At 63.6% G+C, this 226,424-nt stretch carries 229 protein-coding genes and 4 tRNA genes (2 of these 233 running past the window's edge); 119 read left to right on the plus strand and 114 right to left on the minus strand.

Going from position 1 to position 226,424, the window contains the following annotated elements:
• Positions 1–747: the 5' portion of an alpha/beta fold hydrolase gene (locus BLW56_RS13080; RefSeq protein ID WP_093511132.1), read on the minus strand. It extends 342 nt beyond the left edge of the window; 747 of the gene's 1,089 nt are visible here — the first part of the coding sequence; its start codon is at positions 745–747; its stop codon lies beyond the left edge, outside the window.
• Between the two features lie 98 nt (positions 748–845).
• The gene (locus BLW56_RS13085; RefSeq protein ID WP_093511133.1) at positions 846–2,054 is read right to left on the minus strand and encodes a saccharopine dehydrogenase family protein; all 1,209 of its coding nucleotides are present in this window, start codon (positions 2,052–2,054) and stop codon (positions 846–848) included.
• A gap of 64 nt (positions 2,055–2,118) precedes the next feature.
• Between BLW56_RS13085 and BLW56_RS13090 the strand changes: the two genes are divergently transcribed.
• From BLW56_RS13090 to BLW56_RS13110, 5 genes are all read left to right on the plus strand, one after another.
• Positions 2,119–3,108: a threonine ammonia-lyase gene (locus BLW56_RS13090; RefSeq protein WP_093511134.1), complete on the plus strand. Its 990-nt coding sequence runs from the start codon at positions 2,119–2,121 to the stop codon at positions 3,106–3,108.
• Between the two features lie 53 nt (positions 3,109–3,161).
• Positions 3,162–3,611: a hypothetical protein gene (locus tag BLW56_RS13095; protein ID WP_093511591.1), complete on the plus strand. Its 450-nt coding sequence runs from the start codon at positions 3,162–3,164 to the stop codon at positions 3,609–3,611.
• Between the two features lie 124 nt (positions 3,612–3,735).
• Positions 3,736–4,953, plus strand: a complete 1,218-nt coding sequence (locus tag BLW56_RS13100) for a DUF3419 family protein (protein WP_093511135.1) — start codon at positions 3,736–3,738, stop codon at positions 4,951–4,953.
• Between the two features lie 33 nt (positions 4,954–4,986).
• Positions 4,987–5,667, plus strand: coding sequence for a class I SAM-dependent methyltransferase (locus tag BLW56_RS13105; RefSeq protein ID WP_218140523.1), 681 nt, complete (start codon positions 4,987–4,989; stop codon positions 5,665–5,667).
• On the plus strand, positions 5,664–6,257 hold the full coding sequence (locus BLW56_RS13110) for a GNAT family N-acetyltransferase (protein WP_093511137.1): 594 nt from the start codon (positions 5,664–5,666) through the stop codon (positions 6,255–6,257). Before BLW56_RS13105 ends, BLW56_RS13110 begins: the two co-directional genes overlap by 4 nt.
• Here the strand turns inward: BLW56_RS13110 and BLW56_RS13115 are convergent.
• Both BLW56_RS13115 and hemA read right to left on the minus strand, forming a co-directional pair.
• Positions 6,254–6,943: a nitroreductase family protein gene (locus BLW56_RS13115; RefSeq protein WP_093511138.1), complete on the minus strand. Its 690-nt coding sequence runs from the start codon at positions 6,941–6,943 to the stop codon at positions 6,254–6,256. The two genes, BLW56_RS13110 and BLW56_RS13115, sit on opposite strands and share 4 nt — an antisense overlap.
• The gene (hemA, locus tag BLW56_RS13120; protein WP_093511139.1) at positions 6,940–8,154 is read right to left on the minus strand and encodes a 5-aminolevulinate synthase; all 1,215 of its coding nucleotides are present in this window, start codon (positions 8,152–8,154) and stop codon (positions 6,940–6,942) included. The genes BLW56_RS13115 and hemA overlap by 4 nt, the downstream gene beginning before the upstream one ends.
• Before the next feature lie 236 nt (positions 8,155–8,390).
• Here hemA and BLW56_RS13125 point away from each other — a divergent pair, with 236 nt between their 5' ends.
• Positions 8,391–8,909 carry a hypothetical protein gene (locus BLW56_RS13125; protein ID WP_143043462.1) on the plus strand — a complete coding sequence of 173 codons (519 nt, stop codon included), beginning with the start codon at positions 8,391–8,393 and terminating at the stop codon, positions 8,907–8,909.
• Position 8,910: 1 nt separating this feature from the next.
• On the opposite strand, the gene murI is transcribed toward BLW56_RS13125, so the two are convergent.
• Positions 8,911–9,717 (minus strand): glutamate racemase, encoded by an 807-nt coding sequence (gene murI / locus BLW56_RS13130; RefSeq protein ID WP_093511141.1) that lies wholly within the window; start codon positions 9,715–9,717, stop codon positions 8,911–8,913.
• Between the two features lie 137 nt (positions 9,718–9,854).
• Between murI and plsY the strand changes: the two genes are divergently transcribed.
• From plsY to BLW56_RS13165, 7 genes are all read left to right on the plus strand, one after another.
• Complete coding sequence (plsY, locus tag BLW56_RS13135; protein WP_093511142.1) at positions 9,855–10,457, plus strand: glycerol-3-phosphate 1-O-acyltransferase PlsY; 603 nt, start codon at positions 9,855–9,857, stop codon at positions 10,455–10,457.
• Entirely contained in the window at positions 10,454–11,542 is a 1,089-nt protein-coding gene (gene dprA / locus BLW56_RS13140; RefSeq protein ID WP_093511143.1) for a DNA-processing protein DprA, read from the plus strand. The genes plsY and dprA overlap by 4 nt, the downstream gene beginning before the upstream one ends.
• 114 nt (positions 11,543–11,656) lie before the next feature.
• Positions 11,657–13,273: a vWA domain-containing protein gene (locus BLW56_RS13145; protein ID WP_256203458.1), complete on the plus strand. Its 1,617-nt coding sequence runs from the start codon at positions 11,657–11,659 to the stop codon at positions 13,271–13,273.
• Positions 13,274–13,495: 222 nt separating this feature from the next.
• Positions 13,496–14,044 carry a hypothetical protein gene (locus tag BLW56_RS13150; protein WP_143043463.1) on the plus strand — a complete coding sequence of 183 codons (549 nt, stop codon included), beginning with the start codon at positions 13,496–13,498 and terminating at the stop codon, positions 14,042–14,044.
• Positions 14,045–14,111: 67 nt separating this feature from the next.
• Positions 14,112–16,667 (plus strand): type I DNA topoisomerase, encoded by a 2,556-nt coding sequence (gene topA, locus BLW56_RS13155; RefSeq protein WP_093511146.1) that lies wholly within the window; start codon positions 14,112–14,114, stop codon positions 16,665–16,667.
• Positions 16,668–16,791: 124 nt separating this feature from the next.
• Positions 16,792–17,916: a lipase family protein gene (locus BLW56_RS13160; RefSeq protein WP_093511147.1), complete on the plus strand. Its 1,125-nt coding sequence runs from the start codon at positions 16,792–16,794 to the stop codon at positions 17,914–17,916.
• 107 nt (positions 17,917–18,023) lie between these two features.
• Positions 18,024–19,823: a vWA domain-containing protein gene (locus tag BLW56_RS13165; RefSeq protein WP_093511148.1), complete on the plus strand. Its 1,800-nt coding sequence runs from the start codon at positions 18,024–18,026 to the stop codon at positions 19,821–19,823.
• 30 nt (positions 19,824–19,853) lie between these two features.
• Here the strand turns inward: BLW56_RS13165 and era are convergent, their stop codons facing one another.
• From era to lepB, 3 genes are read right to left on the minus strand one after another with little or no spacing between them, the layout of a single operon-like run.
• Positions 19,854–20,747 (minus strand): GTPase Era, encoded by an 894-nt coding sequence (gene era / locus BLW56_RS13170; RefSeq protein WP_093511149.1) that lies wholly within the window; start codon positions 20,745–20,747, stop codon positions 19,854–19,856.
• Positions 20,744–21,424 (minus strand): ribonuclease III, encoded by a 681-nt coding sequence (gene rnc, locus BLW56_RS13175; protein WP_093511150.1) that lies wholly within the window; start codon positions 21,422–21,424, stop codon positions 20,744–20,746. Before rnc ends, era begins: the two co-directional genes overlap by 4 nt.
• Positions 21,421–22,314, minus strand: a complete 894-nt coding sequence (lepB, locus tag BLW56_RS13180) for a signal peptidase I (protein ID WP_093511151.1) — start codon at positions 22,312–22,314, stop codon at positions 21,421–21,423. Before lepB ends, rnc begins: the two co-directional genes overlap by 4 nt.
• A 124-nt stretch (positions 22,315–22,438) precedes the next feature.
• On the opposite strand from lepB, the gene pgi reads away from it, so the two are divergent.
• From pgi to BLW56_RS13195, 3 genes are all read left to right on the plus strand, one after another.
• Positions 22,439–23,944: a glucose-6-phosphate isomerase gene (pgi, locus tag BLW56_RS13185; RefSeq protein WP_093511152.1), complete on the plus strand. Its 1,506-nt coding sequence runs from the start codon at positions 22,439–22,441 to the stop codon at positions 23,942–23,944.
• Between the two features lie 106 nt (positions 23,945–24,050).
• Positions 24,051–25,397 carry a glutathione-disulfide reductase gene (gor, locus tag BLW56_RS13190; protein ID WP_093511153.1) on the plus strand — a complete coding sequence of 449 codons (1,347 nt, stop codon included), beginning with the start codon at positions 24,051–24,053 and terminating at the stop codon, positions 25,395–25,397.
• Positions 25,398–25,458: 61 nt separating this feature from the next.
• Positions 25,459–26,475, plus strand: coding sequence for an NAD-dependent epimerase/dehydratase family protein (locus tag BLW56_RS13195; protein ID WP_093511154.1), 1,017 nt, complete (start codon positions 25,459–25,461; stop codon positions 26,473–26,475).
• Here the strand turns inward: BLW56_RS13195 and BLW56_RS13200 are convergent.
• Entirely contained in the window at positions 26,472–27,257 is a 786-nt protein-coding gene (locus BLW56_RS13200) for an SDR family NAD(P)-dependent oxidoreductase (protein WP_093511155.1), read from the minus strand. The two genes, BLW56_RS13195 and BLW56_RS13200, sit on opposite strands and share 4 nt — an antisense overlap.
• 117 nt (positions 27,258–27,374) lie before the next feature.
• Between BLW56_RS13200 and BLW56_RS13205 the strand changes: the two genes are divergently transcribed.
• The gene (locus BLW56_RS13205; RefSeq protein ID WP_093511592.1) at positions 27,375–28,271 is read left to right on the plus strand and encodes a LysR family transcriptional regulator; all 897 of its coding nucleotides are present in this window, start codon (positions 27,375–27,377) and stop codon (positions 28,269–28,271) included.
• Here the strand turns inward: BLW56_RS13205 and BLW56_RS13210 are convergent.
• Positions 28,268–29,677, minus strand: a complete 1,410-nt coding sequence (locus BLW56_RS13210) for a helix-turn-helix domain-containing protein (protein ID WP_093511156.1) — start codon at positions 29,675–29,677, stop codon at positions 28,268–28,270. The genes BLW56_RS13205 and BLW56_RS13210 overlap by 4 nt on opposite strands.
• A 108-nt stretch (positions 29,678–29,785) precedes the next feature.
• On the opposite strand from BLW56_RS13210, the gene BLW56_RS13215 reads away from it, so the two are divergent.
• From BLW56_RS13215 to BLW56_RS13260, 10 genes are all read left to right on the plus strand, one after another.
• On the plus strand, positions 29,786–31,318 hold the full coding sequence (locus BLW56_RS13215) for an acyl-CoA carboxylase subunit beta (protein WP_093511157.1): 1,533 nt from the start codon (positions 29,786–29,788) through the stop codon (positions 31,316–31,318).
• A 104-nt stretch (positions 31,319–31,422) separates the two neighbouring features.
• A complete protein-coding gene (locus BLW56_RS13220) occupies positions 31,423–32,172 on the plus strand; it encodes a hypothetical protein (protein WP_093511158.1) in 750 nt (249 codons plus the stop codon).
• A 10-nt stretch (positions 32,173–32,182) separates the two neighbouring features.
• On the plus strand, positions 32,183–32,623 hold the full coding sequence (mce, locus tag BLW56_RS13225; RefSeq protein WP_093511159.1) for a methylmalonyl-CoA epimerase: 441 nt from the start codon (positions 32,183–32,185) through the stop codon (positions 32,621–32,623).
• A gap of 81 nt (positions 32,624–32,704) precedes the next feature.
• The gene (gene scpA / locus BLW56_RS13230; protein WP_093511160.1) at positions 32,705–34,852 is read left to right on the plus strand and encodes a methylmalonyl-CoA mutase; all 2,148 of its coding nucleotides are present in this window, start codon (positions 32,705–32,707) and stop codon (positions 34,850–34,852) included.
• Entirely contained in the window at positions 34,849–35,286 is a 438-nt protein-coding gene (locus tag BLW56_RS13235) for a hypothetical protein (protein ID WP_093511161.1), read from the plus strand. Before scpA ends, BLW56_RS13235 begins: the two co-directional genes overlap by 4 nt.
• 19 nt (positions 35,287–35,305) lie before the next feature.
• The gene (gene bioB / locus BLW56_RS13240) at positions 35,306–36,337 is read left to right on the plus strand and encodes a biotin synthase BioB (protein ID WP_093511162.1); all 1,032 of its coding nucleotides are present in this window, start codon (positions 35,306–35,308) and stop codon (positions 36,335–36,337) included.
• Positions 36,334–36,726, plus strand: a complete 393-nt coding sequence (locus BLW56_RS13245; protein ID WP_256203459.1) for a lysozyme inhibitor LprI family protein — start codon at positions 36,334–36,336, stop codon at positions 36,724–36,726. The genes bioB and BLW56_RS13245 overlap by 4 nt, the downstream gene beginning before the upstream one ends.
• Positions 36,727–36,731: 5 nt before the next feature.
• Complete coding sequence (locus tag BLW56_RS13250; protein WP_093511163.1) at positions 36,732–38,738, plus strand: acetyl-CoA carboxylase biotin carboxylase subunit; 2,007 nt, start codon at positions 36,732–36,734, stop codon at positions 38,736–38,738.
• A gap of 4 nt (positions 38,739–38,742) precedes the next feature.
• Positions 38,743–39,114 carry a tRNA-binding protein gene (locus BLW56_RS13255; RefSeq protein ID WP_093511164.1) on the plus strand — a complete coding sequence of 124 codons (372 nt, stop codon included), beginning with the start codon at positions 38,743–38,745 and terminating at the stop codon, positions 39,112–39,114.
• 58 nt (positions 39,115–39,172) lie between these two features.
• Positions 39,173–39,580 (plus strand): MAPEG family protein, encoded by a 408-nt coding sequence (locus tag BLW56_RS13260; protein WP_093511165.1) that lies wholly within the window; start codon positions 39,173–39,175, stop codon positions 39,578–39,580.
• Between the two features lie 85 nt (positions 39,581–39,665).
• On the opposite strand, the gene BLW56_RS13265 is transcribed toward BLW56_RS13260, so the two are convergent.
• Positions 39,666–40,430 (minus strand): cyclase family protein, encoded by a 765-nt coding sequence (locus BLW56_RS13265; protein WP_093511594.1) that lies wholly within the window; start codon positions 40,428–40,430, stop codon positions 39,666–39,668.
• 109 nt (positions 40,431–40,539) lie between these two features.
• On the opposite strand from BLW56_RS13265, the gene BLW56_RS13270 reads away from it, so the two are divergent.
• Together BLW56_RS13270 and alr are read left to right on the plus strand one after the other, a co-directional pair.
• The gene (locus BLW56_RS13270; protein ID WP_093511166.1) at positions 40,540–42,165 is read left to right on the plus strand and encodes an MFS transporter; all 1,626 of its coding nucleotides are present in this window, start codon (positions 40,540–40,542) and stop codon (positions 42,163–42,165) included.
• A 43-nt stretch (positions 42,166–42,208) separates the two neighbouring features.
• Positions 42,209–43,258 carry an alanine racemase gene (alr, locus tag BLW56_RS13275; protein WP_093511167.1) on the plus strand — a complete coding sequence of 350 codons (1,050 nt, stop codon included), beginning with the start codon at positions 42,209–42,211 and terminating at the stop codon, positions 43,256–43,258.
• A 102-nt stretch (positions 43,259–43,360) separates the two neighbouring features.
• Here alr and BLW56_RS13280 read toward each other — a convergent pair whose 3' ends face one another.
• Both BLW56_RS13280 and BLW56_RS20940 read right to left on the minus strand, forming a co-directional pair.
• The gene (locus BLW56_RS13280) at positions 43,361–46,270 is read right to left on the minus strand and encodes a TonB-dependent receptor domain-containing protein (RefSeq protein ID WP_256203460.1); all 2,910 of its coding nucleotides are present in this window, start codon (positions 46,268–46,270) and stop codon (positions 43,361–43,363) included.
• A 344-nt stretch (positions 46,271–46,614) separates the two neighbouring features.
• A complete protein-coding gene (locus BLW56_RS20940; protein ID WP_256203461.1) occupies positions 46,615–46,746 on the minus strand; it encodes a hypothetical protein in 132 nt (43 codons plus the stop codon).
• A gap of 95 nt (positions 46,747–46,841) precedes the next feature.
• Between BLW56_RS20940 and phaR the strand changes: the two genes are divergently transcribed.
• Genes phaR through BLW56_RS13295 form a run of 3 tightly spaced genes read left to right on the plus strand, consistent with a single transcriptional unit; the run spans position 46,842 to position 51,277 of the window.
• Entirely contained in the window at positions 46,842–47,384 is a 543-nt protein-coding gene (gene phaR / locus BLW56_RS13285; RefSeq protein WP_093511169.1) for a polyhydroxyalkanoate synthesis repressor PhaR, read from the plus strand.
• Positions 47,385–47,428: 44 nt separating this feature from the next.
• The gene (proS, locus tag BLW56_RS13290; RefSeq protein ID WP_093511170.1) at positions 47,429–48,955 is read left to right on the plus strand and encodes a proline--tRNA ligase; all 1,527 of its coding nucleotides are present in this window, start codon (positions 47,429–47,431) and stop codon (positions 48,953–48,955) included.
• Positions 48,956–51,277, plus strand: a complete 2,322-nt coding sequence (locus tag BLW56_RS13295; protein ID WP_093511171.1) for a ribonuclease R family protein — start codon at positions 48,956–48,958, stop codon at positions 51,275–51,277.
• 2 nt (positions 51,278–51,279) lie between these two features.
• Here the strand turns inward: BLW56_RS13295 and BLW56_RS13300 are convergent, their stop codons facing one another.
• Entirely contained in the window at positions 51,280–52,062 is a 783-nt protein-coding gene (locus tag BLW56_RS13300) for a helix-turn-helix domain-containing protein (RefSeq protein ID WP_093511172.1), read from the minus strand.
• Positions 52,063–52,182: 120 nt separating this feature from the next.
• Between BLW56_RS13300 and BLW56_RS13305 the strand changes: the two genes are divergently transcribed.
• Positions 52,183–52,575 carry a hypothetical protein gene (locus tag BLW56_RS13305; protein ID WP_093511173.1) on the plus strand — a complete coding sequence of 131 codons (393 nt, stop codon included), beginning with the start codon at positions 52,183–52,185 and terminating at the stop codon, positions 52,573–52,575.
• On the opposite strand, the gene BLW56_RS13310 is transcribed toward BLW56_RS13305, so the two are convergent.
• A complete protein-coding gene (locus BLW56_RS13310; protein ID WP_093511174.1) occupies positions 52,572–53,024 on the minus strand; it encodes a universal stress protein in 453 nt (150 codons plus the stop codon). The two genes, BLW56_RS13305 and BLW56_RS13310, sit on opposite strands and share 4 nt — an antisense overlap.
• Positions 53,025–53,183: 159 nt before the next feature.
• Here BLW56_RS13310 and BLW56_RS13315 point away from each other — a divergent pair, with 159 nt between their 5' ends.
• From BLW56_RS13315 to BLW56_RS13335, 5 genes are all read left to right on the plus strand, one after another.
• Entirely contained in the window at positions 53,184–54,494 is a 1,311-nt protein-coding gene (locus BLW56_RS13315; protein WP_093511175.1) for a pyruvate dehydrogenase complex dihydrolipoamide acetyltransferase, read from the plus strand.
• Between the two features lie 188 nt (positions 54,495–54,682).
• The gene (gene lpdA, locus BLW56_RS13320; RefSeq protein WP_371262238.1) at positions 54,683–56,101 is read left to right on the plus strand and encodes a dihydrolipoyl dehydrogenase; all 1,419 of its coding nucleotides are present in this window, start codon (positions 54,683–54,685) and stop codon (positions 56,099–56,101) included.
• Positions 56,102–56,107: 6 nt separating this feature from the next.
• The gene (locus tag BLW56_RS13325) at positions 56,108–56,707 is read left to right on the plus strand and encodes a hypothetical protein (protein WP_143043464.1); all 600 of its coding nucleotides are present in this window, start codon (positions 56,108–56,110) and stop codon (positions 56,705–56,707) included.
• Entirely contained in the window at positions 56,704–57,324 is a 621-nt protein-coding gene (locus BLW56_RS13330) for a phosphatase PAP2 family protein (RefSeq protein ID WP_093511177.1), read from the plus strand. Before BLW56_RS13325 ends, BLW56_RS13330 begins: the two co-directional genes overlap by 4 nt.
• Before the next feature lie 73 nt (positions 57,325–57,397).
• Positions 57,398–58,732 (plus strand): Xaa-Pro dipeptidase, encoded by a 1,335-nt coding sequence (locus tag BLW56_RS13335; protein ID WP_093511178.1) that lies wholly within the window; start codon positions 57,398–57,400, stop codon positions 58,730–58,732.
• Positions 58,733–58,736: 4 nt separating this feature from the next.
• Here BLW56_RS13335 and BLW56_RS13340 read toward each other — a convergent pair whose 3' ends face one another.
• A complete protein-coding gene (locus BLW56_RS13340) occupies positions 58,737–59,516 on the minus strand; it encodes a tyrosine-protein phosphatase (protein WP_177175966.1) in 780 nt (259 codons plus the stop codon).
• Between the two features lie 2 nt (positions 59,517–59,518).
• Positions 59,519–60,322, minus strand: coding sequence for a crotonase/enoyl-CoA hydratase family protein (locus tag BLW56_RS13345; RefSeq protein WP_093511180.1), 804 nt, complete (start codon positions 60,320–60,322; stop codon positions 59,519–59,521).
• 156 nt (positions 60,323–60,478) lie between these two features.
• On the opposite strand from BLW56_RS13345, the gene BLW56_RS13350 reads away from it, so the two are divergent.
• Together BLW56_RS13350 and BLW56_RS13355 are read left to right on the plus strand one after the other, a co-directional pair.
• On the plus strand, positions 60,479–61,513 hold the full coding sequence (locus BLW56_RS13350; protein ID WP_371262239.1) for an acyl-CoA dehydrogenase family protein: 1,035 nt from the start codon (positions 60,479–60,481) through the stop codon (positions 61,511–61,513).
• Positions 61,510–62,211, plus strand: a complete 702-nt coding sequence (locus BLW56_RS13355) for an acyl-CoA dehydrogenase family protein (RefSeq protein ID WP_093511182.1) — start codon at positions 61,510–61,512, stop codon at positions 62,209–62,211. The genes BLW56_RS13350 and BLW56_RS13355 overlap by 4 nt, the downstream gene beginning before the upstream one ends.
• A 3-nt stretch (positions 62,212–62,214) precedes the next feature.
• Here BLW56_RS13355 and BLW56_RS13360 read toward each other — a convergent pair whose 3' ends face one another.
• The 6 genes from BLW56_RS13360 to BLW56_RS13385 form a co-directional block, all read right to left on the minus strand.
• Positions 62,215–63,345, minus strand: coding sequence for a CaiB/BaiF CoA transferase family protein (locus tag BLW56_RS13360; RefSeq protein ID WP_093511183.1), 1,131 nt, complete (start codon positions 63,343–63,345; stop codon positions 62,215–62,217).
• A 16-nt stretch (positions 63,346–63,361) separates the two neighbouring features.
• Positions 63,362–64,612, minus strand: coding sequence for an acetyl-CoA C-acetyltransferase (locus BLW56_RS13365; protein WP_093511184.1), 1,251 nt, complete (start codon positions 64,610–64,612; stop codon positions 63,362–63,364).
• Between the two features lie 67 nt (positions 64,613–64,679).
• Positions 64,680–65,462, minus strand: a complete 783-nt coding sequence (locus tag BLW56_RS13370; protein ID WP_093511185.1) for an SDR family NAD(P)-dependent oxidoreductase — start codon at positions 65,460–65,462, stop codon at positions 64,680–64,682.
• A 12-nt stretch (positions 65,463–65,474) separates the two neighbouring features.
• Positions 65,475–66,680 (minus strand): acyl-CoA dehydrogenase family protein, encoded by a 1,206-nt coding sequence (locus BLW56_RS13375; RefSeq protein ID WP_093511186.1) that lies wholly within the window; start codon positions 66,678–66,680, stop codon positions 65,475–65,477.
• On the minus strand, positions 66,677–67,771 hold the full coding sequence (locus BLW56_RS13380) for an acyl-CoA dehydrogenase family protein (RefSeq protein ID WP_093511187.1): 1,095 nt from the start codon (positions 67,769–67,771) through the stop codon (positions 66,677–66,679). The genes BLW56_RS13375 and BLW56_RS13380 overlap by 4 nt, the downstream gene beginning before the upstream one ends.
• Before the next feature lie 110 nt (positions 67,772–67,881).
• Positions 67,882–69,078, minus strand: a complete 1,197-nt coding sequence (locus BLW56_RS13385) for an acyl-CoA dehydrogenase family protein (protein WP_256203462.1) — start codon at positions 69,076–69,078, stop codon at positions 67,882–67,884.
• Positions 69,079–69,184: 106 nt separating this feature from the next.
• On the opposite strand from BLW56_RS13385, the gene BLW56_RS13390 reads away from it, so the two are divergent.
• Both BLW56_RS13390 and BLW56_RS13395 read left to right on the plus strand, forming a co-directional pair.
• Positions 69,185–70,165 carry an NAD(P)H-dependent flavin oxidoreductase gene (locus BLW56_RS13390; protein WP_093511189.1) on the plus strand — a complete coding sequence of 327 codons (981 nt, stop codon included), beginning with the start codon at positions 69,185–69,187 and terminating at the stop codon, positions 70,163–70,165.
• A gap of 112 nt (positions 70,166–70,277) precedes the next feature.
• A complete protein-coding gene (locus BLW56_RS13395) occupies positions 70,278–71,360 on the plus strand; it encodes a flavin reductase (protein ID WP_093511190.1) in 1,083 nt (360 codons plus the stop codon).
• On the opposite strand, the gene BLW56_RS13400 is transcribed toward BLW56_RS13395, so the two are convergent.
• A tRNA-Ser gene (locus tag BLW56_RS13400) sits at positions 71,361–71,450 on the minus strand.
• A gap of 212 nt (positions 71,451–71,662) precedes the next feature.
• Between BLW56_RS13400 and BLW56_RS13405 the strand changes: the two genes are divergently transcribed.
• The 10 genes from BLW56_RS13405 (at position 71,663) to mazG (ending at position 80,649) form a co-directional block, all read left to right on the plus strand.
• On the plus strand, positions 71,663–72,658 hold the full coding sequence (locus BLW56_RS13405; RefSeq protein WP_256203498.1) for a lytic murein transglycosylase: 996 nt from the start codon (positions 71,663–71,665) through the stop codon (positions 72,656–72,658).
• Between the two features lie 25 nt (positions 72,659–72,683).
• The gene (locus BLW56_RS13410; protein ID WP_256203463.1) at positions 72,684–73,628 is read left to right on the plus strand and encodes a septal ring lytic transglycosylase RlpA family protein; all 945 of its coding nucleotides are present in this window, start codon (positions 72,684–72,686) and stop codon (positions 73,626–73,628) included.
• A gap of 11 nt (positions 73,629–73,639) precedes the next feature.
• Positions 73,640–74,866 (plus strand): D-alanyl-D-alanine carboxypeptidase family protein, encoded by a 1,227-nt coding sequence (locus BLW56_RS13415; protein ID WP_143043465.1) that lies wholly within the window; start codon positions 73,640–73,642, stop codon positions 74,864–74,866.
• Positions 74,863–75,480 carry a dTMP kinase gene (gene tmk / locus BLW56_RS13420; protein WP_093511193.1) on the plus strand — a complete coding sequence of 206 codons (618 nt, stop codon included), beginning with the start codon at positions 74,863–74,865 and terminating at the stop codon, positions 75,478–75,480. The genes BLW56_RS13415 and tmk overlap by 4 nt, the downstream gene beginning before the upstream one ends.
• Positions 75,471–76,460, plus strand: coding sequence for a DNA polymerase III subunit delta' (locus tag BLW56_RS13425; protein ID WP_256203464.1), 990 nt, complete (start codon positions 75,471–75,473; stop codon positions 76,458–76,460). Before tmk ends, BLW56_RS13425 begins: the two co-directional genes overlap by 10 nt.
• A 38-nt stretch (positions 76,461–76,498) precedes the next feature.
• Positions 76,499–78,082, plus strand: coding sequence for a methionine--tRNA ligase (gene metG / locus BLW56_RS13430; protein WP_093511195.1), 1,584 nt, complete (start codon positions 76,499–76,501; stop codon positions 78,080–78,082).
• Positions 78,082–78,858, plus strand: coding sequence for a TatD family hydrolase (locus BLW56_RS13435; protein WP_093511196.1), 777 nt, complete (start codon positions 78,082–78,084; stop codon positions 78,856–78,858). Before metG ends, BLW56_RS13435 begins: the two co-directional genes overlap by 1 nt.
• Positions 78,859–78,871: 13 nt before the next feature.
• Positions 78,872–79,636, plus strand: coding sequence for an MBL fold metallo-hydrolase (locus tag BLW56_RS13440; protein WP_093511197.1), 765 nt, complete (start codon positions 78,872–78,874; stop codon positions 79,634–79,636).
• Entirely contained in the window at positions 79,633–79,809 is a 177-nt protein-coding gene (locus BLW56_RS20655) for a hypothetical protein (RefSeq protein ID WP_177175967.1), read from the plus strand. Before BLW56_RS13440 ends, BLW56_RS20655 begins: the two co-directional genes overlap by 4 nt.
• Positions 79,810–79,875: 66 nt before the next feature.
• Positions 79,876–80,649, plus strand: coding sequence for a nucleoside triphosphate pyrophosphohydrolase (gene mazG, locus BLW56_RS13445; protein WP_093511198.1), 774 nt, complete (start codon positions 79,876–79,878; stop codon positions 80,647–80,649).
• On the opposite strand, the gene hflX is transcribed toward mazG, so the two are convergent.
• The 7 genes from hflX to dusB all read right to left on the minus strand — a co-directional run bounded on the left by hflX (position 80,627) and on the right by dusB (position 89,849).
• Positions 80,627–81,916, minus strand: coding sequence for a GTPase HflX (hflX, locus tag BLW56_RS13450; RefSeq protein ID WP_371262240.1), 1,290 nt, complete (start codon positions 81,914–81,916; stop codon positions 80,627–80,629). The genes mazG and hflX overlap by 23 nt on opposite strands.
• Before the next feature lie 59 nt (positions 81,917–81,975).
• A complete protein-coding gene (gene hfq, locus BLW56_RS13455) occupies positions 81,976–82,476 on the minus strand; it encodes an RNA chaperone Hfq (protein ID WP_093511200.1) in 501 nt (166 codons plus the stop codon).
• Between the two features lie 117 nt (positions 82,477–82,593).
• Entirely contained in the window at positions 82,594–83,973 is a 1,380-nt protein-coding gene (locus BLW56_RS13460) for a nitrogen assimilation response regulator NtrX (protein WP_093511201.1), read from the minus strand.
• Entirely contained in the window at positions 83,963–86,254 is a 2,292-nt protein-coding gene (locus BLW56_RS13465) for a sensor histidine kinase (RefSeq protein WP_256203465.1), read from the minus strand. The genes BLW56_RS13460 and BLW56_RS13465 overlap by 11 nt, the downstream gene beginning before the upstream one ends.
• A gap of 93 nt (positions 86,255–86,347) precedes the next feature.
• Positions 86,348–87,766 carry a sigma-54-dependent transcriptional regulator gene (locus BLW56_RS13470; RefSeq protein WP_093511597.1) on the minus strand — a complete coding sequence of 473 codons (1,419 nt, stop codon included), beginning with the start codon at positions 87,764–87,766 and terminating at the stop codon, positions 86,348–86,350.
• 5 nt (positions 87,767–87,771) lie between these two features.
• Positions 87,772–88,854: a two-component system sensor histidine kinase NtrB gene (locus BLW56_RS13475; RefSeq protein WP_093511203.1), complete on the minus strand. Its 1,083-nt coding sequence runs from the start codon at positions 88,852–88,854 to the stop codon at positions 87,772–87,774.
• Complete coding sequence (gene dusB, locus BLW56_RS13480; protein WP_093511204.1) at positions 88,851–89,849, minus strand: tRNA dihydrouridine synthase DusB; 999 nt, start codon at positions 89,847–89,849, stop codon at positions 88,851–88,853. Before dusB ends, BLW56_RS13475 begins: the two co-directional genes overlap by 4 nt.
• 97 nt (positions 89,850–89,946) lie before the next feature.
• On the opposite strand from dusB, the gene BLW56_RS13485 reads away from it, so the two are divergent.
• Positions 89,947–91,125, plus strand: a complete 1,179-nt coding sequence (locus tag BLW56_RS13485; RefSeq protein ID WP_093511205.1) for a bifunctional 2-C-methyl-D-erythritol 4-phosphate cytidylyltransferase/2-C-methyl-D-erythritol 2,4-cyclodiphosphate synthase — start codon at positions 89,947–89,949, stop codon at positions 91,123–91,125.
• A 3-nt stretch (positions 91,126–91,128) separates the two neighbouring features.
• Entirely contained in the window at positions 91,129–91,686 is a 558-nt protein-coding gene (locus BLW56_RS13490; RefSeq protein ID WP_093511206.1) for a CinA family protein, read from the plus strand.
• On the opposite strand, the gene BLW56_RS13495 is transcribed toward BLW56_RS13490, so the two are convergent.
• Both BLW56_RS13495 and lipA read right to left on the minus strand, forming a co-directional pair.
• Positions 91,629–92,108: a type II toxin-antitoxin system RatA family toxin gene (locus BLW56_RS13495; protein ID WP_093511598.1), complete on the minus strand. Its 480-nt coding sequence runs from the start codon at positions 92,106–92,108 to the stop codon at positions 91,629–91,631. The two genes, BLW56_RS13490 and BLW56_RS13495, sit on opposite strands and share 58 nt — an antisense overlap.
• A gap of 7 nt (positions 92,109–92,115) precedes the next feature.
• Positions 92,116–93,060 carry a lipoyl synthase gene (gene lipA, locus BLW56_RS13500; protein ID WP_093511599.1) on the minus strand — a complete coding sequence of 315 codons (945 nt, stop codon included), beginning with the start codon at positions 93,058–93,060 and terminating at the stop codon, positions 92,116–92,118.
• Between the two features lie 62 nt (positions 93,061–93,122).
• Here lipA and BLW56_RS13505 point away from each other — a divergent pair, with 62 nt between their 5' ends.
• The 4 genes from BLW56_RS13505 to BLW56_RS13520 all read left to right on the plus strand — a co-directional run bounded on the left by BLW56_RS13505 (position 93,123) and on the right by BLW56_RS13520 (position 96,106).
• Positions 93,123–93,761: a carbonic anhydrase gene (locus BLW56_RS13505; protein ID WP_093511207.1), complete on the plus strand. Its 639-nt coding sequence runs from the start codon at positions 93,123–93,125 to the stop codon at positions 93,759–93,761.
• 12 nt (positions 93,762–93,773) lie between these two features.
• Positions 93,774–94,352 carry a hypothetical protein gene (locus BLW56_RS13510; RefSeq protein ID WP_093511208.1) on the plus strand — a complete coding sequence of 193 codons (579 nt, stop codon included), beginning with the start codon at positions 93,774–93,776 and terminating at the stop codon, positions 94,350–94,352.
• A gap of 93 nt (positions 94,353–94,445) precedes the next feature.
• Positions 94,446–95,147 (plus strand): DUF899 family protein, encoded by a 702-nt coding sequence (locus BLW56_RS13515; RefSeq protein WP_093511209.1) that lies wholly within the window; start codon positions 94,446–94,448, stop codon positions 95,145–95,147.
• A 155-nt stretch (positions 95,148–95,302) separates the two neighbouring features.
• Positions 95,303–96,106 (plus strand): enoyl-CoA hydratase-related protein, encoded by an 804-nt coding sequence (locus BLW56_RS13520; protein ID WP_093511210.1) that lies wholly within the window; start codon positions 95,303–95,305, stop codon positions 96,104–96,106.
• 77 nt (positions 96,107–96,183) lie between these two features.
• On the opposite strand, the gene BLW56_RS13525 is transcribed toward BLW56_RS13520, so the two are convergent.
• The 3 genes from BLW56_RS13525 to BLW56_RS13535 are packed head-to-tail and all read right to left on the minus strand — an operon-like array spanning position 96,184 to position 98,077.
• Positions 96,184–96,786: an HD domain-containing protein gene (locus tag BLW56_RS13525; protein ID WP_093511211.1), complete on the minus strand. Its 603-nt coding sequence runs from the start codon at positions 96,784–96,786 to the stop codon at positions 96,184–96,186.
• Between the two features lie 33 nt (positions 96,787–96,819).
• On the minus strand, positions 96,820–97,536 hold the full coding sequence (locus BLW56_RS13530; protein ID WP_256203466.1) for a COG3904 family protein: 717 nt from the start codon (positions 97,534–97,536) through the stop codon (positions 96,820–96,822).
• Positions 97,520–98,077 (minus strand): hypothetical protein, encoded by a 558-nt coding sequence (locus BLW56_RS13535; protein WP_093511600.1) that lies wholly within the window; start codon positions 98,075–98,077, stop codon positions 97,520–97,522. Before BLW56_RS13535 ends, BLW56_RS13530 begins: the two co-directional genes overlap by 17 nt.
• 153 nt (positions 98,078–98,230) lie before the next feature.
• Here BLW56_RS13535 and BLW56_RS13540 point away from each other — a divergent pair, with 153 nt between their 5' ends.
• Complete coding sequence (locus BLW56_RS13540) at positions 98,231–98,677, plus strand: RrF2 family transcriptional regulator (RefSeq protein WP_093511213.1); 447 nt, start codon at positions 98,231–98,233, stop codon at positions 98,675–98,677.
• Positions 98,678–98,702: 25 nt separating this feature from the next.
• Here the strand turns inward: BLW56_RS13540 and BLW56_RS13545 are convergent, their stop codons facing one another.
• Positions 98,703–101,231, minus strand: coding sequence for a helix-turn-helix transcriptional regulator (locus BLW56_RS13545; protein ID WP_177175968.1), 2,529 nt, complete (start codon positions 101,229–101,231; stop codon positions 98,703–98,705).
• Between the two features lie 271 nt (positions 101,232–101,502).
• Between BLW56_RS13545 and BLW56_RS13550 the strand changes: the two genes are divergently transcribed.
• The 4 genes from BLW56_RS13550 (at position 101,503) to BLW56_RS13565 (ending at position 107,656) form a co-directional block, all read left to right on the plus strand.
• Positions 101,503–104,091, plus strand: coding sequence for a TonB-dependent receptor (locus BLW56_RS13550; RefSeq protein ID WP_256203467.1), 2,589 nt, complete (start codon positions 101,503–101,505; stop codon positions 104,089–104,091).
• A gap of 85 nt (positions 104,092–104,176) precedes the next feature.
• Positions 104,177–104,947, plus strand: a complete 771-nt coding sequence (locus BLW56_RS13555) for an SDR family NAD(P)-dependent oxidoreductase (protein ID WP_093511216.1) — start codon at positions 104,177–104,179, stop codon at positions 104,945–104,947.
• 33 nt (positions 104,948–104,980) lie between these two features.
• Positions 104,981–106,105, plus strand: coding sequence for a DUF5938 domain-containing protein (locus BLW56_RS13560; protein ID WP_093511217.1), 1,125 nt, complete (start codon positions 104,981–104,983; stop codon positions 106,103–106,105).
• 12 nt (positions 106,106–106,117) lie between these two features.
• The gene (locus BLW56_RS13565) at positions 106,118–107,656 is read left to right on the plus strand and encodes an AMP-binding protein (protein ID WP_093511218.1); all 1,539 of its coding nucleotides are present in this window, start codon (positions 106,118–106,120) and stop codon (positions 107,654–107,656) included.
• 84 nt (positions 107,657–107,740) lie between these two features.
• Here the strand turns inward: BLW56_RS13565 and BLW56_RS13570 are convergent, their stop codons facing one another.
• The gene (locus tag BLW56_RS13570; RefSeq protein WP_177175969.1) at positions 107,741–108,364 is read right to left on the minus strand and encodes a Yip1 family protein; all 624 of its coding nucleotides are present in this window, start codon (positions 108,362–108,364) and stop codon (positions 107,741–107,743) included.
• 181 nt (positions 108,365–108,545) lie between these two features.
• Between BLW56_RS13570 and hspQ the strand changes: the two genes are divergently transcribed.
• Positions 108,546–108,920 (plus strand): heat shock protein HspQ, encoded by a 375-nt coding sequence (hspQ, locus tag BLW56_RS13575; RefSeq protein ID WP_093511219.1) that lies wholly within the window; start codon positions 108,546–108,548, stop codon positions 108,918–108,920.
• A gap of 7 nt (positions 108,921–108,927) precedes the next feature.
• On the opposite strand, the gene BLW56_RS13580 is transcribed toward hspQ, so the two are convergent.
• Entirely contained in the window at positions 108,928–109,800 is an 873-nt protein-coding gene (locus BLW56_RS13580) for an ABC transporter permease (RefSeq protein ID WP_093511220.1), read from the minus strand.
• Positions 109,801–109,923: 123 nt separating this feature from the next.
• Here BLW56_RS13580 and BLW56_RS13585 point away from each other — a divergent pair, with 123 nt between their 5' ends.
• Positions 109,924–110,613, plus strand: a complete 690-nt coding sequence (locus BLW56_RS13585) for a GcrA family cell cycle regulator (protein WP_093511221.1) — start codon at positions 109,924–109,926, stop codon at positions 110,611–110,613.
• Positions 110,614–110,623: 10 nt separating this feature from the next.
• Positions 110,624–111,028 (plus strand): PaaI family thioesterase, encoded by a 405-nt coding sequence (locus tag BLW56_RS13590; RefSeq protein ID WP_093511222.1) that lies wholly within the window; start codon positions 110,624–110,626, stop codon positions 111,026–111,028.
• A 52-nt stretch (positions 111,029–111,080) separates the two neighbouring features.
• On the opposite strand, the gene BLW56_RS13595 is transcribed toward BLW56_RS13590, so the two are convergent.
• Complete coding sequence (locus BLW56_RS13595) at positions 111,081–111,908, minus strand: outer membrane protein (protein WP_093511223.1); 828 nt, start codon at positions 111,906–111,908, stop codon at positions 111,081–111,083.
• Between the two features lie 170 nt (positions 111,909–112,078).
• Here BLW56_RS13595 and parE point away from each other — a divergent pair, with 170 nt between their 5' ends.
• Positions 112,079–114,058, plus strand: a complete 1,980-nt coding sequence (parE, locus tag BLW56_RS13600) for a DNA topoisomerase IV subunit B (RefSeq protein ID WP_093511224.1) — start codon at positions 112,079–112,081, stop codon at positions 114,056–114,058.
• 10 nt (positions 114,059–114,068) lie between these two features.
• Positions 114,069–115,436, plus strand: a complete 1,368-nt coding sequence (locus BLW56_RS13605; RefSeq protein WP_093511225.1) for a serine hydrolase — start codon at positions 114,069–114,071, stop codon at positions 115,434–115,436.
• Here the strand turns inward: BLW56_RS13605 and BLW56_RS13610 are convergent.
• From BLW56_RS13610 to uvrC, 8 genes are read right to left on the minus strand one after another with little or no spacing between them, the layout of a single operon-like run.
• The gene (locus BLW56_RS13610) at positions 115,354–115,824 is read right to left on the minus strand and encodes a DUF417 family protein (RefSeq protein ID WP_093511226.1); all 471 of its coding nucleotides are present in this window, start codon (positions 115,822–115,824) and stop codon (positions 115,354–115,356) included. The two genes, BLW56_RS13605 and BLW56_RS13610, sit on opposite strands and share 83 nt — an antisense overlap.
• 56 nt (positions 115,825–115,880) lie before the next feature.
• The gene (locus tag BLW56_RS13615; RefSeq protein WP_093511227.1) at positions 115,881–116,672 is read right to left on the minus strand and encodes a LysR family transcriptional regulator; all 792 of its coding nucleotides are present in this window, start codon (positions 116,670–116,672) and stop codon (positions 115,881–115,883) included.
• On the minus strand, positions 116,669–117,070 hold the full coding sequence (gene apaG, locus BLW56_RS13620) for a Co2+/Mg2+ efflux protein ApaG (protein WP_093511602.1): 402 nt from the start codon (positions 117,068–117,070) through the stop codon (positions 116,669–116,671). Before apaG ends, BLW56_RS13615 begins: the two co-directional genes overlap by 4 nt.
• Positions 117,071–117,093: 23 nt before the next feature.
• On the minus strand, positions 117,094–118,302 hold the full coding sequence (locus tag BLW56_RS13625) for a trans-sulfuration enzyme family protein (protein WP_093511228.1): 1,209 nt from the start codon (positions 118,300–118,302) through the stop codon (positions 117,094–117,096).
• A gap of 4 nt (positions 118,303–118,306) precedes the next feature.
• Positions 118,307–119,353 (minus strand): 3-isopropylmalate dehydrogenase, encoded by a 1,047-nt coding sequence (gene leuB / locus BLW56_RS13630; RefSeq protein WP_093511229.1) that lies wholly within the window; start codon positions 119,351–119,353, stop codon positions 118,307–118,309.
• A 48-nt stretch (positions 119,354–119,401) separates the two neighbouring features.
• A complete protein-coding gene (gene recO / locus BLW56_RS13635; protein WP_093511230.1) occupies positions 119,402–120,139 on the minus strand; it encodes a DNA repair protein RecO in 738 nt (245 codons plus the stop codon).
• Positions 120,127–120,519 (minus strand): PaaI family thioesterase, encoded by a 393-nt coding sequence (locus BLW56_RS13640; protein ID WP_093511231.1) that lies wholly within the window; start codon positions 120,517–120,519, stop codon positions 120,127–120,129. The genes recO and BLW56_RS13640 overlap by 13 nt, the downstream gene beginning before the upstream one ends.
• A 10-nt stretch (positions 120,520–120,529) precedes the next feature.
• Positions 120,530–122,464 carry an excinuclease ABC subunit UvrC gene (gene uvrC / locus BLW56_RS13645; RefSeq protein ID WP_093511232.1) on the minus strand — a complete coding sequence of 645 codons (1,935 nt, stop codon included), beginning with the start codon at positions 122,462–122,464 and terminating at the stop codon, positions 120,530–120,532.
• Positions 122,465–122,532: 68 nt separating this feature from the next.
• Between uvrC and BLW56_RS13650 the strand changes: the two genes are divergently transcribed.
• A complete protein-coding gene (locus BLW56_RS13650) occupies positions 122,533–123,252 on the plus strand; it encodes an SDR family oxidoreductase (protein WP_093511233.1) in 720 nt (239 codons plus the stop codon).
• A 13-nt stretch (positions 123,253–123,265) separates the two neighbouring features.
• On the plus strand, positions 123,266–123,913 hold the full coding sequence (locus BLW56_RS13655) for a glutathione S-transferase family protein (RefSeq protein ID WP_093511234.1): 648 nt from the start codon (positions 123,266–123,268) through the stop codon (positions 123,911–123,913).
• 59 nt (positions 123,914–123,972) lie between these two features.
• On the opposite strand, the gene BLW56_RS13660 is transcribed toward BLW56_RS13655, so the two are convergent.
• The 8 genes from BLW56_RS13660 to BLW56_RS13695 all read right to left on the minus strand — a co-directional run bounded on the left by BLW56_RS13660 (position 123,973) and on the right by BLW56_RS13695 (position 130,502).
• Positions 123,973–124,506 carry a F0F1 ATP synthase subunit B family protein gene (locus tag BLW56_RS13660; RefSeq protein WP_093511235.1) on the minus strand — a complete coding sequence of 178 codons (534 nt, stop codon included), beginning with the start codon at positions 124,504–124,506 and terminating at the stop codon, positions 123,973–123,975.
• Positions 124,499–124,996: a F0F1 ATP synthase subunit B family protein gene (locus tag BLW56_RS13665; RefSeq protein ID WP_093511236.1), complete on the minus strand. Its 498-nt coding sequence runs from the start codon at positions 124,994–124,996 to the stop codon at positions 124,499–124,501. Before BLW56_RS13665 ends, BLW56_RS13660 begins: the two co-directional genes overlap by 8 nt.
• A 71-nt stretch (positions 124,997–125,067) precedes the next feature.
• On the minus strand, positions 125,068–125,298 hold the full coding sequence (locus tag BLW56_RS13670) for a F0F1 ATP synthase subunit C (RefSeq protein WP_037515205.1): 231 nt from the start codon (positions 125,296–125,298) through the stop codon (positions 125,068–125,070).
• Positions 125,299–125,340: 42 nt separating this feature from the next.
• Positions 125,341–126,093, minus strand: a complete 753-nt coding sequence (locus BLW56_RS13675; protein WP_093511603.1) for a F0F1 ATP synthase subunit A — start codon at positions 126,091–126,093, stop codon at positions 125,341–125,343.
• 50 nt (positions 126,094–126,143) lie between these two features.
• Positions 126,144–126,473, minus strand: a complete 330-nt coding sequence (locus BLW56_RS13680) for an AtpZ/AtpI family protein (RefSeq protein WP_093511604.1) — start codon at positions 126,471–126,473, stop codon at positions 126,144–126,146.
• A gap of 233 nt (positions 126,474–126,706) precedes the next feature.
• Positions 126,707–127,108: a YdbL family protein gene (locus BLW56_RS13685; RefSeq protein ID WP_093511605.1), complete on the minus strand. Its 402-nt coding sequence runs from the start codon at positions 127,106–127,108 to the stop codon at positions 126,707–126,709.
• Positions 127,109–127,122: 14 nt separating this feature from the next.
• Positions 127,123–127,338: a YnbE family lipoprotein gene (locus BLW56_RS13690; RefSeq protein WP_256203468.1), complete on the minus strand. Its 216-nt coding sequence runs from the start codon at positions 127,336–127,338 to the stop codon at positions 127,123–127,125.
• Complete coding sequence (locus BLW56_RS13695; RefSeq protein ID WP_093511237.1) at positions 127,335–130,502, minus strand: YdbH domain-containing protein; 3,168 nt, start codon at positions 130,500–130,502, stop codon at positions 127,335–127,337. The genes BLW56_RS13690 and BLW56_RS13695 overlap by 4 nt, the downstream gene beginning before the upstream one ends.
• 169 nt (positions 130,503–130,671) lie before the next feature.
• On the opposite strand from BLW56_RS13695, the gene radC reads away from it, so the two are divergent.
• Together radC and rnk are read left to right on the plus strand one after the other, a co-directional pair.
• Positions 130,672–131,349 carry a RadC family protein gene (gene radC, locus BLW56_RS13700; protein ID WP_093511238.1) on the plus strand — a complete coding sequence of 226 codons (678 nt, stop codon included), beginning with the start codon at positions 130,672–130,674 and terminating at the stop codon, positions 131,347–131,349.
• A gap of 208 nt (positions 131,350–131,557) precedes the next feature.
• Positions 131,558–131,962 (plus strand): nucleoside diphosphate kinase regulator, encoded by a 405-nt coding sequence (rnk, locus tag BLW56_RS13705; protein WP_256203469.1) that lies wholly within the window; start codon positions 131,558–131,560, stop codon positions 131,960–131,962.
• A 66-nt stretch (positions 131,963–132,028) separates the two neighbouring features.
• Here the strand turns inward: rnk and BLW56_RS13710 are convergent, their stop codons facing one another.
• Positions 132,029–132,505 carry a calcium-binding protein gene (locus tag BLW56_RS13710; protein WP_093511240.1) on the minus strand — a complete coding sequence of 159 codons (477 nt, stop codon included), beginning with the start codon at positions 132,503–132,505 and terminating at the stop codon, positions 132,029–132,031.
• 27 nt (positions 132,506–132,532) lie between these two features.
• Positions 132,533–132,823: a hypothetical protein gene (locus tag BLW56_RS20660; protein ID WP_177175971.1), complete on the minus strand. Its 291-nt coding sequence runs from the start codon at positions 132,821–132,823 to the stop codon at positions 132,533–132,535.
• Positions 132,824–133,022: 199 nt separating this feature from the next.
• Between BLW56_RS20660 and purB the strand changes: the two genes are divergently transcribed.
• From purB to BLW56_RS13760, 9 genes are all read left to right on the plus strand, one after another.
• Entirely contained in the window at positions 133,023–134,339 is a 1,317-nt protein-coding gene (gene purB, locus BLW56_RS13720) for an adenylosuccinate lyase (RefSeq protein WP_093511241.1), read from the plus strand.
• 67 nt (positions 134,340–134,406) lie between these two features.
• Positions 134,407–134,748 carry a lipopolysaccharide assembly protein LapA domain-containing protein gene (locus tag BLW56_RS13725; RefSeq protein WP_093511242.1) on the plus strand — a complete coding sequence of 114 codons (342 nt, stop codon included), beginning with the start codon at positions 134,407–134,409 and terminating at the stop codon, positions 134,746–134,748.
• The gene (pyrF, locus tag BLW56_RS13730) at positions 134,745–135,419 is read left to right on the plus strand and encodes an orotidine-5'-phosphate decarboxylase (protein ID WP_093511243.1); all 675 of its coding nucleotides are present in this window, start codon (positions 134,745–134,747) and stop codon (positions 135,417–135,419) included. Before BLW56_RS13725 ends, pyrF begins: the two co-directional genes overlap by 4 nt.
• Positions 135,420–135,429: 10 nt before the next feature.
• Entirely contained in the window at positions 135,430–136,059 is a 630-nt protein-coding gene (locus BLW56_RS13735; protein WP_093511244.1) for a phosphoribosylanthranilate isomerase, read from the plus strand.
• Positions 136,056–137,267, plus strand: a complete 1,212-nt coding sequence (trpB, locus tag BLW56_RS13740) for a tryptophan synthase subunit beta (protein ID WP_093511245.1) — start codon at positions 136,056–136,058, stop codon at positions 137,265–137,267. The genes BLW56_RS13735 and trpB overlap by 4 nt, the downstream gene beginning before the upstream one ends.
• Complete coding sequence (locus BLW56_RS13745) at positions 137,264–137,479, plus strand: hypothetical protein (protein WP_093511246.1); 216 nt, start codon at positions 137,264–137,266, stop codon at positions 137,477–137,479. Before trpB ends, BLW56_RS13745 begins: the two co-directional genes overlap by 4 nt.
• Positions 137,476–138,267, plus strand: a complete 792-nt coding sequence (gene trpA / locus BLW56_RS13750) for a tryptophan synthase subunit alpha (RefSeq protein WP_093511247.1) — start codon at positions 137,476–137,478, stop codon at positions 138,265–138,267. Before BLW56_RS13745 ends, trpA begins: the two co-directional genes overlap by 4 nt.
• Positions 138,264–139,115 carry an acetyl-CoA carboxylase, carboxyltransferase subunit beta gene (accD, locus tag BLW56_RS13755; protein ID WP_093511248.1) on the plus strand — a complete coding sequence of 284 codons (852 nt, stop codon included), beginning with the start codon at positions 138,264–138,266 and terminating at the stop codon, positions 139,113–139,115. Before trpA ends, accD begins: the two co-directional genes overlap by 4 nt.
• 20 nt (positions 139,116–139,135) lie before the next feature.
• Entirely contained in the window at positions 139,136–140,452 is a 1,317-nt protein-coding gene (locus BLW56_RS13760; RefSeq protein WP_093511249.1) for a bifunctional folylpolyglutamate synthase/dihydrofolate synthase, read from the plus strand.
• Here the strand turns inward: BLW56_RS13760 and BLW56_RS13765 are convergent.
• The 3 genes from BLW56_RS13765 to BLW56_RS13775 form a co-directional block, all read right to left on the minus strand.
• Positions 140,449–141,192, minus strand: a complete 744-nt coding sequence (locus tag BLW56_RS13765; RefSeq protein ID WP_093511250.1) for a tetratricopeptide repeat protein — start codon at positions 141,190–141,192, stop codon at positions 140,449–140,451. The genes BLW56_RS13760 and BLW56_RS13765 overlap by 4 nt on opposite strands.
• Before the next feature lie 3 nt (positions 141,193–141,195).
• Positions 141,196–142,755: an AmpG family muropeptide MFS transporter gene (locus tag BLW56_RS13770; RefSeq protein WP_143043466.1), complete on the minus strand. Its 1,560-nt coding sequence runs from the start codon at positions 142,753–142,755 to the stop codon at positions 141,196–141,198.
• Between the two features lie 101 nt (positions 142,756–142,856).
• On the minus strand, positions 142,857–143,318 hold the full coding sequence (locus tag BLW56_RS13775) for a response regulator (RefSeq protein ID WP_256203470.1): 462 nt from the start codon (positions 143,316–143,318) through the stop codon (positions 142,857–142,859).
• Between the two features lie 131 nt (positions 143,319–143,449).
• On the opposite strand from BLW56_RS13775, the gene BLW56_RS13780 reads away from it, so the two are divergent.
• Complete coding sequence (locus BLW56_RS13780; RefSeq protein ID WP_093511251.1) at positions 143,450–144,310, plus strand: pseudouridine synthase; 861 nt, start codon at positions 143,450–143,452, stop codon at positions 144,308–144,310.
• 4 nt (positions 144,311–144,314) lie between these two features.
• On the plus strand, positions 144,315–144,857 hold the full coding sequence (gene rsmD / locus BLW56_RS13785; RefSeq protein ID WP_093511252.1) for a 16S rRNA (guanine(966)-N(2))-methyltransferase RsmD: 543 nt from the start codon (positions 144,315–144,317) through the stop codon (positions 144,855–144,857).
• On the opposite strand, the gene BLW56_RS13790 is transcribed toward rsmD, so the two are convergent.
• Together BLW56_RS13790 and BLW56_RS13795 are read right to left on the minus strand one after the other, a co-directional pair.
• Positions 144,854–146,110 carry an MFS transporter gene (locus tag BLW56_RS13790; RefSeq protein WP_093511608.1) on the minus strand — a complete coding sequence of 419 codons (1,257 nt, stop codon included), beginning with the start codon at positions 146,108–146,110 and terminating at the stop codon, positions 144,854–144,856. The two genes, rsmD and BLW56_RS13790, sit on opposite strands and share 4 nt — an antisense overlap.
• Positions 146,111–146,191: 81 nt before the next feature.
• Complete coding sequence (locus BLW56_RS13795; protein ID WP_093511253.1) at positions 146,192–146,758, minus strand: septal ring lytic transglycosylase RlpA family protein; 567 nt, start codon at positions 146,756–146,758, stop codon at positions 146,192–146,194.
• Positions 146,759–146,788: 30 nt separating this feature from the next.
• Between BLW56_RS13795 and BLW56_RS13800 the strand changes: the two genes are divergently transcribed.
• The 3 genes from BLW56_RS13800 to BLW56_RS13810 all read left to right on the plus strand — a co-directional run bounded on the left by BLW56_RS13800 (position 146,789) and on the right by BLW56_RS13810 (position 151,024).
• Entirely contained in the window at positions 146,789–147,721 is a 933-nt protein-coding gene (locus BLW56_RS13800) for a Rossmann-like and DUF2520 domain-containing protein (RefSeq protein WP_256203499.1), read from the plus strand.
• A gap of 10 nt (positions 147,722–147,731) precedes the next feature.
• A complete protein-coding gene (locus tag BLW56_RS13805) occupies positions 147,732–150,044 on the plus strand; it encodes an ATP-dependent helicase (protein ID WP_256203471.1) in 2,313 nt (770 codons plus the stop codon).
• 74 nt (positions 150,045–150,118) lie between these two features.
• On the plus strand, positions 150,119–151,024 hold the full coding sequence (locus BLW56_RS13810) for a DUF4349 domain-containing protein (RefSeq protein ID WP_177175972.1): 906 nt from the start codon (positions 150,119–150,121) through the stop codon (positions 151,022–151,024).
• A gap of 168 nt (positions 151,025–151,192) precedes the next feature.
• On the opposite strand, the gene BLW56_RS13815 is transcribed toward BLW56_RS13810, so the two are convergent.
• Positions 151,193–151,268 (minus strand) — tRNA-Ala (locus tag BLW56_RS13815).
• A 96-nt stretch (positions 151,269–151,364) separates the two neighbouring features.
• On the opposite strand from BLW56_RS13815, the gene BLW56_RS13820 reads away from it, so the two are divergent.
• Positions 151,365–152,381 carry an NADP-dependent oxidoreductase gene (locus tag BLW56_RS13820; protein ID WP_093511256.1) on the plus strand — a complete coding sequence of 339 codons (1,017 nt, stop codon included), beginning with the start codon at positions 151,365–151,367 and terminating at the stop codon, positions 152,379–152,381.
• 24 nt (positions 152,382–152,405) lie between these two features.
• Here the strand turns inward: BLW56_RS13820 and BLW56_RS13825 are convergent, their stop codons facing one another.
• Complete coding sequence (locus BLW56_RS13825) at positions 152,406–153,773, minus strand: DEAD/DEAH box helicase (RefSeq protein ID WP_093511257.1); 1,368 nt, start codon at positions 153,771–153,773, stop codon at positions 152,406–152,408.
• A gap of 112 nt (positions 153,774–153,885) precedes the next feature.
• Positions 153,886–154,140 (minus strand): hypothetical protein, encoded by a 255-nt coding sequence (locus BLW56_RS20945; RefSeq protein ID WP_256203472.1) that lies wholly within the window; start codon positions 154,138–154,140, stop codon positions 153,886–153,888.
• Positions 154,141–154,598: 458 nt separating this feature from the next.
• Between BLW56_RS20945 and BLW56_RS13835 the strand changes: the two genes are divergently transcribed.
• Together BLW56_RS13835 and BLW56_RS13840 are read left to right on the plus strand one after the other, a co-directional pair.
• Positions 154,599–156,023, plus strand: a complete 1,425-nt coding sequence (locus tag BLW56_RS13835; RefSeq protein WP_093511259.1) for an FAD-binding oxidoreductase — start codon at positions 154,599–154,601, stop codon at positions 156,021–156,023.
• 120 nt (positions 156,024–156,143) lie between these two features.
• Complete coding sequence (locus BLW56_RS13840; RefSeq protein ID WP_093511260.1) at positions 156,144–156,923, plus strand: SapC family protein; 780 nt, start codon at positions 156,144–156,146, stop codon at positions 156,921–156,923.
• A 94-nt stretch (positions 156,924–157,017) separates the two neighbouring features.
• Here the strand turns inward: BLW56_RS13840 and BLW56_RS13845 are convergent, their stop codons facing one another.
• Entirely contained in the window at positions 157,018–157,284 is a 267-nt protein-coding gene (locus tag BLW56_RS13845; RefSeq protein WP_371262242.1) for a DUF1674 domain-containing protein, read from the minus strand.
• Here BLW56_RS13845 and BLW56_RS13850 point away from each other — a divergent pair.
• Positions 157,283–158,584 (plus strand): RsmB/NOP family class I SAM-dependent RNA methyltransferase, encoded by a 1,302-nt coding sequence (locus tag BLW56_RS13850; RefSeq protein ID WP_093511261.1) that lies wholly within the window; start codon positions 157,283–157,285, stop codon positions 158,582–158,584. The genes BLW56_RS13845 and BLW56_RS13850 overlap by 2 nt on opposite strands.
• Here the strand turns inward: BLW56_RS13850 and BLW56_RS13855 are convergent.
• Genes BLW56_RS13855 through BLW56_RS13865 form a run of 3 tightly spaced genes read right to left on the minus strand, consistent with a single transcriptional unit; the run spans position 158,576 to position 163,320 of the window.
• Complete coding sequence (locus tag BLW56_RS13855) at positions 158,576–160,357, minus strand: adenylate/guanylate cyclase domain-containing protein (protein WP_093511262.1); 1,782 nt, start codon at positions 160,355–160,357, stop codon at positions 158,576–158,578. The two genes, BLW56_RS13850 and BLW56_RS13855, sit on opposite strands and share 9 nt — an antisense overlap.
• Positions 160,354–161,544: a TIR domain-containing protein gene (locus BLW56_RS13860; protein WP_093511263.1), complete on the minus strand. Its 1,191-nt coding sequence runs from the start codon at positions 161,542–161,544 to the stop codon at positions 160,354–160,356. Before BLW56_RS13860 ends, BLW56_RS13855 begins: the two co-directional genes overlap by 4 nt.
• A gap of 54 nt (positions 161,545–161,598) precedes the next feature.
• On the minus strand, positions 161,599–163,320 hold the full coding sequence (locus BLW56_RS13865) for a DUF885 domain-containing protein (RefSeq protein ID WP_093511264.1): 1,722 nt from the start codon (positions 163,318–163,320) through the stop codon (positions 161,599–161,601).
• Positions 163,321–163,447: 127 nt separating this feature from the next.
• Here BLW56_RS13865 and BLW56_RS13870 point away from each other — a divergent pair, with 127 nt between their 5' ends.
• The 5 genes from BLW56_RS13870 to BLW56_RS13890 all read left to right on the plus strand — a co-directional run bounded on the left by BLW56_RS13870 (position 163,448) and on the right by BLW56_RS13890 (position 168,013).
• Positions 163,448–164,761 (plus strand): MFS transporter, encoded by a 1,314-nt coding sequence (locus BLW56_RS13870; RefSeq protein WP_093511265.1) that lies wholly within the window; start codon positions 163,448–163,450, stop codon positions 164,759–164,761.
• Between the two features lie 127 nt (positions 164,762–164,888).
• Complete coding sequence (locus BLW56_RS13875) at positions 164,889–165,557, plus strand: RBBP9/YdeN family alpha/beta hydrolase (RefSeq protein ID WP_093511266.1); 669 nt, start codon at positions 164,889–164,891, stop codon at positions 165,555–165,557.
• On the plus strand, positions 165,554–166,474 hold the full coding sequence (gene cysK, locus BLW56_RS13880) for a cysteine synthase A (RefSeq protein ID WP_093511267.1): 921 nt from the start codon (positions 165,554–165,556) through the stop codon (positions 166,472–166,474). Before BLW56_RS13875 ends, cysK begins: the two co-directional genes overlap by 4 nt.
• 9 nt (positions 166,475–166,483) lie before the next feature.
• A complete protein-coding gene (locus tag BLW56_RS13885) occupies positions 166,484–167,638 on the plus strand; it encodes a cell wall hydrolase (protein WP_256203473.1) in 1,155 nt (384 codons plus the stop codon).
• 114 nt (positions 167,639–167,752) lie between these two features.
• Complete coding sequence (locus BLW56_RS13890) at positions 167,753–168,013, plus strand: hypothetical protein (protein ID WP_093511268.1); 261 nt, start codon at positions 167,753–167,755, stop codon at positions 168,011–168,013.
• Between the two features lie 114 nt (positions 168,014–168,127).
• Here the strand turns inward: BLW56_RS13890 and BLW56_RS13895 are convergent, their stop codons facing one another.
• The 6 genes from BLW56_RS13895 to BLW56_RS13920 all read right to left on the minus strand — a co-directional run bounded on the left by BLW56_RS13895 (position 168,128) and on the right by BLW56_RS13920 (position 174,415).
• Complete coding sequence (locus tag BLW56_RS13895) at positions 168,128–169,264, minus strand: zinc-binding dehydrogenase (protein ID WP_093511269.1); 1,137 nt, start codon at positions 169,262–169,264, stop codon at positions 168,128–168,130.
• 130 nt (positions 169,265–169,394) lie between these two features.
• A complete protein-coding gene (locus BLW56_RS13900) occupies positions 169,395–169,796 on the minus strand; it encodes a hypothetical protein (protein WP_093511270.1) in 402 nt (133 codons plus the stop codon).
• Between the two features lie 70 nt (positions 169,797–169,866).
• Positions 169,867–170,619, minus strand: coding sequence for a 3'(2'),5'-bisphosphate nucleotidase CysQ (locus tag BLW56_RS13905; RefSeq protein ID WP_093511271.1), 753 nt, complete (start codon positions 170,617–170,619; stop codon positions 169,867–169,869).
• A 2-nt stretch (positions 170,620–170,621) separates the two neighbouring features.
• Positions 170,622–172,523: a sulfate adenylyltransferase subunit CysN gene (gene cysN / locus BLW56_RS13910; RefSeq protein WP_093511272.1), complete on the minus strand. Its 1,902-nt coding sequence runs from the start codon at positions 172,521–172,523 to the stop codon at positions 170,622–170,624.
• A 1-nt stretch (position 172,524) separates the two neighbouring features.
• Positions 172,525–173,472, minus strand: a complete 948-nt coding sequence (gene cysD / locus BLW56_RS13915) for a sulfate adenylyltransferase subunit CysD (protein WP_371262249.1) — start codon at positions 173,470–173,472, stop codon at positions 172,525–172,527.
• Between the two features lie 40 nt (positions 173,473–173,512).
• Positions 173,513–174,415 carry a LysR family transcriptional regulator gene (locus BLW56_RS13920; RefSeq protein WP_093511274.1) on the minus strand — a complete coding sequence of 301 codons (903 nt, stop codon included), beginning with the start codon at positions 174,413–174,415 and terminating at the stop codon, positions 173,513–173,515.
• A gap of 100 nt (positions 174,416–174,515) precedes the next feature.
• On the opposite strand from BLW56_RS13920, the gene BLW56_RS13925 reads away from it, so the two are divergent.
• From BLW56_RS13925 to BLW56_RS13935, 3 genes are read left to right on the plus strand one after another with little or no spacing between them, the layout of a single operon-like run.
• Positions 174,516–175,685 (plus strand): isovaleryl-CoA dehydrogenase, encoded by a 1,170-nt coding sequence (locus tag BLW56_RS13925; protein WP_093511275.1) that lies wholly within the window; start codon positions 174,516–174,518, stop codon positions 175,683–175,685.
• Complete coding sequence (locus BLW56_RS13930; RefSeq protein ID WP_093511276.1) at positions 175,682–176,032, plus strand: hypothetical protein; 351 nt, start codon at positions 175,682–175,684, stop codon at positions 176,030–176,032. Before BLW56_RS13925 ends, BLW56_RS13930 begins: the two co-directional genes overlap by 4 nt.
• A gap of 2 nt (positions 176,033–176,034) precedes the next feature.
• Positions 176,035–176,313, plus strand: coding sequence for a hypothetical protein (locus tag BLW56_RS13935; RefSeq protein ID WP_093511277.1), 279 nt, complete (start codon positions 176,035–176,037; stop codon positions 176,311–176,313).
• Positions 176,314–176,333: 20 nt separating this feature from the next.
• On the opposite strand, the gene BLW56_RS13940 is transcribed toward BLW56_RS13935, so the two are convergent.
• The gene (locus tag BLW56_RS13940; RefSeq protein WP_093511278.1) at positions 176,334–178,415 is read right to left on the minus strand and encodes a M13 family metallopeptidase; all 2,082 of its coding nucleotides are present in this window, start codon (positions 178,413–178,415) and stop codon (positions 176,334–176,336) included.
• 146 nt (positions 178,416–178,561) lie between these two features.
• Here BLW56_RS13940 and BLW56_RS13945 point away from each other — a divergent pair, with 146 nt between their 5' ends.
• From BLW56_RS13945 to BLW56_RS13965, 5 genes are read left to right on the plus strand one after another with little or no spacing between them, the layout of a single operon-like run.
• The gene (locus BLW56_RS13945) at positions 178,562–180,160 is read left to right on the plus strand and encodes a carboxyl transferase domain-containing protein (protein WP_093511279.1); all 1,599 of its coding nucleotides are present in this window, start codon (positions 178,562–178,564) and stop codon (positions 180,158–180,160) included.
• 5 nt (positions 180,161–180,165) lie between these two features.
• Complete coding sequence (locus BLW56_RS13950; protein ID WP_093511612.1) at positions 180,166–180,480, plus strand: DUF3088 family protein; 315 nt, start codon at positions 180,166–180,168, stop codon at positions 180,478–180,480.
• Positions 180,477–182,318 (plus strand): acetyl/propionyl/methylcrotonyl-CoA carboxylase subunit alpha, encoded by a 1,842-nt coding sequence (locus BLW56_RS13955; protein WP_093511280.1) that lies wholly within the window; start codon positions 180,477–180,479, stop codon positions 182,316–182,318. The genes BLW56_RS13950 and BLW56_RS13955 overlap by 4 nt, the downstream gene beginning before the upstream one ends.
• A complete protein-coding gene (locus BLW56_RS13960) occupies positions 182,318–182,770 on the plus strand; it encodes a MaoC family dehydratase (RefSeq protein WP_062181207.1) in 453 nt (150 codons plus the stop codon). The genes BLW56_RS13955 and BLW56_RS13960 overlap by 1 nt, the downstream gene beginning before the upstream one ends.
• Positions 182,770–183,621 carry an HpcH/HpaI aldolase/citrate lyase family protein gene (locus BLW56_RS13965; RefSeq protein WP_093511281.1) on the plus strand — a complete coding sequence of 284 codons (852 nt, stop codon included), beginning with the start codon at positions 182,770–182,772 and terminating at the stop codon, positions 183,619–183,621. The genes BLW56_RS13960 and BLW56_RS13965 overlap by 1 nt, the downstream gene beginning before the upstream one ends.
• On the opposite strand, the gene BLW56_RS13970 is transcribed toward BLW56_RS13965, so the two are convergent.
• From BLW56_RS13970 to hisI, 6 genes are all read right to left on the minus strand, one after another.
• Positions 183,622–184,653: a TIR domain-containing protein gene (locus tag BLW56_RS13970; protein ID WP_177175973.1), complete on the minus strand. Its 1,032-nt coding sequence runs from the start codon at positions 184,651–184,653 to the stop codon at positions 183,622–183,624.
• Between the two features lie 47 nt (positions 184,654–184,700).
• A complete protein-coding gene (locus tag BLW56_RS13975; RefSeq protein ID WP_093511613.1) occupies positions 184,701–186,200 on the minus strand; it encodes a phospholipase D-like domain-containing protein in 1,500 nt (499 codons plus the stop codon).
• Between the two features lie 45 nt (positions 186,201–186,245).
• Entirely contained in the window at positions 186,246–188,045 is a 1,800-nt protein-coding gene (locus BLW56_RS13980; RefSeq protein ID WP_093511283.1) for an acyl-CoA dehydrogenase C-terminal domain-containing protein, read from the minus strand.
• A 74-nt stretch (positions 188,046–188,119) separates the two neighbouring features.
• Positions 188,120–188,542, minus strand: a complete 423-nt coding sequence (locus BLW56_RS13985; protein ID WP_093511284.1) for a MerR family transcriptional regulator — start codon at positions 188,540–188,542, stop codon at positions 188,120–188,122.
• A 51-nt stretch (positions 188,543–188,593) separates the two neighbouring features.
• On the minus strand, positions 188,594–189,148 hold the full coding sequence (locus tag BLW56_RS13990) for a hypothetical protein (protein ID WP_093511614.1): 555 nt from the start codon (positions 189,146–189,148) through the stop codon (positions 188,594–188,596).
• Complete coding sequence (gene hisI / locus BLW56_RS13995) at positions 189,135–189,515, minus strand: phosphoribosyl-AMP cyclohydrolase (protein ID WP_093511285.1); 381 nt, start codon at positions 189,513–189,515, stop codon at positions 189,135–189,137. The genes BLW56_RS13990 and hisI overlap by 14 nt, the downstream gene beginning before the upstream one ends.
• A gap of 142 nt (positions 189,516–189,657) precedes the next feature.
• Between hisI and purF the strand changes: the two genes are divergently transcribed.
• Genes purF through BLW56_RS14010 form a run of 3 tightly spaced genes read left to right on the plus strand, consistent with a single transcriptional unit; the run spans position 189,658 to position 192,301 of the window.
• Positions 189,658–191,115 carry an amidophosphoribosyltransferase gene (gene purF, locus BLW56_RS14000; RefSeq protein ID WP_093511286.1) on the plus strand — a complete coding sequence of 486 codons (1,458 nt, stop codon included), beginning with the start codon at positions 189,658–189,660 and terminating at the stop codon, positions 191,113–191,115.
• Between the two features lie 4 nt (positions 191,116–191,119).
• On the plus strand, positions 191,120–191,854 hold the full coding sequence (locus tag BLW56_RS14005) for an SDR family NAD(P)-dependent oxidoreductase (RefSeq protein WP_371262243.1): 735 nt from the start codon (positions 191,120–191,122) through the stop codon (positions 191,852–191,854).
• 60 nt (positions 191,855–191,914) lie between these two features.
• Complete coding sequence (locus BLW56_RS14010; RefSeq protein ID WP_093511287.1) at positions 191,915–192,301, plus strand: hypothetical protein; 387 nt, start codon at positions 191,915–191,917, stop codon at positions 192,299–192,301.
• Between the two features lie 36 nt (positions 192,302–192,337).
• On the opposite strand, the gene BLW56_RS14015 is transcribed toward BLW56_RS14010, so the two are convergent.
• The 5 genes from BLW56_RS14015 to BLW56_RS14035 all read right to left on the minus strand — a co-directional run bounded on the left by BLW56_RS14015 (position 192,338) and on the right by BLW56_RS14035 (position 198,751).
• Entirely contained in the window at positions 192,338–193,510 is a 1,173-nt protein-coding gene (locus BLW56_RS14015; RefSeq protein ID WP_093511288.1) for a serine hydrolase domain-containing protein, read from the minus strand.
• Positions 193,511–193,529: 19 nt separating this feature from the next.
• Complete coding sequence (locus BLW56_RS14020; protein ID WP_093511289.1) at positions 193,530–194,810, minus strand: SAM-dependent methyltransferase; 1,281 nt, start codon at positions 194,808–194,810, stop codon at positions 193,530–193,532.
• A gap of 76 nt (positions 194,811–194,886) precedes the next feature.
• Positions 194,887–195,840: a metal-dependent hydrolase gene (locus tag BLW56_RS14025; protein ID WP_093511290.1), complete on the minus strand. Its 954-nt coding sequence runs from the start codon at positions 195,838–195,840 to the stop codon at positions 194,887–194,889.
• Between the two features lie 12 nt (positions 195,841–195,852).
• A complete protein-coding gene (locus BLW56_RS14030) occupies positions 195,853–196,890 on the minus strand; it encodes a 2-oxoacid:ferredoxin oxidoreductase subunit beta (RefSeq protein WP_093511291.1) in 1,038 nt (345 codons plus the stop codon).
• Between the two features lies 1 nt (position 196,891).
• Positions 196,892–198,751: a 2-oxoacid:acceptor oxidoreductase subunit alpha gene (locus BLW56_RS14035; protein ID WP_093511292.1), complete on the minus strand. Its 1,860-nt coding sequence runs from the start codon at positions 198,749–198,751 to the stop codon at positions 196,892–196,894.
• A 181-nt stretch (positions 198,752–198,932) separates the two neighbouring features.
• Here BLW56_RS14035 and BLW56_RS14040 point away from each other — a divergent pair, with 181 nt between their 5' ends.
• Both BLW56_RS14040 and BLW56_RS14045 read left to right on the plus strand, forming a co-directional pair.
• A complete protein-coding gene (locus BLW56_RS14040) occupies positions 198,933–199,880 on the plus strand; it encodes an alpha/beta hydrolase (protein ID WP_093511293.1) in 948 nt (315 codons plus the stop codon).
• The gene (locus BLW56_RS14045; protein ID WP_093511294.1) at positions 199,877–200,353 is read left to right on the plus strand and encodes an RNA pyrophosphohydrolase; all 477 of its coding nucleotides are present in this window, start codon (positions 199,877–199,879) and stop codon (positions 200,351–200,353) included. Before BLW56_RS14040 ends, BLW56_RS14045 begins: the two co-directional genes overlap by 4 nt.
• Here BLW56_RS14045 and BLW56_RS14050 read toward each other — a convergent pair.
• On the minus strand, positions 200,314–201,003 hold the full coding sequence (locus BLW56_RS14050) for a uracil-DNA glycosylase (protein WP_093511295.1): 690 nt from the start codon (positions 201,001–201,003) through the stop codon (positions 200,314–200,316). The genes BLW56_RS14045 and BLW56_RS14050 overlap by 40 nt on opposite strands.
• A gap of 23 nt (positions 201,004–201,026) precedes the next feature.
• Between BLW56_RS14050 and folK the strand changes: the two genes are divergently transcribed.
• Both folK and BLW56_RS14060 read left to right on the plus strand, forming a co-directional pair.
• On the plus strand, positions 201,027–201,548 hold the full coding sequence (gene folK / locus BLW56_RS14055) for a 2-amino-4-hydroxy-6-hydroxymethyldihydropteridine diphosphokinase (RefSeq protein WP_093511296.1): 522 nt from the start codon (positions 201,027–201,029) through the stop codon (positions 201,546–201,548).
• A gap of 43 nt (positions 201,549–201,591) precedes the next feature.
• Positions 201,592–201,667: transfer RNA gene (locus BLW56_RS14060), tRNA-Lys, on the plus strand.
• Between the two features lie 377 nt (positions 201,668–202,044).
• Here BLW56_RS14060 and BLW56_RS14065 read toward each other — a convergent pair.
• Positions 202,045–202,137: transfer RNA gene (locus BLW56_RS14065), tRNA-Ser, on the minus strand.
• A 245-nt stretch (positions 202,138–202,382) separates the two neighbouring features.
• On the opposite strand from BLW56_RS14065, the gene BLW56_RS14070 reads away from it, so the two are divergent.
• On the plus strand, positions 202,383–203,156 hold the full coding sequence (locus tag BLW56_RS14070) for a DUF1134 domain-containing protein (RefSeq protein ID WP_093511616.1): 774 nt from the start codon (positions 202,383–202,385) through the stop codon (positions 203,154–203,156).
• Between the two features lie 104 nt (positions 203,157–203,260).
• Complete coding sequence (locus BLW56_RS14075) at positions 203,261–203,686, plus strand: RidA family protein (protein ID WP_143043467.1); 426 nt, start codon at positions 203,261–203,263, stop codon at positions 203,684–203,686.
• Here BLW56_RS14075 and BLW56_RS14080 read toward each other — a convergent pair.
• From BLW56_RS14080 to petA, 4 genes are read right to left on the minus strand one after another with little or no spacing between them, the layout of a single operon-like run.
• On the minus strand, positions 203,633–204,187 hold the full coding sequence (locus tag BLW56_RS14080) for an adenine phosphoribosyltransferase (protein WP_093511298.1): 555 nt from the start codon (positions 204,185–204,187) through the stop codon (positions 203,633–203,635). The two genes, BLW56_RS14075 and BLW56_RS14080, sit on opposite strands and share 54 nt — an antisense overlap.
• Before the next feature lie 26 nt (positions 204,188–204,213).
• A complete protein-coding gene (locus tag BLW56_RS14085; RefSeq protein WP_093511299.1) occupies positions 204,214–205,026 on the minus strand; it encodes a cytochrome c1 in 813 nt (270 codons plus the stop codon).
• Positions 205,027–205,057: 31 nt separating this feature from the next.
• A complete protein-coding gene (locus tag BLW56_RS14090) occupies positions 205,058–206,344 on the minus strand; it encodes a cytochrome b (protein ID WP_093511300.1) in 1,287 nt (428 codons plus the stop codon).
• 13 nt (positions 206,345–206,357) lie between these two features.
• On the minus strand, positions 206,358–206,915 hold the full coding sequence (gene petA, locus BLW56_RS14095) for a ubiquinol-cytochrome c reductase iron-sulfur subunit (protein ID WP_093511301.1): 558 nt from the start codon (positions 206,913–206,915) through the stop codon (positions 206,358–206,360).
• A gap of 223 nt (positions 206,916–207,138) precedes the next feature.
• Between petA and BLW56_RS14100 the strand changes: the two genes are divergently transcribed.
• Entirely contained in the window at positions 207,139–207,597 is a 459-nt protein-coding gene (locus BLW56_RS14100; RefSeq protein WP_093511302.1) for a tRNA (cytidine(34)-2'-O)-methyltransferase, read from the plus strand.
• Complete coding sequence (gene hemF / locus BLW56_RS14105) at positions 207,594–208,454, plus strand: oxygen-dependent coproporphyrinogen oxidase (RefSeq protein ID WP_093511303.1); 861 nt, start codon at positions 207,594–207,596, stop codon at positions 208,452–208,454. Before BLW56_RS14100 ends, hemF begins: the two co-directional genes overlap by 4 nt.
• 58 nt (positions 208,455–208,512) lie before the next feature.
• On the opposite strand, the gene BLW56_RS14110 is transcribed toward hemF, so the two are convergent.
• Both BLW56_RS14110 and BLW56_RS14115 read right to left on the minus strand, forming a co-directional pair.
• Positions 208,513–209,388, minus strand: coding sequence for a hypothetical protein (locus BLW56_RS14110; protein ID WP_093511304.1), 876 nt, complete (start codon positions 209,386–209,388; stop codon positions 208,513–208,515).
• A 110-nt stretch (positions 209,389–209,498) separates the two neighbouring features.
• A complete protein-coding gene (locus BLW56_RS14115) occupies positions 209,499–210,245 on the minus strand; it encodes a hypothetical protein (RefSeq protein ID WP_093511305.1) in 747 nt (248 codons plus the stop codon).
• A gap of 130 nt (positions 210,246–210,375) precedes the next feature.
• Here BLW56_RS14115 and lipB point away from each other — a divergent pair, with 130 nt between their 5' ends.
• The gene (lipB, locus tag BLW56_RS14120) at positions 210,376–211,029 is read left to right on the plus strand and encodes a lipoyl(octanoyl) transferase LipB (RefSeq protein ID WP_093511617.1); all 654 of its coding nucleotides are present in this window, start codon (positions 210,376–210,378) and stop codon (positions 211,027–211,029) included.
• Between the two features lie 9 nt (positions 211,030–211,038).
• Entirely contained in the window at positions 211,039–211,383 is a 345-nt protein-coding gene (locus tag BLW56_RS14125; protein ID WP_093511306.1) for a hypothetical protein, read from the plus strand.
• A gap of 2 nt (positions 211,384–211,385) precedes the next feature.
• Here BLW56_RS14125 and queE read toward each other — a convergent pair whose 3' ends face one another.
• The 8 genes from queE to BLW56_RS14165 all read right to left on the minus strand — a co-directional run bounded on the left by queE (position 211,386) and on the right by BLW56_RS14165 (position 218,085).
• Positions 211,386–212,018 (minus strand): 7-carboxy-7-deazaguanine synthase, encoded by a 633-nt coding sequence (gene queE, locus BLW56_RS14130; RefSeq protein WP_093511618.1) that lies wholly within the window; start codon positions 212,016–212,018, stop codon positions 211,386–211,388.
• 4 nt (positions 212,019–212,022) lie between these two features.
• Positions 212,023–212,706: a 7-cyano-7-deazaguanine synthase QueC gene (queC, locus tag BLW56_RS14135; protein ID WP_093511307.1), complete on the minus strand. Its 684-nt coding sequence runs from the start codon at positions 212,704–212,706 to the stop codon at positions 212,023–212,025.
• A 171-nt stretch (positions 212,707–212,877) separates the two neighbouring features.
• Complete coding sequence (locus BLW56_RS14140) at positions 212,878–213,282, minus strand: DUF3617 domain-containing protein (RefSeq protein WP_093511308.1); 405 nt, start codon at positions 213,280–213,282, stop codon at positions 212,878–212,880.
• A 139-nt stretch (positions 213,283–213,421) separates the two neighbouring features.
• The gene (locus BLW56_RS14145; protein ID WP_093511309.1) at positions 213,422–214,345 is read right to left on the minus strand and encodes an Hsp33 family molecular chaperone HslO; all 924 of its coding nucleotides are present in this window, start codon (positions 214,343–214,345) and stop codon (positions 213,422–213,424) included.
• Positions 214,346–214,355: 10 nt separating this feature from the next.
• Positions 214,356–215,282 (minus strand): ornithine carbamoyltransferase, encoded by a 927-nt coding sequence (argF, locus tag BLW56_RS14150; protein ID WP_093511310.1) that lies wholly within the window; start codon positions 215,280–215,282, stop codon positions 214,356–214,358.
• Positions 215,279–216,466, minus strand: a complete 1,188-nt coding sequence (locus tag BLW56_RS14155) for an aspartate aminotransferase family protein (RefSeq protein WP_093511311.1) — start codon at positions 216,464–216,466, stop codon at positions 215,279–215,281. The genes argF and BLW56_RS14155 overlap by 4 nt, the downstream gene beginning before the upstream one ends.
• A gap of 110 nt (positions 216,467–216,576) precedes the next feature.
• Entirely contained in the window at positions 216,577–217,566 is a 990-nt protein-coding gene (locus tag BLW56_RS14160) for an LLM class flavin-dependent oxidoreductase (protein ID WP_093511312.1), read from the minus strand.
• 66 nt (positions 217,567–217,632) lie between these two features.
• Positions 217,633–218,085 carry an Lrp/AsnC family transcriptional regulator gene (locus tag BLW56_RS14165; RefSeq protein ID WP_093511313.1) on the minus strand — a complete coding sequence of 151 codons (453 nt, stop codon included), beginning with the start codon at positions 218,083–218,085 and terminating at the stop codon, positions 217,633–217,635.
• Between the two features lie 73 nt (positions 218,086–218,158).
• Between BLW56_RS14165 and BLW56_RS14170 the strand changes: the two genes are divergently transcribed.
• The 3 genes from BLW56_RS14170 (at position 218,159) to BLW56_RS14180 (ending at position 220,358) form a co-directional block, all read left to right on the plus strand.
• A complete protein-coding gene (locus BLW56_RS14170) occupies positions 218,159–218,749 on the plus strand; it encodes a LysE family translocator (protein WP_093511314.1) in 591 nt (196 codons plus the stop codon).
• A 64-nt stretch (positions 218,750–218,813) separates the two neighbouring features.
• Positions 218,814–219,830 carry an aldo/keto reductase gene (locus BLW56_RS14175; RefSeq protein WP_093511315.1) on the plus strand — a complete coding sequence of 339 codons (1,017 nt, stop codon included), beginning with the start codon at positions 218,814–218,816 and terminating at the stop codon, positions 219,828–219,830.
• 60 nt (positions 219,831–219,890) lie between these two features.
• On the plus strand, positions 219,891–220,358 hold the full coding sequence (locus BLW56_RS14180) for a DUF411 domain-containing protein (RefSeq protein WP_093511316.1): 468 nt from the start codon (positions 219,891–219,893) through the stop codon (positions 220,356–220,358).
• A 15-nt stretch (positions 220,359–220,373) separates the two neighbouring features.
• On the opposite strand, the gene BLW56_RS14185 is transcribed toward BLW56_RS14180, so the two are convergent.
• The 10 genes from BLW56_RS14185 to glmU form a co-directional block, all read right to left on the minus strand.
• Positions 220,374–221,246, minus strand: a complete 873-nt coding sequence (locus BLW56_RS14185) for a dienelactone hydrolase family protein (RefSeq protein WP_093511317.1) — start codon at positions 221,244–221,246, stop codon at positions 220,374–220,376.
• Positions 221,247–221,481: 235 nt separating this feature from the next.
• Complete coding sequence (locus tag BLW56_RS14190) at positions 221,482–222,144, minus strand: HAD family hydrolase (RefSeq protein ID WP_093511318.1); 663 nt, start codon at positions 222,142–222,144, stop codon at positions 221,482–221,484.
• Positions 222,145–222,149: 5 nt separating this feature from the next.
• Entirely contained in the window at positions 222,150–222,563 is a 414-nt protein-coding gene (locus BLW56_RS14195; RefSeq protein WP_143043468.1) for a GFA family protein, read from the minus strand.
• On the minus strand, positions 222,560–224,383 hold the full coding sequence (gene glmS / locus BLW56_RS14200; RefSeq protein WP_093511320.1) for a glutamine--fructose-6-phosphate transaminase (isomerizing): 1,824 nt from the start codon (positions 224,381–224,383) through the stop codon (positions 222,560–222,562). Before glmS ends, BLW56_RS14195 begins: the two co-directional genes overlap by 4 nt.
• 15 nt (positions 224,384–224,398) lie before the next feature.
• Positions 224,399–224,767: a PIN domain-containing protein gene (locus BLW56_RS14205; protein WP_093511321.1), complete on the minus strand. Its 369-nt coding sequence runs from the start codon at positions 224,765–224,767 to the stop codon at positions 224,399–224,401.
• Complete coding sequence (locus tag BLW56_RS14210; protein ID WP_256203474.1) at positions 224,764–224,988, minus strand: ribbon-helix-helix domain-containing protein; 225 nt, start codon at positions 224,986–224,988, stop codon at positions 224,764–224,766. The genes BLW56_RS14205 and BLW56_RS14210 overlap by 4 nt, the downstream gene beginning before the upstream one ends.
• A gap of 30 nt (positions 224,989–225,018) precedes the next feature.
• The gene (locus BLW56_RS14215) at positions 225,019–225,483 is read right to left on the minus strand and encodes a GNAT family N-acetyltransferase (protein WP_093511323.1); all 465 of its coding nucleotides are present in this window, start codon (positions 225,481–225,483) and stop codon (positions 225,019–225,021) included.
• A complete protein-coding gene (locus tag BLW56_RS14220; RefSeq protein ID WP_093511324.1) occupies positions 225,480–225,794 on the minus strand; it encodes a hypothetical protein in 315 nt (104 codons plus the stop codon). Before BLW56_RS14220 ends, BLW56_RS14215 begins: the two co-directional genes overlap by 4 nt.
• The gene (locus BLW56_RS14225) at positions 225,791–226,327 is read right to left on the minus strand and encodes a GNAT family N-acetyltransferase (protein WP_093511325.1); all 537 of its coding nucleotides are present in this window, start codon (positions 226,325–226,327) and stop codon (positions 225,791–225,793) included. Before BLW56_RS14225 ends, BLW56_RS14220 begins: the two co-directional genes overlap by 4 nt.
• Before the next feature lie 4 nt (positions 226,328–226,331).
• Positions 226,332–226,424: the 3' portion of a bifunctional UDP-N-acetylglucosamine diphosphorylase/glucosamine-1-phosphate N-acetyltransferase GlmU gene (glmU, locus tag BLW56_RS14230; RefSeq protein ID WP_256203475.1), read on the minus strand. Its footprint extends 1,260 nt past the window's final position; the window shows 93 of its 1,353 coding nt (coding positions 1,261–1,353); its start codon lies off the right edge, out of view; its stop codon occupies positions 226,332–226,334.

Raw genomic sequence — 226,424 nt, forward strand, 5'->3', positions numbered from 1 at the left:
ATATTTGAGGTCGGGCTTGTTATAGATCAGCGAGCCATAGGGGATCGCATATTTGCGCCAGCCGTCGGCCTTGGCGATGGTGAAGTCGCCCGACGGATAGGGGGCGAGTGCGTCGATCGCAGCAACGGCTTCGTTGTTGCCCGCAGCCAGCGCCTTGGCACGCGTCCATGCCATGCCGGCCTTTTCGCCTTCGCGAAAGTCGATGCCCTGGCCGACGCCGACATAAGCGTAGAGCAGGTCGGGCCGCGCCACCGCGACCGAGAGCCCGACAATCGAGCCCCAGCTGTGACCCATCAGCACGACCTTACGCTTGCCGTAGCGCTTCCCCAGCAATTCGATCAGCTCGATCGCGTCGTCGCGATAGCGTTCGGGCGTCATCGTTGGCGCAAGCGTTGCAGGATCGTTCAGCGGATAGCTGCGCCCCGCGCCGCGCTGATCGTACTGGACGACGGTGAAGACATCTTCCCACGGGCGCTGGAACGCCCAGGCGAAGGGCATCTCGACCGCGCCGGGGCCGCCATGGACGAAGATCAGGATCGGATTGTTGCGATCAGACCCGCGGACGTTGACCACCTGACGCGCGCCGCCGAGCGTGACCTCGAAGGTTTCCTGCACACCGTTCGGGGTGACGATCTTGCCGATATCGGCGACGATCGCGCGCGCGGGGGCGTAGGCGTCGTCGGTCTGGGCAGCCGCGGGTGCGGCGAAGGCAGCAACCAACGCGAACGCTGCAATTCGCAATTTCATATCAACCACCTCTCGTCATTCCCGCGAACGCGGGAACCCAGTTTCGACGTGGCTACCGGGTTCCCACGTTCGCGGGAATGACGAAAAAGGGAATGGCCTCAGAAATTCAGCGGGCCGTCCAATTCCTTCACCTGCCAGGGCAGGCCATGCTTGTTCAGCATGTCCATGAAGGGATCGGGGTCCATCTGCTCCATGTTGAACACGCCGTCGCCGCTCCACGTGCCCGTGACCATCATCGCGGCGCCGATCATTGCGGGAACGCCGGTGGTGTAACTCACCGCCTGATTACCCGTTTCGGCGAACGCTTCTTCGTGATCGCAGATATTATAGAGATAGAGCGTCTTTTCCTTGCCATCCTTGCCGAGCCCGGTCGCAATGACGCCGATGTTGGTCTTGCCCTTGGTCGTTTCGCCGAGGCTCGACGGTTCGGGGAGCACGGCCTTCAGGAACTGCAGCGGAACGATCTCGCGGCCTTCGTAGATCACCGGGTCGATGCGCGTCATGCCGACGTTCTGGAGCACGGTGAGGTGGGTGATATAGGCCTCGCCGAAGGTCATCCAGAAACGGATGCGCTTGATTTCGGGCAGGTGCGTCTTCAGGCTTTCGATCTCCTCATGGTACATGAGGTACATCGTCTTTTCGCCGACCGCTTCGAAGTCGAACTTCTGTTTCACCGACATCGGTGGGGTTTCGACCCAGTCGCCATTTTCCCAGTGGCGCGCGACCGCGGTGACTTCGCGGATGTTGATCTCGGGATTGAAGTTGGTCGCGAAATGCTGGCCGTGGTCGCCGCCATTGCAGTCGAGAATGTCGAGCGTGTCGATGCGGTCGAAATGATGCTTCTTGAGCCAAGTGGTGAAGACGCTAGTGACGCCGGGGTCGAAGCCCGATCCGAGCAGCGCCATCAGGCCAGCGTCCTTGAAGCGGTCCTGATAGGCCCACTGCCAGTGATATTCGAACTTCGCCTCGTCGCGCGGTTCGTAGTTGGCGGTGTCGAGATAATGCGCGCCGGTCGACAGGCACGCCTCCATGATCGTGAGATCCTGATAGGGCAGCGCGAGGTTCACGACATGTGTCGCGCCGATCGAGCGGATCAGCGCGGCGGTTGCGTCGATATGGTCGGCGTCGACTTCGGCGGTCTTGATAGTGACGCCGGTGCGTTCCTTAACCGACTCGGCGATTGCATCGCACTTGAATTTGCGGCGGCTCGCCAGCGTGATGTCGGGAAAAATGTCGGGATTCATCGCCATTTTGTGCACCGCGACCGATCCGACGCCGCCTGCGCCGATCACCAGAACCTTGCTCATCGAAAAATCTCCTGCGCCTATCTATGTGGCTTGTCTTGTATGGCCGGCCCTATAGGACGAAGCCATGACACAGCAAAGCCCCGATCCCTTGCTCGACCCGAAACGCGCGCCGACGCTTGCCGGTGTCGAACGCGCCGCGGCGAAAGTCGCTGCATTGCTGCCGCAAACCCCGCTGCTCCCTCTCGAGGTCGATGGCAGGACCGTCTGGTGTAAGGCCGAATGCCTGCAGCCCGTCGGCGCGTTCAAGATCCGCGGTGCCTGGCATCGGTTGAGCGATCTGACGCCCGAGCAGGCGGCGGCGGGTGTCGTTGGTGTGTCGAGCGGCAATCACGCGCAAGGCGTTGCCTGGGCGGCGAAGCGGCTGGGGATCAAGGCGACGATCGTGATGCCGAGCAATGCGCCGGCGATGAAGCTCGCCGCGACGCGTCAATTGGGCGCGGAAGTCATACTCTATGACCGCGTCACCGAATCGCGCGACGCGGTCGCGGCGAAACTGCTTGAAGAGCGCGGCGGGACGCTCGTCCATGCCTATGGCGACCCGTGGATCATCGAGGGACAGGGCAGCGCCGGAACCGAGGCCAAGGCGCAAATGATCGCGCGCGGAATCGGCAAACCCGACAAGGTCGTCGCCTGCTGCGGTGGCGGCGGTCTGTCGGCCGGTCTCGCGCTGGCGCTGCCCGATGCGGAAGTTATCGCGGTCGAGCCCGAGGGATGGGACGATGTGACGCGCAGCCTTGCTGCCGGAGAAATCCTGTCGGTCGAGGATATGGCCTATCCGACCGAGTGCGACGCGCTGCAGACGCCTGAAACCTGGCCGATCAACTTTGCAGTCCTGCAAGCGCGCGGCGTGAAAGGCGTCGCCGTGACGCGGAGCGAAGTGCGCCACGCGATGCGCACGGTGTTCGAGAAGCTGCACCTTGTTGTCGAGCCCGGCGGCGCGGCGGCGCTGGCGGCGGTGCTCGCGGGCAAGGTCGCGCTGACCGGCGCGACGCTCGTCACGCTGTCGGGCGGAAATGTCGATCCGTTGAAATTTGCGGAAATCATCACCGAATAGGCTGGCGGAAACTTATCCGCCGACATGCGTTTGGACGGGGAAGGAGAAGCATGATGCAGAAGAGTGCAATTTTGGCGAGCGCCGCGGCGCTGGTCCTGCTGGCCGGTTGCGAAAAGGCCGAGGCGCCTGCGCCGGCGCCCACCGACGCAACGACAACCGAGGTTCCGGTCGAAACCGTGCCTGCCGAAGGCGCTGAAGCAACCGATCCCGCGACCGCACCGCACCGCTTCGCAAGCTGGGCCGGCAAATGGACCGGGGTCGAGGGCATGTACGCGACGATCACCACCGCCGAACCGGGCAAGTATAAGCTGGAAATGCAATCGGACCTCGACACCAAGGGCACCTATGATGGCGAGGACAGCGAACATGGCATCAAATTCAAGCGCGGCAACGAGGAACTGAGCCTGCGCCGCGGCAACGGCGACGAAACCGGCCTCAAATATCTAGCGGGCAAAAAGGAATGCCTGATCGTCAAAGAAGGCGAAGGCTACTGCCGCGACTGACCTCGCGATCCGGCGACATATCTATTTGATGGTGTCGCCGGATTGTCATCGAACCGCCACGGAAATCGCATGAAAGCCTGCCATGGCCGGCCCCGGATCAACATCGTCCGGGGAACCCATTCGCATGGCTAGCCTACCCAATCGCAAGATCGCCGCCGCCGTTGTTCGCGAGGATGGCGAGCAGAAGCAACGCCTGCTCGACCGCGCGTTCGCGTTCGCCTTCAAGGGCCTCGTCTATGCGCAGATATGGGAAGACCCGGTCATAGATATGGAGGCGTTGGCGATCGAGCCAGGCAACCGGATCGCGACGATCGCGAGCGGCGGGTGCAATGTTTTTTCCTATCTCACCGCCGATCCATCGGAGATCGTCGCGGTCGACCTCAACACGGCGCATGTCGCGCTGAACAATCTCAAGCGCGTTGCGATTCAGCGGCTTCCCGACCACGCCAGCCTGCACCGCTTCTTCGCCGATGCCGACAGCAGCGGCAATATCGCCGACTATCGCGCCTTCCTCCGTCCCCACCTCGACGAGGTGACCCGCCGCTATTGGGAGGGCCGCGACCTTGTGGGACGCCGCCGGATCAATGGTTTTGCGCACGGGCTCTATAAACGCGGGCTGCTCGGCAATTTCATCGGGCTCGCACACCTCGTCGCGCGCATGCACCGCGTCGATCCTCGCCAGTTTCTCGAAGCCAGGACGGTCGAAGAACAGCGCGCGATCTTCGACGAGAAATTCGCGCCGTTTTTCGACCGCAAATTCATCCGCTGGGTGACGGACCAGCGTTCATCGCTGTTCGGGCTCGGCATCCCGCCCGCGCAATATGACGCGCTTGCCGGTGGCAAACCCATGGCAGAGGTGCTTCGGGGACGACTCGAAAAGCTTGCGTGCGACTTCCCGCTCGATGACAATTATTTCGCCTGGCAGGCCTTCGGGCGCGGTTATGGCAAGGGGCACGCGGCGGCGTTGCCGCCCTATCTTCAGTCCGGCAATTATGAAGCGGTTCGCGCACATGCCGGACGGGTGACGATACTCCATGCGAATATGACCGACATGCTCGCGGCCGCCGACGCTGCAAGTTTCGATCGCTATATCTTCCTCGACGCGCAGGACTGGATGAGCGATGTACAATTGACTGCGTTGTGGAGCGAGGTGACGCGTACCGCACGTCCCGGCGCCCGTGTCCTTTTCCGTACCGCCGCAGAACCGACGCTGCTCCCCGGGCGGCTTCCCGACGACTTGCTGCAGCGGTGGGATTATCGCGCCGCGGAATCGCTCGGATTTACGCGGCGCGACCGTTCAGCCATCTATGGTGGGGTCCATCTCTATATACTGAAAGACTGACCGATGGCGGCGGGGGAGGAGCACGCGGCGCGCATGGACGGCGTCTATCGCGGCCAGCGGCATATCTATGATCTGACGCGCAAATATTATCTGCTGGGGCGCGACCGGCTGATCGACGAACTGACGCCGCCGGTCGGCGGGCATGTGCTGGAAATCGGTTGCGGGACCGGGCGCAATCTGATCGCCGCGGCGCGCTGCTGGCCCGGTGTAAAATTCCATGGCATCGATATTTCGGAAGAGATGCTGAAAACCGCGCGCGCCGCGATCGCTCACGCAGGCCTGACTCGAAGGGTGAGCGTTGCACAGGCCGACGCAACGCGCTTCGATCCCAACACCCTGTTCCATGTCCCCAGTTTCGAGCGTATTTTTCAAAGCTATACCCTGTCGATGATCCCCGACTGGCAGGGCGCGATCGGAGAGGCGATGCGCCACCTCTCGACTCAAGGCTCGCTGCACATCGTCGATTTCGGCCAGCAGGAAAAAATGCCCGGCTGGTTTCGCAGCGCCTTGTTCGCCTGGCTGGCGCGTTTTCATGTCGAACCGCGCGCACTGCTGATCGAAGCGGCACGCGAAACGGCCAACGACGTGGGAGCGCGCCTCGCGGTGACCCGGCTTTATCGCGGCTATGCCTGGGCGCTGCGGCTCGACATGCGTCCGCGCCAGTCTTGCCAAGCTGCGTCAGACCTGCTCCCCTCTTGGGAGGGGGCACGATGAGCGATAAAATCTTGCCGGCGGGATCAGGCGAACTGGCTTCGGTTGAGGAAACGCTGGCTGAGGCATTCCAGACGGATCCGGCTTTATCGTGGATATTGCCCGACCCAGATCATCGCGCTCGCGCATTGCGCAGCCTGTTTCGCGTGCTCGTCCCCGCCGATGCCCGTGCCGGCGTCGTACTGCGTTCGTCGGGCGACGAGGCGGCGGCACTCTGGCGCGTTCCGGGGCGGGCGCATAATGATATGCTGGAATTCCTGCGCACCGTCATCCCGCTCGTCGCCACCTTCGGCGCCGCTTTGCCGCGCGGATTGAAGGTACAGGGCAGTATCGATGCGCATCGCCCCAAGGGACGTTTCTGGTATCTCCATTATGTCGGCGTCCGCCCCGAACATCAGGGTAAGGGCCACGGCGGGCGGATCATCCGCGCGCAGGTGGCGATTGCCGACGCCGAGGGACTTCCTTGCTGGCTGGAAACGGCAACGGCGGAGAATGTGCCGCTCTATCAGCGGCTCGGTTTCATTACGCAGGCGGAATGGTCGGTCCCCAACGGGGGGCCGCATTTCTGGGGGATGATGCGGCCTGTTGCCTAGTCGTCGAAACCGACGAAGCGGACCGCCTCGTCGACGCTCTTGCGGTTCGATACCACCGCATTCGCCGGGAAGTCGGCATCGGGCCAGCCCAGCGCGACGCAGATCATGATAACCTGATCGTCGGGGATATGCGCATGTTCGCGAACCACCGGCGACTGCATGATGCCCTGGCTGTTGATCACGCAGCCCAGCCCGCGCGACCAGGCGGCGTTGACCAGCGCGTTGGTGACGGCGCCGCAATCGAAGGGGGCGATGTCGCTGCCGAGCAATACGCGGTCATAGGTGACGACGATGCTGACCGGCGCGTCGAACTGGCGGAAGCCGCGGAGCACCCAGTCCTGCCGTGCGTCCTTGTCCTCACGCGCGATGCCCATCGCGCCGAAGAGCTGTTTGGCGATTTCGATCTGGCGGGCACGGTGATCGTCGGCGATGCCGTCGAAACGGCGAAACTCGCGGCTGTCGGGTTTGCCCGCAAGAATCCCGTCGGTATTGCCCTGTCGGATCGCGGCGAGCGCATCGCCCGTGACGACCGAGAAATTCCAGCACTGATTGTTGAAAGAGGAGGGCGCGCGCATTGCAACCTCGAGGATCTCGGCGATCAACTCTTTCGGAACGGGCTTGTCGAGGAAGCCGCGGATCGAGCGGCGTCCGACGACGACATCGTCATAGCCGGGCAGGATGCTCACGCCGCCTTGCGCAGTTCGAGTCTGTCCCAGATTTCGACGAGCGCTTCGGTGAGCTCGCGCATCATCGCCTCGTCGTGCGCCGGGCCTGGGGTGAAGCGCAGGCGTTCGGTGCCGCGCGGCACGGTCGGGAAATTGATCGGCTGCACATAGACGCCATATTCGGCGAGGAGAATGTCGCTGATCTTCTTCGCGCGCACCGGATCGCCGACCATCAGCGGGACGATATGCGTCGTCGAGTCCATCACCGGCAGCCCCGCGTCGCGGAAGCTCGCCTTAAGATAGGCGGCGGCCGCCTGCTGCGCGTCGCGCTCGACGCTCGACTCTTTCAGGTGGCGCACGCTCGCGAGCACGCCCGCGACGAGCACCGGCGACAGGCTGGTCGTGAAGATGAAGCCCGGCGCGTAGGAGCGGATCACGTCGATGATATTCTTGTCGGCGGCGATATAGCCGCCCATCACGCCGAACGCCTTGCCAAGCGTGCCTTCGATGATCGTCACGCGGCTCGCCGCCTCGTCGCGGTCAGTGATGCCGCCGCCGCGCGGACCGTACATGCCGACGGCGTGGACTTCGTCGCAGTATGTCAGCGCGTTATATTTTTCGGCGAGGTCGCAGATCGCGTGGATCGGGGCGACGTCGCCGTCCATCGAATAGACGCTCTCGAAGGCGATCAGCTTCGCGGCGTCCGGATCGTCGGCGGCGAGCAGTTCCTCGAGATGCGCGAGGTCGTTGTGACGCCACACGCGCTTTTCGCAGCCCGAATTGCGGATGCCCGCGATCATCGAGGCGTGGTTGAGCTCGTCCGAATAGATGATGCAGTTGGGGAGCAATTTGCCGAGCGTGCCGAGCGTCGCCTCGTTCGAGATATAGCCCGACGTGAACAGCAGTGCGCCGTCCTTGCCGTGCAGGTCGGCAAGTTCATGCTCGAGGTCGAGATGATAATGGGTGTTGCCGCCGATGTTGCGCGTGCCGCCCGAACCGGCGCCGACGTCGTGCAGTGCCTCTTCCATCGCGGCGATGACCTTGGGATGCTGACCCATGGCGAGATAATCGTTCGAGCACCAGACGGTAATCGGCTTCGGGCCGTTGTGGCCGGCGAAGCATCGCGCGTTGGGAAAAGCGCCCTTGTTGCGCAATATGTCGATGAAGACGCGGTAGCGTCCTTCTTCGTGCAGCCGGTCGATCGCTCGTGCGAAAATATCGTTATAGTTCACGTTTCAGCCCCGCAGTCAGGTGCTCATGCAGCTCTGGAGCCGCTCCCTCCGGCGGCTATTAACACGCGGGCCAATAACGCCGAATCCCGCTGAAATCCAGTGCGAACGATTCGCAGCTTTGGGACAAATTGTCCTATGGCCTTTCGGCTCGCCTATTTGCCGCGATCCGACCTGTCGGCGGGTTGACCTTTGCGGGCTCACCTGCGAGCGATATGATATCCAAGGAGAAATATCCGATGCGCCTCGCCATGACCGCCATATTGTCCGTCTTCGCACTTGGTGGAGGCGTAGCGGCTACGAAGCCCGAAACGGGCCCTTTCAACGGGACATGGATGGCTTGCGACAACTGGCAGGGCAGCCGGATCTGCGAATATAAGATGCTTGCGCAGCGCGGCGATCGGGTGTGCGGAGTGCAACGCTATTTTGCGACCAACGCCTATTATGAACAGAGGTTCGTCGGCACGGCGCGGGAAAATATCGTGAATATCGAAAAGATTTGCGGCGATCCGGGTTCGGAAACGGACAGCTATTGCAGCGGACGCGCCCCGTCGAATGCCGCCAAGGTCGGCTGGCAAACCACGGACCGGAAGCTGGGGCTGTGCAACGGGCGATTGTCCGGGGACGTCGCCAATTCGCATTCATGCGCCGGGGTCAGTCGTCGATCGGGGATGCCCAAAGTCAAAAATCCGGGCGCCGAAGGTCCGGAACCCGAAGAGCGCGCCTGGCTTGCGGCCTGCGCGCGCGGCGAGGAATGATCTAGATCGTCTCGATCGCCCCGATGCCATAAGGGGCGAGCGCGGCGAGCGGCGGTGGCGGACGGTCGTCGCTGCGCGTGAAGACCGCGATGCCGGGCGTCGCGATATCCGGCCACTGCTGCCCTTCGGTAAGATAGGCGATACGGCGCGCGATGCCGGCGGCGCCGTCGATCAGCCGGACGCCGGGTCCGGCGGCCGCCTGGAGTTCGTCCCGCAGCAAAGGAAAATGCGTACAGGCAAGGACGATGACATCCATCGCTTCGCCTTCCGGCTGCTCGCGCAGGCCCGCAATCGCGCGCTCGATAATTGTGGGATCGACGGCCTCTCCGCGCAGCTTCGCTTCGGCGCCGGTCACAAGGCCCGGACAGCCATGACGAAGGACCGTCTTGCCCGCCGCGAACTTCGCGCTCAGGTCGTCGACATAGGGCTGGCGGACCGTAGCCTCGGTGCCCAATACCCCGATCACCCCACTTCTCGTCATTTCGGCGGCGGGCTTGATCGCCGGCACCGTACCGACGATCGGCAGGTCTAGCGCGGCGCGCACATGGCCGAGGGCGATCGTCGAGGCAGTGTTGCATGCGATCACTGCAAGGCGCGGCTGGTAGCGCTCGACGAGCCGGCCGAGCAGCGCGGGGACGCGCGCCGCAAGTTCTTCGTCGCTCTTCTTGCCATAGGGCAAACCGGCATAGTCGGCGGCGTAGACGATCGGCGCGGTCGGCAGCAACGCGCGCGTCGGGCCGAGAACGGTGAGGCCGCCGAGGCCGCTGTCGAAAAAAAGAATGGGTGCGTCGGAAGCGGGGGCGTTCATGCGCCTCCGCCTAGCAGCGACCCGGGAGGCACTCAATGGGGGCGGCGAGTTCGTCCGCTTTGGTTGTCAATCTTGCCGAATCCATTGATTGATTCAGGCAACGGCGCCACATTGCCGCAAAGCGAGCGGGGAGCGTCATGACTTTATATTTGCTGATTGCTGCGGGGTATCTGTTGGGGTCGATTCCGTTCGGGGTGATCCTGACCCGCCTGTTCGGCGCCGGCGACCTGCGCCAGATCGGATCGGGCAATATCGGCGCGACCAATGTGTTGCGCACCGGGCGCAAGGGCCTGGCGGCGGCGACATTGGTCCTCGACGGTGCGAAGGGTGCGGTGGCGGTGCTTCTCGCGCGTCATTTCGTTCCCGAACTCGGCGACCATGCCGCGATGATCGCGGGCGCCGCGGCGATGATCGGCCATTGCTATCCGGTGTGGCTGAAATTCCGGGGTGGGAAGGGCGTTGCGACGTTGCTGGGGCTTGCGCTTGCGCTCGCCTGGCCGATTGGTCTGGTGTTCGCGGTCGTATGGCTCGGCACCGTCTTGTTGCTCCGCATTTCATCGCTTGGCGGGATGCTTGGCGCGGTGTCGGCGCCGATCGCCGCGCTGGCGTTCGGCCATCAGGTCTATGCCATCGGGCTCGCCGGCCTCGCGGTGATCGTGCTGTGGCGTCACCGTGAGAATATCGCGCGACTGCGCGCGGGAACCGAACCGCGGATCGGAAAAAAAAAGGACGCCGCGTGACCCACGCCGAACGGCTGGCGCGGCTGCGGCTGATCCGCACGCCGCATGTCGGGCCGGTGAGCTGGCACCAGTTGATGCTCCGCTTCGGTTCGGGCGAGGCGGCGCTCGACGCGCTTCCCGATCTGGTCCTTCGCGGCGGAGCAGGGAAGGTGCGCATCGCACCGCTCGACATCGCGGAGCGGGAGGTCGAGCGTGTGGCTGCGCTCGGCGCACGGCATATTTTCAGCGACGAGGATGATTATTCGCCGATGCTGCGCGAGGTCGAGGGGGCGCCGCCCGTCGTCGTCGTGCGCGGCGATCCGTCCATGCTGCGCCGCCCTTGCGTGGCGATCGTCGGCGCGCGCAACGCATCGGCGGTTGCCTGTCGCTTTGCGCGCCAGCTCGCGGCCGAGCTGGCCGCACGCGACGTCACGGTGGTCAGCGGCCTTGCGCGCGGGGTCGACACCGCGGCGCATATCGGCGCGCTTGGGGGCGCGACGACGGGCGTGATCGCGAGCGGGATCGACATCGCCTTTCCGCCCGAAAACGCCGCGTTGCAGGAAAAGATCGCGAGCGATCAACTGCTCATTGCGGAGCAGCCGCCAGGGACCGAACCGCTCGCGCGGCACTTCCCGTCGCGCAACCGGATCATCGCCGGGATCGCGCACGGCACGGTGGTGATCGAGGCGGCGCCGAAATCCGGCTCGCTGATCACCGCGCGGCGGGCCGGCGATTATGGACGCGAGGTGATGGCAGTCCCCGGCTCTCCGCTCGATCCGCGCGCGCAGGGATGCAATCTGCTGATCCGCGAAGGCGCGACGCTCATCCAGACGGTCGACGACGTGCTGGAAGCGGTCGGCCCGATCGACACGCGGATGGTGCGCGAGCCGGTGCATCGTCATTATGCTGCCCCGCCCGCGCCGGTAGAGGCAGGAGAGGGCGAGCGTAGATCGCTGATCGGCCTGCTCGGTCCGACGCCCGTCGCGGTCGACGAGCTGGTGCGACAATCCGGGCAGGACGCCTCGTCTGTCCAGCTGATGCTGCTCGAGCTTGAACTTGCGGGCCGTATCGAGCGGCATGCGGGAGCGAAGATTTCGCTCGTGTGATCAATCGCATAGTCGACAAAGCACGTTCAATCTAACGCCTTGTCGCGGTTCAGCCACGGTTCAGCGGCCGAACTGCAGGCTGATGATATTGTATCACATAGTGGGGAGTTGTTGATGCGAAGCCGATTTCTGACGAGCGTAACGATGGTTGCCGTGCTGGCTTCGGCGCCCGCACCGATCCCTCTGGCGATGGCGCACTCGATACCGCCAACCGGCGAGGGCTTTTGCCGCAACGCCGCGCCCTTGCCGCAGCTCGATCCCGAGGTCCGTCCGCAGCCGCAGCAGACGAATGGCAGCATCAAGACGCGCGGGAGCGTGAAGGCCGACCGCGAGGAGGAGGTGATGGCGGTCGAGCCCGCGCCTCCGCCGCCCCCTCCGCCACCTCCACCCCCGCCGCCAATGGCTCCGCCGCCGCCATCCTATGCGGGCGATGCCGCCGAGGTCGTGGTGACCGGATCGGCGAGCGCCAGCTCCAGCAAGGCCGTTGCCGAGGCGCTTCCGCCGCCGCCGGCATCCGCTGCGCCGGTTCCCGGTTCATCTTCCGACTATTCGCGCGTCAGCCCCGGCATTGTGCCGCCGCGCCCCTATCCAAGGCCGCAGCCGCAACCCCAATCGGGCATATTGACCGCGGGCGAGCATGACGATCTGCTCAACCCCGAACTTTATGCCTCCTACGTCAATCGCAGTGGTGATCTGGGACAGGAGGTCCGCGACCTTCCGCGCGTCGATACGACGCGTGTCGTGACGGTGAAGGTCAACGACCGCAGCGGCCAGCCGATCCCCTTCGCCGACGTCGTGGTGACGTGCAGCGACGGCAACAGTATCACCATGGCGACACAGGCCGACGGTAGCGCCGTCTTCTTCCCCGGGCTCGACCGGCTGAGCGAGCGGATCACGGTGTCGGCGCGGAAAGCGGGCCGCACCATCGCCGACGCGCGTCCGGTACTGGTCGCCAATTCGGCGGGCGGTCAGCTTGTCGGCCTGACCGCTAATCAGGCCGCCACCAAGGCGACCAAGCTCGACCTGATGCTCGTCGTCGATACGACGGGCAGCATGGGCGACGAGATCAACTATCTTCAGTCCGAACTGCGATCGATCATCGGTGCGATCACCGCAAAACACCGCGACCTCGACATTCGCATCGGCTTCGTCTTCTACCGCGATCTCGGCGACGATTATGTCACGCGAACGGTCGCCTTCGATCGCGATATCGGACGCGTGCAGGGTGCGCTGGCACGGCAAGACGCCAATGGTGGCGGCGACTATCCCGAGGCGATGGATCAGGCGATGATCCGCGCGGTCGGTCAGGACTGGCGCCCCGACGCGGTGAAGTCCCTGTTGCTCGTTGCAGATGCGCCGCCGCACGACGACAAGTTCGGGCGGACCTGGGCCGCCGCCGAAGCGGCGCGCGCCAAGCGCATCCATATCACGCCGGTCGCCGCCTCGGGCGTCGCCGACAAGGCCGAATATGCGATGCGCGCGATGGCGGCCGCAACGCAGTCGCGCTATCTGTTCCTGACCGACGACAGCGGCGTCGGAAATCCGCACGCGCCGCCTGCGATCGATTGCTATCTCGTGACCAAGCTCGATGCGCTCGTCCGGCGGGTGATCGACAGCCAGATCAGCGGTCGCCGCATCGAGCCCGACGATCAGGAAATCATCCGCAGCGTCGGCAAATATGATGCCGGCAAATGCATCCTGCCCGCCGACTTCAAGTGGCAGGACGGCTGACACCGATCGACCGGCCCCGCATCGGAGGCAAGCAAATCCCTCTTGACGGGATTGCGATGCACAGCAACCCTCGCGCGCCTGAAAATGGGGCGCGGGGGAATGAAATTGCAATTCGATGCCAGCTTGGCCGCGCCGGTGGCGCGCGACGCATTTTTACACATCAAAGCGAATTGGCGGACATTCGCGCTTATCTTTCTTGCTTCGACCGCGGCGGGCGTCGGGATGGATCTGAGTTCGGCGCTCGGCGAAGCAGCGATCCTTTATGTTTTCGCTTTCACCTTCTTCAACCTCTTCTTGCAAGCCTGCATCATCATCGCAGTCTTGAAGGGGGCCGGACAAGTCGTCGCCTCGCGCAAATGGCGGATCGCTTCGCTGTTCGGAGTGGGGCTGGTGACCGGGCTCGGGATCGCGTTCGGATTGCTCGTGCTCATCCTTCCCGGCCTCTATTTCGCGGGACGCTGGTTTCTTGCCGCCCCGGCGCTGTTTGCAGAAGACATATCGATGTCCGAAGCGATCCAGGCTAGTTGGGATGCGACAGAGCAGCATTGGCTCGCATGCTCGATCATCGCGGTGACGATCTTCCTGTGTCAGGGCGTGCCGCTCGTCGCCAACATCTATCTCGTCCCGGAAGGCGACATCACGCGTATCGGAACGCTGATCGTGACAAATGCGTTGTCGCAGGCGGCGTGGGTCTTTGGTATCGCCGCTGCGGCCACCATGTATCTGACGATCGGTCGACGCGCGGCGCGCAACGCCGAAATTTTCGGTTGACGCGGCGCCCGTCGGCGCCACCCTCACGCGTACGTACGTAAGGGACAGCTAGGACTAAAGGTTTTTCATGCAATTGGTAATTGTGGAATCGCCCGCAAAGGCGAAGACGATCGAGAAATATCTGGGGCGCGATTTCAAGGTGCTGGCGTCGTATGGCCATGTCCGCGACCTGCCGCCCAAGGACGGCTCGGTCGATCCCGACGACGGTTTCGCGATGCAGTGGCAGCTGTATCCCGACAAGACGAAGCGGATGAAGGAAATCCAGGACGCGGCGAAGACCGCCGATCGACTGATCCTCGCGACCGACCCTGATCGCGAAGGAGAAGCGATCAGCTGGCATGTGCAGGAATTGCTGCGCAGCAAGAAGGCGCTGCCTGCGTCGGTTGACCGCGTGACGTTCAATGCGATCACCAAGCAGGCCGTGACCGACGCCATGGCGCGTCCGCGCGAACTCGACACCGACTTGATCGACGCTTACCGCGCCCGCCGCGCGCTCGACTATCTCGTTGGCTTCACCCTCTCGCCGGTTCTCTGGCGCAAGCTGCCCGGCGCGAAATCGGCGGGCCGCGTCCAGTCGGTCGCGCTGCGTCTGGTGGTCGAACGCGAACGCGAGATCGAGGCCTTTGTTGCGCAGCAATATTGGTCGGTGACCGGCCTGTTCGAGATGGGCGGGACGCCTTTCAAGGCGCGGCTTTCCCGCTGGAAGGGCGACAAGATCGAGCGTCTGTCGATCACCAGTGAAGCCGACGCGCGCGCCGCCGAGGCCGATGTGAAGGCGGGGCATTTTACCGTCGATGCGGTCGAAACCAAGCCGCTGACGCGCAACCCCCCGCCACCATTCACCACGTCGACCTTGCAGCAGGAAGCGGCGCGCAAGCTCGGCTTCTCCGCAAGCCACACGATGCGCATCGCGCAGGCGCTCTACGAAGACGGCGCGATCACCTACATGCGTACCGACGGCGTCCAGATGGACGGCAGCGCGATCAGCGCGGCGCGCAAGGCGATCGCGACGCGCTATGACGGGGGTTATGTTCCCGACCAGCCGCGCCAGTATCAGACGAAGGCAAAGAATGCGCAGGAAGCGCATGAAGCGATCCGTCCGACCGACTTTTCAAAGGACAAGGCGGGCAGCGGCGATCATGCCCGGTTGTATGAGCTGATCTGGAAGCGCGCGATGGCGAGCCAGATGGCGTCGGCGCGGCTTGAACGCACGAGCATCGACCTGACCGACGGCACGGGCAAGACGGTGATGCGCGCGACGGGGCAGGTCGTGAAGTTCCCGGGCTTCCTCGCGCTTTACGATGAAAGCCGCGACGATGCGGCCGATGACGACGATGCGCGCCTGCTGCCCGCGATGGCGAAGGGCGACGCGCCGGCAAAGACCGGCGTCGAGGTCGAGAGCCACGAGACGCAGCCGCCGCCGCGCTATTCGGAGGCGAGCCTCGTCAAGAAGATGGAAGAGCTCGGCATCGGGCGTCCGTCGACCTATGCCTCGATCCTGCAGGTGCTGAAGGACCGCGCCTATGTGACGGTCGAGAAGAACCGCTTCATGCCGGAGGAGAGCGGTCGCTTGCTGACCGCGTTCCTCGAACGCTTCTTCGAACGCTATGTCGGTTATGATTTCACCGCGGGGCTCGAGGAAGAACTCGATGACGTATCGGGCGGCCGCGCGCAGTGGCAGGCGGTGCTCGAACGCTTCTGGCGCGATTTCAAGCCGCGCACCGGCGAGGTGATGGAGCAGAAGCCGTCGGAGATCACTGCGGCGCTCGACGAGTTCCTCGGTCCCTATCTCTTCCCCGACAAGGGCGATGGCAGCGACCCGCGTCTCTGTCCCAATTGCGGCACCGGGCGGCTCGCGCTGCGCGGTGGCAAGTTCGGGCCGTTCATTGCGTGCAGCAACTATCCCGACTGCAAATTCACGCGCAAATTTGCACAGCCGGGCGGCAGCGATGGCGCCGATACGGGCCCCGAAACGCTGGGCAACGATCCCGACAGCGGGCTGGAAGTGACGAAGCGCAGCGGGCGCTTTGGCCCCTACATCCAGCTCGGCGATGGCAAGGAAGCGAAACGTTCGTCGATTCCCAAGGACATCCCCGGCGAGGATTTCAATCTCGACTATGCGCTGCGGCTGCTGAGCCTGCCGCGCGAGGTCGGAGTGCATCCCGAAAGCGGCAAGCCGATCATGGCGGGGCTTGGCCGCTATGGCCCCTATCTGCTGCACGACGGCAAATATGCGAAGTTGACGGGCACGGCCGAAATATTCGACATCGGCATGAACGCGGCGGTCGTTCGCATCGCCGAAGCGGCGGCGGGCGGCGGGCGCGGACGCACCAAGGCCGAGCCGCTCAACACCTTTGGTCCGCATCCGACGAGCGGCGGCGAGATGAAGCTGATGGAAGGGCGCTTCGGTCCCTATGTCACCGACGGCACGACCAACGCGACGCTGCCTAAGACGGCCGATCCGGCGACACTGACGCTGGAAGAAGCCATCGCCCTGATCGACGCGCGTGCTGCGAAGGGTCCGGCAAAGGGCAAGAAGAAAGCGGCGCCGAAGAAGAAGGCGCCGGCGAAAAAGCCCGCTGCCAAAAAGGCGACGGCGAAGAAAAAGGCCGAAGCGGAATAGTCGACTCTTCCCCTTAATTCGTCATTCCCGCGGAAGCGGGAATGACGAAATCCGGTGAGGTTAATGGTCGGCGTTCCCGATACTCCAAACCCGTGATAGAGTGGCGCATCGGGGAGACTTGTCCATGCGCCACCTGCTTGCCGCCGTCCTGCTCTTCATCCTGACAGCATTTGCGCTGCCTGCCGCCGCGCAGCCATCGCGCTACCTGATCTCGGCCCAGCCGATGACCGACGCGCCGCCCGGGACGCAGGCTTGGCGGGTGCAATATTGGACGACGAACGGCAACGGCCAGCGCTTTGCGGTCGCCGGCATCGTCGCGGCGCCGATGGAAGGGATCCCGCCCCGGCCGCGCCGTGTCATCGCATGGACGCACGGTGCGTGGGGTGTGGCCGAAAAATGCGCGCCGTCGCTCAGCCCCAATTTCTTCGAATATTCGGCGGGGATGAACGCTGTCCGCAACGGCTATGTCGTCGTCGCGCCCGACTATATCGGGCTTGGAAGCCCGACGATGCATCCGTTTCTTGTCGGGCAGGACACCGCGAATGCTGTGCTCGACGCTGTGCGCGCGGCGCGCGAAATTCCCGGCGCAGCGGCGGGGAGCAGCTTTGCCGTGTGGGGCGAGTCGCAGGGCGGTCATGCCGCGTTGTGGACCGCGACGGCCGCGCGGAGCTACGCCCCCGACCTGACGCTCGTCGCGACCGCCGCCGCCGCGCCGCCGACCGACCTCGGCGCCAATCTGCGCGAAGGCAGCGACAAGAATGCACGCGCGCTGCTCCTGTCCTTTGCGCTGTACAGTTGGTCGACGCTCTATGGCTTCCCGCTCGACAGCATCACGAACCGTACCAATCAGGGTATCATTCGCCGGCTCAGCGAGAATAATTGCGTTGCGTTCAACAAAAAGCCCAAGCTCGGGACGATCCTTGGTATCCTGACCATCGCGCGTGCGACGAAGGGCAAGGATATCGAAAAGATCGAACCCTTCGGCGCCTTCGAACGTGCGAACAGCGTTGATCCCGCGCGCGTACCCGGGCCGCTGCTGATCGCACAAAGCAGCAAGGACACGATCGTCGCCCCCGCAGTGACGCGCAAGTTCGCCAAGGCGGTTTGTAAGCGCGGAACGCCGACACGGTGGATCGATATGACCGGCGACCATGGTGCGAGCGCCAAGGACAGCGCGCAGGAGACGATCGGCTGGATCACTGCGCGCTTCGACGGAAATCCGCCGCCAAACGACTGTCGCCGGATCTGATTTCACCTGCCCGAAAGCAGGGCAGCGGCTTCGCATTTTCCGTTACGGTAACGGAGGCATACGTGATAGCTTTCCTCTCCCGATAACAGGGATTTGGGAGAGCGGACATGGCAAGCTTCAAATTCTTCCACTCGTCGTTGACCACATTGGCGCTGTTGACGACTGCCGCGCCTCTGCCGACCTTTGCGCAAGATGTCCTGCAGGACGATGACGAGAGCCTCGGCGAGGTGATCGTCACTGGCGCCCGCATTCGCCAGGGAGGTGCCCAGGATATACAGCATTTCCGGTCGACGGCGCTCAGCGCAACGACGTTGCCGCGCCCTGAATCGCTGACCGTCGAAGGCCTGCTCGGCGAGCATGACCTGACGCTTCCGGCGGGCGGCAATTGTGCGCAACTCTTTTGCCTCAACGTACAGGCAATGGCCGCCAGTCTGCCGACACGGCCCGACGATCTCATGTTTCTCGGCATGGCGTTCGACAGCAATATCGATGCGGCAAGTTGGAAGCGCGAACCGCTGAGCATCATGGCGGTCGTCGACCGGTCGGGATCGATGTCCGGACCGCCGATCGCGAATGTGAAGGCGGCCTTGCACCAGATGGTCGACGAATTGGGGCCGAAGGACCGGCTTGGCATCGTCATCTATGGCACCAATTCGAATATCCATCTCGCTCCGATAGCGGCGGCGGCAAACAAGGATGCGATGCACGCCGCGATCGACAGCATCGCGATCGACGGCTCGACGTCGATGGAAGCCGGGCTGACGCTTGGCTATCAGGCCGCCTTTGCCGAAGCCGACCGGTTCGACGGCAAGGTGCGTATGATGCTGTTCACAGACGAACAGCCCAACACGGGCCGCACCGATGCAGGCAGCTTCATGGCGATGGCCGAGGATGCGTCGAAGCGCGGGATCGGGCTCACGACCATCGGCGTCGGTGTGCAATATGACGGTGCGCTCGCGATGAAGATTTCGAGCGTTCGCGGCGGGAACCTCTTCTTCGTCGCCGGCCCCGACAAGGGCGCCCAGCTGATGCGGGACGAGTTTCGCAATATGGTGAGCGAAGTTGCGCACGACCTCGTCATGACGCTGACCCCGCATGCGGGCTATCGGATCAGCGGTGTGTTCGGTGTCCCCGACGGGCTGATGACCGAGGGCAAGGATGGCGCAATCGCGATCACCGTGCCGACGGCCTTCCTGTCGTCGAACGGCGGCGGCATCTATGCTTCGCTGGGCAAGGCCGAGGGGCGCGCCCACTTGCCCGTGGTATCGCTCGCGGACGGGGCATCGCTGATGGATGTTTCGCTGACCTATGTCAGCGCGCTCGACGGAAGCAAGCATGGCGACAAGCTCAGCATCGGGGCACCGACGGCTGAGCCTGCGGCCAACCTGCGGCTCGCGCAGACGCTCGTCGATCAATATCTGGTGATGGATGCAGCGACGCGGGCCTTCCATCGCGACGGCAACGCCAAACAGGCGTTCGCGCTGCTCGACGGCCTCAATACGCGTCTTTCCGGTGTCGACTATGCCGACCTGAAGGACGAGCGTGCGCTGGTGGAGACGATGCGTGGCAAGGCGGCGCTCTATGCCGGTTATAGCGGCGAGGTGCCGAAGGACATGCAGCCGATGCGTGTCCTAGGAAAATGGCGTGTCGTGTCGCTCAACGGGGTCGAGGATCTGTCGCGCCACGACGTGATGGAGTTTACCGACGACGAGGAGGTCATCACCTATTTCCAGCGTCCGCTGCGCGGCGACGACGAAATGTATCAGGATTTCCAGATCAACGAGCGGGAAATCTATATTCCCGACGGCGATTTGCGCGTGCGCTATTGGGTCGATGGCGACCGGCTGCGGATGCGATCCAGCGACGGGAAGGTCCGGATTACGCTGGTGCGCGAAACGACGAGCTGAACCGGGAGGGCGGCGCTTGGGGCGCCGTCCTCAGTCGACCCAGTCGAGCCCCATGTCGCGATAGACGCCGCGATCCTCGTCCCAATTTTCCTTCACCTTGACGTGAAGGAACAGGTGAACCTTACGGCCCATCAATTCGGTCAGTTCCGCGCGGGCGCGGGCACCGATTTCCTTGATCCGCGCGCCGCCCTTGCCGAGCACGATCGCGCGCTGATTGTCGCGTGCGACGAATATCTGCTGATGGATCTCGGCGCTGCCGTCGGGGCGCGTCTTGAACAGTTCGGTCTCGACCGTCGACTGATAGGGCAGTTCCTCGTGAAGCTGGCGATAGAGCTGCTCGCGGGTGATTTCGGCGGCGAGCATGCGTTCGGGCGCGTCGCTGACCTCGTCCTCGGGAAAATGCCACGGTCCCTCGGGCATCAGCTTCGTGAGATGCGCCTTGAGTTCGGGCACGCCGTCGCCGCTGCTCGCTGCGATAAAGAAGGTTTCGTCGAACGCGACCTTGCCGTTGAGCTCGGTCGCGATCGTCAGCAATTTGTCCTTCTTGGTCAGGTCGACCTTGTTCAGGATCAGATATTTCTTCTCGGGGCGGTTCGCGATCCCTTCGAGCACGCGTTCGACGCGGCCCGTCAGCTTTGCCGCGGCATCGACCATGACCAAGATCGCCTCGGCTTCCTCGAGGCTGCTCCATGCAGCCGCAACCATCGCGCGGTCGAGCCGGCGCGTCGGCGCGAAGATGCCGGGCGTGTCGATCAGGATGATCTGCGTTTCGCCCTCCATCGCGACGCCCATCAACCGCGTGCGCGTCGTCTGCGCCTTGGGGCTGACGATCGCGACCTTCTGGCCGACGAGTGCGTTGACAAGCGTCGATTTGCCCGCGTTGGGCGCGCCGACAACGGCGACGAAACCGCAATGCTGGGTCATAATTTCATTCCTTCGAGTTCGGCGAGCAACGCCGCCGCCGCGGCCTTTTCCGCCGCCTGTTTGCTGGCGCCTTCGGCTTCGGCGCGGGCGAGCTTTCCGACGCTCACCGCGATACGAAACCGCGGGGCATGATCGGGGCCTTCGCGCGATACAATCTCATATTCGGGCGGACGGCGCTTGCGCGCAAGCGCCCATTCCTGAAGCGCCGCTTTCGGATGCTTCGGCGCGGTCTGTTGCCCATCGATCATCTCGTTCCAATGGGCCAGGATGAATTGCCGCGCCGCATCGGCGCCCTTGTCGAGCCAGAGCGCGCCGATCAGCGCCTCCATTGCGTCGGCGGCGATATTGTCGCTGTAGCGACCACCGTCGTTGCGCGCCTGCGCACCGAAACGGATCAGCGCGGTGAGGTCGAGCTTGCGCGCGACCGCGGCGCAGGTGGCACCCGATGCCAGGACATGCAGCCGTGACGACATCTCGCCCTCGCTCGCGGCGGGGAAGCGGGTGTAAAGTTCGGACGCGATCACGAGCCCGAGGACGCGGTCGCCAAGGAATTCGAGCCGCTGGTAATCGGCGCGCCCGGTGCTGCCGTGCGTCAGCGCCAGATCGTAAAGCGCCGGGTCACCCGGAGCGCCGCCGATGATGCCGGCGAGCGCCCCGGTGTCGAGGGGATCGTTCAAAAACCGTCCCCGATCCGTTCCCAGCGCGCGGCGGTGAACCAGCTGATCGGGTTGATCCAGCTCGCCGATCCGTCGGTCGAGAACATGCCGACCAGCGCATGGCCGACGAGATTTTCTTCGGGCACAAGGCCGATTCCCTGATTTTCCATCGCGGGGAAACGGCTGTCGGCGCTGCGGTCCCGGTTGTCGCCCATCAGGAACAAATGCCCCTCGGGCACGACGACGAGCGGGGTATTGTCCTCGGGGATCGTCGTGATGTCGAGGATGTTATAGCTTTTTCCGTTCGGCAGCGTTTCGCGGAACTGCTTGTACCGGCACTGGCGCTGGCCGTTGGCGGCGACCTCTTCGAACTCGGGCGAATAGCAGGGCAGGGTGCCCGTCGCGCGCGACGCATCGATCATGTTCTGCGTCACGGGAATCACGAAATCGGCGATCGCCTTGCGCTGCACGGGCTTGCCGTTCAGCCAGACGATGCCGTCCTTCACTTGCACGCTGTCGCCGGGCAGGCCGATTACGCGCTTGATATAATCATTGTCGGCGACCGGCGGTGCCTTGAATACGACGACGTCGCCGCGCTCGGGGGTGCGCGCGAAAATGCGGCCGGGGATCAGCGGGACGCTGAACGGCAGGCTGTATTTCGAATAGCCATAGGCCATCTTGTTCACGAGCAGATAGTCGCCGATCAGCAGTCTCGGCTGCATCGATTCCGACGGAATGTTGAACGGCGACAGGAAAAAGCTGCGGAAAATCAGTACCGCGATCGCGAGGAGCGCAAGAAAGCGGACCGTGTCGACCGCCTCTTCCTTCGCCGAAACCGGTGCAGGGGTCGGCGTGGGCGGCACGGGCGCAGTCGGGGGCGTCACATCGGCGGTAAAGCTGGCATTGGTCATGTCGCGGCATTGGCGATGAATAGGTTGCCACGTCAAGCAAATATCGGCGGACGACACTGGCGCGAGGATGGCCGCGGGCCTAGAGAAAGTCGGCGATTCACTCCCCCTTCGAGGACAACAGACGATGACAACCGCACCCGACGCCTGGCAGGCCCTCTCCGACTGGCGGCCGCAGAAGCTGATCGATCTGGTCGCGGCCGATCCCGACGCGCGGCTGCAGGCGCTGGTGCGCAATGTCGCCGACATTCGGTTCGACTTCGCCAAAACCCATCTCGACACCTCGGCGATCGCAATCCTGTCCCGCCTTGCCGAAACGCAGGATTTTGCCGGCCGCCGCAAGACGCTCTTCTCGGGCGGGATCGCGAACCCGACGGAGGACCGCGCCGCCGAGCATAGCGCCGAGCGCGGCGACGGGGCGCCCGAGTCGGTCCATGCCGCGCAGGCGCTCCATCAGCGGATGCGGATGATGATCGATGCGATCGAGGCCGGGGCATTCGGCGAGATCCGCCACCTGCTCCATATCGGTATCGGCGGATCGGCGCTTGGCCCCGACCTCCTCATCGACGCGCTCGGCCGCCACAGCGATCGCTATGACGTCGCGGTGGTATCGAACGTCGATGGCGCCGCGCTCGACGAGGCCTTCGCAAAGTTCAGCCCCGAGCATACGCTTGTGGCCGTGGCGTCGAAGACTTTCACGACGACCGAAACCCTGCTCAACGCCAATTCCGCGCTGCAATGGCTCGAAGAGGCCGGAGTGGTCGACCCGGTCGGCCGCTTCATCGCGCTGACCGCGAAGCCCGAGCGCGCGATGGAATGGGGCATCGACGAAACGCGCATCCTGCCGTTCAACGAAAGTGTCGGCGGCCGCTATTCGCTATGGTCGTCGATCGGCTTTCCCGCTGCGCTCGCGCTCGGCTGGGATGCCTTTGCCGACCTGCTCGAAGGCGCAGCAGAGATGGACCGCCATTTCCGCCTTGCCGACGGGGCCGACAATATCTGCCTGCTCGCCGCTTTCGCGGACCAGATCTATGCGAACCGCCTTGGCTGCCAGACGCGTGCGGTCTTCGCCTATGACGAGCGGCTTCGCCTGTTGCCCTCCTATCTTCAGCAACTCGAAATGGAATCGAACGGCAAGTCGGCGACCTTCGACGGCCAGCCGGTGTCGCGGCAGACCGCGCCGATCACCTGGGGCGGCGTCGGCACCGATGCGCAGCATGCGGTGTTCCAGTTGCTGCATCAGGGCACGCATCTGACGCCGGTCGAATTCGTCGTCGCGCGCGAGCCCGATCACTTGCTCGACGACGCCCATCATGAAACGCTCGTCGCCAATTGTATCGCGCAGGGTGCGGCGCTGATGACCGGCCGCTCCAGCGAGGACGGCGCGCGCAATTACCCGGGCGACCGCCCCTCGACGACGATCCTTCTCGACCAGGTGACGCCGCGCAGCCTCGGCGCGCTGATCGCCTTTTACGAACATCGCGTCTTTGCCAATGCCGTGCTGCTCGGCATCAACCCCTTCGATCAGTTCGGGGTCGAGCTGGGCAAGGAAATGGCGAAAGGCCTTGCCGAAGGGACGGTCGAGTTCGATGCGGCGACGCAGGCTCTGATGGCGGCTGCGCTTGGCGATTGACGCCGCGCCGCTGTCACTGAATGCAAAATTCGATTGGCAACCCGGCGCCGTGTAACCACATAGGCGCCGGGCGCGAATGCCTGCCTGTCCAATCCAGGGGTTATCCATGAGCGATTTCGACTATGATCTCTTTGTCATCGGCGCCGGTTCGGGCGGCGTCCGCGCTTCGCGCATCGCGGCCTCGCACGGCGCGCGCGTTGCGGTAGCCGAAGAGTATCGGGTCGGCGGCACCTGCGTCATTCGCGGCTGCGTGCCCAAGAAATTGCTCGTCTACGGTGCCCATTTCGCCGAGGATATCCACGACGCGCGCAAGTTCGGCTGGGACGTGCCCGAGTGCAAGTTCAACTGGCCGGTGCTGCGCGACAATGTGCTCGCCGAAGTCGACCGGCTCGAAGGCCTGTATGGCCAGACGCTCGACAATCACAAGGTGACCGTCCTCAGAACGCGCGCGACGGTCGTCGGGCCCCAGAAGGTGCGCCTCGCCGACGGAACCGAACTGACGGCGGGGCGCATCCTGATCGCGACGGGCGGCTGGCCGCATGTTCCCGAATTTCCGGGCAGCGAACATGCGCTCACCTCGAACGAGGTGTTTCATCTCGAAACGCTGCCGAAGCGGATCATCATCGCGGGCGGCGGCTATATCGCCAACGAGTTCGCCGGCATTTTCAACGAATTCGGTAGCAAGGTGACGATCGTCAATCGCGGCGACACGATCCTGCGCGGCTATGACGAACAGATCCGCGACCGCCTGCTCCAGATTTCGATGACCAAGGGCATCGATTTCAAGTTCAACGCGCCGTTCCAGTCGATCGAAAAGAATGACGATGGGTCGCTGACCGTGAAGCTCGAAGGCTGCGAACCGATGCAGGCCGATGCGGTGCTCGTCGCTGCGGGCCGAGTTCCGAACAGCCGGGGCATCGGGCTCGAAGAGGTCGGCGTCGAACTCGACAAGGATGGCGCGATCAAGGTCGACGAGCGCAACCAGTCGTCGGTGCCGAGCATCTTTGCCGTCGGCGACGTTACCAACCGTATCCAGCTCACGCCCGTGGCGATCCGCGAAGGCCAGGCCTTCTCCGACACCTTCTTTGGCGGCAAGCCCACGGTGGTCGATTATGCCAATGTTCCGAGCGCGGTGTTCAGCCACCCGCCGATCGGTGCGGTCGGCATGACCGAGGCCGAGGCACGCAACAAGCTGGGCAGCATCCGCGTCTACACAAGCGATTTTCGCGCGATGAAGAATGTCCTTGCGGGTCGGAACGAGCGTGCGCTGTACAAGATGATCGTCAACGCCGCGACCGATCAGGTCGTCGGGCTGCACATGATCGGCCCCGATGCGCCCGAAATCCTGCAAGCGGCGGCGATCGCGGTTAAGGCCGGGCTGACCAAGGCCGACTTCGACGCGACGGTCGCGCTGCACCCGAGCATGGCCGAGGAACTGGTGCTGCTGAAATAAGGTTTCGGCCAGCAACCCGCTTGCGCTATTCTTCCGATATAACGAGCGAGGGGAGGGGCGCATGGCGGGAACGGCATTGGTCACCGGGGGCAGCGGCTATATTGCGGGCTTCCTGATCCGGCAGCTGATCGACAATGGGTGGACGGTTCACACGACCGTTCGCAGCCTGAAACGCGAGGACGAGGTTCGCGGCTGGCTGAATGTCGACAATGCGAAACTGCGTTTCTTCGCCGCCGATCTGGAAAACGACGCTGGCTGGGCGGAAGCGATGGCCGGATGCAGCCATGTCGCACATGTCGCATCGCCTTTTCCGCTCGACGTCCCGAAACATGCCGACGATCTGGTGATCCCTGCGCGCGAGGGTGCGCTCCGCGCGTTGCGGTTCGCAAAGGCGGCGGGTGTCAGGCGCTTCGTCCTGACCTCTTCGATGGCGGCGGTCGCCTATGGCCATGGCAAGGCGCGCGATTTCTATGACGAAGCCGACTGGAGCAACCTCGATAACCCCGAGGTCATGCCCTATCCGCGATCGAAGACCGTTGCCGAACGCGCCGCGCGCGATTGGGTAGCGGCCGAGGGAGGCGATATGGAATTTGCTTCGGTCAATCCCGCCGCAGTGTTCGGACCGCTGCTGTCGGACGATCTGTCGACTTCGATCGAAGTCGTGAAGCAATTGCTCGAAGGAAAGGTGCCGATGTGCCCCGATGTCGGCTTTGGCATCATCGACGTGCGCGACGTCGCCGACATGCATTATCGGGCGCTGACCGTCGAAGGGATCCGCGACGAGCGTTTCGTCTGTTCGGGCGCTTTCCTGAAATTCGTCGATGTCGCGAACGTCCTGACCGCCAATCTCGGCGAACGCGCGCGCAAGGTGCCGACGCGCAAGATGCCCGACTGGCTGCTCAAGGCGCTCGCGATCTTTCGCCCAGAACTCAAACAGGTCGTCGCCGAACTCGGCAATGTTCGTGGGGGTGACAGCCGCCATGCAATGAAGACGCTCGGCTGGACGATGCGACCGCCCGAGGAAGCGATCCTCGCGACGGCGCATAGTCTGATCGATCGAGGGATTGTAAAAGCCTAGGCGATCGTCGGAACGATCCCGCCCTCGGCACGGATCGCGGCGCCGTTGGTGACAGCGGCGAGCGGGCTGGCGAGATAGGTCACCATCGCCCCGATCTCGTCGGCCTCGATCAGGCGGCGGATCAGCGACAGCGGACGCAATTCGTCGAAGAAGGCCCTCTCGCGCTCGGCCTCAGGGGCATCGGGGTTCGAGACGACCGAGCGAATGAAGTCGGTGATGCCTTCCGAGCGCGTCGGCCCCGGCAGCACGCTGTTCACCGTTACACCCGTGCCTCGGGTTTGCTCGGCAAGCCCGCGCGCGATGGTAAGCTGCGCGGTCTTGGTCATGCCATAGTGGATCATCTCGGCGGGCGGCAGCAGGCCGCTTTCGCTGGCGATGAAGATCACGCGGCCCCAGTTGTTCTCTAGCATCTTCGGGAAATAGTGCCGCGACAGGCGCGCGCCGCTCACCACATTGACCTCGAAAAGACGATGCCAGTCGGCGTCGCTGATCTCGGCAAAGGGCTTGGCTTCATAGATGCCGAGATTGTTGACGAGGATATCGACCGAGGGAACTGCGGCGATCAGCGCGTCGGCACCCTCGGCCGTGGCAGGGTCTGCGAGGACGGGGCGGATCGTGCCGGCCTGCAACAGTTCGGCAGCCGCCTCGTCGAGTTTCTGCTGGTTGCGGCCCGTGATGACGACGTCGACGCCTTCTTCGGCAAGGCGCTTGGCGATCGCGAAACCGATGCCGGCGGTCGATCCCGTGACGAGGGCTGTCTTTCCTTTGAGTTTGAGGTCCATGTGGAAATTCCTTTCGTGCCTTGGTTCTGATTGGATGCCCCGAAGATAGCGCTTCGCGCCATTGTTGATTAGAATGCGCCTCGTCACTTCAGTGGTGATTCAAAATCAGGAATGGTGATGGACAATCGGTTCGGCGATATCGAGACCTTCCTTGCGGTGGCCAACGGCGGCAGCCTTGCATCGGCGGCCAAGGCGTTGCGGCTGACGCCCTCCGCGGTCAGCCGCAGCATCGCGCGGATCGAGCAGCGACTTGGCGTCACGCTGATGCTCCGGACGACGCGCTCGCTTGCGCTGACGGTGGACGGCGAAGCCTATCGCGACCGGATGAGCGTGCTGCTCGCCGATATCCGGTCGGTCGAAGCAGGATTGGGACAGGAGCAGCAGGGGCCGCGCGGCCTGCTCCGCATCAACGCCTCGCCGTCGATCGGCACGATGGGCCTGTTGCCGATCCTGCCGCGCTTTACCGCGCGCTATCCCGATATCGTCGTCGATCTTGCGCTGTCCGATACGATTGTCGATCTGGTCGAGGAGCGGGCCGATGTCGCGATCCGGATCGGCCCGCTACGCGATACCAGCCTGCGTGCGAAGAAGCTGGGGCACAGCCGGATGGTGCTGGTCGCCAGCCCCGATTATCTTGCGCGCCGCGGCGTCCCGCAGACGCCCGACGACCTCGATGCGCATGATTGTCTGCGTTTCAGCTTCCGCCGGTCGGTCGACAGTTGGCCTTTTCGGCTTGGCGACAGGATCGTTCAGCGACCCGTTCATGGCAGCTTCTTCGGCAATTCGGGCGAAGTGGTGCGGCAGATGGCGGTCGCCGGTGGTGGCATCGCGCGCCACGGTCATTTTCACGTCGCCGGCGATCTGAACGCGGGGCGGCTTGTCGAGGTGTTGCCCGACTATAGTCCCGGCGACGGCGAAGACATTCACGCGCTTTACGCGCCCGAAGACCGCGCCGCCGCACGCATCCGCGCCTTCCTCGATTTCCTCGACGAGGAGCTGGCGATCGCCGGCTAACCGATACGGTACGGCACGACGCCGCGACGGTCGGGATCGACGAGGATCGGACGATCGCTCGGGGGAAAGGCGCGCTGGTCGCAATCGTCGCGCGGACAGATGCGGCATGACAGGCCGATCCGCGCCGCCGCCTGCGGCGCCTCGACATCGACGCCGTCGGCATAGACGAAGTCGGCGGCATATTGCGCTTCACACCCCAGCGCGACGGCATAGCGGCGGGGCGAACGCGCATAGCTGCCCGATGGCTTCACCAACCCCTTCGCCATCGAGACGTACCGTTGGCCGTCGGGTGTCTCGGCAAGCTGGAACAGGATGCGGTCGGGGATCGCCGCGGCTTCATGGACGACCCACAGCGGGCACGCGCCGCCGAAGCGCGCGAACTGCAGGCGCGTCGCGCTGTGTCGCTTGGTGATGTTGCCCGCCATATCGACGCGGCAGAAGAACATCGGAATGCCCCGCGCGCCGGGGCGCTGCAGCGTTGAAAGGCGATGGCACGCCTGCTCAAAGCTTACGCCATATTCGAGGCGCAGCCGGTCGATATCGTGGCGCACCGCGCGGGCGCTGGCACGAAACGGTCCATAGGGCATCAGCACCGCGCCCGCCGCATAATTGGCGAGCCCGACGTGCAGTAGCTGGCGTGCCGCGGCGGTGCGGAGCGGCGACGCTTCCACGACCGCCGCAATCTCGTTTGTCAGCGCCAGTGCGGCCAACTGGTGCGCGAGCTGGAACCGGCGCGTTTCGGCAGGCTGTGACGGATCGATCACCAGATGCCGCATCGTCGCGTCGAAGTCGCGGAGCGCCTGCACCTGGTTGTAGACGATCGAAATGCCGAGCGCGTCGCGCAGGCGCCGTTCGATCGTTTCGATCGCGGGTGAGGGTTCGCGTCCACGAAGCTGCGCAGCCAGCGTCTCGGCGGCGCGGTCGATGCTGTCGACATAATTGCCGGCATCGTGGAACCAGTCGCGCACCTCCTCCCACGGCAGGCGGCTTCCCTCGGCGGTCCCGCCGGTCAATGCTTCGTCGATGATCTGGAGGCGCTGGCCGGCGCGGCGATAGGCTGCGTGGAGCGCGACAAACTGGTCGGCAAGCTGGGGCTGCTGGAGTGCGGCGCGCTCGAGTTGTTCGGGGGGAAGGGGCGACGTCGCGAACAATGGGTCGGCGGCGGCCTCGCGCAGCGCTCCGGCGCGGCGGTCGCCCGCGTCGGCGGCGACCTCTTCCCATTCGAGCGGGAACAGCTTTTGCAAACGGTCGAGAAGCGCGGGCGTCAGCGGGCGATCGTCATGTTCGATCTGGCTGAGATAGGAGGCCGAGATGCCGAGTTGCGCCGCGAAATCGGCCTGCCGGATCGCGCGGGTTTCCCGAAGTTGGCGAAGTTGTCGCCCAGCGTAGAGGCGGGTTGGTTGCATGGCGCGGACACTACTTTGCAAAGTCATACTTTGCAACTTTGCAAATTCACATTTGCATCCGCGTCCCGGCGGGGGCAGACGGCGCATTCGACACTATCGGAGAGCTGCATGTCCGCCAATATCGCCGAAATGGAACGCCGCCGCGCCGCCGCCCGACTGGGTGGTGGGCAGAAGCGTATCGACGCCCAGCATTCCAAGGGCAAGCTGACCGCGCGCGAGCGCCTCGACGTGCTGCTCGACGAGGGTTCGTTCGAGGAACTCGACACCTATGTCGAACATGATTGCGTCGATTTCGGCATGGACGCGCAGAAGATTCCGGGTGACGGCGTCGTCACCGGATCGGGCACGATCAACGGCCGCCTCGTCTATGTCTTCAGTCAGGATTTCACGGTTTTCGGCGGGTCGCTGTCGAAGCGTCATGCCGAAAAGATCTGCAAGGTGATGGACAAGGCGATGCTCGCGGGCGCGCCGGTGATCGGCCTTAACGACAGCGGCGGCGCGCGCATTCAGGAGGGCGTCGCGTCGCTCGGCGGCTATGCCGACGTATTCCAGAAGAATGTGCTGGCGTCGGGCGTCGTGCCGCAGATCAGCCTGATCATGGGTCCGTGCGCGGGCGGCGCGGTTTACAGCCCCGCGATGACCGACTTCATCTTCATGGTGAAGGACAGCAGCTACATGTTCGTTACCGGCCCCGATGTTGTCAAAACGGTCACGAACGAAGTGGTGACGCAGGAGGAGCTGGGCGGTGCGATCACGCACACGACCAAAAGCTCGGTCGCCGATATCGCGTTCGAAAACGATATCGAGACTTTGCTCGCGACGCGCGATTTCTTCGATTACCTGCCCGAAAATAACCGCAGCGGCGTCCCGGTTCGCCCGACGAGCGACCCCTATGACCGCGAGGACAAGAGCCTCGACACACTGATCCCCCCGAACGCGAACCAGCCCTATGACATGCACGAGCTGATCCGCAAGACGGTCGACGAGGGCGATTTCTTCGAGGTGCAACCGGCCCATGCCGGCAACATCATTTGCGGTTTCGGTCGTATCGAAGGGCGCACCGTGGGCATCGTCGCGAACCAGCCGCTGGTGCTGGCGGGCGTGCTCGACATCAACTCGTCGAAGAAGGCGGCGCGCTTCGTCCGCTTCTGCGATGCGTTCGAGATTCCGATCATCACCTTTGTCGACGTCCCCGGCTTCCTGCCCGGCACGGCGCAGGAGTATAACGGCATCATCAAGCATGGCGCGAAATTGCTCTTCGCCTATGCCGAGGCGACGGTGCCAAAGATCACGGTCATCACGCGCAAGGCCTATGGCGGCGCATATGACGTGATGGCATCGAAGCATCTGCGCGGCGATTTGAACTATGCCTGGCCCACCGCCGAGATCGCAGTGATGGGCGCGAAGGGCGCGGTCGAAATCATCTTCCGCAGCGACATCGGCGACCCCGAAAAGATCGCCGAGCGCACGAAGGAATATGAAGACCGCTTCGCCAACCCCTTCGTCGCTGCACAGCGCGGTTATATCGACGAGGTGATCTACCCGCACTCGACGCGCCGCCGGATCGCACTGGGGCTGCGGAAACTGCGCAACAAGCAACTCGAAAACCCGTGGAAGAAGCACGACAATATTCCGCTTTAACGATGTGGTGTGACGCCCGGCACATCGCTGCCCTAGGGCTGGAGGCAAGAGCAGGAAGCGGCTACGCTGCCGCGATGGTCTTGATTTTCCAATGAGGTTTGAAAATGCGTAAGCTTCTTCTCCCCCTGTCGATCCTTCCGCTTCTGGCTGCGGCGCCTGCTGCATGGGCCTTCGATCCCGACACGCCGGTCGGCGAAAAGCCCGAGGCTTTCCCGGTCAAGCTTGGCGACGAGGAAAATACGACGATCGGCGCCGCCTTCCGCACCGCATTCGGGCTGGAGAAGGGCGCGGCGCCCGAAGCAGTGCGCGAGATCGACGAGCGGACCTATCATTTTCGTCCCGTCGCGATCCACACGATGGAGAATAATGTCGCCGCGCTGCTGAGCGTCGGATCGCTCGAGGATGCCGGGCACAGCGAAGGCGGCCTGAACGCGATCCACTATCTGAAGGGCAGCCCGACGGGCTGGGTGAAGCAGGGCGAGTGGATGGATGTCGGCGCAGTCGGCACCGTCGGCAATGGCGCGACGAGCTGGGCCTTCACCGGGCTGCTCGCGGCGAACCCCTATCTCGTCACCGCGGGCGGCGGTGTTTGGCAGGGCTGCCTTGTGAGCAGCGCGGTCGTGACCGAGCTGACGCCCGAAGGGCCGGTCGATCGCGGCGGCTTTACCGATGCCATGAGCTCGGGCGCGGGGTTGGGCCAGACCGAGCAGGGATATGACGGGCAGATCGTGGCGGCGGTGCCGGGCAAGAGCTTCACCGTCGGTTATACCGGCACCAAGGCGTTCAAGCAGCAATATGTGCTGAAGGACGGAAAATATGCGCTCGTGGGCCCAGAAAAAGTCCCGGGCTGCTGAGGAGAATGAAATGAAGCTGGGTCGCCTCAATCATATCGGCGTTGCGACGCCGTCAATCGCCGACAGCATCGTCTTTTACCGCGATGTGATGGGGGCCACCCGGATTCACGACCCCTTCGACCTGCCCGATCAGGGCGTGAAGGTTTGTTTCGTCGACACGCCGGGCACCGATGGCGCGCTGAACGGCACACAGATCGAGCTGATCGAGCCATTGCCGGGTAATGCATCGATCGCCGGCTTCCTGCAAAAGAACCCCGCAGGAGGGCAGCATCACATGTGTTATGAGGTTCCCGACATCCATGCGGCCAAGGCGGAGTTCGAGGCGCTGGGCAAGCGCGTGCTCGGCGAGCCGCGTATCGGCGCGCACGGGACGCCGATCTTCTTCCTCCACCCCAAGGATATGGGCGGGGTGCTGACCGAGATTATGGAAACGCCCAAAGAGGCGCATTGATTAGTGTTCCCCGGCGAAAGCCGGGGCCCATGACTGCACGAGGCCCCGGCTTTCGCCGGGGATCACAATAAGAGACTGCATATGACCGACAAGCCGACCATCGACCAATGGGCCGCCGCCGCCGACAAGGAAGTGAAGGGCAAGAACCTCACTTGGGCGACGCCGGAAGGGATCGACGTCAAGCCGCTGTACACCGCGGAGGATGTGCAGACCGACCCCGGCCTGCCCGGTTTCGCGCCCTTCACGCGCGGCGTGCGCGCATCGATGTATGCCGGGCGGCCGTGGACGATCCGGCAATATGCGGGTTTCTCGACCGCCGAGGAATCGAACGCCTTTTATCGCCGCAACCTTGCGGCGGGGCAGAAGGGCCTGTCGGTCGCTTTCGACCTCGCGACGCACCGCGGTTATGATAGCGACCATCCGCGCGTCGTCGGCGACGTCGGCAAGGCGGGGGTCGCGATCGACAGCGTCGAGGACATGAAGATCCTGTTCGACGGCATCCCGCTCGACCAGATGTCGGTGTCGATGACGATGAACGGCGCGGTGATCCCGATCCTCGCCTTCTTCATCGTCGCGGGCGAGGAGCAGGGGGTCGACCGCAAGCTGCTCGACGGGACCATCCAGAATGACATCCTGAAGGAGTTCATGGTCCGCAACACCTATATCTACCCGCCCGAGCCGAGCATGCGGATCATCTCGGACATTTTCGGTTACACCAGCCGCGAGATGCCGAAGTTCAACAGCATCTCGATTTCGGGCTACCATATGCAGGAAGCCGGCGCGACGCAGGTGCAGGAGCTGGCGTTCACCATCGCCGATGGCGCCGAATATGTGCGCTATGGCGTCGCCAGCGGCCTCGACATCGACAAGTTCGCCGGGCGCCTGTCCTTCTTCTTCGCGATCGGCATGAACTTCTTCATGGAGATCGCGAAGCTGCGCGCCGCGCGCGTGCTTTGGCACCGCGTGATGACCAACCTCGGCGCCAAGGACGAGCGGTCGAAGATGCTGCGCACCCACTGTCAGACGTCGGGGGTCTCGCTCACCGAGCAGGATCCATACAACAATGTGATGCGCACGACGATCGAGGCGATGGCCGCGATGCTCGGCGGGACGCAGTCGCTGCACACCAACGCGCTTGACGAAGCGATCGCGCTGCCGACCGACTTCTCGGCGCGCATCGCGCGCAACACGCAGATCGTCATTCAGGAAGAGACCGGGATGACCAAGGTCGTCGACCCGCTCGGCGGCAGCTATTATGTCGAAGCGCTGACGCAGGAACTCGTCGACAAGGCGTGGGAGATTATCGAGCGCGTCGAGAAGGAAGGCGGCATGGCGAAGGCCGTGGCCGCGGGCTGGCCCAAGGCGATGATCGAGACGGCTGCTGCTGCACGGCAGGCGCGCGTCGACCGCGGCGACGATGTGATCGTCGGGGTGAACAAATATCGCCTGAAGGACGAAGACCTTCTCGAAACGCTGGAAGTCGACAACACCAAGGTCCGCGAGGCGCAGGTCGCGCGGATCAACAAGACCAAGGCGGCGCGTGACGAAGCGGCATGCCAGGCGGCACTGAAGGCGTTGCGCGATGCCGCGGCGGGCGAGCAATCGATCGAGAACAACCTTCTCGCGCATGCGGTCGAGGCCGCCCGCGCCCGCGCGACGCTCGGCGAGATTTCGTCGGCGATGGAAGAGAGCTTCGAGCGTTACGGTACGCAGCCGACCCCGGTGAAAGGCGTCTATGCCGCGCCCTATGAAGGCGACAACCGCTGGCAGCAGGTTCTGGACGGCGTGAAAGCGGTCGAACGCCGGATGGGACGCAAACCGAAGCTGCTCGTCGCGAAGATGGGGCAGGACGGTCACGACCGCGGCGCCAACGTCATTGCCTCGGCCTTTGGTGACATGGGCTTCGACGTCGTCTCCGGTCCGCTCTTCCAGACGCCTGAGGAAACCGTCGTGCTCGCGCTCGACAGCGGCGTCGACGTCGTCGGCGCGTCGAGCCTCGCCGCGGGCCACAAGACCTTGATCCCCGAACTGATCGGCAAATTGAAGGAAGCCGGGCGCGGAGACATCAAGGTGATCGCGGGCGGCGTCATTCCGCCGCAGGACTATCAATATCTCCGCGACGCCGGCGTGCAGGGTATTTATGGCCCCGGCAGCAATGTCGTCGAATGCGCCGCCGACGTACTGCGCCTGCTCGGCCACAATATGCCGCCGCTGGAGGATGCCGCGTGATCGCATCGCTCGGCCTGTTGATCGCCGCCTTGTCGGCCGCTTCGGCGGACGCCGAACCGGCGAGCCGTCCGAGCGCGTATCGCAAGGATGTCGCGGTCGAGCTGATCTATCGTCAACAGATCGACGATGTGTATTTCACCGACTGGTACGGCCGTATCGAAAAGGCCGACGGCGCCTGGCGCGACATCTATTTCGAGACGAGCGACAAATTTGTGAACAAGGGGCTGGTCCGGATCAACTGCGACGATCCCGAGGCCGATATCGACTTCACGCTTTATAGCGTCGGCGAATATGGCGCTGCCGAAGACGCGCGTCAGGTGACGATCAGCTATGGCGACCGTCGCCCATGGGCGGACGGCAATTATCAGGACATGTTCGGCGAAACGCCGACGATCGAATTTTACGGCGCCGCGCTCGAGCGCTTCTGCAAATAACATCAAAGGGTCAAAATCCATGAACCTCTCCCAAACTGCCCCGCAAGACGATCTTCCGCGCACCGACTGGACGCGCGAGGAGATCGCCGAGCTGTTCGACCTGCCGTTCGACGAGCTGATGTGGGAGGCGCAGGGCGTCCACCGGCGTCACCACGCGCGCGGCGAAGTCCAGCTTTGCACCTTGCTCTCGATCAAGACCGGCGGCTGCGTTGAGGATTGCGGCTATTGCTCGCAGTCGAAGAGCGCCGACAGCGGGCTGAAGGCGACCAAGCTGATGGACGTGCGCGCGGTGCTGCAATCGGCGGCGCAGGCGAAGGATTCGGGATCGAAGCGCTTCTGCATGGGCGCCGCCTGGCGTAACCCCAAGGAGCGTGACATGCCCGCGATCGTCGAGATGATCGAGGGTGTGCGCCAGATGGGTATGGAAACCTGCATGACGCTGGGCATGCTGACCAAGGAACAGGCGCAGACGCTCGCGGTCGCGGGGCTCGATTATTATAATCACAATATCGACACGAGCCCGGAGAATTACGGGAATATCATTTCGACCCGGACCTTTCAGGACCGGCTCGACACGCTGGAGGAAGTCCGCAACGCGGGGATCAACGTCTGTTCGGGCGGGATCGTCGGGCTCGGGGAAAACCGTCAGGACCGCGTCGGCTTCATCCACGCACTCGCGACGCTCGAACGCCACCCCGAAAGTGTGCCCGTCAACGCGCTGGTGCCGGTGAAGGGCACGGTGCTCGGCGATATGCTGGCGGACACGCCGCTCGCGAAGATCGACGATATCGAGTTCGTCCGCACCATCGCGGTCGCGCGCATCACGATGCCGAAATCGATGGTCCGCCTGTCGGCGGGGCGCGAGAGCATGTCGGAAGCGACGCAGGCGCTCTGCTTCATGGCGGGCGCGAACAGCATCTTCACGGGCGACAAGCTGCTGACGACCGGCAACCGCGGCGACAATGCCGACGCGGCGCTGTTCGCGAAGCTGGGGATCGTGCCGATGGTGAGCGAAGAACCGATGCGCGCGCAGTTGGAGGCCGCGGAGTGATCCTGTCCACCCTGTTCGCGCTGGCTGCTGTCGCGCAAGATCCCGAGGTCGATTGCGACAATGCGATGGCGCAGTTCGAGCTCAATGCCTGCGCCTACAAGGAGTTCGAGCGCGCCGACGCGGCGATGAATGCGCAGTGGAAGGTGACGGCGGCGCGGATGAAGGAGCGCGACGCCGAATTCGACCGCTCGCAGGACAACCGCCCCGGCTATTTCGACACGCTGCTTGCCGCGCAGCGCGCGTGGCTGACGTACCGCGACAAGCAATGCGCCAGCGAGGGCTACACGATGCGCGGAGGCTCGGCCGAGCCGATGGTTGTCAGCGGGTGCCAGCGGCAGTTGACCGAAGCGCGCACCAAAGAACTCAAAGATCTGATTGAGGAATATTGAGAGAGATGTTCAAGAAAATCCTGATCGCCAACCGCGGTGAAATCGCCTGCCGCGTCATCAAGACCGCGCGCCGTATGGGCATCGCGACCGTCGCCGTCTATTCGGATGCCGACGCGCGCGCGCCGTTCGTGCAGATGGCCGACGAGGCGGTGCATATCGGGCCGTCGCCGGCATCCGAGTCCTATTTGATCGCCGACAAGATCATCGCGGCGTGCAAGGAAACAGGCGCCGAGGCGGTGCATCCGGGCTATGGCTTCCTGTCCGAGCGCACCAGCTTTGCCGAGGCGCTCGCGAAGGAAAATATCGCTTTCATCGGCCCGCCGGTGAATGCGATCGCCGCGATGGGCGACAAGATCGAGTCGAAGAAACTCGCAAAGGAAGCGGGCGTCAACGTCGTCCCGGGTTTCGTCGGCGAGATCCGCGATACCGAGCATGCGGTCGAGATTTCGAACGAGATCGGCTATCCGGTGATGATGAAGGCCAGCGCCGGCGGCGGCGGCAAGGGCATGCGCCTCGCCTATGACGAAAAGGACGTCCGCGAGGGTTTCGAGGCGACCAAGCGCGAGGGGCTCAACAGCTTCGGCGACGACCGCGTCTTCATCGAGAAGTTCATCCTCAACCCGCGCCACATCGAAATCCAGATCCTCGGCGACCAGCACGGCAACACCCTCTACCTCAACGAGCGCGAATGCAGCATCCAGCGCCGCCATCAGAAGGTCGTCGAGGAGGCGCCGTCGCCCTTCGTGACCGAGAAAATGCGCAAGGCGATGGGCGAACAGTGCGTGGCGCTGTCGAAGGCGGTCGGCTATTACAGCGCGGGCACGGTCGAACTGATCGTGTCGGGCGCCGATCCGACGGGCGAGAGCTTCTACTTCCTCGAAATGAACACGCGCCTGCAGGTCGAGCATCCGGTGACCGAGGCGATCACGGGCATCGACCTCGTCGAACAGATGATCCGCGTCGCCGCGGGCGAAAAGCTCGAGATGACGCAGGACGATATCAAGATCGACGGCTGGGCGATCGAGAACCGCGTCTATGCCGAGGATCCGTACCGCGGCTTCCTGCCCTCGACGGGGCGGCTGGTGCGCTATCGCACCCCGGTTCCGGCATGGGAAGGCGACGAGCGCGGCGTCGATGGCGTGCGCGTCGATGCGGGGGTCGAGGAGGGCGGCGAAGTGTCGATTTTCTACGACCCGATGATCGCCAAGCTGGTGACGTGGGGCAAGACACGCGACGAAGCCGCCGACCTGCAGATCGCGGCACTCGACCGCTTCGAGCTCGAAGGGCTCGGTCACAATATCGATTTCGTCTCGGCGATCATGCAGCACCCGCGCTTCCGCTCGGGCGAACTGACGACGGGTTTCATCGCCGAGGAATATCCCGAGGGTTTCCACGGCGCACCGACCGACGCCGATGTCACGCGCGCGCTGGCGGCGATCGCGGGCTTCATGGCGTCTGCCGAAGCAGACCGCGCGCGGCGTACGGACGGCCAGCTCGGCGACCGGCTCGAGCCGCCCTCGAAATGGCAGGTTTCGATCGACGGCACCGCGCACAAGGTCAAGATCGGCGAGAAGCATATCAAGGTCGATGGCGACCGGATCGATATCGCGCTCGAATATACGCCGGGCGACCGGCTCGTCGTGGCGGAGATCGAAGATAGCGAACTGGCGGTGAAGGTCGCCAAAACGCGCACCGGCTGGAAGATGACGACGCGCGGACATATCCACGACGTCCGCGTGCTGCCCTGGCATGTTGCGTCGCTCGCGGGCCATATGATCGAAAAGATTCCGCCCGATCTGTCGAAATTCCTCATCTGCCCGATGCCCGGCCTGCTCGTCACGCTGCACGTCGGCGAAGGCGACAAGGTCGAGGCCGGCCAGCCGCTCGCGACGGTCGAGGCGATGAAAATGGAAAATATCCTGCGCGCCGAAAAGTCGGGCGTGGTGAAGAGTGTCAACGCGGCGCAGGGCGACAGCCTGGCGGTCGACGCGGTGATCCTCGAGATGGAATGACGCCATGCACGTCAACCACGATCAGGATGCGCCGGCAGCGGAGGCGATCGGCTTCGACGATTTCCTCCGCGTCGACATCCGCGTCGGCACGATCGTGGAGGCGGAGCCTTTTCCCGAAGCGCGCAAGCCCGCGTTCAAGCTGAAGATCGACTTCGGCCCCGCGATCGGGGTGAAGAAGAGCAGCGCGCAAATCGTCGACCGCTATGCGCTGGAAGACCTCGCGGGGCGGCAGGTTGCCGCCGTCGTGAACTTCCCGCCGCGCCAGATCGGCAAATATATGTCCGAGGTGCTGACGCTCGGCTTCGCCGACGAAGACGGCGCGGTGATCCTCTTTGCCCCCGACCGCGCGGTGCCCAACGGGTCGCGCCTCTTCTGACCTTTCCTGCGCCCCGCATCGCGGCTAGTCTTGCGAAGGGAAACAGGGGAGAGGGACCATGACTTTACCGGTAACCGCGTTCGTGGCCGCCGTTTGCGCGCTGCTATTGCTTGTCACCGCGATCGACACGGTACGTCAGCGACTGCGGGTAAAAGCTGCATTCGGCGACCATGGCGATGCCAAGCTGATCAGCGCCAGCCGCGCGCACGGCAATCTCGCCGAATATGCGCCGATCACGATCATCCTGCTCGGGCTGCTCGAAACCGCGCGCGCCAACCATATGGCGTTGATGGTCATCGGCGCGACCTTCCTTATCGGCCGCGTCGCGCATGTTATCGGTCTTTACACGCCGTCGGAGCCGGGCAAGGCGCCGCTTGGACGGCAGGCCGGCGTCCTTGCGACTTTTGGCGCCTTGCTGGTTCTCGGGGCTTGGACGCTGTGGATTCTGTTGACGACGAACCTGTGAATTCATCGTCACCCCGGACTTGATCCGGGGGCCATGCCTGCTCGGCCTCATGGATGCCGGATCAAGCCCGGCATGACGAAAAGGATCAGTCCACCAGCGCCACCGCGCGGATCCAGCCCGCGCTCGCGCGCTCGATCTTCACCGGGAAGCAGCTGAAGGTGAAACCCGTGGCCGGAATGGCGGAGAGATTCGTCAGCTTCTCGATCTGATAATAAGGCCGGATACGTCCGGCCTTGTGACCTTCCCAGATGATCGACGGATCGCGCGTTTCCGCCCAGCGCTTCGCTGTGTGACTGAACGGCGCGTCCCAGCTCCACGCGTCGGTGCCGACGACCTGCACGCCGCGTGTCGTCAGGTACAGCGTCGCTTCGGCGCCCATGCCGCAGCCCTGATCGGTGAAATTGTCGGTGCCATAGATCGCGCCCGACTGGACAAGCACGATGTCGAGCGGTTGGAGGTCGTGCCCGATCCGCGCGAGTTCGGCCTCGACTTCGGCGCCGCTCACGACATGACCGTGCGGGCGATCCGAAAAGTCGAGCTTCACGCCCGGACGGAAGAAGAGATCGAGCGGCGCCTCGTCGATCGACGGGGCAGGCGAGGCGCCGCTGTCGGTCGTCGAATGATAATGCCAGGGCGCATCCATATGCGTGCCGTTGTGCGTACTGAGCGACAGCATCTCGACCGCCCAGCCTTCGCCATCGGGCAGGTCTTCGCGGGTCAGCCCCGGAAAGAACATCGCGATCTGCTCCCATGTGTTTTCATGGGTCATATAGGTGATGTTCGGGCGCATCACCGGCGGGTCGGATATGACGTCGTTGGTGATCGGGATGGAAAGATCGATGAACTGCATGGGCGCCATCCTGCCACCGGAATGACGCTACGCCAAGAAGGCTTGCGCGGCGGCATCTGCCCGGTAGAGAAGAGCGAAAGCTCCATGCAATGGAGCGGGGGAGAGCCTGATGACCGAGAGTGCCGCCACCGGAAACGGGACCGTTTACGAACCGACCGCGAAAGACATTCGTATGGTCATCGCCGCCTCGTCGGCGGGCACCGTGTTCGAATGGTATGATTTCTTCATCTACGGCACGCTCGCGGCGATCATCGGCAAGGCCTTCTTCCCCAGCGACAATGCGACGCTCGAGATCCTGCTGGTGTGGGCAGGGTTTGCGGTCGGTTTCGGCTTCCGGCCTTTGGGTGCCGTGCTGTTCGGCTTTCTCGGCGACCGGCTCGGGCGCAAATATACGTTCCTTGTGACCGTCACGCTGATGGGGATCGCCACCGCTGGCGTCGGGATGATCCCGTCGGCGGCGACCATCGGCATCGCGGCGCCGATCATCGTCATCCTCCTGCGCGTGCTGCAGGGGTTGGCGCTCGGCGGCGAGTATGGCGGTGCGGCGGTCTATGTCGCCGAACATTCGCCGCCCGGAAAGCGCGGTTTCTATACCAGCTTCATCCAGGCAAGCGTCGTCGGGGGATTTGTGCTCAGCCTGATCGTCGTGCTCGGCTGCAAGGCGCTGATGTCCGATGCGGTCTGGGAAAGCTGGGGCTGGCGCGTGCCCTTCCTGCTCTCGCTCATCCTGCTCGCCATCTCGCTGTGGATGCGGCTCAAACTGTCGGAAAGCCCTGTGTTTCAGGCGATGAAGGCGCAGGGAGAGATCGCAAAGAATCCCGTGAAGGAGAGCTTCACCTACCCCGGCAACCCGCGGCGTATTTTCATCGCGCTGTTCGGTATCGCCGCGGGGCTGACCGTGATCTGGTACACGGCGATGTTCTCGGGCCTCGCCTTCCTCAAGGGACCGATGAAGGTCGAGGACACGGCTGCTGAAATCATCGTCGGCGTCGCGGCAGCGCTCGGCATGGGTTTCTTCCTCTGGGCGGGCCGCATTTCCGACCGGATCGGACGGAAAAAGCCGATCGTCTGGGGCTATGCCGCCACGCTCGTGCTGCTTTTTCCGCTTTTCTGGCTGATGGGCAGCGTCGGCAATCCCGCGCTGACGGCGGCCGCGGAAAAGGCGCCCGTGGTCGTTACCGGGTCGCAGTGCAGCTTCGATCCCTTCGCGCAGAAACAGGAAACCCTCTGCGGAAAGACGCTGGGTGAGCTGACCAAGCTGGGCGTCCCATATACGGTCGTCGACAGCGGCAGCAATTTCGACAGCGCGAGCGTCACGATCGGCGGGCGCGAGGTTGCGGGCGAAGACCCGGCGGTGCTGAAGCCGGCGCTGGAGGCGATGGGCTATGATTTCGAAAAGCAGATCCCGGGGGCGTTTGGCATCATAGTGATCCTCGTGGCGCTGCTTGGCCTCATCGCGCTGTCGGGTTTCACCTATGGCCCCGTCGCGGCGCTGCTGTCCGAAATGTTCCCGCCGCACGTCCGCTATTCGTCGCTGTCGATCCCCTATCATCTGGGGACCGGCTATTTCGGCGGATTCCTGCCATTGATCGCGAGCTTCATCATCGCGAAGACGGGCAATGCCTATTCGGGGCTCTGGTACACCTGGGGCGTCGTGCTCGTCGCCTTCCTCGTCACCGCCTTCATGCTCAAGGATCCAGTCGAGGGGCAGTGGGACAAGCCGGCGGCACGCTGACCACCCCATTGGCGCAGCCCGCGAAGCTGTATAGGGGCGTGGCATGATCGCAATCCCGTCGCCGCTCCGCCTCCGTCTCGACAGCGATGCTCTGGTCGCCAACTGGCGCTGGCTCGCCGCGCAAAGCGGTTCGGCCGCATGCGGTGCGGCGATCAAGGCCAATGGTTACGGCCTTGGCGCGCGCGACGTCATGCTGCGCCTTGTGGCTGCGGGCTGCCGTGACTTTTTCGTCGCCAACTGGATCGAGGCCGCATCGCTGATGCCGCTGCCTGCAGGCGTGTCGCTGTCGGTGCTGCACGGCGCCGGCGCGAGCGACATGATCGCCGCGCGCACGCTACCAGCACGTCCCGTGCTGAACAGCATGGAACAGGTCGCGCGATGGCGCGAGGCCGGTGAGGGGCGGCCATGCGACGTCATGGTCGACACCGGGATGAACCGCCTTGGCCTTCGCATCGATGAAGCGATGGGCGGCGCGCTCGACGGGCTTTCGATCGAAACCCTGCTCAGCCATCTTGCGTCGGCCGATGAGGACAGCGCGCAGAACGCGCAGCAACTGGCCGCCTTTCGAAGCCTCTGCCATTCTGTCCCGGCGCGGCGATACAGCCTGGCGAACAGCGCGGCGATCTGCCTCGGCCCAGATTATGCCTTCGACCTCACACGACCCGGCATCGCACTTTATGGCGGGATGCCGCGCGAGGAAGCGACAGGACATATCCGGCAGGTCGTTTATCCCGAGGCGCGCGTGCTGCAGGTCCGGACCGTGCGCGAAGGCGAGGCTGTCGGCTATGGCGCGTCATGGACCGCGCCCCGCGACAGCCGGGTCGCAATCGCAAACATGGGCTATGCTGACGGCTTTCTGCGCTGCCACGCCGGGACAGGCGCCGGGGCGACGTGGCAGTCGCATGCCTTGCGGCTGATCGGGCGCGTGTCGATGGACCTTATCGCCTTCGACGTGAGCGACGCCGGGCCGGTGGGCGAGGGCGACTGGCTCGCGCTCGATTACGACCTTCCGCAGGTGTCGACGGCGAGCGGCCTGTCGCAATATGAATTGCTTACGGGACTTGGCGCACGTTTTGAGCGCCGCTGGATGTAGAAGCCAATCCGGTCGAACCGGATTTCGCAGCCAGCTTTCCGGATAAAAAAAAGGGCCCCGAACTCGCGTTCGGGGCCCGATTTTTTATCCGATCCCGGAGGATTAGAACTTGAACGAACCATTCACGAAGAAGGTACGGCCACGATAGTCGTAACCCGAGTAAAGCGGGGCGTTACCGATGGTCGTGTAACCGATCGCCGAGATGCGCGGCGGCTTCTTGTCGAACAGGTTCTGCACACCAGCCGTGATCTCATACTTCTCGGCGATGTTGAACTGGACCGACGCCGAGTGCAGGAAGTAGTTCGGCGCTTCGAGATAGTAGTTATCGCGATAGGCCTGAACCAAATCCGGATCCGAAACACCCGTCAGTTCGTCATAAGCGAAGAACTTGTAGGTCCGGTCGCGGTCGCCATCGATCCAGTCGAGGCCGTAACGCAGCGTCACGTTGTTGAAGCGGTACGTCGCGTCGAAGGTACCAACCCAGTCGGGGTTCACGACCGTGCCGTTCATGTCGGTCAGGAACTCTTCGGGGAAGAGGCGGCTCGACTGTTCGGTATATTTCGTGATGTTGGCATTCAGCGTGAAGCGGCCGCCGAACAGGTCACGCGAGTAACGACCGTTGAACTCGAAACCCTTACGGATATCTTCCGACAGGTTGACGAAGCTGCTCGTCACGGTGAGCGCGTTGTTCGCGTCACGTTCGACGAAGCGGCAGAAGCCCTCGTTCACATTGAAGTTGGGATCGCCATAGCAGCGGTTCAGGATCGTCGTGGCGTCGAGATCGGCCACGCCGTTGCTGACCTTGATGTCGAAATAATCGAGCGACAAGGAAAGCTGACCAACCGACTCAGGCAGGACGGGGCGAATGACAACGCCGACCGACCAGTTCTTCGAGGTTTCGGCCTCGAGGCCCGCATCGGCACCGCCGACGCGGAAGGTCGTGATACCGCTGGTCTGCTGGAAGCCAACCGGCAGGCCGATTGCGACGCAGTTCGCCGAGATGATCTGCTCGTTCGGCGACTGGTCGGCCGCGGGCGGCAGATCGTCGCAGGGATCGAGCGTGCTGCCAAGGAAGCCGCTCGTCGCACCGAGGAACTGTTCGGCGAGAGCCGGAGCGCGATACGACGTGCCATAGCTGGCGCGGAAACCGAAGCCACGGATCGGTTCCCATTCGGCCGCGACCTTGAAGGTCGTGTCCGAGCCATAGGACTTATAGTCGGTATAACGGCCCGAGGCAGTCAGGTTGAGGCGGTAGAAACCGGGCGTATCCGCGAGGAGCGGAATGAAGATTTCACCGTAGACTTCCTTGACGCTGTCCTTGCCGACCGTCGGCGTGCCGGCGGTCAGGCCGAGCAGGTTGCCGTTGATCGAGTTCGGATCGGGCTGGTCGTTGATGCTCTGCTTGCGATATTCGGCACCCAGCGCGAGCTGGACATCGCCGCCGGGCAGCGCGAACAGCGGGCCGTCGACGTTAAACGCGAAGGTCGTTTCGCGGAACTTCGTATTGCCGATCGTGTTGACAAGGATCCAATCCTTGAAGTCCTGCGGCAGGCGGCCGCCGATGACGTCGGCCGAGAGTGCCGGAGCGGCAATGCAATTCGGGTTCGTTGCCGAGCTGGCGCAGCGGAACGTACCATTGCCGTTGCTGACGACGTCGAGCGACTGGGCGAGACGATCGATCAGGAACGATTGGATCTCGTAGCGGCCGTCGTTCCACGATTTGCCGACATAGGCGTCATAGCGCCACTGCGGCAGGAAGAAGTCGCCGCGAACGCCGCCCGACACGCGAGCATAGTCGACCTGCTGACGCGAGTCGGTCAGGCCGAAACCGATGAAGGCGCGAGCCATAACGTCGCGGCCGCCCGAGGTTTCGTTCGGCGCGAGGAGGCGGGTTCCCTGACGGAATTCGACGGGCAGCAGTTCGCTTCCACGGACATAGTCCAGCGAAAGCTGGCGATACAGCGGCGACGACGACTTGCGGCGGGTGACCAGCACTTCACCATAAACTTCGGCATTGCCGAGAATGTCGGTGTTGTAGGTGCCCGACAGATAGCCGGTGTAGATTTCGGCGCTGGTGATCAGCGGCTCTTCCTGCGACGCAGGATCGAACGTATCGCGATCATAGGTGCCGACGCCGAGGTAACCCGGGAGCGGGCCGGTCGTCTGACCCGGGGCCGGAACGAAGCGGTTGAAGGTGCCGACCGCGCCGCTGGTGCGACCGATCCCCGGGCGTGCCGAAACACCCAGCGTGTTGATCGTCACGCCGCCATTGTCGAGCGTGAAGCAGTTGCGCGGATCGCCGACCGGGAACGCGTCGCCCGATCCGAATTCCGAACCTTCACCGTCGAGGAAGCCGCCGATCGGGCACTTGAGCCACGGCACGTCGCCCAGCGACAGCTGGCCGCGCTTACGATATTCGACCGAGCCGATGATGCTGAGACGGTCGGATTCAAAACCGAACGAGGCGGCGACGCGCTTGTCGATGCCTGCGCCGACTTCGGGCACGTTCACCTGACCTTCGATGTTCAGGCCACGCAGCTTGTTGTCGGTGATGATGTTCACCACGCCGGCAACGGCGTCCGAACCGTAAACCGACGAAGCGCCGGCCTTCAGGACTTCGATGCTGCTGACGATCGCGGTCGGCAGGACGTTAAGGTCGGCCGCGAGAACCGAACCGCGCGTGCCGCCCGGCGCCAGACGGCGACCGTTGAGCAGGACAAGCGTGCGGCTCGGCCCGAGGTTGCGCAGGCCCAGCGTGTTGGCGCCGGTGCCGCCGTCGGTCACGAAACCGCCGTAGAAGTTGTTGATCTGGCCCGAACCCTGGGTGACGGCGTTGCTCTGCAATGCATCGGCCGCGCTGTTGAAGCCTGCCTGGGTGATTTCTTCGGCCGTCACGACGGTGATCGGTTCGGCGACCGAGAATTCGTCGCGGCGAATACGCGAGCCGGTGACGACGATTGTGCCATCGCTGGTATTCTCTGCGGTCGTCTGGGCAGTTTCGCTCTGCGCCATGGCAGGCATCGCAGTAAACAAAGCAAGAGTCAGGGCAGAGCCCTGAACTAGCAGGCTAGTCTTTTTCATGATTTAATTCCCCGGTTGGCCGTTCAAAAAAAGGGAGTGAACGGCTTGACACCAAGAAAGACAGAAATTTTCGGGCACACAAGCCTTTGATGAAGTTTTTCTGACACTCTGCAGACTCCGATGCGTCGCTGTGGCTTTTTCGCAACAGATCGGCGGCGGGGAATGGATGCGCGCTTGAAATCAAAGTGCTGCGCAGTGAAATGAATGACTGCAACCTCCGCTCTGAAGCGAGAAAAATGCCAGAAATTTGATATCCGATGTAACTATATTGCGTATCACATGGCTGCGCCTGCAAAGGCCTGTGATTTGCTTTGCTGGCGCGTGTGAACGCTGTCCTGAAAGGCCTTTTCAGCACCTGTCAGGGCGAATCGCTCCATTTCGGGAGCCTGTCGGCCGAATTTGCGCATGTTGCGACGCATCAATATTTGATGCTAATGCAGGACTTCGAACCCGCGGCGGCGCGATCCGTCATTATCCGGGCACACAAGGAGCGCAGGTCAAAATGGCGAAGTCCAGGGCGGGGGCGACGGAAGATGACGTCGTCACGATCAAGAAATACGCCAACCGGCGGCTCTACGACACCGAGCGCAGCTGCTACATCACGCTTGAGGATCTCGGGACCATGGTCCGCGACGGCCGCGAATTCCGTGTCGTCGATGCCAAGAGCGGCGACGACATCACCCACAATGTCCTGACGCAGATCATAATGGATGAGGAAACACGCGGCGAGACTCTGTTGCCGGTCAATTTCCTGCGCCATCTGATCGGCATGTACGGCGATAAGATGCAGTCGATGGTGCCGCAATATCTTGAAGCGTCGATGACCGCGTTCCGCAAGAACCAGCAGGATGTCCGCTCGGCATTCGAAGGGGCGCTTGGGTCGAACCCGCTCGCGGAACTCACGCGGCGCAACATGGAAATGTTCCAGCAGGCGGCGGGGGCGTTCATCCCGGGTGCTGGCGGCAGCAAGGCCAAAGACGCCGAAATCGCGGCGCTCAAGGCCGAAGTCGCCGAGCTCAAGGCGGCGCTCGCCAAGAAAAATTAATCGGGCGACCAACGCGCCCCAGTTACGGAAACACAAAGATTATCATGGTCAAACATGCGCTCAGCGTAACCCGGCAGGCCGACTTTGCGGCCTGGTATCAGGAAGTCATTGCCGAAGCCGACCTCGCCGAGGAATCGGGCGTCCGCGGTTGCATGGTGATCAAGCCGTGGGGCTATGGCATATGGGAACGGATCCAGACGATCATGGATGCCGGTATCAAGGACATGGGCGTCCAGAACTGTTATTTCCCGCTATTCATCCCCTTGAGCTTCTTTGAGAAGGAAGCCGATCATGTCGATGGTTTCGCAAAGGAAATGGCGGTCGTCACGCACCACCGGCTGATCCAGGACGGCAAGGGCAAACTGATCCCCGATCCCGAAGCGAAGCTGGAAGAACCGCTGATCGTCCGCCCGACGTCGGAAACCGTGATCGGCGCGGCGATGAGCCGCTGGGTCCAGTCGTGGCGCGACCTGCCGCTGCGCGTCAACCAGTGGGCGAATGTCGTGCGTTGGGAAATGCGGACACGCATGTTCCTGCGCACCGCCGAATTCCTCTGGCAGGAAGGCCATAGCGCGCACGACAGCAAGGAAGATGCGCTCGCCGAGACGATGCGCGCGCTCGAACTCTATCGTAGTGTTGCCGAAGGCGCGCTCGCGCTGCCCGTGATCGCAGGCGAAAAGCCCGAGAACGAACGCTTCCCGGGGGCGGCCGCGACCTATTCGATCGAAGCGATGATGCAGGACGGCAAGGCGTTGCAGGCCGGGACGTCGCATTATCTGGGGACGGGCTTTGCCGAGGCGGCGAATATCCGCTTTCAGGACAAGGAGGGCGGCCACAGCCTCTGCCACACCGTCAGTTGGGGTTTTTCGACCCGCACCATCGGCGCCGTCATCATGACGCATGGCGACGACGACGGCCTGCGTTGCCCGCCGCGGATCGCGCCGCACCAGATTGTGATCGTGCCGATGCTCCGCGACAATGAGGAGGATCAGGCGATCCTCGACTATTGCGCCTCGCTTGAAAAGGAATTGAAGGCGCTCGACGCGTTCCGCGAGCCGGTGCGTGTGCTGCTCGACACCAACGCCAACAAGGCGCAAACCAAGCGCTGGGGCTGGGTAAAGAAAGGCGCGCCGATCATTCTCGAAATCGGCCCGCGCGACGTCGCCGGCGGCAATGTCGCGGTGATCCGCCGCGACCGGCTTTACAAGGACGACGGCAAGCTCAACAGCGCATTCGTGCCACGCGGAGAATTCGTCGCGGCCGCGGTCGCGACGCTCGGCGAGATCCAGGACAATCTCTACGCCGAGGCGAAGGAACGTCTTCATGCCAACATCCGCCGCGATGTCACTGATCTTGCGGCGCATTATGCCGGCGAGGACAAGTTCACCGGTTGGGTCGAGGTGCAATGGTCGCGCCCGACCGACGCGGTCCTCGACGGGATTGTCGAGCAGTTGAAGGCGCTCAAGCTGACGATGCGCAACACACCGCTCGATGCCGATCCCGCCGATGGCGCCTGCTTCTTCACGGGCGAGCCCGCGGTCGAACGCGTGCTCATCGGGCGGACCTATTAATTGGCGAAACGGCAAAAACCTGCCGGGTTGCCGACGCCCGACCAGATTCTTCGCTTTATCGAAGAGAGCAAGGATGCGGTCGGCAAGCGCGAGATCGCGAAACATTTCGCGCTCCACGGTAACGAGAAGATCGCGCTGAAGGCGCTGCTCAAGGACATGACCGACGAGGGGCTCGTCGATCTGGCTCCGGGGCGCGCCTTTCACAAACATGGCGGTTTGCCGCGCGTAACGGTGCTGCGTATCGTCGCGATCGAGGGCAGCAACCTCTGGGCGGTGCCCGATCGTTGGGAAGGCGCCGGTCCCGCACCGCGCCTGCGTGTGATGGAACAGGGCCGTAGGGGCGCACTCGGCGTCGGTGACCGCATCCTTGCGCGCACCGAGGATCGCGGCAGCGGCCATGTCGCGCATCCGATGAAGCGGCTCGCGGCAAGCGCCGAGACGGTGATCGGCGTCCTGGTCGAAGATGTCGGCCCTGGCGGCAAGCCGATGATCTGGCTGCGCCCCGCCGACAAGCGCGCGCGCTATGACTTTGCCGTCGCCGTCAAGGGCGATGCCGATATCGGCGATCTTGTTCGCGCCGAACTCACCGGGCGCGGCGCGGCGATCAAGGCGAAGGTCATCGACCGGATCGGCGATCCTTTCGCCCCCAAATCGCTGAGCATGATCGCGATCGCACGGCACGAAATTCCGCATATCTTCGGCACCGAGACGCTCGCCGAGGCGGAAAAGGCGGCGAACCTGCCGCTCACCTCCGACGGACGCGAGGACCTGCGCGACCTGCCGATCGTTGCCATCGATCCGATCGACGCGCGCGACCATGACGATGCCGTCTGGGCGATCCCCGATGACGAACCGGGCAACAAGGACGGTTTCCGCGCGATCGTCGCGATCGCCGACGTCAGCTATTATGTCCGCCCCGACGGCGACCTCGACCGCGAGGCGCGGCGGCGCGGCAACAGCGTCTATTTCCCCGACCAGGTCGTGCCGATGTTGCCCGAAACGCTGTCGGCAGGCGTCTGCTCGCTGAAAGCCGGGCAGGACAGGGCGGCGATGGCGTGCCACCTTGTCATCGACAAGCATGGCAAAGTGACGTCATGGCGTTTCGCACGCGCGCTCGTCCGGCTGCGTGCGAACATCGCTTATGAACATGCGCAGGCGGCCTATGACGCCGATGCTGCGCGCGATGAATGGGACGCCGACGTGCTCCCGACGCTGAAGAATCTGTGGGCCTGCTGGGCGCTGCTCGCAAAAGCCCGTGCGGCGCGTGCACCGCTCGATCTCGACCTCCCCGAACGTCAGGTAATCCTCGACGAGCAAGGCCGCATCGCCGAAATCCGCGTCCGCGACCGGCTCGATTCGATGCGGCTGATCGAGGATTATATGATCGCGGCGAATGTCGCGGCGGCCAAGGCGCTTGAGGCGAAGAAATCGCCCGTCATGTACCGCATCCACGAACCGCCGAGCCGCGAGAAGCTGGTTGGCCTTAAGGATTATCTTGAAACCTTCGAACAGAGTTTCTCGCTCGGGCAAGTGATCACGCCGGCCGTGTTCAACCGCCTGATCGACGGCTTTTCCGAAGATGACCGGTTGCCCGAGATCATGCAGGCGATCTTGCGCAGCCAGACGCAGGCCTATTACGGCCCCGCGAATGCCGGCCATTTCGGTTTGGCGCTGGGCTCCTACGCGCATTTCACCTCGCCGATCCGCCGCTACGCCGACCTGATCGTCCACCGCGCGCTCGTCGACAGCTACAAACTCGAAGTGCCCGGCAAGCCCAAGGGACTGCCCGCGCGCACCGGCCTCGGCGAAGCCGACGCCAAGGGCCTGTCGCGCATCGGCGAGGCGATCAGTGCACTCGAACGCCGAGCGATGGAGGCAGAGCGCGAGACCGTCGACCGCTATGTCGCCGCCTATCTTGCGAGCAAGACCGGCGAGATTATCGTCGCGCGCATCACCGGCGTCCAGCCCTTCGGCTTTTTCGCGACCGTCGACGGGCTTGGCGGCGATGGGCTGGTGCCAGTCTCGACGCTCGGCAGCGAACGCTTTTTCTATGACGAAGCCGCGCGCAGCCTCGACAGCGAGCATGGCCGCGTCAGCTATACGACCGGGCAGCGAATCGAACTGCGGTTGATGGATGCGAACCCCGTCAGCGGCGCGCTGCGTTTCGAGCTTCCCGATGCGCCCGAGGGCGGCTTTCGCAATCGCCCGCCGCGCCGCGATGGCGTGAAAGGGAAGGGGCCAGGGAAAGACAAGGCGGGCAAGCATATGGTCGGCAAACGTGGCCGGCCGGCGAATATCAAGCACAAGGGCAAGCGCCGGTAGCGCTACCGCTCGGCGAGCTTCCGCAGCAACGCCGCGCTTTCCGCATCGGCGGGGAAAAAGGCTTCGATCGCCAGTTCCGACAGCGTAATATCGACTGGTGTTCCGAAAATCGTCACCGTCGATACGAACGAAATCCGCCCCGCAATCGTGTCGAGGATGAGCGGCACCGCAATGCCATTGGCATGCGCAACGCCATTGTCGTTCGCTTCGACCGTATAACCCGTCAGTTCGGCGCGCAGCGCGATCAGGCCCGCATCGGCGCTCGCCTCGATCTGCAGACCCAGCCGGTGCAGGATATGCGCACGCCATTCGCCATGGTTGACGATCTGCGGCGCCAGCCCCTCCGGGTGCAGCGCAATGCGCAGGACGTTGACCGGGGGCGCGAGCAGGGCGGGGGAGACCTGTTCGATCAGGATCGCGATTGCATCGTTCGCCGCGACCATGTTCCAGTGGCGGTCGACCGCCAGCGCGGGATAGGGCTCGTGCCCCTTCAGCACATGCTCGACGATCGCGCGCATCCCCGCCATTTCGGTGCTGTCGAGTGCGCGCTCCTGATAGTCGGGGGCATAACCCGCCGCCAGCAGCAGGGCATTACGCGCGCGATGCGGCACGTCGAGGCAATCGGCGATCCGCTGCAACATTTGCGCGCTCGGTTTCGAGCGTCCCGTTTCGATAAAGCTCAGGTGGCGCGTCGACATTTCGGTATCGAGCGCAAGGTCCATCTGGCTCATCCGGCGGCGCGTGCGCCATTCGCGCAATTGTTCGCCCAGCGGTGCGACTTGCATGATCGTCTCCTTTGTCCGGAGAGCTATACCCGAGCCTTCCGCTTTTCCATTACCTCCGGCGTAATCGACCCACTGCATTTTCGAGACCAGACGGGGCGGGCACTCGAAAGGAGAAACGCCATGTCCATCTTCAATCTCAAGAATATGCTGATCGTCGACGCAGTGACCTGCACGGCCTTGTTCATCCTCTGCGTGTTTGCGACCGCGACGGTCGCTTCGTTGCTCGGCCTCCCCTCCGATGTGGTGACGGTCGCGGGTTGGGTCGGCCTGCCTTCGGCGCTGCTGATGCTCTTCGTCGCCGGTCAGAAAACGCCAAGCAAGGGACTTGCGAACCTGATTGCGTTGGGCAACCTCGGCTGGGTTGCGGCCAGCTTTGCGGTTCTCGCGATCTTTGCCGCGCAGATGACGTGGCTCGGCATCGTGGTCGTGGCTGTCCAGGCCATCGTGGTCCTCGACTTCGCATTTTTCGAAGCCAAGGGCGCTGCGGCACTGCCGCGCGTGGTGACGGCCTAACTCAGCGCATCGAGCCGGGCGATATCGATCCCGCCCGGCACCAGCATCACCGGGCAGGGGAGGCTTCCCGCATCCTGTCCGGTGAAAAAGGTCACCAGCGGCCCGGGCGCGCCGCTTGCCGCCGTCGCCAGCACCAGCGCCGCAATCTCGTCATTGGCGCGGATTACCTCGGACACCACCTCGGCGGGCTTGCCCGATTTGACCATGCCCTGCGGCGTGACGCCTTCCTGAACCACCGCGTCGGAAGCGGCCGAGACCAGCTCCTCGGCATGTTCGCGCGCTTCGGCCTCGATCGTCGCCTGGACGCCGCCGAACGCGACGAAATCCTGCGGCGGGATGATCGCCAGCACGATAACGCCGCCGCCCGTCCGCGCCGCGCGCCGCGCCGCAAAGCGCAGCGCCAGCGACGCCTCCGGGCTGTCGTCGATCACCACCAGATATGTCCGCATCGCCCCGACCCCTCGTGTTTTTGCTTGGGGTAAAGAGTGCGTCACATTCGTATGAAACGCAAGCTGGGCCGCTGGACCTTGACCGATGCAAGGCTTATGGCGAGGAACAAACCGTAGCGGCAGGCGACGCCTGCAAGACTGACAGGGAAAAGCCTGAATATGCCAATCGAACTCAAAATGCCCGCTCTCTCGCCGACGATGGAGGAGGGCACGCTCGCCAAATGGCTGGTGAAGGAAGGCGACACGGTCAAATCGGGTGACTTGCTCGCCGAGATCGAAACCGACAAGGCGACGATGGAGTTCGAAGCGATCGACGAAGGCGTCGTCAGCCAGATTCTCGTCGCCGAAGGCACCGACAATGTGAAGGTCGGCACCGTTATTGCTGTCATCGCCGGCGAAGATGAAGATGCGGGGAGCGCGAAAGCCGCTCCGGCTCCCGCCGCCGCCGCCGAACCCAAGGCCGAAGCGCCCGCTCCGGCACCCGCACCCGCGCCTTCGCCGACTCCCGCAGCGCCAGCCGCTGCTCCCGCCGCATCGGGTGATCGCATCAAGGCGAGCCCGCTCGCCAAGCGCCTTGCCGCCGAACGCGGAATCGATCTTTCGACCGTCATGGGCACCGGCCCCGGCGGCCGCATCGTCAAGGACGACCTCGACGGCGCAGCAACTGGCGCGCCCGCAGCCGCTGCAGCGGCGCCGAGCGCGGCCGCTCCCGCAGCGACTGCTCCGGCACCCGCTGCGTCGGCACCTGCTGCGGGCCACAGCGAAATCCCCGATTTCGGCATCCCGCACGAGGACGAAAAGCTGTCGGGCATGCGCAAGACGATCGCGCGCCGCTTGAGCCAGTCGATGCAGGAAGCACCGCATATCTACCTGACCGTCGACATCCGCCTCGACGCGCTGCTCAAGCTGCGCGGCGAGCTCAACGCCAGCCTCGAAAGCCGCGGCGTCAAGCTCAGCGTCAACGACATGCTGATCAAGGCGCTCGCGGTCGCGCTCGAACGCGTGCCGTCGTGCAACGTCAGCTTCGGCGGCGATGTGATGCGCAAATATAGCCGCGCCGACATCTCGGTCGCGGTCAGCATCCCGGGCGGGCTGATCACCCCGATCATCGTCGATGCCGGCGGCAAGTCGATGTCGAAAATCTCGACCGAAATGGCCGAGCTCGCGGCGAAGGCCAAGGAAGGCAAGCTCCAGCCCAGCGAGTATCAGGGCGGCACCGCCTCGATCTCGAACATGGGCATGATGGGGATCAAGCAGTTCACCGCAGTGATCAATCCGCCGCAGGCGATGATCATGGCGATCGGCGCGGGCGAGAAGCGGCCTTATGTCGTCGACGACGCGCTTGCCATTGCCACGGTCATGTCGGCGACCGGCAGCTTCGACCACCGCGCAATCGACGGCGCCGACGGCGCGCTGCTGATGAAGACCTTCAAGGAACTGGTGGAGAACCCGCTGGGGCTGGTTGCTTGATCGGATAAAGGCGATGCGCCTCGTTCGGCAGTTGTTCCATTTGCTGATCGGACTGCTTGCGCTCGCGTTTCTCGCCGCCGCAGCCAGTTGGGTGTGGCCTGAAGATTCAAGTCGAATATGGTTCTTCGCTTACGCCGCCATGGGCGGGACCGCGTTTTGGGAGCTGGTAGGAATGCTCCGCAACCGGAATGGCGAACAAGGAGATAATTGTGGCTGATACCAACTACGACCTCATCGTCCTCGGCTCGGGCCCCGGCGGCTATGTCGCGGCGATCCGCGCGGCGCAGCTCGGCCTCAAAACCGCGATCGTCGAGCGCGAGAATCTCGGTGGCATCTGCCTCAACTGGGGCTGCATCCCGACCAAGGCTCTGCTGCGCTCGGCCGAAATCTATCATTATATGCAGCATGCGGGCGACTATGGCCTGATCGCGCAGCAGATCAGCGCCGACATCGATGCGGTCGTGAAGCGCAGCCGCGGCGTCGCCAAGCAGCTCAGCCAGGGCGTCGCCTTCCTGATGAAGAAGCACAAGATCACCGTCCATATGGGTGAGGGCAAGCTGACCGCACCGGGCAAGCTGGAAGTGAAGGGTGAGAAGGGGACTGAAACCCTGACTGCCAAGAATATCATCGTCGCGACGGGCGCGCGCGCGCGCGACCTGCCGTTCGCGCCCGCCGACGGCAAGCGCATCTGGACCTATCGCCACGCGCTCGTCCCGCCCGAAATGCCGAAGAAGCTGCTCGTCATCGGATCGGGCGCGATCGGGATCGAATTCGCGAGCTTCTACAGCGACATGGGCGTCGACGTGACCGTCGTCGAAATGCTCGACCGTCTTGTCCCCGTCGAAGATGCCGACGTTTCGGCCTTCCTCGAGAAGCAGCTCAAGAAGCAGGGCATGACGATCTACACCGGTGCCGGCGTCGAGGAACTCAAGGCGACCGCGACCGGCGTCACCGCGAAGATCAAGACCAAGGACGGCAAGACCGAAAGCGCCGAGTTCAGCCACGCGATCGTCGCGATCGGTATCGTGCCGAACACCGAGAATATCGGGCTCGAAGCGCTCGGCGTGAAGACGACCAAGGGCCATATCGACACCGATGCGATGTGCCGCACCAACGTCCCCGGAATCTGGGCGATCGGCGATGTGACCGCGCCGCCGTGGCTCGCGCACAAGGCGATGCATGAATCGGTGATTTCGGTCGAGGCGATCGCGGGCAATCATCCGCACGCGATGGACCCGCGCAACATCCCCGGCTGCACCTATTGCCGTCCGCAGATCGCAAGCGTCGGCCTGACCGAAGCAAAGGCGAAGGAACTGGGTTACGAGGTCAAGGCGGGCACCTTCCCCTTCATCGGCAACGGCAAGGCGATCGCGCTCGGCGAATCCGAGGGCTTCACCAAGACCGTCTTCGATGCCAAGACCGGCGAACTGCTCGGCGCGCACATGATCGGCGCCGAGGTCACCGAGCTCATTCAAGGCTATACGATCGGCAAGACCGCCGAGCTGGTCGAGGATGATTTCATCGGCACCGTCTTCCCGCATCCGACGCTCAGCGAAACGATGCACGAGGGCGTGCTGGCAGCGTTCGGACGCCCGCTGCACATCTAGGCACGCTTGAACCCGTCGATCCTCCATTTTTCCCGGATGGGCAGCGTCATCAAGGCGCTGTTCTTCCTGGGGGTGGCGGCGATCGCTTTCACGGTCGCCGGCTTGATCCATATCGAGCGCGAGGCGCCGCGCGAAACCATGCTTCTGCCCGGCGGCCTCGATCTTCCGGCGCCCGCGCCGCACCGCGACCCGCTGGCGCCGCTCAAAATGCCTTTCCTCGTCGCCGCCGGCGGCGTGTCGCTATTCTTCGCCGGACGACACGGCCTGCGCGCGGCGACCCGCGAGGTCGCGGCAAGAGCCGAAGGCGGTCGCCTCCACCTCCATGCGAGCTACGGGGCGGAAGCCAGCCCGTTGCCCATCGATGCGATCACCGATGCCATTTTCGATCGTGCCGACCGTTTGCCGGGCGGTGGTTCGGGGCCGGTGAAACTCGGTGCGCGGCTGCGGCACGGCCTCTACCTTCGTTATCGTGCTGGCAGCGCGGTGCACGAACTCAGGTTGATCGACAATGATATCGACGGCGGGGCAGAACAGCTCCGCCGCTTTGCCGCCTATCTCGATGCCTGGCACCAACCGCGGCGCCCGCGGAACGGAGCCGACGCATGATGGGACGGTCCCCGCTATTGGCGGTCTCCGCGGCGTTGATCGCGGCCACGATCCTGCTGGGCCTCGCGGTCGGTGCGGGCTGGACCGAGACCGCCGACTGGCAGGTCTCGCATATACTCTCGTTGCGTATCGACGAAAGCGATCCGGTCTTTATCTCCTTCATGCAGTGGGCAAGCTGGATCGGCGGCGGAACGCCGCGCTGGATCATCGTCATCCTGCTCTGCGGGCTCGTGTGGCATTGGTGCGGGCCGCGCTGTGCGGTTGCGCTCGCCGGCATGTCGCTCCTCTCGAACCTCGCGTCCAGCCTGCTCAAGCTTGCCTTCGGCCGCGCGCGCCCCGACCTGATCGATCACCTCGACCATCAGACAAGCTATTCCTATCCCAGCGGCCATGCGACGAACGCCGCCGTCGTCTACCTTCTCCTCACCTGGCTCACACCCCCGCGCTGGCGCCCTTATGCCTGGACGCTCGCCGCCGCGATGATCATCCTCAACGGCTTCTCGCGAATCATGCTCGGCGTGCATTGGGCGAGCGACATCGTCGGCGGAACGATGCTCGGCGCAGCCTTCGCCTTGCTCGGGGCATGGTGGGTGCGCAGCCAGAAGATTGCAGCCTGAAACATTTTCCGCTGTCCTATCGGGTTCCGTTTTGCCATCCAGTTTGCGGGCACCAACAACGGGCGGACAAGATATGCAATCGCGAGTGAAGTTCGGCAGTTTTCTGCGGGGAATCATGTTTGGCTCGACGGCGCTGGCTGCAGCCTTTGCACTACCCGCGCAGGCACAGGACGGCACCGGCCAGACGGTGATCACCGCGGCGCGCTACATCGACGTGGCGACCGGCAAGACGGTCGAGTATCCCGCGATCTTCGTTGGCGCCGACGGCCGCATCTCGAACATCGCCGACGCACGGACGGTACGCTGGGGATCGAACGTCAAACATATCGATCTTGGCGACAAGACGCTCGTCCCGGGCCTGATCGACATGCACGTCCATCTCGACGGCCCCGCCGACATCGGCGGTTATCGCGGGCTCGAATTCACCGACAGCTTCTGGGGCATGACCGCGGTCAAAAATGCGAACGACATGCTGGGTGCCGGCTTCACCACGGTGCGCAATGTCGGATCGAGCGACCGTAACGATATCGGGCTCAAGCAGGCGATCGACGCGGGTTACGCGACCGGACCCCGCATCGTGCCGGCAGGCTATGCGCTCGGTGCGACCGGCGGCCATTGCGACAGCACCTTCCTGCCGCCCAGCCTTGAAAAGAAGGACGGCAAGGAAGAGGGCATCGGCGATAATCCCGAGGAGCTTCGCTATCAGGTTCGCCGCCAGCGCAAATATGGTGCCGAGGTGATCAAGGTGTGCGCGACGGGCGGCGTCTTCTCGCGCAACACCGAACCCGGCCAGCTTCAGGTGTCCGAAAAGGAGCTCGCCGCGATCGCCGACGAGGCGCACCAATGGGGACTTCGCGTCGCCGCGCACGCGCATGGCGCGTCGGGCATCCGCGCTGCGATCGCCGCAGGCATCGACACGATCGAGCATGTCAGCCTGGTCGATGACGAGGGCATTCGCATGGCCGTCGCGCGCAAGCAGCCGGTCTGGTTCTCGATGGACATCTACAACACCGAATATACGCAGGCCGAGGGCGCCAAGAATGGCGTGCTCGAGGACAATCTGCGCAAGGATCGCGAAGTGGCCCAGATCCAGCGCGACAATTTCCGCAAAGCGGTGAAGGCCGGCGTGCGCATGGTGTTCGGTTCCGACGCGGGCGTGATGCCGCACGGCGACGTCGGCAAGCAGTTCCGCGTCATGGTCGAGTACGGGATGACCCCGCTGCAGGCGATCCAGGCCGCAACCAAGAACGCCGCCGAGGCACTCGGCCGCGAAAAGGATGTCGGCGCGATTGCCGTCGGGCGTTACGCCGACATCGTTGCAGTCGACGGCGATCCGCTGGCCGACGTCCGCCAGCTCGAAAGCGTCGATGCGGTGGTGAAGGGCGGGGTGCTCGTCCGGGGCAAATAAGCCCCTACACCACCAGCCGGTCGACCAGTGCCTCGCGCATCGCAGGGGTGAAGTTCAGCACCGCCTCGGCATAGGTCGGGATATCGCCATGGTCGCGCCGCACCGTGGCGAGCGCGGCGTCGAGATAGGCGGGGTTGACCGACATCAGCGCGCGGATCGCATCGTCGTGGATCTCGGCGCCATAGCGCGAACGGATATGCGCCGCGCCCTGCGCGATGCGTTCCTCGATCTTGCCCGCGGTGTTGGTGAGGAGATAATCCTGCATCAGATCATCCTCATGGACGCCGAGCAACCGATGGACGATCGCGACGGCAAAGCCCGTGCGATCCTTGCCCGCGACACAGTGGACGAGACTGGGGGCATCATATTCGGCAAGCGCCGCCAGATAGAGCCGCAGCGTCGCGACGAGCGCGGGACGATAGGGCATGCCGGCATAGGTATCGATCATGCGCTCGCGCGCCGTTTCGACATCGATCGTTCCGCCCGCCGCCTGCAGATGCGGCGCAAGCCCGGCGGTGATACCGCCCGCATAAAGCACGCGCGCGGAGAAGGTTTCGGATCGGCGGCACGGATGCAATTCGCGCTCGTCGTCGCCGCGCAGGTCGACCACCGTCTCCAGCCCCAGCGCGTCGAGCGCGTCGAGATCGTCGTCGGTCGCCGCCTCATGGTGCGCCGAGCGCCACAAAGTCCCGTCACGCAGCCGCCCGCCACCCTCGACGGCATAGCCGCCATAGTCGCGGAAATTGTGGACGCCGGACAGCGGCAGGACGCGTTCGGCAATCATCATCATTCTCCTGTAAACACCGGGGGACGCTTTTCGACGAACGCATTGATCGCCTCGCGGTTATCCGCGGTTTCGTGGACGATCGCCTGATAGGCCGCGCTCAGTTCCAAAATATCGCTCATCCGGCTGTGCTGTGCTTCGCGCAGCAAACGCTTCGTCAGGCGCAGCGCGCGGGGCGGGTTGCAGACGATCCGCTCGGCGATGGCGATCGCACGGTCGAGCAGTTCCGCATCGGGCACGACGTCCGTTACCAGACCATATTCCTTTGCCTGCGCCGCGTCAAAGCGGTCGCCGGTCAGGAACAATTCGGCAGCGCGCGGATAGCCGAGAATTTTCTGGAGCAGCCAGGCGCCGCCGTCACCGGGAACGATGCCGACCTTGATGAAGCTGCACGCGAATTTCGCGCTTTCGGCGGCGATGCGAATGTCGCAGGTGCAGGCGAGGTCGGCGCCGAGCCCGATTGCATGACCGTTGACCGCGGCGATCATCGGCACCTCGCAATCCATCAGCGCGCGGATCACCGCCTGCACGCCCTTGCGGTAATTGGCGCGGGTCGAATCGGGCTGGTCGAGCACGCCGATGCCGGTGCGATCCTGCATGCCTTTCAGGTTTCCGCCGGCGCTGAACGCCTTGCCGCTGCCGGTGAGGATGATCGCGCTGACGCCGCGGTCATCGCCGAGGTCGCGCAGAGTGTCGATGATGTCCTGGCAGTCTTCATGCGTGCCGATCGCATTCATGCTCTCGGGCTTGATCATGGTCAGGATCGCAATCTTGCCCCGCCGCTCGACACTCAAAAATTCACCCATCTTCAATTATCCTTTGCTGCCTAACCAAAGCTATTGCATGGCTGGTGCGACATGCAAGGCTTTGCGCTCTATCCTTTTAATCCGCCCGGCGATGTTGGTGCACTGCGCGCCGATTTACGGGCTTGGCTTGCGATACATCAGCCGCAGGACGATGTGGTGGCGCGGGCGAATTGCTGGGCGAGTTTCGATCCCGATTTCAGCCGCGCGCTCGGCGCTGCGGGCTATGTCGGGATGACGCTTCCGGCGCAATATGGCGGCGGCGACCGGCATCCGCTGGGACGTTATGTGGTGATCGAAGAATTGCTCGCGGCGGGTGCTCCGGTCGGCGCGCACTGGATCGCCGACCGGCAGACCGGGCCGCTGATCCTGCGCTATGGCAGCGAGGAACAGCGCCAACGCTACCTGCCGGGAATCGCAAGGGGCGAACTCTACGCCTGCATCGGCCTGTCCGAACCGGGCGCCGGATCCGATCTCGCCGCCGTGCGGACGACGGCCCGCGAAACCGCCGAAGGCTGGCGGATCAACGGTCAGAAAATCTGGACCACGGGCGCGCATTTCTCGCACATCATGCTTGCGCTCGTCCGCACCGAAGAGGGAAGCGAGCGTAACGCGGGGCTCAGCCAATTGCTGATCGACCTCGATACGCCGGGTATTACGATCCGCCCGATCATCGATATGGCGGGAAGCCACGACTTCAACGAGGTTTTCTTCGACGATGTCCTCGTTCCTCATGGCGCCCTCGTCGGCGAACGCGGGCAGGGGTGGAAGCAGGTCACCGCCGAACTCGGGCTCGAACGATCGGGCCCCGAGCGCTATCTGTCGAGCCATGCGCTATTCGTGGCGCTGGTTGACGCGGCAGGCCCCGATCCCGATCCCGCGCTGGCGACATTGATCGGCGAGCTGGCTGCTGAAATGTGGACTCTGCGCCAGCTTTCGATGTCGACCGCGGCAAAGCTCGCGGCGGGCGATGATCCGATGGTTGAGGCATCGGTCGTTAAGGAGCTCGGCAATGCCTTCGAACAGGACATGCCCCGCCGCGTGCAGGCGATTGTCGATTGCGGATGGAGCGATGAAGATGATCTCGCGAAACTGCTCCGCGCCCTTCTCATCGCCTCGCCCAGCTTCTCGCTTCGCGGCGGAACGCGTGAGGTGATCCGCGGTATCATCGCGCGTGGATTGGGTCTGCGATGAGCGCTTCACGCGACATGCTCTGCGATACCGCACGCGCCGTCTTCGCCGAGGCTGCCGCGAAGGGGATTGCTCCGGTCGAGGAAGCGGGCTTTGGCTTGCTGCTGGTACCGGAAGATCAGGGCGGTTTCGGCGGCGACTGGGGCGATGTGAACGCGGTGTTGCAAATCGCGGGCGTCATTGTGCCGGAGCTACCGGTCGCCGAACTTGTCGCAGGCGACGCACTTCGGCCCGCCGCGACGGTCAGCCTGATGGCGGGCGCGATGGGGCAGGCGCTCGCGCTGTCGATCGAGCATGTGAACACGCGTCAGCAGTTCGGTCGTCCGCTCGGCAAGTTTCAGGCGGTCCAGCAATCGCTCGCGGTGATGGCGTGCGAAGTGCGCGCGGTTGAAGCCGGGGCAGCCGCGCTGGCGGCCCGGCTGGACGCCGTGAATCACGACCCTTCGGCCGCCAGTTTCGAAATTGCCGCAGCGAAGCTGCGCGCCAATCGCGCAGTCGGCGTCGTCACTGCCATCGCGCATCAGGTCCATGGCGCCATCGGCTTTACCGAGGAATATGACCTGCGCCGCGTGACCATCCCACTGATGCGCTGGCGCGGCGCGCACGGCAACGACGCCTATTGGGCCGAGCGGCTCGGACGGCAGGTGTCGGGCTTCGGTGGGCGCGGTCTCTGGGAAGCCATGACCGCGCGCCACGTTTGACCGTTACCGGACTGCACCACCTTCGCGCAGCCCGGCAATCTTGCCCGCGTCATAACCGAGGGCGGCCAGCACGGCATCGCTATCGCCGCCGACCACAGGCGCGGGCCGCGGCGTGTCGTTGACCGTCGCCGAATAGCGCGGAGCAGGCGCGGGCTGGATCGCCCCGCCAACCGTCAGGAAGGTTTCGCGTTCCACATTATGCGGATGCTGCGGCGCTTCGCTCAGCGACAGGATCGGCGCGAAACAGACGTCGGTCATTTCCATGATCGCGCACCATTCGTCGCGCGTCTTCGTCTTGAACAGCGCAGTGAGCTTCGCTTTCAGTGCATCCCACTTCGAAGGATCCATCTGCGCGTCGAAATCGGCATCGTCGGTCAGCCCCGTCTTCTCGCGAAGCAACGCATAGAATTGCGGCTCGATCGACCCGATCGAGATGAATTTGCCGTCCGAACAGACATAGCTGTCGTAAAAATGCGCGGCGCCGTCGAGCATGTTGACGCCGGCTTCGTCCTTGAGCCGCCCGGCAGCGAGGAAACCCCAGGTCATGCCTGCGAGCAGCGCCGAACCGTCAGTCATCGCGCAGTCGATCACCTGACCTTCGCCAGTCCGCGCGGCGTGGACGAGCGCGCTCGACATGCCGAACGCCAGCATCATGCCGCCGCCGCCGAAATCGCCGACATAGTTGACCGGCGGCACCGGCTTTTCGCCCGCCCGGCCGATGCCGTGGAGAACGCCCGAGAGCGAGATATAGTTGATGTCATGTCCCGCCGCCTGCGAATAGGGACCGAACTGACCCCAGCCGGTCATGCGGCCGTAAACAAGCTTCGGATTGTCGGCGAGCAGCACATCCGGACCAAGCCCGAGCCGTTCCATCACGCCGGGTCGATAGCCCTCGATGATCCCGTCGGCGCTTCTGCAAAGATCGCGCGCGATCTGCACCGCTTCCGGATTCTTCATGTCGAGGACGATCGAGGTGCGGTTGCGGCTTAGCGGATCGCGCGGATCCATGAAGCCGCCGGGGCGATCGATACGGATCACCTCGGCGCCATGGTCGGCGAGCATCATGCCGCAAAAGGGCCCGGGACCGATCCCGGCAAACTCGATGATCCTGATACCCTTCAGCGGCCCGGTCATATTATTCTCCTGTCGCTCAGATACGTTCGATGATGATCGCGGGCGCCATGCCGCCAGCGGCGCACATGGTGACCAGGCCATAGCGGCCGCCCGAGCGTTCGAGTTCGTCGAGCGCGGTCCCGATCAGGATCGATCCCGTGGCACCGATCGGATGGCCAAGCGCCATCGCGCCGCCGTTGATATTCACCTTCTCGCGGTCGAGATCGAGATCGCGGATGAACTTTTCGGCAACGACCGAGAAGGCTTCGTTGATTTCCCAGACGTCGATGTCTTCCTTTTTGAGCCCAGCTTTTTCGAGCACCTTTTTCGCTGCGGGAACCGGCGCGTTCAGCATCAGCGTCGGATCGTCGCCGATATTCGCGTAAGCAACGATGCGCGCGCGGGGCTTAAGGCCGTGCTTGTCGGCATAATCCTTCGACGTGAGCAGCAGCGCGGCCGCGCCGTCGACGACGCCCGACGAATTGCCGGCGTGGTGGAAGTGCTGGATCTCGACGTCGGGGTAGCGGCGGTTGATCTGCTTGCGGAAGGTGAAGCCGCCGCCAAGATCGAAGTCGGCAAGGCCGGTGAAGGCGGGCTTCAGCGAAGCAAGGCCTTCGGCGGTCGTTTCGGGGCGCGGGAATTCCTCATGATCGAGCGCGACGCTGCCGTCGGTGTTGAGAACCGGGACCACCGATTTGTTGAAGCGACCTTCCTTGATCGCGCGGTCGGCGCGCTGCTGGCTGACGAGCGCGAGCGCGTCGAGGTCTTCGCGGCTGATACCTTCGATCGTCGCGATCGCGTCGCCGCACACGCCCTGATGCGATTGCGGGTGCAGTTCGTCCAGCGCCTCATGGCCCGAACCCATCAGGCGCGGCGGCAGGCCGGCATTGGCCTGCTCGGCGGCGTGGGCCGTCGTGTAGCTCATCATCTCGGTACCGCCCGCGATGACGCAATCTTCCATGCCGCTCATCACGCTGGCCGCCGCGAAGTTTACCGAACTGATGCCGCCGCCACAAAAACGATCGAGCGTCGTGCCGCTGGCCTTGGTGTCAAAGCCCGCCGACAGCGCCGCCATGCGGCCGAGGTCGCCGCCCTGCTTGCCGTTCTGCGACGAGGTCGACCAGACGATGTCGTCGACGGTCGCGGTGTCGAGATTATTGCGGTCGCGGATCGCCGCGAGCACCGTCGCGGCGAGATGCTGCGGGTGCAGGTGCGACAATGCGCCCTTGCCGGGCTTGCCGACCCCGCGGGGGGTGCGAACGGCGTCGATGATATAGGCCTCGGCCATGATGAAATCCTTTCGTGGAAGAGCTTCGAAGATCGTAAGTTGAATGAAAAGCGGTTCGTCGGGTTGCTCAGCGAGGGGCCATGCGGATCGCGCCGTCGAGGCGCACCGCCTGGCCGTTGAAATAGGTGTTGCGGACCATCTCCATCGCGAGGCTCGCATATTCCTCGGCCTTGCCGAGGCGCTTGGGGAAGGGGACCGAGGCTTCGAGGCTTTCCTTCACCTTCGGGTTCATGTTGTTGAGGAGCGGCGTGCCGAACACGCCCGGCATGATCGAATTGACACGGATGCCGAGGTCCATCAGGTCGCGCGCCATAGGCAGGACGAGGCCGTTCACGCCGGCCTTGGCCGAGCCATAAATGACCTGCCCGATCTGGCCGTCCTGCGCCGCGACCGAGGCGGTCAGCACGATCGCGCCGCGTTCCCCGTCTTCCATTTCGGGAAGGGTCGCCATGCCTTCGGCCGAGATCGACGCGACGCGGTAGCTAGCGGTCAATATGCCCTCGACGCCAAAGGCGTAATCGGCGGTGGGCGTCCGGCGATAGCCGCCGCTTTCCTTGTCATAAGCGAGCGTCTTGCCGCGGCGCGAGGTCATCGCACAATGAACGCAGACGCGCTCCTGCCCATGTGCGGCGCGCGCCTTGGCATAGCCGTCGAGCACCGACTGTTCGTCGGTGATGTCGACATGGACGAACAGTCCGCCGATCGACGCCGCGACCTCCTCGCCGAGCGCGTCGTTGATGTCGAAGATCGTCACCTTCACGCCCGCTGCGGCAAGCGCTTCGGCGGTCGCTCTACCGAGCCCCGATGCGCCGCCCGTAACGACGGCTGAAACAGTGGAATCAATCTTCATTGGGGAGGCTCCTCAAGCGGGAATCTGATTGAACGGGATGCCCTTGTCGGGGCGATGGTCCTGCGGCAGGCCGAGAATCTTCTCGGCTATGGTGTTGAGCAATGTTTCGTCGGAGCCGCCCGCGATGCGCCCGGTCGGCGCGTTGATCCAGCTCGATGCCCAATCCTCTTTCTGCGACGCATGTTCGTCGAAGAGAAATGCGTCGCTGCCCTGAAGGTCGAGCGCCAGTTCGGACAGCTTCTGCCGCGAACGCACCGCCACCAGCTTGTTCAGAGACCCTTCGGCCCCCGGCATCATGCCCGCCTGCATCATCAGCCGCGCGCGAACATTGATCGAATCGAGCCCCGATCGCATCGCATAGTTGCGCGCAATCTGCTGCCTTATGCGCCCGTCCTCGATCGCTCGCCGGCCATTCAGTCGAACATCTTTCGCCAGTTGGACGAACAGGTCGAGATGCGGCCCGAACCCCGCGCTGTCGGTCGCGACATAACGTTCGATCATCAGCGTCGCGATCGCGACCGCAAAGCCGCCGCCGACCGGCGACATGCGATGCTCGTCGTTGATCTTCACATCGTCGAAGAAGACCTCGTTGACGTGGCTGTCACCGCCGGCGAGCTTGATCGGCCGCACCGTGACGCCGGGCGCCTTCATATCGACCCAGAAATAGGTGAGGCCCTTGTGCTTCGCGACGGTCGGATCGGTGCGGACGACGATGACGCCATAGTCGCTGTAATGCGCCCAACTCGTCCAAACCTTCTGCCCGTTGATCTTCCACCCGTTGCCGTCGGGCTCGGCCTTGGTGCGCAGGCCCGCAAGGTCCGATCCGCCCGACGGTTCGGAAAAGAGCTGGCACCAGATTTCCTCGCCCTGCAGCGCTTTCAGCACGCGCTCTTTGACGAACGCCTTGTCGCTGCCGAACTGCATCAGCACCGGCACGGGCATGCCGAGCGAGATGCCGAAATAGAAGCTCGGGAAGCCGTGCTTCATTTCCTCGGCGTCGAAGGTCACCTTTTCGAGATGGCTGAGCCCCTGACCGCCATATTCGGTCGGCCAGTTGATTCCTGCATAGCCCGCGTCGAACTTCGCCTTCTGATACCGACGGCCGAGCGCCAGGTCGTCGGCTTCGGACAAGCCCTTGCGCGCATCGCGGCCAAAGGTCGGCGCGACCGATTGCAACCAGGCCGCCGCCTTGGCGCGATAGGTTTCGAGATCGCTCATGCCGCTCCTCCCGCAAGCTGGTCGACAAGGACATCTTCCCAGAACAGGCTGCTGCCCTGTTCGATCGCGAGACTGCGCGCGCGGCGCATGTGAAGGTGCAGCCCGATCTCCCACGTCACGCCGATGCCGCCATGGATCTGGATGCAGTCGCGGGCGGCGGTGTCATAGGCCTCGGTCGCTGACAGCCGCGCGGCCGCGGCGGCGGTAATGAAATCGGCGGCGCCCTCGCGCGCTGCGGCATGGATGCAGTTCGCGCGCGCCAGTTCGACGAGGCCGTACAGTTCGGCGATGCGATGCTTGACCGACTGGAATGCACCGATCGGCTGGCCGAACGCCTTGCGCGTCACGGCATAGTCGCGCGCGATTTCCATCAGCACTTCGGCGCCGCCGGTCTGTTCGTGCGCGGTGACGACGGCTTGCAACGCCAATATATGAAGCGCCGCGTCGCGTGCCGCGCTACCGACCGCGAGCGCCTCAGCCGGCGCACCTGAAAAGCCGAGATCGGCGATCAGGCGGCTGTTGTCGAAGCTCGGGACGGCGGAACGCTGCGCGCCGGCGAGTTCGACCAGTGCGAGCACCGGCGCGTCGGACCCGTTCGCAAAAACGATGGCGACATCGGCAGCGAGTCCGCCCGAAACGCCACGCACTGTGCCGTCGAGCCTGTCGCCGGTAAAGGTCGCATCGGAGCGAACGGGAAGGGCGTCGGGGCCGGACGCGAAAGCAATGGCGCCGATGGTTTCCCCGCTCGCCAGTCCCGGCAGCCAGCGCGCCTTTTGTGTGTCGGAACCGTAAAGCTCGATCGCCTTGGCCGCGCCGAAGCTCGACGTCAGGAACGGCGCGCCGCTGATGCTGCGCCCCGCCTGATGCGCGATCAGCCCCAGTTCGATCAGCCCGAGCCCCAGGCCGCCCTCGGCTTCGGGAAGCGCGAGCGCGGTCCAGCCCTGTTCCTTCGCGGTGTCCCAGAAGGGGCGATGATATTCGCCGACAGTTTCGAGGAGCGGCAACAGCGCATCCTTGTCAACCCGCGCCTCCAATACGCGCCGCGACTCGGTCGCGATCGCCTGCTGGCCTTCGTCGTAGAGGATGGTCATGCCTGCACCTGTCCTTCTCCCATGATCTCGTTACCGCCAATGAACCGGACGTTGACGTAAACGTCAAGTATTTTGACGCTACGCTTTTCGCGGTGCAACTGACGACCGTGTCAGGCGAGGCCGGCTTTCCAGTCGCGGCGGATTTTCTTGGCAAGGCTCCATTTGTGGACTTCGGTCGGGCCGTCATAGATGCGAAAGGCGCGAACCTCCCGGAACACCTGCTCGACGATCGTCTTGTCGGTAACGCCCGTGCCGCCCATCACCTGCACGCAGCGGTCGGCGATGCGCATCAGGGCTTCGGACACAGCGACCTTCGCCATCGAGCTTTCGACCGTACCAAGCGATCCGGTGTCGAGCACCGAAGCGCACCAGTCGATCATCAGTTCGGCCTGTTTCAGGTCGATCATATTCTCGGCAAGCATGAAGCCGACGCCTTCATGCTCGATCAGCGGCTTGCCGAACGCTTCGCGGCGGTTCGCATAATCGGTCGCGATCTCGTGCGCGCGAATACACGCGCCGAGCCAGCGCATGCAGTGGGACAGGCGGGCAGGGGAGAGGCGGACCTGCGCATAGCGAAATCCTTCACCGGCCTCGCCCAGCATCTGGTCGGCGGGTACGCGCAGATTGTCGATCGTCAGCGTCGCATGGCCGCCGGGCATCGAGCTGTCGATCGTGTTCGGCACATCGTCGATGCGGATCGCGGGGTCGGGCAGGTCGACGAGGAACATGCACGCGCCCTGTTCGGACTTTGCCATCACGATGCCGACACGCGCGCCCTGCGCCCCGGTGATGAAGGTCTTGCGGCCGTTGACGACCCAGTGATTGCCGTCGAGGTGGCACGTCGTCTTCATCATCGACGGGTCGGACCCCGCGCCGCCCTCTTCGGCAGGCTCGGTCATAAAGAAGGCCGACCGGACCTCGCCCGCAACCATCGGCTTCAGGAAGCGCTCCTTCAGTTCGGGGCTGCCTTCCTTGCCGAGCAAGTACATATTGCCTTCGTCAGGCGCCATGGTGTTGCACGCGAGCGGGCCGAGCGGCGACAGGCCGCTCTTGATCAGCACAACCGCTGTCTCGCGCTGGTTCAAATGATCGCCGTCGCCCAGGATATGGGGGGTGAGCACGCCCGCGGCCCGCGCATGCTCACGCATTTCCATGACCAGATCGTCGGTCGGCGCACCATGGTGGTCGCGGCGCGGGTCGGTTTCATACGGAACGACGATTTCGCGGACGAACGCTTCGACCTTCGCCGCAATCGCCAATGCCCGATCCGATACGCCTTCGCTCGCCGCCATTCCGATTCCCTTCATTGTCTATGTAACACTCCCTCAACCGGACGTTGACGTAAGCGTCAAGTTAATTCATGTGCGAAGGCGACAATGCCGTAAGGGCAACATTATTGCGGAAGGACTGGTCATGGCTTTCAAGACACGCATTACCGAGATGCTGGGCATCGAGCATCCAATCGTTCAGGGTGGGATGCAGAGCGTCGGCTACGCCGAACTTGCCGCTGCCGTGTCGAATGCCGGGGGGCTCGGCATATTGACCGCGCTCACCCAGCCGACGCCCGCGGCGCTCAGCGCCGAAATCGAGCGGTGCCGCGCGATGACCGACAAGCCCTTCGGTGTGAATATGACCGTGTTTCCGACGATCAATGCGCCCGACTACAAGGCCTATGCGCAGGCGATCATCGATGGCGGGGTCAAGATCGTCGAGACCGCAGGGACCCCCGCAGTGCGCGAAATCTGGGAGATGCTGAAACCCCACGGCATCACGATTCTCCACAAATGCACGGCGGTACGCCATGCGCTGTCGGCCGAGCGCGCGGGTTGCGACATCATCTCGATCGACGGCTTCGAATGCGCGGGCCACCCGGGCGAGGACGATATCCCTGGCCTGATCCTGATTCCGGCAGCGGCCGACAAGGTGAAAATTCCGATGCTCGCCTCGGGCGGGTTTGGTGACGGCCGCGGGCTTGTCGCGGCGCTGACGCTCGGTGCCGAGGGGATCAACATGGGCACGCGTTTCTGCGCGACTGTCGAAGCACCGATCCATGACAATGTGAAGCAGGCCTATATCGACAATGACGAGCGCGGCAGCTTCCTCATTTTCCGCAGCCTCAAGAACACGGCGCGCGTCGGCAAGAGCGCAGTGAGCGAAGAGGTTGTGCGTCGTCTCGCGGTGCCCGACGCCACCTTCGCCGACGTCGCCGAACTGGTGAACGGCAAGGCCGGCCGCGAATTGCTCGAAAGCGGCGACCTTTCGAAGGGCGTCTTCTGGGCTGGCATGGTGCAGGGACTGATCCACGACATCCCGACCTGCAAGGAACTCATCGACCGTATCATCGCGGACGCCGACGCGATTATCGACCAGCGCCTCGCATCGATGCGCGCATAATTCTCCCGCCACGCTGGCGCGCCGCGTCGGCTTTCGATATGGTCCGATTCATCGCAATTCGGTCACATCGAACGCCGTCGGCGCCAGCTCGCCGGCGCGGCAAGGGGGATTTTTGAGCCTCATCGAATATAAGGGTTTCGGCGGCGTTCCGCTGTCGGCCGACATGCTCGGCGACGAAAACGACCCGCCGGTCCTTCTGATCCCCGAAATCGGCCAAAGCCGGGCGGCTTGGCGCGACGTCGCCGAGGCGCTGGTGCTGTCGGGCCGTCGCGTCGTCAATCTCGACCTGCGGGATGCGGATCAGCTTGCGCCGCATATCGAGGATCTGCGCGCGGTGCTCGCGCAAATGGGCTCGCGCCCGGTGGTCGTCGCCGCTGGCAACGGCGGATGGATTGCAACACGCGCGCTGGCGATCGACGGCACGCATCTTGCGGCCGGACTGGTCCTCGTCGACATGCCGGTCGATGAAGAGGCCATCGCCGATGGCCTCGCCGCCCGATTGGCCCTGCCGGCGCTCGTCGTACGCGGTGGCTTTTCGCCGGCGCAATCGGGAACGGCCAGCGACGCATTCAACGCCGCGCTGCCGATCGGTCAGATTGCCGATATCAACGAATGCGACCTCGAGCTGGCATCGGACCGAAAGGAAGCCTTGCTCGGCCAGCTTCTCGAATTTCTGGAGCTGCGCCAGCCGCGCGATGCGATGGAGTTCAAGGCGGGATCGGACCCGCGCACGCTCCGCGACGCGATGGGCTGCTTCGCGACCGGCATCACGATCGTCACCGCACTCGACGCTGCGGGAAGCCCCGTCGGCCTCACCGCAAACAGCTTCACCTCGGTCTCGCTCGACCCGCCGCTTTTGCTCGTGTGCATCGCCAATACGGCCGGAACCGCGCCCGCCCTGCGTGAAGCAGGGCATTTCGGCGTGAATGTCCTGCAGATCGGCCAGCAGCCGACATCGAACCGCTTCGCCGCAAAGGGCGAGGACCGCTTCGCCAATCAGCCGTGGGCCCCAGGACAGACCGGCGTGCCGCTGCTCGGCAGTTCGCTCGTCTCGTTCGAGTGCGAGCGCGAATCGCTGCACGAAGCGGGCGATCATTTCATCCTCATCGGCCGCGTCGTGCGCGCGCAGTTCGAACCGCATCGCGATCCGTTGCTCTATTTTCGGGGGAAGTACCGGCGGCTGCATTTCGCCTGATGGCGGACAGGGTGGGATTCGAACCCACGGTGAGCTTGCACCCACGGCGGTTTTCAAGACCGCTGCCTTAAACCACTCGGCCACCTGTCCGCACGGCGCCGCCATAGCGCGTGATGACCTTGCGGCAAGCGAAACCTTACCGACTCGCCCCGTCGCGCGAATGAGTCGCTTTGTCCCGGCAAAGCCTAGCCAAGCGGCTCGCATCTGTGCGACACACGCCTTATGGTGGGGACATGATGCAAGCTATACGTTTCAGAATCGGACGCCTTTTCAACTTCGCGGCGGCTTTCCTGTCGGCCTGGATGCTCACAGCTTCGGCACCGCTCCACGCGCAGAGCGCCGACGGCAGCTTCGACAGCTATGTCCAGTCGCTGTGGCCGAAAGCGCAGTCACGCGGCGTATCGCGCACCACATTCGACCGCGTGACCGCCGGGCTGACGTATAATCCGCGCGTCGTCGCGCTCGATCGCGACAATCTGGGTAGTCCGCCGAACCCGAATACGCCGATTCCCGCATTCGCACCGTATAAGGCGAAGCATGTCGATGCCGCGCGCATCGGTGGCGGCCGCCGCGTCCACGACCGGCTGCTCCCTTTGCTGTCGCGTATCGAGGCGCGTACCGGCGTGCCGACCAGCATCATGATCGCCATTTACGGCCACGAAACCGCTTACGGCCAGGTCACGGGCAATTTCGACCTGCCCGAAGCGCTGGCGACGCTTGCCTATGAGGGCCGTCGTCGCACCTTGTTCGAGCCCGAACTCATCGCGACGATGGTGATGGTCGAACGCGGCGTGCCGCGTAGCGCGCTCAAAGGCAGTTGGGCCGGCGCGTTCGGCTATCCGCAATTCCTGCCGTCCGTCTATCTGCAGGTGGCCGAGGACGGCGACGGCGACGGCGTCGCGCGCATCTGGTCGAGCGAGGCAGATGCTATCGAATCGATCGGCGCCTATTTGCGCCGTGCCGGCTGGCGTGCAGGCCAGCCGTGGGGGGTGGCCGTGACGGTTCCCGCTGGCTTCAACCGCGGCGCGGTCGCGAACCGCCTGACCCCGACGCGCTGCCCGCGCGTTTTCGACCGCCACAGCCGCTGGCGCTCGATGTCCGAATGGCGCGCCGTGGGGATTCAGCCGGTCAATGGCCGCTGGCCCGATGGCAATGTTCAGGCGACATTGCTTGAACCTGACGGCCCCGGTCGGACAGCCTATTTGCTGACCGGTAACTATCGTGCGATATTGGACTATAATTGTTCTAATTTTTACGCATTGTCTGTGGGGTTGCTGGCGGATGAAATCGATCGTTAGAGGCGGGGGCCTGTTGGCCGGGGCGATGTTGATGCTCGCCGGCTGTGGGAGTGTTGGCGGCAAGCGCGAAGGCGGCCCGATCGCAAGTCCGACGCCGACGACCGCCGCGAACGGCGTTTCAGATGTCCCGGTCAAGCTCGGCGATCCCTATATGATCGGCGGCGTCACTTACACGCCCGCCGATATCCCCGATTATGACGACGTCGGCTATGCGAGCTGGTACGGCGAGGAACTTGGCGGCAAACCGACCGCCAATGGCGAGACGTTCGATCCTGCGGCGATCAGTGCGGCGCACAAGACGCTGCCGTTGCCAAGCTATGTCGAAGTCACCGCACTCGACACCGGTCGGACGATTCTCGTGCGCGTCAACGATCGTGGGCCGATGGCGAGCGACCGGCTGATCGACCTTTCGCGCGGCGCCGCCGAGCAGCTCGGCCTCACCGACGGCCTCTCCACCGTCCGCGTCCGCCGCACAAACCCACCCGCCGCCGAGCGCGCGCAGCTCCGCTCGGGCAAAGCTGTTCCCGAACGCATCGCCACCCCTGAATCGCTGCTGGCGATCCTGCGTAACAAGGCGAAGGCGCTGCCCACACCGAAATCAGCAATCGCGCCCGTCACGGCGCAGCCCGCCGCGCCGGTCGCGTCAGGCACCGCGAAGCCGGGCGACGACCGATTTGTCGTTGAGGGCCCTGAGACGACCAAGGCGGCGCCCAAACCCGCCGCCGCGAAGCCTACTGCCCCCGCAAAGCCCGCGCCTGCTGCCGGGGCCTATGTGATTCAGGTCGGTGCTTTCAGCACCGAAAGCCGTGCCAGTGCCGCTGCGAAATCGGTTGGAGGGCATGTCACGAAGGCTGGAAATTTGTGGAGAGTCCGTGTCGGCCCCTTTGCCAGTGACGCTGAAGCGCGTGGCGCGCTCGGCAGCGTAAAGGCCAAGGGCTTTCGCGACGCAGTCGTCCAGCGCGATCGCTGACGACCGGGCGCGTGAGGACGTCGGTATCCATCCTTGCAAAGAGCGGCGCTGCGGCGCTGGCGATGTGCGCTCTGACATTGGCTTTTCCGGCGGCATCGGCGGGCGATGCCCGACCAAAATCCGCGCCGGTCAGCCGTCCACTTTACGTCACCCAAGCGCCGATCGTGATGCTCAAGGATCTCGATTCGGGCGCCATTCTCTTCTCGCGCGGCGCCGACAAACGTTTCGCACCGGCCTCGATGGCCAAGGTGATGACCGCCTATGTCGTGCTCGACCTGATCCGGAAGGGCGAGCTGTCGCGTGACAAGCAGTTCACCGTCAGCGAAGCGACCTGGAAGAAGTGGAACGGCAGCACCGGCGGCTCGACGATGTTCCTCCGCCCGAACGAAAAGGTTTCGGTCGACGAGTTGCTGAAGGGACTGATTACCGTTTCGGGCAATGATGCCGCCGCAGTGCTCGCGGTCGGGATCGACGGAAGCGAAGACGCATTCGTCAAGCGAATGAATGCAGTAGCGGCCAAAATCGGGATGGCGTCGAGCCGGTTCGGGACGCCGAGTGGCTGGCCCGACGGTGGCATCACCAAGGTAAGCGCCGCCGACTTGATCACGCTTGCCGACCGATTGATTCGCGATCACCCCGATGGCTACAGCCGCTATTTCTCATTGCCGAAACTCCAGCACGGCAAATCGCCCGACGGGAAACCGATCGTCCAGCCGAACCGCAACCCCATTCTCGGGCGCTTCGCGGGGGCCGACGGGTTGAAAACGGGTCACACCGCCGAGGCCGGTTATTGCTTCCTCGGCTCGGCAAAACGAAACGGGCGCCGTCTCATCATGGTCGTGGCGGGCATGAGCAGCGAAAAGGCTCGGCGCGACGAGGCTGAGCGGCTGATGAAATGGGGTTTCGACGAATGGGAGGGAAGGGAGCTTGTCCCCGCCGGCGCGAGTCTCGGTCACATCGACGTCAAAAAGGGAGTGATTCCGGCGGTTCGCACCGAGGCCAGCATCGCCGTGCGGATGACGGTTCCCAAGGGCTATAGCGGCGGCTATCGCGCGGTCATGCGTTCCCAGACTCCACTTGTCGCGCCCGTCACACGCGGGACGCCGGTTGCCGAACTCGTCGTCACACCCGATGGTCTGCCCCCGCAAACGACGCCGCTGATCGCCGCCGCCGACGTGGACGAGGGTGGCTGGTGGGCGCGCGCGCGGACGGGATTCTACCGGCTGACCGGGCTGTGACCGGGCGCTTCATCACGCTCGAAGGCGGCGAGGGCGTCGGAAAATCGACCCAGATCCGCGCTCTTGCCGATGCGTTGGCGGCGCGCGGTATCGAGGCCGTCGCGACGCGCGAGCCCGGCGGCAGCGCCGGAGCCGAAGCGATCCGCGCCCTGCTCATGGAAGGAAGCGACGACCGCTGGGATGCGCGCAGCGAAGCGTTGCTGTTCGCCGCAGCGCGCGCCGACCATGTCGCACGCACCATCCGCCCGGCGCTCGATCGCGGCGCATGGGTGCTCTGCGACCGTTTCGTCGATTCGAGCCGTGCCTATCAGGGCGGCGGCGGCGGGATCACCGACGCCGACCTCCTGACACTGCACGGTTTCGGCTCGATGGGCTTGTTGCCCGACCGCACTTTCCTGCTCACCGTCAGCGCCGACGAAGCCGCGCGGCGGCTGACCGAACGCGGCGGCAGCGACCGGATGGGCAACAAGCCCGCGGACTATCAGGCACGGCTCGCCGCGCGTTTTGTCGAGATGGCCGAGGCCGAGCCGGCGCGATGGCGGATCGTCGATGCCGACGCTGTTGCGGCGGACGTCACCGAAGCCATCCTCGCCGACCTCGCGGAATGGCTATGATGATCGGCCATCAGGACGCCGAGAAGGCCTTTCTTGAGGCGTGGCAGGGCGGCCGTCTTCATCACGCCTGGCTTCTCGCAGGGCCGCAGGGGATGGGAAAGGGCGCCTTTTCCGAGCGCGTCGCGCGTTTTCTGGTGACCCACGGACGGGCTGGTGACGGGCAGGCTGTGTTGCTCGACGACCGCGGGGACGACGCGGCGGCACGCCTTGTAGACGCGGGGAACCACCCCGAAATCCTTCGGCTCGCGCGGCAGCCGAAGGACAAGGCAAAGGAGCTCGCACGCAATATCACGATTGAACAGGTCCGGCAGATGATCCGCCGGCTGCATCTGTCGCTGTCGCTCGGCGAGTGGCGAGTCATCATCGTCGATGCGGTCGATGATCTGGAAACCGACGGTGCCAACGCGCTGCTCAAGACGCTCGAAGAACCACCCGCAAAGACCTTGTTCCTGCTCGTCAGCCATTCGCCGGGACGTCTGCTGCCGACAATCCGGTCGCGGTGCAGAATGATGCGTTTTCAACCGGTTGACCGTGACGCCATGACTGCGTGGCTGCGCGAGTTGCGGCCCATGCTCGACATTGCCGAGGTGCGGGCGATCGTCACTGCATCGGGCGGCGTGCCCGGCAAGGCGCTCGCGCTGATCGACAGCGATGTCGCGGCAATGGAAAAGAAGCTGCTCTCCATTGCGGCTGGTGGAGATCCCGGGAACCGGCTGCGCGAGGCGCTTGCCCGCGAAGTTGCCGGGACCAGCAATCGCGCCCGGCTCGAACTGGTCATCGACATCGTTCCGGGATTGTTGGCGCGACTGGCGCGCGAACGTCCGATTGCAGAGATTGCGCCCGTTCTTGCGCAATGGGACCGTATTCAACGCACCGTCCGCGACGCGATCCGCGGCTCTTACGACGGCGCGATGGTCGGGTTCGAAATCGGAAACTGCCTTGCCGAATTGGCGCCGCGAGAGGCGCCGGCGCAACGCTGACGCTTTCCCTTACGCGCACCAGCGGCTAAGGCGCGCGCATGTCCGAAAACAAAGCCCCCTTCTACATCACCACCGCGATCAGCTATCCCAATGGCCGCCCGCATATCGGTCACGCCTATGAAGCGATTGCGACAGACGTCATGGCGCGTTTCCAGCGCGCGCGCGGCCGCGACGTGCGGCTGACGACCGGCACTGACGAACATGGCCTGAAAATGTATCAGACGGCGCGCGACCAAGGGCGGCCGACGATCGACCTTGCCGATGAAATGTCGGGATATTTCCGTGACATGTACGCCAGGCTGAATATCAGCTTCGATCACTTCATGCGCACATCCGATCCGGCGCACCATGCGGCGTCGCAGGCGCTATGGCGCGCGATGGAGGCCAATGGCGATCTCTATCTCGACCGCTACGAAGGATGGTATTCGGTGCGCGACGAGGCCTTTTACGACGAAAGCGAACTCGTCGAAGGGGGAGGGAATGCCAAGCTCTCTCCGCAGGGCACGCCGGTCGAATGGACCGTCGAGGAAAGCTGGTTCTTCCGCTTGTCGAACTATCAGGACAAGCTCCTTGCGCTCTACAACGACAATCCCGATTTCATCCGCCCCGAAAGTCGTCGCAACGAGGTGCTGCGCTTCGTCGAGGGCGGGCTCAAGGATCTCAGCGTTTCGCGCACCAGCTTCGACTGGGGCGTGTCCGTGCCGGGCTCGCCGGGCCATGTGATGTATGTCTGGGTCGATGCGCTCAATACCTATATGTCCGCGCTCGGCTTCCCCGATCGCGAGGGAGAGTGGGGTAAGTTCTGGCCCGCCGATATCCATATGATCGGCAAGGATATCGTTCGTTTTCATACCGTTTACTGGCCGGCTTTCCTGATGAGCGCGAACCTGCCGCTCCCAAGACAGGTGTTCGGCCACGGCTTCTTGCTCAACCGCGGCGAGAAGATGTCGAAATCGCTCGGCAATGTGGTCGACCCGATGGAGCTCGCCGAACGTTTCGGCGTCGATGCCCTGCGCTATTATCTCCTCCGTGAAGTCAGCTTCGGTCAGGACGGCAGCTATTCGGCCGAAGCGATCGTGCGCACGGCAAATGCAGACCTCGCCAACAGTTTCGGTAATCTCGCGCAGCGCAGCTTGTCCATGATTTTCAAGAATTTGGACGGCAAGATTTCGGCGGACTATTCACCCGCGCAGGACGATGCCGACCTGCTCGCCGATCTGACTGCGATGGCGACCGAGCGCCTGCCGCGCGAATTCGAGCAACTCGCCTTTTCGGTGGGCATCGAGGACTGGATTCGCGCCGTCTTCGCCTGCAACCAATATGTCGACACGCAGGCGCCCTGGGCGCTGCGCAAGACCGATCCCGAACGGATGCGCGCGGTGCTGATGACGCTGTTCCAGGCGGTACGAATGCTGGCGATTGCAATCCGTCCGGTGGTGCCGGCGGCGGCGGACACATTGCTCGATCAGATGGGCATTGCCGAAGATGCGCGCGATTTCGCTGCGCTTGCCGACGAGAACTGGTTCGCGAAACTCGCGGCCAGCGGCTTTATAGTCGGCCAGCCCGTCCCGATCTTCCCCCGCCTCGAACTCCCCGAGGGGGAAGGGGACGGAGAAGCCTGATGCTCGTCGATTCGCACTGCCACCTCAATTACAAGGGGCTTGCCGAGAAGCAAGGCGAGGTGCTGGCGCGCGCGCGAGCGAAAGGCGTCACCGCGATGCTCAACATCGCGACACGCGAAAGCGAGTGGGACGACGTGCTCGCCGCAGCCGAAGCCAATGACGATGTATGGGCGAGTGTCGGCATCCATCCGCACGACGCCGACAACCATCCCGATGTCGATACGGCGAAGCTCGTCGAGCGTGCCGAACATCCGCGTGTGATCGGCATCGGTGAGACCGGGCTCGACTATTATTACGACAAAAGCGACCGCGTGCGGCAGCAGGACAGCTTTCGTCGTCACATCCACGCATCGCAGGCCACCGGATTGCCGATCATCGTCCACACGCGCGACGCGGAGGAAGACACGCTGGCGCTGCTTGGCGAGGAGATGGGAAGGGCGGTCTTCCCGGGCGTGATCCACTGCTTCACCGCAAGCGACGATTTCGCGCGCAAGGCGCTCGACCTCGGCCTGTTCATCTCGATCTCGGGCATCGTGACCTTCAAGAACGCCGCCGATCTGCAGGCAACCGCCAAATGGCTGCCGCAAGACCGTCTGCTGATCGAAACCGATTCGCCCTTCCTTGCCCCCGTCCCGCACCGCGGCAAGACCGGTGAGCCGGCTTTTGTCGCCGATACGCTCACGTTCCTTGCCGAACTGCGCGGCGACGACCAGGATGCGCTGGCGGCGGCGACAAGTGCCAATTTCTATGCGCTGTTCAACAAGGCGACAGCATGACATCACGCACATCATGAAGCTCAGAATACTTGGTTGCGGCACGTCGTCGGGCGTTCCGCGGATCGGCAACGACTGGGGGCAGTGCGATCCCGACAATCCGCGCAATCTGCGCAGCCGTGCCTCCATCATGATATCGCTTGGCGGTTTTCGTATTGTCGTCGATACCAGCCCGGACATGCGGCTCCAGTTGCTCGATGCCGGCGTTGGCGAACTCGACGCCGTCATCTGGACGCACGAACACGCAGACCACACGCACGGGCTCGACGATCTGCGTCAGGTCATGCACCTGCGGCGCTCGGCGGTCCCGGTCTATGCGCGTGACCATGTTCTCGACATCCTCAAATGGCGCTTCACCTATGCCTTTGCGGGAAATGCCGGTTATCCTGCCTCAGTCGACCCGATCGATCTGCACGACCATCAATCGATTGGCCCGATCGAGGTATCGGCGATCGAAATGCCGCACGGCCCAATCAAGGCGACCGGCCTGATCTTCAGCGACGGTGCGCACAGAATCGCCTATGCGACTGATTTTTCGAAATTCACTGACGAGATGGTCGAGTTCTTCCAAGGCGTCGACCTGTTTGTGATCGATGCGCTGCGCCGCTATCCGCATCCGACGCATCCGCATCTGGCGATGACGCTCGAAGGGCTCGCCAAGGTCGGCAATCCGCGTGCGATCATCACGCATATGGACAATACGATGGATTATGACGACCTTGCGGCAGAATTGCCGCCGGGCGTCGAGCCCGGGTATGACGGATTGGAGGTGCAGCTATGAGCGGTGACACGACCGTCCAGATCCTGTGGTTCGCCGGCGCGTTCACGCTGGTGCTGAGCTCGCTGCTCGCGCGGCGCTTGCCAATGGCCGACTGGATCAAGATGGCGCTGGCATGGGTAGCGATCTTTGGGTTGGTGTTTCTGGTGATCCGCACGTGGCAGGCGGTGACCTGAAGCCAAGGTCTCCTCACTCCTACCTTATTAAATTTAACATAATACATATTATCGGATAATAATGATATGGCCGAAGCCGCAACGCTGCCCCCTATCGATCGCCTGCTCGCCATCATGCGGCAACTGCGCAATCCCGACGGCGGATGTGAATGGGATCTGGCGCAGAGCTTCGCGACGATTGCGCCTTATACGATCGAGGAAGCCTATGAGGTTTCCGACGCCATTGCCGGTGGCGATCCCGCAGCGATCTGCGACGAACTTGGCGATCTATTGCTGCAGGTCGTGTTCCACAGCCAGATCGCGACCGACGAAGGCCTGTTCGGCTTCGACGATGTCGCCGAGGCAATCAGCAACAAGATGGAACGCCGCCACCCGCACATCTTCGGCGATGGCACGACTGACGATGTCCGTCAGCAATGGGAGCAGATCAAGGCTGCCGAGCGATCGGCCGACGGCGCGGCGGGCGCGCTCGCCGGCGTCGCGTCGTCCTTTCCCGCATTGCTGCGCGCGCAAAAGCTGCAGGGCCGTGCTGCGCGCGTCGGTTTCGACTGGCCCGATACCGAGGGGCCGCTCGCCAAGATCGACGAAGAACTGGCCGAGGTCGCGCAGGCAACGAGCGATACAGAACGGCATGAGGAGGTCGGCGACCTGCTGTTCGCGGTCGTCAACTATGCTCGCAAGCTCGGAGTCGATGCCGAAGGTGCGCTTCGTGACGCCAATCTGAAATTCGGGCGGCGCTTCGCCGCCATGGAAGATCGCGCGGGCGGAAGCTTGGCTGGCCTATCGCTCGACGATCAGGAAGACCATTGGGTTGCGGTCAAGGCTGCGGAGCGTCCGTAGCCGGCCATAGGCGCTCAAATCGGGCACTATCGGCGGGATCGAGCCGGACGGTCAGCACATGCCCATCGTTCTGTGGCTCGTCGGCGAGAACCTCGCCGCGCGCGTGAAGCCACGCCGCCGCCTCGCCCTCGCCATAGCCCAGATAGATGCGCTGCACCTTGTGCTGCGCGGTCAATTGCGACGCCATCAGGACGCGCGCCGCCTCGACGCCCTCGCCCGTCACCGCCGAGATGACCGCGACGTCGGGCCGCCGCGCCGCCACCTCCTCGATCGCCGCGCGCCCGTCGGCGTCGGCCGTGTCGATCTTGTTCCAGATTTCGATCTGCGGAACCGCGGCAGGGGCATCGCCCTCCTCGTCGTCCTGCGGACCGTTAACGCCGAGCGAGTCCAATATGGCCCGCACATCGTCATATTGCGCCTCGCTGTCGGGATGAACGATGTCGCGGACATGGACGATCAGGTCCGCGGTCGTCACTTCCTCGAGCGTTGCGCGGAATGCGGCAACCAATTGCGTCGGCAGATCGGAAACGAAACCGACGGTGTCGGACAGGATCGCCTTTTCGATCCCCGGCAATCCGATTTCGCGCATAGTGGGGTCAAGCGTGGCGAAAAGCATATCTTCCGCCATGACGTCACTCCCCGTCAAGCGATTGAAGAATGTGGATTTTCCGGCGTTGGTATAGCCGACGAGCGCGACGACCGGCCACGGCGCGCGCTGGCGCTTCGATCGCTGGAGCTGGCGCGTACGCCGTGCATCATCGAGGCTCCGGCGGATGCGCGCCATGCGGTTGCGGATCATCCGCCTGTCGGCTTCGATCTGCGTTTCCCCGGGGCCGCCGAGAAAACCGAAACCGCCGCGCTGCCGCTCAAGGTGGGTCCAACTGCGCACGAGCCGCCCTGCCTGATAATCGAGATGCGCCAATTCGACCTGTAACCGCCCTTCGGCAGTCGCGGCGCGCTCTCCGAAAATTTCAAGGATCAGGCCGGTTCGGTCGATGACCTTGGTGCCAAAGGCGGTTTCCAGATTGCGTTGCTGGATCGGACTGAGCGCTGCATCGACGACGACAAGCTGGACACCCTTCGCGGCGATGTCGGGCGCGATCGCCTCGATCTGGCCGACGCCGAGTAGGGTCGCCGCGCGGGTCTGGCGCAGCCGCAGCGTATGAACCGCGACGACATCGAGCCCAATCGCAAGCGCCAGCCCCCTCGCCTCCTCGGCGCGGGCGTCGAGATCGCGGGCAAGCCGCTGGCTATGCCATTCGGGCACGACAATAAGCGCGGGGGCACCGCGCGTTACCTCGTCTTCATTGTCGGCTATCGGGTCGATCAGCCGTTGTCCGCTTCTGCGTCAGGCTCGCTGTCGGTCAGATTGATCGGCCCATTCGGCTGAACGGTCGAAATCGCGTGCTTGTAGACGAGCTGCACCTGCCGCTCGCGCTCGAGCAGCATGCAGAACAGGTCGAAGGCAACGATATCGCCCTGCAGCATCACGCCATTGACGAGGAACATCGTCACCGACTCGTCGGAACGGCGGACTGCGTTCAGAAACACGTCCTGCAGGGCCTTGCCCTTGCTCGCTGGCGCATCGCGCAAATTGTCGCCCAATAGCGCGAGATCGAAATCATGCGACGGCATCACCGTCGAGATCGCATGCTTGTAGACAAGTTGCGACTGTCCATCGCGGCGAAGAAGCAGCGAAAAGTTATCGAACCAGGTGATGATGCCCTGCAGCTTCACGCCCTTGACCAGAAACATGGTCACCGGGGTCTTGCTCTTGCGAAGGGCGTTTAGGAAAATATCCTGGAGATTCTGATTTTTATCGGACACATTTGCCTCCTGTTTTTGGCGGTATAACCGCGGGTATGGTACCGGTTTTCCGGATTTAAGACCTTCTTCGCACCCGCAATATGCGGCAAAGGGCCCCGAAGGTCTAGCGCAAAGCCGCTATCCCTCGCCTTCCGAACTCTCGGTAAGGCCCAAAAGTTTCAGTTTGCGGTGCAGCGCCGACCGTTCCATTCCGATGAAGGTCGCGGTGCGCGAGATATTGCCCGAAAAACGGTTGATCTGGATACGCAGATACTCGCGCTCGAAATTCTCCCGCGCCTCTTTCAGAGGGATCGCGGTGATCGATTCCGAATTGGGCAGGATATCGGCCCCGCCGCGCACCAGCTCGGCGGGCAGCATATCAGCATCTATGCGGTTCAACCGGTCGCTCGGCGCAAGGATCATCACACGCTCTATCACGTTACGCAGTTCGCGAACATTGCCCGGCCACTCATGTGCCTGGAGTGCCGCCATCGCTTCCGAGCTGATCTCGGGCGGCGGAACGCGGCGGTCGGCGGCGTAGCGGCGGATATAATGGTCGCAAAGGCTGGCGATATCGTCGCGACGCTCGCGCAGCGGCGGGATATGCACGGGCACGACATTCAGCCGGTAATAGAGATCCTCGCGAAACCGGTTTTCCGCGATTTCGGTCATCAGGTCGCGCGCGGATCCCGAAATGATGCGCACATCGACGCGGATCATCGTGCGGCCGCCTACGCGGGCAAAGCTTTGATCGGTCAGGACGCGCAGGATCTTGCCCTGCGTCGTCAGCGGCATGTCGGCGACCTCGTCGAGGAACAGCGTCCCCCCATGCGCCTGTTCGAGCAGTCCGACGCGGATCGAACCGTCCTCAGCTTCGGACCCGAACAACTCAGTCTCTACCGTTTCGGGGTCCATCCGTGCCGATGAAATGACGCGGAACGGTGCATTCTGGCGCCCGCTCCAGCCGTGCAGCACGCGCGCCGCGACCTCCTTGCCGACGCCGGGAGCGCCCGTGATCAGGACGCGGCTTCCCGTCCCCGCGACGCGCTTCAGCGTCGCGCGGACATTGTTGATAGCCGCACTCGTTCCGGTTAGCTCGTCCGACGGCCCGGCCTTTTCTCGCAGCTGCTCATATTCGAACTTGAGCCGCTCATTCTCGGTCGCGCGCGCGACGAGATGGAGCAGGCGCGATGCCTCGAACGGCTTTTCGATGAAATCGAACGCGCCGCGGCGGATGGCGGCGACCGCCGTATCGAGCCCGCCATGGCCCGAAATGACGATGATCGGCAGCGTCGGATCGAACGCCTTGATCGCCTCGACCAGTCCGAGCCCGTCAAGCCGCGAGCCCTGCAGCCAGACATCGATCAGCGCGAGCGACGGACGTCGCTGGCGGATCGCTTCGAGCGCGGAATCGCTGTCGGAGGCGGTGCGCGCCTCATAGCCTTCGTCTTCCATGACGCCGGCGACGAGGTCGCAAATGTCACGTTCGTCGTCGACGATCAAAATATCAAGCGCCATGATCTTCTCTGTCCTGCCGGTTCCGGATGCGTCCGGGAACCGATTCACTTTGCCCCATCCCCTGTTCGCCGCCCTTGCCGGCCAATGGCCTGAGCCGTTCGGGATGGAGCGTCAGGGTCACGCATGTCCCCTGCCCCGCCGGATTGTCCGAAAATTCGAGCTCGCCATAATGTTGCTCGACGATCTTCTTCACGATCGCGAGCCCCAGCCCGGTCCCGCCCTGCCGGGTCGTCATATAGGGTTCGGCGATCGCCTCGCGCGCCTCGGGCAGCCCGATGCCATCGTCGGACACCCGGATGACGAACTCGCCCTCCACGCCGACAGCAAGTTCGGCGGAGATGTAACCAGTGGCGACGGCATCGGAATTTTTATATTTCTCTTCAATTGCTTCGACTGCGTTTTTGACGATATTGGTGACTGCCTGCGACAGCAGTCGGCGGTCGCAAACGAGCGGCTCGATCTCGGCAGGCGTTTTGACGGCAAAGGCGATGTCGGGCTTTGCCACTTCGAACAGGAACACCGCCTGACGCACGATGTCGCGAACGTCCTCTACCCCGAAGGTCGGTTTCGGCATTCGGGCGAAGCTCGAAAATTCATCGACCATACGCCGCATGTCGTGCACCTGGCGGATTACCGTATCGGTCAGCTTCCGGAAGGTGGCGCTATCGCCCTCGACCTTGTCGCCGAACCGCCGCTGGAGCCGTTCGGCCGCGAGTTGAATCGGGGTCAGCGGATTCTTGATCTCATGCGCGATGCGCCGCGCGACGTCGGACCAGGCCGCACGGCGCTGATCGAGTAATTGCTGCGTGATATCCTCGAAGCTCAGGACAAAGCCGTCGCCCTGCGCCACGGCTTTTGCCGCGAGCGTCGCGGGTTCCGCGTCTTTGCGCGAGAGCTGGACGATGGCTTCGCGTTCGTCGCCGGTCAGCAAGCGCGCAAGTTCGGGCGCGACGTCGTCGAGCGGCTGGCCGGTCAGGCACTCGGCGGACTGGCAGATCAGCCGCTCGGCCGCGGCGTTGGCGAGCAGAATGCGGCGATCGGCGTCGACCGAAACGACAGCCGATGACACGCCGCTGAGCACGGCCTCGATAAAGCTGCGCCGCGCCTCGAGTTGCTCGTTCACGCTGACGAGCGCGCCGGTTTGCCCCTGCAATTGCTCGGTCATTCGGTTGAAGGCGCGGGTGAGTACCGAAATCTCGTCATCGCGCGCCGGCGGCGTGACCCGCACCGACAGGTCGCCTCCGGCGGCAGTCCGCGTTGCACCGATCAGCGTGCCGAGCGGGCGGACGATCCGGTCGGCCACGAGGATTGCCGCTATAACGGCGAGCGCGAGAAGCAGAAGCGACCCAAGATAGAGCGCGCCGTTGAATTGAAGCTGGAGCTGCTGCGAGCGTTCGAACAAGCCATTATAGTCGGCGAGAACTGCACTCGCGCGCGCGGACTGCTGAAAGCCCGGGACATTTGTATCGCGCGAAGCATAGACGTACGCGCGGCCCGTGCCGGGCAGCCGTGCAGCGGCTTCGATCCGGTTGGGCTGGCGAACGACGACGACATCCTCGCCCGCGTCGAGGCGGCCGACCATCGCGGAACTCAAACGGTTCTCAGCCGCCCTGTTGTCGGGATTGATCGCCGTGGCCGTCCGCGCCACGCCGTCCCTGCCGATCTCGATAATCGCCGACTCATTCAGGCTCCGAACGACGACCTGTTGCAGATAATAGTTGCTGAAGACCGGGCTATCGATCGGGACGAGGCTCAATTGCTTGCCGAGGTCGTTTGCCATGGCAAAGGTATTCGCACCGACTTGCCGCTGGTTTTCCTGGTAATAACCCTCGGCCAGATTGGCGGCGTTTTCGAACATGCCGCGCGAACGATCGGAGAACCAGAAATCGACACCGAACTGGAATAGAAGTGAAGCGAAGATCACCACGAGCAGGGTCGGCGCTGCGGCAATCAGCGAAAAAAGCGCAACAAGCCGGACGTGGAGGCGGCCGTTGCCGCCCGCCATCGAGCGCACCGCGCGTGCGCGCGCAACGCGGCTGCCGATAAGCACGATCAGAGCCATCGCTGGCACCAGATTGACGACCATGATCGCGGCGACGAGCGCCGGGGTCAGCAGCCGCTCGCTCTGCGCATCGCCGGTCACGAAGATATAGGTCGCGATGGCAACGCTGATGATCAGGGCGAGTGTATAATATTCGGGCGCCGCGAAACGCCAGAAGCCCGAGCGCATCACCTGGTCGTCCGAATCCGTGTGGGTAGCCAGAGGGGACGGGAGCGTCATTGTTGCTACGTTACGACAATCCTGTTGCATAGAAAACACACAAACTGCGCAACTGTCGCCCGATTGCGCCGATTGTCGGATAGCTCGCCCCGATCAGGGATGCGCGGGGTCGATATCGAGCTGACCGAGGCGCTTGCGCAGCGTATTGCGATTAATGCCAAGCCGCCGTGCGGCCTCGAGCTGGTTTCCGCGAACATCGCGCAGTATTCGCCGGAAAAGCGCCGCTTCGACGATCGCTTCGAGCTGTTCGTGGATATTTCCGTCGCTTGTTACATCTGCCATCTGCTCGCGCGCCCAGTCGTCGACCGCGCGGGCGATCAATGCCGCAGGCTCTACCACGCCCCCAGCCTCGGCATTGTCCTGCAGGACGGTTTCGACGTCTCGCACGGTCACGACGACGTCGCGCGACAGGACCGCGAGTCGCTGGACGACGTTGCCGAGTTCGCGGACGTTGCCCGGCCAGTCATACCGTTCGAGCCATTGCATCGCAGCGGGCGCGAACTGGCGATCGGGCAATCCCGAACCGCGTCCGGCCTCGACGAAATGTCGGACGAGCGCGGCGATGTCGCTGCGACGGTCGCGCAGCGGCGGAAGGGTCACCGGAATGACGTTGAGACGATAGAAGAGGTCTTCGCGGAAGCGCCCGTCGGCGACGAGCGTGCGCATGTCGCGATGCGTCGCTGCGATGACGCGCACATCGGCCCGAAGCGCCTGATTGCCGCCGACGGTCGAATATTCGTTGCTCTGAAGCACCCGCAGCAGGCGCGTCTGCGCTTCGAGCGGCATATCGCCGATTTCGTCGAGAAAAAGCGTACCACCCGCAGCTTGTTCGAAGCGGCCCGCGTTGCGGCTGTGCGCGCCGGTGAAGGCGCCTTTTTCGTGCCCGAACAGCTCGGCCTCGATCAATTCGCGCGGGATCGCGGCCATATTTATCGCAACGAACGGCCCGCCCCGGCGAAGGCCCGTCGCATGGACCGCGCGCGCGACGACCTCCTTGCCCGTTCCAGATTCGCCGAGGATCAGCACGGCAAGATCGTTCGACGCCAGCCGCGCGATCGTGCGGTACACCGCCTGCATCGCCGGCGCGCGGCCGACGAGACCGTGGCTGTCGGCCGGAACTGCAGCATCCCTCGCGGCGGGCTCCGCCCGCCGCTGCAATGCTGCGCGGACGCTCGCGGTCAGCTCGTCGAGATCGAACGGTTTGGGCAGATAATCATAACTGCCGATCCCCGTCGCGCGGACCGCGGTGTCGAGCGTATTCTGCGCCGACAGCACGATCACCGGCGTCGCGGAGTCGATACTCGAACGCGATAACGAATCGATGCCGTCGCCATCGGGCAGCACGACGTCGGTAATGACGAGGTCGGGGCGATTGCCCTCGAGCCAGGCGTTGCGCTCGGCGAGGCTCGCGACCGATGCGAAATGGGCGCATTCGCCGACGAGCGTTTCGCGGATGATCATCGCGATCGCGGGGTCGTCCTCGACCAGCAGGATCGTCTTGCCCTTGCTCACTTCGTTCATCCCTTTTGCGCGACGGGCAAATGGACGCGAAAGCGCGTCCATTCGCCGTCGCGGATATGCTGAACCGTGCCACCCATGTCGCGCGCAAGCTTGGCGACAAGCGCGAGGCCAAGCCCCCTTCCCTCGCGTTTGGTCGTCACGAACGGATCGAAAAGGTCGCCGCGAATATCGGCGGGAACGCCGGGGCCATTATCGCTGACGCTGACCTCGATCGGAAGCGCGATCCGCCCGCGCCCGTCGCCATTGTCGATCGACAGGCCGTGGCGATAGGCGGTTGTCAGACGGACGACGCCATCGTCGCGCCCGCCGAGCGCCTCGCAGCCGTTGGTCAGCAGATTGAGCAATATCTGAACCATGGCGTCATGGTTTCCATAAACCAGCGGCAGCGACGGATCGAAATCCTCGGCGAACCGCACACCCGGAAACTGGCGCGCACGTGCCGTTTCCATCGCCTGATGGATCGGCTGATAGAGGTTGATGGGGCCGCAGGCGATAGGCTGCCCGCGTGAGAAATGTTCCATCTGGTCGATCAGCGTCGCGATGCGGTCGACCTCGGCACAGATCAGTGTGGTGAACCGCTCGCCCCCTGCGTCGGTCTTGCGCGCGAGAAGCTGCGCAGCGCCCTTGATCCCGGCGAGCGGATTCTTGATCTCATGCGCCAGCATCGACGCTGCCGCCCCCGCCGCGCGCCCCGAACGCCCGATCGCACCGCCCATCAGTTCGGCGTCGCTTTGCGACGGCACGAGCGCAAGGATGCGGTGGCCGCTCTGGCCATAGGGGACCATCTGCATATCGACGAAGAAGGCACGCCTGCCACCCGCCGAAATCTCCGTGCGGTGCGCGAACAGCGCCGACGTCGCGGCGTCGCTCATCCGTTGGCGATAGTTGCGATCCATCTCGATGACGTCATAGATGACACGCCCGATCATCGCCGACCGGCTGATGTTGCAGAGCTGTTCGGCGGCGGAATTCACGAAGAGCACGACCCCGCCGCCGTCAATCAGCAGCGTCGGGACAGGATGCGACTGGATCAGCTCGTCATGGTCGAAAACGGGGATGCTCGACGTGAGCGCGGTCACGCGGCCGCCCGGGTCAAATGCGGGCCGTAAAAGGCTTCGAGCGCATCGAGCACGCCCTTGCTGTCGGGGATCTGGTTGACCTTGTTGCGGAACTCGGCCGACCCGTGAAGGCCTTTAACATACCAACCGAGATGCTTGCGCGCCATATTGACGCCGGTCATCTCTCCATAATGTTCGATCATCGCGCGGTAATGCGATGTAATGACATCATATTGTTCGTCGAGGCCGGGATCGGGCCGATCGGGCTCGCCGCGCAACGCTGCCATCACCTGCCCGAGCAACCAAGGGCGGCCATAAGCGCCCCGGCCGATCATGACGCCATCGGCGCCGCTTTGCGCCAGCGCGGTTTTCGCATCGTCGGCCGAGCAGATATCGCCGTTGACGATGACGGGGATCGAGACTGCATCCTTGACCGAGCGGACGAAGGCCCAGTCCGCTTCGCCACGATACATCTGATTGCGCGTGCGGCCGTGTACGGTGACAAGTTTTGCGCCGAGATTCTCTGCTATATGCGCGAGTTCGGGCGCATTCAGGCTGTCGTGGCACCAGCCCATACGCATTTTCACCGTAACCGGAACCGAGACAGCCTTCACACAGCTCTCGATCAGCGCCGCCGCGAGCTTCAGGTCACGCATCAGCGCCGAACCCGCGTCGCCGTTGGTGACCTTGCGCACCGGGCAGCCCATGTTGATGTCGATGATCGAAGCGCCACGGTCCTCGTTGAGTTTCGCCGCCTCGCCCATTTCATAAGGGGTGCAGCCGACGAGCTGCATGGACACCGGCTCTTCGACCGGATCCCACGCCGCCTTCTGGATCGACTGGCGCGTCTCGCGGATCGCGGCCTGGCTCGCGATCATTTCGGTGACGTTGAGCCCCGAACCATAATAGCGCACCAGCTTGCGGAACGGCAGGTCGGTGACGCCTGTCATCGGCGCGAGGATCACGGGATCCGCGATGGTGATGTTGCCGATCTGGATGGGCCTGAGCGGCGCCATGGCGGGGAGCTTTCGTCTAAATTGCCTAAATTTTGAGCAGTCCGTACACGTTAAGCCGCTTTCCCGCAAGGCGCGGCTGCGCTAACCGGCGCGCACGATGGCCGAGTCCGCCCCCTCCTTTACTCCGCGCTTCGTGGTCATCCTGCTTGCGGGCGGCCAGGGAACGCGTGCGGGTCTCGACGTTCCGAAGCAACTCGCGCTGCTGGGAGGCAAGCCCGTGTTGCGATGGAGCCTCGACGCTTTCGTCACTCATCCGTCGATTGCGGACGGTGTGCTGGTCGCGAATGATGACGTCATAGCTGCGCTTGGCAGCCTTCCAGACGGTTGGATTTCTGCCGAACCCGGCTCCGAACGACAGCAATCGGTTGCGAACGCGCTCGCCGTGATCGCCGATCGGGACGATGATATGATCGTTCTCGTTCATGACGCCGCACGCCCCGGCGTGACTAGCGACGTGATTGCCCGTCTGCTCCTCGCGCTCGGGAATACCGAGGCCGCCATCCCGACGATGCCGGTTCCCGACACGCTCGTCGAGCAAAGCGCGGATCTAGCAGGCGACGTCGTAGACCGCAGCGCACTCGCGCGCGTCCAGACGCCGCAAGCCTTCCGTCTGGGCACATTGCGCCGCGCCCATGCCGACGCGATGGATGCGTTCGCGACCGACGATGCGCAACTGGTGCGCCGGCTGGGACTGGCCGTCGCGGCGGTTCCGGGCGACGCGCGGCTTCACAAACTGACATATGCCGAGGATATTGCGATCCTCTCCGGGCTTTTGGGAATGGGCAAAATGACGCGAACCGCGGTCGGCATGGGTTATGATGTCCACCGCCTCGTGGCGGGTAAGCCGATGTGGATTGGCGGGATAGAAATCCCGTATAGTCATGGACTTGAAGGACATAGCGATGCCGATGTCGCGCTTCACGCGCTGACCGATGCAATCCTCGGCGCACTCGCGGACGGCGATATCGGCGATCATTTTCCGCCAAGCGATCCGCGATGGCGCGGCGCGGCGTCGCACCGTTTTCTCGCTTTCGCCGGCGAACGCGTTGCGGCACGCGGCGGGCGCATCGATCATATCGACCTGACGATCATCGCAGAAGCGCCGAAAATCGGTCCGCATCGGGATGCGATCCGTGCGCGTATATCCGAAATCCTTGCGCTTCCGCTCGGGCGGGTTAGTGTGAAGGCCACAACGACAGAGCGGCTGGGCTTTGCCGGCCGCCGCGAGGGGATAGCGGCGCAAGCCGTCGCAACCCTGCAACTTCCGGAGAATTGAACCTTGCAGTCTGTCGAAAAAGCGCGCCTCGCCGCGCGTGGCGAACTCGCTACGAGCGTCCTCGCAAACAACCGCGCCGCGGGGCGGAAAATCGCCGCGGCCGAAAGCTGCACCGGCGGCATGGTGTCGGTCGCGCTGACTGACATCGCCGGCAGTTCGGACGTGTTCAGCGCCGGCTTCGTGACCTATTCGGGCCATGCGAAGCAGAGCCAACTCGACGTCAGCAGCGAAATCCTCGAAACCTTCGGCGAAGTCTCGCTCGCGACCGCGTGGGCGATGGCGGCGGGTGCGCTGGCGAACAGCGACGCCGACGTCGCGGTCGCGATCACCGGAATCGCGGGGCCCGGTGGCGGGTCGGAGAAGAAGCCGGTGGGCCAGGTCGTCTTTGCCCGCGCGCTGCGCGGACAGGATCCCGACGATTATTTTACGCAGCGCGTCCAGTTTGAATCGACCGACCGCGCAGCGATCCGTCACCATGCGACTCTGTTTGCACTCGACCTGCTTCAGCCCGAAAAGGACGGGCTGCGTCCGTCCGAGGATATTGCACTGCCGGCGCCGTAAAGTTCGCCGGCGCGCGCTTCGAATGCCGCGATCATCTTCCGCAAAGCCTTGTCGAACATTTGTCCCGCAAGTGCTTCGAACATGCGGCTGCGGAACGAGAAATCGACCATGAAATCGACGCGGCAGCCCCCGCCCTCCACAGGCTGGAAATGCCATTCGTTGCTGAGGTGCTTCATCGGCCCGTCGATATAGCTCACGATGACTTCGCGCGGCCGCTGCTTGTGGACGCGGCACGAAAAGCTTTCGCGCAGCCCCTTGAAGCCGACGATCAAATCCGCGACCGCTTCATGCTCGCTGTCGCTGCGCAGGCGCAATGCGACGACCCACGGCAGGAATTCGGGGTAACGCGTGATATCGGTAACCAGCGCGAACATCTGTTCGTCGCTGTAGAGAAGCTCGCGCGTTTCGTGATGCCTCGGCAAAGGCCCCTCAGCCTGCCTTGACGCGCGCCAGTTGCGCTTCACGCGCCGCGCGCATCCGCTCGAAATCGTCACCCGCATGATAGCTGGAACGTGTCAGAGGCGACGAAGCGACCTGCAGGAACCCCTTGGCGCGCGCGATCTGTGCATAAGCATCGAACGCCTGCGGGGTGACGAATTCGGCGACCTTTGCGTGTTTCGGCGTCGGTTGAAGATACTGGCCCATCGTCATGAAATCGATGTCGGCGCTGCGCATGTCGTCCATCACCTGATGCACTTCCATCCGCTCCTCACCGAGCCCGAGCATGATGCCCGACTTGGTGAAGATCGATGGGTCACGACGCTTGACGCTTTCGAGCAGGCGCAGCGACGCATAATAGCGCGCGCCTGGACGGATCGTCGGATAGAGCCGCGGAACGGTCTCTAGATTATGGTTATAGACGTCGGGACGCGCATCGACGATCGCGGCAACCGCGGTTTCGGGCTTGTTGCGGAAATCGGGCGTGAGAATCTCGATCGTCGTCTGCGGCGTCTCACGGCGCAGCGCGTTGATGACCTTCACGAACTGACTCGCGCCGCCATCGGGCAAGTCGTCGCGATCGACCGAGGTGATGACGATATGGCTGAGCCCCATCTTCGCTGCGGCGATCGCGGTATGCTCGGGTTCGAGCAGGTCGACCGGGCGGGGCATGCCGGTCTTGACGTTGCAGAAGGCGCAGGCACGCGTGCAGGTGTCGCCGAGGATCATCACCGTCGCATGCTTTTTCGTCCAGCATTCGCCGATGTTCGGACACGCGGCTTCCTCGCACACCGTATGCAGATTGAGTTCGCGCATCAGCTTGCGGGTTTCGGCGTAACCGGGGCTCGTCGGCGCCTTGACGCGAATCCAGTCGGGCTTGCGCGCGCGCTGGCTGGGAGTCGGCGCGGGCTGTACGGGCGATGCGGGAGCGTTCATTTCGACCACATAGTCGTGCACGCGCCTCTTCTCAACCTCTCTACCTATGCTAAGGCGCCTCCATGACTCACTTTACAGACATGATCGAGGGATACCGCCGTTTCCGTAACGGCGGTTGGGCGCAGCAACGCGAACGCTGGGAACAACTTGCTGTTGGCCAGTCGCCGAAGGTGATGGTGATTGCCTGTTCGGACAGCCGATCCGAACCTTCGCAGATTTTCGATACCAATCCGGGCGAAATCTTCGTCGTCCGCAATGTCGCCGCGCTGGTTCCGCCGTTCGAGACCACACCGGGGCGTCACGGCGTCTCGGCGGCGCTGGAATTCGCCGTCCAGTTCCTGAAGGTCGAGGAAATCGTCGTCATGGGTCACGGCCTTTGCGGCGGCTGCCACGCCGCGCTTCATAAATCGATGGAAGGGGCTGAACCTGGGCGCGGCGGCTTCATAGCCGACTGGATCGCGATGCTTGATGATGCGAGCGAAAAGGTGCGGAGCAGCTACGAGAATCTCGACACGCGCGAAGCGGGACGCGCGATGGAGATGGCGGCTGTGCGAGTAAGCATTGACAATCTCAGAACTTTTCCCTGCATTCAGGAAAAGGAGCGGCGCGGAACACTAAAGTTGCGCGGGGCATTCTTCGCGATCGGCGACGGGGTGCTGCATCTGATGGACGACGCGACGGGGGAATTTTCCCCCGCCTGAACAGGAGGCGGTATGAGCAAGAATACATTCTGGGTCACCATGATCTTCGTCGCGGCAATCGTCGGCGCGTTTCTGGGGCCCGCTCTTGCCCAATCGCTTTCGACCGGTGCGATGCTGACCTTTTCGGTCGTCACCCTGGTGGCGATCGTCGGGCTGATCGTCTGGTCGCTGTCGAACAATAAATCGGGCGAGAAGGCCGATACCGCGACGCTTGCCGATGCGCGCGCGATGCGCGCGCCCGAGGGCAAGGCGCGTATTTACGTTACCCGGCGCGGCTTCGTCGCCGCGCTGCAGGGCATGAATGTGACGCTCGACGATACGGCGCAGGGCCAAATCAAGTCGGGCCAGATGCTGATGGCCGATGTAGCAGCCGGCACGCACCGGCTGCACGCGGCGATGGCCAAGGGCATCATGGCCAATGCGGGCACGCTGGAAATCGAGGTCGGTGCGGGAGAGGTGGTCGTTATTGACGCAATGTTCGAAATGAGCGCGCTGAAGGGCGATGCCAAGCTCACGCGGCTTGAGGGCGCCAAGGCGCGCGAGAATGTTCACGCGACGAAGCTCATTCTGTGGGAAGTCGAACCCACCTGACGGACTACAAAGCGGGGCCCGGCTGCGGGCAGTTGTGAAGCGGCCCTGCAACAATTGCATGAATCGCACGTTCTCCCGGAAAAGGAGAATTGGATGGCCCTTCGCCAAACCCTGTCGGCTGCGCCGGCGCTTGCTTCCCGTAGACGTGCATTTCCCGGCGAAGATGAATCCTATACCAAAGCAAGAAAATCGCTGCTGGCCGAAGAGATCGACCTGCGCCGCAAGATGACGCGGATCGCCGAGCAGCGCCGCGCGCTGCCGCCAGGGCCGGCGATGAAGGATTACCGGTTCAAGGATTCCGATGGCGCCGAGCTCGGCCTCGCCGACCTGTTCGGCGGGCACGACACCCTCGTCAGCTATTTCTGGATGTACGGCCCCGAGCGCGAACGTCCTTGCCCGATGTGTACTAATTGGCTCGGCTCGGTCGACGGCAATGCGAATGACCTGAAACAGCGCGTCGCGTTCAAGATATTCGGTCGCAGTCCGGTCGAGCGTCAAAAGGCCTTCGCGCTCGAACGCAGCTGGCAGGCGCTCGATTTCCTGCAGACCGTCGGCGAAGACTATGCTCGCGACTTTCGCTTGCTCAATGGCGACGGCAGCGAGAATCCCGCGCTGGCGGTGTTCAGGAAGAGCGGTAATGAAGTGCGCCTGTTCTGGAAGAGCGAGATGACCGCCGAAATGGCGGATCCGGGTCAAGACCCGCGCGATGCGCCCGACATCGCGAGTCTCTGGAACATCCTCGACCTGACGCCGTCGGGCCGCGGAACGAACTGGTATCCGTCGCTGGAATATTGAGCGCGAAAAGCTGCTCCCATTGATGCGTGGACGTTCTGTGCGCCCCACCTCGCGTGCGTATCCCCGCCCGCCCCTTATCTCTTGCGCTAGCCCTGCTAATGCGCCACATCTTTACGTGAACGTAAAGGTAAAGCGCTCCCGAGAGGATATTCCCCATGACCCTTCCCACCTTCGACACGATCAAGCTCGAAATCGCCGACAATGTCGCCACGATCACTCTGAACCGGCCCGAACGGCTCAACTCGATGCCGCCCGCAATGGCCGATGACATTCGCGAGGCGCTCGACCATCTGCCGGGCATCGGCGCGCGTGCGCTGCTCATTACCGGCGAAGGCCGCGGTTTCTGTTCGGGGGCCGATCTGGCCGGCGACCGGTCTGCGGGCGGTGCCGTCAGCGGCGGTGCGCGGAGCCGCAACGCCCTGCGCGGTCATTATAATCCGATGCTGCTTTCGCTCGCCAACCTCGACATTCCCGTCGTCGTCGCAGTCAACGGCCCGGCAGCGGGCGTCGGGTGCAGCTTTGCGCTGTCAGGCGACTTCACGATCGCCGGCAAGAGCGCCTATTTCCTCCAGGCTTTCGTCAACATCGGGCTCGTGCCCGACGGCGGTTCGTCGTGGCTGCTGCCGCGCCTGATCGGCGTGCCGCGCGCGCTGCAGATGATGATGCTGGGCGAGAAGATTTCGGCCGATCAGGCGGCAGACTGGGGCATGATCTACAAGAGCGTCGAAGACGCCGATTTGATGAGCGAGGCCAAGGCGCTTGCCACCCGCCTCGCCAACGGCCCGACGATCGCACTTGGCACGATGCGCAAGGTGCTGCGCGACGGGCTGACTCAGGATTTCGCGACCACGCTCGACGCAGAAGCCAAGGGCCAGTTCATCGCGGGCGGTACCGCCGACGCGTTGGAAGGCATCATGGCCTTCCAGCAGAAGCGCAAGACCGAGTTCAAGGGCAAGTAAGCCCATAAATGCGAACCCCGGCGAAAGCCGGGGTCCAATTCCATTCTATGAGCCCCGGTTTTGCCGGGGTATTTTGCCTACTCGGCCGCTTCCTCGACCATCACCTTCTTGTAGATGCTCGTGCGCGGATAGGAGCAGAGGCGCATCACCATCGGCTCGAAGAATTCGAGCGGCTCGCTGTCGTAATCGGGGTCGAACGCCGGCGCGTCATATTTCTCGCAGAATTCGGCGCACGCCGCGTAGTAGGGGCTATCGCTGAACTGATCGCGCATATCGCGGTCGAGCCCGAGATAGTGGAAGAAATAATGCCCCTGGAAAATGCCATGATGCTGCACGATCCAGAGATTTTCTTCTGAAAGAAAGGGTTTGAGGATCGCCGCCGCGACGTCGGGGTGATTGAACGCGCCGAGCGTATCGCCGATGTCGTGGAGCAGCGCCATCACGACATATTCCTCGTCGCGGCCATCCCTGTGCGCCCGGGTCGCGGTCTGCAGGCAATGTTCGAGCCGGTCGACCGGAAAGCCGCCATAATCGCCGCCGAGCAGTTTCAGATGATCGAGGATGCGCTTGCCATTGTTCGGCGCGAACTCCTTCTGCTCGCGCGCGATAATGTCCCAGTCTTCCTGTGTTCCGTCGATCATCGACCGGAATGCGGCGTGATCGTGCGTCATCTCGTTCATGGCAGCCTCTCCTATTTTACGGAGCAGCCTATCCTATTCGTTGTTATTTGCAACGTTATAGGTCTTGACCTCGACCTGCGTCAGGCAGCGCCGCGTCGATTTGTCCTCGGCATTCGCCAGCGCTTTTTGCTGGTACATGACCTCGGTCAGCAGCTTGCGCGACACCCCCATGCGGATCAGGAAATCATTGTCCTCGCTTGCAAGCAGCGCAGCGTCCTGTTCGATGTCGCCGATCAGTTCCTTGGTTGCGTCGGTGCCCATCGCAACACTCATGTCGATCGCGCTGCGGTCGCCGGTGCGCGTGAACATATGGACGATGAACAGCCCGCCGGGATCGATCACGCGCGGCTGCCCTCCCATGAAGATGAAGTTGCACGCGCTGAAGCAGGCCCAGCCCGCCGGGATCCGCGTCGTCAGCCCGAAATTCGAGCGGATGATCCGACCTGCGGCATTGCCAGCGCGCGCGTCGCCGCCGGGCGAGCGGAGCCATACCTCGCTGACGTCGGGGTTTGCGGCGAGCGCAGCCTTCAGCCGATCGGGCAGTCCGGTATCGATACGCCCTTCGGCCAGCAGCACCTTACCGCCCTTCTTGGCGACGGGTGTCAGCTTCATCGTCGCATTTCCCGACCAATCGGGGCTGAGGGGACAGGTCGGGTTCGACGGATCCATCGCGGGTTTGGCGGCACCGGTCAGGCATGTGACCAGCCCAGCCGCCGCAGCAATCCGGAAGGCTTTACGCGGCAATGACATAGCGTGCCTGGCCCGGCCCCTTGCACATCCGCTTGGATACTCGTGTTTCCTCGCCCTCGACGATGACGATATCGGTGACGTTCATGCACTGCGTCCCGTCGGCGAGTTCGTTCTTGGCCGCAACGGTCGATGACCCGCTGACATTTTCGCGCGTTTCACTCGTCCAGTTCGCCGTCGCGCCGACCTCTTCGCCGCGCGTCACCTCTTCGGTCGCCGCCGCGGCCTGAACCTGTTCGGCCGGGTCGAGGCGGCAGGCGATCGCGTCGGTAAGCGTGCCGCTGACCTCACCGATCGGGACATAGCTATAGACGCCAGCCTTGCTCGCCGCGTCGCCGACCGCGTCGTTGATCACATTGCCCAGAATGTTGCGGCCGATACTGTTGCCCTTCTTGCCTTTGGGACAGCCGCCGTTTTCATCTTCGCTGGGCTTCGGAGCCGGCGTCGTCACCTTGCGAAGCAGCCCGCCGAACTGCGCCTGAGCCGGCGCAACGGCGAGCAGGCAGGCCGCAAGCACGGCCGGGGTCGCCAATAATCCACGCATCATTCAGTCCACCCTTGTCGCGCCCGATCCCGGGCAACCATGCGACCTTTTATAGGAGTGGTTCATGCCACCCGCTGTGATTTTCATCAACCTTGCAACTTATGTCATCCAGACAGGTTGAATTAAGGCTGAATATGTCACAGTAACGCCGTCATGCTCTCGCAAAAAACCCGCTATACGATCCGCGCGTTCCAGCACCTTGCCGACCATTGGGGCAAAGGGCAGGTCCAGCTCGCGGACATCGCGGATGCGCAGAATATCCCGCCCAAATTCCTGACCGTGATCCTGTCGGAAATGGCGCGTGAGGGCCTCCTCATTTCGCAGCGCGGGCGCGACGGCGGCTATCAGCTCGCGCTACCCCCGCTCGATATCAGCTATGGCGACCTTGTCCGGCTGACACGGGGTTCGCTCGCGCTTGTTCCGTGCGCCGCGCGCAACGCGCACGAACATTGCAAGAATTGCCTTCCCGAGGCGGAATGTCGCCTGCGTAGCCTGATGCTCAAGGTCCGCGACGATACCGCCTCTATCCTCGACCGTATCACGCTCGCCGACCCGATCGCGCTGGAACCGGTGTTCGAAAAGGAAGAAGCCGCCGAATAGCTGCGGCCGCCAGCGACATGCGCTCCTATGATGTTCGCTGATATTCGATCAGCTTCAGGCCAAGCGTAGCGGCGTTCGCAACAGCTTCCTCCCGGCTACCCGCCCGCAGCTTGCGCATGACATTCTTGAGATGCCACTTCACCGTTTCGGGAGCGAGGTGCAGCGTGCGCGCGATCTCCTTGTTCGACTCGCCGGCGTTGAGCGCGCTCAATATCTCGATCTCCCGCTCGGTCAGGAAGGAAAATGCTTCACCCGGCGCCACCGCATGCGTGCCTTCGAGCACCGGATTGCGGCGCGACGGCTCGGCGAGCTTCAGCAAGGCGAGGAAACAGTCGGACGCATAGGCCTCACTGCAGAAGTTCTGCACCGCACGAACCCCGGTAACATCGAGAACGTCGACGATCGTGCGCCGGAACCCGGCACTCGCGGCATGGTTTAGAAAGCGCACCGTTTCCAGCTCGACCATCTTGTCGCAGCGGCCGCTGAGTTGCGGCAGAATGTTGAACAGCGTCGCGGTCGCACGCAACTCGGCATCGTCGCCGTTCGACGCAAGCCGCAACAAGCGTTCGGCCACTGCTGTCAGGCGTGGCCGGTCGCCATTTGCAATCGCCTCATAGGCCCGAATCTCCGATAACAGCGCGAAGGCTCTGCCCTGCGACGACAGCGGATCGAGCACCGCGCGCTCCTCGTCACCGACCGCCACCACCGTTTCAGCGTCGATCGTCTGCGGCAGCCGCAGCCGCGCGCGCTCGACGATGCACAGTGCCTTCAGCGGTGCCCAGTCGCGAGCATAGGCGACCAGTTCGGCCCGGTCGATCAGCGAGGCCGCCGCGTCGCTCTGGCCGGCTGCCGCCGCGCTACGTATTGAGACGAGGAAGGCATCGATCAACGCATCCTGAAAGATGCTGCGTTCCAGATACGGCAGCGCATCGGTGGCAAGCACTACCGCAGCGTCTACCGCATCGCGCTCGTAGCAAGCGCGTGCCAGCGCCGCGTCGATCAGGGCTGCTGCCAGCCCCGGCTCAGTTTGCCGCGCTTTCGCCTCGCGCAGCAACCGCTCGGCCTCGCCCAATTGCCCCTGCGCGCGCGCTACGCCCGCCTTTGCAATAAACGCGAGCGCGCACGGCAACCCGAGCGCCCCTTTCGCATTGCGCAACATCAACGGGCGCACTGCATCGTGCACCAATCCGAAGAGCCCGCGTCCCAGCGCGCCGCGTGCGAGCGTTGCTCGGACCATATCGGCTGCCAGACCGGACAGCCCTTCGGGTTCCGCCAGAATGCGATCGCAGGTTTCGACGATATCGTCCGCCCGATCTTCGCCAAGCGCACGGCGTAGCAGGTCGATAGCGCGCGCTTCGTCCGTATCTACGGAGATGCTCGCGCGGCTCCTGCCGAGCAACAGGTCCAGCCAGGCACGGGCACGGGCGAGATCGGGCGCTGCTGCAGCGGTTTCCGGCGGCAGGCGATCGATCCAGCCCGCGACGGGGTCGATCTCCCCACGCTCTATCATCGGCATCGCAGTTTCAGCGACCAGTCTGGCTGATTCGTTAAGATCGCCACATGCAATCGTCTGATCGATGGCGTCGACCACTCGGCCCCGGCTTGCATAATATCGTCCGACGATGCGGTGCAGCTGCTTCGCTTCGTCGGGATCGAGACCGTGCGCCAGCACCGCGCGAACCGCAGGATGCAGGCAATATTCGCCGCCGTCGATACTATCGATAACGGCATCCCGGGCTGCGAGCTCCCGCAATATCGCCTCGCCATCCTCTCCGCCGCCGAGCAACCGCGAGAGATCGCCGTCGAGCCATGGCGCCACCGCCGACCGTCGCAGCAAATGCCGCGCGGGTTCGGCGAGAGCGTCCATTTGCGGGGCGACGAGCGGCGTCAGGCTGACTGCGAGACCGGTCCAGTCGTTCGTCGCTGCCATGGCACGCAACCGCTCCGGCCGGCGCACCGCGAGCCGCAACGCGGCAGGCCAGCCTGCAAGCATGCGATTGAGGCCCACCGTCGCTCGCGCGTCCAGCGAGACGCCGGCATGCTTCAGGAAGCGATGCACTTCGCCGTCACCCAGCGCCAGATCCCCACGACCGATGTCGAGCAGCATGCCGCGGCTTTCGATGTCGTCCAGCGCGATCAGCGGCGGCGCGCGTCCCGCAAGCACCAGCCGGAGGTGAACCGGGGGATGCAGCATCAAGCGATCAAGAAGCGCGATCGCTGCCGGATCATTCAACCGATCGGCATTGTCGACAACGAACAGGAACGGCCGGCCAGCCCCGTCGATATATTCCGCCAGTGCCTCCGCATTCTCGCCGTTATGGGGAATGCCGATCGCGGCACCCAACATCGCGGCGCCCTCACCGCTTTCGTCGACCGACCACCAGGCGGTGCGCCAGCCCGCCGCTTGCGCCGCGGTGAACAGCGCGCCGCACCATGCGGTCTTGCCATAGCCTGCGGGCGCATGGACGACGCCGACCTCGCGTTCAGCCAGCCGGACAATCCATTCGCCTTGCGCATCAAGCCCGACCAGATCGGACGGAAATCGCGGCGGCATGAATTTTCGATGCGCAGGCGGTGCGCTTTCGCTCGGTATGGCGCGCAAATACGCCCTGTCCTCGTTCCTCGATCCCGATTGGACGGTCATTGGCTGCCCCCCATCTATTGAACCGAAGCTATCTCCATGCCGATGCAAGGGCAAGCGATTGCCCTTCACCCCCCCATCGCTCCCCCCGCCGCATCGTCTGTCGCGAACCCCGACCGCACCATAGCCTCTCTCCCATCGAAGGCACCGCACAGAACGGGGCCAAAGCGACGGGAGACAAAGCGTGACCCAAAAGGCTGTCCTGGCAACCTGCCTGTCCACCACCATGCTCATCGGATGGCACCCCGCCGCCACTGCCCAGGAAACGGCGCCGCCCGCCGAAGAGTCCAGCGGCGGGATCGCCGAGATCGTCGTCACCGCGCAGAAACGAGCGCAGAATCTGCAGGACGTGCCCGTTGCGGTGTCGGCGATTGGCGGCGACGCGCTCGAGAGTCGCGGGATTACCGAAACCTCAGACCTGATGGGTGTGGTTCCCAGCCTTCAGGTCACGAGCCCTTATGGCAACACCCAGCCGAATTTTGCGCTGCGCGGAATTTCCGTCGCAAACGAATTTTCGGCTTCGACGGCGTCGCCGGTCGGCGTCTATGTCGACGAAGTCTATCAGAGCTTCCGTGCGAGCCATGGCCAGCAACTCTATGACATCGACCGCGTCGAGGTGCTGCGCGGACCGCAAGGCACCTTGTACGGCCGCAACACCACCGGCGGCGCCGTCAGCTTCTTCACGCGGAGACCCGAACTCGACGGGACCAACGGTTATCTGACGCTGGGCTATGGCAATTACGATACCAAGACTGTGCAGGGCGCTGCCGAATTCACGCTGGTCCCCGATGTGCTCGGTATCCGCTTTGCCGGCACGCGCTCAAAGGGTGACGGCTGGCAGTATAACCCCGCGCAGGACCGGCATGTCGGCACCACCGACACGATCGGCGGGCGCGTCGCGATCCGCTGGAAGCCAACCGACCGCCTCGACATCAACCTCAAATTCTATGCCGCGAAGGACGACCCACTCGGTGCCAACGCCTATGCGATCGGCCAATTGGAAGGAAATCGCGACGCGCTCGGCTATTCGCGTTTCGACCCCGCGCAAAATGGCGGGCGTGCATTGCGCCGCAACGAAGTATCGGCCGACACCGGCGGTACCTATTACACCCGCTCCGAAGGCGTCGCGCTCAACATCGATTACGAGCTTAGCGACAATGTAACGCTGACTTCGATCACCGGATTCGACAGAGGTCGTTATGCAATCGATCCGAACGATTGCGACGGGTCGCCGAACGACCTGTGCGCGATCCGTTTCCGGTCGCGCAGCAAGAATTTCAATCAGGATTTCCGGATCGCCTATTCGGACGACAAGCTCGATATCATCGGTGGCCTCTATTATGGCAAGGATACCGTCAAGACGTCGAACGAGCCCGACTTCTTCGGCGTCATCCGCCCGTTGCTGCTCGGCGCGGGCCTTCCGGGAAGCTATAACAATGCGGCGGTCGCGACGCCGGACTCGATCGGCATCGTGCCGGCCTTCGCAGCCGATCCGACGCTCGATCCGACCAACCCGGCAAGCTGCGCACCCGTTGCGGTCAATCCGAACGGATTCCTCGACGCGCGTTCGCTCATAGCGCTGCTCACCGACATCCAGCTCAACAATTCTGGCGGGGGAGGTTTCGGCGGAGCGTTCTCGGCTGCGTGCCGCGCCGCAGGCGCCCCGCCTTTCACGCCGATCCTTGGGTCGCAGAAATTCGATATCCAGCGGCCGTCAAAAGCCATCTATGGCGATGTGACATGGAAGGCGACCGATGCGCTTACCGTTGCGATGGGCCTGCGTTATACGATGGACAAGGTGAAATTCCGCAACGGCAGCACGATCCTCTACAGCCTCGACGGCACGACGCCGGTGGTCAACCTGATCCCGTACAGCAATCCCTACAACCCGAACCTGCCGACGATGAACCTCGGCAGCAAGGCCAACCGCCTGACCGGGCGCGTCAATGTAAGCTATAAATTCGCCGACGATGTGATGGGCTATATCCAGTACAGCCGCGGTTATCGCAGCGGCAGCTACAACGGCCTCGCCTATCAGGGCACGAACCAGGTCTATTATATCAAGCCCGAACAGGTGAACGCCTATGAAGGCGGGCTCAAGACGCGCTTTTTCGATCGCCGGGTCCAGCTCAACCTCGCGGGCTTCTATTACGATTATTCGAACCAGCAGACGACGCAGGTGGTCGGCGCGACGACCTTTACCCGCAGCGCCAACGGGCGCGTTTATGGCGGCGAAGCAGAATTGACGGTGCAGGCCGCGGACTCGCTGCGGCTCGATGCGACGCTGGGCCTGCTTAATAGCAAATATAAGGGCAATGTTGTCGATCCGGCCGACCCTGCGACGCAATTCACGCGCAACGTCAACGGCAACAGCTTCCCCAATGCGCCGAAGACGACCTTCACCGCTGGCTTCGAATGGGATGTGTTCGACGGCAAGGCCGGCAAGCTGACGTTGCGCGGCGATGCCAATTATATGGGTCGATATTATTTCGACTCGTTCGGCGATTACGGCCAGCAGCCATGCGACCGGGTCGGGACGCCCGGCGCGATCCGGCCGGCGGGGACGGCCTTCACCTGCGGCAATCCGTCCTACTGGCTGCTCAACAGCCGGCTGACTTACCAAAAGGACGATTTCTCCGTCAGCGCGTGGGTCAAGAACCTGACCAACAAATATTATTTCACCTACGGGCTCAACATCGACGTGTTCGGGCTCGACTATCTGAACCGGGGCATGCCCCGCACTTACGGCGTCGAAGCGACGATGAAGTTCTGACCGCCGACGCCCGGGGAACGGCGGGCACCCCCTCCCTCGCCCGCCGTCCCCGCTTTGTTGCCGATCCAATCAAGGGGAGCATCCGATGATGCGGTTTACAGGTAAAAGCGTGCTGATTACCGGCGCCGCGCGAGGCATCGGCCTTGCCGCTGCGCAGGAGTTTGCACGCGAGGGTGCGTCGGTGACGATCACCGATATCGATCTCGATGAGGCTGAGGCAGCGGCTGCGTCGATCCGCAGTGAAGGACATAAGGCACAGGCTCGGCGCCAGGACGTTACCGATGAAGCGGCCTGGGCCGCGCTGATCGCCGATGTCGTGGCGCGTGACGGCAGACTCGACATCCTCGTCAACAACGCCGGCATGGGCTTCCTGAAATCGGTCGTCGATACCGACCTCGCGGAATGGCAGCGGCTGATGGCGGTCAACCTGGAGAGCGTCTTCCTCGGCGTTCGCGCCGGCATCGAGGCGATGAAGGATAAAGGCGGCGTGATCGTCAACGTCGCCTCGATCGCCGCGAACGTCGCCGAGCCGCTCTTCCCCGCCTACAACGCCAGCAAGGCGGGGGTCGCTATGCTGACCAAGGCGGTTGCGGTCGACTGCGCGCGCAAGGGCTGGCCGGTGCGGATCAACTCGCTGCACCCCGGCTATTGCGAGACCAAGCTCGTCGCCGATGCGGTCGGTTCGCTGGGCGACGCAGCGGGCGATTTTGCCACCGCCACGGTCGGCGCGATCCCCTTGGGTCGCATGGCGACGACGCGCGAGATCGCGCGGCCGCTGCTTTTCCTCGCCAGCGACGATGCCGCGTATATGTGCGGCAGCGAACTCATCGTCGACGGCGGCTACACGGCCGTCTGAAGGCCAGATCATTCAAAAAAGGGATTTGGGGATATGAGCGAGAAGAAACCGGTCATCGTCTATGGCGCCTCGGGCTACACCGGCCGCCTCGTCTGCGAATATCTGCGCGAACTCGGTATCCCGTTCATCGCTGCAGGACGCGACAAGAAGCGCGTGCAGGAGGTGATGGACAAGGTTCCCGGCATCGAGACCGCCGATTATGAAGTCGTAGAGGTCGAGCACAGCGTCGCGGCGCTGACCAAGCTGTTCAAGGGCGCAAAGGTCGTGTGCAACATGGTTGGCCCCTTCATCAAATATGGTCCCGAAACGGTCGAGGCCGCGCTGGCCGCCGGATGCCATTATCTCGACACCACCGGCGAGCAGGACTGGATGATGCTGGCGCAGGAGAAATGGGGCGAGGCCTTCGCCACGAAGGGCCTGCTCCTTTCGCCGTGCGTCGCGCATATGTATACGACAGGCGAGATCGCCGCGAACATCGCGCTTGAAACCATGCCCGGGCTCGATACGCTCGATATGCTGGTGCTGTGGAAGGGCTTTCCGACCTATGCCTCGGTCCAGACGATCTTCACCATTCTCAAGGCCGATTGGTACTATCTTGAAAACAATCAATATGTGCAATGGCCGACGCTGACGACGACCGAATGCAATGTCCCCGGCCAGCACGCGACGGCGCTGACGCTGCCTTGGGGCGGCACATCGCACCCTTTATGGTTCAAGGATGATCCGCGCGTGTCGACGGTCAAGGTCTATGGCGGCGTCTTCGCGCGCGAGGTGATGGACAATGTCGTCGCGATGACCAAGATGGTCGACACCGACATCAAGCCGTTGCCGTTCGAGGAACAGGAGGCCGCGCTTTCAAAGATGGCCGAGTCCATTCAGGGCGACATGCCGCCGCGCGAGAACCCGCGGCTCAACACCAGCATCGACTCGGTCTATGCCTCCGGCCCGCTCGGCCGCGTCCATGTGCTACTCCACGGCAATTGCAACTATAAGCAGACCGGGCTGATGCAGGCCTGGGCTGCCGCGAACCTGCTCCAGCAACCGCCGCGCCGCACCGGCTTCGCTTCGGCATGCCAGGCCTTCGGGCACCGCGAAATATTCGGTGCATTGCGACAGTTCGGGCTGGTGTTGAAGCCGATCGTCACAGTCAACGACTGAGGAGTGGGACTGATGCGGCTGGTCGACTGGCTCGACAAGGGGGCGTCGCTCGGCGCCGATGCCCCCTGCCTGACGATGGACGGACGGAGCCTGTCCTATGCCGAGGTGCAGGCGCTGACGCACCGCGTCGCACGTGGGCTGAACACGTCGGGCATATTACCGGGTCAGCATGTCGCAATCCTGTCGGGCAACGACCCAATAGCTTTCGCCTGCGTCTTCGCCATCTCGCGCGCTGCGGCGGTGTGGTGCCCGATCAACCCGCGTAACGAAGCTGCCGAGAATGCCTATGTTCTCGACAATTTCGACTGCTCCGCGCTGATCTTTCACAGCAAGTTCGCGGACCTCGTCGATGAGTTGCGCAGCCAACTGCCCAAGCTGACCCTGCTCGTCTGCGTTGACGCCGAACAGCCGTTTGCACCCTCACTCGACAAGTGGCTGAACGGCATAGACGGGGCGCCCTTCACTGCCGCTCCGGTCAGCGACCTCGCCATGCTCCCCGGCACCGGAGGCACGACCGGCCACCCCAAGGGCGTGATGCTCACGAACCGCAATCTCGAGGCCATGACCGCGCTCACCTTGATGGGCTATCCCTTCGAAGGGCGCCCGGTCTATCTCGCGATGGCGCCACTCACCCATGCGGCGGGCGTACTCGCCTTTCCGATCATGGCGCATGGCGGCGAGGTCGTGATCATGCCGCACCCAGATATCGGCGAGTTCCTGACGCTGGCGTCAAGGCACCACGCGACGCACAGCTTCCTGCCGCCGACTTTGATCTACATGCTGCTCGACCATCCCGCGTTGCCCGCGACCGACCTCTCGGCGATGCAGTGCTTCTGGTATGGCGCGGCGCCGATCTCGCCCGCGCGGCTCGAAGAGGCGATCGGCAAACTCGGCCCAGTGATGGCACAGCTTTTCGGGCAGACCGAGGCACCGATGATGATTTCGATGATGGCGCCGAAAGATCATCTAAATCCCGACGGATCGGTCGCGCGCCATCGCCTTTCATCGGCGGGCAAACCCGGCCCGCTCGTCCGCGTCGCGATCGTGGGTGAGGATGGCGGGGAATTGCCGCAGGGCGAGCGCGGGGAGATCGTCGTGCGCGGCTCGTTGGTCATGGACGGCTATTACAAGAATGCCGAAGCTACGACCGAGGCGACGTTGAACGGCTGGCACCGCACCGGCGACATCGGCTATGTCGACGCCGACAACTTCCTCTTCATCGTCGACCGCGCCAAGGACATGATCATCACGGGCGGCTTCAACGTCTATTCGGCAGAGGTCGAGGCGGCACTACTCGCCCATCCCGCCGTGCAGGACGGCGCTGTGTTCGGCCTGCCCGACGACAAATGGGGCGAGCGCGTGTGTGCGGTGGTCCAGCTCCGCGCCGGACAGAAGGCCGATCCGCAGGATATCATCGCCTCGGTGAAGGCCGCGATCGGTAGCGTCAAAGCTCCCAAGGAGCTGGAAATCTGGGCCGACCTGCCCCGGTCCAAGGTTGGGAAAGTCCTGAAACGAGAAATTCGGGCGCTGCGACTGGCCAATAATCTCTGACTTATTAGCGCATGACCGGTTGGACGCGGTTAACGGCACAGCACACCGCCCCGGCGCGAAGCCGGGACGGTTGCAGGGCCCATCTCATCTGATGGTAACGAGGGACGGCGCGGCAAGCGCCCCGACGACAGCACCGACGATCAGGAACAACACGATATAAACGACGATTACGACCACTGTGTAACCAAGCGCCTTGTCCTGCGGCGCCTTCATCAGCACGGGGAGGCCAAGATACAGCAGGTAGAGGCCGTAGAGCGCAAACAAGAGGCCGATGACCGACAGCGCCGGCAATATGGCGAAAATTCCGCCGACCCATCCCGCCGTCGCCGAATAGGCCGCAACCTTCAATGCCTGGACCTGGCCCTTTTGTCCGCCGAAATTCGGCGCGAGAGCGTCGATGACGAGCGCGAGAATGAAGATCGTTGCCAGCGACAAGCCATATGAGACAATCGCCGATACCAGCGCGCCCGCCAGCGGCGGATGATAGGTCACGCCGAGCATGGTGAAACCGAACACCTGGCCGCCAACAAATCCGGCAATCGGACCGATCGCCGCCAACAGCAGCACATAGGGCACATAGATCGACTGTATGGTTGCCGGCTCGGCGGCAATGATTGGCCAAGTCTCCTTCGGCTTGAGCAAGATGTCCTTCGCGCGCTGGACAATACCCGACGCCGGGCTGGAGTTGTTGGGTGGTACGTCCGTCATAATGCGTCTCCCCTGATCGTGCGGCCCAAAACCCGAATGGGAAATGCAAATGCCAAAGCGCACTATCTAGCCCGCATGACCGCTGCATCTGTAACGCTGATCACAGCCCGATTCGGTAAACCACAGCCAGATCGGAATGTAACGGACTTGAAACGCGCGTAAACTGCCATAGATTGACCATATGACGCTCGACTCTTCATCCGAACTCCCTGCTGCCGTTACTGCGCCGCTCATCGGCCGCGCCCGTTTTGCACCCGGCGACATCGTGCGTCACCGCATGTTCGACTTTCGAGGCGTCGTATTCGACATCGATCCTGTCTTTGCGAACAGCGACGAATGGTATGAGGCGATCCCCGAGGACATCCGTCCGGCGAAGGAGCAGCCCTATTATCATCTGCTCGCCGAAAACGGCGATTCATCATACATCGCCTATGTCAGCCAGCAGAATCTGGTCGCCGACGGCGATGGCGGACCGATCGATCATCCGCAGGTCGACGCGATGTTCGACGGCTTGGATCACGGGCGCTATCGCGTCCGCGCGATTCACCGCCACTGAGCGAGCGTCAGGCTTTCAGTTTCCAGCCCGATGCGAGCAGCCGATAGGTAATGACGCCAAGCGCGATATTGACCGCGACGAGCATCAGCACCGCAGTCAGCACGGGATTGGCGATGGTCGAATCGACCGTTCCGATGAAACCGTAGCGAAAGCCCATGATCGCATAATAGACGGGATTGCCGTGCGCGATCGTCTGAAACCACGGCGCAAGCTTGTCGACCGAATAGAAGGTGCCGGAAAGCAGCGCGAGCGGGGTGACGACGAAATTGGTGACCGCAGCCGCATGATCGAATTTTTCGGCCCATACCGACGTGATGAGACCAAGGAAACCGAGCATCATCGCGCCAAGTACACCGAAAACCGCGACCGCCCACAAATGATCCGCGCCGACGTGAACGCCCGGCCACAGCAGCATCGCAAGCCACAGCGCCAGTCCGACAAGTATCGCGCGCGTCACGGCCGCGCCGATCAGCGCGATGATCAGCTCGCCAACGGCGAGCGGCGGCATCAGATAGTCGACGATCGTCCCCTGGATCTTTCCGACGAGCAGCGAAAAGCTCGAATTGGCGAAACTGTTCTGCAGCATCGCCATCATGATCAGCCCCGGCGCGATGAAATCGGCGAACGGCACGCCGATGACCGTGCGACCCGCGCCGCCCAATGCGACGGTGAAAATGACGAGAAAAAGAAGGGTTGTGATCGCCGGAGCCCAGATTGTTTGGAGCTGGACCTTGAAAAACCGCCGGACCTCCTTGACATATAGGGCCTGCATGCCCGGCACGTTCAGCGTGCGGATGTGCGGGACGCCTGGTTCGGCGAAAGCCGGAACCGTGCGGATATTTGCTGAGTCGGGGTTCGAAATTTGGGGCTGGTCGTTCATGGCGTTCTCGCCTATCGCCTCCCCGATCTTACCGCAAGCTGGGCCGTCGAAACACCGATCCGCAAGGACCGTTCGAGAGACGATATTGTCGCCCGCTGCGTGGAATGATGAGGAATATAGAGCATGTCATGGACTGACGAGCGCATCGAACAGCTGCGCAGCATGTGGGAAAAGGGCCTGACCGCCAGCCAGATCGCCGACGAACTCGGCGGAGTCAGCCGCAATGCGGTAATCGGCAAGGCGCATCGCCTGGGCCTGAAGTCGCGCCCCTCGCCCGTCAAGGCGACCGAAAAGGTGGCGAAGCCCGCGAAGCCCGCTGTCCCAACCGCGCCGAAACCGGCAGCACCCGTTGCGGCCGCGCGCCCCGCGGCTCCCGTCGCGCCGCGTCCGGTCGCCGCGGCGCCGAGGCCCGAACCCAAGCCGCCCGTCGAGGCGTCTGATGACAATGGCGTCGAAGCCGCACCGAAGCCCGATGCACCGCGCATCGTTTCGATCGGCCCCGGCGGCTTCATCCGTCAGGGCCCCGGCGACCAGCAGGCTCCGATCCCGCCTGCACCGCCGCGCCGGCTGGTGCCCGCAAAGCCGAGCCCCGAAATCGCAGACAAGACGAGCCTGCTCGACCTCAACGACCGCATCTGCCGCTGGCCGATGGGACACCCCGGTGAGCCCGACTTTCATTTCTGTGGCGAAGCGGTAAACCCCGGTTTTCCCTATTGCGTCGAGCATTGCGGCCGCGCCTATCAGGCACAGTTGCCGCGCGGCACGCGCCGCCCGCCCCCGCCCCCGCCATTTGGTGGTCCCCGGGTCCGTTAAGGCACGGCCCGTGAGGCCCTTCGCGCAGGATTTCGAGTTCGCGCGCGCGCTCGGCCTGCAAATGGTCGAGCGCGGCGACGGGCGCTGCACGATGGCGATCGATATCGAGCCACATAAGCATTTCAGTCCGCAGGGCGCCGCGCACGGCGGCGTTGCCTATTCGCTCGCCGATACCGCGATGGGCGGCGCGCTGACCAGCGTGCTGGGCGATGATCAATGGTGCGCGACGCTGGAAATCAAGTTCAACTATCACGTCCGCGTTGGCGAAGGCCGGCTGACCTGCGAAGCCGAAGTCTTGCATCGCGGCAAGCGCGTCGCAAACATCGACGCGCGCCTGTACCAGGATGGCCGCCTTGTCAGCAGCGCGAACGGCAATTTCGCGATATTCGCTGCGCCGCACGCGCGGCAGGCATAGGTAAGGCGCCGGATCGCATGGACCCGGCGCCTCCCTTTCCGCTCCCAAGAGGTCAGAAGCGGTAACTCAACGTCCCGCGCACGCTGTGCGTCCGGAAATTCGGGTCGCTGCGGCGGATATCGGTCCCGCCGCCGTTCAGCAGGAACGGGTTCGTCGCGGGAGCCGTACCGGCGCCGACATTCACGACATAATCCTTGTCCTTGACGTCGGTGTACAGATACTCGAGCCCGAGCCCGATATTGTTCGTGACCATCACTTCGGCACCCCCGCCGACGGTGTAGCCCCAAGCGTTGGTTTTGCCATTGTCGGCAAAGCTGTTCACCGTATTCGACGTCGCAAACTTGTTGTCGAGCCGCGCATAGGCGCCGCCGCCAGTCACATAGAAGAGCGCGCCGCCAGGCGTATAGCCGGCACGGAGACGAGCATTCGCCTGATAGTCGGCCTCGCGGCTCATCGTATAGCTGGCAGGGGTGGTCGAAAAGCCGCTGACGCTGTCGCGAGCAACGCTGCGACCACCTTCGACAACCGCGCCGAGTACGAAATTGCCCATTCGCTTGTCATAGCCGAAACGACCGAAAAATTCGGCGCCGTCCTTGTCGTTGCGACAGCTGATATTGGCGGTTCCGGTCGCTGCGCCGTTACAGAAACCGGGCGAGAAAGCATCGGTGCCGCCGGCGGTATTGACAGTATCGCCATAGGTACCGTCGCGGTTCGTATCGAAGATCAGGGTTTCGCCGCGATCGCTTCCCTGAAGCGATGCGCCACCGCCGACCGAGATATAGGGACCGTTAAAGTCTTGCGACGGATCGCGGTCCTGCGCGAAAGCCGGAACGGCGAGCAAAGGCACCGCCGAAACGGCGAGGAGAGCAGTAAATTTCATTGTTATTACTCCACTTTTTGTCGACCTTGCGGTCCCCAGCCCAACCCGGGGCTATCCACCAAAGTTCCATCCAGTGGCCGAAACGGGATGAGCCGAGCTCACGTCGGAGGCGTGTCCCGCCTTGAAAACCGCGCTTGCCAGCGCCCTTCCCCGCCCCGTATAGCCGATGCATGAGTCACGATTTGTTCGACAGCAACCAGCCCGCGACCGACAGCTATAATGCCTCGCAGATCGAGGTGCTCGAAGGGCTCGAACCCGTCCGCCGCCGCCCCGGCATGTATATCGGCGGCACCGACGAACGCGCGCTGCACCATCTAGCCGCCGAGGTGATCGACAACAGCATGGACGAAGCCGTCGCGGGTCACGCGACGCGCATCGAAGTCACTCTCGACGTCGGCAACCGCCTTACCGTCGTGGACAATGGCCGCGGCATGCCCGTCGACCCGCACCCGAAATTCCCCGGCAAATCGGCGCTCGAAGTCATCATGACGATGCTCCACTCGGGCGGCAAGTTCGAGGGAAAGGCCTATGCGACCTCGGGCGGACTTCACGGTGTCGGCGTCAGTGTCGTCAATGCGCTGTCGACCGAGACCGAAATCGAGGTCGCACGCGGCAAGCAGCTTTACCGCCAGCGTTTCTCGCGCGGCACACCGCTTGGCGGGCTAGAGGAACTCGGCCCGACGCCGAACCGGCGCGGCACAAGCGTTTCATTCATCCCCGATCCTGAAATTTTCGGCGAACATGGACGTTTCAAGCCCCAGCGTCTCTATCGCATGGCCCGCTCGAAGGCGTATCTCTTTGCCGGCGTCGAAATCCGCTGGAAATGCGCCCCCGAGCTGATCGGCGACGATACGCCTGCCGAAGCCGTGTTCCAGTTCCCGGGTGGCCTTGCCGATCACCTCAAGGAGCAGATCGGTACGCGCGAGTGCGCAACCGCCGAGCCGTTCGTGGGACGGCAGGAGTTTCCTGGCGAACAGGGGCGCGCCGAATGGGCGATCGCCTGGCCTTTGTGGTCAGACGGATCGTATAGCTGGTATTGCAACACGATCCCGACCCCGGCGGGCGGCACGCATGAAGCAGGACTGCGCGCCGCACTTACCAAAGGGTTGCGCGCGTTCGGCGAGCTGATCGGGCAGAAGAAGGCGGCGCAAATCACCGCGGAGGATGTGTTCAACGGCGGCGAGATGATGCTGTCGGTCTTCATCCGCGATCCGCAGTTCCAGAGCCAGACCAAGGACCGACTTTCGAGCCCGGAGGCTGCGCGCTTAACCGAAAACGCAGTGCGCGATCATTTCGATCATTTTCTGTCGGACAATATGGATCGCGGCCGCGCCTTGCTCGGCCTTGTCCTCGACAGGATGGACGAACGGCTGAAACGCAAGGCCGAGCGCGAGGTCAAGCGCAAGACGGCGACGAGCGGACGCAAGCTGCGCCTGCCGGGCAAGCTCACCGATTGTGCGAACGACGGCCCCGAAGGTACCGAATTGTTTATCGTCGAAGGCGACAGCGCCGGTGGCAGCGCCAAGCAGGCGCGCGATCGCAAGACGCAGGCTATCCTGCCGATTCGCGGCAAGATTTTGAACGTCGCGAGCGCCAGCGCTGACAAGATCCGCGCCAATCAGGAAATCGCCGATCTCGCGCTCGCGCTCGGCTGCGGGATGCGCAAGGATTGCGACGCTGACCGGCTACGCTACGAGAAGATCGTGATCATGACGGACGCCGACGTCGACGGCGCGCATATCGCGACGCTGTTGATGACTTTTTTCTTTCAGGAGATGCCCGATATCGTCCGGAACGGGCATGTGTATCTGGCCCAGCCGCCGCTTTATCGCCTGACTGCCGGAAATCTGTCCGCCTATGCCCGCGACGACGCGCATCGCGCCGAGCTTGAGTCCACGATGTTCAAGGGCAAGAAGGTCGAAGTCGGACGTTTCAAGGGGCTGGGCGAAATGAACCCGAACCAGCTCAAGGAAACGACGATGGATCCGGCAACGCGCTCGATGTTGCGCGTTACGCTGCCGCAGGAATATGAAGAGCGGCATCAGGTCAAAGATCTGGTGGACCGGTTGATGGGGAAGCATCCCGAGCACCGCTTCCAGTTCATTCAGGCCAATGCCGCGAGCCTCGATGAGGCTGCGATCGACGCTTGAGGAGGCTTTCATGGCGAGATTCTGCATGGGAGCGATAGCAGCGGCGATGCTGGCCGCGCTTCTGCCGCAATCTGCCGTCGCCCAGGAGATCGAGGGATCGACCTCGGTAGCGCAAACGGCTTTCGATCGCCGCGCCGTGCAACTCGTCGACCTGTTCGCGGGCAGGATTGCCTATTCCGACTATTTCGACCCGCATTTCCAGACCGCGGTTCCTGAGGCGCAGTTCGGTGCCTTCAGCGCGGGCCTTGTCGCGCAATATGGCAAACCGGTCGGTATCGACAGCGTGACGCCCACCGGCGATCGTTCGGGAGCCGTCCTGTTGCGCTTTGAAAGGGGCGTTGCGACCGTCCTGCTCGATGTCGGCGTCGCGGCCGACGAACGCGTGACCGGGCTGCGCGTGACGGGCGTGACGGTCGCGAACGACAGCTTCGAAAAAGTCGCGGCCGAGATCTCCAAATTGCCCGGACAGACGGGTTTCCTCGTTGCCGAGCTTGACGTCACGGCCATCCGGCCCCTCGCCTCCGCCAACGTCGACCAGCAATTCGCGACGGGCTCGACCTTCAAACTCTATATTCTCGACGAACTCGCGGCGCAGGTCGCGGCAGGCAAGCGCCGCTGGTCCGATGTCGTGCCGCTGTCGCATTTCAGCTTTTCTTCCGCCGGCACCGCGAACTGGCCCGCGAATACACCCGTGACGCTCCAGACACTCGCCAACTGGATGATCTCGGTCAGCGACAATGGCGCGACCGACACGCTGATCCACCTGCTGGGACGCAAACCGATCGAGGCGCGGATGAAGAGCGCCGGTCACAGCGATCCGTCGCGCAACATCCCGCTGCTCACAACCGTCGAGGCGTTCGCGATGAAAGGAAGTAATTTCAATGATATGCGCGCGCTTTTTATCAAGGGTGATGATGATGCGCAGCGCAAGCTGATCGAGAGCAACCGCGACCGGCTGACGCTCGCCAACGTTGATGGGGTGAGTTTCACGGCGGGCCCGCGCTTTATCGACAGCCTCGAATGGTTCGCGAGTCCGAACGATATCGCCCGGCTGATGGTCGATCTGCGCGCACGCCAGTCGAAGACCTTGCTCGAAGCGATGGCGATCAACAATGGCGTCGGCCCCGTGGCCGCCAGCGACTGGACATATCTGGGCTATAAGGGCGGGTCGGAGAATGGCGTCCTGTCGATGAGCCTTCTCGGGCAGCGCAAGACGGACGGCAAATGGCTCGTCGTCACGGCAAGCTGGAACAATGATGCAGCCAATGTCGACACCGGACCACTGATCGGGTTGGTCACGCGCCTTCTCGCGCTCGCAGCGCATGAGCGGAATGCAACGCCAGCGTCAGGCAAGCCGCTAGCAACACAGCGTCCTTGAACAGGAACTGGGCCGTCGATCCCATGAAGGGAAATCCATATCCCTCCTTCCATAATTGCGCGCCGAAGCTGAAGCTGAGCGTTATGAGAAACGTGCAAATCCCCATCAGGCCGCCAATCAGCCCCGCTCGATGCGACCATGCGCCAAGCGCGACGAAGGCGCCGGTCAGCAGCTCGATCGTCCCGATGACGTTGCTTGTCCCCTGGACGCCTATCAAGGGATACATCCACGCAAACAGCGGATAGTGCATTGCGGTCCGCGCAACACCCTCGGCTTCATAGAGCGCGAATTTCGCCACGCCGAAGAAGCCGAATATGAATACGATCGACCATCGCAATGCAGCAATTGCCACGAGATGCGACGGCAGCCTGTTCGGAATCTTGATCATGACACCCCCGATGAATGGTTTCGGGGTTATTCGGGCGTCGGTACTGCCCGGTTACATCAGGCGGTCAGCGCGGCGACCAACGCCTTAACCTTTGCCTGACGCCATTGCGGCGTCGGCGCGACGAGCCAATAGCCGCGCTTCACGGCAACGCTGTCGCCGATCTGCCGCACCCGGCCCGCCGCGATGTCGGCCTCCGCGAGCATCGCCGGCACATTGGCCTGCCCCAGACCGTTCGCCGCCGCATCGATCGCCAGCCCGGCATCGCCAAGGCGCAGCGCCGGTTCGCCGTCGCTTGCGGGGCAGCCCGGCCACGCAATGCGCGTATCGCTGTTGCTGCCGGGCCCGGCGACGGTAACCATCAATGCGTCGGCGAGCGCCACGCCCTCATGCTCGCCTGCACCGTCGGTCCAGAAGATCGCTATATCGAGATTGGCTTCGGTAAAATCGATCCCCGTATCGGCCGACACGAGCGTGAAGCGTACATCGGGTGCCTGCTGGCTGTAACGCGCGAGTCGCGGCGCCAACCATTTGGCGGTCAGGTCACGCGGCGCCGCTATCGTCAACGATTGCGACGATTGCCCCGCCTGCATGGCACGAACCGATTCCTCGAATTGCAGAAAGCCCTGCCGCAGCGCGTCCAGCCCCGCGTCGGCTTCGCCGGTGAGTTCGAGCCCCTTGGGCGTACGGCGGAACAGCACGACGCCGAGCATATCCTCGAGCGCCCGGATCTGCTGCCCGACCGCGGCGGGGGTCACCGCGAGTTCGTCTGCAGCGCGCGTGAAGCTTAAATGCCGTGCAGCGGCGTCGAAGACGCGTAGCGCGTTCAGCGGCAGGTGCGTGCGCTTCATGGCGCGGTCGCAGGCGCCACGAGCGGGAAATGCGGAATCGCGACGAGCAATTGCGATCCGTCACCCAATTCCATCGCATAGCTGCCGACCATCGACCCTTCGGGGGTCGGAAGCGGGCAGCCCGAGACATAGTCGTACGCTCCGCCGGGAAGGATCAGCGGCTGTTCGCCGACGACGCCCTCACCCTCGACTTCACTGATCTGGCCGCGACCGTCGCTGATCCGCCAATGGCGGCTGATCAGTTGCACCGCACCCTCGCCATGATTTTCGACGCGAACATGATAGGCCCAGAACCAGCGGCCGAGCGCCGGATGCGACTGTTCGGGCAGATAGCTGACCGCCACGCGCACGGTGATCGAACCGGTGGTCGCCGCAAAGGGGAAGAAGGAGTCGATCATCGTGCTCATGGCGCCAGCGTCGCTCAAAGCCCGACCTTGGTCAATGCCTGGTCCAGATCGGCGATTACATCGCGCGGATCCTCAAGCCCGATATTGATGCGAAGCATTCCCTCGACGACACCCATATCGGCGCGTGCCTCGGCGCTGACGCCGTAGTGCGTCGTCGACGCGGGGTGACAGCAGAGACTGCGTGAGTCCCCGATGTTGTTCGAAATATCGACGAGTTCGAGCGCGTTGAGCAGGCCCATGGCCTGTTCGCGGCCGCCATCGAGAATGAAGGAAAAGATCGGCCCGCAAGCCTCCATCTGGCTCATAGCCAGATTATGCTGCGGATGGCTCGCAAGCCCGGGGTGGAGCATACGCGCGACGCGGCTCTCGATCGCCTTGCCGACCGCGAGTGCGTTTTCCGACTGGCGGCGCGCGCGCAGATCGAGCGTTTCGAGTCCCTTGAGCACGACCCAGGCGTTGAACGGCGATAGGTTCGGTCCGGTGTTGCGCTGAAACGGCAAAAGCACGTCGTTAATGAACTTCTCCGAACCGCAGACCGCACCCGCGAGCACGCGCCCCTGCCCGTCCATCAGCTTGGTAGCCGAATAGGCCACGACATCGGCGCCGAAGTCCATCGGACGCTGAAGCACCGAGGTTGCAAAGGCGTTATCGACCACGGTCGTGATTCCATGCGCTTTCGCCAGCCCGCAGACATGCTTCATGTCGACGATGTCCATCGTCGGGTTCGCCGGCGTTTCGAAGAAAAAGACCTTGGTATTGGTCTTGATCGCCTTTTCCCAAGCGTCGTTATCGCGGCCGTCGACGACGGTCGTTTCGATCCCGAAGCGCGGGCAGAGATGATCGACGAGCCAGCGGCACGAACCGAATGCGGCCTTCGCCGCGACAATATGGTCGCCCGCCGAAAGCTGGCAAAGCAGGGCGGTCGTCATCGCCGCCATGCCTGTCGCCTGCGCGCGGCACGCCTCGGCGCCTTCCATCAGCGCGATGCGTTCTTCGAGCATGGCGACGGTCGGGTTCTGCAGGCGCGAATAGGTCATGCCCTGTTCTTCGCCGGCAAAGCGCGCCGCGACTTCCTCCGCGCTGTCATAGGTGTAGCCCGACGAAAGGAAGAGTGCTTCCGACGTCTCGCCATGTTCGCTGCGCCATGTCCCCCCGCGCACCGCCTGCGTCGCGGGATGCCAGCCGCGTGTCTTATTCCGGTCGAGGCCCGTATCTTTTTTCATCTTGTTATCCGTTCAAAGCTGAAACGACCGCATCGCCCAATGCCGCCGTTCCCATTTTGCCCCCCAGATCGGCGCCACGGCAACCATCGGCCAGCACCTGTGCCACTGCTGCCTCGATCCGCGCCGCGCTCGCTTCATCGCCGCCCGAATGGCGGAGCAGCATCGCAAGCGACAGGATCATCGCCAGCGGATTGGCAACGCCCTTGCCCGCGATATCGGGCGCGCTGCCGTGAATCGGCTCGTACAGTCCCCGCTTGCCCTCGCTGAGCGATGCCGATGCGAGCAGCCCGATCGATCCGACGCACATCGACGCCTGATCCGACAGGATGTCGCCGAACAGATTGCCGGTAACGACGACGTCGAACTGGCCGGGATTGCGCACAAGCTGCATCGCGGCATTGTCGACATACATGTGGCTGAGCGTCACGTCGGGATATTCGGCGGCGACTTCGATCACCACATCGCGCCACAGCTGCGAGGTTTCGAGCACATTCGCCTTGTCGACCGAGCACAGCCGCTTCCGCCGGCCCTGCGCCGCGCGGAAGGCGACGTGGGCGATGCGCCGCACTTCGCTCTCACTGTACGACATGATGTCATAGCCTTCGCGCTCACCGCTGTCGGTCGTGCGCATGCCCTTCTCGCCGAAATAGACGTCGCCGTTGAGCTCGCGGACGATCAGCAGGTCGATTGCCGATGCGACTTCGGGACGAAGCGCCGAGCTGTCTTCGAGCCCCGCGAACAGCTTGGCCGGGCGCAGATTCGCGAACAGACCAAGCGCCGAGCGAAGGCCGAGGATCGCCTGTTCCGGACGCAGATGACGCTCGACACTATCGAAGCGGGGATCCCCGACCGCACCGAACAGGATAGCATCGGCCGCCTTTGCCTTGGCAAGCGTTTCGGGCGGTAGCGGATGGCCAGTCGCTTCATAGGCGGCCCCGCCGACGAGCGCGCGGTCGAGTGTGACGGGAAGCGCAAGCGCGCCGAGGACCTTTTGGGGCTCTGCCATGATTTCCGGACCGATACCGTCGCCAGCCAGCAGCAGGATTTTCAATGCGTCGCCCTTTCGTGTCTCGCCAGCCGCTTAGACAGCGGCGGCGCGTCACGCAACCGCTCTGCCTAGCCGATCGACCAATCTTTCCCTTACGGTGAGCAAGTCGCGGTTGGGCCCGTCGAGGAGGTCGCGGTCGAGGAAATGGCCGGTGATGACGAGGCTGTCGAGGACATCGCCCATCGTCGGGCCGCCGTCCTGTCCGCGCAGAAAGGGCGGCAGGCGGAACAGGCGCTCCTCATACCCCGCCGCAGCGCCGATACTGACCGCACCGCCCGATTTGGGGCTGACGAACGCCAGATCGGTTGAAACCCCCGTCGCCACACACTCTTCGAGATTGAGGCCGAAACCGAGTTCGGCAAGCAGCAGCAGCTCGTAACGGGCCAGCGCCGCCGCCCATTGCCGCGCGGACGATGCGACCCCGATCGCATCCAGAACGGCCGACAATGCCGTATAGAGCGCCGGATAGGGCTGGCTCTCGGGTAACGTTGCCGCCGACAGGCTCGTTACCCAGTCGATCGCCGCTGCCGGCAGGGGTTCGGCGAACAGCGGTGCGCGGCTTTCCAGCAATTCGACCGTGGCAGCGCCAAGCTGTTCTTCGGTGCGCGCCCGCAATTCGAGTGCCACGAGATTTCCCGGTATCAGGATCGGCCGCAGTCGGCGCGAGCGCCCGCCGCGCACATAGCCGGCGACCAACCCCGCTTCCTGCGTCAGTACGCGCAGGATTGCGCCATGCTCACCGTGCGCGCGGACCGCGCAGACGATTGCGTCGGCGGTCAGGCTGGCCAAAGCACCATCTGCGTCTGTGTCACCAGCGCAACCTCGGCACCGTCCTCGGTACGGATGCGCGTTTGCCAGACCGACAGCCGCTTGCCGATCTTCACGGGGGTCGCTTCGCCAACGAGTATGGACCCGACCGCCCCGGCGCCGAGGAAGTTGGTCTTGCTCTCGATCGTCGTCGTGCCGCTCGCGCCTTCGGGCAGCGTCAGGAATGCGCCCACGGCGCCGAGACAATCGGCAAAGGCCATGATCGCGCCGCCATGGACGATATTGCCAGCGGTACAAATGTCCGGACGAACCGGAAGCTTGCCCGCGACGCGATCCTTGCCGCCTTCATGAATCGTGACCCCAAGCGTTCCCGCGAGCGGCATGGCTGCTGCAAAATCCATAAAACTCCCCTCACCGTCCCGAATGATAGAAATCATGCACTGCCTGCGCGACCGCCGCACTGACGCCGGGCGCTTTCTGCAAATCCTCCAGGCTCGCACCGCGCACCGCGCGCGCGGTACCGAAATGCATCAGCAGCGCCTTCTTGCGCGACGGGCCGATGCCTGGGACCTCGTCGAGTGGCGACGAACCCATCGCTTTCGCCCGCTTCTGTCGGTGCGCGCCGATTGCGAAGCGGTGCGCCTCGTCGCGCAGCCGCTGGATATAGAAGAGCACCGCATTGTTCGGCGGCAGCGTGAATTCGCGCCCATCGGGGTGATAGAAGGTCTCGCGTCCGGCATTGCGATCGGGGCCTTTGGCGACGCCAACATAGGTCAGGTCGTCGATGCCGAGCTCGGCGAGCACCGCGCCCGCCGCCGACACCTGGCCCTTGCCGCCGTCGATGAGCACCAGATCGGGCCACTCGCCCTTCGTTCGCTCGGGATCTTCCTCGATCGCGCGTGCAAAGCGGCGCTCGAATACCTCGCGCATCATCGCGAAATCGTCGCCCGGCTGCGTTTCGGGGCGCTTGATGTTGAACTTGCGGTACGCGCCCTTGATCCAGCCTTCTGGGCCTGCGACCACCATCGCGCCCAAAGCATTGGTACCCTGAATGTGGCTGTTGTCGTAGATTTCGATCCTCTGCGGCGGATTTTCGAGATCGAACAATTCGGCGAGTTCGCGGCCGAGCTTGGCCTGCGAGCTGCCCTCGGCCAGGCGCCGGTCGAGCTCCTCGCCGGCGTTGCGCACCGCCTGCTCAAGCAAACGGCGACGGTTGCCGCGCTGGGGCACGCTGATCTCGACCTTTCGGGCTCCGCTCTCGCCCAAAGCCTCGGCGAGCAAGGCGCTCTCCTCGGGCTCGCGGTCGACGAGGATCAGCTTCGGTGGAGGCACACCTTCGTAGAATTGCATGAGGAAGCTGGCCATCACCTCGCTTTCGGGCACGCCCGCCACATGGACGGGGAAGAAGCTGCGGTGCCCCCAATTCTGCCCGCCACGAATGAAGAAGCCCGCGATGCAAAGCTGCCCGCCCTTTGCAGCGAGCGCGAACACATCGGCGTCACCCAGTCCGTCGGCATGCACGGACTGGCTGCCCTGGATGAAGGTAAGCGATTTGAGCCGGTCGCGGATCACCGCCGCCTGCTCATAATCCATCGCGTCGGCGGCCTTGGTCATCGCATCGCCCAGCCGCTTTTGCACCGCTGTCGAACGGCCTTCGAGGAAATCCTGCGCGTCGCCCACCAGCCCCGCATAGTCTTCCTTCGAGATGCGATCGACGCATGGCGCGCTGCACCGCTTGATCTGATAGAGCAGACAGGGCCGCGAGCGGTTGGCGAAGAAGCTGTCGGTGCAACTTCTGAGCAAGAAGGTCTTTTGCAGCGCATTGAGTGTCTGGCCCACCGATCCCGCGCTCGCGAACGGGCCATAATAACGTCCCTTGGCGCGCCGCGCGCCGCGATGCTTCTGCACGCGGGGGAAATCATGGTCTGTGCGCAGCAGGATGAACGGAAAGCTTTTGTCGTCGCGCAGCAGGACATTGTATGGCGGGCGGTATCGCTTGATCAGCTGCGCTTCGAGCAGCAGCGCTTCGGCCTCGCTCGTCGTCGTGACGATCTCCATCGCGCGCGTCTGCGACACCATGCGCTGCAACCGCTGCGGAAGCCGCGCGACCTGCGTATAATTGGTTACACGGTTCTTCAGCGCGCGCGCCTTGCCGACGTACAGCACGTCGCCGCGCGCATCGAGCATGCGGTAGACACCCGGGCGCGTCGGCAATTTGCGTACGACGCTGCGGATCGCCTCGGCACCGCGTTCGAGGTCGGGCTGGTCGCCTTCCGCGTCGCCACCGCGGATCACATAGGTCGCTTTTTCTTCATTGAATCGGTCGGGAGCGTTCGGACGGGCCATGATTTTGCATGTAGGCGATGGCGGTGCGACCCGCCATAGTGCGCGAGGTAAAACATAGGAGGGGTCTTATGGAAATTCGCGGAAAACTGGCTCTCGTCACAGGTGGTAGCGACGGGATCGGACGCGAGATCGCGCTGCAACTGCAAGGCGCGGGAGCCGACGTCATCGTCACGGGCCGGTCGTCCGAGAAGCTGCAAGCGATGGCAGCGCTCGGTTTCGGTACGATTTCGGGTGACTTGTCGACCACCGCGGGTGTCGATGCAATCATCGGCGACGTTGCGGGAAAGCCGATTGCAATCCTCGTAAACAATGCCGGCGTCGGAAGCGAATATGAACTGGATCAACCCGCCACGCTGGAAAGCGCAGCGCATTGCATCCGCACCAATCTCGACGCGCCCATCGCGCTCTGCACGCAACTGCTCCCCGCGCTCCGCACACAGCCCGAAGCAGCAATCGTCAACGTCACGTCAGGCCTCGCGATTGCGCCGCGCGCGGGCGGATCGATCTATTGCGCGACCAAGGCAGGGCTCCGCAGCTATACACAGGCGATCCGCCATTTGCTGAAGGACAGCAATGTTCGCGTGATCGAGGCGCTGCCACCTGTTGTCGAAACGAACATGACGGCTGGCCGATCGGGCAAGAAGATGAGCGCACACGACTGCGCAGCGGAGATCGTGCGCGGCATTCGCACGGGCAAGAGCGAAGTCAACGCCGGCATGGTGAAGATACTCCGGCTCGTCCACAGCATCTCGCCCGCGCTTGCGCGGCGGATCATGATCCAGTTCTGAGGACCGCGACAAAATGATCACGCTCTACGGTGAAGGTCGCGGCTTTCGCGTCGCGTGGCTGCTCGAGGAGATGGGGCTGCCCTACCGGCTGCGGCAGGTCGATCTGCTCGCTGGCGTCGAACAGGATGCCGAATTCCTGTCGATCAATCCGGCAGGCTTCATTCCGGCGATCGTCGATGGCGATACGGTAATGGTCGAGTCGATCGCGATCCTGCAATATCTGCTCGCACGGCATGGGCCGAGCCCGCTGGTTCCGGCGTCCGACGATCCTGCCTATCCCGTCTATCTGCAGTTTCTTCACATGGGCGAAGCGGGGCTGGCGGGGCCGGTAAACGCCATCGTCGCGACCAACATCCTCGCACCCGAGACCGAACGGCAGAATTGGACCGTGGACTGGGCGCTCGACATTTTCAGAAGCAGGCTCGATCTCGTGCGGCGCCAGCTTGCGAAGTATCCCTATGTTGCGGGCGACAATTTCACCGCTGCCGATATTTCGGTGACCTACGCTCTCCAGTTTGCGCAACGTACGATCGGCTTCGTCTTTGACGCGGCGGAGCTCGATTACATTGGGCGGACGACCACACGGCGAGCCTATGGACGCGCAATGGACAATTGCCCCGCCACAAAGGCGTGGGTCGCCGGGTGGACAGAAACCAGGTAGCACAAAACGAAACGCCCGCGGAAATCCGCGGGCGCTCTGTTTCGGCGATGTCGAAGGGATCAGCCCTTGACGACGCCAGCGATGGCCTGATCAACCAGCGCTTTGTCGGCGGCGGCGTCATGCTTGTCGGCGATCAGCTTTGCCGCAGCCTCGGTCGCTGCCTTGGCAGCCGCGGTGCGGACTTCGGCGAGCGCGCCGGCTTCGGCCGCAGCGATGCGGTCTTCGGCCATCTGCTTACGACGGGCGATCAGCGCGGTCGCATCGGCCTTGGCCTTAGCGACGAGCGCCTCCGCCTCGGCATCGGCGCGAGCGCGCATTTCGTCGGCTTCCTTCGCCGCGTGAGTGAGCTTCGCTTCATATTCGGCCTTCAGCGATTCGGCGTCGAGACGCAGCGCTTCGGCTTCGTTGAGCTGCTTCGAAATCTCGGCAATCTTGTTGTCGAGCATGCCTGCAATCATCGCCGGCACCTTCTTCCAAAGAAGGATCAGGATGAAGATCGCCATCGCGATCGAAACCCATACAGTTGCCGTAATGACACCGAAGGATGCGGGCTCCGCTACGCCTTCCGACAGGATCAGAGCAAAATTAGCCATGGAGCACCGCCTTCACCGCCGCTTTGGCATCCGCCGCACCGACTTTCACGCCCGACAGCTTTGCGACGAGCTCGCCAGCCGCTTCGGCCGCGACCGATTCAATTTCCGCCATCGCCGAAGTGCGTGCGGCGCTGACATCGGCTTCGGCCGCCGACAGCTTGTCGGCGAGTTCGGCGTCGATCTTCGCAAGACGCTTTTCGGCGTCTTTTGCCGCCTTGTCCTTGGCGTCGGTTACCGCCTTCTGCGCGGCGGCGCGGCTCGCGTCGCTCTGCTGGCGATAGCTTTCTTCAAGGTTGTCGGCGGCGGCATGCGCGGCCTTCGCCGCTGCCAGATCGTCGGCAACCTTGCGGTCGCGCGCGTCCACCGTCGCCTCGATCTTCGGCAGCATGCCGCGGCCGATGACGAAAAAGACGAAGCCGAAGGTCAGCAGCACCCAGAAAATCTGCGATGCGGCGTACCAGCTTTCAGCGAATTGGCTGATTTGAGGCATGGATTTACTCGACCGACAAAAGAAAAGCAGTCGCAGGGCCGGCTTTTAGCGAGCCGGCCCCGCAAACGAAATCAGGCTGCCTTCAGGTACAGCAGGATCGCGATAAGGAACGACAGCAGGCCGAGAAGTTCTGCAGCCGCGAAGCCGATGAACAGGCGGCCCTGCTGGCCGTCGGCAGCAGCCGGGTTGCGCAGCGCGCTTTCGAGGAAGCTACCGAACACGTTGCCCACACCGATGGCAGCCATACCGGCACCGATGGCTGCCAGACCGGCGCCGATGAGCGAAGCAGCTTGAACGTCCATTTTATACTCCTTGGGAAAAACGTTGATTATACAGTTGAAATGTCAGTGCAGATTGACCGCGTCGTTCAGATAGAGCGACGTGAGCAGCGCGAACACATAAGCTTGGATGCCCGCGACCAGCAGCTCAAGTCCGCTGATGCCGACCATCAGCGCCATGCTGGGGATGCCGACGCCAAGGCCGACAGCCGGACCGGCGGCGATCCCGTCGATGATGAACGATGCGAACACCTTCATCAGCACGTGGCCTGCGGTCATCGCGACGAACAGTCGGAGAGCAAGGCTGAACGGGCGGACGAGGAACGACACCAGCTCGATCACGGGGATCAGCCACAGCAGCCACCAGGGCGTGCCGTGCGGGACGAACAGCGAGAAGAAATGCAGGCCATGGCGCCAGAAACCAACAATCAACACGATCGAGAAGCTCAGGATCGCGAGAAAACCGGTGATCGTGAAGTGGCTCGTCACGGTAAAGGGATGCACGCCGAACAGGCCGAGCGGCATCAGGCCGAGCACGTTCAGCATCAGGATGAACATGAAGAGCGAGAAGACATAGGGCGTATATTTACGGCCTTCAGGGCCGATATTGGCATTCATCATGCCCGAAATGAAACCAGTGAAGCCCTCGACGGCGACCTGCCAGCGACCCGGAACGAGCTGGCGCTTCATCCCGCCGATCATGAAAACCCACAGAAGCAGGCCGGCGATCACCATCCACATCGCGCTGGTGGTAAAGGCAACCTCATGATTGCCGACATGGAACATGTCGAACATCTTCTGCACCTCGAACTGGTGCATCGGGTCCACTTTGCCTTGATCCGCCACGCGATACCTCGCCTAAATTAATATCAGTCCGGCTTTGCGGGCCGAACGTTCGCGATCCGAAATATATTCCTGAAGGCGACGACTATTCCGAGGAACAACACCACCAACAGGCCCCAGGGTGCCGTGCCCGCGAAATGGTCGATTGTCCAACCAACCAGCGCGCCGCCACCGATCCCGCCCAGCAGTTCGGCCAAAACGCGGTTCCCGAGCTTGTAATTCGCATCGGTTTCCGGTCCGGCGTTCACTGCGGTCCGTTTCGCTTCTGCGGCTTCGGCCCGGTCCAATCGCTCTTCGAGCGAGACCAGGCGCGAATCCTCCGAAGCTGGTTCCGGATCGCTGCCATTCCCCGTCATTCCCGCCATCCTCCTGAAACAGAGCCGATATCCATCGATTCCGCCTGCGAAAAAAGGCCCGAAAATTCGGGGGACCCCTAAGGCGCGGTCCGTTTAGGAACGACGCCCGATTAAGTCAATGCTTGTGCGCAGGTGCACAAATTTGCCTGCCTTGCGGCCTACAAAAATGCCGCCGCGTTTAGGGGCGCGGCGGCATCTGAGGGCCCGCAGGCCCCGTTGTTCGATTGAACCGCTTACGGGCAGCGCGAGTCACGCTCCGGCGGGCTGCCGTCGCGGGTTTTCCATGCGCCGCCGGGCGTCTGGTACTTTTCGCCCGGCTTGGTGTTCGCGATCAGGTTGCAACCGCTGGTAAAGGCGAATTGCTGCACCGTGCTGCCGGTTGACTGCGCGCTCGCGGTATAGGCAGCCTTGCGCTTGATGTTCAGATCCTCAACGAGCGCCCGGATCGCCGGCGTCGGCGCCGTTGCAAAGCCCAGATAGCCATCAACCTGCTCACCGATCTGGCCTGCGGCACGCGCGGCGGCATAGGCCGGATCGCGCTGCGCCATCGCCGACGGCACGGCCAGCGCAACGGCAGCGGTCGCTGCGATTGCGGCAAGTGCCAGTCCGGTCGGTTTCCACATCGTCTTCGTCATCTTCATGTTCCCCATCAGAATATCTCGCTATTCTGCTCGATGAGCTTCTTGGCGTCGCCATCCAGCCTATACACCACTTCCTGACGGATGTTGATGTTCAGATTGATCTCGATCGGTTTGTCGGGCGTATCGATCTGAACGCAGCCCGCAAGGACCGACGCGCCCATCACTACGGCAACAACCCGGCCATCGATGGCCTGCCTCCTTGCTCCAGTCTTGGTCATCTTCATCGCATGGTCTCGCTTTCTGGAGGCTGAACGGGTGATGGCGCGCCTTTTTCGGCGGCTTCGGCTTCTTCCTGTGCACGCATCAACGCGGGCAAATTTTGTTCGATGAGCAGCGACGGGTCGTAGAAGCCCTTCGCCGATGTGAGCAACTGACGGAATGGTGCGCGAATCTTCACATTGAAGATCAGCGGCAGTTTCGCGACCTGGTTGGTCAGGAAATTACGCGTCGCCCCCTCGCCCTGCCCCACGCCGCCAAAGCGGATATCGGTCACCATTTCGCCGTCGAGATCCCCGTTCAATATGATCGTGAGATCGTCATATTTGAGGCTGCGCAACGCGCCAAAGGCAAAATTGGCGATCGTCCCGAGATTGCGGTTCGACAATTCGCCGACATAGGCGAGCGTCCCGCCGCCTCCGCGCGAATCGATACGGCCATTGACAATGCGCCCGCCGAGCCCGTCGAACTCTACCGGCAGCGTCCCGTCGAACACCCCCGTTGCGTTGATATTTTCGAAGCCGAAGCTTTGCAGGAATACCGCCGCATCAACGCCGACGATATCGAAGGACAGCCGACGCGCATTTTCTGTACCGAAGTCGAGCGTTGTCGGATGCAGGAGCAGCTTGCCGCCGCCGAAGGGCCAGCTGCCGCCCTCAACCCGCACCTGATTGTCGCCGAGCAGTCGATATTCGATCTCACCGTCGAGGACAGGAATGCCGGGATTGATTTCCTTGATCTTGGCAATCTGGCCGGGTGCGGTCCTGAGCCCGATCAGGTCGTCGAAGCTGATCGTCGTCGTCAGCCCGGTGACCGGACCGAACGCCGCCGCCAGACTGGCATCGGCGGTCGCGAAAGTGCCGCGGCTCGTGACACCATCGGCGGTCCATTCTATGCGCCCGTCGCCGACGACCGATCCGCGGACGTTCGCAACGACGCCAAGCGCGAGGCTGGTGAGCTGGTCGGGCTGGAACGCCTCGTTAAAGCGCAGTTCCTTGACGCTCAGGTCCGCCGAACCGCTGCTGTCGGCCAGCCGGTGCCGGATCAGCGTGTCGAGGATCTTCGTTCCCGTCTTCCGTTCGCTGAAGCCCGCTTTCGCTTCGATGACGCCGTTTGCAAAGCGCAGATTCGCATCCTTGCTGACGAGCGGAAAGAAGCGCGGATCGGGCGCGGTGTCGGTGAGCAGCAATCCGCCGTCGAGCGTCAATGCGCCATCGGCAAAGCGCCATTGCCCCGCGATTTCGCTCATGTCGAGCGGCACCGCCCCGATCTTTCCGCTCGCGCCGCGAAGGTCGCCTGCCATTCCCTGAGCAGTCGCACGCCCGTTCAGGTTTTGCGCGCTGAAGCGGGTAACGCTTTCACCCTCCCCAAGCCGAATATCGGCCAGCGCCAGCGCCCAACGCATCGCGGACAAGTCGATATCCGCAGGCCCGCTCTTCAGGCTGAACGGCGAACGGCCGCTCGTCCCGCGCAGCGCGATGCCGGGAATGCGGATATCGCCGCGCACCCCTTCGGGGCCCGCGCTCAGCAGCGGTGCGCCGGGGCGGCTGCACAGGTCGATCGCGCTGCGCCCGAACCGAAATCCGCTGACGTCGATCCGTTCCGCCGCGACGCGGCTGCACCCACCGTCGAAAGCAAGCGCGCCCGTCGGGGCCAGATAACCGTTCAGCGGCACCGTCAACCGCTCGACGCGCCCGCCCGCCAGCGGCCCCGACAGCGTCGCCGCAGTAGCGAAGCGCATCAAACCGCCGGCGCCACCCGAGAACCGAACCGGCGTCAGCGCCAGCCGCGCGCCTTCGGCGCTGTAAGCATCAAGGCTAGCGAGCCCCGTCACCCGCCCCTCAGCACTACGGTCTAGGCGCAACGTTCCCGAGGGCAGGCCGCCGCCCTCGATACTCCAGTTCCCCGTCGCAATCACCGCCGGCTCGTCGGCGCCATAAAGATATCCGATGCGGCTGTCCGCGCTGCCGGCGAAGCGTGCTCCGCTCACGCTCGTCAACTCGGGTGCAATCAGATCAATACGCGCCGTCGGCCCTTCGCCGGCTATCGCGAAACCCGCGCTGGCGCTGGCGTCGGCGAGTACGCGGCTGAACGCCGCCATCGCCTTCGCCGCCAGCGGGCCGACCGGCGTCCCCGCCAGTCCGCGCGCGCTTTCGGCGAGCGAGCGGCGCAAATCGGCGGTGCTGCTTGCACGGGCGAAACTCACTTCCCCATCGAATGTCGGTGCTGCGCTGCCGACGCTACCCCTCGCCTCCAGCTTCACAGCGTCGGCCGTAAAATCGGCCCCGCGCAACCGCGCCATCTCGGCGTCGGCATCAATTTTCGTCAGCAAGGCCGTTCCGTCGAACCGTGCGAGCAATCCCATGCGGTCGGCGGAGAGCGGGCCCGCGACCAATTTCGCGATGCTCGCGTCCACGTTGCCCTTCCAGCTTTGCAGATCTTCCGACAACGACAGGTCGAGCGCAATCTGCGGCGATGCTGCACGCACATTGCCGTCGGCGCACTGCAGAGAGCGCCCGCGCAAAGGACCGACAAGCTGCGGACGGACGCTGCGAACGCGGACCGCGCCATAAAAGCTGATGTCGTCGCCACGGCATCCCGCCCCGGCAATCGTCGGCGCGACCAGTGCCAGCCTGCCGGCGAAATCGTCGCGCAAATTGCCACCCCCATTGAGCGCAGCGCCGATATTGCCCCACGGTGTTTCGACCCGTGCCCGCGCGTCGCGCAGGACGACCGACAGGTCCGGCAAGGCAAAGGGGTCCTTGCTTTCCGGATCGCGAAACTTGTCAAGCGAGCCGAACGACAGACGCCCGTTGACGAAACGCCCGTAAAGCTTGACGCCGTCGGCGTTGATCCCCGAAACATAAGGACCGCGCCAGCCATAGCCGAGCAGCACTTCGATCCGCTTCGCGGTCAGGTCGGGGTGTTTCGGATCGCCGATGACGATGTTCGACAATATCTCGCTACGAAATCCGATGCGGTCGATCCTATAGCGCGCCGGAACGCCGCGGCTGTCGAACTGATCGCGAATGAACTCGTCGGCGATTGGCTCTCGCGCGATCCAGACCCCGGCGATCAGGATTACGACCGCACCGGCGGTCAGCCAGCGCTTCTTGAAGAGAAGCGTCCGATATTTGAACCGCCGCTCCGGAGCCGCTTCCGCGTCAGTCATGGAATGCGGCCAATGACGTCATGGCGGATAAATTTCGTCCTCCTGCCCCAGACCTGTTCAAGGCAGAAACGCCGGAAATCCCGTTTCGATGCAGGAAATTGATCCGGTTCGCCATCTTCCGTTCCCTATGCCCGTTGAGTGCGCGTCACAAGGCGGTTATTGCCGCTTCATGGGGGATACGCCGGATCATGTCGGTCACCGTTCGCGGCTGCGCGCTCGCCTGCTCGACGACGCGGAAGGCCTCGCCGATTACGAGCTGGTCGAATATCTGCTCGCACTCGCAATTCCCCGCCGCGATACCAAGCCACTCGCAAAGACCCTGCTGCGCGAATTCGGTTCGCTGGCGCAGCTGGTCAGTGCCGATCCCGAGTCGTTGCGCCGGGTCGACGGGCTTGGCGACACCGGCATAGCTGCGCTCAAGATCGTTCAGGCAACGGCGCTGCGCCTGCTGAAAGGCGAATTTCGCGACAAGCCCCTTCTCTCCAGCTGGGATGCGCTACTCGACTGGCTGCGCGCCGACATGGGACCGATCGATATCGAACGCGTGCGCGTCCTCTATCTCAATTCGCGCAATATGCTCATCCGCGACGAACTGGCGAGCGAGGGCTCGATCGACCAGTCGGCAATCTATGTCCGCGAGGTGATCAAGCGCGCGCTCGAACTTGGCGCGTCCGCGATCATCCTCGTCCACAACCATCCGAGCGGTAGCCCCGAACCGAGCCGGCAGGATATCGCAATTACTAGGGACATTGCATCTGCGGCGGCAAAGCTCGGTATTGCGCTTCACGATCATATCATCATCGGTGGTTCCGACTATCGCAGCTTTCGGGCGATGGGGCTCATCTAGCCGATTTGACTTCCCCCTTCCGCCACGACATCATCATAGCCATGCAGATTCGGCGCAGCCTTCTTCGTTTCCGCCATCAAGGGGGACAGCTTCTCGCGGGCATCTAGCCCCGGGTTCCGGTGCGACCGCCCCGAGCCCGGGGCACCTTCCGTCAAAAGATATTGCCGCGCGTGGCGAAACGTCACGCGCCAGCCGGAAAGTCCGCGCCATGAACAAGAAAAACGGGGCAGCGATGCCTCATATCCGTATGATCGACAGCGAAGCCGATGCCTTGACCGAACTGACGCTGCAGCAGCAACGCGATTCGGTACGCTTCTATGAATTGCTGCTCGATGAAATCGACCGCGCTGCGATCTGCGATCGCTCTGACATCCCTTCGGATGTCGTCACAATGGGTTCGAGCGTCACCTTCGTCGATGACAAGAATGGTGCCGAACGAACGATACGCCTCGTATATCCTGCCGAAGCGGACATAGCCGCGGGACGGATGTCGATCCTGACCCCTGTCGGCGCAGGATTAATCGGCCTTAGCGTCGGTCAGTCGATCAATTGGCCCGATCGCGGCGGCATCGAGCACCGGCTGACAATCGTTGCGGTCGAACAGCCACAATAATCTGCGTCAAACAGCGATGCAGCCGCCGGATCTCTCCGACGGCTGCACCACTCCGCGGGACGCCGATTAGGCGCCGCGCGACAAGAAACCGGTAAGCTCGGCCTTGTTCACACCGCCCGACTTGTCGCCGTCTGCAGATGCGAATGCCTGACCGATCCAGGTCTTTACCTCGCCCGATTCAACATCGGCGCTCGGGTCGGTCGCGGCACGCAGCTTCTTCATCCACGCGCCGAATTCTGCTTCGTTCAGGTCGCCATTCTTGTCGCCGTCATAGGTAGGAAATTCCTGTTCGACGATCTGTGCGATCTGGGTCGGCGTTGCGGCTGCTCCCGAAGGAGCAGGTTTGCTAGCCGATGCCGGCGGCGTTGAAGCGCCGGGCGCGGGAGCCGTTGCCGGATCAGCCGGCGCGGGCGCCGTCGTCCCCGGACCGGGAGCCGGTTCGGCTGCCGTCGGCGGCGAGGCCGGCTCGGCAGGCGGGGTCGATTGCGCAAGAGCCGGGAAACTGATCGCGGCAGCGCCAATCAAAAGCATCTGTTTCAACATGATCCATCTCCTGTTGTCTGAAAGATATTACTGCGGTTCCGGTTTGGGTTCTTCCTCGGAGTCCGGAGCCGGCTGGTCAGCCGGAGGGGTCGGCTCGGCCGCAGGGGGCGTGTCGCTCGGGGTCGCATCCTCGGACGGGGCCTGATCGGTCGGCGTCGTTCCATCCGTGGGCTGGCTATCCGGCGCGGGGGCCGTGGTATCGGTCGGTGCCGGCTGCGACTGCGTCGTCGGAGCCGGTTCTTCGGCCGGAGCGGTCGTTTGAGCCAAAGCGGGAAAGCTGATTGCCGCCGCGCCGATCAAAAGCACTTGTTTAATCACACTAATTCTCCTCTAGCGGCGACTTCGATGGCCGTTGCGACCCGTCGCCTTATTGATGGGGCATAGGAGCAACCCACCGTCTTTCCGCAAAGTTGCGCGACCTCGGCATTTGGCGAAACGCCCCGTCCCTGCTACGGGGCGGCCCGTCGTGGTTCCGCAGGGATTCCGCGACAAGGCGCCAAAAAAGGAAGGAAAATCAATGGTTCCGCGTTACGCACGGCCGGAAATGACCGCAATCTGGTCGGCCGAGAATCGGTTTCGTATCTGGTTCGAGATCGAAGCGCACGCGACCGACGCCCTTGCCGAACTCGGCACCGTGCCCAAATCCGCCGCCAAGGCGCTCTGGGATTGGTGGGCCACGAACCCCGTCATCGACGTCCCCGCGATCGACGCGATCGAGGCGGTGACCAAGCACGACGTCATCGCCTTCCTGACTTGGGTTGCCGAGAATGTCGGCGACGAAGCGCGCTTCATGCATCAGGGCATGACGTCGAGCGACGTGCTCGACACCTGCCTCGCCGTCCAGCTCGCCCAAGCGGCCGACATATTGCTCGCCGACGTCGATGCCCTGCTCGAAGCGATCAAGCGTCGCGCCTATGAGCATAAACTCACACCGACGATCGGCCGCAGCCACGGCATCCATGCCGAACCCGTCACCTTCGGGCTCAAGCTCGCCGAAGCCTATGCCGAATTCTCGCGCTGCAAACTGCGCCTTCAGGCGGCGCGCGCCGAAATCGCGACCTGCGCCATCTCGGGCGCGGTCGGCACCTTCGCCAATATCGATCCGCGCGTCGAGGCGCATGTCGCGGCCAAGCTCGGCCTCGCGATCGAGCCCGTCTCGACGCAAGTCATCCCGCGCGACCGCCATGCGATGTTCTTCGCCGTGCTCGGCGTCGTCGCCTCGTCGATCGAACGGCTGTCGGTCGAGGTTCGCCATCTCCAGCGCACCGAAGTGCTCGAGGCCGAGGAATATTTCTCGCCGGGCCAAAAGGGTTCGTCGGCAATGCCGCACAAGCGCAACCCGATCCTGACCGAAAATCTCACCGGCCTCGCGCGCGTAGTGCGCAGCGCCGTAACCCCCGCGATGGAGAATGTCGCGCTGTGGCATGAGCGCGACATCAGCCATTCGTCAGTCGAGCGCTTCATCGGCCCCGACGCGACGATCACGCTCGACTTCGCGCTCGGCCGCCTGACCGGCGTCATCGACAAGCTGCTCGTCTATCCCGCGCGGATGCAGAAAAATCTCGACCGTATGGGAGGTCTCGTCCATTCGCAGCGCGTGTTGCTGGCACTGACGCAGGCGGGCGCGAGCCGCGAGGAAAGCTATGTCCTCGTTCAGCGCAACGCGATGAAGGTGTGGGAATCGGACGGACAGCTTTCGCTGCTCGAACTGCTCAAGGGCGATGCCGATGTCACCGCCAAGCTGTCGGCCGACGAACTGACCGCGCTGTTCGATCTTGGCTATCATATGAAGCATGTCGACACGATCTTCAACCGGGTGTTCGGGGCGGCATAGCCCCGGGCTGGAAACCCGGGCCATTCTGTCATAGGGTCGGCGTCAGACCGACAGAGGAGCAAGACGAGTGGGTATCCTGCGAACGATCATCTGGGTCTTGTTGACCGCCATTCTGGTTATCTTTGCGATGGCGAACTGGATTCCGGTGACCGTCACGATCTGGCCGGGTCAGGTGCTCGACACCAAATTGCCCGTGCTGATCTTTGCCGCCTTCCTTATCGGCAGCGTGCCGATGTGGGTCGCGCTGCGCACGACGCGCTGGTCGATGAAACGCCGCCTCGATGCCAGCGAGCGGCAAGCCTCCGACCTGCGCGCGCTCGCCAACCGGCCTGTCGAAGTCACACCCGCCGCGCCGGTCAACGACATTCCCCCCGCCCCCACCGATCTCTTCGCCACGGACAAACCATGACCTCACCGCTTTATCTCGCCATCGACACCACGCACCTCGACGCCGCGCTGACGCTGGCGCAGAAGGTGCGGCGCCATGTCGGCGGGCTGAAGCTCGGTCTCGAATTTTTTTGCGCCAACGGGCATCATGGCGTGCATGAAATGGCAAAGCTCGGCTTGCCAATCTTCCTCGACCTCAAACTCCACGACATTCCCAACACCGTCGCGAAGGCCATTCAAGCGCTTCGCACGCTCGAGCCGGCGGTGCTGACGGTCCACGCCGCAGGCGGCCGCGCGATGCTCGAAGAGGCGAAGGCGGCAGCCGGTCTGAATACGAAAGTTGTCGCGGTGACCGTGCTCACCAGCCTCGACGCGCCCGACCTCGAAGACATTGGCGTCGGCGGAACGCCGCATGATCAGGTCGTGCGCCTGACCACGCTGGCGCGCGAAGCCGGGCTTGATGGCATCGTCTGCTCGGGGCAGGAAGTGAAAGCGGCGCGCAAGGCTTGGCCGGGCGGCTTCTTCGTCGTCCCCGGCGTCCGTCCGGCAAACGGCAAAGCGGGCGATCAGAAACGGATCGTCACGCCCGCGCAGGCGATGAGCGACGGCGCCTCGATCCTTGTCGTCGGCCGCCCGATCAGCCAATCGGCCGACCCCGATCTCGCCGCGCGCGAGATCGAAGCCACACTTTGACGAGGTTTTCATGCCCCCCTTGGTGAAGATTTGCGGGCTCACGACGCCCCAAGCCGTCGATGACGCCATCCGGCTGGGCGCAACGCACATCGGTCTTGTCCACTATGAGCCGAGCCAGCGCCACGTCGACCTCAAGACCGCGGCGGAACTGCGCAAGCGCGCCGGGTCGCGGGCGAAGGTTGCGCTATTGCTTGTCAACGCCTCGCAAAAGCTGACCGGCGACGCGCTGGGCATGGTGCGCCCCGACATAATCCAGTTTCACGGTAATGAGACACCCGAATGGCTCGCCGTAGTAAAACGCCTTGTGCCTGCCGAAATCTGGAAGGCCGTCGGCCTTAAGGACGCAGGAACGCTTGAGCGCATGCAGAAATATCACGGCATCGCCGACCGCATCCTGTTCGATGCGCCCGCCGCTGCCTTGCCCGGCGGGACGGGCACGCGCTTCGACTGGTCGCTGCTCAAAAATCATCGCCACACGATGGATTGGGGCATCGCAGGCGGGCTCACCCCGGACAATGTTGCCGAAGCAATCGCTGCAACCGGCGCGCCGCTCGTCGACGTTTCGTCGGGGGTTGAGAGCGCTCCGGGCGTCAAGGATGTGGACAAGATCGCTGCTTTCCTTAAAGCCGCCGGTCGATGACCCAGCTTCCCAACAGTCTTCGCACCGGCCCCGACGAACGAGGCCATTTCGGCCAGTTCGGCGGCCGCTATGTCGCCGAAACGCTGATGCCGTTGATCCTCGACCTCGAGCGTCACTATCGCGCGGCGCAAGCCGACCCGGCGTTCAAGTCCGAATTCGACTATCTGCTCAAACATTATGTCGGCCGCCCCAGCCCGCTCTGGTTCGCCGAGCGACTGACCGCGCATCTCGGCGGCGCCAAGATTTACTTGAAGCGCGAAGACCTCAATCACACCGGCGCGCACAAGATCAACAATTGCATTGGCCAGATCCTGCTCGCCAAACGCATGGGCAAGACGAAGATCATCGCCGAAACCGGCGCCGGCCAGCATGGTGTTGCGACCGCGACCGTGGCTGCGCTCTTCGGTCTGCCCTGCACCATCTTCATGGGCGCAGTCGACGTCGCGCGGCAGCAGCCGAATGTGTTCCGCATGAAGCTGCTCGGCGCGGAAGTCGTTGCGGTGGAGAGCGGCGCAAAGACGCTGAAGGACGCGATGAACGAGGCGCTACGCCATTGGGTCGCGAATGTTCACGACACTTTCTACATCATCGGTACCGTAGCGGGGCCACACCCCTATCCTGAGTTGGTCCGCGATTTCCAGTCGGTGATTGGCGACGAAGCGAAGGCGCAAATTCTCGAAGCCGAAGGCCGCCTTCCCGATATGCTGATCGCTCCCGTCGGTGGAGGATCGAACGCCATCGGCCTGTTCCATCCCTTCCTCGACGACGCCGATGTCGAGATCGTCGGGGTCGAAGCTGCGGGCGAAGGTCTGGACGGCAAGCACGCCGCCAGTCTCGCGGGCGGACGCCCCGGCATCCTCCACGGCAACAAGACCTATCTGCTGCAGGACGAGGACGGCCAGATTACCGAGGCGCACAGCATCTCGGCAGGCCTCGACTATCCGGGCATCGGCCCGGAGCATAGCTGGCTCCACGAAATCAGCCGCGTCCGCTACGAACCCGTCACCGACGCCGAAGCGCTGGCGAGCTTCCAGAAGCTGACCAAGCTCGAAGGCATCATTCCCGCGCTCGAAAGTGCGCACGCGATCGCCGCCGCCGAACGGATTGCGCCGACATTGGGCAAGGACAAGATCATCATCGTCAATTGCTCGGGCCGGGGGGACAAGGACATTTTCACTGTCGCGGATGCGCTGGGGGTTGCGCTATGAATTGGAAACAGTTTGCGCAGTTATTTGCGATCACACTTCCTTTGACAGTCATTATAACGGTCATCTTGCGCGTGTTGCTGCAATGGTCCGGAGATTTTTCACAGTGGCAAGCCACGCTCACCCCAAGCAACGTCCTACTGTCCGTCGTGATTGCGGCGATAATTGCCCGTTCGATCGTGCGTCATAAGGCACTTTACGGTGAAGACCAATGACCCGCTTCGCCGCCGCCTTCGCCAAGCCGCATCCCGCTCTCGTTGCCTTCATCACCGGCGGTGACGGCGATACCGCCGCGAACCTCGACGCGCTCGTTGCAGGCGGCGCCGATGTGATCGAGCTTGGCATGCCCTTCACCGACCCGATGGCGGACGGCCCCGCAATCCAGGCGGCGAACCTGCGCAGTCTCGGCAAGGGTACGACGACCGCAGACCTGTTCGCAATCGCCGCCGCCTTTCGCCAGCGCCATCCGGACACCCCGCTAGTCCTCATGGGCTATGCCAACCCGATGACGATCCGCGGCGCCGACTGGTTCGCCGCCGGATGCGCAAAAGCCGGAGTAGACGGCGTCATCTGCGTCGACATCCCGTCCGAAGAAGATGCCGAACTCGGCCCGGCGCTCCGCGCCGTCGGCGTCGACCTGATCCGCCTCGCGACGCCTACGACCGATGCCGCACGGCTACCCGATGTGCTAAACGGCGCGGGCGGCTTCCTCTATTATGTCTCGGTCGCCGGGATCACCGGCCAGCAACAGGCCGCGCAGGCGAGCATCGACGAAGCCGTCGCGCGCCTCAAGGCCGCGACCGACCTTCCCGTCGCGGTGGGCTTCGGCGTTCGCACCCCAGAACAGGCGGCTGCAATCGCGCGCGTTGCCGACGGCGTTGTCGTCGGATCGGCGTTCATCGACATCATTGCCGAACATGGCAACGCTGCGGCGTCGCATGTCGAGGCTTTCACCCGCACCCTCACCGATGCTATCCACGGCGCAAAGGAGATCGCCGCATGAGCTGGCTCGACCGCGTTCGCAACGCGCTGCCCTTCGGGGCGAAACGCGATACCGCCGACAATCTCTGGCACAAATGCCGCCAGTGCCAGCAGATGGTGTTCGTCAAGGAATGGGAAGACAATCTGAACGTCTGCCCGCGCTGCGACCATCATGATCGCATCGGCGCGAAGGAGCGTTTCGCGCAGCTTTTCGACGGCGGCATCCACGAGATGATCGCTGCGCCGCCAGCCCCCGAAGATCCGCTGAAATTCCGCGATACCAAGAAATATGTCGACCGCATTAAGGCCGCGCGTGCACAGACCGGCGACCGCGATGCCTATCAGAATGCGTTTGGCCGTATCTCGGGCCAAGGCGCAGTCATTGGCGTGCAGGATTTCGCCTTCATGGGCGGATCGATGGGGGTCGCGGTGGGCGAGGCCTTTGTCGCCGGGGTCGAGCAGGCCATCAAGCGCGGCGTTCCTTATATCGCGATCACTGCGGCGGGCGGTGCCCGGATGCAGGAAGGCACGCTATCGCTGATGCAGATGCCGCGCGCCACGGTGGCGCTCGCGCGCCTGCGCCGCGCTGGCTTGCCCTATATCGTTCTGCTTACTGATCCGACCACTGGCGGCGTCACCGCCAGCTATGCGATGCTCGGCGATATCCAGATCAGCGAACCCAAGGCGCTGATCGGCTTCGCGGGCCAGCGCGTGATCGAGAACACGATCCGCGAAAAGCTGCCCGAAGGGTTCCAGCGCGCCGAATATCTGCTCGATCACGGCATGGTCGACATGGTCGTGCACCGCAAGGAACTGCCCGAAACGCTCGGCCGCCTGATTGGCTATCTGGCGCCCGAAAAGGCGGCCTGAGCCGAACCAAAGCGCCCCCCATGGCCGACCACGCGCACAGTTCCGACCCTGCGGTGCAGGCCCAGCTTGATCGCCTCGCCGCTTTGTCTCCGGGCCGCGACATCCTCGGGCTCGAGCGCATTGCCGAACTATGCGCGCGACTCGGCAACCCGCAACTGCAACTTCCGCGCACCTTTCATGTCGCGGGTACCAACGGCAAGGGTTCGACCTGCGCCTATCTCCGAGCGATCCTCGAAGCGCAGGGGCGCAGGGTTCACAGCTATACCAGTCCGCATCTCGTGCGCTTCAACGAACGTATCCGCCTCGCCGGAACGCTGATCGACGACGCGTTGCTCGCTGCATTGCTCGAGGAAGTCCTCGACGAAGCCGCCGACCTTCAGGCAAGCTTTTTCGAAGTCACGACAGCCGCCGCCTTCCTCGCCTTCGCACGCATCGCCGCCGACGACTGCATCATCGAGGTCGGGCTCGGCGGCCGCCTCGACGCGACGAATATCATCCCGCCGCCTGCCGTCTGCGGCATTGCATCGCTCGGCATCGATCACGAAGCATTCCTCCTCGCCCCCGAAGCCGGGACGCCCTCCGATCCCGCGATGCGGATCGCGTGGGAAAAGGCGGGGATCATCAAGCCCGATACGCCCGCCGCCACCCTCGCCTACCCGCCCCATATCCAGGGCACCATCGCCGCCAAGGTCGCCGACGTCGGCGCGACACTCTTTCCGCAGAGCGAGGGCTGGACGGTTGAGCCCGAAGGCGACACGTTCCGCTGGACGTCGAAACTGGGTTCGATCGCCCAGCCACTACGTCCCCGCATGACGGGCGCGCATCAGATGGCGAATGCCGGGCTCGCGATAGCGATGCTGCGCCTCGTCCCCGATCCGCAGCCGAGCGATGCCGACATCGCGGCGGGCGTGGCAGCCGCCTTCTGGCCTGCACGGATGCAGCGCCTCGGCGCAGGCCCGCTCACCGCGCTGCTCCCCGAGCAAACCCAAATCTGGCTCGACGGCGCCCATAATGTCGATGCGGGTCTCGCTCTCGCCCGAAAATTCGAGGACGAACCGCGGCGTATCCATCTCGTCACCGGGATGCTGGCGAACAAGGACCCCGCGGCGATTATCGCGCCGCTCGCCAGCCAACTAGCCAGCCTGACCGTCGTCCCCGTGCCGGGACACGAGCATCATGACGCCCAAGCCTTCGGCGCTGGCGCCAGAGCGGCCGCCTCCGTCACCGACGCGCTGCACGACCTCGACGTCGATCCCGAACGCGAACTGGTCCTGATCGCCGGCTCGCTCTATCTCGCCGGCATCGTTCTCGACCTCAACAACGAGTGGCCGGTCTAGCGCAGCTCCGCGAGCGTCCGTTTGACCCAGTCGTACATTTCGGCTTCAGCCTTCAATGTTACTGGTGGTGTGCGTTTCATTCGCTGCTCGACTTCCTTGAGCACCGTCCGCGCACCCGCTTTGTCGCCCTTGGCAATCAGGATACCCGCGATCCGGCAGCGGATTTCATCGCCCGGCACGCGGTTGACGATCTCACGATAGATCGCAAGCGCGTCGGCCGTCCGCCCATCGGCTTCGGCAACCTTAGCGCGGAGGAGCGCACGCCGGTCGATCTCGGTCCGCGAAATCGTCTCGGGCAGGGCGTCGATTGCCGTGAGCGCCTCGGCTGATCGACCTGCTAGATAGGCCGCTTCGGCGATCCGCATCCCGATTGTCCGGTCGGCGTGGGGTGACAATCGCTCAGCCGCGCGAAACTGGTCGAGCGCTTCGTCATAACGCCCACGTTCCATCAGCGCGTCGCCCAATTCGATCCGGTTCCCTGCGGTATCGCTGAACTCAGCGGTATCGCGCGCTTCGCGAATGCGACGTTCGGGATCCATCTTGTCGGCGATCTTGGTCCGCGCCTCGCGCACTCGCCGATCGCGCGGTAGACCGGGCAGTATCTCGACGATGAAATAAGCGAGGATGCCGACCATCGGCAGAAAGGCGATCGCCATGATCCATGCGGTGTTCCGTCCGGTCCGGAAGACATGGACGATGCAGAGTATCTGCAGCACGAGCGAGATCAGGAAGAAATGCATTGGTTAAACCGTCGCCGCCGATGCCTTGCCCTTCCACGCCAGCAAAACGCCGACGACTAAGGCGGCGAGCGAAGCGTACATGACATGCGAGGCCAGTTCGAGTTGATTGGCCAGTAGCAGCCCGACCACCCCCGCGACGATCAGCGCGAAGCCGGCGATGCGCAGGGCACCGACGGGCTTGCGCAGCTTAGTCTCGTCGACCGCGCCGCTCTGGCGAATGGATTGCACGACATAGCCCTTGCGCCACATCATCCACAGCAGGATCATGCCGGGTATCGCGGCAACGACGGTGAGGCCCCAAAAACCGGTCCATCCCAGCTTCTCCGCGGCATAGCCCGCGGGTCCGGCCATGAAGGTCCGCCCGATCACCGCAACCGACGACAGCAAGGCGAACTGCGTTGCGGTATATGCGATGTTCGCCAAGCCCGAGAGATAGACGGCGACGACAGTCAGGCCGATCCCGCTGGTGATATTCTCGGTCACGATCGCCGCGACCAGCATCCAGTAATCATTGCCCGCGATCGACAGCGCCATGAACATGAGGTTCGAGAACATCATCAGCAGGACCGAAACGAGCAGCGCCCGGCCCATGCCGAGCCATAGCACGAACGGTCCGCCCAGCGCGGAGCCGACAAGGACCGCAGCGAAGCCCCAGATCTTGTTCGCGGAAATATAGTCGAGGTCGGCAAAACCGAGGTCGACGATCATCGGGCTGAGCATCGCCTGCCCCATCGCGTCGCCAACCTTGTAGACCAAGATGAACAGCAGGATCATCAACGCGCCGTCGCGGGTCAGGAATTCGCGGAACGGATTGACCACGGTCTCGACGAGCCATTGCCCCGGTCTCATCCCCGATGCACTGCCGAAGCGGTCGACGAACTTGCCTTCACCGGCCCAGAAGGCGCCAAGGATGGCGGGAACTACACAAAGGGTGGTGAGCGCATAGGCGACCGCCCAGCCCAGCCCCAGCCCTTCCTGCGAGGCGAAGTAGATCGTCCCAGCGCCCGCGATCAGATTGCCCGTACGATAGCCGAACTGGTTGGTGGCGGTGCCGTGGGCGAACTCGTCCTCTTCCAATATCTCGATGCGATAGGCGTCGATGATGATATCCTGCGTCGCCGAGAAAAAGGCCGTGGCGACCGCCCAGAAAAGGAACCAGCCATAATCGCCCGGCTGCGGGTTACTCGCCCCCATCTGCCAGATCGAAAGAACGAGGAAGAACTGGACGAAGAACAGCCAGCTGCGGCGTTGGCCGAGAGCCTTCGTCAGACCGGGCAAGGGAATCTTGTCGACCAGCGGCGCCCACAGGAATTTGATCGTGTAAGGAATGCCGACCATCACTGCGAAGCCGATGGTCGTCGGCGTAAAGCCGACCTTGGCGAGCCAGAAGGTCATGGTGGCGGCGACCAGCGTAAACGGGAAACCGCTCGAAATGCCGAGGAGGAAGGCCACCGCCGGATTCTTGCGGAGATAGGGGCGGAACGCCGGTATCGCGAGCGCGACGACCACCAACCCGCCGAGCACGGCAACGAAAATGATAAACCGAATCAGATCAACCGACATGCCGACGCTCCCCGCGCGCCCGCATCGCGGACGCCTTGTCATACGAGGGGCCTAAAGGCTTGGTCCCAAATTGGAAGCGGCTATTTATCGGATCGCCGCGCTCAGGCAGCAGCAGGCCGCCAGAAGGTCGTCAGGCCGCTAACCTTCCGCGGCGCCTGATTCTTGCACGCCATCGACTCGACCGCCTTCAGCGCTGATACGAGTGCCGACGCGCTGTGCGGCTTGCCGAGACAGGCGATGGCAATCTCTTCGGCGTCGGCGGGGCATTGTCCCGTCACCAGCAGCACCGCGATGCCGCGGTCGCGCGCCAGTCGCGCAACTTCGCGCCCCGTCATATTTCCTGCAAGACCAAGGTCGAGAACGACCGCATCCAACGGTTCGGCTGCCATGATCGCCACCGCAGCCTCGCCCGAATCGACCGTCGCGACAATGTCGTACCCGCCGATTTTCAGCGTGTGCTCATTGTCGAACGCGGTCAGCGGATCATCCTCGATGATCAGCAATCGCTTGATGCAGGTCGGGCGGTGGCCAAAGAGCATGATGACTCCCTCAAACAACGCCATGACCCTCTCCGTGCCGTCCTGCAAGATCGCTTCTGCTCACCATCGACGAAGCGGGTCTTTTCCGGCTATGAGCGTGCTCACAACGCAACACATTTTCCGACAATAACGACAAGAAAGTCGCATCTGTTCCTATGAACACACGCCGCCCACCCCGCCCCGCAACCCGCTCGGCGCCGAAAGCTTCTGGCGATCGCGAAGCACCCAAGGGTCGTCGCGCCGCGCGCGGCGCCGCCTCCGCGCTCAAAACCAAACCCGCCGAGGCAGAGCGCGAGGATGGGCCGCAGCGCATCGCCAAGCTGCTCGCGCGCGCCGGCGTCGGTTCGCGTCGCGACGTCGAACGCATGGTCGAGGAAGGGCGCATTGCGCTCAACGGCCAGGTCGTCGTTCACCCCGCGCCTTTGCTCACATCGCTCGAAGGGCTGACCGTCGACGGCAACCCGGTCGCCAAGCCCGTCTCGACGCGCCTCTATCGCTTCAACAAGCCCGCAGGCTGCATCACCGCGGCCCGCGATCCCAAGGGGCGCAAGACGATCTATGACCTGCTGCCCAAGGATCTGCCGCGCCTGATGCCGGTCGGCCGCCTCGATTATAATACCGAGGGGCTTTTGCTCCTCACCAACGACGGCGAATTCAAGCGCCAGCTTGAACTGCCCGCGAGCGGCGTCGAACGCACCTATCGTGCCCGTGCGTTCGGCGACATCAGCCAGGCGCAGCTCGAGGAGCTCGCGCTGGGGATCGAGATCGACGGCGTCCGCTATGGCAAGATCGACGCCAACCTCGAACGGCGCACGGGCCGCAACCAATGGGTCGAAATGACGCTGACCGAGGGCAAGAACCGCGAAGTCCGCAAAGTGCTCGAACATTTCGGGCTGCAGGTCAGCCGCCTGATCCGCACGCGCTACGGCGCGTTCGAGCTTGGCGGCATGCCGCTCGGCGCGGTCGACGTCGTTCCGCGCGACGAGTTGTTCAAATTCCGCCGGCAAATGGGTTGATCGGATGCGCGTGATTTCAGGCGAATGGCGCGGCCGCAAGCTGCTCGCGCCCAGGAATAACGCGACGCGTCCGACTGGGGACCGCACGCGCGAAACGCTCTTCTCGATGCTCACCAGCCGCGTCGGCAGCTTCGAGGGGCTGGTCGTCGCCGACCTGTTCGCCGGATCGGGCGCACTCGGGATCGAAGCGCTGTCGCGCGGAGCAGAACAATGCCTGTTCGCCGAGCAGGATCGCGACGCACTTGACGTGCTGCGAAAGAATCTGGGCACGCTGGACGCCACCGCACGCGCCGATATCCGCGCCGGGTCGGTGCTCGCACTCGGCCCGGCGCGCCGCACCTACGACCTGATCCTGATCGACGCGCCCTACGATACCGGCGCGGGCAGCGTCGCGCTCGACAAGCTCAATCGCCTCGGGTGGATCGGCCCCGACAGCCTGATCTCGATCGAAACCGCGGAGAAGGAAGAGATCGAGATCGCGGGCTTCGAAATCGACGCGACACGCAAGGTTGGCAAGGCGAAGTTGACGTTGCTCAGACTGGCCTAAGCGCTCCGCCGGACCATCAGCAGACCCAGCCAGCTTACGACGCCGGCCAGCGCAAGATAGAAGCCCACCGTCCCCGTCCCGCCCCATTCGGCGAGCGCCTGCGCGATGATCGGCGCCATCGCGCCGCCCAATATCCCGCCCGCATTGAACGCAACTGACGCGCCCGTGTAACGGACATGCACCGGGAAGAGCCCGGTCAGCCAGCTGCCGAGCGGACCATAGACGAGACCCATGACAAACAGCGCCGAGGCGAGGCCGAGGAAAATGAGCGGCCAGCTTCCCGACGCCAGTGCTTGCCCGAACACGAACCCGATCAGCACTGTCGCGCCGCAGCCCCAAGTCAGTACGCGCTGTTCGCTCGACGCGTCGCTGACATAGCCTGCAAAAATGATCCCGACCGCCATGAACAGGATCGCGCCCAGCTGGGTCAACAGGAACTGCTCCTTCGGATAGCCAAGCGCCTGTGTTCCGTGACCGAGCGCAAAACTCGTCGCGAGATAGAAGATCGCGAAACAGGCGACGACCGCGAAGGTCCCCGCGAGCGTCGCAACCAGATGATGGCGGAGCAGGTCGCCGATCGGCACCGCAACCGGCGCCTTCTTCTCCAGCGCTTCGGCAAAGTCCGGCGTCTCGGTGATCTTGAGCCGCACCCATAGCCCCAGTCCGACGAGCACCGCCGATAACAGGAACGGAATACGCCAGCCCCACGAGGCAAAATCGGCATCGCTGAGCCCCAGACCGAGCAGCAGGAACAACCCGTTCGCCGCGATGAAGCCGACAGGCGCGCCAAGCTGCGGGAACATCCCGAAGCGCGAACGCCACCCCGGCGGCGCATTCTCGACCGCAAGCAACGCCGCCCCGCCCCACTCGCCGCCAAGTCCGAACCCCTGACCGAAACGCAGGATGCAGAGCAGCAGGGGCGCCACCCATCCCACCATCGCATAGGTCGGAAGGAAGGCGATCAGCAGCGTCGACGCGCCCATCAGCATCAGCGACGCGACCAGCGTCGACTTGCGCCCGATCCGGTCGCCATAATGGCCGAACACGATCGCTCCGACGGGCCGCGCGAAGAAAGCGAGCCCGAAGGTCATGAAGCTGTACATCAGCTGCGCTGAATCCGAACTCTCGGGAAAGAAGAGCGGCCCGAAGACCAGCGCCGCGGCGGTGCCGTAGATATAGAAATCGTAGAATTCGACCGCGGTGCCGACCAGGCTCGCGGTCAGGATGCGCCGATGCGCCCGGTAAGGTGACAGATCCACGGGCAATGCTCTCCCCTTTGTTCGGCGCTGCTTTGAACGCCTTCGCGCACCATGCGCAACCCGTAATGCTCGGGGTCAGCGCAGACGAGGTGCCAATTGGGTCCGTAGCCGTTGCAACTCGCGCTCCGGCACCGGAGCGAGGGAAGCTGCGGACTTGCCCTTGCGCAGACGTTCACGGTCCTTTTCCGATGGCTCGATACGGCGAACACGCACCGGAGCGTGGCCCTGTGCCTTCATGCCAAGCTCTTCGGCGGCGCCGCGCGACAAGTCGATGATCCGCCCGAGAGCGAACGGTCCGCGATCGTTGACCCGCACGATAATCCGCCGCCCGGTATCGAGCGCTGTCACCTCGACATAGGTTGGAAGCGGCAGCGTCGTGTGCGCCGCGGTGATCCATCCGGGGCGGAACTGCTCGCCATTGGCGGTACGGTTGCCCGACTCGCTGCCGTACCAGCTGGCATAGCCCACGGCGTCATAGGCGGGCGCGGTGGCGGGGACATAGGTTGTCCCGCGGATCGTATAGGCCGGGCCGATCCGTACCGGCGTGTCGGCCACGGGACGATAATTGCCGCCCGCGCAGGCGGAGAGCGCGAGTAAGACCAGAGCCGGCCCCGTCAGTCGAATGATTGAATATCGCTGCATCACCGAACGGTAGAGGCGGTGAACGCCGAGATAAAGTCCTACGATTGGCGGAACCGTCATCGCCGCGCTACATCCGCTGCCATGAACGATCCTTCACTCCATCCGTTCGGCATCGTCGGCACAGGCCGCGTTGCGCAGGCGCTTGCGCTCGCCGTGGCGCCGCACTCGATCGCGCGGCCGCTTTTGTGGGGACGAACGCCTGACAGCGTCCGCTCTGCTGCGACACGGATCGGCGCCACTGCCGCATTCAGTATCGATCGTTTGATGGCCGAATGCGACATCATCGCAATCGCCGTCGCAGACGACGCGCTGGCAGACGTCATCGTCGATATGGCGGCCACGCCGCCGTCAGGCCGCGTACCGTTCATCTTCCACGTCAGCGGGCGCAGCGGCGCAGTTGTGCTCGAACCGCTGCGTGCCGCCGGCGCGCTGACGGCGGCGATCCATCCCGCGATGACCTTCACTGGCGATCCGGAAGGCGAAGCCCTGCGCATGGCCGGCGCACGTTTTGCGATCACCGGCTCGACCACCGAGGCGGCCGAGCAGGCAAAACACATCGTCAAGCTGCTCGGCGGCATCGCGATCGAAATCGCCGAAGAAAAGCGGGCGCTCTATCATGCTGCGCTCTGCCACGCGTCGAACCACCTCGTCACCCTTATCGCCGGCGCGGCAGGGGCGCTCAAGGATGCCGGTGTCGACGATCCGTCGGGGTTGCTTGCCCCGCTCGTCCGAGCAGCGCTTGATAATAGTCTCGCTTATGGCTTCACCGGATTATCGGGCCCGCTGCTGCGCGGTGACGTGCAGACAATCAGCGATCATCTCGATACCCTCAGCAAGTATAGCCCCGCCCTCCTTCCCGCCTACCACGCGATGGCACGCGCGACGCTCGACGAATTGAAGCGCGGCGCAACGACGCCTTCGGACCGCCTCACCGCACTGGACAGCCTGCTCGCTGTTCCCTAATCGTTCGCGCGTGAACGATACCCCCGCCTCCCTGCCCGACCTGCCCGCGCCCAGCCCCTCGGACCCGCCTTATCTGCAAGGACTGAACGGTCCGCAGCGGCAAGCGGTGCTGACAACCGAAGGCCCGGTGCTGATGCTCGCGGGTGCCGGAACCGGCAAGACCGCGGCGCTGACCGCGCGCCTCGCGCATATCATGGCGACGCGCAGGGCCTGGCCGTCCGAAATCCTCGCGGTGACCTTCACCAACAAGGCCGCGCGCGAGATGCGCGAGCGTATCGGTCGCATGATCGGCGACGCGGTAGAAGGCATGCCGTGGCTCGGCACCTTTCACAGCATCGCGGCCAAGATGCTGCGCCGTCACGCTGAATTGGTCGGACTGCAGAGCAATTTCACCATCCTGGACACCGACGACCAACTCCGCGTACTCAAGCAATTGATCCAGGCCGAGGGGCTCGACGAGAAACGCTGGCCTGCGCGCCAACTCGCCGGGCTCATCGACAAATGGAAGAACCGCGGGCTCGTCCCCGCCGATCTCGATGCCGCGGATAAGGAGGCTTACGCCGACGGCAAAGGCCAACATTTCTATGCGCTCTATCAGGCGCGACTAAAGACTTTGAACGCCTGCGATTTCGGCGACCTGCTGCTCCACATGCTGGTGATACTGAAGACGCACCGCGACGTGCTCGAGCAATATCAGGACCGCTTCAAATATATCCTCGTCGACGAATATCAGGATACCAACGCCAGCCAATATCTATGGCTGCGGCTGCTCGCGCAGGCGCGCAAGAATATCTGCTGCGTCGGTGACGACGACCAGTCTATCTATTCGTGGCGCGGCGCCGAGGTCGCGAACATCCTGCGCTTCGAAAAGGACTTTCCCGACGCGACCGTCATCCGGCTCGAACAGAATTACCGCTCGACGCCGCAGATCCTTGCCGCCGCCTCGGCGCTGATCGCTCAGAATTCGGGGCGCCTGGGCAAGACGCTCTGGACCGACCTCGAACCGGGCGACAAGCTCCGCGTCGTCGGCGTTTGGGATGGCCCCGAAGAGGCGCGCCGGATCGGCGAAGAACTCGAGACACTCCAGCACCGCATGGTCAGTCTCGATCGCGCTGCGATCCTCGTCCGTGCGCAATTCCAGACGCGCGAATTCGAAGACCGCTTCATCGCGATCGGCATGCCCTACCGCATCGTCGGCGGATTCCGCTTTTACGAACGTGCCGAAATCCGCGATGCTCTCGCCTATCTGCGCCTTGTTCAGTCGAGCGCCGACGATCTTGCTTTCGAACGGATCATCAACACGCCCAAGCGCGGGCTTGGCGACAAGGCGCTCGCACGTATCCACCAATTTGCCCGCCATGAACGCGCACCGCTCCTCCATGCGGCGTCGCGGATCACCGAAACCGACGAACTGACGCCGCAGGCGCGTCGCCAGCTTGCAAATTTCGTAGCGCAGATGCGCGGCTGGCAGACGAAAGCGAACGAGCTTTCGCATCCCGAACTGACCCAGCTTATTCTCGATGAGTCGGGCTATACCGCGATGCTTCAAGCCGACCGCAGCGTCGAGGCCGACGGCCGCCTCGAAAACCTTTCCGAACTCGTCCGCGCGATGGAGGAATATGACTCGCTCGAGGCGTTCCTCGAACATGTCAGCCTCGTCATGGACCGTGACAACAACGACACCACCGAGACCGTCACCATCATGACGATCCACGCCGCAAAGGGCCTTGAGTTCGATCACGTCTTCCTCGCGGGCTGGGAAGACGGTGTCTTCCCGTCACAGCGCTCGATGGACGAGGGCGGGACACAGAGCCTCGAAGAGGAGCGCCGCCTCGCTTATGTCGCGATCACGCGCGCACGCCAGCGCGCGAGCATCTATCACGCTGCGAACCGGCGCATCTACGGCCAGTGGGTCAGTAGCATTCCCAGTCGCTTTATCGCGGAAATCCCACCCGAACATGTCGACAGCGAAAACAGCTTCGGCGGTGGGCAAAGTCTGTGGCGTGCCAACTGGTCGGCGCAGGGCGATCCCTTCGCGCAAGTCGCCGAACGCCAGCCCGCGCGCACGATGACGCGCGGTCCGGCGTGGCAGCGGGCGACCGCCCAGTCATCGACAATCACCCGCGCCCCTGTCCCTTCGGAACGTGGCCCTGCCGCCTCGGTCGGCGCCAAGGCGCGATCCGACCTCGCGGTCGGGATGCGCGTCTTCCACGAAAAGTTCGGCTATGGGGAGATCATGGACATCGACGGCAACAAGCTGGAGGTCGAATTCGATCAGGCCGGCAGCAAGAGGGTGCTCGACAGCTTCGTAACGCTCTCCTGATTTTTATTGTCTACTACTTTAGTTATGATATGCCATCCCATGCGGCCAACGAGTCGCGCTTTGGGAGAATCTGCATGCGAAATAAGCTCTTAGCGAGCGCGATGGCGCTCGCCCTGATCGGCTGCTCGGAAAAATCAGCCGAAGATTCCGCGACAACCGATGCCCCAGCCACCGAAACCATTGCCGAAGAAGGCCCAGCTGACGCTGCCGCCGCGCCCCGGATCGGCATCGAGGCCGCGCCCGGCGTCGCTTTCGACTATGCCTACACCTTCCGTCTCGCAGACGACCGCATCTCCAAGGTCCAAGAGGAACACGCCGCCGCTTGCGAAACGCTCGGCATCCAGCGCTGCCGTATCGTCGATGTCCGCTACCAGCTCACCGACGAAAAGCTCGTAGAGGCGCAAACGCAATTCAAGCTGGACCCCAGCATTGCCCGCAAATTCGGCGCGAGCGCAATCGCCAGCGTCGAAAAAGCCGAAGGGGTGTTGGCCGACGCCAGCGTCGCCGGCGAAGATGTCGGCACTGAAATCCTCGCTTCTCAGCAGCGAAGCGCCGGCTCCGAAGCCGAAATAGCGCGGCTGGAAGAACGGCTGAAGTCGGGCGGGCTCGACAAGCGCGAACGCGCCGAGATCCTGGCGCAGATCAGTCAGGTTCGCGGCGAGATCACGGGTGAGCGTCAGGCTCGCCGAAACGGCGAAGCCCGCATTGCGTGGACGAGCGTCGCATTCAATTATGCCAGCGACGGTGGGCTTCCCGGTATCGGCCATGAAAATCCGTTTGCCAGCGCGGGCGAGACGCTGATGCGCAGCGGCGGTACTGCGCTCGGTTTCGTCCTCACGCTCAGCGCAGCGTTGCTGCCTTGGGCCCTCCTCCTTGGGCTGGTCGTCGCTTTCTGGCGGAGCCGGTTTATACTAGCCGTCCGCCAACAGATGCGAGCGAAACCGGGGGCTGACGATCCCGCGGCTCCTCCCGCCATCTGAGTCCGTCCCGCCCATTGTTTGCCAAGGTCCGGTCCAGCGCCATGCCTGGGCCGGACGAGCCGGCACGTCGCTGACCGCCGCTTGATGCCCACGGCGACGCGGGTTATCCGAGGGATATAACGATAGAGGCTTCTATCGCGATTGCCGGCTGATGGACCGAAAGGTCGCTGGTGGAGCCGAGGGGAATCGAACCCCTGACCTCTGCAGTGCGATTGCAGCGCTCTCCCATCTGAGCTACGGCCCCGCGACCGGCAGGTCTTAACGACGCCGATTGGCGGTGGCAACGGCTTTTCCGACGGCCGCCTCTGTCGCCGGTGAAATTGGGAATGGGGGGATTCCGATGGCCAAGGCGTGGCATTTGACCAGTCGTCCGCACGCGCTGCCGACGATCGACAATTTCGCATTGCGTGAAACGCCCGACGAGCCGCTTGAAAAAGACCAGCTCAGGGTCCGCAATCTCTGGCTGTCAGTCGACCCCTATATGCGCGGGCGGATGAACGATGCCAAAAGCTATGCGCCAAGCTTCCAGATCGATCAGCCGATGACCGGCGGCGCGATCGGCGAGGTCATCGAAAGCGCGATGGACGGCTTCGCACCCGGCGATCTGATCCTCCATATGGGCGGCTGGCGCGACGGCGGCGTTATCGGGCTGGATATGATGCCGAACAAGCTGCCCGCCGACATGCTTGCAGCCGGGCTGACTCCGCAAACCTTTCTGCACAACATGGGCCTGACCGGCGGGACGGCGTGGATCGGTCTGCTCCGCGTCGCCGCAGCCAAACCCGGCGACACGATTTTCGTCTCTGCGGCCGCCGGAGCGGTCGGATCGGCGGTGGTGCAAATCGCCAAGGCGCGTGAAATGACCGTTATCGGGTCCGCAGGCGGCGCGGAAAAATGCACATGGGTGGATGATCTTGGTGCCGATGCGACAATCGACTACAAGGCGGGACCGGTGCTTCCACAGCTTGTTGCCGCGCTTGAACGCCTCGGCAAACCGGGCATCGACGTCTATTTCGACAATGTGGGCGGCGAGCATCTCGATGCCGCCTTTGCCGCTGCGAGCGATTTTGCGCGCTTCGCGATTTGCGGCATGATCGACGTTTACAACGACGGAAAGCCGCAAGAGATGAAACATCTCATCCGCTCGATCCCCGCCCGGATCCGCATGGAAGGCTTCATCTACACCGACCAGTTCATCGAATGCATGGAGGAATTCTATGCCGACATGGGCGGGCTTATCGCGAGCGGCGCGGTGACGATGCGCGAAACCGTGCACGACGGCTTGGCGTCGGCACCCGACGCCTTTCTTGGCCTGTTTTCAGGCAAGAATATCGGGAAGATGCTGGTCAGGCTCTGACCGCGCTTCCGACGCAGACCGGCGTCAGTTGCCGAAACCGACCGACAGAAAGCCGGGCATCGGGCCGTTCCAGCCGTCATCCGGACCGTCAAGATCCTCGTGTTTCGGCGGCCTCCGATCATCGCTGCGAGCCGATTTGGCCGGACGCGGATCGATAGCGGTTTTTGCCGGTGCCTTTTCGGGTTTCGCCGCCGCCTTGCCACGCCCACCGCGCGAGCGGCTGCGGCGCGGTTCGCCATTGGCGTCATCATCCACCGCGATCAGGTCGGGGGCCGATGCACCACCGCTGTGAATGGGAATTTTATAACCCGTCAGCTTCTGGATGTTGTCGACCGCTTCATCGTCGGAGGGCGATATTAGCGTGAATGCCCGGCCCTTTGCCCCCGCACGGCCGGTCCGGCCGATGCGATGCACATAATCGTCGGGGTGCCAAGGCGCATCGAAGTTGAAGACGTGGCTGACGCCCTTGACGTCAAGCCCGCGCGCCGCGACGTCCGATGCCACGAGAATATTGATCGTGCCGTTTTTGAAACGGTCGAGCTCTGCGATCCGGCTCGACTGATCCATGTCGCCATGAATTTCGCCCGCCTTGTAACCATAACGCTGCAGCGACTTCGCAAGCTCGCGCACCGTGGTCTTACGGTTGCAGAAGATGATCGCCGTACCGATGTCCTCGGCTTCGATCAGGTCACGCAGCGTGTCGCGTTTGCCGCGTTCGGACGTCTTGACAAGGAACTGCTCGATATTCTCGTTGCGGCTCGCCGGACGCGCGACTTCGATTGTCTTCGGGTTCGACAGAAATTTGTCTGCCAGCTTCTTGATTGGCGGGGGCATCGTTGCCGAAAAAAGCAACGTCTGCCGATTTGCGGGCAATTTGGTGCAGATATTCTCGATATCGGGGATGAAGCCCATGTCGAGCATGCGATCCGCTTCGTCGATCACGAGTAGATTACAACCAGTGAGCAGGATTTTTCCGCGTTCGAACAGATCCATCAGGCGTCCGGGAGTAGCGATCAGCACATCGACACCCTTTTCGAGCGCTTTCACTTGATCGCCCATCTGGACGCCGCCGATCAGCAACGCCATCGAAAGCTTATGATATTTGCCGTATTTTTCGAAATTTTCCGCGACCTGTGCCGCAAGCTCGCGCGTCGGCTCGAGAATCAGCGAGCGCGGCATCAGCGCGCGAGCGCGGCCGTGCGCAAGAATGTCGATCATGGGCAACACGAAGGACGCCGTCTTACCCGTGCCTGTTTGCGCGATGCCGATCATGTCGCGCATCATCAGTACAGAGGGAATTGCGCCCGCCTGGATCGCGGTCGGTTCATTGTAGCCCGATTCGTCAATCGCGCGCAAAAGTTCGTCGGAAAGGCCGAGGTCGGCAAATTTCATAGTGTCATCATGTCCGGAAAAAACGAGCGTCCGGCCTCCCACGCAGGCGAACGTTGCCGCGGCCCTTGGGCAAATGGCGGGAAAAGTCAAGAAAAGGCGGCGATAAACGCGATCAATCGTCTTCGCGGACGGGAACCATCAGACGGAACTTGTCGATCTCGCATTTTGCGCCGGTCCGTGCGTGGATTTCGTCACGATCCTCGCACAGTTTTCCGTCCTTGCTGCCTTGCATGTAGAAGCCGGCATAGAAATCAAGCGCGCGGCAACCGCGATTGAGCTGCGCGCGCAACCGTTGCTTCTGCCGCGTGATGATGTCGATGCTGTCGCGCTGCACCGCCTGCATGCCCAATATATTTCGCATAGCCACGCATTTGGGCGCCTTTTTCTCTTTCCAGACGACCGGAGGTTCCGTCGCGCGTTTGGACATCGAAGGCCCCGCGGCAAAATTATTGAGCTGCGAGCGCTGTGCCGGCACACGAATGATAAGCTGTTGTTCGATCACCATTTGCCAGAAGGAAGACGCCTGTTCGGAGGTCGGCGCTGAAATCGCTACCAATGGTTCGGGCGCACCGACCGGCACCGCGGCGTCTGCTGCCGGCGCAGCGGCCGCAAACCACAGAAACGCCGCCGTCAGCACAGCTCCGCTGCCGCTCCCTTGGCGTTCTTGCCGAAGATTTCGCTCACCCGTGGCTCCCGCGTCCGTCCCGCTGGACGAAAAGATACTATTCGTCCATCGACCCCTTTAACAAGGATGATTGAACATCAAATGAACTGCTGTCACCCCCTGTCCGGTCTTGGAGCAGGAAATTTCCGGAGTGGATCGGCATGACGCACCCGCCTTCTGCATCGCTGCTCGACACATTTGCGAATCTGCTAGGGTCCAAGGGCTTCAGCGTCGATCCCGGGGTGATGGCGCCGTGGCTGACCGACTGGCGAGGCAAATATCACGGCCGTGCCGCCGCTATTCTCTCGCCCGCAACCACTGGCGAAGTCGCCTCTATCGTTCGCCTGTGCGCCGAGGCGAAGGTCGCGCTCGTCCCGCAGGGCGGCAACAGCGGCATGGTCGGCGGCGCCACCCCTGACACGAGCGGAGAACAGTTGCTGCTCAGCTTGCGGCGTATGAACCGGATACGCCATATCGAAGCGGCGGGGCAGCTTGCCGTTGCCGAAGCCGGCGTGATTCTCGAGAATTTTCACAACGCGGTTCTTGAGCACGGGCTCCGCTTTCCTCTGACCCTTGGCGGCAAGGGATCGGCGACTATCGGCGGACTGGTGTCGACCAACGCCGGTGGAACCCAGGTACTGCGCCACGGATCAATGCGGACGCTGACGCTGGGCATCGAAGCGGTTCTACCCGACGGCAGCATTTTCGACGGGCTGGCCCCACTCAAGAAGGATAACCGCGGCTATGATCTGCGGCATCTATTCTGCGGTGCTGAAGGAACGTTGGGGATCGTGACTGCGGCGTCACTGCGCCTCGTTCCTGCCGCCCCGGCCCGGCGGACGGCATGGATCGGGATCGATTCGCCGGACAGTGCGCTGCTGCTGCTACGCCGGGTCGATGCAGCGATCGGGCGCGAGCTCGAGGGTTTCGAACTGATCCCGCATAGCTGTCTCGATGCCGTTCTGCGCCATATCCCGCAAACACGCGCGCCGATTACCGCGCGACATCCGTGGTATGTACTGCTCGAACTGGCGGGCGAAAGCGACCAGACGCTCGGCGAAGCCCTTGAACAACAACTAGCTTCGGCGCTTGATGCCGGGCTGGTCCGTGATGTCGTGATCGCCAAAAGCGATCGAGAGAGTGAAGATTTTTGGCGCCTGCGCGATTCCATATCCGAAGCAGAACGCGCCGAAGGGCCGGCGTTGCAGCATGACATCAGCGTACCGGTGGACCTGATGCCCGCTTTCATCACAGAGAATCCTGTCCGATTGTCTCTGGCATTTGCGGGAGCGCGCGCGCTGTCCTTCGGCCATCTGGGCGACGGCAATGTCCACCACCATGTCCAGCCGCCTGTCGACGCCGACGGTGTGGCCTGGCTCGCCGAGCATGGGGAGGCGGTCAGCCGGCTGGTCTATTCGCATGCCCTGGAGCTCGGCGGATCGATTTCGGCCGAACATGGCATCGGCCAGATGAAGCGCGATATCCTGGCCGAACTCGACAGCCCCGCGCGCCTGTCCGCGCTGCGCGGCATAAAGGACGGGCTCGATCCCGATCGCCTCTTCAATCCCGGCAAACTCGTCGTCTGACCGCTGCCTGGTCCATTTCGCCGACGCATATCATAGCCCCCTTGCGCCGCGCGGCGCGGGTCAATAAGGCGCTTTATCCTTTTTTGTCCCGACCTGCGGGACTTTTACCGGAGCTCAAATATGGCCACCGCGCCCGCACCTGCCAATCTGCCGCTGTTCTACAAGGATCTCGCCCCGCTTTCGAGCGTCGAGCACGCCGATTTCCACGCCCGTCCGCTCGACAGCGCCGAATTTCTGGTGGGCCAGCATGCCATCCCGCTGACCTCGGACGAGTTTGTGTCGGCTTGCCGCTTTTTCCCGATCGTCTTTTCGGCCGGCGACAATCCCGTTCCGCTCGCGCTGATGGGCCTGAACGAAGGCGTCAACACTTTCGTCGACGACGAAGGCAAGCTGATCAATCCGGTCTATGTTCCGGCCTATATCCGCCGCTACCCCTTCCTTCTCGCGCGCCTCCAGCCCGATTCGGAAGATCTGTCGCTGTGCTTCGACCCGAGTTCGGGCGCGATCGGCAAGTTCGACGAGGGCGATGCCCTGTTCGTCGACGGCCAGCCGTCGGAACAGGTTCAGGCCGTGCTCGAATTCTGCAAGAATTTCGAAGAAGCCGGTCAGCGCACGGGCATGTTCATGGACGAACTGAAGAAGGCCGACCTCCTCATGGACGGCGAAGTCGCCATCCAGCAGGAAGGCAATGACAAGCCCTATGTCTATCGCGGTTTCCAGATGGTCGACGAGAACAAGCTGCGCGAACTGCGTGGCGACGTGCTGCGCAAGCTGATGCAGAACGGTATTCTCGGCCTGATCTTCGCGCACCTCTTCTCGCTGCAGCTTATGCGCGAAGTGTTCGCCGAACAGGTCAAGAGCGGCAAGATGCCCCTCAACACCGAGCTTCCGGCCGTTTAAGCAAATGATTATGGCCGCCCCGGTCGATGCCGGGGCGGCCATCCATATTCCCGCCGGTTTCCCGATTTCGAGCCGAACGGCGCCGTCGCCGCGATCAGAAGTCGACCGCGACCCCTTTCAATTCCCAGTCACCATAGCGCACGGGATTGCGCCCGCCCGGTTGATCCTCCGCCTTGTCTTCGCGGATCGGTTCGGGCGATGGCAGCGCACTGTTCGTCCAGCCCGTCGGAGCCTTTACATGCGCGGGGCGCTTTACAGCGCGCGGCGTTCCGCCGATGGTTCCATTCTGGCTGCTGTCAGTCATGATGCCCGCCTTATAGGATTTTTCATGCGTCACGCCAACCACGCCTTTGCCCGTCATGGCTGATCGTCGTCCACCCCGGCGCCCGCGATCGCCCGGCGGAGCCGATCCCGCCGGTACGGGGACACGCCGTGCCGCGCTGCGGCTGATCGACGCGATCCTGCGGCGCGGCGACCCTCTCGATATCGCGATGCACGCCGCCACCCAGGGGCTGACGCCGACGGACCGGGCGTTTGCCGTAGCGATCGTTTCGGAAACGCTGCGCTGGATGGTCGACCTCGACGCGCTGATCGATGGCGCTACGGCGCAAATCCTGCCCGACGATGTCAAATCGCGCGCGGTGCTGCGGATTGCGCTCGCCCAGTTGCTGATCCTCAAGACCCCCGGCCATGCCGTCGTGTCGACCGCCCTGCCGCTCGTCGATGGCGGCCCGCGCCGACTGGTCCACGCGATCCTGTCGCGCGCGCAGCAGGAAGAATGGGAGCTGCCCGCCAGCGCCACCCTGCCCTTGCCCACCGCGGAGCGCTGGGCAGAACAATGGGATCTGGCAATGGTCGAAGCCGCCGAGGCGGCGTGGAGCCAACCGCCGCCGATCGACCTCAGCTTCGCCGCCGAACCCGCCGCCGACGAATGGCCCGACGCCGTTACGCTTGCACCGCTACACCGGCGCCTGCCCCGCGGTCAGGCGGTCGAGACGATGCCCGGTTATAGCGAAGGCGGCTGGTGGGTGCAGGATCTGGCGGCAAGCCTGCCCGCGCGCCTGCTCGGCGCGGGTGAAGGCCGGACGGTGCTCGATCTCTGCGCCGCACCGGGCGGCAAGACGATGCAGCTCGCCGCTGCGGGGTGGAATGTCGTTGCCGTCGATTCCAGCGCCAAACGCCTTGAACGGCTCCGCGCCAATATGGAGCGCACGGGATTGTCGGCCGATATCGTCCAGGGCGATATCCGGTCGTGGGCGCCCGACGGCCCGGCGGATGCGATATTGCTCGATGCGCCCTGCTCGGCCACCGGAATTTTTCGTCGCCATCCCGACGTGCTCCATCGCATCGAACCCCGTCAGATTGCCGAAATGGCAGAGTTGCAGACCGAGTTGCTGTCGCGCGCTTCGCGATGGGTCAAACCGGGCGGAACGCTCGTCTATGCGACCTGTTCGCTCGAGCAAGCCGAGGGCGAGGATCAGGTGTCGGCCTTTCTCGACCGACACGCCGGATGGGCCATCGAGGCCCCGCACGCCGGGGAGCTTCCGGGCGCGATTACGGCCGACAACAGGGGTTTGATCCGCACCCTCCCGGCGATGCTCGCCGATGCAGGCGGCCTCGACGGCTTTTTCGTCGCGCGATTGCGCGCGCCGTCAAACTGAGCCGCGCGACAATCGATAGAGAGCAAGCTCGCCATAATCCTTGGCGAGCTGCACCTTGCCGACATAATCGCAATCAAAGTCCGATGCGTTGCCAAGCGCCAGCATCGCGGCGAGCGGCTGCGTGCAATAAACCTGACCCACCAATGTGACCGGCTCGATCCGTGCGGTGCGCGTCACCTCGGTGCCGTACCAGAGCTCATTGCCGACAACCGGATCGACGCCGCGATAGATCGGTCCGAAATGAATCCCCGTCCGCATCCCGGCCTTTTGTCCGTCGAGCCCGAGCGCCGGCGGCAGGATGGCAAGCCGCTCCTGCATCGCGAGCGCGATCCGCGCTGCCGTCGCAGGGTCGTCGATGATCGCATAGACGGCATCGCCCCAGGTGTTCCGGAAGAGCACCGCATCGCCGAAATCGTCGAGAATGCGGCCGATCCCGCCCATCACTTCGCTGGCAAAGATCGGCAGCTGGGCCTCGCCCAGTTTCGAAAAGCCGGCAAAGTCCGCGAACAATATGGCATAGAGCCCGCGGCGCGTTCCTTCGGGCGGACTGGGTGCCGGCGGGAAGTCGAGATTGCGGTCCAGACCGCCAACGGGAATCGTCCGCGTCGCGCCGCCATGATCCTGCCACAGCGCGATATCGGCATTGGTCCCGGCAATTGCGGCCGAAGGTCGTGCGGCGACCTCCGGATCGACGACAGCGAGCTGGATCGCCACCGTTTCCAGTTCGCGCGCGCGCAATTTGGCGAGGCCCATCATCGTGTGCGAACCGAGGACGAACTGGCAATCGTCGCTGACATAGCGCGAGCCACTGGCGAAATGGACCATCGCCGCCCGGTCGCGACACGCAACATAGCGCGCCAACCAGCCCTCGCCGCCCGAAAGCACCGACTGCGCGATGAAATCATCCTCGGCGAACGGCAACACGATGGTCAGGTCGATACCGCGGGCAAGCGCCTCTTCGGCGAACAGGATATCGGCGCCGCACGCGAGCGGACCGATCAGCGCCGAAAGCGGCTGTTCATCGAGCGCGGCGGCGATGGCATTGCGGGCATTGGCTTCACCTGCGCCGCCCGCGCGGAACATCCGTCCGCAATAAATCCCGACCGGTGGAGGACGAAGCAGGTCGACGATCGTGCGAGCATGATCGTCGTCGATCGCGCCAGCCGCGGCGAGGCGCGTCAACTGACGGCAGGTCGAGGCACGATCCCCCGCGCGGGGACCTGCGCGTTCGTTCGCCGTCCGTGCGGGGCGCAGCGCTTCGTCGCCACGATTGAGCAGCAACAACGCCTCCACCAGCGTCACCAGATCCCAATAATCGTCGCCGGCACCATTTGCGGCAATCGGACCCGCCAAGGCCGCGGCGCGCTCGCGTTCGCCGAGCAGCGCATAAAGGCTTGCGGCGTTGATTGCCGGAAATGCGGATCCCGAAAGCCGCCGGGCATTGTCATACGCCGCCGCGGCTTTCCGCAGCAGCGCATTCCGGCGCTCGCCCCGATTGTCGAAAGCCGCATCCTTCCAGATCCGTCCCGCGAGCGCGAGGCTGTCGACATCGCCCGACGCAGCAAGATCAAGCTGCTCATAGAGGTGCATCGCCCCGAGGCTATCACCCGAAGCGGCGAGCGCACGCACCATCAGATAGCGCAGGCGCGGGCTTTCGATACCGTCGCGGCGCACCGCGACGGCGCAATCGAACGCGCTCAGCGCGTCGCCCTCGGCCAGTCGGTGCGCGACCTCGGCTTCGGCGGCCGCGATCCGGTCCGCCGATACCGTCATCGCGCCGCGGCTTCTGCCGATTTCAGCAAGGCGACGTTCGCCTTCTCTGTGGCCGATAGCGCGACCGTGTCGCTCGTCGGGCGATACCAATCGAATTGGCTGAAATGCGCGCGGAGCGACGGATCGCTGAAACGGAAGCCGTTCCGTGCGAAAATCTCGTTACGGGCCACCCGCAGTTCGAGCGCGCTGTAATTGCCGAGTTCGTCGGCCGAAAGCAGCCGGTCGGAGGAATCGGGGATGACGACACCGCTGCCGCCGACGCCCGTCGGCGCGGCACCGGCAGGAATCGTCGGCGCCGGTCCTTCGACAAGCCGGATATATTTGCGGAACATGAAACCCGTTGTTCCGTCGGCCTTGCGCACGCGCCACCATGCCCCCGATTGCTTGTAGGTCAGGAATTTTTCGCCATCGAGCACTTTGCCGAGAATCTCGCTCTGGGCGCTCCGCTCCGCGCGGATGTTCGTGAAACCCTCGGGATCGTTGATGACCGCCGCGAGCGTGAAGGCTTCCGCCGGACCGGCATCGACGGACGGCGCGGCATCGTCAGGCGCAACCGCAGAATTGGCCGCCGGTTGCGCGGGCGCATCCGCGACCGACGTCGCACCGGGGGCGGTCGGTGCCGGCTGCAACAGTTTCCACGCAAGCAACGCGACGGCGACGATTGCCAGCCCCAGCAACGCCCAGGGAAGGAATGACGATTTTTGTGAGGGAGGCGCCGCCTGCCAATCGCTGGCGGCGGGAGGCGGAGCGATGCGGGACACCGGCGCCGGCGTTGTCGGCGCTGCCGCAACGGCTTCGCGCCCGCACAATTCCTCAAGGCTCATCAATACCTTGCGCCAGCCACCATGCGATGGATCGCCGTTCCAGTCGCTGAGATCGGCAAACTGGATCTGGTTGAACGGCAGCGGCGGCATCACATCGTCGATCGCGGTCTGGACGAGCTTCTTCTGGTTGCGCGCGACATCGGCCTCGGCGCGCACCCATTCGGACGCCGCCGACGTGTGCGACCAGACGACGATCGCGGCCTTCGCACTGCCGATCTTTTCGGTGATGACGTCGCCATAGGACCGGTGCGGCGGCAGTTCGGCATCCCACCACACGTCGTACCCCGCAGCGGTGACGGCGGATGCGATATCCGCGACGCGCGCCTTGTTGTCGCGCGAGTAGGAAATGAATACGTCAACCATCGGCTAGCCCCCTGTTTTGAAGAGGCTAGCCGCCGGTTGGTCGATTCGCCAGTCTCAGAAGACCGCCTTCGGTGCCTTCTCTTTCATCATCGCGGCGCGGACCATCGGGATCGGCGGGCCGCCGTAGGACAGGAATTCGTCGTGGAATGCCTTCCACTTCGTCTTGTCACCCTTCGTCCAGTCTTCGCGCAGCTTGCGGATCATCAGCTTGCCCATCGTGTAATTGAGATAGGCCGGATCATAGGTGCCGCGCGCCGCCTGTTGCCGCGAATTGCCTTCATCCTGATAGCATTGTTCCTTGAACAGCTTCTCCGAGTCCGCAACCGTCATGCCCTTGGTGTGCAGGCCGATCGCCGACAGATAACGACAATCGCGCAGCAGCGCGTTCGAAAGCTGGCCGATGTGCGTTTCGGGGTCGCCCTCGCCGAGCCCGGCATCCCACATCATTTCTTCGGTATAATGCGCCCAGCCCTCTGCGAAGGCATAGCCGACGAATAGCTTGCCGAAGATGCTCTCGGCGCGGTTCGAATGAAGGAAGTTCAGGAAATGCCCCGGCCACACTTCGTGAACCGAGGTGAAGAGCAGATCCTTTCGCCCCGGCACGAAGTCGGCCTGCGTCTGCTTGTCCCACGTCGGGTCGGGCGGCGAGATGTAATAGACCGACGGCAGGCCTTTTTCATACGGACCCGGGATGTCGATATAGGCGCTGTTCTGGCGGTTGTAGGGCGGCGATTCCTCGACCTGCGCCTGTTCGGTGCCCGGGATCGTCACGATGTCCTTCTCGATCAGGAAGGCGCGGAGCGTCGGCAACTGGCGCCGCGCCTCGGCCACCGGACCGTCGGCAGGCTTGTCCGAACTCATCTTCTTCATGCAGTCGGCGATCGTCATGCCCGCGGCATAGGTGGCGCAAGCCGCCTTCAGCGCATCCTGATTGCGCTTGAGGTCGGCCTGCCCGATCCGCTCGAGTTCGTCGAGCGGCGTGTCGACGCCTTCGTTGGTCAGGATCATCTTCGAGAATTTTGCGGCGCCGAGCGCATAGCCGTCGGGCGTGCCCGGCTGCGATCCGACATATTTCGCAAGGTCGGTCATCGCCGCACCGGCCTTCGCAGACGCTTCGTCGAACTGCTTCTGCAGCGCCTCGTCCTTGACCGAGGCGAAAGCCGCCTTGGCGTCGCCCTTATAATAATCGGCGAAACCGCCGAAGCCCGCGGTGCCATATTTGACGAAGGTCGCGGGCAGCGGCAGCTTCAAATTCGCCTTGATCTGGGCGGCCGCGGCAGGGACTTTTTCGGCATAGGCGATGAACGCCTTCATCCGCGTCGCCGCATCGGCATAGGGGCGCGCGATATAGACATTGGGGTCGAGCGCGCCGGTATAGAAAGCCGGATTCTTCTGCGCGAAATCGGTATCGCGGAGGAAGAAGAGCTGCCCCTGCGCCACATGAACCAGATAATCGCGCTCGAACTTTTCGGCGTCGGACATCTCGCCGTCGAACGCCTTCGCGTCGGCAATCGCCTTTTCCAGATAGGCGGCCTGTTTTTCCAGACCCTCGGGCGACCAGTCGGGAAGCTGCCCGTCATATTCATGCTTGCCCTGATAGACGGCGAAATTCGGATTGAGCGGGAAATAGCCGGCGAGAAACTGGTCACGGAACTCGGTCCAGTTCTTTGCCTCCGATGCGCTCGCCGACTTGTTATCCGACGCATTGCATGCAGTCAGGACCAGCAGCGTCGCAGCCATCGCGGCGCCGCCGAAGCGGGCAAATTTGCTTGTCATTCGATAGTCTCCCTCAATCGATCGCGCGCTTCTGCCACTGCGTCCGGCCCATCGCATCCCCTAATCGACGAACGGCATACGTAAGGGTTACTGGACAGCGACGAAAAGCACGATAGGGCGGACGGCGATGGCAACGATCCCACCCCCCGAAGGCGAAGAACCGGTCATGCCGGAGGCAACGCCCAAAGCCCCTTCCCCGCTCAGCTATCCCGACTTCCGCTACTTCTGGGTGGCGCGTTTTACGGCGGTGATGGCAACGATCGCGATGGTCGTGGTGATCGGGTACCAGCTCTATGACACGGCGCGCACCGACTATGGCATGTCGATCAAGGAAGCGTCGTTCCAGCTTGGGCTGCTCGGTCTGTTCCAGTTCGTGCCGCTGGCGATCCTGACGCCGGTCGCTGGATGGGCGGCGGACCGCTTCGAACGGCGAAGTGTCGCGATCTTTTCGAACCTGATCGACCTGCTGATCGCCGCGACGCTCGGCTGGTTCACCTGGCACGACCAGCTGACGCTGCCTTTGCTCTTCGGCCTTGCAGCGCTGCACGGTGTCGCCCGTGTCTTCTCCGGCCCGGCGATGAGCGCGATCGCGCCCAACATCGTTCCGCCCGCAGTCCTGCCGCGCGCGATCGCGATGAGCAGCATCGCCTGGCAATCGGCGTCGGTGATCGGACCCGCCGCGGGCGGCCTCATCTATGCCGCGCACCCGGGCGCGGTGTATGTCTTCTCCGCGCTTCTCCTTGCCATTTCGGCCTTCACGCTCAGCCGGGTGCGGCCCGTCCTGCCGCCACCCGCCGAAGTTCGCCGCCATCCGCTGCGCGAAATGGCCGACGGGCTGCGCTTCGTGTGGGTCGAGCGCTTTCTGCTCGGGACGATCACGCTCGATCTGTTTGCGGTGCTGCTCGCGGGCGCGACCGCGATGTTCCCTGTCTTCGCCCGCGATATCCTGCACGCCGGTGCGGAAGGCGCAGGGTTGATGCGCGCCGCCGTTGCCTTTGGATCGGTTGGCGTGGCGGTCGGCCTCGCCATCCGTCCGATCGAACGCAATGTCGGGGTGAAGATGCTGTGGGCGGTTGCGGCGTTCGGCGCTGGCACGGTGGTCTTCGGCCTTTCGACAAACCTGTATCTTTCGCTCGCCGTGCTAGTCCTGATGGGGGCTGCCGACATGTTCTCGGTATTCGTGCGCGGCACGCTGATCCAGCTCAACACCCCCGATCATATGCGCGGCCGCGTCAGCGCCGCATCGGGGCTCGCGATTTCGGCATCGAACGAACTGGGCGAGATGCGCGCCGGCGCGATGGCGGCCGCGCTCGGCCCGATCGGCGCCGTCGTCGTCGGCGGCGCCGCAGCGGTCGGTGTGACCGCGCTCTGGGCCTGGATCTTTCCCGAGCTGCGGCGCGCCAAAACCTTCGAGCCGCAGTTCAGGCAGGCGAACGACTGACCCCAACACGGCTTGCCGCATGCCGCGCACATTTTGCCCGAAGGCTATTGTCAATTTATTTAGTTGAGTTATTTACACCTTACCCGTCACCGCGGTTCCCCCTCTCTCCCCCGATGGAGCGACCGCCATGCATAATTCGAATATCCGCCATAAAATCCTGACCATACCCGGCCTCTACAACAGCGGCCCCACCCACTGGCAGAGCCTGTGGGAACGCAGCTTTGCCGATTGCGAGCGAGTCGAACTCGGCAGTTGGGATGAACCGCTGAAAGATCAATGGGTCGAACGGATCGCCGCAGCGATCGACGCCGAGCATGAGCCCGTCCTGATTGCCGCGCACAGCCTTGGCTGCCATGCTTTTGCGCACTGGTTTGCCGCGGCGAGCAGCATTGCCCGCGACCGTATCGCCGGCGCGCTCCTCGTCGCGCCGCCGGACCTCTCGCAGCTCCGCCGCGACAGCCGCGTCGACAGCTTCACCGACTCCCCCGCTCTGTCGTCGCAGGTGCCGATGATCGTGGTTGCCAGCGACGACGATCCCTATGCCAAGACCGCGCACGTCTGGCGCCTGTCGCGGCACTGGGACGCGCGCTTTGTTAATGCGGGCCCCTTCGGTCATATCAATGCCGACTCGGGGATCGGAGACTGGCCTTATGGACAGTATCTGCTGGCATCGTTACAACCCCGGCCGACGCCGGTGCTGGCGGACGAGGCCCGCTGGCTCCGCGCCGGCGACTGGCCAAACCGCGTCCGCCGCGACCCGCGTTTCGAATTCAAAGAAAGAGCGCACCGATCATGAAAGCCAATTCGATCCTCGATACCATCGGGAATACGCCGCACATTCGCGTGGCCAAACTGTTCCCCGACGCCGAAGTCTGGGTGAAGTCGGAACGCAGCAATCCCGGTGGGTCGATCAAGGATCGAATCGGCCTCGCGATGATCGAAGCCGCCGAAAAGGACGGCAGCCTGAAAGCCGGCGGCACCATCGTCGAGCCGACGTCGGGGAACACCGGCATCGGCCTTGCGATGGCGGCCGCGGTCAAGGGATACAAGCTGGTGCTCGTCATGCCCGAAAGCATGTCGGTCGAACGCCGCCGGTTGATGCTCGCCTATGGCGCGACCTTCGACCTGACGCCGCGCGAAAAGGGCATGAAGGGCGCGATCGAGCGCGCGATCGAGCTGGTCGAAACGACCACCGGCGCATGGATGCCGCAGCAGTTCGAAAATGAGGCGAATATCGACGTCCATGTTCGCACCACCGGCCCCGAAATTCTTGCCGACTTCAAGGATACCCCGATCGACGTGCTGATCACCGGCGTCGGTACCGGCGGCCATATCACCGGCACCGCGCAGTTCCTGAAAGAACATTGGCCGAACCTGAAAGTCTATGCGGTCGAACCAGACGCCTCGCCGGTCATCTCGGGCGGCCAGCCCGCGCCGCACCCGATCCAGGGCATCGGCGCCGGTTTCATCCCGCGCAATCTCCACACCGACCTGCTCGACGGCGTGATCAAGGTCGATGCGGGCGCCGCAAAGGATTTTGCGCGCCGCGCCGCGACCGAGGAAGGCATGCTGGTCGGCATCTCGTCGGGCGCGACCCTCGCGGCTATCGCGCAAAAGCTTGCCGAACTGCCGCCGGGCAGCCGCGTCCTTGGTTTCAACTACGACACCGGCGAACGTTACCTGTCGGTCCCCGATTTCCTCCCGGAGATCTGAGGACCACTCGTGCACCCTCACGACGACCGAGGCGCGTTGCCCTTACGGCGCGACTGGACGGGCTGGCTGTTCGTCCTGATCGCGGTCGCGGCGGTCGTCGCCGTGCTCCTCGCGAGCCATTCGACGGGCACCGGAAAACATGCCGCGCATCGGCAACCCGTTGCGCCGCCCGCCGACGTCATCCCGGAAGTGCAGGCGATGGAGCTTGCGCCGGTTACCGAGGATGACGCGCGCGCGCAGAATGCCGAGGTCGCGCTGATCACCAAAGGCTTCGTCGCGGCGCGGCCTTTCGTTTATGCCGGCGGCGGCGATTCAAAGGCCCGCGCCCGTGACTGCCTGGCGGCAGCGATGCTTTACGAGGCGGGCGACGACGCCAAGGGCCAGCAGGCGGTCGGCCAGGTCGTGATCAACCGCGCCCGGCATCCGGCCTTTCCGAAATCGATCTGCGGCGTCGTTTTCCAGGGATCCGAACGCACCACCGGGTGCCAGTTCACCTTCACATGCGACGGCGCGCTCAACCGCCGCTATTCGGATGCGGCCTGGCAGCGCGCACGAAACAACGCCGACATGATGCTGTCGGGCGGCACCTATCCGCCGGTCGGCCTCGCCACCCATTATCACACCGACTGGGTCCGCCCCTATTGGAGCGACAGTCTGGAGAAGATCGCGATCGTCGATACGCATCTGTTTTTCCGCTGGCCCGGCTATTGGGGCACGCCGGGCGCGTTCCGTGGCGCCGTATCGGGAAGCGACGGTCCGGTGGCGAAGCTCGCGGCGATATCGCCGCTGCACGCCATCGCGCTGGGCCTGCCCACCGACGTTGCGACTGGCGTCGATGCCAATGCCGCAGTCGGCGAAGCGCGCGTCGTCGCCGGCGCGGGAGAAAGCGCAGGCCGCGACACGATCTACACCCAACTCGACCGCAAGGCCGCGCCCGAGAGCTTCGTCACCACCGCGCTGCGCCTGTGCGGCGACAAGCCCTATTGCAAGTTCATGGGCTGGACCAATCCGGTGCTGAAACCCGACAGCGACGCGATGAGCGATACGCAGCGTGCGGCGATGACCTTCTCCTACCTTCGCGACGACAAGGCGGGATTTGAAAAGGCGTTGTGGAATTGCAGCGAATATAAGCGCGACGATGCGCGCCAGTGCATGAAACGCTAAGCGCGCATCGCTAAGCCGAATGTGGGAATGGGAAGCCGCCATCCTCAACCGGTCGATGTGCCTCATCACGAAGATAGCGTATGGTCACCGACAACGAACGAAAAGGGGATAGCAATGGCTGCGTCATTTTCAGCAGACGAACGACGCGAGCATTTTGCCTATTGCGTCCAACTGTTTGGCGGCACCACTGCATTCTCGCGGCGCCTTGGCATAGACGAGCGGGCCATCCGCCGCTTCATCAATGGCGAGCGGCCTCTTGGTGACGGCCTTCTGGAAGATACCGCAAAGGCATTGCGACTGCTCATTGATGAAGCGACCGCGGCCGAAGCACAGATCGCGGCCACATTGCGCTTTCCGCCGACCGATGCGTCGTAGCTGAAATCGGTCGCTGGCAGGTATTGCGTGCACTCCGGCAAAAGCCGGGGTCCATGGTGCTCAACCACAAGCGTCGGCTGGGCCACGCCCTGTGGCCGGGGCCCAGCCTGGCCCTTACCCGTGCGGCTTGATCAAATATTTCTCGCCGGTGCGTTTCGCGTTGTAGGCCTGCGCGGTATCGAGATTCAGCGCATCGGTCAGAGAGATTTCGTGGCTGTAGTGGCTCTTGAAAGTCGTCGTAAGTTCGTCAACGACGCGCTTGCGCATCCGCCCGACGACTTCCATCCCGGCCTTCGCCATGAACGGGGTGAGCAAAAAGCCCGAGAGCGACCAGGTCAGGCCGAAGCTGCGGTTGAGTGTGGTCGGGCCAAGGTCGAGCGCGCCATAGATATAGACCTGCTTAAACGTGTCCGAGCCATAGCGGCTGTAAGTCGTCATCCGCTTCACCGCCGCGACTTCCATTGCGGCGAGGATCTGGCCGGCGAGTTTGCCACCGCCGATCGCGTCAAATCCCAGCGTCGCGCCGGTTTCGACAATGGCATCGACCAGCCGGTCCTGAAAATCGTCGGCGCTGCTGTTGACGATATGCTGCGCGCCGATGTTCTTCAGAATCTCGACCTGTGCATCGCTACGCACGATGTTAACGAGCGGGATGCCGTCCTTTGCGCAAATCTTGACCAGCATCTGACCGAGGTTCGACGCCGCGGCGGTGTGGACGATCGCATTATGGCCCTCCATCCGCATCGTTTCGGTGAACGCCAGCGAGGTGAGCGGATTGACGAAGCAGGATGCGCCATCGACGGGGTCGGTGCCATCGGGAAGCGGCATCACCATCTGGACAGGCAGGCACCGATATTCCGCGTACATCTCGCCGCCGAGCAGCGCGACCGTTTGACCGATCAGCGCCTGCGCATCGGGGTTGCTGCCCGCCGCGACGACCAGGCCGCAACCCTCGTTACCGATCAGCAGCGCATCGCCGATACGGCCGCCCATCGCGCGCATGCCCGGAGGCGGCACGTCGGCGGTGATCGACGGTAGTCCGTTGCGCGTTCCGGCGCGCGCGGTCGACATATCGGCGCCGCCGAAAAGGAGGCCCAGATCCGACGGGTTGATCGGCGTCGTCAACACCTTGACGAGCACCTCATGCGGTTTGGGCTGAGGCATGGGGCGGCGTTCGAGATAGACTTCGAGCTGCCCCTCGGGCTTCACGAGCGTCACCATGACGGTGTTGGTTTCAGGCAGGTCGGTCATAGCACATCTCCCGTGTTCGGTTTCTTGATGAAACGGATTAGGGCGTGTCGCACCGGCTGGCAACCGGCGTTCGGTGCGGCGGCGCTGCCATTTCAGTCCGGTTACCGACTGCGGTCCACGAATCCAGGCGCTATGGCGCCGATTTTTCCCGCTCGCAGACCCTGCGGTAAAGATGCTGGTCCGAAGCTATTGTTTCCAGCTCTTCCCACGGCGAGCTATGGTCCGGGCCTGACGCATCGGTGGCTACGGGCCGGTTTTGGTCGTCGAATAGCTGCGGGCCGACCATGCGCGCGCCGCGCGTGCCGCAGTTTACCTGAACGACGCCATTCATGGCAACGGCATTGCCCGGCGCACCTTCAGCTTCGGTCATTTCGAGTGAAAAGCCGATCTGCCGTATCTCGTCATCGACCTGACGGAAGGTGTCGGCATAAAGAATATATGTCACGCCACCGTCGGTGAAGCGATCAGGATCGGCTGCCGCTGGCGCAAGCGCGATGGAAAGCGGCAGAAGCCACGATGAAAGGTCGATCATGCTTCCTCATGGCCCCTGGCAAGCGGCCAGCAAAGAAGGAAATGTGCGGCCCGCTCCGAATGGTGCGTCCTTACCCCGCTGACGAATATTGTGCGGCAAGGCGCAGCACCTCTTCGGCCAGCTCCATCCGGCAGATCAGCAGGTCAGGCAGATAGGTATCGGGATTATTGTAGCGGATCGGCGATCCGTCGACGCGGCTGACATGCAGGCCGGCCGCGTGCGCCACCGCAACGGGAGCGCAATTGTCCCATTCATATTGCCCGCCGGTGTGGAGATAGATATCGGCCTCCCCCCGCACGACCGCCATAGCCTTGGCGCCCGCCGACCCCATTGCAACCAGTTCGGCGCCCAGCCTTTCCGCGACGAAGACGGCCTCGGCGGCGGGGCGTGTACGGCTGACAAGCATGCGGAGCGGCTGGTTCGCCGGCTGCAGCGGCAGCGGGACGCCGGAGGTCAGCGTGATATCCAGCCCGGGCAACGCGACCGCACCGACCGCCGCGACGCCATCAACCGCGAGCGCGACATGCACCGCCCAGTCGTCACGACCCTCCCCATATTCGCGTGTGCCGTCGAGCGGGTCGACGATCCAGACGCGCGACTGCCCGCAGCGGACGGGATTGTCCTTTTCTTCTTCAGAGAGCAGCGCGTCGTCGGGACGGGCAGAACGGATTTCGCGGCACAGCATGGCGTTGGCCTGCTGATCGCCGGCCTGCCCAAGCGCCTTGCCTTCAAGATCGCCCCGCGCGCGCAAATCGAGCAGGATCGCGCCCGCAGCGGTTGCGAGCCGTTCGGCCAGTTGTTCGTCCGTTTCCCCCGCAGTCATATCTATCCCAGCAAGCGATCGATGATCAGGTCCGCCGCTTCTTCGGGTGTCATCGCGGTCGTGTCGATACGAATTTCGGGATTCTCGGGCGCTTCATAGGGGCTGTCGATGCCGGTGAAATTCTTGAGCTGACCCGCGCGGGCCTTTTTGTAGAGGCCCTTGACGTCGCGCTTTTCGGCCTCGGCGAGCGGGGTGTCGATGAAAATTTCGAGGAACTCGCCCTCGGGCAACATGCTGCGCACCATTTCGCGTTCGGCGCGGAAAGGCGAGATGAAGGCGGTGATGACGATCAGACCCGCGTCGGTCATCAGCTTCGCAACCTCGCCGACGCGGCGGATATTCTCGATCCGGTCGGCCTCGGTGAACCCGAGGTCGCGGTTGAGGCCGTGCCGGACATTGTCGCCGTCGAGCAGGAAGCTGTGGCGGTTCATCCGGTGCAGCTTCTTTTCGACGAGGTTCGCGATCGTCGACTTGCCCGAACCCGACAGGCCGGTGAACCACAAGAGCGCGGGACGCTGGTTCTTGAGGTCTGCGCGCATGTCGCGGTCGATATCGGTTGCCTGCCAATGGACGTTCTGGGCGCGGCGCAGGCTGAAGTGCAGCATCCCCGCGGCAACGGTCGCATTGGTCAGCTTGTCGATCAGGATGAACCCGCCGAGCGTGCGATTGTCGCCATAGGCTTCGAACGTGATCGGTTTGTCGGTCGACAGTTCGACGACACCGATGCCGTTGAGTTCGAGCGTCTTCGCAGCGAGATGGTCGAGAGTGTTGACGTTGATCTCATACTTCGGCGCCTGAATGGTCGCCGAGACGCTTTGCGTCGCAAGCTTTAGCCAATAGGCGCGGCCCGGGATCATTGCCTCGTCGGCCATCCATACGAGCGTCGCCTCGAACTGGTCGGCCGCCTCGGGCGGCGCGTCGGCAGCGGCGATGACGTCACCGCGCGAGCAGTCGACCTCGTCGGCGAGCGTCAGCGTGACCGACTGACCCGCAACCGCTTCATCAAGGTCGCCGTCAAGCGTGACGATGCGATCGACAGTGGTCGTCTTGCCGCTCGGCAGGATGCGAACGGCGTCGCCGGGACGGACGCGCCCGCTCGCAAGCTGGCCCGAGAAGCCGCGGAAATCGAGGTTCGGGCGGTTGACCCATTGCACCGGCAGGCGGAACGGCTTGGCCTCGTCGGCGGCGGCGCCGATCTCGACATTTTCGAGATGCTCGATCAGCGCCGGGCCCTTGAACCAAGGCGTGTTGTCCGAAAGCGCGGTGATATTGTCGCCCTTGAATCCGGAGATAGGGATCGCGGTAAAATTGGTGATGCCGATTTCGCTCGCGAAAGCACGATACGCCAGCGTGATCCGGTCGAAGAGGGTCTTGTCGTAACCGACGAGGTCCATCTTGTTCACGGCGAGTACGATATGCTTGATACCGATCAGGTGCGCGAGGAAGCTGTGGCGGCGCGTCTGAGTGAGTACGCCCTTGCGCGCATCGATCAGGATGACGGCGAGGTCGGCGGTCGAGGCGCCGGTGACCATGTTGCGCGTATATTGCTCGTGCCCCGGGGTGTCGGCAACGATGAACTTGCGCTTCTCGGTCGTGAAAAAGCGGTACGCGACGTCGATCGTGATCCCTTGCTCGCGCTCGGCGGCGAGGCCGTCGACGAGCAATGCGAAGTCGATCTCCTGGCCCTGCGTGCCGACGCGCTTGCTGTCGGCCTCGAGTGCAGCGAGTTGGTCCTCGAAGATCATCTTGCTGTCGTACAGCAGCCGCCCGATCAGCGTCGACTTGCCGTCGTCGACCGAGCCGCAAGTGATGAAGCGGAGCAGCGACTTCTTTTCATGGCCTGCCAGATAGGCGTCGATATCCTCGGCGATCAGCGCGTCGGTGACGTAAACAGGATCGGTCATCTCAGAAATACCCCTCCTGCTTCTTCTTCTCCATGCTCGCGTCGCCGCCATCCTTGTCGATGATGCGGCCCTGCCGTTCGCTGGTGGTGGTGAGTAGCATTTCCTGGATGACTTCGCTGAGCGTCGTCGCTTCACTCTCGACGGCGCCGGTCAGCGGATAGCAGCCGAGGGTGCGGAACCGCACCGAGCGCTCCACCGGCACTTCGCCCTCCTCAAGCGGGAAGCGATCGTCATCGACCATCAGCAACAGGCCGTCGCGTGTCACCGTCGGCCGCGGCGCAGCGAAGTAGAGCGGGACGATCGGGATATTTTCGCGCGCGATATATTGCCAGATGTCGAGCTCGGTCCAGTTCGAGATCGGAAAGACGCGGATGCTCTCCCCCTTCGCCTTGCGGGCGTTGTAAAGGTTCCAGAGTTCGGGGCGCTGTTTCTTGGGATCCCAGCCGTGGCTCGCGGTGCGGAACGAGAAGATACGCTCCTTGGCGCGGCTCTTTTCCTCGTCGCGCCGCGCGCCGCCAAAGGCGACGTCGAAGCCGTGAAGGTCGAGCGCCTGCTTCAAACCCTCGGTCTTCCACATGTCGGTGTGTAGCGGACCGTGGTCGAACGGGTTGATCCCGCGCTCTTTCGCCTCGGGGTTCTGATAGACGATCAGTTCCATGCCGCTTTCGCGCGCCATACGGTCGCGCAGCTCGTACATCGCCTGGAATTTCCACGTCGTGTCGACGTGGAGCAGCGGAAACGGCGGCGGCGAGGGATAGAAGGCCTTGCGCGCGAGATGGAGCATCACCGCGCTGTCCTTGCCCACGCTGTAGAGCATCACGGGCTTGGCCGCGTCGGCCATCACTTCGCGCATGATATGAATGCTCTCGGCCTCGAGCCGGTCGAGATGGGTCAGCGTATCGGTCATGCCCCGCCCTTGCCGCCCCTGTCGGCGCCGCGCAAACTGTATGGCCTTTCGAGGGGGCAAGCCAGACTTGTGAGGCGCTGCATCATGCAGCGATATCGACCTTCATCTGCCGCCACTCGGCCGCGATCGCGCCGATCGTTTCGAGCGCATGCGCAAGACGCGGCGCGATCTCGGGAAGCGCGCGCCACGCGGGGTCGGATATCAGACCCAATTCGCGGCGAAAATCATAACCCGCGACCTTCAAGGGAACGATGCCGTCGATCGCAAGCGAGACGGGCGCCGTGGTGATGCCGATCCCCGCCGCGACCATACGCAGGCACCGCTCGTCGCTTTCGCTGCGCAGCGCGAAGCGCGGACGCACACCATGGCGCGTGAAGAAACGACTCGTCGCGTCTAGAAATTCGCACGAGCGGCGCGCGATCATCGTTTCGGCGGCAAGTTCCTCGGGCCCGACCTCGATCCGCCCCGCGAGCGGATGGTCCGACGCGATGAACATGGCAAACGGCTCTTCGTAAAGTGGCAGCACATGGTCGGCGCGCTCGCCGGTGCGCAGCGGAACGAGTGCCATATTGATGCGACCGCTGCCGAGCGCCGCACGCAGTTCGGAGTCGCTGTTTTCGACAAGTTCGATCGCAAAGCCTGGGCGCAGCGCCGCGGCGATCGCCTGCAGCAGTTCGGCGGGAGCGGAGCGGATCACGCCAAGCTTGAGCTCGCTCGCCTGCCCCTCGCTCTCGCGACCGAAGCCGTCGGCGGCGCGAAAGCCGCGTTCGAGATCGCGCGCGATCGGCAGGAACCGCCCGCCCGCCTCGGTCAGCCGGATCTGGCGGCGGTTACGGATGAACAGCGGCGTACCGACCAGTTTTTCGAGCTCGGCGATGCCCGTCGACAGTGCTGGCTGGGTTACGCGGATGCGCAGCGCCGCCTGCGTAAAACTGCCCGCATCGATCACGGCGAGGAACTGGCGGATATGAGTGCGCTTAATCATAGATTTTACTTATGCTAAACCGGCAATGGTTTCAATTTCCATATGATCAAATTTTGAGGCACTATCGCGATCTGTCCTGACCCAGATCGATAGGTATTCCATGCGCGCCACCCCCGATTTCGATTTCGCGCTCGGCGAAACCGCTGACATGATCCGTGACACCACGGCCCGCTTCGCCGACGAACAGATCGCCCCGCTCGCCGCCAGGGCCGATGCCGAAGACTGGTTCCCGCGTGACGAATTGTGGACACAGATGGGCGAGCTCGGGCTGCACGGCATCACCGTCGAGGAAGAATTCGGCGGCCTCGGCCTCGGCTATCTCGAGCATGTGATTGCGGTCGAAGAAGTGAGCCGTGCGAGCGGTGCGATCGGCCTCTCTTACGGCGCGCATTCGAATCTCTGCGTCAACCAGATCCGCCGCTGGGGCAATGCGGAGCAGAAGGCGAAATATCTGCCCAAGCTGATCAGCGGCGAGCATGTCGGCAGCCTCGCCATGTCCGAAGCCGGCGCGGGCAGCGATGTCGTGTCGATGAAGCTGAAGGCCGAGCGCAAGGGCAGCGGCTATGTGCTCAACGGTACCAAATTCTGGATCACCAACGCGACTCACGCCGACACGCTGGTCGTCTATGCGAAGACGAGCCCCGAAGCGGGTTCGCGCGGCATCACGGCGTTCCTGATCGAAAAGGACATGCCGGGGTTTTCGATCGGGCAGAAGATCGACAAGGTCGGCATGCGCGGATCGCCGACCGCCGAGCTGGTCTTCACCGATTGCGAAGTGTCCGAAGAACAGGTCATGGGCCCCGAGAATGGCGGCGTCGGCGTGCTGATGTCGGGGCTCGATTATGAGCGCGTCGTGCTCGCCGGGCTGCAGCTTGGCATCATGCAGGCGTGCCTCGACACGGTCATCCCCTATGTTCGCGAGCGCAAGCAGTTCGGCAAGCCGATCGGATCGTTCCAGCTGATGCAGGCAAAGGTCGCCGACATGTATGTCATGCTCCAGTCGGCGCGCTCCTATGTCTATAACGTCGCCAAGGCGTGCGACGCGGGACAGACGACGCGCTTCGACGCTGCGGGTTGCATCCTGCTCGCGAGCGAAAATGCCGTGAAGGTCGCGGGCGAAGCGATCCAGGCGCTCGGCGGCGCGGGTTACACGAAGGACTGGCCGGTCGAGCGTTACTGGCGCGACGCCAAGCTGCTCGACATCGGCGCGGGCACGAACGAGATCCGCCGCATGCTGATCGGCCGCGAACTGATTGGCGCCGGCGCGTGATCTGGCTCTGGCTGTCGGCCGCCTTCATGGTGACGACGGCCGGGGTTCATTCGGTTCTTGGATACCGCAGGCTGATCGTGCCGATGCTGCGCAGCGAGGCGGGACCGCTCGCCGATCCGCTGTCACGGCGGATCATCCGCTTTGCCTGGCATGCCACGTCGGTGCTGATGCTGATTTCGGCGGCAGCGGTCGCATGGCCCGGAACGCCGCCCGCACTTTTGATCGTCATCGGTGGCGGATGGCTTGCAACCGGACTGTTCAACGCGGCCTATACCAAGGGTCGTCATATCGCGTGGCCGGCGCTGAGCAGCGCGGGCATCTTCGCGCTGATCGGCGCGTTGGCATAAATATGAGTGAGACCCTGCTCGATTCCCTGCAATATTATGGCGCCGCCGCCGCGACGCTTGCGGCGCTGCTCGTCTCGCTCAACCTCGGCGAGCGGTGGAACGGCTGGGCGTTCGTGATCTTCGTGACGAGCAGCCTCGCACTGATCGCATGGGGGTTCCTGCAACCCGACAGCGAAGGCATCGGGTGGCAGAATGTCGCGCTGCTCTGCATCAATCTCGTCGGCGTTTACAGCCACCTGATCCGCAAGAAACCCGCAACGAAGAAGGAGGGCGAGGCATGACGCCCCGCCCTGCCCGGTCGTCAGCCCCAGACGCGCACGCGCTTGTCGGGCGCGAGGTAGAGCTTGTCGCCTTCCTTGACGTCGAACGCCTTGTACCAAGCGTCGAGGTTACGGACCGTCAGCGCGCGGTACATGCCCGGCGCATGGCCGTCGGTCGCGATGCGCGCGCGCAGCGCCTCGGCGCGCATCTTGGTCGCCCACGTCTGCGTGTAGGCGATGAAGAAGCGCTGATCGCCGGTGAAGCCGTCGATCACCGGCGCCTCCTTGCCGCCGAGCGACGCGCGGTACGCGTCATAGGCGGCCTGAAGCCCCGCCACGTCGGCGATATTCTCGCCCAGCGTGAGCTTGCCGTTGACCGACAGGTCGGGGAACGGCTTGTAGGTGTCGAACTGCGCCGCGAGCGCGGCGCCCGCAGCATTGAACTTCGCCAGATCCGCCGGGGTCCACCAGTTGCGCAGCGCGCCGGTGGAATCGAACGCCGCGCCATTATTATCGAAGCTGTGGCTGATCTCATGACCGATCACCGCGCCGATCGCGCCATAGTTGAACGCAGGGTCCGCCTTGGCGTTGAAGAAGGGCTGCTGGAGGATCGCGGCGGGGAAGTTCAGCGCGTTCTGCACCGGCAGGTTCACGGCGTTGACCGTCTGGGGAACCATCCACCATTCGCCCTTGTCCATCGGCTTGCCGATCTTGGCGAGCTGGTGTGCATATTCGGCCTTTTGTCCGGCAACCTCGTTGGCATAGGCGTCGGCACCGACGGTGTAGCTGCCATAGTCGCGCCACGTGTCGGGGTAGCCGACGCCGACGGCGATCGTTTCGACCTTCTTGATCGCTTCCTTCTTCGTCTCGGGCGCCATCCAGTCGATCGTTTCGACACGCTTGGCAAAGGCGGCCTTGATGTTCTTCACCATGTCACCGACCTCCGCTTTCGCAGAGGCGGGGAAATATTTGTCGGCATAGGCCTTGCCCACCGCATCGCCGAGATAGGTGTCGAGCGCGTCGAGCCCGCGCTTTTCGCGGCCGCGCTGCTGCGGCGTGCCCGCCATCGTGGTGCCATAGAAGGTGAAGTGCGCGCTATCGATCGCACTCGGCAGAACGTCGGCGTGGCTGTTGATCTGATGGAAGGCGAGCCAGTCCTTCCACGCGTCGAGCGGTTCGGACGCGACGAGTGCCGACAGGCCGGTGATCGCGTTCGCATGATAGGCGCCGAACTTCACCGCACCGTCGAGCTTCGCGGCGGCCATGAACGCCGGCCAGTCGATGCCGGGTGCCTTCTTTGCAAAATCGCCCTTCGCCCATACGTCCGCAGACTTGGTGAAATCCTCGCTCTGTTCGCGCGTCGCGTGCGCCTTCGCGATCTTGACCTCGAGATCGTAGATGCGCTTCGCCTTCGCTGCGGCGTCGCTCTGCCCCGCCGCGGTGAGCAGCTTGGCTATATAGGCCTGATAGGCAGTGCGGATGCTCGCCATCTTGGGGTCGGCCGACAGATAATATTCGCGCTCGGGCATGCCGAGACCGCCTTGCAGCAGATAGGGAATGACGTCGCCCGGGGTCGCGAGCCCCTGCGTCACGAAGACCCCGAAGAGATTTTCGGTCTGGAAGTTGGTCGCGTTGAGCGGGTCGACGTCGGCGCGAAGCTGTTCGCCCAGCACCTTCGACAGGGCCGCCTTGTCGGTGATCGCCGCAAAGCGCGCAAGGTCGGCAGCGACGGGCTTCATCCCCGCGGCATCGATCGCCTTCACATTGGTGAAAGCCTTGTAGAAGGCAGCGATGCGCCCCTCGTTGGTGTCGGCCGCTGCATCGCCCTTGACGATCGCGTCGATCAGCTCGCGGTTGCGCTTTTCGGTTTCGAGCTGCGCCACATAGAAAGCGCCGATCGACGAACGGTCGGCTGGGATTTCGTTCGCCTTGTCCCAGTTGCCATTGGCGTAGGCGTAGAAGTCGTCGCCGGGCTTCGCGCTGGTATCCATCGCCGCCTTGCTGATCCCGATATCGGTGCCGACGGTATAGGCGGCGGAGCTGTCCTTGCCGCTGCTACACGCGACAGGCCCCGCGAGAACCGCGGCGGAGGACAGAAGAACGGCGAAGACGGCTTTTTTCATAAGAATGACCTTATTTTGTCACGGATAGGCAGGCGGCCGACGCGTGGGAAAATCCGGTTTCAACACCAACCATTTTCGGCCTGCTGCGCTTTTCAATCGACGAGCGACGGGTTAGTTCCGAACCGACTTCCAGGAGAGACGATACAGTGAGCGCACCGGTTCTAGGCTCGAATATCAATGCGGACAGCGACGAATATCGCACCCGCAGCGCGCATAATCGCGCACTGACCGACGCGCTGCGGTCGGCGGTCGCCGAAGCGGCGCTCGGCGGCAATGAAAAGTCGCGCGAACGGCACACCAGCCGCGGCAAATTACTGCCGCGCGAGCGCGTCGAACGGCTGCTCGATCCGGGGGCGCCCTTCCTCGAAATCGGCCAGCTTGCGGCGAACGATCTCTACGAGGGCGAGGTGCCTGGCGCAGGGCTGATCTGCGGCATCGGGCAAGTGTCGGGGCGCCAGTGCATGATCGTGTGCAACGACGCGACGGTGAAGGGCGGCACCTATTATCCGATGACGGTGAAGAAGCATCTTCGCGCGCAGGAGATTGCCGAGGCGAACCGCCTGCCCTGCATCTATCTCGTCGACAGCGGCGGCGCGAACCTGCCGCATCAGGATCAGGTCTTCCCCGACCGCGACCATTTCGGCCGCATCTTCTTCAACCAGGCCAATATGTCGGCGAAGCGCATCCCGCAGATCGCGTGCGTGATGGGAAGCTGCACCGCGGGCGGCGCCTATGTTCCCGCGATGTCGGACGAGACCGTCATCGTGCGCAATCAGGGCACAATCTTCCTCGCCGGCCCGCCGCTGGTGAAGGCCGCGACGGGCGAGGAAATCAGCGCCGAGGATCTGGGCGGCGGCGACCTGCACGCCAAGAAATCGGGCGTCGTCGACCATTTGGCAGAAAATGACGAACATGCGCTGACGATCGTCCGCGATATCGTTAGCCACCTTGGCGAAGAGAGGGGCTTCGAGGTTCCGATGAAGGCGCCGCGCCCGCCCAAATATGCTGCCGAGGAAATCTATGGCGTCGTCCCCGACGACGTTCGCGCACCTTATGATGTACACGAAGTGATCGCGCGTATCGTCGACGGCAGCGAGTTTCATGAGTTCAAGGCGAATTACGGCGCGACACTCGTCTGCGGCTTCGCGCATATCTGGGGCATCCCCGTCGCGATCCTCGCCAACAACGGCGTGCTGTTCAGCGAAAGCGCGGTCAAGGGCGCGCATTTCATCGAACTGGCGCAACAGCGGCGCATCCCTCTTCTCTTCCTGCAGAATATCAGCGGCTTCATGGTCGGCGGCAAATATGAGGCCGAAGGCATCGCGAAGCATGGCGCGAAGCTGGTGACGGCGGTTGCGACCGCGACGGTGCCGAAGATCACTGTGCTGATCGGCGGCAGCTTCGGCGCGGGCAATTACGGCATGTGCGGCCGCGCTTACAGCCCGCGCTTCCTCTTCAGCTGGCCGAACAGCCGGATCAGCGTGATGGGCGGCGAACAGGCGGCGTCTGTGCTGGCGACCGTCCATCGCGACGCCGACAAATGGACGCCCGAGGAGACCGAAGCCTTCAAGGCGCCGATCCGCCAGAAATATGAGGATGAAGGCAACCCCTATCACGCGACCGCGCGGCTGTGGGACGACGGCATCATCGACCCCGCCCAGACCCGCGACGTGCTTGGGCTGGCCTTTGCCGCAACGCTGAACGCCCCGGTCGAGGACCGCGGCTTCGGCGTGTTCCGGATGTGATGGCGATGAGCGACGCACCCGACCGCCTGTATATCCTCGACCGCGAGTTCGACGATCCCGCGTTTCCGGGCTCGACCTTCTATTGCCGCGACTGCATCCTTATCGAAGGCTTGCTCGCGACATTTCCCGAACGCACGACGCATCTTGAGGTCATCCGCGTGCCATGGCCGCGCCCGCGCCCTCTCGTCGTCGAAGCGATCGGCGAAGCGAACCAGAACCTCCCTGCCCTTGTCTTTTCCGATGGCGGGTGCGTGAACGACATCAAGCCACTGCTTGAAGCGCTTCACGCCCGTCACGGCTTTCCGGAATCTCACCCATGATCACTTCGCTTCTCATCGCCAATCGTGGCGAAATCGCCTGCCGTATCATCCGCACCGCACGCGAGATGGGTATCCGCACCGTCGCGGTCTATTCGGACGCCGATGCAAAGGCGCTGCATGTGCGCGAGGCCGACGAGGCGGTGCATATCGGGCCGTCGCCGGCCCGCGAATCCTATTTGATCGGTGAAAAGATCATCGCCGCCGCCAAGGCGACCGGCGCCGAGGCGATCCATCCGGGTTATGGCTTTCTGTCGGAGAATGCCGAATTCGCGCAGGCGGTGGCCGATGCGGGTCTCGTGTGGGTCGGGCCAAAGCCGTCGTCGATCACCGCGATGGGCCTCAAGGATGCCGCCAAGAAGCTGATGGCCGATGCAGGCGTGCCGGTGACGCCGGGCTATATGGGCGAAAATCAGGATCCGGCGTATCTTGCCGAGCAGGCAGCCGAGATCGGCTATCCTGTCCTCATCAAGGCGGTAGCGGGTGGCGGTGGCAAGGGCATGCGCAAGGTCGATGCCGCGGGCGATTTCGCCGATATGCTCGCCTCGTGCCAGCGCGAGGCCTCGGCGTCGTTCGGCAACGACCATGTGCTGATCGAGAAATATATCCTGACCCCGCGCCATATCGAGGTGCAGGTGTTCGGCGATACGCACGGCAATGTCGTCCATCTGTTCGAGCGCGACTGCTCGCTGCAGCGCCGCCACCAGAAGGTGATCGAGGAAGCCCCCGCCCCCGGCATGGACGAAGCGACGCGCGCCGACCTCTGCGCCGCCGCGGTCCGCGCCGCGAAGGCGGTCGACTATGTCGGCGCGGGGACGATCGAGTTCATCGCCGACGCCAGCGAAGGCCTGCGCGCCGATCGCATCTGGTTCATGGAAATGAACACCCGCCTGCAGGTCGAGCATCCGGTGACCGAGGAAATCACCGGCGTCGACCTGGTCGAATGGCAGCTTCGCGTCGCGAGCGGCGAGCCGATCCCGCTTTCGCAGGACGAACTTTCGATCAACGGCTGGGCGATGGAAGCGCGGCTTTATGCCGAAGACCCCGCCAAGGGCTTCCTGCCCTCGATCGGCACGCTAGAGCTGTTTCAGCTTCCCGAACATATGGGCCGCGTCGACACCGGCGTCTATGAAGGCGCCGAGGTCTCGCCCTTCTATGACCCGATGATCGCCAAGGTCATCGCATGGGGCGAGGACCGCGAGGAAGCGCGCGAACTTTTGTCGGAGATGCTGGAGGACAGCGCGATCTGGCCGGTGAAGACCAACTCGGCGTTCCTGATCAATGCGCTGGATCATCCCGATTTCGTCGCAGGCACCGTCGACACCGGCCTGATCGGCCGCGACGGCGACGCGATGACCGAGGAGCCGATCCCGACCGCACAGGCGCTGACCAACGCCGCGATGGCGATGGTGCCGCGCTCGTTGCAGTCGGGCTTCCGACTCAACGCGCCCGACGTACGCAGCGCCCCCTTCCTGCTCGACGGCAAGCGCGTCGAGGTCGAACTGCACGGCCCCGGCGCCGAAGAGCCGTCCCCGGCGATGCTTGTCGCCGAGGGCGGGTCGGTCTGGCAGTTGACGCCGTGGCGCGCCGAAGGCAGTGCCGCCGGCGCAGCGGGTGACGGCGCGATCCTGTCGCCGATGCCCGGCAAGGTCATCGCGGTGGAGGTCGCGGCAGGTGACAGGGTGAGCAAGGGACAGAAATTGCTCACGCTCGAAGCGATGAAGATGGAGCACAGCCTGACTGCACCGTTCGACGGTGTGGTCGCCGAACTCAATGCGACCGCAGGCGCGCAGGTTCAGGTCGAGGCGCTGCTGGTGAAGATCGAGAAGGAAGAGGCATAATGGCCGGCAAATATTTTGACGAATGGGCGATCGGCGACACGCTGACGCACGACATCCGCCGCACGGTGACCGAGACCGATAATCTCCTCTTCACCACGATGACGCATAATCCGCAGCCGCTGCACCTCGATATCGAGGCGGCGAAGGCGTCGGAATTCGGCCAGATCCTCGTCAACGGCACCTTCACCTTCAGCCTGATGGTCGGGCTGTCGGTCGGCGACACGACGCTCGGGACGCTCGTCGCCAACCTCGGCTATGACAAGCTGGTGATGCCGAAGCCGGTGTTCATCGGCGACACGCTTCGGGCCGAATCCGAGGTCGTTGGTCTCAAGGAGTCCAAATCGCGGCCGAATGCGGGTATCGTGACCTTCCTGCACCGCGCGATCAACCAGCGCGATGAAATCGTCTGCCAGTGCGAACGCTCCGCGCTGCTCAAGAAGAAAGCCGCCTGATGCGTCTCCGCTCGCTCCTTTTCGTTCCCGGCGACCGGCCCGAGCGCTTCGCCAAGGCGGCGGCTTCGGGCGCCGACGCGATCATCCTCGACCTTGAGGATTCGGTGTCGCCCGCGAACAAGGAGGCGGCGCGCGCCGCAATCGCCGACTATCTGGCGGGAACACGCGAAGTCGTGACGCTGGTGCGCGTCAATCCGCTCGACGGCCATATGACCGCCGCCGATGTCGCCGCCATCGTCGCCGCGCGACCCGATGCGATCATGCTGCCCAAGGCCGAAGGCGCGCCGAGCATCGCGCAGCTCGACACGATTTTGCGCAGCGAATCGGACCGCGACGCCTCGCTGCCGCCGATCCTGCCGATTGCGACCGAGACCCCCGCCGCGATCTTTACGCTCGGCAGCTATCGCGAAGTGAAGGATCGCCTGCTCGGCCTGACCTGGGGCGCCGAGGATTTGCCCGCCGCGATCGGCGCAACGACCAGCCGCGAAGCCGACGGCAGCTATACCGCGCCCTATGAAGTCGCGCGCGCGATGACCCTGTTCGCGGCGCATGCCGCGGGCGCGGCGGCAATCGACACGGTCTTTCCGGCGATCAAGGACGAAGCGGGACTCGCGGCCTATGCGACACGTGCGCGCCGCGATGGCTTCACCGGCATGATGGCGATCCATCCGTCGCAGGTCGAACCGATCAACGCCGCCTTCACGCCGTCAGCCGATGAAGCCGCGCGTGCGCAGGCAATCGTCGACGCCTTCGCCGCCAATCCCGGCGCGGGCGTTTTGCAGGTCGATGGCAAGATGGTCGACGCCCCGCACCTCAAGCAGGCGAAGCACATCCTGTCGCTGGCGGACTGATCAACTGCAGGCGGGGCCGCGTACCCAGCGCTGGGTTTCATGGCTGCGGAAGCGAACCATGCCCTGACTCGACTGCATGGTGACGACATTGTCGAATTCCATGCTGGTCCGCGTGTAGGTTCCGCGAACGGTGATCTGAAGATTGCCGTTCGGATCGTCACCGGGCGGTTTGCAGTTGAGATAGCCGCTGATCCGCCCGCCATTCATCTTGAACGCTCCGATCGTGCATTTGGCTTCATGGCCGGGATCGAACAGCAGAACGTCGGGTTTCGCCGCCACCTTGGCCGAGATGCAGTCTTCGGGATCGGGGTCGGTTTCCAGCACCTGCTTGAATTGCGCGACGAATTCGGGCGCCATTTCAGGAAAGAGAATCTCGACGACCTCGCGTTTACTCGTCCAGATGCCGGGCTCGATCGGATTATCGGCAACCGCTGCGCCCGGATCACCCGCCGCGGGGGCACGGCTTTGCCACCATATGCCGCCGCCAATCAGGCCGACAAGCGCGACACCCGCCGCAACCATCATCCACAGTCGCTTACGACGCGGCGCAGGCGCGGGCGAGATTTGCCGCGCAGATGCACCGGGTGGCAGCGATGGGGCTGCGCCCGAAGTCATCGCCGCGACGATGCGGTCGACCGCCTGCTCCTCGCCCGCGAACCAGTCGATCCACTGATAATCCTTGAGCCAATAGGCGAGGCCCTGCGCGCGGATATCCTCCAGCCGCACCGGCAGGATCGTCTTGTTGCTGTCCTCGCCCAGCATCAATTCGCGCTTCACATGGCGCGACTGGTCGGATTGCGGGCAAAATAGCAGGACGATCGCATCGGACCGGTCGATCTGGTCAACGATCGACTGATCGAAGGCAGTGCCTGCAGCGATGTCGTCGGGCGCGAGCCAGCCGTCGATTCCGCGCGCGGCGAGCAGGCGCTTGAGCCGCCTTGCAGTCTCAACCTGCGAGCTGTGATGGCTGATGAAAGCGGAAAGCCGCTTCGGAGTGATCGGCGTGGGTCCGGCGTCGGTCATCCCGGCCATCATATGAGCAAGCGCGGCGACCGCAAGTGACTATGCGCACACCCGATTCAGGTGGAGCGCCGCCTGAAAGGGCGATGCCGCCTCATCCAGTCGCGCCCACGGTGCCAGCTCTTTCTGAGGCCGCGTTCGGTCAGGCTTTCGAACATCGCATCGGGGCTGGTCGGGTCGAGCAACTCATTCTCGGCGATGAACTCATCCATCGGCCCCGGCGGGACAAGATCGAGCAATTCGAGCGAGCGCCCCTTTCCGCGCAGCGCCTCGATCGTATCGATCAACGAGCCTGTACGCTTGAAGGTCGCGGCGACCTTCTCTTCCGGCACGTCCAGATGTTCGGCGATCAGCGAGGTGCGCAGCCGCGCGATCTTCGGTTCGGCGCCCATATTCGCGGGCAGCGCCGTATCGATCGTGACATCGCATTCGCTGTCGAGCCCCATCGAGCGGTTGTTCATATTGGCCGAGCCGACGCGGATCATCCGGTCGTCGACGATCGCGGTCTTGGCGTGGACGTAGATCGCCTCGCCCTTTCCGGTCTGCGGATAATAGACCTTCAGCCGGTCGCCATGTTTTGCCTTCGCGATTTCGCGGACCAGCTGCACGCGCGCGGCGTCCATCGCCATCTGCTCGAGCCAGCCATCGGCGGTCTTTGGCATCACCATCACGAATTCGGGCGGGTCGTCCTCGCTCAGGCGCTCGGCGATTGCCGCGGCGATCTTGCCCGAGGTGAAATATTGATTCTCGAAATAGATGAAGCGGTCCGCGGCCGCGATCATGTCGAGATAGAGCTGCTCGATCTCGCGAATCTCCTCATAGCCGTCATATTCCGAACGCGTGCGCGAGATCGCGACATCGACGCCCTCGAAATCGGGCTTCAGATCATCGGGCCAATTCTCGCCCTCGCCCTTCAGGTCTCGTAGCGGCTTTTTGGTTGCGCGCTGCCAGCGCTCGTTCCCGAGCTCGGCCAGCGCGTTGCCCACGGGGCCGGCAAGGATCATCGTGCTGTCGTGCCACGGCATATAGGCCTTGCCGTCGGGCGCGGTGCGGCGGGGATCGCCGTCCTTGTGATCGCGCGTATCCCAGCGGCGCGCGCCGACATCGATGCCGCCGCAGACCGCCAGATGATCGTCGAACACCGCTACCTTCTGATGATGGCTGCACCCGACCGGATGCGCGCTGTCGAGACGAAAGCTGATCGATCGCGTCAGTTTCCAGCGCATGACCATCGACACGATGCGCGGCATCGCGAATTGCTTCAGGCCGCCGAAGTTCCAGCGCAGGATATCGATATCGCGATCGGGCTTTTCATGCGCGAGCCGCAGCAGATAATCGCCGAGCGGTTCGCCCTGGCCATCCTTGCCGGGTTTCAATGCGATGCGAGGATCGAAGTCCCAGCCGATGAGCAGGATGCGCTGCTTCGCGTCGGCCATCAGCCGTTCGAGCAGCGCGAAATAGTCGGCGGCGTCGACGATCATCCGCGCCTTGTCGGCGCGTTCGATCCGCCAGCAATTGCGGCCCTCGACGACAATCGGTTTCAGGTCGCGTTTGCTCATCGCCGCCGACACGCATGGCGGCGGCGATGGTTGCACCCGAACATGTCAGGCCGCGAATTGTTCGGGCGTCAGCGCCATCATCGCCTCGCTGCCCGCCTCGATCTTGCGGCGGAGCGACCCGGCATCGGGAAGGAAGCGCTCACCGAAATAGCGCGCCGTGACGAGCTTGGCATCGAGGAACGCGTTGTTGCCGCGACCTTCCGCCAGCGCCTTCTGCGCCGCTTCGGCCATCTTCAGCCACATCGAACCCAGCGCGACGATCCCCAGGATGTGCATATAGTGATGCGCGCCGGCGCCGACGTTATTCGGGTTCGCCATGCCATTGGCCATGAACCACATCGTCGCGGCCTTGAGTTCGCCGTTCGCCTTTTCGAGGCGCGTCGCGAAATCGGCGAGCGCTTCATTGCCTTTGGCGCGTGCGCATTCCTCGTCGACGATCGCGAAAAAGGCCTGGATCGCACGACCACCGTTCTGCGCGAGCTTGCGGCCGACAAGATCCATCGCCTGCACGCCGTTCGCGCCTTCATAGATCATCGTGATGCGCGCATCGCGAACATACTGGCTCATGCCCTGCTCTTCGATGTAGCCGTGGCCGCCGAAAACCTGTTGCGCGTTGGTCGCGACCTCATAGCCCTTGTCGGTGCCGAAACCCTTGATCACGGGCGTAAGCAGGCCGACGAGGTCGTCGGCGCGCTGGCGCTCCTCTTCCGTCTCGGCGACATGCGCGAGGTCGACCTGCAAGGCGCCCCATACGCACAGAGCACGGAGCCCCTCGACGGTTGCCTTGCCGTCCATCAGCATCCGGCGCACGTCGGGGTGGACGAACAGGGGATCGGCCTTTTCCTGCGGATCCTTGGGACCGGTCAGCGCGCGCCCCTGCCGGCGGTCCTGCGCATATTGCACGGCATTCTGATAGGCGACATCGGCCTGACCGAGCCCCTGAATGCCGACGCCGAGGCGCGCCGCATTCATCATCACGAACATCGCGGCGAGGCCCTTATTCTCCTCGCCGACCATCCAGCCCTTCGCGCCGTCATAATTCATCACGCAGGTCGAATTGGCATGGATGCCCATCTTGTGCTCGATCGACCCGCACGACAGCGTGTTGCGGTCGCCGAGCGACCCGTCTTCGTTCACGATGAACTTGGGCACGATGAACAGCGAGATGCCCTTGACGCTGTCGGGCGCGTCGGGGGTCTTCGCGAGGACGAGGTGGATGATGTTGTCGGTCAGGTCATGCTCGCCCGACGAGATGAAAATCTTGGTGCCGGTGACGGCATAGCTGCCGTCGCCATTCGGCACCGCGCGGGTCCGGATGAGGCCGAGATCGGTGCCGCAATGCGGCTCGGTCAGGTTCATCGTCCCGCCCCATTCGCCCGAAACCATGCGGGGAACATAGGTCGCCTTTTGCTCGTCCGAACCCTTGACGAGGATCGCGGCGGTCGCGCCCTGCGTCAGTCCCGGATACATGGCGAAGGCCTGGTTCGCGGCATTGCGATATTCCTCGACCGGAAAGCCGATGACATGCGGCAAGCCCTGTCCGCCGAATTCCTCCGGCGCGGTGAGCAGGCCCCAGCCGGCTTCGCTATAGGCCTTATACGCTTCCTTGAAGCCCTTCGGCGTGGTCACCGAGCCATCGTCGTGGCGCGTGCAGCCTTCGAGGTCGCCCGACTGATTGATCGGGAATAGCACTTCTTCGCAGAATTTGCCGGCTTCGGTCAGCACCGCCTCGATCATGTCGGGCGTCGCGTTCGCGAAACCCGGCAGGTTCGAATAGCGCTCGATCCCGAGAACGTCGTTGAGGAGGAACAATGTGTCCTGCACGGGGGCGCGATAAACGGGCATGGAAAATCCTTCTGAAAAGCAGGTTCGATGTCAACTTGCCTGGGGAGAGGCAGAGGCTCGGTAGCCGGGGCGGCCTAGCGGCCAGCGTCGACTTTCTTCACCATATCGATGAAGCGTGACAGCTCATCTACAGCGCTGTCAATATCGTCGCGCTGGCGTTGCAGCAGGCCTATACGCTGCTCGCATTTCTCGATCGTTACCTGGCGCTGGGTCTTGCGACCGTCGCCGACGTCGTAAAGGTCGATCATCTCGCGAATATCGGCGAGGCTGAACCCCGTGCGCTTTGCGCGCAGGATCCATGCGAGCCGCGCGCGATCGCGCTTTGAATAGATACGCGACAATCCCTTGCGCGACGGGCTGATCAGCCCTTCGTCTTCATAGAAGCGCAGCGCGCGGGCCGTGACCCCGAACTCGGTCGACAAGTCGGTGATGCTGAATTGTTCGCGCCCCAGATGATCGGGCGTATCGATATGGGCGTGGCCATATTGTTCGGTCATGCCAGTGAAACTAGTTTCCGTTGACGTGAACGTCAAGACCGGCGGCACGGGTCATTTCGGGGCAGATCGGCCCGCACAAGGACGCTGCATATTGCCGTGCCGATCGGCAATCCGCAAGTCTGCCGCATCGTCCGCTGACCAGCTTGCCCGCGGCAGCCGCAAACCCGACAGCGAGGCGCGGTCGGGACAGAGACGCGCGCATTGTTGCGGGAGGCTTCCGGGAAGGCGCAGCTCGTCGTCTTCCTCATGCGCCAGCGCCTCGCAGCCATCGGCGCCGGTAAAGCGCATCCGCCAGCCGTCGCCCTCCCGAACCATCGTCCCGCTTGCGCTGCACGACAGCGTCGCACCGTAGGCGGCGGTGACAGCGAAGCGCCATGACCCCGCCCCGTCGGGAACGACGCACATCGCATCGCGCCCCAGATCGTGGATGCGCTCGAACACCCCGACCGGACTGGCGGCCCCTGCATGCACGACGCCGCGCTGACGCGCCGCGACTTCGAGCGGATTGTTCGCATCGACGCCTTTTGCGTTTTCGGTCGGCTCCGGCCGGTCGCATCCCGCGAGAAGCAGCGGCACGAGAGCCAGTGCGAAGCTAGCCCTGCGCATCATCGTCCAGAAAAGTCAGGCTACCGTCGCTTTCGATGCGACGATAAAAGCAGGAACGGCGCCCGGTGTGGCAGGCTGGCCCCGCTGGTCTGACGCGGAGCAGCAGCGCGTCCTGATCGCAATCGACGCGCATCTCGACCAAGGTTAGACCGTTGCCGGACGTCTCGCCCTTGCGCCACAAGGCTTGCCGCGACCGTGACCAGAAATGCGCCTGCCCCGTCGCCCGGGTCGCCCCGATCGCCTCTTCATTCATATGCGCGACCATGAGCAGAATATGCGTATCGGCGTCGGTGACGATCGCCGTCACCAGCCCGTTTGCGTCGAAACGCGGAGAAAATCGGTCGGTCGTGTCGCGCTGATCATCCATAAATCGCGCTTTAGAGCAGGTTTGGAGGCACTGTCACGCCGTTGTTCGCGCGCCATGTGACAAATGCGTGATTAGGGGGGCGACATTTGCGATTGCCGTCCCTATATGCGCCGCAGTCACTGGCCCCTGCCCCTGGAACGACATGCTGACGACCCACCCTTTTGATGACGACAAGCTCCGCGAGGAGTGCGGCGTATTTGGTATTCATGGCGCGGATAGCGCCGCCGCGGTAGTCGCGCTGGGGCTTCACGCCCTGCAGCACCGCGGACAGGAAGCCGCAGGCATCACCGCCTTCGACGGCAAGGAATTCCACACCCACCGCGCGATGGGCCATGTCGCGGGCAATTTCGACCGCGACGACATCATGCGCCAGCTGCAAGGCGGATCGTCGGTCGGCCATGTCCGCTATGCGACGACGGGCGAAACCTCGCTGCGCAACGTCCAGCCCCTGTTTGCAGACCTGTCCACCGGAGGCTTCGCAGTCTCGCACAACGGTAATATCTCCAACGCGACAGCGCTCAAGAAGGTGCTTGTCCGCCGCGGTTCGATCTTTCAGTCGACCAGCGATACCGAGGTGATCATCCATCTGGTCGCAACTTCGGCCTATCGTTCGCTGCTCGACCGCTTCATCGATGCACTGAAGCAGGTCGAAGGCGCCTATTCGCTGATCTGCCTGACAGCCGAAGGCATGATCGGCTGCCGCGATCCGCTCGGCATTCGCCCGCTCGTCATCGGCAAGCTGGGCGATGCGCATATCCTGGCGTCGGAAACGGTCGCGCTCGACGTCGTCGGCGCCGAATTCGTGCGTTCGGTCGAACCCGGCGAGCTTGTCATCATCCGCGACGGCCAGCTCACCTCGCACCGCCCGTTCGCCGACCAAGCGCCGCGCCCGTGCATCTTTGAATATGTCTATTTCTCGCGCCCCGATTCGATCGTCGACGGGACGAGCGTCTATTCGGTGCGCAAGGCCATCGGTGCCGAGCTTGCGCGTGAGAACCCCGTCGAGGCGGATCTCGTAATCCCGGTCCCCGATTCGGGCACGCCCGCAGCGATCGGTTATGCGCAGGAATCGGGCATTCCATTCGAACTCGGCATCATCCGCTCGCACTATGTCGGGCGCACCTTCATCCAGCCCGGCGACAAGGTTCGCCACCTCGGCGTCAAGCTGAAGCACAACGCCAACCGCGCGCTGATCGCCGGCAAGCGCATCGTGCTGATCGACGATTCGATCGTGCGCGGCACGACGAGCCTGAAGATCGTGCAGATGATGCGCGATGCCGGCGCGACCGAGGTGCATATGCGCATCGCGAGCCCGCCGACGCAGCACAGCTGCTTCTATGGCGTCGATACGCCCGAGCGCGCGAAGCTGCTCGCCGCGCAGATGAGCGTCGGCCAGATGGCGAATTTCATCAACGCCGACAGCCTGTCCTTCATCTCGATCGACGGCCTTTACCGCGCGCTGGGCGAAGCGAACCGCAGCGACGATGCACCAAAATATTGCGACGCCTGCTTCACCGGCGACTATCCGACCACGCTGACCGATTTCGACGAGCATGGGCTGGAAGATCAATTTTCGTTGCTTGCTGAACGGGTTGTCTGACACAATGAATATGGCGTCTAAAGAATTGGCGGGCCAGGTCGCGCTCGTCACCGGGGCAAGCCGCGGCATCGGCGAAGCCATCGCCGAATCGCTTGCCGCGCGCGGCGCGCATGTCGTGATTACCGCACGCACCGCCGGCGGGCTCGAGGAACTCGAAGACCGTATCCACGAAGCCGGCGGCAGCGCGACGATCGCCCCGCTCGACCTGACCGACGGCGACAGCATCGCCCGCCTTGCCAGCGCAATCGCCGAACGCTGGCAACAACTCGACATGCTTGTGCTCAACGCCGCGATGCTCGGCACGCTGACCCCCGTTGCAGCGATCGACGGCAAGGAATTCAACAAGACGCTGACGCTCAACCTGATCGCGCAGCAAGCGCTGATCGCCAATTTCGACCCGCTGCTGCGTCGCGCGGCCAGCGGCCGACTGATCGCGCTGACGAGCAGCGTCGCACGCGAGCCGCGCGCCTATTGGGGCGCCTACGCGGCGTCGAAGGCGGCACTTGAGGTGCTGGTGTCGAGTTATGGCGCGGAAATGCGCAATATCTCGACCGTGCGCACCGCGATCCTCGACCCCGGCGGCACCCGCACACAGATGCGCGCGCGCGCCTATCCCGGCGAAGATCCGCAGAGCATCAAGGACCCGGCGGCCGTCGGCGATTATGTTGCAAAGCTGATGATCGAGGGTTTCGACAGCACCGCTTTCCACGCGCTGCCCAAGGTCATGGAAAAAGCTTAACGCCATCTTCGTTTTCCTGCGCTAAGACACGCGCATAAAAGGATTTGCGAGGGCGCGGGAATGACCAGGAATATTTTGCGATCGGCGATTGCCGCCGTCGTCGGCATTATTGTCGCGTTCGGGCTGATCTGGCTGGCCCAATATGCCGGCAGCGAGATTTCTCCCTCCGAATATGATGCTGCAACGGGTGAAATACTCATCCCGATCGGCTCGACCATCGCCCTTGTCGTCGGCTGGTTTCTGGCCACATTCGCGGGTAGCTGGCTTGCGATACGTATTTCCGCCGGAACCGGCGCGGGATGGGTCGTCGCCGGCGCCGTGATCGGCGCCGCGCTTTATACTGCCGTCGATTTCGCGGACACCTGGTGGATCATGGCGCTAGGCGTCGCCGTTCCGCTCGTCGCGGTCTGGCTGGCGCAGCGCGCGACGAGCATCATCACGGAATAGCGCGTCGCCCCCGCGAACGGAGGCGACGATGATGTCCTATCTGGCTTCCTTGTCGACCGCCGCCTGCACGCTCTTGTAAAAGGCCTCGCGCGCCGCGCCGACACCCTCGGGATCGGTGGCTGTCGGCCAGTTGCCGTTCGACGCGATGACGAGCTTGCGCTTCGGATCGATGAAAATCCCCTGCCCGAAGATGCCCTGCGCGGCAAAGCTGCCGTCGTCGTTCGTCCACCATTGATAGCCATAGCCGCGGCCCGGCAGGTCGATACCCGTCTGCTTCGTCGTCGCCGCCGGAATCCAGTCGTCGGGCAGCACCTTCTGCCCCCCCGCGATGCCGCCGTTCAGGATAAACTGGCCAAAGCGAGCATAATCCTTGAGGCTCGCCGACATGCAGCAACCGCTGATTTCATGCCCCGTCGCGCCGAGCATCCACACCGCATCCTGCTCCATCCCGAACGGTTTCCAGACCTTTTCGGAGAGATATTGCGACAGCGTCTTGCCCGTCGCGCTAGACACAAGCACGCCGATCAGATTGGTCTCGCCGGTCTTGTACACCCACTTCGACCCCGCAGGCGCTTCGCGGGGCAAGGTCTTCATATAGCTGACGGTTATGTCCTCGCCCTCGACGGGCTTCTGCAAGTTGAACAAGGCAACGTCGGATTTGGGATCGGTATAATCCTCGTTCCATTTGACGCCCGAGGTCATGGTGAGCAGTTGCTTCACCGATACATCGTCATACGCCGACCCCTTGAGACCGGGGATATAGACGGTGACCTTGTCGTCGAGGCTCTTGATATAGCCGTCCTTCACCGCGGCGCCGACGAGCGTCGAGGTAAAGCTTTTGGCGACCGAAAAACTGGTCCAGCGACCCGCCGCGCCATAACCGAGCGCATATTTCTCGAGCCGGATCTTGCCGTCCTGCACGATGATCAGGCCGGCATTGCGCTGCTTCGCCATATAGGCGTCGACGTCGGCGCCGAGGTCGATCGGCTTGCCCTCGGGCAACGGATAGACCGGCCCGCCCGCCTTGACCGTATTGACCACAACCTTGGGAACCGTCTCCATCGTGCGGAATGCGGCGTCGCGTTGATCCTGGGTCCAGAACAGCACATTCAGATCCTTTGGCAGTTTGTCGGTTTTCTCGGGTGCCGCGGGCGCACTGCACCCCGCCGCCGCAGTGCAAAGCAGCACCGCCGCCAAAAATCTTCGCATGATGGTTCCTCTCCCGTTTTCAGGCTGTCTTTTCGAGCGTGACCTGCGCGACGTCGATACCGCCGCCGCGAAAGCCCCCCTCACAATATTGCAGATAGTAACGCCACAACCGCACGAAGCGCGCGTCGAACCCCGGCGGAAGCTGGTCCGCCGCGACCGCGGCGTCAAAGCGCTCGCGCCATTGGCGCAGCGTCTCGGCATAATCGCCGCCGAACCGCCGCACGTCGCGCCAGGCAAGGCCGCGTGCTTCGGCAAGCGCGCGAAAGCGGCTCTCCGAAATCAGACAGCCGCCCGGAAAAATATAGGCCTGGATGAAATCGCTGCTCGCAGCATAGCGCTCGAACAGCGCATCGTTGATCAATATATATTGGATCGCCGCCTTGCCCCCGGGACGCAGCAGCCGCGCGACGGTATCGAGATAGGCGGGCCAATAGGCCTCCCCCACCGCTTCGACCATCTCGACGCTGGCGATCGCGTCATAGGGGCCCTGCGTGTCGCGATAATCGCAGATTTCGATACGCGAGCGATCCGACAGGTCGACCGTAGCAAGCCGCGCATCGGCGATTTCAGCCTGCGCCGGTGAGAGGGTGATGCCGGTATAAAGGACGTCGTGGCGGTCGACCGCCCGTTCGGCGAGCGCGCCCCAGCCGCAACCGATTTCGAGCAGGCGGCTCCCCGAACGCAGATCGAGCCGGTCGAGGATCGCATCAACCTTCGCCGCCTGCGCCGCTTCCAGCGATTGACCGGGATCGGTGAACAGCGCGCTCGAATAGTTCATGCTCGGGTCGAGCCACAAGCGATAGAAATCATTGCCCAAATCATAGTGCGCGTGGATGTTCCGCTTCGCACCTCGCCGGTCGTTGCGATGCAGCGCGTGGATAGCCTTGTTGAGCCAGCGCGAGGGCCCATGCGCGCGCGCGACATTGCCCAGTGTTTCGCCGTTGCGCATGAACAGGTCGAACAGCGGCACCGGATCGGGCGACGACCATTCACCGGCTTCCCACGCACGATACCAGCCCACCGATCCCGACAAAGCCAGTCGCGCCAGCGCCGTCCAGCTTTGCAGGTGGACGACCGCAGTCGGCCCCTTTCCGCGCCCACCGAGCAGGCGCACGCTCCCATCGGGCAGATGCCCCTCGATCGTTCCAAGTGCGAGCCCCGCGTCGATGCGGTCGAGCATCCGGTGAAAGAGGCCCGCCGGGGCCAGCGCGATCAGCCGCGCCATGGCGCCGCCCGAGCGATAGGCACGGTCGGCGCGGAGCAATTCCTTGCCACGGCGCGGGCTGACATGCGTGTTCATTAGCTCCTTCCTGCCTCAAACGCATCGCGCTGACAATCGGTTGAAACGTGCAACGCCATGACGTCACACGAGCGGGTCATTCGGGGTGGCTTGCGGTGTCCGGCGCGGTAAGCCGAACCTGAAACCTGTCCTGCGCGAGTGGATGCATGAAACGCTGGTCGCGAAGCAGGATCGCGTCCCCGTCCTCTTGCGCCACAGGCATGCGCGACCAGAAGAGGAAGGCGCGCGCCGCCGGGTCGGCTTTCACCCAGATCGCGAGGCGCGGATCGTCCAAACCGGTGGGCGTGCCGGTCAGGTCGACCTGGCCGCCAACCCCGGGAACGAAGCTCGCGGTGCCGTAACGATCAGCCGTTCGCCAGAAGATGTCGCGCTTCCAGAAGGCCAGCGGCGGCGGGCTCGCGACGACGAGCGCGTTCTTCGTGCCGGTTGATTCGAGTGCGCTCGATACCATGCGCTCGGCAGCGCCGGTGATGAGGCCGTTGGCGAAGATATAAGCTGAGACGGCCGTGAAACCGATCCATGCCGGGCGCTGCCAGTTCGGCCTGCCCCGCCGCTCACCGCGGAGCGACAGCCAGACCGATACGCCGAGCGCGATCCATATCCACAGATCGATGATGAAGATGCTGTCGCCGTAGAACCAACGGTGGCTGAACGGCTCGAGGAGGCGAATGCCGTAGTTGTTGAGCCAGTCGAGCGCCGGATGGCTGAGGCAGCCGATATATGCGAGTGCGAGCAACCAACCCTTGTCGATCGGCAACCGCCCCGCCGGTCGCTTGCGACGTCGATCCTGCCAGCGATCGAACGCGATCATCAGCGCCCATAATATGACCGGCAGGAGCAACAGTGCGATCGGCCCGTGCGTGATCCCGCGCCGCATCGACAGCGATTCGATCCCGTAGATCGCACAGGTCGCATCAATATCGGGCAGGTTCGCCGCGATGATCAGTGTCGGCATGGCGAGGCCGGTTTTGCGCTTGAGCCCCATCTGGCCCAGCACCGCACCGACGAGGCTGTGCGTCAGATTATCCATGACGGCGGAAGATCAGAGCTCGGGCCCGCTTTCGGTCACTGTCCAGGTCTGCCCCTTCTTGAGCAGGCTCTGAAGATCGGCCGTCTTGCCTTCGGCCGCCGCCTTGTTCTGGCGCACGACATCGGCTTCGAAGGTCGGACGCGGATCGTCGTAGAGAACACCGAGCGCCATCGGGAATTCGCCAAAGCGCATTTCGACGAGCATGTGCGCGACGCTGCGGTTGGTGACATCGTGAACGATCACGCCCGCGGCCTGCCAATCGCCGTCGACGACATCGACAGTCTTGAGATGCAACGCATCCGCATCTAGCGCGATACCCTTGGTACCCTTGGCATAGAGCATCGGCTCGCCCTGCTTCAGCCAGAGCTGGCGATCCTCGGCCCCCTTCGGGGCTGCAAAATCCTCGAACACGTCTTTGTTGTAGACGATACAGTTCTGGAAAATCTCGATAAAGGCCGCACCCTTGTGAGCATGCGCGGCCTTCAGCACGTTGGGCAGTTCCTTCGACACGTCGAAGCCGCGGGCGACGAAGCGCGCGCCCGCACCGAGCGCGAAGGCCGCGGGTTGCGCCGGGCGATCGACCGAACCATAAGGGGTCGACGGGCTGGTCGTACCGACGCGGCTCGTGGGCGAATATTGCCCCTTGGTCAGACCATAAATCTCGTTGTTGAACAGCATGATCTGGCAATCGAGATTGCGGCGGATCAGGTGCATCGTGTGATTGCCGCCGATCGACAGGCCATCGCCGTCGCCGGTGACGATCCACACGTCGAGGTTCGGATTGGCGAGTTTCAAGCCCGTCGCGAACGCCGGCGCGCGGCCGTGGATCGTGTGGAAGCCGTAGGTTTCCATATAATAAGGAAAGCGCGACGAGCAGCCGATGCCACTGATGAACACGGTGTTCTCGGGCGCGGTACCGATTTCGGGCATCGTGCGCTGCACCGCCTTCAGGATCGCGTAATCGCCGCAGCCGGGGCACCAACGGACTTCCTGATCGGTTTCCCAATCCTTGAGCGTCGTGGTGCGCGCGATGGTGGTCATCTCGTTCATATCAAAGGGCTCCGTCGATCGCGGCTTCGATTTCGGCGATGGTAAAGGGCTGGCCCGACACCTTGTTTACGGGCTTCGCGTCGACCAGATACTGGTCGCGCAACACCGTCTTCAATTGGCCGGTGTTCATTTCGGGCACGATCACCCTGTCAAAGCTCTTGAGAAGTTCGCCGAGATTGGCGGGCAGCGGCCAGATGTGGCGGATATGGACATGGCTGACATCAAGCCCCTCGGCGCGCTTGCGGCGCACCGCCTGATGGATCGGGCCAAAGGTCGAACCCCAGCCGACGACCGCGAGCTTGCCGCCCTCGGCACCCAGTTCGACGATCTGGTCGGGAACCTTGATGCCGTCGATCTTGTCTTTGCGGATGTCGGTCATCGCCTGATGGTTGCCCGGCGCATAATTGATGTGCCCGGTGTCCAGTTCCTTCTCGATCCCGCCGATGCGGTGAAGCAGGCCGGGCGTACCCGGCTTGACCCATGGGCGCTTGAGATTCTCGTCGCGGCCATAGGGCTTGAACCCGTCCTCTGGCACCGTTTCGAGGAACTGCACCGGAAACGCCTCATAGGTTGTGAGGTCGGGGACGTGCCAAGGCTCAGCGGCATTGGCGATATAACCGTCCGTCAGCAGCATCACCGGCGTCATATATTGCACCGCGATGCGGCACGCCTCGATCGCGCATTCGAAAGCATCGCCGGGCGAGCGCGCCGCGATCACCGGCATCGGCGCATCGCCGTTGCGCCCATAAACCGCCTGATACAGGTCCGACTGTTCGGTCTTGGTCGGGAGGCCGGTCGAAGGGCCGCCGCGCTGCGAGTTGACGATGACAAGCGGCAACTCGGTCATGATCGCCAGCCCCATCGCCTCGCCCTTCAGCGCGATACCGGGGCCCGACGAGCTGGTGACGCCGAGCGAGCCCGCATAGCTCGCACCGATCGCCGAACAGATCGCCGCGATTTCGTCCTCGGCCTGGAAGGTCGTGACGTCATATTCCTTGAGCCGCGACAGGTGATGCAGGATCGCCGATGCGGGCGTGATCGGATAACCGCCGAAGAACATCGGCAGCTTGGCAAGCTGCGCACCCGCGACGAGGCCGAGCGCGATGCCCTCCGCGCCGGTCAGCGTGCGGTAGAGGCCAGGTGCCGCCGGAGCGGGGTCGACATGATGCTGCTTCAGCGGGCCGGCAAGCTCCGCGGTCTCGCCATAGGCGTGACCCGCGTTGAGCGCGGCGACGTTGGCGGCGGCAAGATCGGGCGCCTTGGCGAACTTGGCGTTCAGCCAGTCGACCAGCGGCTGGCGGTCGCGATCGAACATCCAGAGCGCAAGCCCCAGCGTCCACATATTCTTGCAGCGCAAGGCTTCCTTGTTGCCGAGGCCGAAGGGCTTCACGGCATCCATCGTCAGCTGGCTGATGTTGAGCTTGAGCAGCTGCCATTTCGCAAGGCTGCCATCATCGAGTGGGTTCGCATCATATTTCGCCTTGGCGAGGTTGCGATCGTTGAACTCGCCCTCGTCGGCGATGATGAGCCCGCCCTGTTTGAGTTGCGGGACATTGGTCTTGAGCGCCGCGGGGTTCATCGCGACGAGCACGTCGGGCGCATCGCCCGCGGTGTCGATCGCGGAAGATCCGAAATTGATCTGGAATGCGGAGACCCCGAACAACGTCCCTTGCGGCGCGCGGATTTCGGCAGGAAAATCGGGGAAGGTCGCAAAGTCGTTGCCCGCGAGCGCCGACGACAGGGTAAATTGCCCGCCGGTCAGCTGCATCCCGTCGCCGCTATCGCCGGCAAATCGAACCACCACTGCATCCGAAAGGGGAGACTGCCGCTTGTCGGCCTGGTCCTCTACCGCTGTCGCCATTTATATTCTGCCTCAATTTTGCGAACCTGTAACGGAGGCCTAGGCCCCTGTGCGCCAAGCCGCAATTGAGAAAAAATTGTGCGCCGCAAAGGGCGAAGCGCAGGTCGGTTTCATTTCGGGATTGAATTTGCCCCGCCGATCCCGAATAGCATGACGAAAATAGCGATCAGGGAGAGAGTATATGACAGACGGAACCGCCCATTTTACGCGCCCCGATGTGGCCGCGTTTCTCGCCTTCCTGAACGCGCAGGAAGGCCCGAAGATGGAAGAAATGCCGCCCGAGGGTGCGCGCGAAATGTTCCGCGTCATGGGACAACTCGCCGATGTGCCGCGCGGCGACATCGCCAAAGTGGAGGACCGGACGATTCCCGGCCCCGCGGGCGACATCGCCATCCGCATCTATGACAACCGCCCCGACCGCGAGGCCGGTCCGGTCATGGTCTTTTATCACGGCGGTGGCTGGGTGATCGGCGATCTCGACACGCACGATCCCTATTGCGCCGAGGCGGCGCGCCTACTCGACATGCCGGTGATCGCGATCGACTATCGCCTCGCGCCCGAGCACCCCTTCCCTGCCGCGCCGCTCGATTGCGAGGCCGCGACACGCTGGGTCGCAGACAATATTCCCTGCACCGGGCTGGTCCTTTCGGGCGAAAGCGCCGGCGGCAATCTGACGATCGTCACGGCGCTCGCACTGCGCGACAAGCCCGCTTCGAAGCCGGTCGTCGCGATCCATCCCATCTATCCCGCGGTCACGACGCACAATGACTGGCAGAGCTATCGCGATTTCGGCGAAGGCCATCTGCTGACCGAGGGCAGCATGACATGGTTCGGCAATCATTATGCGGCGGACCCGGCAGACTATCGTGCCTCGCCGCTCGATTTCCCGGCTGAGGGCCTGCCGCCGACATTGTTGATCACCGCCGGACTCGACCCCCTCCGCGACCAGGGCCGCGCTTATGCCGCCAAGCTGGTCGAAGCGGGCGTTCCGACCACCTATCGCGAGGCAGCGGGCACGATCCACGGCTATATCAACCTGTCGCAGGGCATTCCGAGCGCGAAAGAGGATATTCGCGGGGCATTGACCGTATTGAAAGCGATCGTCGCCGAAGCTACCGGGGCGGCATGATCGACCATAGCTCTCTCCCTTATCGCCCGTGCGCGGGTGTCATGCTCGCCAATCGGGACGGCCGCGTCTTCGTCGGCCAGCGGCTTGATACGACAAGCGAAGCCTGGCAGATGCCGCAAGGTGGGATCGACGAGGGCGAGAGCGCCGAGGAAGCGGCGATCCGCGAACTCGGCGAGGAAACGGGCGTCCATGGCGGGCTGGTCGAAATCATCGCGCGCAGCCGTGAGGAATATTTCTACGACCTTCCCGACCAACTGATCGGCAAGATGTGGGGCGGAAGATATCGCGGCCAGCGCCAGCACTGGTTCTTGATGCGCTTCATGGGCGACGACAGCGACGTGAACATCCACACGAAGCATCAGGAATTTCGCGCCTGGAAGTGGGCCGAACTGAACGAGATCGAGAAATTGATCGTCCCGTTCAAGCGTGCGCTTTACCGCGGACTGGTCGAGGAATTCGGTCCGCTCGTCTGATCCCTGAGCGCCAGTGCGCTGCGGAAGACATTGGCGAACATCTCCGCGGTCAGCCGCCCTGTGTTCGTATTGTAGCGCGAGCAATGATAGCTATCGACCAAATGCCGTCCGCCCGGCAACGCATGGACCGCGCCATGCGCGAAAGGATGTGCGGCAAGCCGTTCGCCGGAAGCCCGTAAGGCCGCGTCATGCGCGACCCGCCCGAGCGCGATGATCACGCGGACTGCGGGCAAAGCCTCCATCTGCTTTTCGAAATAGGGCCGACAATTCGCGATTTCGACGGGGGTCGGCTTATTCTGTGGCGGCAGGCATTTGACGCTGTTGACGATGATCGCGCCGTCGAGCGTCAGCCCGTCGTCGATCCGTGCGTCGTAATGCCCCTTGCTCAGCCCGAATTCGGCCAACGTCGCGAACAGCAGATCTCCCGCATAATCGCCCGTGAACGGCCGCCCCGTCCGGTTCGCACCATGCTTGCCGGGCGCGAGCCCCGCAAACCCCAGCCAGGCATCGGGGTCGCCGAAGGCATGAACCGGCGCATTCCACCAGTCAGGATGTTCGGCCCTGCATTCGCGCCGCAATGCGACGAGCCGCGGGCAGCGCGGGCAATCGCGCGGCGGCTCGGTACCGGGCAATGGGCTGTCAATCTCCACGCATCTGCGATAGGCGCACGAATATGAGCAACGCAATGCCGCTCCCTCTCTATGCCATCGGCCTCGGATCGAACCGGCGCCATGTCCGCTTCGGCGACCCGCGCGCGGTGCTGCTGGCCGCGCTCGCCGCATTGGAAAGCGACGATATCGAAGCGGTCGACGCCAGTCCGATCATCGCCAGCGATCCGATCGGCCCGTCGCGTCGCCGCTATGCCAATGCGGTCGCACTCGTCGCCTCTCCGCTCAGCCCGCCCGAAATGCTCGAACGATTGCAGGACATCGAAGCGAGCTTCGGCCGCCGCACCGGTCAGCGCTGGAGCGCACGGACGCTCGATCTCGACATATTGCTCTGGTCGGGCGGCGTCTGGGCAGACGGCGCGCTCACCATCCCCCACCCCGCGATCGAACAGCGCGCCTTCGTCCTCGGCCCGCTGCGCGCAATCGTTCCCGAATGGCAGCACCCGTTGCACGGGCGCAGCGTCCGGCAGCTCGCGGCGCGCCTTTCGCGTCCAAAGCCGGTTGACCGGACCGCATCGGCGCACTAGGGCGACGGCTCACTTCGCAAGCTCGCTTCGGCGGCTCCGCGATGGGCCCTTAGCTCAGTCGGTAGAGCAACTGACTTTTAATCAGTAGGTCGCTGGTTCGAACCCAGCAGGGCTCACCATCCAAATCTTTCAAACTGCCACTCTGAATTGGCCGAGAGACCGATTGGGAAGGATGAGAGATTACCTGTGCCCCCAGGCAATCAGCAATCGCATCAGAATATGCAGGTGGACTCCCTCGGCGCTGTCGTCGTGCGGGCAACGCCGCGGGACTATTCTTGGGCGGCTTTGCGAGCTCGACCGTCAGGGGACCGACCGACCGGCGGGCGCGTGGGCGTCGCGTTCGGCTTTTAAGATACATCGCGTCGATCGCCGGACGTCGACAACGGCCGGCGACCCGACCCCGCTCGTCACTGGATACAGACTAGTTCTGAGAAGCACCCGAGGGCGATAATTCCCATTTTCCTGACAAGTCATTGAATATGGGAATTTTGCAAGGTGGCGGAGACGGAGGGATTCGAACCCTCGGTACCGGATTTACCAGTACGACGGTTTAGCAAACCGTTGGTTTCAGCCACTCACCCACGTCTCCGCATGGTCTGCCGCGCTAACGACAGGTTTGGCCTAGGCGGGTCGCTATAGCCATGCGTCTCGCACCCCGCAACGGCAAAGATTGTGCATTTCTATGTGGATTACCGACATTTCGTCGTCCGAATGATTCGGTCTGGCTTAAAATCGACTCAGGTCATCGCCGGTTCATTTGCCGGAGCGTCAAAGCGAGTCATGATTAACGAAGATTTCGGCGCCGCGGTGCCGTCCGATTTTTGGGGGTCCAATATGCGAAAAACGTTCACCAGCCTTGCTCTCGCAGCAATGGCATCGATCGGCCTTGTGCTGTCGCCGCTTCCGGCTTCGGCGCAGATGCGCGAAATCGATCCGAACAGCACCGTGATCGATTCGGATATCGACAATCCCGCTCCGCCACCGATGTCGAGCGATTCGACCGCCGGCACGTCATATGACAGCGATCTGGCGACAGGCGATCAGCAGACCAGCGAGACACCGCCTTATGACGGGACGGCAACGAACGGCGACGTCTCGGCGACGACAGTCGAGGCGGCTCCCGGGTCGACATACAAGAAGGACGACCTGATCGGGGCCGCCGAGGGCGTGTTCGGCAAGGGCGCGCAGGGCCTGGCCGGACTGATCGAGGATATTCTCAAGAAGCAGGGCGAGCCCAACGCCTATATCGTCGGCCGCGAAGCCGGCGGTGCGCTGGTGCTCGGCGTGCGCTACGGTTCGGGAACGCTGCATCACAAGATCGAGGGCGAGCTGCCCGCTTACTGGACCGGCCCGTCGATCGGCTTCGACGCGGGCGCCAATGCCGGCAACACGTTCGTTCTCGTCTATAATCTCTTCGACAGCGACGACCTTTACAAGCGCTACCCTGCAGGCGAAGGCGCGGCGTATCTCGTCGGCGGCTTCAATGCGAGCTATCTGCGCCGCGGCGACGTCGTGCTGATCCCGATCCGTGTCGGTGTCGGCGCCCGGCTTGGCGTCAACGCCGGCTATATGAAGTTCCGCAAGAAGCAGAACTGGGTGCCCTTTTAAGACCAGCCCGTTTGCCACGGGGGCGATAGCCCGCGCTTCGGCGCGGGCTTTTTCTTTGCGCGAATGATATCCTGCCAGCGCAGCTTCATTTGGAGATCGAAGACATGACATCGCGTCCTGCTGGCCCGCATTATTCGCCTTTCACGATCGGCGGAGGGCTCATCTTCGTGTCGGGTCAACTGCCCCTGCTGCCGGGCCGCGATACATCGCTGGCGGCCGCGCCCTTCAAGGAGCAGGTCGAGCAGACGCTCCGAAATCTCGAATCGGTGCTTCGCGATGCGGGCGCAGACGTGACGCGCGTGATCAAGACGACGGTCTATCTCAGCGACATATCCGACTGGGATGAGCTGGACGGCGTGTATGGCGCGTTTTTCGGCGCAACGCGGCCTTCGCGAAGCGTCGTCCCCACCGGGCCGCTCCATTTCGGATTTCGTATCGAAATCGAGGCCGTTGCGCTCGCGGCGAGCGACGCAGACTTAGTCGCCGTCGAAGGCGATCAGCGTTTCGCAGGTCAGGCCGGCAGCCTCTAGTCGTTTCGATCCGCCCAGATCGGGCAGGTCGATCACGAAAAGCGCCGCGGCCACGTTGGCGCCGACGCTTTGCATCAATGCAGCGGTCGCGATGATCGTGCCGCCGGTCGCGAGCAGATCGTCGACGAGCACGACCCGGTGCCCCGGCAGCACCGCCCCTTCGTGCAGTTCGAGGCGGTCGACGCCATATTCTAGTTCATAGTCGACGCCGATGGTGACGCCGGGCAGCTTGCCCGCCTTGCGCACCGGGACGACGCCCAGCCCCATCGCGGTGGCCATAGCGGCACCGAACAGAAAACCCCGCGCCTCGACCGCGACGATGAAATCGGGCCGGTGCACGGCGGCAAGCGCGCTCAGGCGGCGAACGCTTTCGGCAAAACCGGCGGCGTCGCCGATCAGCGTGGTGATATCGCGAAACTGGATGCCCGGCTTCGGAAAGTCCGGGATGGTGCGGACGAGCGACGCGAGGTCGAGGTCCGGCTGAGGCGGGAGGGCGATCATCGAGCTGGTCGCCCTCCCCTATGCGCTCAATGCTTCTTGTCGGCCCAGATGTTCCGGTACGACAGGTACGTCAGTACGGTGAAGATCAGCAGGAAGAAGAACACTGCATAACCCACCTGGATACGCTTGATCAGCTTGGGCTCGGCGGTCCAGACGAGGAATGCCGTGACGTCCTTCGACATCTGATCGACCGTCGCCTTGGTGCCGTCGGCATAGGTCACCTGATTGGGTGCCAGCGGCGGAGCCATCGCGAGGTTGAGATTCGCGAAATAGGGGTTGTAGTGCAGCCCCGTGCCCGGCTTCAGTTCGGCAGGCAGGTTCGCTGGCGGATTCTGGAACCCGGTCAGCAGCGAATAGATATAATCCTTGCCGCCTTCACGCGCCTTGGTGATCAGCGAAAGGTCGGGCGGCAGCGCGTTGTTGTTCGCGGCGCGCGCGGCGACTTCGTTCGCATAGGGCGACGGGAAATAATCCGACGGCAGGCCATCGCGCGTCGCCGGTTCACCCGTGTCGGGGTTGATCGACGGAACCTGGAAGCCCTTGGCGAAGGTCTTGATCTGGCCTTCGGTGTAGCCGAGGTCCGCAATGTCGCGGAAGGCGACAAGGTGCAGGCTGTGGCAAGCCGAGCAGACCTCCTTGTACACCTGCATGCCGCGCTGCAGTTGGGCCTTGTCCCAATGCGGCAGCACGATGCCATCGCTGGCGAGCTTCAGGTGACGCGGATGTTTGTGAAACGAGTGAGCGACATTCTCTTCATTGCTGAGCGGCGTCGTGAAAATCGCGAGCACCAGCGCGGTAATGAAACCGAGGCCGACGAGAAATCCGAGCGGACGAACCATGGCTGTATCAGCTCCTATTAAAGTCCGGCGCTCAGGCCGTTGCCGAAGCCGACGAGGTGTCGGTGGCGTGTTTGGCGAGGACCGCTTCGGTGATCGAATTCGGCATCGGAAGCGGGCGTTCGATCCGCGACACGATCGGCAGGATCACCAGGAAGTGGGCGAAGTAATAGATCGCGCCCAGCTGGCTGAGGATCACCCACGGCTGTTCCGCCGGCTGCATACCGCACCAGCCGAGAAGCAGGACGTCGGCAACGAGGATCCAGAAGAAGATCCGGTACAGCGGACGATAGTTCGACGACTTGATCGGCGAGCTGTCGAGCCAGGGCAGGAAGAACAGCAGCGCGATCGAGCCGAACATCGCGATGACGCCCCACAGCTTCGCGTCGATCCACAGGAAGTTGAAGGTGAAGGCCTTCAGGATCGCGTAGAAGGGCAGGAAGTACCATTCGGGAACGATGTGAGCCGGGGTCGAAAGCGAGTTCGCCGGGATATAGTTGTCGGCGTGACCCAGTGCGTTCGGGCTGAAGAAGGTCAGTGCGACGAAAATCAGCAGGAACACGCCGACGCCGAAACCGTCCTTCGCGGTGTAATAGGGGTGGAACGGGACGGTGTCCTGTTCGTCCTTCACCTCGATACCGGTCGGGTTCGACGAACCCGGGATGTGCAGCGCCCAGATGTGCAGGATGATGACACCCAAGATCACGAACGGCAGCAGATAGTGCAGCGAGAAGAAGCGGTTGAGCGTGGCGTTGTCGGGGACGAAGCCGCCGAGCAGCCATTCGCGCACCGGCTCGCCGACGATCGGTATCGCCGAGAAGAAGCCGGTGATCACCTGCGCGCCCCAGAAGCTCATCTGGCCCCAGGGAAGCACATAACCCATGAAGGCGGTCGCCATCATCAGGAGGAAGATCACGACGCCGAGCAGCCACACCATTTCGCGCGGCGCCTTGTACGAACCGTAATAAAGGCCCCGGAAAATGTGCAGATAGACGACGATGAAGAACATGCTCGCGCCGTTCATATGCGCATAGCGGATGAACCAGCCGGCATTCACGTCGCGCATGATATGCTCGACCGAATTGAACGCGACGCTGGCGTTCGCGGCATAGTGCATCGCCAGAACGATGCCGGTGATGATCTGGATCATCAATGCGGCGCCGGCGAGGACGCCGAAGTTCCAGAAATAGTTGAGGTTGCGCGGGACCGGATAGCCGGGGCCCGTAGCATTATAGACGAGACGCGGGATGGGCAGCTTCTCGTCCATCCACTTCATCAGCGGATGCGTCGGTTCATAGGGTTTGGCCCAGGGAAAGCTCATCTTATCTCGCTCCTCAGCCGATCGTCACGACGGTGTCGCTGGTGAATTCATAGGGCGGCACAACCAGATTCTTGGGTGCCGGGCCCTTACGGATGCGCGCCGCGGTGTCGTAGTGCGAACCATGGCACGGGCAGAAATAACCGCCGAAATCGCCCTTGTTCTCGCCCTCGGCGGCACCGAGCGGGACGCAGCCGAGGTGGGTGCAGACGCCGAGCGTGATCAGCCAGTTTTCCTTGCCGGGCTTGGTGCGCTGGTCGATCGTTTCGGGATCGCGCAGATCGCCCATCGGCACGGCCTTGGCTTCCGCGATTTCCTTGGCAACGAGGTTGCGCACGAACACCGGCTGCTTGCGCCAGCTCGTCTTGATCGCCTGACCCGGCTGGATCGCCGAAATGTCGATTTCGGTCGTCGACAGCGCGAGCACGTCGGCCGACGGGTTCATCTGGTTGAGCAGCGGCAGCACCACGGCCACCGCACCGACACCAGCGAAACTCACCGCCGCAATATTGATGAAATCCCGGCGGCGTACGCCATCCTCGATACCGGCGTTGAGTTCAGATTCACTGGCCATTCGACTGCCCTTGTATGGGTGAACTAACAAAAGTTCTCGAAGTTATGGCCGTCCCTGTTGCACGCGCACGAAAGCGCACAACCCGGCGGCCCCTCCGGGAATTGCGGGCCTGATAGCCGCACTGTCCGGGCTTGCCAACAGGCAATTTCGGCTTCCTTTGCAGTACCAAGCCATAACGCCAAGCCCCCTCGATTCATCGTGGTGGCGCCGCTATGGGCTGTATATGGAAATTGCCCTGTTTCAGCCGGATATCGCGGGCAATGTCGGCACGACATTGCGCACCGCAGCCTGTTTCGGCGCGCCGGCACATATCATCGAACCATGCGGTTTTCCGTTCTCCGATGGCGCGCTGAAGCGCGCCGGGATGGACTATTCGGTCCGGGCGAACGTCCGTCGGCACGCTGATTGGGCCGGCTTTTACCAATGGAGCGTGGACGCGCAGCGGCGGCTGGTGCTGTTGACGACGGCAGGCGCGACGCCCCTGCCCGCCTTTACATTCGAGCCGGACGACATCCTGCTGCTTGGCGCCGAATCTTCGGGCGTCCCGTCTTATGTCCATGACGCGGTCGCGGCGCGGGTCGCGATTCCGATGCAGGCGGGCTTTCGCTCCTTGAATGTCGCGGTCGCGGCTGGCATCGCGCTCGCCGAAGCGCTCAGGCAAACGAAAGGCTTTCCCGCATGATCTCGCTCGATCCGCAGCAACAGACGGCCCGTGGCTGGTTCGAATCGCTCCGCGACCGCATCTGCGCGGAATTCGAGAAGATCGAAGCCGAAGCGGGCAGCGATGCGCGCTTCGGCTATACGCCCTGGGACCGCGAGGCCGATGGCATCGAACCGGGTGAAGGCGGCGGCGGCGTGCGCGGCGTGATGACGGGCAAGGTCTTCGAAAAGGTCGGCGTCAACGTCTCGACCGTCGCCGGGCAGTTCGCCCCCGATTTTGCCGCGTCGATCCATGGCGCGGGCGACGACCCTAGTTTCTTTGCCACGGGAATCAGCCTCGTCGCGCATATGGCGAACCCGCATGTTCCTGCGGTCCATATGAACACGCGCTTCCTCGCGACGACGAAGCGCTGGTTCGGCGGCGGCGCCGACCTCAACCCGCCGATCGAATATGCCGAGGACACCGATGCCTTTCACGCGCGGCTACGCGCCGCCTGCGCGCCCTTCGGACCCGACGTTTACGAACGCTATGCCAAATGGGCCGAGGATTATTTCTATATCCCGCATCGCGGCGTCCACCGCGGCGTTGGCGGTATCTTCTACGACCACCTCGAATGCGGTGACGACGCCGAGTTCGACCGCAACTTCCAACTGACGCAGGCGGTTGGCAAGGCCTTTCTCGACATCTTTCCGCAGATCGTGCGCCGCCGGATGGGCCTGCCCTTCACCGACGCCGAGCGCGAAGCCCAACTGATCTGGCGCGGGCGCTATGCCGAGTTCAACCTCGTCTATGACCGGGGCACGCTGTTCGGGCTCAAGACCGGCGGCAATATCGACGCGATCCTGATGAGCCTGCCGCCGCTCGCCAAGTGGAACTGATAAAAGAAGGGCGCCTCCGTTTCCGGAAGCGCCCTCTCATTTTTGCGTTGGCAGCCGATCAGGCGAAAACGTCGCTTCCTGCCTTCGTGCTGATCGAACGATAGACGCCGGCGGGCATCGACACCGAGATCAATACCGACGGCACATAGATCAGCAGCGCCACGATCAGTCCGCCGATCATCGCACCCGCACCTGCATCCGGCGTCATCATCGCCGCCGTCACGCTGCCGAGCAGCATCGAGATGACGAAGAAAAAGACGAAGAACAGGATCGCCATCAGCAGGTTGAAACCGACGATCGTCCACTGCGACGCCCCGGTCATCCGCCATGATTCGGCAAAAGCCGAAAAGGGATTCGCCGAGCGGTTCACCGCCATGATCGGTCCGGCAACGGACAGGCGGCCGAAGAACCACAGGAAAAACACGATGATCGCGATGTAGAACAATATGCCGAACAAGATCAGCCCTGCCGACGCGCCACCGGTTGCGAGGCTTTCGAGCGACATGCCGCTGGCGCCGAATATCGCAAAAGCGAGCAGACCGATGATGAGCATAACCACATACATCGCGATGATCGTTGCGAAATAGACCACGATCATCGCCAGCATATAGGCAGCCCCGGCGCCAAGCCCCCAGCCGATATCCGATGCGGGCTCACCCCCGACCAGCCCGGTCCGCCAGATCAGCAGGCTCGCCGCGAAAACGATCGTGCCGGCGAGGATGGCGAAGAGGAAGAAGGAGCCCAGCGCACCGAACGCCGCCGACGGATCTCCCGACGCCATCATCATCGTGCCCATGGCGTTGCGAAGAAGCAGCCAGCCGAGGATACACGCAAGAACCACTGCGCCGCCCAGCCAGAGCAGCATCTGCATCCAATTGGCCTTCAGAAACCCGAAGGTTTCGGAGAAAGCCGCACCAAGACTCATCTTTATCATGTCACTTGCCCCTGCTTATCAAAGCCTGTTTTCACACCACCCAAGGTTGGGCGAAGGCCCGCCGGCCCTGCCCTATTTGCGACACCCTCCGCTCCCGTGAGGTTCCATGATCATTGAAAGACGTCCGACGACGTCCGCAGCGTAAGCTGACGATAAGCAGCCGCGGATACCGCGATAGAAACGAGGCTGCCCGCCGCACCGAAAGCGGCCTCGACGAAGCCGCCGAGGATCCGGCCCAGTCCCGGCCCCGATCCCGCAATCACCGACACCACGCCCCCGACGATCAGCGCGGCGATCACGATCACCAGCCCGACGAGGAAGAGGAAGAAGAAGATCGCCCAGCCATTCTCACGGGTAAGGTCCCAGCTCGTGCGGATCGCTTCGAACGGATTGTAGAGGCTGCGATCGGCCACGGCGGGCGCAACGAGGGCGAGACGCCCGAGCAGATAGAGGCCGGGGATGATGAGCAGGATGAAACCGAAACCGATCGCGAAACCGCACAAGATCTGGATCGCCAGCATCGTCGGAAAGAGCATGAAACCGAATGTCAGCGCCTCGCCCACGCTTGTTCCGGTTCGCGACAGCCAGAGCCGCAGGATCGCCGCCGTGCCGATCAGCGTACAGAGCGCGATGGCGATCTGCCCCGGGATCATCTGGCGAAAGCTTTCGCGAAACCCTTCCATCACCTGGTTGATGTCGGCGCCCGCGGGCGGCTCGATCGGCACGGGGCCGAACCATGCAACGGCGAGCGTCGGCAGAAACAGAAACACGCCGGCGATCGTGCCGACCAATGCGGTGTGCGATTTCAGAAGCTGCAGGGTATCGTCCCACGCCGCACCCATGTCGAATTTTACCATTGATACCCCATCATTTTTGGTTCCCCTTCGCATCGAAGGTGACGATCTTCGGCGCGTCTGTCCAGCCCTGTCGGCAAAGCATGCCGAGGGTCTTGCGCATGCGGCCTGGGCGCGCCAGATAGCCGACGCGATGAGCAAGCTTCCCACACCCGAATGGACCGTCAGTTCCGGCCTGACCGATTATGGCTTGGCGCTGTCCGACATGGAAGCGCGCGCCGCCGCGATCCATGCCGGCGAGGCCGGCGAACTCATCTGGCTGATCGAACATCCCCCGCTCTATACGGCGGGCACCAGTTCCGATCCCGCCGAGCTGCTGAACCCCCAGTTTCCCGTTTATGATGCGGGGCGCGGCGGGCGCTATACCTATCACGGCCCCGGCCAGCGCGTCGGCTATCTCCAGCTCGACCTGACGAAACGCGGCCGCGACGTGCGCGCTTATGTCTCCGCGCTCGAGGGATGGGTGATCGACGCGCTCGCGCTGTTCGATGTCGAGGCGCGCCGTGCGGAGGGACGCATCGGCATCTGGACCGACGATGCGAACGGCCGCGAGGCGAAGATCGGCGCGATCGGGGTGCGCGTGAAGCGTTGGGTGACGATGCACGGCTTCTCGCTCAACGTCGCGCCCGATCTGGCGCATTTCGGCGGCATCGTGCCGTGCGGCATCGCCGAATTCCCGGTCACCAGCTTGGCGGCGCTCGGCAAGACCGCGAGCTTTGCCGACGTCGATGCGGCGCTCCTGCAAACGCTGCCCGCCTTTCTCGACAAGCTTTCGCCAAGCGATTAGGAACACCGCATGACCCGCACCCTCCTCGCCTCGCTCTCCCTGCTCGCTCTCGCTGCCTGCGGTGGCGGCGATTCCGCCGGCAAGTCGACGACCAAGCTCGACGCGGTCGAGGTTCAGCCGGGTTCGGTCAGCGATTCGATGATTATCCTCGACGACGCGGTCAGCGACGGCACGGCGGTCGACAATAGCGTCCCCGACGACGGCACCAAGAAGGACGCCGCGAAGAGCGACGATGCGGATAGCGCCGACGAGGCCGCGCCCGAAAGCGAAGCCGACAGCAATCCCGATGCGGTCGACATTCCGGTCGCGCGAAAGGCGATCACCGCCGATCCCGCCGCCAAAAAGGGCCAATAGCCCTAGCGCAACCCCAGATTCTTGTGCGTCTGAAGCGACAGGCGCCAGCGCGGATCGGCCATCACCAGGTCGATGCACGCCTGCACATTGGCGGCAGCTTGCGGATCGTCGAGCGGCTGGACGAGCAGATGCTCGAACTTGAGCGACGCGAGCCGCGCGACATCGCTTCCCGGCTGCGGCCAGACCAGTTTCAGCTCGTCGCCGCTCGTCTGCACCAGCTCGCTGCCCGCCTTGGGGCTGACGCAAATCCAGTCGATGCTGCGTGGGATCGGGAGCGTGCCGTTGCTTTCGATCGCGATCATGAAGCCGTGTTGGTGCAGCGCATCGATCAGCGCAGCGTCGACCTGCAGCATCGGCTCGCCGCCGGTCAGCACGACATAGCGGTCGCCGCTGCCCTCGCCCCAGCTATCGGCGATAACGTCGGCAAGCGCCGCTGCATTCTTGTATTTGCCGCCGAGCGTTCCGTCGGTGCCGACGAAATCGGTGTCGCAGAATTGACAGATCGCCTTTGCGCGGTCCTTCTCGCGGCCCGTCCACAGATTGCAGCCGGAAAAGCGGCAGAAGACCGCGCGGCGCCCTGCCTGCGCGCCCTCACCCTGCAAGGTGAGGAAAATCTCTTTGACCGCGTAGCCCATCGGTTCAGGCGTAGCGCGTCGGGTCGGCGAGCCCCGCATCGGCAAAGCCCTTCGATCGCAAGCGGCAACTGTCGCACGATCCGCAATGCAGTCCCTCGGGTGTCGGGTCGTAGCACGACCAGCTCATCCCCGCGTCCATCCCGAGCCGCGCGGCTTCGGCCGCGATATCGGCCTTGGTCATATGTTGCAGCGGCGCGTGGATATGGAAATCGACACCCTTGTCACCATCACGCGTCGCGAGCGCAGCGAGCTTTTCGAACCCCTGGATGAATTCGGGACGGCAGTCGGGATAGCCCGAATAGTCGAGCGCATTGACCCCGATGACGATATCCTGCGCCTGCCTCGCTTCGGCGAGCCCGAGCGTCAGCGACAGGAAGATCAGGTTGCGCGCGGGAACATAGGTGATCGGAACATCGTCGCCGACACCGTCCTTTGGCACGTCGATATCGTCGGTCAGCGCCGATCCGCCGAAGCGGCGCAGGTCGAGGGGCAGCACGATATGCTCGGCCGCCCCCACATAGGACGCGATCCGCGCGGCGGACTCCAGCTCGACGCGGTGACGCTGGTTATAATCGATCGTGAGCGCGACGATGCGCGCGCCCGCTTCGCGCGCGAGGCCCGCACAGACCATCGAGTCGAGCCCGCCCGACAGGAGGACGATCACCGTTTTTCCGGATACTTGCTGCATCGGCGCCAGATAGGCTTGTGCAGCAAGGGGTGCAAGGCCTGCGCCGTACCAAAAGAAAAGGGCCGCGAGGCGCTTGCCGCACGGCCCAGTTCGGCATGACAGCCGTTAGGGAGAAAGGGCATGAAGAAGCCCTGCCCCGCTTCTAACGCACCATGGTTAACAAATCGTTCTTCAGCAGCCGCCAGTGCGACGTGCCTCGATCGCCTGCGAGAAGGGCTTGCCGTCGGCGATGCCCTGCGTGTCGATCTGAACCAGCCGGTTCGTCTCGCTGCGGATGCTCGTGCGGCCATGGCCGGCCCCGGGGCAGGTATAATGGACCGTCACCGAATTCGGCGTGTCCTCGATGACATAGCGCGAACAATTGGCGCGCGGATGCTGGATCTGGATGAGCCTGCGCGCGTCGCCGAGGCACACAGTCTGGAGCACCGCATCCTTGCCGCGTTCACGTAGTTGCCAGCTGCCCTTTTCGAGCCGGTCGAGCATCGCCAGCGACGGCGCCTGCGCCGGCACCGCGCTCGCGCCCGCCAGCCCGAGCGCCACCAGAGACATTCGCAATATGGGAGAGAAGATCGCCATTCCACCTATCCATCGGCCGCCCGCAAGCGAGCGAGTACGCGACCCCGTTCGCATTTAGCTAGCAACCCGGCGATGCGTTTTCAACCGCTTGGCGCTGGAATTACTCGCCTTGCCGTCGAGCGTTCCGGAAAATCGGTCGCTATTCGGGGCGATTATGCGCCGCGATTTCGTCGAGCGGGATCGGAAAGACGCGCGAGCAAAAGGCGCAATCGACGACGATATCGCCATTTTCGTCCGCCATGTCGGCGCGCTCGGCCTCCGGAAACTGTGCCAGAACCCCCGCATAATATTCGGGGTTGCAACGACACCCGCGCGATACCGCCGCACCGGCCTCGACGCGGACCTCATCTTCGTGAAACAGCCGCCAAGCGAGCGTTTCCAGCGAGGTCGCCGGATCGGTAAGCTCTTCGGCCTTCAGCGTCGTGGCGATCGTCTTGGCATGTTCCCATTCGGGATTGTCGTGCCGGACGTGCAGCCGGTCGCGGCCAACTTCGCCTTCGGGCAGATGCTGGAGCAGCAGCCCGCCTGCAAGGCAGCCCGCCTCCGCGTCGTGCCGCGCCGCCAGCTTGATCAGGCTCGAAATCTGCTCCGATTGCTCGAAATAATGTTCGGCCGCCTCGCCGATCGAGCCGCCTTCGAGTGGGACGATGCCCTGATAGCGTTCGCCCGTCGTCGCCTGATCGAAGGTGATCGCGAGAAAGCCTTCGCCGAACAAGGCAAAAAGCGTCGGATCGGACCCCATTTCGGCAAGCCGTTCGGCATCGAATTTGAGGTAACCGCGCAGTTCGCCACCCCGATAGTCGCAGACGAGCAGTTCGACCGGACCGCCGCCGGTCTGCGCCTGCAGCGTCATCTGGCCGTTCTCGTCCTTCAGCGTCGAACCGAGCAGAACGGTCAGCACCAATGCTTCGGCCAGCAGCTTTTCGGCGACCGGCGGATAATTATGGGCGCCGATGATCGTCCGCAGCGTCGGCCCCAGACGCACCAATCGCCCGCGTACATGGCGGTCGGCGATGGTGAACAGCAGGGGCTGATCGAACCAGGTTTCGATGATGTCGCTCACGTCTTCGAACTCACAATTTTCCAAGCGCCCATAGCAGGATCGACTTTTGGGCGTGGACGCGATTTTCGGCCTCGTCCCAGATGCGCGACTGTGGGCCGTCCATCACCGCATCGACGACTTCGTCGCCGCGGTGCGCGGGAAGGCAATGCAGAAAAACCGCATCGCTCTTGGCGCCCGTCATCAACCGTTCGTCGACCCGATAGGGCACCATCGCCGCAATCTTGTTGTGCGCATGGTCCTGTCCCATTGACACCCAGGTATCGGTGACGACGACATCGGCGCCTGCGACCGCTTCGCCCGCGTCGCGCATGATATCGATTCTGGCGCCCTTCCCGCGCGCGGCTTCGACAAAGCTCGCGTCGGGTTCATAGCCCTGCGGCACGCCCGCCCGAATGTTGAAGCCGAACAGTCCCGCCGCCTCGATCAGCGAGGCGAGGACATTGTTGCCGTCGCCGAGCCATGCGAGCTCGAGCCCGGGCAGCGCCTTGCCGCTCTCGACGATCGTGAGCAGGTCGGCGACGATCTGGCACGGGTGCGACAGGTCGGTGAGCCCGTTGATCACCGGCACGCTCGCATATTCGGCCAGTTCTTGCGCCTTTGCGTGATCGTCGGTGCGGATCATGATCGCATCGGCGTAACGCGACAGAACGCGCGCGGTGTCGGCGATCGTCTCGCCGCGCCCAAGCTGCGTGACGCCCGCGTCCATGATCATTGGCGTTCCGCCGAGCTGACGGATCGCGATGTCGAACGATGCGCGCGTGCGCGTCGAATTCTTCTCGAACACCATCGCGAGCACATGGTCCGCGAGCGGCGCGTCGGCATCGGCCTTGCCCTTGGGCCAGCCGGCACGCGCCGCCTTGCGATCGATCGCGTCGGCAAGCATCGCGGCGACCGCGTCCCCGCCCGCGTCGGACAGGTTCAGGAAGCTCCGCATCACACTTCGGGCGGCGTGTAGCTCACCGCACCTGCCGACAATTTCTCGATGAATTCGGCGATGTGGTTATCGTCGATGTTCAGCGGGGGCAGCACGCGCACGACATTTTCGCCCGCCGCGACGGTCAGCAGCCCATGGTTGTCGCGCAGATGCGCGACGAACGCGCGGCTGTCCGAATTGAGCTTGAGACCGAGCATCAGGCCGACGCCGCGCACGCTGTCGAACAGCTGGTCGTGGTTGGGGATGAGCTGCTCGAGTGCGCCGCGCAGACGCTCGCCGGTCGCCTTGACCGACGCGAGGAAACCCTCTTCGAGCACGACGTCGAGTACCGCCTGTCCTGCGGCGCAGGCGAGCGGGTTACCGCCGTAGGTCGATCCATGCGTACCGATCACCATGCCGCGCGCGGCCTTTTCGGTCGCGAGGCACGCGCCCATCGGGAAGCCGCCGCCGATACCCTTGGCGCTCGCCATGATGTCGGGGGTGACGCCGAAATGCTCATAGGCGTAGAGATGGCCGGTGCGCGCGACGCCGCACTGGACTTCGTCGAACACGAGCATGAGGTCGCGCTTGTCGCAAATGTCGCGCAGCGCCTGAAGGAAGGGCTGCGACGCCGGACGGATACCGCCTTCGCCCTGAATCGGCTCGACGAGGAAGCCCGCCGTATTGTCGTCGACCAGATCGAGCGCGGCGTTGATGTCGTCAAACGGCGCATAGGCGAAGCCCGGCAGCAGCGGGTCGAAACCCTTGCGCAGCTTTTCCTGATTGGTCGCCGAGATCGTGCCGAGTGTGCGGCCGTGGAAGGCGTTGTTGAACGTGATGAGCGTATGTTTTTCGGCGTTGCCCGCGCTCGAATGATAGGCACGTGCGGTCTTGATCGAACATTCGACGGCCTCGGCGCCCGAGTTGGTCAGGAAGACCGTATCGGCAAACGTGTTCTCGACGAGCCGCGCGGCATAGGCCTCACCCTGCGGGCTGCCATAGAGGTTCGACACATGCATCAGCGTCGCGGCCTGATCCTGGATCGCCTTCGTCAGATGCGGATGACCGTGGCCGAGCAGGTTGACCGCGATGCCGCTCGCGAAATCCAGATAACGCTCGCCTCGCTCGCCGATCAGATAGGCGCCCTCGCCGCGAACCGGACGCACACCGCACCGGGGGTATACGGGCATCAGCGGCGTGATCGTCATGGCAGGCACCTTTCAGTCAAAAGTAAAAAGGCGACCCACAAAACGGGCCGCCCTTGGTCGGACCGCCCCTATACTGCCGCAGCCGGAGCCGCGTCAACACGGGGCGCGGATTATCGAAGCGCCTTGCCCGCCTCGATCGTCAGCGCGAGCGAGCGCTTGCGCGCATCATGATCGTACATCGACGATGCGATGATCACCTCGTCGACGCCGGTGCGTGTAACGAAGGCTTTGAGCCCCGCAGCGATATCCTCCGTCGTTCCGACCGCCGAACATTGCAGCACATGGTCGAGGATCGCGCGCGCATTGGGCGGCAGACTGTCCTTATAGCCTTCCAATGGCGGCTTCATCTTGCCGGGATTGCCGGTACGCAGCGCGACGAAAGCCTGTTGCTGCGACGAGGCGAGCAGTTCGGCTTCTTCGCGCGTGTCGGCGGCAAAGGCATTGAACGCCGCGGCGGCATAGGGCTCGGCAAGCTGCGCCGACGGCTTGAACTGGCGGCGATAGATGTCGAGCGCTTCGTCGAGCGCGTCGGGCGCGAAATGGCTGGCAAAGGCATATGGCAGGCCGAGCATCGCCGCGAGCTGCGCGCCGAACAGGCTCGATCCCAATATCCACAGCGGAACATTCGTTCCCTCGCCCGGCACCGCACGGATGCCGAGACGGTCGTCGCCGGCGAGGAAGGCCTGAAGCTCGACGACATCCTGCGGAAACTGGCGCTCGTCGCTCGCAAGATTGCGTCGCAGCGCACGTGCGACAACGCCGTCCGAACCGGGCGCGCGGCCGAGGCCCAGATCGACACGACCGGGGAACAAGGCTTCGAGCGTGCCGAATTGTTCGGCGATCACCATCGGCGCATGGTTGGGAAGCATGATGCCGCCCGCCCCGATACGGATCGTCGACGTCGCCTGCCCGATATGCGCGAGCACGACCGAGGTCGCGGCGCTCGCGATCCCCGTCATGCCGTGATGCTCGGCGACCCAATAGCGTTCGTAACCCAGCGCCTCGGCATGGCGGGCAAGGTCGGCGGCGTTGGCGAGCGATTGGGCGATCGTGCCGGTGTCGGTCACGGGCACGAGATCGAGGAAAGAGAGTTTCGTCATGAAACCGATATGCGGTGCGGGTTGCCGCGGTTCAAGCGCAGCCTTCGCGGGCGGCGCGAAGAAAAACTATGCCCGCTCGTCCTTTGGCGAGTCCATCAGCACATAGGTCGTGATCGAATGCACCTGTGGCAGCACACCGAGCACCTCGGTGTGGAAGTGCTTGTACGCCGCCAGATCCTCGGTCTCGACGCGCAGCAGATATTCGATCGTGCCGGTGATATTGTGACATTCGCGCACCTCGGGCGCGACCGCCATCGCCGCTTCGAAATCATTCTGCGACTTCTTCGTGTGCGACGACAGGCCGATAGTCACATAGGCGACGAACGTCAGCCCGAGCTTTGCCGGGTCGATCACCGCGCGATAGCCCTTGATCACGCCGCTGCGTTCCAGTTCCTGCACGCGGCGCAGACAGGCCGACGGCGACAGCCCGACGCGCTCGGCGAGTTCGAGGTTCGAGATTCGCCCATCGCGCGATAGTTCGCGCAATATCTTGCGACCGATGGTGTCAATCTTGATCATAGGTTGCATAATCTATCGTAGTGCGCGCCATCTTTGCAATCCATCGCGCATCGAAACGCATTATGTTGCACGTATGAACCAGGCCACTCTTGTCGCGCTCTCCGCCTTTGCGCTCGTCTCGTCGATCACGCCGGGACCGAACAATATGATGCTGATGGCGTCGGGCGCCAATTTCGGCCTCCGCCGTACGGTCCCGCACGCACTCGGCGTCGGCTTCGGCTTCACGCTGATGATCGTCCTCGTCGGAGTCGGGCTGATGGGCCTGTTCGACCTGTTCCCGATCCTGAACACAGTGCTCAAGGTCGTGAGCGTCGCCTATCTGCTGTGGCTCGCGTGGAAGATCGCCAACGCAGCCGCGCCCGACACGGAGACCGGCGCGCGCAGCAAGCCGATGACCTTCTTTCAGGCGGTGCTGTTCCAGTGGGTCAATCCCAAGGCCTGGTCGATGGCGCTGACCGCGATCGCTCTCTATGCGCCCGACCGCAATCTTGGTGCGGTACTGCTCGTCGCGATCGTTTTCGGGATCATCAACCTGCCCTCGACCAGCCTGTGGGCGGTGATGGGTCAGGTGATGCGCGGCTGGCTGTCGAGCCCGGCGCGGCTGAGGGCGTTCAACTGGACGATGGCAGCGCTGCTCGTGGGATCGCTCGCGCTGCTCATTTGATCTGATTGCAAGGTTGTATCCCGCAACCTATGCACGGCGCTCCATCCAGCGGAGACCAAGCCCCATGACCAGCCGCCGCCTCGGCAAAAGCGCCATCCATGTGTCCGACATCTGCATGGGGACGATGACCTTCGGCAGCCAGACCGACGAGGCCGAGGCGTTTCGCGTCCTCGATCGCTGCTTCGACGCGGGGATCAATTTCTACGACACCGCCGAGGGCTATCCGGTGCCGCCCGACGTCAAATGGGTCGGCCGCACCGAAGAGATCGTCGGGCGCTGGATGAAGACCAAGCCGCGCGACGCGATCATCATGGCCACCAAGGTGTCGGGACCGAGCCATGTGTGGTTCAAGTCGCCGTGCCGGAATGGCATGACCGCGCTCGACCGCAAGAATATCATGCAGGCGGTCGACGACAGCCTCACCCGGCTCCAGACCGACTATATCGATCTCTACCAGACGCACTGGCCCGACCATGACGCGCCCTATGACGAGATGATGGACGCGCTCGACGAACTCGTCCGCGTCGGCAAGGTCCGCATCCTCGGCTGCTCGAACGAGACGAGCTGGGGGCTGATGAAATCGCTCGCGTCGTCGGAGAAACTGGGCGGCGCGCGCTATCATACGATCCAGAATAATTTCAGCCTCAACAACCGCCGTTTCGAGGACGAACTGGCGCAGGTTTGCCGGCAGGAAGGCGTCAGCCTGATCCCCTATTCACCGCTCGCCGGCGGCGTCCTCTCCGGCAAATATCAGGGCGGCGCGCAGCCCGAGGGTGCGCGCTTCTCCCGCTACCTCGGCATGGAGGGACGGCAGGCAGTGATGGGTCGCCGCTTCGTCAACGAAAAGAGCCTCGCTGCGACCGAACGCTATCTGGCGATCGCCGCAGAGGCGGGGCTGGATCCCGTCACCATGGCGACCGCATGGTCGAAACAGCATGACTTCGTCGCATCGACGATCGTCGGGGTCAGCGCCTTTGATCAGGTCCAGCCGATCCTCGACGCGATGGAACTCGTGCTTTCCGACGATGTGATGAAGGCGCTGCACAAGGTCAGCAAGGATATCCTCTACCCGATGGGCTGAGGCGGCCTTGCGCTTCCCGCATGGGCAGCTATTCCTGACCTCGATTTCAAGGAGTTCATCATGTCCGCTGCCCGCCGCGCGTTTTTCGCCCTCGCCGCTTTTTCCGCCGTCATCGGCACCGCGCACGCGGCAAACCCGGTGATGTTCCGCGACGCGGGGTGCGGCTGCTGCCTCAAATGGCTCGAGCAGGTGAAGGCGTCGTTCGGGCAGAAGGCCGTCGTCGTGAACTCGCCCGACATGGATGCGGTCAAGGACAAGCAAGGCGTGCCGCAGGCGCTGCGCAGTTGCCACACCGTGCTCGTCGGCGGCTATGTGATCGAAGGGCATGTGCCCGCGAAAGACATCAGCCGCCTGCTCCGCGAAAAGCCGAAGGGCGTAAAAGGCCTCGCGGTTGCCGGCATGCCGACAGGATCACCCGGCATGGAGCATGGCGACCACCGCGAAGCCTATAAGGTCATGACCTTCGGCCCCGCCGGGCAGCGCGTCTATGCGAGCTACGCCGCAAGCGGCGGCGCGCACGCACACTGACCATGGCGGGCCGGCTCAGGCCAGCTCGGTCTTGAACAGCTCAAGCATCCGCGCCCACGCCTTTTCGGCGGCCGCCTCATTATAGGCGCGGCCGTCGGGCGGGCACCAGCCGTGCATGGCGCCAGCATAGACCTCGACCTCGTGCCACTGCGGGCGCGGTTTGAGAACCTCGGCCAGCAACAGCTTCTCGTTCGGGGTTTCCTTGTCGTCATTGTCGGCGATCGCGAAGAGATAGCCTGCATTGGTATCGTCGATCAGCAAATGCGGGCTGTCGGGCTTGTCAGTCGCGACGCCGCCGCCGTGGAAGCTCGCCGCCGCCCCGACGCGGTTCGGGCTGAGCGCCGCGGTATAGATCGTCATCGCACCGCCCATGCAGTAACCGGTCGTGCCGATCTTGCGCTTGGTATCGACCTCCTTTTGCGCGTCGAGGAACGCCAGATGCGCCTTGGCATCGGTTTCGACGATCGGACGCGTCAGTTGCTTGAGATAACCGAACAGCTTTTCGCGGATTGCCGGATCGTTGAAGTCGTTCGCGGCGTCGACCACCGGCGACTTCTGCCAACGATAGAAGGGATTCACGGTCAGCACGGCGTAACCTTCGGCCGCGAGCCGGTCGGCCATCTGGCGGAATGCGGGACGAAGTCCGCGGATGTCGGGCCAGACCAGAATGGCGGGATGCCTGCCCTCGGCCGGCGCGACGAAATAGGCGTCGCAGGTTCCATCGTCGGTCTTGATCGTGACATCGCGGCCCTTCACGGGCTTGCCCGCCATCGCGCGCACCGGCAGCGCCGCAGCCAGCGCCCCCGCGCCTGCAAGCGCGGTAAAGCTACGCCGTCCGACGGCCATGCCGGCGCGATCGAGATCGGCTTCGGTGTTCTCGGTGCACATTCAATCTCTCCTTGGGGATCATTTCGGAAAGCCGCAGAAAACTGCGCAACTTCACTCGCGATTGCATATCTCGTCCCGTGATCGGGATCGACGGAAGAGCGAAGCTAATCCAGCCCAGCTTTATAGGACAGCGGTTTTTGAGCGAGTTAATCTGTCTTCTTTTCACCAGTCCCGCGAAAGCGGGAAGCCAGCATCAGCCGTTGCAACTAGGTTCCGCTTTCGCGGGAATGACGAGTTAGGTAGCGAGCGCCGCCACCTCGTCGAACGACAGCGCCACATGATGCACGCCGACCTCGCGGAGCATCGCGGCATGGCACGCGCGATCGACGATATGCCCTGCTCCGCAAAAGCCGACGACCGTCATCCCCGCCGCAATCGCGGCACGCGCTCCGGTCGGCGAATCCTCGATCGCGAGGCATTGCGCTGCGTCGATGCCGAGGCCCTTCGCGGCGGCGAGATAAATGTCGGGAAAGGGCTTGCCGCGATCCCAGCCGTCGGCGCTGTAGACATGCGCGCCGAAATGATGGCCGAGCCCGAACAGGCCGAGCGCCCAGCCGATATATTCGGCGCGGCTCGACGAGGCGATCGCGCGCGGCAGCGACCCCAGCGTGTCGAGAAACGCCGGTGCACCGGGGACGGCATCGAAACCCTCCATGAAGCGCGCCCGCGCGCGGGTCCGGTGCGTCTCGCGAAAATCGGCGGGGAGCGGACGCCCGAAGCGCGCCTCGATCCGCCGCTGAGTTTCCTGCCAATTGTGCCCATAATAGTCGCGCAAACTCTCTTCATAGGTGGTCGGCATGCCCACCGCGGTCAGGCTTTCCGACAGCGACAGGTTCGCGCGCACCTCGCTATCGGCGATCACGCCGTCGAAGTCGAAGATGATGGCGGCAAAGGACATAGGCGTCAGGGCATGACCTCGGCGTCGCGGGCATAGCCCCACGGCCCCTCGCCCGACCAGCCGCGGCCGTCGGGAAAGCTGTGCCTGATGCCGCTGAGCTGTGTGGGCGCAAAGAGGCGCATGTTGACGCCCATCAGATCGACCGCGCCGCCCATCCGCTCGATCAACCCTTCGGTCGCCGACCAGTGCGTCGTGCACCCGCAGGTCGCGCAGAAATGCAGGTCAGAATTGGGGTTCTCGCGGTCGGCGCGATTATAGGTCCGCGTTGCCCCCTCGATCACGACATCGCGCGGCGAATAATAGGCCCACAGGATGCCGTGCGAAAAGCAGAGCGAGCAATTGCACTCGGCGATCTCTTCGGGCGCCTTCGCGAGCTGCACCGAGACGGCGCCGCAGTGGCAAGAGGTTTCCCAACTCATTCGACCGTCACCGACTTCGCCAAGTTCCGCGGTTGATCAACATCAGTCCCCTTCGCGACCGCCACATGATACGCCAAGAGCTGCACGGGCACCGCATAGACGAGCGGCGCGATCAGCGGGTGGACCTTGGGCATTTCGATCGTCGCCATGCAGCCGTCGCCGGCTTCGGCGAGACCCTCGGCGTCGGAAATCAGCACGACCTTGCCGCCACGTGCCATGACTTCCTGCATGTTGCTGACGGTCTTTTCGAACAGCGGGCCCGACGGCGCGAGAACAATCACCGGGACGGCTTCGTCGATCAGCGCGATCGGGCCGTGCTTCATCTCGCCCGACGCATAGCCTTCGGCATGGATGTACGAGATTTCCTTGAGCTTGAGCGCGCCCTCGAGCGCGAGCGGATAGTCTGGACCACGGCCGAGGTAGAGCACGTCGCGCGCGGGGGCGACGAGATGCGCCATCTTCGAGATTTCCTCGTCGTGCGCCAGCGCGGCATTGAGCGCGGCGGGCGCCTCGATCAGATGCTTGACGATCTCGCGTTCCTCATCAGCGCTGAGCTTGCCCTTCTTGAGCGCGAGATGTGCGGCGAGCGCGGCGAGCACCGCGAGCTGACAGGTGAAGGCCTTGGTCGAGGCGACGCCGATCTCGGGACCGGCGTGCGTCGGGAGCAGCAGGTCGGCTTCGCGCGCCATGCTGCTAGTCGGCACGTTGACGACGACCGCGATCGTCTGCCCGTTCGCCTTGCAATGGCGGAGCGCGGCGAGCGTGTCGGCGGTCTCGCCCGACTGCGAGATAAAGAGCGCGAGCCCACCGGGTTGCAGCACAGGGTCACGATAACGGAACTCCGACGCGACATCGATGTCGACGGGGACGCGCGCGAAGGTCTCGAACCAATATTTGGCGACCATGCCCGCGTAGAAGCTGGTCCCGCATGCGACGATGGTGATGCGTTCGATGCCCGCGAGGTCGAAATCCATCTGCGGCAGCGCGACGGTCTGTTCGAGCGGGCGGATATAGGAGGAGAGCGTCTGCGCGACGACGGTCGGCTGCTCGAAAATCTCCTTCTGCATGAAGTGGCGGTAATTGCCCTTTTCGACCGCGGCGGCGGTGACGCCCGAGGTCGTGATTTCGCGCGTCACCGGATTGTTTTCGGCGTCGTAGATTTGCGCGCCTTCGGTCGTGATGACGACCCAGTCGCCTTCGTCGAGATAGGCGATCTTCTGCGTCAGCGGCGCGAGTGCGAGCGCATCCGAGCCGAGATAGGTTTCACCCTCGCCATAACCGACGACGAGCGGTGAGCCGAGGCGCGCGCCGATGAGCAGGTCGGGGTGCTGGCGGAATGCGATCGCGAGCGCGAAGGCGCCGCGGAGCTGCGGCAGCACCGCCTTCACCGCATCCTGTGGCGACTTGCCGGCCTCGACCTGTTCGCTGACGAGGTGCGCGACGACTTCGGTATCGGTCTCGCTTTCGAACTTGCGGCCACGCGCCTGCAGCGCTTCACGCAGGGGCTTGAAATTCTCGATGATGCCGTTGTGGACGAGCGCGACTTCGCCGGTCGCATGCGGGTGCGCGTTGCTCGTCGTCGGCGCGCCGTGCGTCGCCCAGCGCGTGTGCGCGATGCCGACGGTGCCCGGCGCAGGATTGCCGGCGAGTTCCTTGACGAGATTGTTCAGCTTGCCCTCGGCGCGGCGGCGGATCAGTTGCCCGCCCTCGACCGTGCAGACGCCCGCCGAATCATAGCCGCGATATTCCATGCGCTTGAGGCCATCGACCAGCCGGTCCGCCACCTGGTCCTTGCCGATGATTCCGATAATTCCGCACATGGGTTCTGGCTTTCATTAGAGCGTGTAGGGAACGCGAATACCCGGCATCGACGCCGGAAACACCTTGATATTGCGTGTGACGAGGATGCGCCCGCTGATCTGCGCGGTCGCCAGTACGAAAGCGTCGGCCAAGGTCAAGCCCTTGCGCTCCGCGCGCAGCGCCGCGGCTCGGCGTGCGACCGCGTCGCCGATCTCCTCGACCTGAAAGCAGCCGAGAAAGGCCTCGACCGCCTTGACCGACGCGGGGTCGGCGGCGGACATCACCTCGGTCCAGCTCACGCGGCTGATGCTCTTGCGCCCGGCACGGCGGATTTCACCGCGCGCCGCCTCGACGCCGTTCAGCGCGTCGATCAATATGTCACTGTCGAATTGCGCGTCGATCATTCGCGCTTGCCCCGAAGGCGCCGCTGATATTTCAGCCCATCGCCGATATCGCCGCGGGCGCGGAAGATGCCGAAGGCATTATCGATCGCATCCCCCGACACATCGGCGCGATAGGCCGAAACCGCGCGGCGCACGAGTTCGGCGCGCGATACGCCCTGTTCGGCGGCAAGCGCATCGAGCCACTGGATATCGTCGTCAGGAATGTCGGCGAGGAAGCGCATGATTTCTTGATATCATACCATGATATCAAATCAAGCCGGCAACTGCTTCCGATAGACAAGGAAACCCGATTTTTCGGCGATACGATCGTAAAGCAGCATCGCCGTGTCGTTTGTCTCGTGCGTCATCCAATAGACGCGCGGCAGCGACCGCTCCTGCGCGGCGCGATACACCGCCTCGATCAGCGCGCGGCCGACGCCCTTTCCCCGAGCCTCGGCGCTGGTGAACAAGTCCTGCAGGTAGAGCGACGGAAGCAGCGAGGTCGTGCTGCGATGGAGCAGATAATGGGTCAGGCCAAGAAGCGCGCCATCCTGCTCGGCGACGAGTGCGAACATCGGCTCATAGGGGTCGAAGAAACGCTCCCACGTTGCGGCAGTAATCTCGGGCGCCAGCGCGGTGTCGCCGCTGCGGCCGTAGAATGCGTTATAGCCGTCCCACAGGGGCAGCCAGCGACCATAGTCGGCGCGTGCCGCCGGACGGACGACCAGGCCGCTCATGCCCGCCCGAAATTCCGGTCAACGAAGATCATCGCGAACTGAACCGGATCGGGCGCCTCGCCATTGCCCGCGGCAAAGCGCGCCTTGCCATCGGTCCAGATTTGCCGGATCTGCGCGGGCAGCTCGGGTCCGAATTTCATCTGCAGCTCGACGATCCGCTCCCAGCTACCCTTGAAACCAAAGCTCTGTTCGAGCTGCGGCACCATCGCCTTGCAATAAGTCTCGGTGGCGGCGTCGAGATGGCCGATCGCCTGCAGCACCCAGGCGTCGACAAAGCGCAGGAAGGGCTTGTCGGTATAGCGGTCACTCACTTGCTCTTCTCCATCCATTCGCCCTGCAGCAGCCCATAGATCAGCGAATCGCGCACGCCGATATGCGTTTCCCACTCGCCGCGCAGGTGGCCCTCGCGCTGAAAGCCCAACCGTTCCAGCAGCCCGATCGAGCCGGTATTTTCGGGATCGGTGTCGGCAAAAATCCGGCGCAGTTTCATTTCGCCGAAACCATGGTCGATCACGCGGCCGACCGCTTCGCGCGCGATCCCGCTGCCCCAACGGTCGCGGCGCAGGATATAGCCGACCTCTTTCACGTCGGGCTTGCCGTCGATCAGGATGACCCAGCCGAGCGCGACATCGTCGTCCGCGGTGATCGCCCAGCAAAGATAGCCCTGCCCCTCGCTCGCATTGCCTTTGACATAGTCGGCGGTCTCGGCAAGCGACTGGTGCGGCCCGCTCGACCACCAGACCATCACCTCGGGATCGGACAGCACCGGGTACAGCGCGGGCGCGTCATCCTCGCGGAGTTGGCGCAGCACGAGGCGCGCGGTGGTCAGCGTCGGCGCGGGCATGTTATCACTTCTTCTCCGCCGCTTTTTTCTTGCGCATCGCGTCGTGGAAGCGGTCGGCCCAGCCGGGCTTGACGAGCTGTTCGCCGCGCACGAGCCG

It is taken from the genome of Sphingopyxis sp. YR583, from assembly GCF_900108295.1.
In the GTDB taxonomy this organism is placed as follows: Bacteria; Pseudomonadota; Alphaproteobacteria; order Sphingomonadales; family Sphingomonadaceae; genus Sphingopyxis.

Coding starts and splice junctions, on each gene's coding strand:
- BLW56_RS13085 (WP_093511133.1), bottom strand. CDS start 2,054: ATGAGCAAGGTTCTGGTGATCGGCGCAGGCGGCGTCGGATCGGTCGCG.
- parE (WP_093511224.1), top strand. CDS start 112,079: ATGAGTCACGATTTGTTCGACAGCAACCAGCCCGCGACCGACAGCTAT.
- BLW56_RS13375 (WP_093511186.1), bottom strand. CDS start 66,680: ATGAGCGATCTCGAAACCTATCGCGCCAAGGCGGCGGCCTGGTTGCAA.
- BLW56_RS13675 (WP_093511603.1), bottom strand. CDS start 126,093: ATGCACCAGTTCGAGGTGCAGAAGATGTTCGACATGTTCCATGTCGGC.
- BLW56_RS14005 (WP_371262243.1), top strand. CDS start 191,120: ATGAATATGGCGTCTAAAGAATTGGCGGGCCAGGTCGCGCTCGTCACC.
- BLW56_RS13545 (WP_177175968.1), bottom strand. CDS start 101,231: ATGCCGCCGCGATTTCCGTCCGATCTGGTCGGGCTTGATGCGCAAGGC.
- BLW56_RS13465 (WP_256203465.1), bottom strand. CDS start 86,254: ATGACGCTCCCGTCCCCTCTGGCTACCCACACGGATTCGGACGACCAG.
- era (WP_093511149.1), bottom strand. CDS start 20,747: ATGACCCAGCATTGCGGTTTCGTCGCCGTTGTCGGCGCGCCCAACGCG.
- BLW56_RS14080 (WP_093511298.1), bottom strand. CDS start 204,187: ATGATCGCCCTCCCGCCTCAGCCGGACCTCGACCTCGCGTCGCTCGTC.
- BLW56_RS13560 (WP_093511217.1), top strand. CDS start 104,981: ATGAGCGAGAAGAAACCGGTCATCGTCTATGGCGCCTCGGGCTACACC.
- BLW56_RS14210 (WP_256203474.1), bottom strand. CDS start 224,988: ATGCGCTTCCTCGCCGACATTCCTGACGACGATATCCAGTGGCTCGAT.
- BLW56_RS13640 (WP_093511231.1), bottom strand. CDS start 120,519: ATGGATTTTGCAGCAGCCATGCCGCTCGCGGGAACGCTTGGGGTCACG.
- hisI (WP_093511285.1), bottom strand. CDS start 189,515: ATGGATGATCAGCGCGACACGACCGACCGATTTTCTCCGCGTTTCGAC.
- BLW56_RS14205 (WP_093511321.1), bottom strand. CDS start 224,767: ATGATCGACGCGCAATTCGACAGTGACATATTGATCGACGCGCTGAAC.
- BLW56_RS14165 (WP_093511313.1), bottom strand. CDS start 218,085: ATGATCAAGATTGACACCATCGGTCGCAAGATATTGCGCGAACTATCG.
- BLW56_RS13360 (WP_093511183.1), bottom strand. CDS start 63,345: ATGACCGGGCCGCTGAAGGGTATCAGGATCATCGAGTTTGCCGGGATC.
- BLW56_RS14125 (WP_093511306.1), top strand. CDS start 211,039: ATGACCCGCACCCTCCTCGCCTCGCTCTCCCTGCTCGCTCTCGCTGCC.
- trpB (WP_093511245.1), top strand. CDS start 136,056: ATGACCCAGCTTCCCAACAGTCTTCGCACCGGCCCCGACGAACGAGGC.
- BLW56_RS13565 (WP_093511218.1), top strand. CDS start 106,118: ATGCGGCTGGTCGACTGGCTCGACAAGGGGGCGTCGCTCGGCGCCGAT.
- BLW56_RS14020 (WP_093511289.1), bottom strand. CDS start 194,810: ATGAACACGCATGTCAGCCCGCGCCGTGGCAAGGAATTGCTCCGCGCC.
- uvrC (WP_093511232.1), bottom strand. CDS start 122,464: ATGGCCCGTCCGAACGCTCCCGACCGATTCAATGAAGAAAAAGCGACC.
- BLW56_RS13355 (WP_093511182.1), top strand. CDS start 61,510: ATGAGCGCTTCACGCGACATGCTCTGCGATACCGCACGCGCCGTCTTC.
- BLW56_RS13735 (WP_093511244.1), top strand. CDS start 135,430: ATGCCCCCCTTGGTGAAGATTTGCGGGCTCACGACGCCCCAAGCCGTC.
- BLW56_RS13835 (WP_093511259.1), top strand. CDS start 154,599: ATGACGCACCCGCCTTCTGCATCGCTGCTCGACACATTTGCGAATCTG.
- BLW56_RS13865 (WP_093511264.1), bottom strand. CDS start 163,320: ATGACAAGCAAATTTGCCCGCTTCGGCGGCGCCGCGATGGCTGCGACG.
- BLW56_RS13760 (WP_093511249.1), top strand. CDS start 139,136: ATGGCCGACCACGCGCACAGTTCCGACCCTGCGGTGCAGGCCCAGCTT.
- BLW56_RS14075 (WP_143043467.1), top strand. CDS start 203,261: ATGACATCGCGTCCTGCTGGCCCGCATTATTCGCCTTTCACGATCGGC.
- rnk (WP_256203469.1), top strand. CDS start 131,558: ATGAACAAGAAAAACGGGGCAGCGATGCCTCATATCCGTATGATCGAC.
- BLW56_RS14035 (WP_093511292.1), bottom strand. CDS start 198,751: ATGGCGACAGCGGTAGAGGACCAGGCCGACAAGCGGCAGTCTCCCCTT.
- BLW56_RS13125 (WP_143043462.1), top strand. CDS start 8,391: ATGCGCCTCGCCATGACCGCCATATTGTCCGTCTTCGCACTTGGTGGA.
- BLW56_RS13260 (WP_093511165.1), top strand. CDS start 39,173: ATGACTTTACCGGTAACCGCGTTCGTGGCCGCCGTTTGCGCGCTGCTA.
- cysK (WP_093511267.1), top strand. CDS start 165,554: ATGAAAGCCAATTCGATCCTCGATACCATCGGGAATACGCCGCACATT.
- scpA (WP_093511160.1), top strand. CDS start 32,705: ATGACCGACAAGCCGACCATCGACCAATGGGCCGCCGCCGCCGACAAG.
- BLW56_RS13585 (WP_093511221.1), top strand. CDS start 109,924: ATGTCATGGACTGACGAGCGCATCGAACAGCTGCGCAGCATGTGGGAA.
- BLW56_RS13525 (WP_093511211.1), bottom strand. CDS start 96,786: ATGAACGAGATGACGCACGATCACGCCGCATTCCGGTCGATGATCGAC.
- plsY (WP_093511142.1), top strand. CDS start 9,855: ATGACTTTATATTTGCTGATTGCTGCGGGGTATCTGTTGGGGTCGATT.
- BLW56_RS13335 (WP_093511178.1), top strand. CDS start 57,398: ATGCAATCGCGAGTGAAGTTCGGCAGTTTTCTGCGGGGAATCATGTTT.
- BLW56_RS13090 (WP_093511134.1), top strand. CDS start 2,119: ATGACACAGCAAAGCCCCGATCCCTTGCTCGACCCGAAACGCGCGCCG.
- murI (WP_093511141.1), bottom strand. CDS start 9,717: ATGAACGCCCCCGCTTCCGACGCACCCATTCTTTTTTTCGACAGCGGC.
- BLW56_RS13370 (WP_093511185.1), bottom strand. CDS start 65,462: ATGAAGATTGATTCCACTGTTTCAGCCGTCGTTACGGGCGGCGCATCG.
- BLW56_RS13300 (WP_093511172.1), bottom strand. CDS start 52,062: ATGCAAGTCGCACCGCTGGGCGAACAATTGCGCGAATGGCGCACGCGC.
- BLW56_RS13200 (WP_093511155.1), bottom strand. CDS start 27,257: ATGGACCTCAAACTCAAAGGAAAGACAGCCCTCGTCACGGGATCGACC.
- phaR (WP_093511169.1), top strand. CDS start 46,842: ATGGCGAAGTCCAGGGCGGGGGCGACGGAAGATGACGTCGTCACGATC.
- BLW56_RS13345 (WP_093511180.1), bottom strand. CDS start 60,322: ATGGGTGAATTTTTGAGTGTCGAGCGGCGGGGCAAGATTGCGATCCTG.
- BLW56_RS14175 (WP_093511315.1), top strand. CDS start 218,814: ATGACCAGCCGCCGCCTCGGCAAAAGCGCCATCCATGTGTCCGACATC.
- BLW56_RS13960 (WP_062181207.1), top strand. CDS start 182,318: ATGGCCGGCAAATATTTTGACGAATGGGCGATCGGCGACACGCTGACG.
- BLW56_RS13655 (WP_093511234.1), top strand. CDS start 123,266: ATGATCACGCTCTACGGTGAAGGTCGCGGCTTTCGCGTCGCGTGGCTG.
- BLW56_RS13380 (WP_093511187.1), bottom strand. CDS start 67,771: ATGACCATCCTCTACGACGAAGGCCAGCAGGCGATCGCGACCGAGTCG.
- BLW56_RS13845 (WP_371262242.1), bottom strand. CDS start 157,284: ATGACGGGCAAAGGCGTGGTTGGCGTGACGCATGAAAAATCCTATAAG.
- purB (WP_093511241.1), top strand. CDS start 133,023: ATGGTTCCGCGTTACGCACGGCCGGAAATGACCGCAATCTGGTCGGCC.
- BLW56_RS13615 (WP_093511227.1), bottom strand. CDS start 116,672: ATGAAGCGCACGCACCTGCCGCTGAACGCGCTACGCGTCTTCGACGCC.
- proS (WP_093511170.1), top strand. CDS start 47,429: ATGGTCAAACATGCGCTCAGCGTAACCCGGCAGGCCGACTTTGCGGCC.
- BLW56_RS13710 (WP_093511240.1), bottom strand. CDS start 132,505: ATGTTGAAACAGATGCTTTTGATTGGCGCTGCCGCGATCAGTTTCCCG.
- BLW56_RS13425 (WP_256203464.1), top strand. CDS start 75,471: ATGGCTATGATGATCGGCCATCAGGACGCCGAGAAGGCCTTTCTTGAG.
- BLW56_RS13310 (WP_093511174.1), bottom strand. CDS start 53,024: ATGCGGACATATCTGGTGGTGATCGACGACAGCCCGGAGGCGTCGCTG.
- BLW56_RS13580 (WP_093511220.1), bottom strand. CDS start 109,800: ATGAACGACCAGCCCCAAATTTCGAACCCCGACTCAGCAAATATCCGC.
- BLW56_RS13555 (WP_093511216.1), top strand. CDS start 104,177: ATGATGCGGTTTACAGGTAAAAGCGTGCTGATTACCGGCGCCGCGCGA.
- petA (WP_093511301.1), bottom strand. CDS start 206,915: ATGGCCAGTGAATCTGAACTCAACGCCGGTATCGAGGATGGCGTACGC.
- BLW56_RS13315 (WP_093511175.1), top strand. CDS start 53,184: ATGCCAATCGAACTCAAAATGCCCGCTCTCTCGCCGACGATGGAGGAG.
- dusB (WP_093511204.1), bottom strand. CDS start 89,849: ATGGCGCCGCTCAGGCCCATCCAGATCGGCAACATCACCATCGCGGAT.
- BLW56_RS13510 (WP_093511208.1), top strand. CDS start 93,774: ATGAGCAAGAATACATTCTGGGTCACCATGATCTTCGTCGCGGCAATC.
- BLW56_RS13540 (WP_093511213.1), top strand. CDS start 98,231: ATGCTCTCGCAAAAAACCCGCTATACGATCCGCGCGTTCCAGCACCTT.
- BLW56_RS13265 (WP_093511594.1), bottom strand. CDS start 40,430: ATGCAGTTCATCGATCTTTCCATCCCGATCACCAACGACGTCATATCC.
- BLW56_RS13770 (WP_143043466.1), bottom strand. CDS start 142,755: ATGTCGGTTGATCTGATTCGGTTTATCATTTTCGTTGCCGTGCTCGGC.
- BLW56_RS13330 (WP_093511177.1), top strand. CDS start 56,704: ATGATGGGACGGTCCCCGCTATTGGCGGTCTCCGCGGCGTTGATCGCG.
- BLW56_RS14090 (WP_093511300.1), bottom strand. CDS start 206,344: ATGAGCTTTCCCTGGGCCAAACCCTATGAACCGACGCATCCGCTGATG.
- BLW56_RS13900 (WP_093511270.1), bottom strand. CDS start 169,796: ATGATCGACCTTTCATCGTGGCTTCTGCCGCTTTCCATCGCGCTTGCG.
- BLW56_RS13765 (WP_093511250.1), bottom strand. CDS start 141,192: ATGCATTTCTTCCTGATCTCGCTCGTGCTGCAGATACTCTGCATCGTC.
- cysN (WP_093511272.1), bottom strand. CDS start 172,523: ATGACCGATCCTGTTTACGTCACCGACGCGCTGATCGCCGAGGATATC.
- lipA (WP_093511599.1), bottom strand. CDS start 93,060: ATGAACGCTCCCGCATCGCCCGTACAGCCCGCGCCGACTCCCAGCCAG.
- BLW56_RS14160 (WP_093511312.1), bottom strand. CDS start 217,566: ATGACGAAACTCTCTTTCCTCGATCTCGTGCCCGTGACCGACACCGGC.
- BLW56_RS13820 (WP_093511256.1), top strand. CDS start 151,365: ATGGCCAAGGCGTGGCATTTGACCAGTCGTCCGCACGCGCTGCCGACG.
- pyrF (WP_093511243.1), top strand. CDS start 134,745: ATGACCTCACCGCTTTATCTCGCCATCGACACCACGCACCTCGACGCC.
- BLW56_RS14025 (WP_093511290.1), bottom strand. CDS start 195,840: ATGGATAATCTGACGCACAGCCTCGTCGGTGCGGTGCTGGGCCAGATG.
- BLW56_RS14185 (WP_093511317.1), bottom strand. CDS start 221,246: ATGTGCACCGAGAACACCGAAGCCGATCTCGATCGCGCCGGCATGGCC.
- BLW56_RS13905 (WP_093511271.1), bottom strand. CDS start 170,619: ATGACTGCGGGGGAAACGGACGAACAACTGGCCGAACGGCTCGCAACC.
- BLW56_RS14045 (WP_093511294.1), top strand. CDS start 199,877: ATGATCGACCATAGCTCTCTCCCTTATCGCCCGTGCGCGGGTGTCATG.
- BLW56_RS13215 (WP_093511157.1), top strand. CDS start 29,786: ATGTCCGCCAATATCGCCGAAATGGAACGCCGCCGCGCCGCCGCCCGA.
- BLW56_RS13485 (WP_093511205.1), top strand. CDS start 89,947: ATGGCCGAGTCCGCCCCCTCCTTTACTCCGCGCTTCGTGGTCATCCTG.
- BLW56_RS13435 (WP_093511196.1), top strand. CDS start 78,082: ATGCTCGTCGATTCGCACTGCCACCTCAATTACAAGGGGCTTGCCGAG.
- BLW56_RS13670 (WP_037515205.1), bottom strand. CDS start 125,298: ATGGACGTTCAAGCTGCTTCGCTCATCGGCGCCGGTCTGGCAGCCATC.
- BLW56_RS13970 (WP_177175973.1), bottom strand. CDS start 184,653: ATGGCCGGGATGACCGACGCCGGACCCACGCCGATCACTCCGAAGCGG.
- BLW56_RS13680 (WP_093511604.1), bottom strand. CDS start 126,473: ATGACGGGGAATGGCAGCGATCCGGAACCAGCTTCGGAGGATTCGCGC.
- BLW56_RS13595 (WP_093511223.1), bottom strand. CDS start 111,908: ATGAAATTTACTGCTCTCCTCGCCGTTTCGGCGGTGCCTTTGCTCGCC.
- BLW56_RS13440 (WP_093511197.1), top strand. CDS start 78,872: ATGAAGCTCAGAATACTTGGTTGCGGCACGTCGTCGGGCGTTCCGCGG.
- BLW56_RS14140 (WP_093511308.1), bottom strand. CDS start 213,282: ATGGCGATCTTCTCTCCCATATTGCGAATGTCTCTGGTGGCGCTCGGG.
- BLW56_RS13890 (WP_093511268.1), top strand. CDS start 167,753: ATGGCTGCGTCATTTTCAGCAGACGAACGACGCGAGCATTTTGCCTAT.
- BLW56_RS20940 (WP_256203461.1), bottom strand. CDS start 46,746: ATGCGCAAATTCGGCCGACAGGCTCCCGAAATGGAGCGATTCGCCCTG.
- pgi (WP_093511152.1), top strand. CDS start 22,439: ATGACAACCGCACCCGACGCCTGGCAGGCCCTCTCCGACTGGCGGCCG.
- queC (WP_093511307.1), bottom strand. CDS start 212,706: ATGCAGCAAGTATCCGGAAAAACGGTGATCGTCCTCCTGTCGGGCGGG.
- BLW56_RS13255 (WP_093511164.1), top strand. CDS start 38,743: ATGCACGTCAACCACGATCAGGATGCGCCGGCAGCGGAGGCGATCGGC.
- queE (WP_093511618.1), bottom strand. CDS start 212,018: ATGGGCTACGCGGTCAAAGAGATTTTCCTCACCTTGCAGGGTGAGGGC.
- BLW56_RS13965 (WP_093511281.1), top strand. CDS start 182,770: ATGCGTCTCCGCTCGCTCCTTTTCGTTCCCGGCGACCGGCCCGAGCGC.
- BLW56_RS13950 (WP_093511612.1), top strand. CDS start 180,166: ATGAGCGACGCACCCGACCGCCTGTATATCCTCGACCGCGAGTTCGAC.
- BLW56_RS13840 (WP_093511260.1), top strand. CDS start 156,144: ATGGCCACCGCGCCCGCACCTGCCAATCTGCCGCTGTTCTACAAGGAT.
- BLW56_RS13745 (WP_093511246.1), top strand. CDS start 137,264: ATGAATTGGAAACAGTTTGCGCAGTTATTTGCGATCACACTTCCTTTG.
- BLW56_RS13955 (WP_093511280.1), top strand. CDS start 180,477: ATGATCACTTCGCTTCTCATCGCCAATCGTGGCGAAATCGCCTGCCGT.
- BLW56_RS14110 (WP_093511304.1), bottom strand. CDS start 209,388: ATGATAAAGATGAGTCTTGGTGCGGCTTTCTCCGAAACCTTCGGGTTT.
- BLW56_RS14190 (WP_093511318.1), bottom strand. CDS start 222,144: ATGTCCTTTGCCGCCATCATCTTCGACTTCGACGGCGTGATCGCCGAT.
- BLW56_RS13925 (WP_093511275.1), top strand. CDS start 174,516: ATGCGCGCCACCCCCGATTTCGATTTCGCGCTCGGCGAAACCGCTGAC.
- BLW56_RS13160 (WP_093511147.1), top strand. CDS start 16,792: ATGCGCCACCTGCTTGCCGCCGTCCTGCTCTTCATCCTGACAGCATTT.
- BLW56_RS13100 (WP_093511135.1), top strand. CDS start 3,736: ATGGCTAGCCTACCCAATCGCAAGATCGCCGCCGCCGTTGTTCGCGAG.
- BLW56_RS13780 (WP_093511251.1), top strand. CDS start 143,450: ATGAACACACGCCGCCCACCCCGCCCCGCAACCCGCTCGGCGCCGAAA.
- BLW56_RS13280 (WP_256203460.1), bottom strand. CDS start 46,270: ATGGCGCAGAGCGAAACTGCCCAGACGACCGCAGAGAATACCAGCGAT.
- BLW56_RS13105 (WP_218140523.1), top strand. CDS start 4,987: ATGGACGGCGTCTATCGCGGCCAGCGGCATATCTATGATCTGACGCGC.
- purF (WP_093511286.1), top strand. CDS start 189,658: ATGCTGACGACCCACCCTTTTGATGACGACAAGCTCCGCGAGGAGTGC.
- BLW56_RS13210 (WP_093511156.1), bottom strand. CDS start 29,677: ATGCAACCAACCCGCCTCTACGCTGGGCGACAACTTCGCCAACTTCGG.
- lpdA (WP_371262238.1), top strand. CDS start 54,683: ATGGCGAACAAGGAGATAATTGTGGCTGATACCAACTACGACCTCATC.
- BLW56_RS20655 (WP_177175967.1), top strand. CDS start 79,633: ATGAGCGGTGACACGACCGTCCAGATCCTGTGGTTCGCCGGCGCGTTC.
- BLW56_RS13860 (WP_093511263.1), bottom strand. CDS start 161,544: ATGGTTGACGTATTCATTTCCTACTCGCGCGACAACAAGGCGCGCGTC.
- BLW56_RS14040 (WP_093511293.1), top strand. CDS start 198,933: ATGACAGACGGAACCGCCCATTTTACGCGCCCCGATGTGGCCGCGTTT.
- BLW56_RS13145 (WP_256203458.1), top strand. CDS start 11,657: ATGCGAAGCCGATTTCTGACGAGCGTAACGATGGTTGCCGTGCTGGCT.
- BLW56_RS13150 (WP_143043463.1), top strand. CDS start 13,496: ATGGATCTGAGTTCGGCGCTCGGCGAAGCAGCGATCCTTTATGTTTTC.
- lepB (WP_093511151.1), bottom strand. CDS start 22,314: ATGACCAATGCCAGCTTTACCGCCGATGTGACGCCCCCGACTGCGCCC.
- hspQ (WP_093511219.1), top strand. CDS start 108,546: ATGACGCTCGACTCTTCATCCGAACTCCCTGCTGCCGTTACTGCGCCG.
- BLW56_RS13695 (WP_093511237.1), bottom strand. CDS start 130,502: ATGACTGACGCGGAAGCGGCTCCGGAGCGGCGGTTCAAATATCGGACG.
- BLW56_RS13980 (WP_093511283.1), bottom strand. CDS start 188,045: ATGCCCGTTTATCGCGCCCCCGTGCAGGACACATTGTTCCTCCTCAAC.
- BLW56_RS14015 (WP_093511288.1), bottom strand. CDS start 193,510: ATGCGAAGATTTTTGGCGGCGGTGCTGCTTTGCACTGCGGCGGCGGGG.
- BLW56_RS13975 (WP_093511613.1), bottom strand. CDS start 186,200: ATGAGCAAACGCGACCTGAAACCGATTGTCGTCGAGGGCCGCAATTGC.
- alr (WP_093511167.1), top strand. CDS start 42,209: ATGATCGCAATCCCGTCGCCGCTCCGCCTCCGTCTCGACAGCGATGCT.
- radC (WP_093511238.1), top strand. CDS start 130,672: ATGGGGGATACGCCGGATCATGTCGGTCACCGTTCGCGGCTGCGCGCT.
- lipB (WP_093511617.1), top strand. CDS start 210,376: ATGAGCAAGCTTCCCACACCCGAATGGACCGTCAGTTCCGGCCTGACC.
- BLW56_RS13920 (WP_093511274.1), bottom strand. CDS start 174,415: ATGATTAAGCGCACTCATATCCGCCAGTTCCTCGCCGTGATCGATGCG.
- BLW56_RS13825 (WP_093511257.1), bottom strand. CDS start 153,773: ATGAAATTTGCCGACCTCGGCCTTTCCGACGAACTTTTGCGCGCGATT.
- BLW56_RS13665 (WP_093511236.1), bottom strand. CDS start 124,996: ATGCCTCAAATCAGCCAATTCGCTGAAAGCTGGTACGCCGCATCGCAG.
- BLW56_RS13390 (WP_093511189.1), top strand. CDS start 69,185: ATGGCTTTCAAGACACGCATTACCGAGATGCTGGGCATCGAGCATCCA.
- BLW56_RS14215 (WP_093511323.1), bottom strand. CDS start 225,483: ATGAGCGGCCTGGTCGTCCGTCCGGCGGCACGCGCCGACTATGGTCGC.
- BLW56_RS13340 (WP_177175966.1), bottom strand. CDS start 59,516: ATGATTGCCGAACGCGTCCTGCCGCTGTCCGGCGTCCACAATTTCCGC.
- BLW56_RS13410 (WP_256203463.1), top strand. CDS start 72,684: ATGTTGATGCTCGCCGGCTGTGGGAGTGTTGGCGGCAAGCGCGAAGGC.
- BLW56_RS13690 (WP_256203468.1), bottom strand. CDS start 127,338: ATGAAGATGACCAAGACTGGAGCAAGGAGGCAGGCCATCGATGGCCGG.
- BLW56_RS13515 (WP_093511209.1), top strand. CDS start 94,446: ATGGCCCTTCGCCAAACCCTGTCGGCTGCGCCGGCGCTTGCTTCCCGT.
- BLW56_RS13095 (WP_093511591.1), top strand. CDS start 3,162: ATGCAGAAGAGTGCAATTTTGGCGAGCGCCGCGGCGCTGGTCCTGCTG.
- BLW56_RS14085 (WP_093511299.1), bottom strand. CDS start 205,026: ATGGTTCGTCCGCTCGGATTTCTCGTCGGCCTCGGTTTCATTACCGCG.
- BLW56_RS13385 (WP_256203462.1), bottom strand. CDS start 69,078: ATGAAGGGAATCGGAATGGCGGCGAGCGAAGGCGTATCGGATCGGGCA.
- BLW56_RS13270 (WP_093511166.1), top strand. CDS start 40,540: ATGACCGAGAGTGCCGCCACCGGAAACGGGACCGTTTACGAACCGACC.
- gor (WP_093511153.1), top strand. CDS start 24,051: ATGAGCGATTTCGACTATGATCTCTTTGTCATCGGCGCCGGTTCGGGC.
- BLW56_RS13305 (WP_093511173.1), top strand. CDS start 52,183: ATGTCCATCTTCAATCTCAAGAATATGCTGATCGTCGACGCAGTGACC.
- topA (WP_093511146.1), top strand. CDS start 14,112: ATGCAATTGGTAATTGTGGAATCGCCCGCAAAGGCGAAGACGATCGAG.
- BLW56_RS13460 (WP_093511201.1), bottom strand. CDS start 83,973: ATGGCGCTTGATATTTTGATCGTCGACGACGAACGTGACATTTGCGAC.
- BLW56_RS13810 (WP_177175972.1), top strand. CDS start 150,119: ATGCGAAATAAGCTCTTAGCGAGCGCGATGGCGCTCGCCCTGATCGGC.
- BLW56_RS13505 (WP_093511207.1), top strand. CDS start 93,123: ATGACTCACTTTACAGACATGATCGAGGGATACCGCCGTTTCCGTAAC.
- BLW56_RS13990 (WP_093511614.1), bottom strand. CDS start 189,148: ATGCGCAGGGCTAGCTTCGCACTGGCTCTCGTGCCGCTGCTTCTCGCG.
- BLW56_RS14155 (WP_093511311.1), bottom strand. CDS start 216,466: ATGACGATCACGCCGCTGATGCCCGTATACCCCCGGTGCGGTGTGCGT.
- BLW56_RS13650 (WP_093511233.1), top strand. CDS start 122,533: ATGGAAATTCGCGGAAAACTGGCTCTCGTCACAGGTGGTAGCGACGGG.
- BLW56_RS13365 (WP_093511184.1), bottom strand. CDS start 64,612: ATGGCCGAGGCCTATATCATCGACGCCGTTCGCACCCCCCGCGGGGTC.
- accD (WP_093511248.1), top strand. CDS start 138,264: ATGAGCTGGCTCGACCGCGTTCGCAACGCGCTGCCCTTCGGGGCGAAA.
- BLW56_RS13205 (WP_093511592.1), top strand. CDS start 27,375: ATGGACAATCGGTTCGGCGATATCGAGACCTTCCTTGCGGTGGCCAAC.
- BLW56_RS13940 (WP_093511278.1), bottom strand. CDS start 178,415: ATGAAAAAAGCCGTCTTCGCCGTTCTTCTGTCCTCCGCCGCGGTTCTC.
- metG (WP_093511195.1), top strand. CDS start 76,499: ATGTCCGAAAACAAAGCCCCCTTCTACATCACCACCGCGATCAGCTAT.
- BLW56_RS14180 (WP_093511316.1), top strand. CDS start 219,891: ATGTCCGCTGCCCGCCGCGCGTTTTTCGCCCTCGCCGCTTTTTCCGCC.
- apaG (WP_093511602.1), bottom strand. CDS start 117,070: ATGATCGACTCCTTCTTCCCCTTTGCGGCGACCACCGGTTCGATCACC.
- BLW56_RS13110 (WP_093511137.1), top strand. CDS start 5,664: ATGAGCGATAAAATCTTGCCGGCGGGATCAGGCGAACTGGCTTCGGTT.
- mazG (WP_093511198.1), top strand. CDS start 79,876: ATGGCCGAAGCCGCAACGCTGCCCCCTATCGATCGCCTGCTCGCCATC.
- BLW56_RS13220 (WP_093511158.1), top strand. CDS start 31,423: ATGCGTAAGCTTCTTCTCCCCCTGTCGATCCTTCCGCTTCTGGCTGCG.
- BLW56_RS13195 (WP_093511154.1), top strand. CDS start 25,459: ATGGCGGGAACGGCATTGGTCACCGGGGGCAGCGGCTATATTGCGGGC.
- BLW56_RS13775 (WP_256203470.1), bottom strand. CDS start 143,318: ATGGCGTTGTTTGAGGGAGTCATCATGCTCTTTGGCCACCGCCCGACC.
- BLW56_RS14100 (WP_093511302.1), top strand. CDS start 207,139: ATGGAAATTGCCCTGTTTCAGCCGGATATCGCGGGCAATGTCGGCACG.
- hemF (WP_093511303.1), top strand. CDS start 207,594: ATGATCTCGCTCGATCCGCAGCAACAGACGGCCCGTGGCTGGTTCGAA.
- BLW56_RS13405 (WP_256203498.1), top strand. CDS start 71,663: ATGCTCACAGCTTCGGCACCGCTCCACGCGCAGAGCGCCGACGGCAGC.
- folK (WP_093511296.1), top strand. CDS start 201,027: ATGAGCAACGCAATGCCGCTCCCTCTCTATGCCATCGGCCTCGGATCG.
- BLW56_RS14115 (WP_093511305.1), bottom strand. CDS start 210,245: ATGGTAAAATTCGACATGGGTGCGGCGTGGGACGATACCCTGCAGCTT.
- BLW56_RS13985 (WP_093511284.1), bottom strand. CDS start 188,542: ATGACCGAACAATATGGCCACGCCCATATCGATACGCCCGATCATCTG.
- BLW56_RS13895 (WP_093511269.1), bottom strand. CDS start 169,264: ATGACCGACCTGCCTGAAACCAACACCGTCATGGTGACGCTCGTGAAG.
- BLW56_RS13605 (WP_093511225.1), top strand. CDS start 114,069: ATGGCGAGATTCTGCATGGGAGCGATAGCAGCGGCGATGCTGGCCGCG.
- BLW56_RS13660 (WP_093511235.1), bottom strand. CDS start 124,506: ATGGCTAATTTTGCTCTGATCCTGTCGGAAGGCGTAGCGGAGCCCGCA.
- BLW56_RS13855 (WP_093511262.1), bottom strand. CDS start 160,357: ATGACGGTATCGGCGGACCGGATCGCGGCCGCCGAAGCCGAGGTCGCG.
- BLW56_RS13795 (WP_093511253.1), bottom strand. CDS start 146,758: ATGCAGCGATATTCAATCATTCGACTGACGGGGCCGGCTCTGGTCTTA.
- BLW56_RS14225 (WP_093511325.1), bottom strand. CDS start 226,327: ATGCCCGCGCCGACGCTGACCACCGCGCGCCTCGTGCTGCGCCAACTC.
- BLW56_RS13685 (WP_093511605.1), bottom strand. CDS start 127,108: ATGACGAAGACGATGTGGAAACCGACCGGACTGGCACTTGCCGCAATC.
- BLW56_RS13520 (WP_093511210.1), top strand. CDS start 95,303: ATGACCCTTCCCACCTTCGACACGATCAAGCTCGAAATCGCCGACAAT.
- BLW56_RS13165 (WP_093511148.1), top strand. CDS start 18,024: ATGGCAAGCTTCAAATTCTTCCACTCGTCGTTGACCACATTGGCGCTG.
- BLW56_RS14195 (WP_143043468.1), bottom strand. CDS start 222,563: ATGAGTTGGGAAACCTCTTGCCACTGCGGCGCCGTCTCGGTGCAGCTC.
- BLW56_RS13875 (WP_093511266.1), top strand. CDS start 164,889: ATGCATAATTCGAATATCCGCCATAAAATCCTGACCATACCCGGCCTC.
- BLW56_RS13870 (WP_093511265.1), top strand. CDS start 163,448: ATGGCAACGATCCCACCCCCCGAAGGCGAAGAACCGGTCATGCCGGAG.
- BLW56_RS13935 (WP_093511277.1), top strand. CDS start 176,035: ATGAGTGAGACCCTGCTCGATTCCCTGCAATATTATGGCGCCGCCGCC.
- BLW56_RS13530 (WP_256203466.1), bottom strand. CDS start 97,536: ATGTCATTGCCGCGTAAAGCCTTCCGGATTGCTGCGGCGGCTGGGCTG.
- bioB (WP_093511162.1), top strand. CDS start 35,306: ATGAACCTCTCCCAAACTGCCCCGCAAGACGATCTTCCGCGCACCGAC.
- BLW56_RS13250 (WP_093511163.1), top strand. CDS start 36,732: ATGTTCAAGAAAATCCTGATCGCCAACCGCGGTGAAATCGCCTGCCGC.
- BLW56_RS14010 (WP_093511287.1), top strand. CDS start 191,915: ATGACCAGGAATATTTTGCGATCGGCGATTGCCGCCGTCGTCGGCATT.
- BLW56_RS13610 (WP_093511226.1), bottom strand. CDS start 115,824: ATGATCAAGATTCCGAACAGGCTGCCGTCGCATCTCGTGGCAATTGCT.
- glmS (WP_093511320.1), bottom strand. CDS start 224,383: ATGTGCGGAATTATCGGAATCATCGGCAAGGACCAGGTGGCGGACCGG.
- BLW56_RS13850 (WP_093511261.1), top strand. CDS start 157,283: ATGGCTGATCGTCGTCCACCCCGGCGCCCGCGATCGCCCGGCGGAGCC.
- BLW56_RS13535 (WP_093511600.1), bottom strand. CDS start 98,077: ATGCGTGGATTATTGGCGACCCCGGCCGTGCTTGCGGCCTGCCTGCTC.
- rsmD (WP_093511252.1), top strand. CDS start 144,315: ATGCGCGTGATTTCAGGCGAATGGCGCGGCCGCAAGCTGCTCGCGCCC.
- BLW56_RS13570 (WP_177175969.1), bottom strand. CDS start 108,364: ATGACGGACGTACCACCCAACAACTCCAGCCCGGCGTCGGGTATTGTC.
- mce (WP_093511159.1), top strand. CDS start 32,183: ATGAAGCTGGGTCGCCTCAATCATATCGGCGTTGCGACGCCGTCAATC.
- BLW56_RS13625 (WP_093511228.1), bottom strand. CDS start 118,302: ATGAAAAAAGATACGGGCCTCGACCGGAATAAGACACGCGGCTGGCAT.
- BLW56_RS14170 (WP_093511314.1), top strand. CDS start 218,159: ATGAACCAGGCCACTCTTGTCGCGCTCTCCGCCTTTGCGCTCGTCTCG.
- BLW56_RS14070 (WP_093511616.1), top strand. CDS start 202,383: ATGCGAAAAACGTTCACCAGCCTTGCTCTCGCAGCAATGGCATCGATC.
- trpA (WP_093511247.1), top strand. CDS start 137,476: ATGACCCGCTTCGCCGCCGCCTTCGCCAAGCCGCATCCCGCTCTCGTT.
- BLW56_RS14030 (WP_093511291.1), bottom strand. CDS start 196,890: ATGAACGAGATGACCACCATCGCGCGCACCACGACGCTCAAGGATTGG.